Origin of the sequence: Actinomyces oris, from assembly GCF_001553935.1 — a bacterium.
GTDB classification, from domain to species: domain Bacteria; phylum Actinomycetota; class Actinomycetes; order Actinomycetales; family Actinomycetaceae; genus Actinomyces; species Actinomyces oris_A.
In genome coordinates, this window is sequence record NZ_CP014232.1 from 229259 (window position 1) to 457144 (window position 227886).

209 protein-coding genes, 5 pseudogenes and 1 riboswitch (2 of these 215 only partly in view) are annotated in these 227886 nt (G+C 69.3%); of the genes and pseudogenes, 92 read left to right on the forward strand and 122 right to left on the reverse strand.

Annotated elements, in window-relative coordinates:
- Together AXE84_RS00965 and AXE84_RS00970 are read left to right on the forward strand one after the other, a co-directional pair.
- Positions 1-2106 carry the 3' portion of an FtsK/SpoIIIE domain-containing protein gene (locus AXE84_RS00965; protein ID WP_236750082.1) on the forward strand. It extends 1503 nt beyond the left edge of the window, so the window shows 2106 of its 3609 coding nt (coding positions 1504-3609); its start codon lies off the left edge, out of view; its stop codon occupies positions 2104-2106.
- A gap of 206 nt (positions 2107-2312) precedes the next feature.
- Positions 2313-2561, forward strand: a complete 249-nt coding sequence (locus tag AXE84_RS00970; protein WP_003779481.1) for a WhiB family transcriptional regulator — start codon at positions 2313-2315, stop codon at positions 2559-2561.
- 98 nt (positions 2562-2659) lie between these two features.
- On the opposite strand, the gene AXE84_RS00975 is transcribed toward AXE84_RS00970, so the two are convergent.
- The gene (locus AXE84_RS00975; protein WP_060956515.1) at positions 2660-4135 is read right to left on the reverse strand and encodes a sensor histidine kinase; all 1476 of its coding nucleotides are present in this window, start codon (positions 4133-4135) and stop codon (positions 2660-2662) included.
- A gap of 176 nt (positions 4136-4311) precedes the next feature.
- Between AXE84_RS00975 and AXE84_RS00980 the strand changes: the two genes are divergently transcribed.
- From AXE84_RS00980 to AXE84_RS01000, 5 genes are all read left to right on the forward strand, one after another.
- On the forward strand, positions 4312-4818 hold the full coding sequence (locus AXE84_RS00980; RefSeq protein WP_060956516.1) for a DUF2505 domain-containing protein: 507 nt from the start codon (positions 4312-4314) through the stop codon (positions 4816-4818).
- A 176-nt stretch (positions 4819-4994) separates the two neighbouring features.
- A complete protein-coding gene (locus AXE84_RS00985) occupies positions 4995-5435 on the forward strand; it encodes an OsmC family protein (RefSeq protein ID WP_060956517.1) in 441 nt (146 codons plus the stop codon).
- Between the two features lie 73 nt (positions 5436-5508).
- Entirely contained in the window at positions 5509-6207 is a 699-nt protein-coding gene (locus tag AXE84_RS00990) for a hypothetical protein (RefSeq protein ID WP_060956518.1), read from the forward strand.
- Positions 6208-6269: 62 nt separating this feature from the next.
- Positions 6270-7097: a thymidylate synthase gene (locus AXE84_RS00995; protein WP_060958093.1), complete on the forward strand. Its 828-nt coding sequence runs from the start codon at positions 6270-6272 to the stop codon at positions 7095-7097.
- On the forward strand, positions 7094-7684 hold the full coding sequence (locus tag AXE84_RS01000) for a dihydrofolate reductase (RefSeq protein WP_060956519.1): 591 nt from the start codon (positions 7094-7096) through the stop codon (positions 7682-7684). The genes AXE84_RS00995 and AXE84_RS01000 overlap by 4 nt, the downstream gene beginning before the upstream one ends.
- Positions 7685-7724: 40 nt before the next feature.
- On the opposite strand, the gene AXE84_RS01005 is transcribed toward AXE84_RS01000, so the two are convergent.
- From AXE84_RS01005 to AXE84_RS01035, 7 genes are all read right to left on the reverse strand, one after another.
- Positions 7725-8132 carry a winged helix-turn-helix transcriptional regulator gene (locus AXE84_RS01005; protein WP_081093007.1) on the reverse strand — a complete coding sequence of 136 codons (408 nt, stop codon included), beginning with the start codon at positions 8130-8132 and terminating at the stop codon, positions 7725-7727.
- 136 nt (positions 8133-8268) lie between these two features.
- The gene (locus AXE84_RS01010; RefSeq protein WP_060956520.1) at positions 8269-8892 is read right to left on the reverse strand and encodes an NADPH-dependent F420 reductase; all 624 of its coding nucleotides are present in this window, start codon (positions 8890-8892) and stop codon (positions 8269-8271) included.
- A 158-nt stretch (positions 8893-9050) separates the two neighbouring features.
- Positions 9051-10040 (reverse strand): ABC transporter substrate-binding protein, encoded by a 990-nt coding sequence (locus AXE84_RS01015; protein ID WP_060956521.1) that lies wholly within the window; start codon positions 10038-10040, stop codon positions 9051-9053.
- A complete protein-coding gene (locus AXE84_RS01020) occupies positions 10037-10717 on the reverse strand; it encodes an ABC transporter permease (RefSeq protein ID WP_060956522.1) in 681 nt (226 codons plus the stop codon). The genes AXE84_RS01015 and AXE84_RS01020 overlap by 4 nt, the downstream gene beginning before the upstream one ends.
- A complete protein-coding gene (locus tag AXE84_RS01025) occupies positions 10714-11418 on the reverse strand; it encodes an ABC transporter permease (RefSeq protein ID WP_060956523.1) in 705 nt (234 codons plus the stop codon). Before AXE84_RS01025 ends, AXE84_RS01020 begins: the two co-directional genes overlap by 4 nt.
- On the reverse strand, positions 11415-12284 hold the full coding sequence (locus AXE84_RS01030) for an ABC transporter ATP-binding protein (protein WP_060956524.1): 870 nt from the start codon (positions 12282-12284) through the stop codon (positions 11415-11417). Before AXE84_RS01030 ends, AXE84_RS01025 begins: the two co-directional genes overlap by 4 nt.
- A gap of 271 nt (positions 12285-12555) precedes the next feature.
- Positions 12556-12996 carry a VOC family protein gene (locus AXE84_RS01035; RefSeq protein WP_236750083.1) on the reverse strand — a complete coding sequence of 147 codons (441 nt, stop codon included), beginning with the start codon at positions 12994-12996 and terminating at the stop codon, positions 12556-12558.
- 209 nt (positions 12997-13205) lie between these two features.
- Here AXE84_RS01035 and AXE84_RS01040 point away from each other — a divergent pair, with 209 nt between their 5' ends.
- Positions 13206-13973 carry a DeoR/GlpR family DNA-binding transcription regulator gene (locus AXE84_RS01040; RefSeq protein ID WP_060956526.1) on the forward strand — a complete coding sequence of 256 codons (768 nt, stop codon included), beginning with the start codon at positions 13206-13208 and terminating at the stop codon, positions 13971-13973.
- Between the two features lie 73 nt (positions 13974-14046).
- Here the strand turns inward: AXE84_RS01040 and AXE84_RS01045 are convergent, their stop codons facing one another.
- The 3 genes from AXE84_RS01045 to AXE84_RS01055 form a co-directional block, all read right to left on the reverse strand.
- The gene (locus AXE84_RS01045; RefSeq protein ID WP_060956527.1) at positions 14047-15801 is read right to left on the reverse strand and encodes a hypothetical protein; all 1755 of its coding nucleotides are present in this window, start codon (positions 15799-15801) and stop codon (positions 14047-14049) included.
- Positions 15802-16031: 230 nt separating this feature from the next.
- Positions 16032-17468, reverse strand: a complete 1437-nt coding sequence (gene fumC / locus AXE84_RS01050; RefSeq protein WP_060956528.1) for a class II fumarate hydratase — start codon at positions 17466-17468, stop codon at positions 16032-16034.
- 95 nt (positions 17469-17563) lie between these two features.
- Positions 17564-18157, reverse strand: a complete 594-nt coding sequence (locus tag AXE84_RS01055) for a TetR/AcrR family transcriptional regulator (protein ID WP_060956529.1) — start codon at positions 18155-18157, stop codon at positions 17564-17566.
- 84 nt (positions 18158-18241) lie between these two features.
- On the opposite strand from AXE84_RS01055, the gene AXE84_RS01060 reads away from it, so the two are divergent.
- Positions 18242-18622 (forward strand): nuclear transport factor 2 family protein, encoded by a 381-nt coding sequence (locus AXE84_RS01060; RefSeq protein WP_060956530.1) that lies wholly within the window; start codon positions 18242-18244, stop codon positions 18620-18622.
- Positions 18623-18661: 39 nt separating this feature from the next.
- Here the strand turns inward: AXE84_RS01060 and AXE84_RS01065 are convergent, their stop codons facing one another.
- Positions 18662-19546 (reverse strand): purine-nucleoside phosphorylase, encoded by an 885-nt coding sequence (locus AXE84_RS01065; RefSeq protein WP_060956531.1) that lies wholly within the window; start codon positions 19544-19546, stop codon positions 18662-18664.
- Positions 19543-20991, reverse strand: coding sequence for a purine-cytosine permease family protein (locus AXE84_RS01070; RefSeq protein ID WP_010614730.1), 1449 nt, complete (start codon positions 20989-20991; stop codon positions 19543-19545). Before AXE84_RS01070 ends, AXE84_RS01065 begins: the two co-directional genes overlap by 4 nt.
- A 263-nt stretch (positions 20992-21254) precedes the next feature.
- Between AXE84_RS01070 and AXE84_RS01075 the strand changes: the two genes are divergently transcribed.
- The gene (locus AXE84_RS01075; RefSeq protein WP_010614729.1) at positions 21255-21443 is read left to right on the forward strand and encodes a CsbD family protein; all 189 of its coding nucleotides are present in this window, start codon (positions 21255-21257) and stop codon (positions 21441-21443) included.
- Positions 21444-21518: 75 nt separating this feature from the next.
- Here the strand turns inward: AXE84_RS01075 and AXE84_RS01080 are convergent, their stop codons facing one another.
- The 3 genes from AXE84_RS01080 to AXE84_RS01090 form a co-directional block, all read right to left on the reverse strand.
- Positions 21519-22727, reverse strand: coding sequence for an RCC1 domain-containing protein (locus AXE84_RS01080; RefSeq protein WP_060956532.1), 1209 nt, complete (start codon positions 22725-22727; stop codon positions 21519-21521).
- A 38-nt stretch (positions 22728-22765) separates the two neighbouring features.
- A complete protein-coding gene (locus AXE84_RS01085; protein WP_060956533.1) occupies positions 22766-23416 on the reverse strand; it encodes a hypothetical protein in 651 nt (216 codons plus the stop codon).
- Between the two features lie 167 nt (positions 23417-23583).
- The gene (locus AXE84_RS01090; protein ID WP_176713520.1) at positions 23584-24261 is read right to left on the reverse strand and encodes a ferritin-like fold-containing protein; all 678 of its coding nucleotides are present in this window, start codon (positions 24259-24261) and stop codon (positions 23584-23586) included.
- A 264-nt stretch (positions 24262-24525) separates the two neighbouring features.
- Between AXE84_RS01090 and AXE84_RS01095 the strand changes: the two genes are divergently transcribed.
- Complete coding sequence (locus AXE84_RS01095) at positions 24526-26202, forward strand: DEAD/DEAH box helicase (RefSeq protein WP_060956534.1); 1677 nt, start codon at positions 24526-24528, stop codon at positions 26200-26202.
- Positions 26203-26269: 67 nt separating this feature from the next.
- On the opposite strand, the gene AXE84_RS01100 is transcribed toward AXE84_RS01095, so the two are convergent.
- Both AXE84_RS01100 and AXE84_RS01105 read right to left on the reverse strand, forming a co-directional pair.
- Positions 26270-26899, reverse strand: a complete 630-nt coding sequence (locus tag AXE84_RS01100) for a MarC family protein (RefSeq protein WP_010614779.1) — start codon at positions 26897-26899, stop codon at positions 26270-26272.
- 56 nt (positions 26900-26955) lie between these two features.
- The gene (locus AXE84_RS01105; protein WP_060956535.1) at positions 26956-27801 is read right to left on the reverse strand and encodes a PHP domain-containing protein; all 846 of its coding nucleotides are present in this window, start codon (positions 27799-27801) and stop codon (positions 26956-26958) included.
- A gap of 57 nt (positions 27802-27858) precedes the next feature.
- On the opposite strand from AXE84_RS01105, the gene AXE84_RS01110 reads away from it, so the two are divergent.
- The 4 genes from AXE84_RS01110 to AXE84_RS01125 all read left to right on the forward strand — a co-directional run bounded on the left by AXE84_RS01110 (position 27859) and on the right by AXE84_RS01125 (position 32075).
- Complete coding sequence (locus AXE84_RS01110; RefSeq protein WP_029316615.1) at positions 27859-28959, forward strand: Gfo/Idh/MocA family protein; 1101 nt, start codon at positions 27859-27861, stop codon at positions 28957-28959.
- Between the two features lie 67 nt (positions 28960-29026).
- Positions 29027-30652 carry an aminopeptidase P family protein gene (locus tag AXE84_RS01115; RefSeq protein ID WP_060956536.1) on the forward strand — a complete coding sequence of 542 codons (1626 nt, stop codon included), beginning with the start codon at positions 29027-29029 and terminating at the stop codon, positions 30650-30652.
- Between the two features lie 68 nt (positions 30653-30720).
- Positions 30721-31092 (forward strand): ArsR/SmtB family transcription factor, encoded by a 372-nt coding sequence (locus AXE84_RS01120; RefSeq protein ID WP_010614721.1) that lies wholly within the window; start codon positions 30721-30723, stop codon positions 31090-31092.
- The gene (locus AXE84_RS01125; protein WP_060956537.1) at positions 31089-32075 is read left to right on the forward strand and encodes a cation diffusion facilitator family transporter; all 987 of its coding nucleotides are present in this window, start codon (positions 31089-31091) and stop codon (positions 32073-32075) included. The genes AXE84_RS01120 and AXE84_RS01125 overlap by 4 nt, the downstream gene beginning before the upstream one ends.
- Positions 32076-32081: 6 nt before the next feature.
- On the opposite strand, the gene AXE84_RS01130 is transcribed toward AXE84_RS01125, so the two are convergent.
- Entirely contained in the window at positions 32082-32930 is an 849-nt protein-coding gene (locus AXE84_RS01130) for a sugar phosphate isomerase/epimerase family protein (RefSeq protein ID WP_029316614.1), read from the reverse strand.
- A 29-nt stretch (positions 32931-32959) separates the two neighbouring features.
- The gene (locus AXE84_RS01135) at positions 32960-33766 is read right to left on the reverse strand and encodes a general stress protein (RefSeq protein WP_060956538.1); all 807 of its coding nucleotides are present in this window, start codon (positions 33764-33766) and stop codon (positions 32960-32962) included.
- Between the two features lie 80 nt (positions 33767-33846).
- On the opposite strand from AXE84_RS01135, the gene AXE84_RS01140 reads away from it, so the two are divergent.
- From AXE84_RS01140 to AXE84_RS01150, 3 genes are all read left to right on the forward strand, one after another.
- Entirely contained in the window at positions 33847-35139 is a 1293-nt protein-coding gene (locus AXE84_RS01140; protein WP_029316613.1) for a magnesium transporter MgtE N-terminal domain-containing protein, read from the forward strand.
- A complete protein-coding gene (locus tag AXE84_RS01145; RefSeq protein ID WP_060956539.1) occupies positions 35132-35704 on the forward strand; it encodes a DUF1003 domain-containing protein in 573 nt (190 codons plus the stop codon). The genes AXE84_RS01140 and AXE84_RS01145 overlap by 8 nt, the downstream gene beginning before the upstream one ends.
- Before the next feature lie 70 nt (positions 35705-35774).
- Positions 35775-36917 carry an Mrp/NBP35 family ATP-binding protein gene (locus AXE84_RS01150; RefSeq protein WP_060956540.1) on the forward strand — a complete coding sequence of 381 codons (1143 nt, stop codon included), beginning with the start codon at positions 35775-35777 and terminating at the stop codon, positions 36915-36917.
- A 93-nt stretch (positions 36918-37010) separates the two neighbouring features.
- Here the strand turns inward: AXE84_RS01150 and AXE84_RS01155 are convergent, their stop codons facing one another.
- Positions 37011-37931 carry a twin-arginine translocase TatA/TatE family subunit gene (locus AXE84_RS01155; protein WP_060956541.1) on the reverse strand — a complete coding sequence of 307 codons (921 nt, stop codon included), beginning with the start codon at positions 37929-37931 and terminating at the stop codon, positions 37011-37013.
- 159 nt (positions 37932-38090) lie between these two features.
- Here AXE84_RS01155 and AXE84_RS01160 point away from each other — a divergent pair, with 159 nt between their 5' ends.
- Positions 38091-38726: an O-methyltransferase gene (locus tag AXE84_RS01160; protein ID WP_009406302.1), complete on the forward strand. Its 636-nt coding sequence runs from the start codon at positions 38091-38093 to the stop codon at positions 38724-38726.
- A gap of 148 nt (positions 38727-38874) precedes the next feature.
- Here the strand turns inward: AXE84_RS01160 and AXE84_RS12305 are convergent, their stop codons facing one another.
- The gene (locus AXE84_RS12305; RefSeq protein WP_009396029.1) at positions 38875-39042 is read right to left on the reverse strand and encodes a DUF3117 domain-containing protein; all 168 of its coding nucleotides are present in this window, start codon (positions 39040-39042) and stop codon (positions 38875-38877) included.
- 105 nt (positions 39043-39147) lie between these two features.
- A complete protein-coding gene (locus tag AXE84_RS01165) occupies positions 39148-39903 on the reverse strand; it encodes a TIGR00730 family Rossman fold protein (protein ID WP_010614712.1) in 756 nt (251 codons plus the stop codon).
- Between the two features lie 301 nt (positions 39904-40204).
- On the opposite strand from AXE84_RS01165, the gene AXE84_RS01170 reads away from it, so the two are divergent.
- A complete protein-coding gene (locus AXE84_RS01170) occupies positions 40205-41944 on the forward strand; it encodes a phospho-sugar mutase (protein WP_060956542.1) in 1740 nt (579 codons plus the stop codon).
- 64 nt (positions 41945-42008) lie between these two features.
- Here the strand turns inward: AXE84_RS01170 and AXE84_RS01175 are convergent, their stop codons facing one another.
- The 16 genes from AXE84_RS01175 to AXE84_RS01250 all read right to left on the reverse strand — a co-directional run bounded on the left by AXE84_RS01175 (position 42009) and on the right by AXE84_RS01250 (position 58939).
- Positions 42009-42899: a metal ABC transporter permease gene (locus tag AXE84_RS01175; RefSeq protein ID WP_060956543.1), complete on the reverse strand. Its 891-nt coding sequence runs from the start codon at positions 42897-42899 to the stop codon at positions 42009-42011.
- Positions 42896-43954 (reverse strand): metal ABC transporter permease, encoded by a 1059-nt coding sequence (locus tag AXE84_RS01180; protein WP_060956544.1) that lies wholly within the window; start codon positions 43952-43954, stop codon positions 42896-42898. The genes AXE84_RS01175 and AXE84_RS01180 overlap by 4 nt, the downstream gene beginning before the upstream one ends.
- Complete coding sequence (locus AXE84_RS01185; protein WP_060956545.1) at positions 43951-44778, reverse strand: metal ABC transporter ATP-binding protein; 828 nt, start codon at positions 44776-44778, stop codon at positions 43951-43953. Before AXE84_RS01185 ends, AXE84_RS01180 begins: the two co-directional genes overlap by 4 nt.
- Before the next feature lie 8 nt (positions 44779-44786).
- Entirely contained in the window at positions 44787-45971 is a 1185-nt protein-coding gene (locus AXE84_RS01190; protein ID WP_060956546.1) for a metal ABC transporter substrate-binding protein, read from the reverse strand.
- 154 nt (positions 45972-46125) lie between these two features.
- A complete protein-coding gene (gene deoC / locus AXE84_RS01195) occupies positions 46126-46779 on the reverse strand; it encodes a deoxyribose-phosphate aldolase (RefSeq protein WP_060956547.1) in 654 nt (217 codons plus the stop codon).
- Positions 46780-46865: 86 nt separating this feature from the next.
- On the reverse strand, positions 46866-47198 hold the full coding sequence (locus AXE84_RS01200) for a VOC family protein (protein WP_080553338.1): 333 nt from the start codon (positions 47196-47198) through the stop codon (positions 46866-46868).
- A gap of 47 nt (positions 47199-47245) precedes the next feature.
- A complete protein-coding gene (locus tag AXE84_RS01205) occupies positions 47246-48055 on the reverse strand; it encodes a hypothetical protein (RefSeq protein ID WP_060956548.1) in 810 nt (269 codons plus the stop codon).
- On the reverse strand, positions 48052-49398 hold the full coding sequence (locus AXE84_RS01210) for a thymidine phosphorylase (RefSeq protein ID WP_060956549.1): 1347 nt from the start codon (positions 49396-49398) through the stop codon (positions 48052-48054). Before AXE84_RS01210 ends, AXE84_RS01205 begins: the two co-directional genes overlap by 4 nt.
- Before the next feature lie 40 nt (positions 49399-49438).
- A complete protein-coding gene (locus tag AXE84_RS01215; RefSeq protein ID WP_060956550.1) occupies positions 49439-49873 on the reverse strand; it encodes a cytidine deaminase in 435 nt (144 codons plus the stop codon).
- Positions 49870-51162 (reverse strand): ABC transporter permease, encoded by a 1293-nt coding sequence (locus AXE84_RS01220; RefSeq protein WP_060956551.1) that lies wholly within the window; start codon positions 51160-51162, stop codon positions 49870-49872. Before AXE84_RS01220 ends, AXE84_RS01215 begins: the two co-directional genes overlap by 4 nt.
- Positions 51163-51165: 3 nt before the next feature.
- Entirely contained in the window at positions 51166-52485 is a 1320-nt protein-coding gene (locus AXE84_RS01225; RefSeq protein WP_060956552.1) for an ABC transporter permease, read from the reverse strand.
- Positions 52482-54011 carry an ABC transporter ATP-binding protein gene (locus AXE84_RS01230; RefSeq protein ID WP_060956553.1) on the reverse strand — a complete coding sequence of 510 codons (1530 nt, stop codon included), beginning with the start codon at positions 54009-54011 and terminating at the stop codon, positions 52482-52484. The genes AXE84_RS01225 and AXE84_RS01230 overlap by 4 nt, the downstream gene beginning before the upstream one ends.
- A 57-nt stretch (positions 54012-54068) precedes the next feature.
- Positions 54069-55169 (reverse strand): BMP family lipoprotein, encoded by a 1101-nt coding sequence (locus AXE84_RS01235; RefSeq protein WP_060956554.1) that lies wholly within the window; start codon positions 55167-55169, stop codon positions 54069-54071.
- A gap of 792 nt (positions 55170-55961) precedes the next feature.
- Positions 55962-57191 carry a mannose-1-phosphate guanylyltransferase gene (locus tag AXE84_RS01240; RefSeq protein WP_060956555.1) on the reverse strand — a complete coding sequence of 410 codons (1230 nt, stop codon included), beginning with the start codon at positions 57189-57191 and terminating at the stop codon, positions 55962-55964.
- 66 nt (positions 57192-57257) lie between these two features.
- Entirely contained in the window at positions 57258-58280 is a 1023-nt protein-coding gene (locus AXE84_RS01245) for a YihY/virulence factor BrkB family protein (protein WP_060956556.1), read from the reverse strand.
- Entirely contained in the window at positions 58277-58939 is a 663-nt protein-coding gene (locus AXE84_RS01250; RefSeq protein ID WP_060956557.1) for a 2'-5' RNA ligase family protein, read from the reverse strand. The genes AXE84_RS01245 and AXE84_RS01250 overlap by 4 nt, the downstream gene beginning before the upstream one ends.
- A gap of 313 nt (positions 58940-59252) precedes the next feature.
- On the opposite strand from AXE84_RS01250, the gene AXE84_RS01255 reads away from it, so the two are divergent.
- The 5 genes from AXE84_RS01255 (at position 59253) to AXE84_RS01275 (ending at position 64870) form a co-directional block, all read left to right on the forward strand.
- Positions 59253-60050, forward strand: a complete 798-nt coding sequence (locus AXE84_RS01255; RefSeq protein WP_060958096.1) for a DeoR/GlpR family DNA-binding transcription regulator — start codon at positions 59253-59255, stop codon at positions 60048-60050.
- Between the two features lie 73 nt (positions 60051-60123).
- Positions 60124-61410 (forward strand): galactokinase, encoded by a 1287-nt coding sequence (gene galK / locus AXE84_RS01260; protein WP_060956558.1) that lies wholly within the window; start codon positions 60124-60126, stop codon positions 61408-61410.
- 183 nt (positions 61411-61593) lie between these two features.
- Positions 61594-62661 carry a biotin/lipoyl-binding protein gene (locus AXE84_RS01265; RefSeq protein ID WP_060956559.1) on the forward strand — a complete coding sequence of 356 codons (1068 nt, stop codon included), beginning with the start codon at positions 61594-61596 and terminating at the stop codon, positions 62659-62661.
- Positions 62658-63449, forward strand: a complete 792-nt coding sequence (locus AXE84_RS01270) for an ABC transporter ATP-binding protein (RefSeq protein ID WP_060956560.1) — start codon at positions 62658-62660, stop codon at positions 63447-63449. The genes AXE84_RS01265 and AXE84_RS01270 overlap by 4 nt, the downstream gene beginning before the upstream one ends.
- Positions 63446-64870, forward strand: a complete 1425-nt coding sequence (locus AXE84_RS01275; protein WP_060956561.1) for an ABC transporter permease — start codon at positions 63446-63448, stop codon at positions 64868-64870. Before AXE84_RS01270 ends, AXE84_RS01275 begins: the two co-directional genes overlap by 4 nt.
- Before the next feature lie 69 nt (positions 64871-64939).
- Here the strand turns inward: AXE84_RS01275 and AXE84_RS01280 are convergent, their stop codons facing one another.
- Positions 64940-65773, reverse strand: coding sequence for an exodeoxyribonuclease III (locus AXE84_RS01280; RefSeq protein ID WP_060956562.1), 834 nt, complete (start codon positions 65771-65773; stop codon positions 64940-64942).
- Positions 65774-65819: 46 nt separating this feature from the next.
- On the opposite strand from AXE84_RS01280, the gene AXE84_RS01285 reads away from it, so the two are divergent.
- A complete protein-coding gene (locus AXE84_RS01285) occupies positions 65820-66125 on the forward strand; it encodes an acylphosphatase (protein ID WP_039776068.1) in 306 nt (101 codons plus the stop codon).
- A gap of 12 nt (positions 66126-66137) precedes the next feature.
- Entirely contained in the window at positions 66138-66362 is a 225-nt protein-coding gene (locus AXE84_RS01290; RefSeq protein WP_010614682.1) for a hypothetical protein, read from the forward strand.
- Positions 66363-66458: 96 nt separating this feature from the next.
- On the opposite strand, the gene AXE84_RS01295 is transcribed toward AXE84_RS01290, so the two are convergent.
- The gene (locus AXE84_RS01295; RefSeq protein ID WP_060956563.1) at positions 66459-67667 is read right to left on the reverse strand and encodes a choice-of-anchor L domain-containing protein; all 1209 of its coding nucleotides are present in this window, start codon (positions 67665-67667) and stop codon (positions 66459-66461) included.
- A gap of 335 nt (positions 67668-68002) precedes the next feature.
- On the opposite strand from AXE84_RS01295, the gene AXE84_RS01300 reads away from it, so the two are divergent.
- Entirely contained in the window at positions 68003-69913 is a 1911-nt protein-coding gene (locus AXE84_RS01300; RefSeq protein WP_060956564.1) for a glycoside hydrolase family 68 protein, read from the forward strand.
- Positions 69914-70007: 94 nt separating this feature from the next.
- Here AXE84_RS01300 and AXE84_RS01305 read toward each other — a convergent pair whose 3' ends face one another.
- The 4 genes from AXE84_RS01305 to AXE84_RS01320 form a co-directional block, all read right to left on the reverse strand.
- Positions 70008-71750, reverse strand: coding sequence for a glycoside hydrolase family 32 protein (locus AXE84_RS01305; protein WP_060956565.1), 1743 nt, complete (start codon positions 71748-71750; stop codon positions 70008-70010).
- Positions 71751-71792: 42 nt separating this feature from the next.
- Complete coding sequence (locus AXE84_RS01310; RefSeq protein WP_060956566.1) at positions 71793-72689, reverse strand: bifunctional methylenetetrahydrofolate dehydrogenase/methenyltetrahydrofolate cyclohydrolase; 897 nt, start codon at positions 72687-72689, stop codon at positions 71793-71795.
- Positions 72686-73996 carry a serine hydroxymethyltransferase gene (gene glyA, locus AXE84_RS01315; RefSeq protein WP_060956567.1) on the reverse strand — a complete coding sequence of 437 codons (1311 nt, stop codon included), beginning with the start codon at positions 73994-73996 and terminating at the stop codon, positions 72686-72688. Before glyA ends, AXE84_RS01310 begins: the two co-directional genes overlap by 4 nt.
- Before the next feature lie 64 nt (positions 73997-74060).
- Positions 74061-74146, reverse strand: a riboswitch (ZMP/ZTP riboswitch).
- A 104-nt stretch (positions 74147-74250) separates the two neighbouring features.
- Positions 74251-75456: a GTP-binding protein gene (locus AXE84_RS01320; protein ID WP_060956568.1), complete on the reverse strand. Its 1206-nt coding sequence runs from the start codon at positions 75454-75456 to the stop codon at positions 74251-74253.
- A 55-nt stretch (positions 75457-75511) separates the two neighbouring features.
- Here AXE84_RS01320 and rpmB point away from each other — a divergent pair, with 55 nt between their 5' ends.
- From rpmB to purU, 19 genes are all read left to right on the forward strand, one after another.
- Positions 75512-75751, forward strand: coding sequence for a 50S ribosomal protein L28 (gene rpmB, locus AXE84_RS01325; RefSeq protein ID WP_003789593.1), 240 nt, complete (start codon positions 75512-75514; stop codon positions 75749-75751).
- Complete coding sequence (gene rpmG / locus AXE84_RS01330) at positions 75748-75921, forward strand: 50S ribosomal protein L33 (RefSeq protein ID WP_003789591.1); 174 nt, start codon at positions 75748-75750, stop codon at positions 75919-75921. The genes rpmB and rpmG overlap by 4 nt, the downstream gene beginning before the upstream one ends.
- Complete coding sequence (gene rpsN / locus AXE84_RS01335) at positions 75921-76226, forward strand: 30S ribosomal protein S14 (protein WP_009405772.1); 306 nt, start codon at positions 75921-75923, stop codon at positions 76224-76226. Before rpmG ends, rpsN begins: the two co-directional genes overlap by 1 nt.
- A gap of 145 nt (positions 76227-76371) precedes the next feature.
- Positions 76372-76662, forward strand: a complete 291-nt coding sequence (locus AXE84_RS01340) for a type B 50S ribosomal protein L31 (RefSeq protein ID WP_009405515.1) — start codon at positions 76372-76374, stop codon at positions 76660-76662.
- Between the two features lie 2 nt (positions 76663-76664).
- Complete coding sequence (gene ykgO, locus AXE84_RS01345; protein WP_003782012.1) at positions 76665-76787, forward strand: type B 50S ribosomal protein L36; 123 nt, start codon at positions 76665-76667, stop codon at positions 76785-76787.
- 138 nt (positions 76788-76925) lie between these two features.
- A complete protein-coding gene (locus tag AXE84_RS01350) occupies positions 76926-77351 on the forward strand; it encodes a hypothetical protein (protein ID WP_009406036.1) in 426 nt (141 codons plus the stop codon).
- Positions 77352-78602 carry a glutathionylspermidine synthase family protein gene (locus AXE84_RS01355; RefSeq protein ID WP_060956569.1) on the forward strand — a complete coding sequence of 417 codons (1251 nt, stop codon included), beginning with the start codon at positions 77352-77354 and terminating at the stop codon, positions 78600-78602.
- Between the two features lie 12 nt (positions 78603-78614).
- Positions 78615-79988 (forward strand): APC family permease, encoded by a 1374-nt coding sequence (locus AXE84_RS01360; protein ID WP_236750087.1) that lies wholly within the window; start codon positions 78615-78617, stop codon positions 79986-79988.
- A 22-nt stretch (positions 79989-80010) separates the two neighbouring features.
- Positions 80011-80757 carry a formyltetrahydrofolate deformylase gene (locus AXE84_RS01365; protein WP_236750088.1) on the forward strand — a complete coding sequence of 249 codons (747 nt, stop codon included), beginning with the start codon at positions 80011-80013 and terminating at the stop codon, positions 80755-80757.
- On the forward strand, positions 80754-80876 hold the full coding sequence (gene ykgO, locus AXE84_RS01370; protein WP_003782012.1) for a type B 50S ribosomal protein L36: 123 nt from the start codon (positions 80754-80756) through the stop codon (positions 80874-80876). Before AXE84_RS01365 ends, ykgO (AXE84_RS01370) begins: the two co-directional genes overlap by 4 nt.
- Before the next feature lie 287 nt (positions 80877-81163).
- Positions 81164-81478 carry an urease subunit gamma gene (locus tag AXE84_RS01375; RefSeq protein ID WP_060956570.1) on the forward strand — a complete coding sequence of 105 codons (315 nt, stop codon included), beginning with the start codon at positions 81164-81166 and terminating at the stop codon, positions 81476-81478.
- Positions 81475-81786 (forward strand): urease subunit beta, encoded by a 312-nt coding sequence (locus AXE84_RS01380; protein WP_060956571.1) that lies wholly within the window; start codon positions 81475-81477, stop codon positions 81784-81786. The genes AXE84_RS01375 and AXE84_RS01380 overlap by 4 nt, the downstream gene beginning before the upstream one ends.
- 17 nt (positions 81787-81803) lie before the next feature.
- Positions 81804-83516 (forward strand): urease subunit alpha, encoded by a 1713-nt coding sequence (ureC, locus tag AXE84_RS01385; protein ID WP_060956572.1) that lies wholly within the window; start codon positions 81804-81806, stop codon positions 83514-83516.
- A gap of 21 nt (positions 83517-83537) precedes the next feature.
- On the forward strand, positions 83538-84029 hold the full coding sequence (gene ureE / locus AXE84_RS01390; RefSeq protein WP_060956573.1) for an urease accessory protein UreE: 492 nt from the start codon (positions 83538-83540) through the stop codon (positions 84027-84029).
- Positions 84010-84762: an urease accessory protein UreF gene (locus AXE84_RS01395; RefSeq protein WP_060956574.1), complete on the forward strand. Its 753-nt coding sequence runs from the start codon at positions 84010-84012 to the stop codon at positions 84760-84762. Before ureE ends, AXE84_RS01395 begins: the two co-directional genes overlap by 20 nt.
- Before the next feature lie 34 nt (positions 84763-84796).
- Positions 84797-85474 carry an urease accessory protein UreG gene (ureG, locus tag AXE84_RS01400; protein WP_180806239.1) on the forward strand — a complete coding sequence of 226 codons (678 nt, stop codon included), beginning with the start codon at positions 84797-84799 and terminating at the stop codon, positions 85472-85474.
- Positions 85471-86286, forward strand: a complete 816-nt coding sequence (locus AXE84_RS01405) for an urease accessory protein UreD (protein ID WP_060956575.1) — start codon at positions 85471-85473, stop codon at positions 86284-86286. The genes ureG and AXE84_RS01405 overlap by 4 nt, the downstream gene beginning before the upstream one ends.
- 61 nt (positions 86287-86347) lie before the next feature.
- Positions 86348-87283, forward strand: a complete 936-nt coding sequence (locus AXE84_RS01410) for an urea transporter (protein ID WP_060956576.1) — start codon at positions 86348-86350, stop codon at positions 87281-87283.
- A 4-nt stretch (positions 87284-87287) separates the two neighbouring features.
- Positions 87288-88160, forward strand: a complete 873-nt coding sequence (gene purU / locus AXE84_RS01415) for a formyltetrahydrofolate deformylase (protein ID WP_003789571.1) — start codon at positions 87288-87290, stop codon at positions 88158-88160.
- A 77-nt stretch (positions 88161-88237) separates the two neighbouring features.
- Here purU and AXE84_RS12750 read toward each other — a convergent pair whose 3' ends face one another.
- Positions 88238-88960 (reverse strand): hypothetical protein, encoded by a 723-nt coding sequence (locus AXE84_RS12750; protein ID WP_150116230.1) that lies wholly within the window; start codon positions 88958-88960, stop codon positions 88238-88240.
- A 314-nt stretch (positions 88961-89274) separates the two neighbouring features.
- On the opposite strand from AXE84_RS12750, the gene AXE84_RS01420 reads away from it, so the two are divergent.
- The gene (locus AXE84_RS01420) at positions 89275-89799 is read left to right on the forward strand and encodes a DUF664 domain-containing protein (RefSeq protein ID WP_060956577.1); all 525 of its coding nucleotides are present in this window, start codon (positions 89275-89277) and stop codon (positions 89797-89799) included.
- Positions 89800-89916: 117 nt separating this feature from the next.
- On the opposite strand, the pseudogene AXE84_RS01425 reads toward AXE84_RS01420, so the two are convergent.
- The 17 genes and pseudogenes from AXE84_RS01425 to AXE84_RS01505 all read right to left on the reverse strand — a co-directional run bounded on the left by AXE84_RS01425 (position 89917) and on the right by AXE84_RS01505 (position 106063).
- Positions 89917-91151 (reverse strand): annotated as a pseudogene (locus tag AXE84_RS01425) (N-acetylglucosamine-6-phosphate deacetylase).
- Between the two features lie 109 nt (positions 91152-91260).
- Positions 91261-92517 carry a DNA glycosylase AlkZ-like family protein gene (locus AXE84_RS01430; RefSeq protein ID WP_060956578.1) on the reverse strand — a complete coding sequence of 419 codons (1257 nt, stop codon included), beginning with the start codon at positions 92515-92517 and terminating at the stop codon, positions 91261-91263.
- A gap of 10 nt (positions 92518-92527) precedes the next feature.
- Positions 92528-93223 (reverse strand): endonuclease NucS, encoded by a 696-nt coding sequence (nucS, locus tag AXE84_RS01435; protein WP_009405946.1) that lies wholly within the window; start codon positions 93221-93223, stop codon positions 92528-92530.
- Between the two features lie 341 nt (positions 93224-93564).
- On the reverse strand, positions 93565-93981 hold the full coding sequence (locus tag AXE84_RS01440; protein WP_060956579.1) for a DUF2550 family protein: 417 nt from the start codon (positions 93979-93981) through the stop codon (positions 93565-93567).
- A 3-nt stretch (positions 93982-93984) separates the two neighbouring features.
- The gene (locus AXE84_RS01445; RefSeq protein ID WP_060956580.1) at positions 93985-94251 is read right to left on the reverse strand and encodes a F0F1 ATP synthase subunit epsilon; all 267 of its coding nucleotides are present in this window, start codon (positions 94249-94251) and stop codon (positions 93985-93987) included.
- Positions 94252-94296: 45 nt separating this feature from the next.
- A complete protein-coding gene (gene atpD, locus AXE84_RS01450) occupies positions 94297-95733 on the reverse strand; it encodes a F0F1 ATP synthase subunit beta (protein ID WP_003789540.1) in 1437 nt (478 codons plus the stop codon).
- A gap of 93 nt (positions 95734-95826) precedes the next feature.
- The gene (locus tag AXE84_RS01455; RefSeq protein WP_060956581.1) at positions 95827-96771 is read right to left on the reverse strand and encodes a F0F1 ATP synthase subunit gamma; all 945 of its coding nucleotides are present in this window, start codon (positions 96769-96771) and stop codon (positions 95827-95829) included.
- A gap of 1 nt (position 96772) precedes the next feature.
- Entirely contained in the window at positions 96773-98404 is a 1632-nt protein-coding gene (gene atpA, locus AXE84_RS01460) for a F0F1 ATP synthase subunit alpha (protein ID WP_009406263.1), read from the reverse strand.
- A gap of 105 nt (positions 98405-98509) precedes the next feature.
- Positions 98510-99325 (reverse strand): F0F1 ATP synthase subunit delta, encoded by an 816-nt coding sequence (locus tag AXE84_RS01465; RefSeq protein WP_060956582.1) that lies wholly within the window; start codon positions 99323-99325, stop codon positions 98510-98512.
- Positions 99322-99906 carry a F0F1 ATP synthase subunit B gene (locus AXE84_RS01470; protein WP_060956583.1) on the reverse strand — a complete coding sequence of 195 codons (585 nt, stop codon included), beginning with the start codon at positions 99904-99906 and terminating at the stop codon, positions 99322-99324. The genes AXE84_RS01465 and AXE84_RS01470 overlap by 4 nt, the downstream gene beginning before the upstream one ends.
- Positions 99906-100115, reverse strand: coding sequence for an ATP synthase F0 subunit C (gene atpE / locus AXE84_RS01475; RefSeq protein ID WP_009395854.1), 210 nt, complete (start codon positions 100113-100115; stop codon positions 99906-99908). Before atpE ends, AXE84_RS01470 begins: the two co-directional genes overlap by 1 nt.
- A 77-nt stretch (positions 100116-100192) precedes the next feature.
- Complete coding sequence (atpB, locus tag AXE84_RS01480; RefSeq protein WP_010614655.1) at positions 100193-101182, reverse strand: F0F1 ATP synthase subunit A; 990 nt, start codon at positions 101180-101182, stop codon at positions 100193-100195.
- A gap of 100 nt (positions 101183-101282) precedes the next feature.
- Positions 101283-101744, reverse strand: a complete 462-nt coding sequence (locus AXE84_RS01485; RefSeq protein WP_060956584.1) for a hypothetical protein — start codon at positions 101742-101744, stop codon at positions 101283-101285.
- A complete protein-coding gene (locus AXE84_RS01490) occupies positions 101741-102991 on the reverse strand; it encodes an MraY family glycosyltransferase (RefSeq protein ID WP_060958099.1) in 1251 nt (416 codons plus the stop codon). Before AXE84_RS01490 ends, AXE84_RS01485 begins: the two co-directional genes overlap by 4 nt.
- Positions 102988-103758 (reverse strand): L-threonylcarbamoyladenylate synthase, encoded by a 771-nt coding sequence (locus AXE84_RS01495; RefSeq protein WP_060956585.1) that lies wholly within the window; start codon positions 103756-103758, stop codon positions 102988-102990. Before AXE84_RS01495 ends, AXE84_RS01490 begins: the two co-directional genes overlap by 4 nt.
- Before the next feature lie 140 nt (positions 103759-103898).
- Entirely contained in the window at positions 103899-104612 is a 714-nt protein-coding gene (locus AXE84_RS01500; protein ID WP_010614650.1) for a response regulator, read from the reverse strand.
- Between the two features lie 83 nt (positions 104613-104695).
- On the reverse strand, positions 104696-106063 hold the full coding sequence (locus tag AXE84_RS01505) for an ATP-binding protein (RefSeq protein WP_060956586.1): 1368 nt from the start codon (positions 106061-106063) through the stop codon (positions 104696-104698).
- A 125-nt stretch (positions 106064-106188) separates the two neighbouring features.
- On the opposite strand from AXE84_RS01505, the gene AXE84_RS01510 reads away from it, so the two are divergent.
- The 3 genes from AXE84_RS01510 (at position 106189) to AXE84_RS01520 (ending at position 109375) form a co-directional block, all read left to right on the forward strand.
- Positions 106189-108270, forward strand: coding sequence for a PspC domain-containing protein (locus AXE84_RS01510; RefSeq protein ID WP_060956587.1), 2082 nt, complete (start codon positions 106189-106191; stop codon positions 108268-108270).
- A 74-nt stretch (positions 108271-108344) separates the two neighbouring features.
- A complete protein-coding gene (locus AXE84_RS01515; RefSeq protein WP_060956588.1) occupies positions 108345-108827 on the forward strand; it encodes a hypothetical protein in 483 nt (160 codons plus the stop codon).
- 176 nt (positions 108828-109003) lie between these two features.
- Positions 109004-109375 (forward strand): SdpI family protein, encoded by a 372-nt coding sequence (locus tag AXE84_RS01520; RefSeq protein WP_060956589.1) that lies wholly within the window; start codon positions 109004-109006, stop codon positions 109373-109375.
- 59 nt (positions 109376-109434) lie between these two features.
- Here the strand turns inward: AXE84_RS01520 and AXE84_RS01525 are convergent, their stop codons facing one another.
- From AXE84_RS01525 to AXE84_RS01540, 4 genes are all read right to left on the reverse strand, one after another.
- Positions 109435-110028 (reverse strand): DJ-1 family glyoxalase III, encoded by a 594-nt coding sequence (locus tag AXE84_RS01525; protein WP_060956590.1) that lies wholly within the window; start codon positions 110026-110028, stop codon positions 109435-109437.
- A gap of 110 nt (positions 110029-110138) precedes the next feature.
- Positions 110139-111671, reverse strand: a complete 1533-nt coding sequence (locus AXE84_RS01530) for an alpha-amylase (RefSeq protein ID WP_060956591.1) — start codon at positions 111669-111671, stop codon at positions 110139-110141.
- 856 nt (positions 111672-112527) lie between these two features.
- Entirely contained in the window at positions 112528-113643 is a 1116-nt protein-coding gene (locus tag AXE84_RS01535) for a 5-methylcytosine restriction system specificity protein McrC (RefSeq protein ID WP_081093010.1), read from the reverse strand.
- The gene (locus tag AXE84_RS01540) at positions 113640-115097 is read right to left on the reverse strand and encodes an McrB family protein (protein WP_060956592.1); all 1458 of its coding nucleotides are present in this window, start codon (positions 115095-115097) and stop codon (positions 113640-113642) included. The genes AXE84_RS01535 and AXE84_RS01540 overlap by 4 nt, the downstream gene beginning before the upstream one ends.
- Before the next feature lie 394 nt (positions 115098-115491).
- Between AXE84_RS01540 and AXE84_RS01545 the strand changes: the two genes are divergently transcribed.
- Positions 115492-115695: a hypothetical protein gene (locus AXE84_RS01545; protein WP_009394702.1), complete on the forward strand. Its 204-nt coding sequence runs from the start codon at positions 115492-115494 to the stop codon at positions 115693-115695.
- Positions 115696-115705: 10 nt separating this feature from the next.
- Positions 115706-116083, forward strand: a complete 378-nt coding sequence (locus AXE84_RS01550; RefSeq protein WP_060956593.1) for a type II toxin-antitoxin system death-on-curing family toxin — start codon at positions 115706-115708, stop codon at positions 116081-116083.
- A gap of 401 nt (positions 116084-116484) precedes the next feature.
- Here AXE84_RS01550 and AXE84_RS01555 read toward each other — a convergent pair whose 3' ends face one another.
- From AXE84_RS01555 to AXE84_RS01575, 6 genes and pseudogenes are all read right to left on the reverse strand, one after another.
- On the reverse strand, positions 116485-117294 hold the full coding sequence (locus AXE84_RS01555) for a class I SAM-dependent methyltransferase (protein ID WP_060956594.1): 810 nt from the start codon (positions 117292-117294) through the stop codon (positions 116485-116487).
- Between the two features lie 99 nt (positions 117295-117393).
- Positions 117394-118173, reverse strand: coding sequence for an alpha/beta hydrolase family protein (locus AXE84_RS01560; RefSeq protein ID WP_236750089.1), 780 nt, complete (start codon positions 118171-118173; stop codon positions 117394-117396).
- An 89-nt stretch (positions 118174-118262) separates the two neighbouring features.
- Positions 118263-118769 carry a carboxymuconolactone decarboxylase family protein gene (locus AXE84_RS01565; RefSeq protein WP_236750090.1) on the reverse strand — a complete coding sequence of 169 codons (507 nt, stop codon included), beginning with the start codon at positions 118767-118769 and terminating at the stop codon, positions 118263-118265.
- Between the two features lie 32 nt (positions 118770-118801).
- Positions 118802-119041 (reverse strand): annotated as a pseudogene (locus AXE84_RS13100) (carboxymuconolactone decarboxylase family protein); the annotation flags it as partial.
- Positions 119042-119113: 72 nt separating this feature from the next.
- Positions 119114-121732 (reverse strand): glycoside hydrolase family 3 protein, encoded by a 2619-nt coding sequence (locus AXE84_RS01570; RefSeq protein ID WP_060956596.1) that lies wholly within the window; start codon positions 121730-121732, stop codon positions 119114-119116.
- Between the two features lie 47 nt (positions 121733-121779).
- Positions 121780-122835 carry a DUF6199 family natural product biosynthesis protein gene (locus AXE84_RS01575; RefSeq protein WP_236750091.1) on the reverse strand — a complete coding sequence of 352 codons (1056 nt, stop codon included), beginning with the start codon at positions 122833-122835 and terminating at the stop codon, positions 121780-121782.
- A gap of 131 nt (positions 122836-122966) precedes the next feature.
- On the opposite strand from AXE84_RS01575, the gene AXE84_RS01580 reads away from it, so the two are divergent.
- A complete protein-coding gene (locus tag AXE84_RS01580) occupies positions 122967-123971 on the forward strand; it encodes an alpha/beta hydrolase (RefSeq protein ID WP_060956597.1) in 1005 nt (334 codons plus the stop codon).
- A 67-nt stretch (positions 123972-124038) separates the two neighbouring features.
- Here AXE84_RS01580 and AXE84_RS01585 read toward each other — a convergent pair whose 3' ends face one another.
- The 4 genes and pseudogenes from AXE84_RS01585 to AXE84_RS01595 form a co-directional block, all read right to left on the reverse strand.
- A complete protein-coding gene (locus AXE84_RS01585; RefSeq protein WP_236750201.1) occupies positions 124039-124911 on the reverse strand; it encodes a DUF4143 domain-containing protein in 873 nt (290 codons plus the stop codon).
- 45 nt (positions 124912-124956) lie between these two features.
- Positions 124957-125355 (reverse strand): annotated as a pseudogene (locus tag AXE84_RS13435) (hypothetical protein); the annotation flags it as partial.
- A 163-nt stretch (positions 125356-125518) separates the two neighbouring features.
- Positions 125519-126199, reverse strand: coding sequence for a response regulator transcription factor (locus AXE84_RS01590; protein ID WP_060956599.1), 681 nt, complete (start codon positions 126197-126199; stop codon positions 125519-125521).
- Positions 126196-127332: a sensor histidine kinase gene (locus AXE84_RS01595; protein WP_060956600.1), complete on the reverse strand. Its 1137-nt coding sequence runs from the start codon at positions 127330-127332 to the stop codon at positions 126196-126198. Before AXE84_RS01595 ends, AXE84_RS01590 begins: the two co-directional genes overlap by 4 nt.
- A 193-nt stretch (positions 127333-127525) precedes the next feature.
- On the opposite strand from AXE84_RS01595, the gene AXE84_RS01600 reads away from it, so the two are divergent.
- The 3 genes from AXE84_RS01600 to AXE84_RS01610 are packed head-to-tail and all read left to right on the forward strand — an operon-like array spanning position 127526 to position 130824.
- Positions 127526-128509, forward strand: coding sequence for an ABC transporter ATP-binding protein (locus AXE84_RS01600; RefSeq protein WP_060956601.1), 984 nt, complete (start codon positions 127526-127528; stop codon positions 128507-128509).
- Between the two features lies 1 nt (position 128510).
- Complete coding sequence (locus tag AXE84_RS01605) at positions 128511-129653, forward strand: ABC transporter permease (RefSeq protein WP_060956602.1); 1143 nt, start codon at positions 128511-128513, stop codon at positions 129651-129653.
- Positions 129640-130824, forward strand: coding sequence for an ABC transporter permease (locus tag AXE84_RS01610; protein ID WP_236750092.1), 1185 nt, complete (start codon positions 129640-129642; stop codon positions 130822-130824). Before AXE84_RS01605 ends, AXE84_RS01610 begins: the two co-directional genes overlap by 14 nt.
- Before the next feature lie 277 nt (positions 130825-131101).
- Here AXE84_RS01610 and AXE84_RS12315 read toward each other — a convergent pair whose 3' ends face one another.
- Both AXE84_RS12315 and guaA read right to left on the reverse strand, forming a co-directional pair.
- Positions 131102-131983, reverse strand: a complete 882-nt coding sequence (locus AXE84_RS12315) for an SHOCT domain-containing protein (protein WP_236750093.1) — start codon at positions 131981-131983, stop codon at positions 131102-131104.
- Between the two features lie 672 nt (positions 131984-132655).
- Positions 132656-134242, reverse strand: a complete 1587-nt coding sequence (gene guaA, locus AXE84_RS01615; RefSeq protein ID WP_060956603.1) for a glutamine-hydrolyzing GMP synthase — start codon at positions 134240-134242, stop codon at positions 132656-132658.
- A 453-nt stretch (positions 134243-134695) separates the two neighbouring features.
- Between guaA and AXE84_RS01620 the strand changes: the two genes are divergently transcribed.
- Positions 134696-134965, forward strand: a complete 270-nt coding sequence (locus AXE84_RS01620) for a hypothetical protein (RefSeq protein WP_060956604.1) — start codon at positions 134696-134698, stop codon at positions 134963-134965.
- Positions 134966-135513: 548 nt separating this feature from the next.
- Here the strand turns inward: AXE84_RS01620 and AXE84_RS01625 are convergent.
- The 8 genes from AXE84_RS01625 to iolC form a co-directional block, all read right to left on the reverse strand.
- Positions 135514-136692, reverse strand: coding sequence for a zinc-binding dehydrogenase (locus AXE84_RS01625; RefSeq protein ID WP_010614619.1), 1179 nt, complete (start codon positions 136690-136692; stop codon positions 135514-135516).
- A 156-nt stretch (positions 136693-136848) separates the two neighbouring features.
- Entirely contained in the window at positions 136849-138129 is a 1281-nt protein-coding gene (locus tag AXE84_RS01630; protein WP_060956605.1) for an MFS transporter, read from the reverse strand.
- Between the two features lie 185 nt (positions 138130-138314).
- Positions 138315-139931: an MFS transporter gene (locus tag AXE84_RS01635; protein ID WP_060956606.1), complete on the reverse strand. Its 1617-nt coding sequence runs from the start codon at positions 139929-139931 to the stop codon at positions 138315-138317.
- A 523-nt stretch (positions 139932-140454) separates the two neighbouring features.
- Complete coding sequence (locus tag AXE84_RS01640; protein ID WP_010614615.1) at positions 140455-141948, reverse strand: CoA-acylating methylmalonate-semialdehyde dehydrogenase; 1494 nt, start codon at positions 141946-141948, stop codon at positions 140455-140457.
- A gap of 370 nt (positions 141949-142318) precedes the next feature.
- Entirely contained in the window at positions 142319-144226 is a 1908-nt protein-coding gene (iolD, locus tag AXE84_RS01645) for a 3D-(3,5/4)-trihydroxycyclohexane-1,2-dione acylhydrolase (decyclizing) (protein ID WP_060956607.1), read from the reverse strand.
- A 53-nt stretch (positions 144227-144279) separates the two neighbouring features.
- The gene (gene iolB, locus AXE84_RS01650) at positions 144280-145194 is read right to left on the reverse strand and encodes a 5-deoxy-glucuronate isomerase (protein WP_060956608.1); all 915 of its coding nucleotides are present in this window, start codon (positions 145192-145194) and stop codon (positions 144280-144282) included.
- Between the two features lie 125 nt (positions 145195-145319).
- Entirely contained in the window at positions 145320-146234 is a 915-nt protein-coding gene (locus AXE84_RS01655) for a Cgl0159 family (beta/alpha)8-fold protein (protein ID WP_060956609.1), read from the reverse strand.
- Positions 146235-146244: 10 nt separating this feature from the next.
- Positions 146245-147297 carry a 5-dehydro-2-deoxygluconokinase gene (gene iolC, locus AXE84_RS01660; protein WP_060956610.1) on the reverse strand — a complete coding sequence of 351 codons (1053 nt, stop codon included), beginning with the start codon at positions 147295-147297 and terminating at the stop codon, positions 146245-146247.
- 228 nt (positions 147298-147525) lie between these two features.
- Between iolC and AXE84_RS01665 the strand changes: the two genes are divergently transcribed.
- The 3 genes from AXE84_RS01665 to iolG all read left to right on the forward strand — a co-directional run bounded on the left by AXE84_RS01665 (position 147526) and on the right by iolG (position 150688).
- Entirely contained in the window at positions 147526-148278 is a 753-nt protein-coding gene (locus AXE84_RS01665; RefSeq protein WP_060956611.1) for a GntR family transcriptional regulator, read from the forward strand.
- 153 nt (positions 148279-148431) lie between these two features.
- Positions 148432-149508 (forward strand): transaldolase family protein, encoded by a 1077-nt coding sequence (locus tag AXE84_RS01670; protein WP_060956612.1) that lies wholly within the window; start codon positions 148432-148434, stop codon positions 149506-149508.
- A 190-nt stretch (positions 149509-149698) separates the two neighbouring features.
- Complete coding sequence (gene iolG, locus AXE84_RS01675; RefSeq protein WP_060956613.1) at positions 149699-150688, forward strand: inositol 2-dehydrogenase; 990 nt, start codon at positions 149699-149701, stop codon at positions 150686-150688.
- Positions 150689-151374: 686 nt separating this feature from the next.
- On the opposite strand, the gene AXE84_RS01680 is transcribed toward iolG, so the two are convergent.
- Together AXE84_RS01680 and AXE84_RS01685 are read right to left on the reverse strand one after the other, a co-directional pair.
- The gene (locus AXE84_RS01680) at positions 151375-152337 is read right to left on the reverse strand and encodes an aldose-1-epimerase (protein WP_060956614.1); all 963 of its coding nucleotides are present in this window, start codon (positions 152335-152337) and stop codon (positions 151375-151377) included.
- Positions 152338-152424: 87 nt separating this feature from the next.
- Complete coding sequence (locus AXE84_RS01685; protein ID WP_060956615.1) at positions 152425-153504, reverse strand: LacI family DNA-binding transcriptional regulator; 1080 nt, start codon at positions 153502-153504, stop codon at positions 152425-152427.
- A 280-nt stretch (positions 153505-153784) separates the two neighbouring features.
- Here AXE84_RS01685 and AXE84_RS01690 point away from each other — a divergent pair, with 280 nt between their 5' ends.
- From AXE84_RS01690 to AXE84_RS01755, 14 genes are all read left to right on the forward strand, one after another.
- Complete coding sequence (locus AXE84_RS01690) at positions 153785-154981, forward strand: Gfo/Idh/MocA family protein (protein WP_060956616.1); 1197 nt, start codon at positions 153785-153787, stop codon at positions 154979-154981.
- A gap of 98 nt (positions 154982-155079) precedes the next feature.
- Positions 155080-156735: an MFS transporter gene (locus AXE84_RS01695; protein WP_060956617.1), complete on the forward strand. Its 1656-nt coding sequence runs from the start codon at positions 155080-155082 to the stop codon at positions 156733-156735.
- Positions 156736-156979: 244 nt separating this feature from the next.
- Positions 156980-157906, forward strand: coding sequence for a myo-inosose-2 dehydratase (iolE, locus tag AXE84_RS01700; RefSeq protein ID WP_060956618.1), 927 nt, complete (start codon positions 156980-156982; stop codon positions 157904-157906).
- 244 nt (positions 157907-158150) lie between these two features.
- Positions 158151-158627 carry a hypothetical protein gene (locus AXE84_RS01705; RefSeq protein ID WP_060956619.1) on the forward strand — a complete coding sequence of 159 codons (477 nt, stop codon included), beginning with the start codon at positions 158151-158153 and terminating at the stop codon, positions 158625-158627.
- Positions 158628-158760: 133 nt separating this feature from the next.
- A complete protein-coding gene (locus tag AXE84_RS01710) occupies positions 158761-159534 on the forward strand; it encodes a sulfite exporter TauE/SafE family protein (protein WP_060956620.1) in 774 nt (257 codons plus the stop codon).
- A gap of 178 nt (positions 159535-159712) precedes the next feature.
- Entirely contained in the window at positions 159713-160114 is a 402-nt protein-coding gene (locus AXE84_RS01715; RefSeq protein WP_060956621.1) for a hypothetical protein, read from the forward strand.
- Between the two features lie 21 nt (positions 160115-160135).
- The gene (locus AXE84_RS01720) at positions 160136-161182 is read left to right on the forward strand and encodes a PepSY-associated TM helix domain-containing protein (RefSeq protein WP_060956622.1); all 1047 of its coding nucleotides are present in this window, start codon (positions 160136-160138) and stop codon (positions 161180-161182) included.
- Positions 161183-161355: 173 nt separating this feature from the next.
- Positions 161356-163410, forward strand: a complete 2055-nt coding sequence (gene pta / locus AXE84_RS01725) for a phosphate acetyltransferase (protein ID WP_060956623.1) — start codon at positions 161356-161358, stop codon at positions 163408-163410.
- A gap of 118 nt (positions 163411-163528) precedes the next feature.
- A complete protein-coding gene (locus tag AXE84_RS01730) occupies positions 163529-164713 on the forward strand; it encodes an acetate/propionate family kinase (RefSeq protein ID WP_060956624.1) in 1185 nt (394 codons plus the stop codon).
- Between the two features lie 250 nt (positions 164714-164963).
- Positions 164964-166040 carry an ABC transporter ATP-binding protein gene (locus AXE84_RS01735; protein WP_236750202.1) on the forward strand — a complete coding sequence of 359 codons (1077 nt, stop codon included), beginning with the start codon at positions 164964-164966 and terminating at the stop codon, positions 166038-166040.
- Complete coding sequence (locus AXE84_RS01740) at positions 166037-166948, forward strand: ABC transporter permease (protein ID WP_060956626.1); 912 nt, start codon at positions 166037-166039, stop codon at positions 166946-166948. The genes AXE84_RS01735 and AXE84_RS01740 overlap by 4 nt, the downstream gene beginning before the upstream one ends.
- Complete coding sequence (locus AXE84_RS01745; protein WP_060956627.1) at positions 166945-167838, forward strand: ABC transporter permease; 894 nt, start codon at positions 166945-166947, stop codon at positions 167836-167838. Before AXE84_RS01740 ends, AXE84_RS01745 begins: the two co-directional genes overlap by 4 nt.
- Entirely contained in the window at positions 167835-169160 is a 1326-nt protein-coding gene (locus AXE84_RS01750) for a sensor histidine kinase (RefSeq protein ID WP_060956628.1), read from the forward strand. The genes AXE84_RS01745 and AXE84_RS01750 overlap by 4 nt, the downstream gene beginning before the upstream one ends.
- Positions 169157-169882, forward strand: coding sequence for a response regulator transcription factor (locus tag AXE84_RS01755; protein WP_185989158.1), 726 nt, complete (start codon positions 169157-169159; stop codon positions 169880-169882). Before AXE84_RS01750 ends, AXE84_RS01755 begins: the two co-directional genes overlap by 4 nt.
- Positions 169883-169899: 17 nt before the next feature.
- Here the strand turns inward: AXE84_RS01755 and AXE84_RS01760 are convergent, their stop codons facing one another.
- Both AXE84_RS01760 and AXE84_RS01765 read right to left on the reverse strand, forming a co-directional pair.
- A complete protein-coding gene (locus AXE84_RS01760; RefSeq protein WP_060956629.1) occupies positions 169900-170382 on the reverse strand; it encodes a GtrA family protein in 483 nt (160 codons plus the stop codon).
- A 109-nt stretch (positions 170383-170491) separates the two neighbouring features.
- Positions 170492-171058: a ribonuclease H family protein gene (locus AXE84_RS01765; protein ID WP_060958104.1), complete on the reverse strand. Its 567-nt coding sequence runs from the start codon at positions 171056-171058 to the stop codon at positions 170492-170494.
- A gap of 230 nt (positions 171059-171288) precedes the next feature.
- On the opposite strand from AXE84_RS01765, the gene AXE84_RS01770 reads away from it, so the two are divergent.
- From AXE84_RS01770 to AXE84_RS01790, 4 genes and pseudogenes are all read left to right on the forward strand, one after another.
- Positions 171289-173031 (forward strand): sodium:solute symporter family protein, encoded by a 1743-nt coding sequence (locus tag AXE84_RS01770; RefSeq protein WP_060956630.1) that lies wholly within the window; start codon positions 171289-171291, stop codon positions 173029-173031.
- A gap of 30 nt (positions 173032-173061) precedes the next feature.
- On the forward strand, positions 173062-173292 hold the full coding sequence (locus AXE84_RS01775; RefSeq protein WP_060956631.1) for a hypothetical protein: 231 nt from the start codon (positions 173062-173064) through the stop codon (positions 173290-173292).
- A gap of 223 nt (positions 173293-173515) precedes the next feature.
- Positions 173516-174623: pseudogene (locus AXE84_RS12325) on the forward strand (IS1634 family transposase); the annotation flags it as partial.
- Between the two features lie 147 nt (positions 174624-174770).
- Entirely contained in the window at positions 174771-176063 is a 1293-nt protein-coding gene (locus AXE84_RS01790; RefSeq protein ID WP_060956632.1) for a low temperature requirement protein A, read from the forward strand.
- Between the two features lie 148 nt (positions 176064-176211).
- Here AXE84_RS01790 and AXE84_RS01795 read toward each other — a convergent pair whose 3' ends face one another.
- Positions 176212-176490, reverse strand: a complete 279-nt coding sequence (locus tag AXE84_RS01795) for a hypothetical protein (RefSeq protein WP_236750094.1) — start codon at positions 176488-176490, stop codon at positions 176212-176214.
- 185 nt (positions 176491-176675) lie between these two features.
- Here AXE84_RS01795 and AXE84_RS13480 point away from each other — a divergent pair.
- Positions 176676-177782, forward strand: a pseudogene (locus tag AXE84_RS13480) (IS1634 family transposase); the annotation flags it as partial.
- Between the two features lie 44 nt (positions 177783-177826).
- Here the strand turns inward: AXE84_RS13480 and AXE84_RS01810 are convergent.
- The 3 genes from AXE84_RS01810 to AXE84_RS01820 form a co-directional block, all read right to left on the reverse strand.
- Positions 177827-178720 carry a GRP family sugar transporter gene (locus tag AXE84_RS01810; RefSeq protein ID WP_060956633.1) on the reverse strand — a complete coding sequence of 298 codons (894 nt, stop codon included), beginning with the start codon at positions 178718-178720 and terminating at the stop codon, positions 177827-177829.
- A 100-nt stretch (positions 178721-178820) separates the two neighbouring features.
- A complete protein-coding gene (locus AXE84_RS01815; protein ID WP_010614584.1) occupies positions 178821-179087 on the reverse strand; it encodes an HPr family phosphocarrier protein in 267 nt (88 codons plus the stop codon).
- 168 nt (positions 179088-179255) lie between these two features.
- The gene (locus AXE84_RS01820; protein WP_060956634.1) at positions 179256-180380 is read right to left on the reverse strand and encodes a GuaB3 family IMP dehydrogenase-related protein; all 1125 of its coding nucleotides are present in this window, start codon (positions 180378-180380) and stop codon (positions 179256-179258) included.
- Positions 180381-180518: 138 nt separating this feature from the next.
- On the opposite strand from AXE84_RS01820, the gene AXE84_RS01825 reads away from it, so the two are divergent.
- Positions 180519-181301, forward strand: a complete 783-nt coding sequence (locus tag AXE84_RS01825) for an exonuclease domain-containing protein (RefSeq protein WP_060956635.1) — start codon at positions 180519-180521, stop codon at positions 181299-181301.
- Positions 181302-181432: 131 nt separating this feature from the next.
- Here AXE84_RS01825 and guaB read toward each other — a convergent pair whose 3' ends face one another.
- Entirely contained in the window at positions 181433-182995 is a 1563-nt protein-coding gene (gene guaB, locus AXE84_RS01830; protein ID WP_236750203.1) for an IMP dehydrogenase, read from the reverse strand.
- A gap of 378 nt (positions 182996-183373) precedes the next feature.
- On the opposite strand from guaB, the gene AXE84_RS01835 reads away from it, so the two are divergent.
- Entirely contained in the window at positions 183374-183676 is a 303-nt protein-coding gene (locus AXE84_RS01835) for a WhiB family transcriptional regulator (RefSeq protein WP_010614579.1), read from the forward strand.
- A 177-nt stretch (positions 183677-183853) separates the two neighbouring features.
- Here the strand turns inward: AXE84_RS01835 and groES are convergent, their stop codons facing one another.
- On the reverse strand, positions 183854-184150 hold the full coding sequence (groES, locus tag AXE84_RS01840; RefSeq protein WP_003789398.1) for a co-chaperone GroES: 297 nt from the start codon (positions 184148-184150) through the stop codon (positions 183854-183856).
- A gap of 250 nt (positions 184151-184400) precedes the next feature.
- On the reverse strand, positions 184401-185051 hold the full coding sequence (locus AXE84_RS01845) for a SanA/YdcF family protein (protein WP_075415401.1): 651 nt from the start codon (positions 185049-185051) through the stop codon (positions 184401-184403).
- 372 nt (positions 185052-185423) lie between these two features.
- Between AXE84_RS01845 and AXE84_RS01850 the strand changes: the two genes are divergently transcribed.
- Positions 185424-186692, forward strand: coding sequence for a class I SAM-dependent methyltransferase (locus AXE84_RS01850; RefSeq protein WP_010614577.1), 1269 nt, complete (start codon positions 185424-185426; stop codon positions 186690-186692).
- Between the two features lie 73 nt (positions 186693-186765).
- Positions 186766-187998 carry a glutamate--cysteine ligase gene (locus tag AXE84_RS01855; RefSeq protein ID WP_178388701.1) on the forward strand — a complete coding sequence of 411 codons (1233 nt, stop codon included), beginning with the start codon at positions 186766-186768 and terminating at the stop codon, positions 187996-187998.
- Positions 187999-188023: 25 nt separating this feature from the next.
- Here AXE84_RS01855 and AXE84_RS12335 read toward each other — a convergent pair whose 3' ends face one another.
- Entirely contained in the window at positions 188024-191848 is a 3825-nt protein-coding gene (locus AXE84_RS12335) for an ABC transporter ATP-binding protein (protein ID WP_081093014.1), read from the reverse strand.
- Positions 191849-191968: 120 nt separating this feature from the next.
- Here AXE84_RS12335 and AXE84_RS01870 point away from each other — a divergent pair, with 120 nt between their 5' ends.
- Positions 191969-192691 carry a TetR/AcrR family transcriptional regulator gene (locus AXE84_RS01870; RefSeq protein ID WP_060956638.1) on the forward strand — a complete coding sequence of 241 codons (723 nt, stop codon included), beginning with the start codon at positions 191969-191971 and terminating at the stop codon, positions 192689-192691.
- On the opposite strand, the gene tsaD is transcribed toward AXE84_RS01870, so the two are convergent.
- The 10 genes from tsaD to AXE84_RS01925 all read right to left on the reverse strand — a co-directional run bounded on the left by tsaD (position 192675) and on the right by AXE84_RS01925 (position 204681).
- The gene (gene tsaD, locus AXE84_RS01875; RefSeq protein WP_060956639.1) at positions 192675-193721 is read right to left on the reverse strand and encodes a tRNA (adenosine(37)-N6)-threonylcarbamoyltransferase complex transferase subunit TsaD; all 1047 of its coding nucleotides are present in this window, start codon (positions 193719-193721) and stop codon (positions 192675-192677) included. The two genes, AXE84_RS01870 and tsaD, sit on opposite strands and share 17 nt — an antisense overlap.
- 521 nt (positions 193722-194242) lie before the next feature.
- Entirely contained in the window at positions 194243-195013 is a 771-nt protein-coding gene (locus AXE84_RS01885; protein WP_003785183.1) for a succinate dehydrogenase/fumarate reductase iron-sulfur subunit, read from the reverse strand.
- Complete coding sequence (locus AXE84_RS01890) at positions 195010-197010, reverse strand: fumarate reductase/succinate dehydrogenase flavoprotein subunit (RefSeq protein WP_010614570.1); 2001 nt, start codon at positions 197008-197010, stop codon at positions 195010-195012. Before AXE84_RS01890 ends, AXE84_RS01885 begins: the two co-directional genes overlap by 4 nt.
- A gap of 12 nt (positions 197011-197022) precedes the next feature.
- Positions 197023-197775, reverse strand: a complete 753-nt coding sequence (locus AXE84_RS01895; protein WP_178384973.1) for a succinate dehydrogenase cytochrome b subunit — start codon at positions 197773-197775, stop codon at positions 197023-197025.
- Between the two features lie 387 nt (positions 197776-198162).
- Positions 198163-198768, reverse strand: coding sequence for a GNAT family N-acetyltransferase (locus AXE84_RS01900; protein ID WP_060956641.1), 606 nt, complete (start codon positions 198766-198768; stop codon positions 198163-198165).
- A 25-nt stretch (positions 198769-198793) separates the two neighbouring features.
- Complete coding sequence (gene tsaB, locus AXE84_RS01905; RefSeq protein WP_060956642.1) at positions 198794-199552, reverse strand: tRNA (adenosine(37)-N6)-threonylcarbamoyltransferase complex dimerization subunit type 1 TsaB; 759 nt, start codon at positions 199550-199552, stop codon at positions 198794-198796.
- A gap of 9 nt (positions 199553-199561) precedes the next feature.
- Complete coding sequence (locus AXE84_RS01910) at positions 199562-200620, reverse strand: hypothetical protein (RefSeq protein WP_060956643.1); 1059 nt, start codon at positions 200618-200620, stop codon at positions 199562-199564.
- Positions 200617-201255 (reverse strand): tRNA (adenosine(37)-N6)-threonylcarbamoyltransferase complex ATPase subunit type 1 TsaE, encoded by a 639-nt coding sequence (gene tsaE / locus AXE84_RS01915; RefSeq protein WP_060956644.1) that lies wholly within the window; start codon positions 201253-201255, stop codon positions 200617-200619. The genes AXE84_RS01910 and tsaE overlap by 4 nt, the downstream gene beginning before the upstream one ends.
- 80 nt (positions 201256-201335) lie before the next feature.
- Complete coding sequence (gene alr, locus AXE84_RS01920) at positions 201336-202649, reverse strand: alanine racemase (RefSeq protein ID WP_060956645.1); 1314 nt, start codon at positions 202647-202649, stop codon at positions 201336-201338.
- A gap of 121 nt (positions 202650-202770) precedes the next feature.
- A complete protein-coding gene (locus AXE84_RS01925) occupies positions 202771-204681 on the reverse strand; it encodes a bifunctional ADP-dependent NAD(P)H-hydrate dehydratase/NAD(P)H-hydrate epimerase (protein ID WP_060956646.1) in 1911 nt (636 codons plus the stop codon).
- A gap of 197 nt (positions 204682-204878) precedes the next feature.
- Here AXE84_RS01925 and AXE84_RS01930 point away from each other — a divergent pair, with 197 nt between their 5' ends.
- Positions 204879-205358 carry a holo-ACP synthase gene (locus tag AXE84_RS01930; RefSeq protein WP_060956647.1) on the forward strand — a complete coding sequence of 160 codons (480 nt, stop codon included), beginning with the start codon at positions 204879-204881 and terminating at the stop codon, positions 205356-205358.
- A gap of 69 nt (positions 205359-205427) precedes the next feature.
- Here the strand turns inward: AXE84_RS01930 and glmS are convergent, their stop codons facing one another.
- A complete protein-coding gene (glmS, locus tag AXE84_RS01935) occupies positions 205428-207332 on the reverse strand; it encodes a glutamine--fructose-6-phosphate transaminase (isomerizing) (protein ID WP_060956648.1) in 1905 nt (634 codons plus the stop codon).
- Between the two features lie 172 nt (positions 207333-207504).
- On the opposite strand from glmS, the gene coaA reads away from it, so the two are divergent.
- Positions 207505-208488 carry a type I pantothenate kinase gene (gene coaA, locus AXE84_RS01940; RefSeq protein ID WP_060956649.1) on the forward strand — a complete coding sequence of 328 codons (984 nt, stop codon included), beginning with the start codon at positions 207505-207507 and terminating at the stop codon, positions 208486-208488.
- A gap of 392 nt (positions 208489-208880) precedes the next feature.
- On the opposite strand, the gene AXE84_RS12345 is transcribed toward coaA, so the two are convergent.
- Entirely contained in the window at positions 208881-209945 is a 1065-nt protein-coding gene (locus AXE84_RS12345; protein ID WP_150116281.1) for an alpha/beta fold hydrolase, read from the reverse strand.
- Between the two features lie 44 nt (positions 209946-209989).
- Entirely contained in the window at positions 209990-210415 is a 426-nt protein-coding gene (locus AXE84_RS12350) for a helix-turn-helix domain-containing protein (protein ID WP_081093015.1), read from the reverse strand.
- Between the two features lie 310 nt (positions 210416-210725).
- Between AXE84_RS12350 and AXE84_RS01945 the strand changes: the two genes are divergently transcribed.
- Genes AXE84_RS01945 through AXE84_RS01955 form a run of 3 tightly spaced genes read left to right on the forward strand, consistent with a single transcriptional unit; the run spans position 210726 to position 213692 of the window.
- On the forward strand, positions 210726-211733 hold the full coding sequence (locus tag AXE84_RS01945; RefSeq protein ID WP_060956650.1) for a ketopantoate reductase family protein: 1008 nt from the start codon (positions 210726-210728) through the stop codon (positions 211731-211733).
- Between the two features lie 58 nt (positions 211734-211791).
- Positions 211792-212862 (forward strand): ATP-binding cassette domain-containing protein, encoded by a 1071-nt coding sequence (locus tag AXE84_RS01950; protein WP_060956651.1) that lies wholly within the window; start codon positions 211792-211794, stop codon positions 212860-212862.
- Complete coding sequence (locus tag AXE84_RS01955; RefSeq protein WP_060956652.1) at positions 212859-213692, forward strand: ABC transporter permease; 834 nt, start codon at positions 212859-212861, stop codon at positions 213690-213692. The genes AXE84_RS01950 and AXE84_RS01955 overlap by 4 nt, the downstream gene beginning before the upstream one ends.
- A gap of 16 nt (positions 213693-213708) precedes the next feature.
- On the opposite strand, the gene AXE84_RS01960 is transcribed toward AXE84_RS01955, so the two are convergent.
- The 6 genes from AXE84_RS01960 to truA form a co-directional block, all read right to left on the reverse strand.
- Positions 213709-216906, reverse strand: coding sequence for a BTAD domain-containing putative transcriptional regulator (locus tag AXE84_RS01960; RefSeq protein WP_060958107.1), 3198 nt, complete (start codon positions 216904-216906; stop codon positions 213709-213711).
- 296 nt (positions 216907-217202) lie between these two features.
- A complete protein-coding gene (locus tag AXE84_RS13125) occupies positions 217203-217466 on the reverse strand; it encodes a hypothetical protein (RefSeq protein WP_236750098.1) in 264 nt (87 codons plus the stop codon).
- A gap of 298 nt (positions 217467-217764) precedes the next feature.
- Complete coding sequence (gene glmM / locus AXE84_RS01970) at positions 217765-219126, reverse strand: phosphoglucosamine mutase (protein WP_060956653.1); 1362 nt, start codon at positions 219124-219126, stop codon at positions 217765-217767.
- A gap of 309 nt (positions 219127-219435) precedes the next feature.
- Entirely contained in the window at positions 219436-219930 is a 495-nt protein-coding gene (gene rpsI, locus AXE84_RS01975; protein WP_003789348.1) for a 30S ribosomal protein S9, read from the reverse strand.
- Positions 219931-219973: 43 nt separating this feature from the next.
- Complete coding sequence (rplM, locus tag AXE84_RS01980) at positions 219974-220417, reverse strand: 50S ribosomal protein L13 (protein ID WP_003789346.1); 444 nt, start codon at positions 220415-220417, stop codon at positions 219974-219976.
- 258 nt (positions 220418-220675) lie between these two features.
- The gene (gene truA, locus AXE84_RS01985) at positions 220676-221575 is read right to left on the reverse strand and encodes a tRNA pseudouridine(38-40) synthase TruA (protein WP_060956654.1); all 900 of its coding nucleotides are present in this window, start codon (positions 221573-221575) and stop codon (positions 220676-220678) included.
- A 48-nt stretch (positions 221576-221623) separates the two neighbouring features.
- On the opposite strand from truA, the gene AXE84_RS01990 reads away from it, so the two are divergent.
- Positions 221624-222379, forward strand: a complete 756-nt coding sequence (locus AXE84_RS01990; protein ID WP_060956655.1) for an ROK family protein — start codon at positions 221624-221626, stop codon at positions 222377-222379.
- 44 nt (positions 222380-222423) lie between these two features.
- Here AXE84_RS01990 and AXE84_RS01995 read toward each other — a convergent pair whose 3' ends face one another.
- On the reverse strand, positions 222424-223152 hold the full coding sequence (locus AXE84_RS01995; protein ID WP_060956656.1) for an MgtC/SapB family protein: 729 nt from the start codon (positions 223150-223152) through the stop codon (positions 222424-222426).
- 177 nt (positions 223153-223329) lie between these two features.
- Here AXE84_RS01995 and AXE84_RS02000 point away from each other — a divergent pair, with 177 nt between their 5' ends.
- A complete protein-coding gene (locus tag AXE84_RS02000; RefSeq protein WP_060956657.1) occupies positions 223330-225159 on the forward strand; it encodes a tetratricopeptide repeat protein in 1830 nt (609 codons plus the stop codon).
- Positions 225160-225608: 449 nt separating this feature from the next.
- On the opposite strand, the gene rplQ is transcribed toward AXE84_RS02000, so the two are convergent.
- The 3 genes from rplQ to rpsK all read right to left on the reverse strand — a co-directional run.
- Positions 225609-226334, reverse strand: coding sequence for a 50S ribosomal protein L17 (gene rplQ / locus AXE84_RS02005; protein ID WP_009396410.1), 726 nt, complete (start codon positions 226332-226334; stop codon positions 225609-225611).
- 30 nt (positions 226335-226364) lie between these two features.
- The gene (locus AXE84_RS02010) at positions 226365-227366 is read right to left on the reverse strand and encodes a DNA-directed RNA polymerase subunit alpha (protein WP_003789324.1); all 1002 of its coding nucleotides are present in this window, start codon (positions 227364-227366) and stop codon (positions 226365-226367) included.
- 157 nt (positions 227367-227523) lie between these two features.
- On the reverse strand, positions 227524-227886 hold the 3' portion of the coding sequence (gene rpsK / locus AXE84_RS02015) for a 30S ribosomal protein S11 (RefSeq protein WP_003781888.1). 39 nt of this gene lie beyond the right edge of the window; 363 of the gene's 402 nt are visible here — the last part of the coding sequence; its start codon lies off the right edge, out of view — the gene reads right to left on this strand; its stop codon occupies positions 227524-227526.

Here is a 227886-nt window from a genome sequence, read left to right on the forward strand (position 1 = left end):
TGGCTGGTGCAGCTGGCGCTGAGCCGAGCGCCGGATCGCCTCACCCTGGTCCTCGTCGACTACAAGGGCGGCGCCGCCTTCGGCCCTCTGGCCGGCCTGCCGCACACGGCCGGGGTGCTGACGGATCTGGATCCCGCCGGCACCCAGCGAGCCCTGTCCTCCTTGGAGGCCGAGGTGCGCCGCCGCGAGCGGATCCTGGCCGCACACGGCGCCAAGGACCTGTCCTGCCTGCCACCGCAGGTTGTCGTGCCCGATCTGGTGGTAGCGGTGGACGAGTTCGCCACCTTGGCCGGCGAGCACGCAGAGGTCCTGGAGTCCCTGGTGCGTATCGCCGCCCAAGGGCGCAGCCTGGGAATCCACCTCATTCTGGCCACGCAGCGCCCTCAGGGGGCAATATCCCCGGCGATTCGGGCCAACACCTCCTTACGAGTGTGCCTGCGGGTGCTCGACGCCGCTGACTCCCGGGACGTCCTGGGACACGACGGGGCCGCCCGGCTCGGTCATCATCCCGGCAGGGTCCTGGTCAGTGGCGCCGGCGGCGCTCAAGACAGCGCCGCTGACCGGCAAGGTCTCGGCGACGGGGCCAGTGGTTCTCCCGACCCTGGCAGTCAGGTGCTTCAGGCCCCCTGGTGCGGCTCGGCGAGTGAGGTTCAGGGGATCGTCGACCTCATCTCACGGGCAGCCGAGGGTCACGCCGCCCCGTGGCGTCCCTGGGCGCCGGCCCTGCCCACCTCGATCAGCGCGGCCGGGGCACTCGAGCTGGTTCGGCTCCGAGGCCCCCAGGCACCGGGTGAGCGTGAGGAGCAGGAGCCGCTGGTCACGGCCGACCCTGCCGACCACGCTCCACTGTCCGGGCACGACGATGACCGTCTTCTCCTGGCCGTGACCGACCTTCCTCGCCGGCAGAGCCTGGGGGTGTGGCAGTGGCGGGTCACTCGCCCGCTGCTGGTCCTCGGGGCCCCGAGGTCGGGGCGCTCCACTCTCGTTGCCTCCGCAGCGACGGCGGCGCTGGGCTCGGGCAGAGGGGTGCACCTGTGCGGCTTCGCTCCCACAACCACTATCGCCTCCGGCCAGACCACGGACATGGCCTGCTCCGTGCGCGGGCTCCTCAGCCACCCCGGGCTGGGCACCGTGGTCGGTACGGAGGACCCGCGACGTCTGACCCGGCTGTGGGGACTCGCCGCCAGCGGACACCTCGGCGGGGACCTATTGTGCCTCGACAACGTCGACGCTCTCGTCCCGACCATTGATGAGGTGCTGGGACCCGGCCAGGGCAACGCCCTGTTGGAGGCCGTCATCCGTACCGCCTCCGCGACGGGCACTCCCCTGCTGCTGACCGCCCCCTTGGCAGCCTCCACCTCCCGATGGGCCGCCTCCATGGGGCTCAGGCTGGTTCTCGGTGCGGCCACCGGCACGCAGGCCGCTCTCGCTGGTCTTCCACGCGGGGTGGTCACCGGCGGCGCCCCGGGGCGCGGCGTCATCCTGGACGGGGCGACGACAACCGCCTGCCAGATCGTGCTCCGTGAGGACTGCCCGGGATCCGCCTGCGAGCGCAACGTCGGCCACGCGCTACGACTCGAACCACTGCCGACCCGGCCCACCTGGGAGGACGTCCCGGAGGGCACCTGGGCTGTGGGAGGAGACGCGGCGGCACCGGTCACGCTTCCGGCTCACACCAGCGTCCTGGTCGCCGGGCCTCCCGGCTCGGGGCGCTCCACGGCGCTGCGGGCACTGGCCCAGGCGATGGCCTCCGACCCCCTCGTCGTTGACGACCTGGACCTGGCGGACATCGCCACCGCCACTCAGGTGGAGGCCGCGCTGGCGCGCTCCGAGGTGGTCCTGGCCTCCGCCTCGACGGAGAAGGTCGCCACGACCTTCCGCGGCGCGATCTCCACGATGCGTGAGCGTGAGGCGCTCGTCGTGCTGTGGCCCGGCATGCGCCCTGCCGATCAGGCCGCCGGCATCTCCTTGCGGACGGTCACCGACCCCAGAGCGATGACGCTGCCCGGTCGTGGGGCACTCGTCTATCGCGGAACGTGCCTGCCCATTCAGATCGTGCTACCCCGGCCCGAAGACAATGATCGTCCTATTGAACACCCTGTTTAACAGGCATTCTCAATGAAGGAAAGTGGTGTTATCTGAGTACCTCAGCATCCTGTGAGGATCACGACAGGGTATCGGCACAGGTCTCATGATCGAGGTCTTGCCCACCGCCCCCCGTCGTGTGAAAGTTGTTCTCGGACGCGGCCGCCGTTCCCTGACAAGCTGGGTCGGCGCCAACCGCATGACCGATGACCTTGTAGGGGGCCCTTATGGACTGGCGCAGCCAAGCCGCATGTCTCACCGTTGACCCGGAGCTCTTCTTCCCCGTGGGGAACACAGGTCCCGCCATTGCCCAGATCGCCAAGGCAAAAGAGGTGTGCGGCCGCTGCGAGGTGGTGGACACCTGCCTGAAGTGGGCACTGGAGAACGGCCAGGACGCCGGCGTCTGGGGAGGCATGAGCGAGGACGAGCGCCGTTCTCTCAAGCGCCGGGCGGCCAGGGCCCGCCGGTCCTCCTGAAAACTGATCGAGTTCTTGACACTGCGGTGTTCGCACGCTTAATCGTGCGAACACCGTTTTGTTGATCCAGTGGTTCTCTACAGCGGGAAAAGGAAAGGTCAGGCTTCAGCCCTGGCAGCCCTCTGGTGAAGGCGGGCATGAATGACGACGTCGGTGCCCCCTCCACTCAGAGGCTCCCAGTCAATGACCCCGCGCAGTTCCCCGCGCACAAGCGTGGTGACGATCCGTGTTCCCAGTCCGGTCATGAGGGTGTCCGGCGCCAGGCCCGCACCGTTGTCCATCACGTGGACCTCGAGCCGGTCCTCGTCACGGTGGGCCGTGACCGTCACGCGGCCGTCGCGGCCATCGAGGCCGTGCTCGACGGCGTTGGTCACGAGCTCGGCCAGCACCGTGGCCAGCGCCTGCGCCGTGTCAGCGTCGACCACTCCGAAGGAGCCCTCCAGCTTGGTGCTGACCTCGCCCGTGGGCGTGGCCACGACCGCGGCCATGCGCAGGATGGAGGAGAAGACCTCGTCGAAGTCCACATGCTCATTGACGTTGTGGCTCAAAGCGTCGTGGACGGTGGCAATGGTGGTCACCCGGCGCTCGGCCTCGGACAGAGCCTGGCGGGTCTCCTCGTTCGAGGCACGGCGGGCCTGCATACGCAGCAGCGCCGAGACGGTCTGCAGGTTGTTCTTGACCCGGTGGTGGACCTCCCGGATGGTGGCGTCCTTGTTGAGCAGGACCTGCTCGCGCCGACGCACCTCGGTGACGTCGCGCACCAGGAGCACTGCCCCGGAACGGCGCCCCTTGCGCGCCAGGGGGATGGAGCGCACAGACAGGAACACTCCCCCGACCTCGACCTCGGTGAGCCAGGCCTGCCTCCCCATGAGGACCACGGCCAGCGTCTCATCGACGGGGGTACGGGCGGGAATGATCGAGGTGACGGCCTCGGCCAGCAGGATCCCCTCCAGCTCGCCCTCGATGCCCAGGCGGTGGAAGCAGGAGCGCCCGTTGGGGCTGACGTAGACGATCCGCCCCTCCTCGTCCAGACGCAGGACGCCGTCGGCCACGCGCGGCGTACCGTGGCGGATCGTGGTGCCGGCGCCCTGGATGGGGAAGTCGCCCGAGGCGGTCATCTGGCACAGGACCTCGGCGATCTCCTCCATCTCCCGCTCAACGATGCGCCCGCCCCGGATAACGCCCACCGAGGTCTCCCGAGTCACGACGGCGATCGGCGTACCGGCGTGAACGACCGGGATGTACTCCTCCTGGACCGCGGCGGTACCGGTCCAGTAGGGCTCGGCCGCGTCCTGGATCTGGGCGGTGGACAGTGATTCCATGGCCATGGCCTCACGCGAGGCCGGCATGCGCCGCCCGACGACGTCCTCGAGGTGGACGGTGGTTCCCCCCGAGGGGCGGGTGTGGCCCGCGGCGATGAAGCGCCCCGCACGGGTACGCACCCACAGGACCAGGTCGGAGGTGGATAGGTCCGCAATCAGCTGCCAGTCGGCCACCAGCTGGTGGATCCAGTCGAGGTCGGCCTCGGCGAGGTCGACTGCGTCTCTCAGGGCGCTAGGCAGAAGATTAGGCACCTCTCAAGGTTATCGGCAGTGAGCGGAACCGGCTCGTTGAGCCGGCTAATTGCCAAGCAGGACACATGTTCGGGAACTGAGCGATCCCGCATTCAACCGCACGAGCGCGCCTTGGCCTCCGTCCCCGCGGAGGTCGGAACATGCCCCGGACCGGCGAAACATGACAGGATCGCACCATGAGGAAGACCATCACCATCACCTATCCCGCATCTCCGGCACGCACCGCGCAGATGCTCGCCGACCCCGCCTACCAGGAGGCGCGGGTCTCACGGGCCGGGCTCGACAACGCCTCGGTGGACGTCGCCCAGCGAGGCCAGGGCTTCGTGGCCACCATCGCCGGAAGCATCCAGCCCTCCCAGCTGCCCTCGGTCGCCTCACGGTTCGTGCGCTCGGCGGTGTCCTTCTCCGTAGCCGAGTCCTGGGGCGAGCCGAAGGATGACGGCTCACGCTCCGGCGGCTACGACGTGAAGGTCAAGAACGCCCCGGTCAAGGTCAGTGCCACCTCCACCATGGCTCCCGCCGCGGAGTCCGCCGGTGAGGCCACCACCGTCACCGTCGACGTCGACCTCAAGGTCACTGTGCCACTGGTCGGCAAGACCATCGAGGAGAAGGCCATGGGCATGGTGGGCCGCGTCGTCGCCGATGAGGAGAGCCGGGCCACCGCCTGGCTCGCCGAGCACTGACCCACGTCTTCATCACGCCCCGATCACTCACGGATCACGCACAGATCACTGACTGTGCGCTGCGTCGCCCAGCGGCGTTATTCCCGTGCTGCGCCCCTGTCCGCCAGTGGCGCAGCACCGGGCTGTACGCCGATTCCACCGCTGAGTCTCGCCCGGTTTCATGGCACGATCAGGCCATGAGCACTTCCAACACTGCCGCCTCCGCCCCTAACGCCGTGTGGGCCGAGCGCGCGGGCACCCGTCAGTACATCGGCCGCAACTCCTCGGGCGCCGAGGTCCGCATTGGTATGGGCCCGGGCGAGTTCTCGCCCGGTGAGCTGATGAAGATCGCCCTGGCCACCTGCAACACCCTGTCCGCCGACCACCGTCTGGCCAAGGCCCTGGGCGAGGACTTCGAGGCCACCGTGGGCTGCTCGACCGTCAAGAACGACGCCGAGGAACGCTACGAGTCCTTCCAGGTCGAGATCGTCACTGACCTGTCCTCCCTCGACGCTGAGCAGCGTGAGCTGCTCAGCCAGCGGGTCGCCGGAGCCGTGGACCGTCACTGCACCGTGGGTCACACCATCGAGCACGGCGCTTCCTACACGACGACGATCGTCGACCCCAACGAGGACTGAGCACTCAGCACCCCGACCCTTGAACCGGCCGCTCTCCCCGAGGCCCCTGCGTCACTCAGGTAAGGAGAACACTGTGAACACCTCCCACTCCGGGCGCTCCACAGCGCTGGAACGTGCCCTCGACAAGGCCATCGCCATCCCGGCCTCCCGCATCGAGGAGCGCGTCGCACGGATGCGCCGGGACCGCCCAGGGGCCGACACCGCCGAGCTCGTCGAGCTGGCCGGCTCCCGATTCCGGCGGGACGCGGGGCTGTCATCGGGGGCCGTCGGAGCCTCCGCGGCCATCCCGGCCATCGGAACCGGTGCGGCCGCAGCTCTGACAGTCGGCCAGAGCGCCGCCTTCATGGCCTCGGCCGTCACCTATGTTCTGACTGTCGCGGAGATCCAGGGGGTGCACGTCGTCGACGCCGACCGCCGTCGGGCTCTGGTCCTCTCCGCCCTCCTGGGCAAGGAGGGCTCCGAGGCGGTTCAGGGCCAGCTGGGTCTGTCCTCGATGTTCTGGGCGGCTCAGGTGCTCATGCAGATGCCCCTGCCGTCGGTGAAGTCGATCAACGCCCGCCTCATCAAGCGGGTGGCCAAGCGCTCGGCCGCCAAGGGCGGGGCGCTGGCGCTGGGGCGTCTCCTCCCCTTCGGGATCGGGGCCGCCATCGGCTGGTCGGGGGGCCGGGCGCTGGCCAACCAGGTCATCGAGGGGGCGCAGGCGGCCCTGGGACCAGAGCTCACTGCGCGAGGCTACGTCGACAGCCCCGATGTCGAGGTGATCGAGGCGTGAGCGCAGTCGACAGTGCCGGCGAGCCCTCGCCATCGGCCGGTCAGTACCCGGCGCTGGCGCGGATGGGGCTCGTCCCTCCGCCAGGCGTAGACGTCGCCTACGAGAACCTACTGGCCGAGGTTCTGACCAACGGGGCCGCGAAGTCCGACCGTACCGGCACTGGGACGCGTTCGCTCTTCGCCCGCCAGCTGCGCTACGACCTGCGCCGCGGCTTTCCGCGTATCACCACGAAGTTCGTGGCCATGAAGGCCGTCAAGGGTGAACTGCTGTGGTTCTTGCGCGGGGAGACGAACGTGCGCTGGCTCCAGGAGCGGGGAATCACGATCTGGGACGAGTGGGCCGATGACTCCGGTGAGCTGGGGCCGGTCTACGGCTCGCAGTGGCGCTCCTGGCCCACCCGGGACGGAGGCACGATCGACCAGATCACCGGACTCATCGACACGCTACGCACCGACCCGGACTCGCGGCGCATGCTGGTGTCGGCCTGGAACGTCTCCGAGCTGGGATCCATGGCGCTGGCCCCCTGCCACGCCTTCTTCCAGTGCTACGTGGCCGACGGCCGCCTGAGCCTGCAGATCTACCAGCGCAGCGCCGACCTGTTCCTGGGGGTACCCTTCAACATCGCCTCTTACGCGCTGCTGGCCCACATGCTCGCCCAGCAGGCGGACCTGGAGCCCGGTGAGCTCATCTGGACCGGCGGAGACTGCCACATCTACGACAACCACGTCGAGCAGGTCCGCACCCAGCTCTCCCGGGTGCCCAGCGCCCACCCCTTCCCCACGCTGCGCCTGGAGCGGGCCGAGTCCATCGACGCCTACGACATGGACGACATCGACGCCTCCCAGGGCTACGAGCACCACCCCACGATCAAGGCCCCGGTCGCGGTATGAGCGGCCTGGGGATGATCTGGGCCCAGGACGTCACCGGCGTCCTGGGGGCCGACGGCGGCATGCTGTGGCGCGTGCCGGCGGACTTCGCCCACTTCAAGGCCACGACCATGGGCTGCGGGCTGGTCATGGGGCGCACCACCTGGGACTCACTGGGAGGCCCCCTGCCCGGGCGGCGCAATGTGGTTCTCACCCGTGACCGCTCCTGGCGGGCCGAGGGGGCGGTCCGCGCCGGCTCGCTGCGCGAGGGGCTCTCGCTGGCGGCGCGGGGCCTGGCCGCTGAGCTGGGGCACGATCCCCGTGACGGGGATGCTGCGGGGCTGCCCCGCCTGTGGGTCATCGGTGGCGGGAGCGTCTACGAGCAGGCGCTGGCTGACGGCCTGCCTGATGTGCTCGTCGTCAGCGTCTTGGACCTGGATGCCACGCAGCGGGCCCGCGAGCGCGGCCTGCCCGACTCGGCGCTGGTGCGCGCGCCGGGGATCAGCACTCAGGAGTGGGCCATCGATCCGGCCCTCTCCGACCCGCAGGGCCAGTGGCGCCCCGCATCCGGGGACGCGCGCTGGCGCGTGGAGACCTGGCGGCACCTGTAGACGCGTTTGAAACGCCCTCGGCGGGCGCTTCAACGGATGCTCAGTGCTCGGCGTCGTAGCGCGCCCGGGCCTGGCTGACAGCGCCGAGGTGCTCAGTGGCCCAGGTCTCGACGTGAGCCAGCGCCTCCGCCAGCCCCTTGCCTGAGTCGGTGAGCTCGTAGGTCACTCGCGGTGGGATCTCAGGGTATTGATGGCGCTCGATGAGTCCATCACGCTCAAGGCCCCTGAGGGTCTGGGTGAGCATCTTGGTGGAGATACCGTCGACGCGGGTCGATATCTCCTTGAAGCGTTGCGGCCGGCCCGCTTCGTGAAGCGCCCCGACGACGAGCACGGTCCACAGGTCGCCGAGCGACTTGAGCAGGCCGCGTGAGGGGCAACTGCGGCTATAGGGGTTGGGAGCCATCTCCCCCGCCTGCTGCGTGCCGGTCGGCTGCTCAGTGTCGGCCACGTCGTCTCCTCGTGTGCTTGGTCGCTGATCCGTCGTCGGCCTCCCACGCGTGTGAGTGGCCGACGACGGGCATAGGCGACAGGTTACCTGCGAACCGGGAGCCTTACTCGGGGCTCACTCGGGGCTCACTCGGGGCTCACTCTGACACGACGGCGAGGCCGCCGGTCCAAGCGACCTGCTCCGTGACACCCAGGGCGATGTTCAGTGCCCCGAGCGCCTCCAGACGCTCTGCCCGCTTGAGCTCGCCGGCGTCGGCCCACGCCAGTCCGGCGGCCTCGACGAAGGAGCGCAGGCCCGCCTTGGCCTCTGCGGAGTCGGAGGCGACCAGGACAGTGGCCGGGCGGGCGCCGATGGTGCCGCTCGCCAGGACGGCGGCGAAGACGGTGTTGAAGGCCTTGACCACCTGGGCGTCCGGGAGCTTCGCTGCGAGCTCGGCGCTCGCGGAGCTACCGGCCGGGACGAGAGAGTCGAGAGTGGTGAAGTCCAGGGGGTTGGTCGGGTCGACGACGACCTTGCCGGCGAAGGCCTGTGCACCGTAGGTGGCAATGACCTCGTCGATGGCGGCGTAGGGCAGGGCGAGGACAACGATGTCACCGGTCAGGGGTGAACCGATCTCGGCGACGTCGACGCCCGACAGGTCGGTGGCCTTGGAGGCGTCGCGCACCACGACCTGAGTACTGGCACCGGCCTTGACCGCCAGACTCGCGACCGCCGATCCGATGTTGCCGGCGCCGATGATGGAGATGGAGGGGACGGACATGAGAGCTCCTTGAGCGTTAGTTGTTGAACGAACAACTAAACTCTCTCACGCACACCCACTTTCCGAAAGAGAGTGACTGTATGCAAGAGATCACCAACTGTCGTCGCGCCCGCTCCCTGTCATCACTGACACACCGGACACCGCGGTCCTCTCGCCGCTCAGAGCAGCTTCTTGGAGGTGAGCCAGTCGGTGGCGATGGTCGTGGAGCTGAGCTTCTCGCCGGTGGAGCGCTGGTTGAGGGAGCGCAGCTCGTCGGGGGTCAGCAGGGCCGAGACCCGGTTGATGGCGGTGGCCGCGATGGCCGGCAGTGAGGCGGAGACCAGCGGGGTGACGTTCTGCGGGAGGATGAGCATCTGGGGGTCGGACAGGATGACGAGGTCCTTGGCCCTGATGGCGGGATCGGAGGAGTAGATGTCGGCGACGTCGACGGTGCCGTCGGTGAGGGCCTTGACGGTCAGAGGCCCGCCGGAGTCCTCCACCGGCGTGACGGAGGCGTCGACGCCGTAGACGGCCTTGAGGCCCTTGGGGCCGTATGGGCGGGTGGTGAACTCCGAGTTCGCGGCGATCGTAATGGGCCGCCCCAGTGAGGCCAAGTCGCCGATGGAGGTCAGGGAGTGGGCCTGGGCGGTGGCCTTGGTGACGGTCAGGGAGTCCTGATCCGTCGCCTCGGCCGGGTTCAGGACGGTCAGCGAGTGCGGCAGGGTCCTCAGCAGGGTGTCCTGGATGGAGGCGGTATCGCCGGCGGCGCGGGAGGGGGGCGCGGTGGCGGTGGGACTGCCTGAGGCGGAGGTCTTGCTGTAGTACTCCAGCAGGTTGCCGCCGTACTCGGGGATGACGTGGATCTTGCCGGCCTCGAGCTCGGGCAGGTAGACCTCCCGCTGGCCGATCTGGTACTGGCGGGTGACGGTCAGGCCCGTCTTCTCCATCATCTGGGCGTAGAGCTCGGCGATGATCTCGTTGGAGTAGTACTGCTGGCTGCCGATGATGATCGGGCCGCCGGAGTAGCCTCCCGAGGCTTGGTCGACGGCGAAGGGGTCGGTGTCGGAGCAGGCGCTCAGGGCGAGCAAGCCGGCGGTCGCACCGACGCCGGCCAGCAGGCCGCGTCGCGTCAGCTGCTTGCCGGGGCGCGGGTTGGACGGTGCAGTCATGCTGATTCCTTCCGGTGCTGCCGGGCACCTGGGGGCGTGACCCCCCATTGGATGAGGGCGAAGATGGCCTCGGAGGCCAGGGCTAGGGAGATGACCAGGAGCGCCGAGGCCAGCATCATGACGTAGTCCTGGGTCTTGAGGCCCAGGAACATGAGTCGGCCGAGCCCGCCGGCGCCGGTGTAGGCGGCCAGTGTGGCGGTGGAGATGACCTGGAGGCTGGCCGAGCGCAGCCCGCCGACGAGTAGCGGCGCTCCCAGGGGAATCTCGACCCGGCCCAGCACCTGCAGCTCGCTCATGCCGCTGGCCCGGGCGCCGTCGACGGCCATGACTGAGGCCGCCCGCACCCCGCTCATGGCTCCGGCCAGGACACTGGGCAGGGCCAGGATGACGAAGGCGATCATGGGGGCGCTCAGGCCGACCCCGAGAACGAGGCCGAACAGCGTGATGAGGCCGAGGGTGGGCAGGGAGCGGGCCATGCCGCTGAGCGGCTGCACCCAGGTGCGCCCGCGTCCGGTGTGCCCCACCCACCAGCCGGCGGGGACCCCGATGAGGGCGGCGATGAGGACACCGGCCAGGGAGTAGAGGACATGCTGGACCAGCAGCGGGCCGATCCCCATGGCCCCGCTCCAGTGAGCGGGATCGGCGATGTAGGCCAGGGCGGCCAGAACGAACCTCACGCCTTGCCCTCCTGACTGTTCGAGGCGGCTGCGCAGGCTGCGGCAGGGACTGCCCCGGCGTCGCCGGCGCGCTTCCAGGTCCAGGGCAGGCACAGCCGCCCCAGAGCGAGGACGAGCCCGTCCAGGACGAGGGCCAGGGCCGCGGTGGCCACCAGGCCGGTGACGATCTCCGCGGTGATGCCGCGCTGGAAGCCGTCGGTGAACAGCCAGCCGAGGCTGCGCACACCGAGGACCGCCCCGACAGTGGTCAGTGAGATCGTCGAGACCGTCACCACGCGCAGGCCGGTGAGGATAGCGGGGCCCGCCAGCGGCAGCTCGACGGTGAGGAAGCAGCGCAGGCGCCCCATGCCCATGGCGGTGGCGGCGTCCAGGACGCGGGCGTCAACGGCGTCGAGTGCGTCGGCGGTGGCCGGAACCAGGAGCGCCAGCCCGTAGAGGGTCAGGGCCACGATGACGTTGAGCGGGTCGCGGATGCCGGTGGCCAGGATGATGGGGAGGATGACGAACAGCGCCAGGGAGGGGACGGCGTAGAGCAGCGAGGAGCCGGTCACCAGCAGGGCTCGCAACGGCCGGGCCACGCGGGCCAGCCGGGCGATGGGGATCGCCAGGACGAAGGAGGCGACGATCGCGGGAACCGCCTGGAGAAGGTGGGCCAGGAGGTGCCCGGCGATGGTGGGCAGGTTGGCCAGGACCCAGCTCATGCCCGTTCCTCCGCCTCCGTGGAGGCTTCGTCGGCCAGGCGCCCGACGGCGCGGCCGGCGCGGTCCAGGACGATCCGGGACTCGGCGACGTCGGTGAGCTGAAGCTGGCGGGCGGCGTCGTCGAGGCCGAGGAAGCGGGCGACGAAGTCGTCGGCCGGGTGGGCCAGCAGCTGGGGGCCGCTGCCGCGCTGGGCGACCTGGGCACCTTCGCGCAGGAGGATGATCTCGTCGCCCAGGGCGAGGGCCTCGTCGACGTCGTGGGTGACGAAGATGATGGTCTTCCCCAGCTCGGCCTGGATGCGGGCCATCTCGCGCTGGAGGTCGCGACGCACGAGGGGGTCGACAGCTCCGAAGGGCTCGTCCATGAGGAGCACCTCGGGATCGGCGGCCAGTGCCCGGGCGACCCCGACCCGCTGGGCCTGGCCGCCGGAGAGCTGGTGGGGGTAGCGCCCCGCCAGGTCGCGGTCAAGGTCGAGCATGTCCATGAGCTCAAGGGCCCGGCACCGGGCGTCGTGGCGGTCGGCACCCTGGAGGCGGGGCACGAGGGTGATGTTGTCGATGACGCGCCGGTGCGGCAGCAGCCCCGCGTTCTGCATGACGTAGCCGATGGAGCGACGCAGGGCCACGGCATCGCGGGTGGCGACGTCCTCGTCATCGATGAGGACCCGTCCGCTGGAGGGCTCCACCATGCGGTTGACCATGCGCAGCAGGGTCGTCTTGCCACAGCCGGACGATCCCAGCAGGACGGTGGTAGTGCCGGCCTCAATGCGGGCGGTGAAGGAGTCTACGGCGGGGGAACCGGATCCGGAGCCCCTCCCGGCCGGGTACGACTTGGTGACGGCATCGAAGGTAATGGTGCTGCTCATTGCGGGTGCCGGGTGTCCTCTCATGGCCTCTGGCGGCGCGGCCCGATGGCGTATTGCCACCGTACCAGCCACCATCTGCCGATCTGCCAGGTGGCAGCCTTTACCAAGGCGATTGGTGCAGGATTGAAAGCAAACACCCAGGTGCTCACCATCTACACGTCGATGGAGTCGACGAGCTGCTCCCACTCAACACCGCGGCAGTGCACGCTATTCCCGCACTGCATGCCCAGGCTGCGACCCCGGGCGGGCTTTCCGGATCAGAAGGTCCGGATCAGAAGGCCGGGCGCAGGGCGACGTCGTCGGAGTAGTCGGAGGCAACGAGCTCGACACGGTTGCCCTCGGGGTCAAGCACGGTGGCCTCGTAGTATCCGTCACCGGTCTGGCGAGGTCCGTCAATGACCGGCACGCCGGCCTCGGACATGTGGGAGGCCAGGCGGTCGACGTCCTCACGCCCGGGCAGGCCGAAGGAGACGTGAGCCCACCCCAGCTGGGCGGCCTCGCAGTGCTCGGCGAGCTCAGGACGGGTCATGATCTCCAGGCGGGTCCCCCGCTGGACCGCCGGGGTCTCAGCGAAGTGGAGGATGTGGGTGCGCAGGCCGGTCCTCGGGTTCTCATAGAGGCCGTTGGCGTGCCCGTCGAACCAGTGGGAGTAGAAGTCTCGGACACTGTCGAGGTCAGCGACCCAGATGGCGACGTGGTCGAGGTGAGGCATGGTCATTCCCTTCCTGACGGTGAAGAATCACTGCCGACGACCAGAGATGATCGTACGATCACTCTTCCCGACAGCGATTTTCCGGCATTGAATCAACGGATTTCCGGAGTTCCGATCCGTTGACACCAACGGTAGAAGACCATACGATCATTGTCATTGCTCGTTCTCCAGCAAAACGATCGCCTCGTTGCCGCCGATGCGGAGGAAGCATGCGCGACAGTCCCCACGAGAGGCGCCGTACGATACTGCGCGCCCTGAGCCCCACCACAGTACACAGTGTGCAGGCGCTGTCCCGGCTGACCGGGGTCTCGGTCATCACCATCCGCCGGGACCTGGCCGAGCTGGCCCACGAGGGCCTGGTGACCCGGGTCCACGGCGGCGCTTTGCGTGCACCGCGCCGTGGGGCCGCCCGGCCGGCCTCCATGCGTCGCAGGCAGGATGTGGAGATCAAGCGCCGTCTGGCGCAGGCCACCGCCGAGCTCATAGAGGACGGGGAGGCGGTCATCATCGACTCCGGGACCACCTGCGAGATGGTGGCCGAGCAGCTCGCCGGCCGCGACATCCGGGTTCTGTGCCTGTCGCTGGGCGCCGGTGCAGCAGTGGCCTCCGTGCGTGGAGCCGCAGTGACCATCGCGGGCGGCCCGGTGGATCCGGAGTCCCTCTCCCTGTTCTCCGCCGAGGCGGTCGAGGCGGTGCGCGCGTTCCGCGCCGACGTCGCGGTCCTATCCACCTGCGCCGTGTCCACCCGCGAGGGCCTGACCGTCATGGGGTCCGACGACGCGATGGTCAAGCGCACCATCATGGCCTCTTCCACCCGACGCGTTCTGCCGACCGCACCGAGCAAGATCGCCCAGACCAGCACCTACCGGTTCGGGCGTATCGAGGACCTCGACACGCTGTTGACAACAAGCCAGATCGCCCCCGACACCCTTGAGGAGATGCGGGGCGCCGGAGTCGACGTCGTGCTGTGCGACTAACGGAGAACGACCGGGTCGGAGCGGAGCGACTCGGCCCGGGAGGCTCCAGGATGTCCCCCGGAGTCTTCCGGGCTCAGGAGGCCGCCTGCTTGGTCACCCAGGCGATGAAGTTCTCCTCGCCGGTGCCGGTCAGCTCGGCCATCGTGTGTCCTTGCCCCCAGACGGTGGCGAAGTCGACGCTGCCGGCTCCGGCCTGCTGGAGGGCCAGGGCGAGGTTCACCTCGACGGTGGAGGCGGTGTCGCCCTGGGTGATGCCGGTGCGGATGCGCCAGGCCGGGGCGATGGTGGAGCTGCCCCGTCCCTTGGAGTCCTGGGTGAGGTAGTACAGGGGGTCGTACATCGCCACGCGCGTGACCATGTCGGTGCCGACCGAGTCCTTGGCGGCCAGGTCCTTCTCGTAGGCGGCGACGCCGTAGTCCTTGTTCCAGCCCGACAGCCCCGAGTACCTGGACTGCCCCTTGGAGATGACCTCGCGGCTCAGGGAGGAGAAGTGCTGCTTGTTCTCCCCCGAGCCCATGACGAGGTTCTCGGTCTGGGCACGGCCCACGCCGTCGAAGGCCCCCACGTCCTTGGAGGCGTTCTTCTGGGAGGCGACGAAGCCCTGCAGGCCGGTGATCGTCGCGGTCTTCTTGGAGGCGTCGTAGGTGACCCACTGCGAGGAGGAGTTGAGGAAGGCGATGTACTCCTCCACCGTCTTGTAGGTGGTGGACTCGGCGCTGCCCTGACCGCCGCCGCTGGGCTCCATCCCCGCCATCTCGGTGGAGGAGGGCGTGTAGGGGAAGGTGGTGGCCGCCAGGAAGTCGTTGAGGGACTTCTGGATGACCGCCACGAGGTGGTCGTAGTAGGAGCCCGACAGGAAGGTGCCCTGGGAGGAGGATTCCAGGGTCAGAGGCTTGCCCTGGGAGTCGGTGAGCTTCAGCCCATTGAGGTAGGCGGGGAAGGCGGCGGCGAGGTCCTGGGAGTAGGCCCGCGTCCAGGTACCCTCGGCCCGGGTGCCGGAGGAGGCGAACTGCCCCATGTTCCACTCGTAGGCGGCGTTGGCGCTGTCCAGGCTGGTGATCGGGCACCAGCACATGGCTCCGGCCACGGCATCGGACAGGGCCTTGCCGTTGGTGTCAGTGGTGGCAGCCCCCAGGACGGCCAGGTAGGGGGCGAACAGCTCGCTGTCCCCGGAGGCTCCGGCGACGGCGCTCTGCGCCCCTCCCCCGCTGTGCCCGAAGACATAGACCTCCGCGGCGTCGCCGGGTACGGCGGCGGAGTTGTAGCGCCGGTAGCGCACGGCGGCCTTGAGGTCGGCGACGCCCCAGGGCGCATTGCCGGAGTAGGTCTGGGAGTTGGAGTCCTTGCCGCGAAGACCGGCGAGGACGTAGATGAAGCCGGCCTCCATGTAGGCCTTGATGGTGTCGTAGGAGTACTCGGTGGGCGGCTTCTGGGCGGAGTATCCCGGGGTGTTGACCGGGAAGACGGTGGGTGCGGTGGCAGCGGTGAAGCTGCCGACGGCGCCCGAGGCGTTGACGGTGACCGTGTAGGTGCCATTTCCGTTGTCCTTGCCGGTGAAGTAGGCACCGGGCACGTAGATGCCCAGGGTCTCGTAGTCCGAGGCCTGGGGCGTGGCCACGTAGCGCAGACCCAGCTGGTAGTAGACCTTGTGGTCGGCGTCGTAGCGCCAGGCGGCGGAGTCCAGGGCGAGTTTGGCATCGGTGGGAGCCTGCGACGAGGCCGTGGAGGATGCCTGCGCGGTGGCCCCTCCGGTGGAGCAGGCGCCCAGGCCCAGGAGTCCCGCCGTGGCGGGCAGGGCGACAAGGATGGTGCGTCGTGGCAGGTTCATCGTGGTTCCCTCCGGCACGCTCAGTCGCGCGCCTCGCTCGGGTGTCTGCGTACGTGGCTAGCACATCACCTTAAGGCACGGACGATCCCAGGACGCGGCTGTGCCGCTTGTGTGAGTCGGTATCCGCGTACTGGCGAGCGTGTCAGGCTGCAGACTCGGCTCGCACGACGACGGCGCCGGCCTCGCGTGAAGGGCGGCGCCGTCGTCGGCTTGAGGGACAGTCCTGAGGCTCAGTCCTCAGCGGCGCTGGGGTGGGTCATGTCCATGGGCACGACCCACTTGTCGAACTCCTCAGCGGTGACGAAGCCGAGCTCGAGGGCGGACTCACGCAGGGACAGGCCCTTGTGGTGCGCGTTCTTGGCGATCTTGGAGGCCTTGTCGTAGCCGATGTGGCGGTTGAGGGCGGTGACCTGCATGAGGTTGGTCTCCAGGTTGGCCTTGATCCGCTCGGTGTTGGGCTCGATGCCGTAGGCGCAGTTGGTGTCGAAGGAGACGCAGGTGTCACCCAGGAGCTGGATGGACTCCAGGACGCACCAGGCCATGACCGGCTTGAAGACGTTGAGCTGGAAGTTGCCCTGGGAGCCGGCGAAGCCGACGGTGGCGTCGTTGCCGAAGACCTTCGTGGCCACCATGGTCATGGCCTCGCACTGGGTGGGGTTGACCTTGCCGGGCATGATCGAGCTGCCGGGCTCATTCTCCGGGATGATGAGCTCGCCGATGCCGTTGCGGGGGCCGGAGGCGTACCAGCGCACGTCGTTGGCGATCTTCATGAGGGCGTCGGCCAGGACTCGCAGGGCGCCGGAGACCTGAACCAGGGCGTCGTGGGCGCCCAGGGCGGCGAAGAGATTGTCCGCCTGGGTGAACTCGATGCCGGTCTCCTCGGAGATCTTCTTGGCGCACAGGGCCCCGAACTTCGGGTGGGCGTTGAGGCCGGTGCCGACGGCGGTCCCACCGATGGCGAGCTCGCGGGCGCGGGAGTCGGCGTAGCGGATGCCGTCGAGGGCGAAGTCGATCTGGGCGACCCAGCCGCTGATGACCTGGCCCAAGGTGATGGGGGTGGCGTCCTGCAGGTGGGTGCGGCCCACCATGACGACGTCGGCGTAGGCCTTGGCCTTGGCGTCCAGGGTGTCGCGCAGCTGCTGGACGCGCGGGTACATGGCGGCCAGCTCGTTGACGACGGCGATGTGCATGGCCGTGGGGAAGGTGTCGTTGGAGGACTGGCCGCGGTTGACGTGGTCGTTGGGGTGGACCGGGGTCTTGGAGCCGCGCTCGCCGCCGGCAAGCTCGATGGCGCGGTTGGAGATGACCTCGTTGGAGTTCATGTTGGACTGGGTGCCCGAGCCGGTCTGGAAGACCACGAGCGGGAACTCGGCGTCGAGGTCACCGGCGATGACCTCGTCGCCGGCCTTGGCGATGAGCTCGGCGATGTCGGCGGGCAGCTCGCCGAGCTCGGCGTTGGCCAGGGCGGCGGACTTCTTGAGGATCCCCAGGGCCTTGATCATGGGGCGGCCCCACACGAAGGTCTCGCGGCCGATGTCGAAGTTGTGCAGGCTCCGCTCGGTCTGGGCCCCCCAGTAACGGTTGGCGTCCACCTCGATGGTGCCCATGGAGTCGGATTCGGTGCGGGTCGTGACAGCCTGGTTGGGCGTCTTTGCATCAGTTGTCATAGGTGCAAGGTTAGGCGCTCGTGCTCGCCGCCGTGCGGGGACGGGCGTCCCAGACACGTCTCAGATCGCTACCGGCCGACATCACCGAAGGCGACTCACACGGGTCGCAGCTGTTCCAGGGCCAGGTCCAGCAGATCCGCAAGATGCTCATCGCCGTCAATGGTCCGGGGCTCATGGAGATGACCCGTGATCTGCAGGGCAGCGAGCCCATGAAGCAGAACCCAGATGACGGTGGCGATCTCACGGGTGGGGCCGGGTCGCAGCAGACCGGCTCCCTGGGCCTGGGCAACGAGCTCGCCGACGGCGGCCATGGCGTCGTCGGCGGCCTCCTCCAGCCCGGGGTCCGGCTCCGCAATCGGGGCGTCCCCGAAGACCAGCTGGTAGTGGTGGGGGCACTCGACTGCGTAGTCGATATAGGCCCAGCAACCGGCGCGCAGCCGCTGTCGCGCTCCCCGGTGCCGCTCCGCACCATGACGAATCCGCTCTGCGATCTGCCGCAGGGTCCGTCCCGCCAGGGCACGCATGAGCGCAGCCTTGTCCGTGTAGTGACGATAGGGCGCCGAGCGGGACACGCCGGCAGCCTCACCAACGGCGCGCAGCGTCACCGACTCAGGTCCCCTGTCCTCGAGCAGCGTTGCAGCGGCGTCGAGGATGGCGGCGCGCGTCGGACCTGGATCGCGAGGGCTCATGACCCAAGCCTACCCACATGTTGACACAGTCAACATTCAAGTTATGCTGACACCGTCAACTTAACCTGAGGAGAGGAACGACTCATGACCGACACCACCCGTACCGGTGCCGACTTCGACGCGAGCTACCTGCGCACCTGGACTGAGCCCGACGCCGATCAGCGCCGTGCACTCATCGAGCAGATGTGGGCCCCGCACGGGTCGCTGCACATCTCCTCACCCGCCTTGACCGTCACAGGAACAGCCGACATCGCTGAGCACATCAACCGCGTCCACAACGACCGCATTGCAGGTCAGGGCCTGACCTTCAGCTATGACCAGCGCATGGAGTCCGGCGACGCACTATTGCTGCGCTGGTCGATGACCACCCCAAGCGGCGACGTCGTAGGGCGCGGAGTCGACACCGTCTTCCGCGACGTCGACGGCAAGGTGACGCACGCCTACATGTTCATGGGCGTGAACTGACCCGAGCGAGCCCCTGCGACTCGCCTCGACGTCGGCAGCTCACGACATCGCCGCCAGCACCGCCTCGATGCCGGCGGCGATCGTCGTGTGCGCACCGACCACGAGTCGGATGACCTCGTCGGGATCGGTGGGCGCCTGCGCGAAGGACAGGTCGGAGACGACGCTCATGCCGGCCACGCGCACCCCGAGGTGGTGCAGGGCGATGGCCTCCAGAACGGTGGACATGCCGACGCAGTCGGCACCGGCGGACTCCAGCATTCGCGTCTCCGCCATGGTCTGATACTCCGGCCCACGCACAGCGGCATAGACGCCTGACCTCTCTGTGACACCGCGCAGGACGTCAGCAAGCTCGTCGTCCCACACACTGCGCACGTCAGTGAAGACCGGGCCGTCGAAGGGTGAGGAGCCGGTGAGGTTGAGGTGATCGGTGATCGTCATGACCTCGCCGATGTGCCAGCCGCGCAGGCAGCCGCCGGCGTTGACCAGGACGGCGCCATGTACGCCGGCTGCAGCCGCGACACGGGACAGGGCGACCACCGGTCCGGGCCCGCGACCCTCGTAGAGGTGGGTCCGTCCGCGAGCCACGAGGACGCGCCGCTCTCCCCCATCCTCTTGTCCGCCCACCTTCCGGCCACGAGCGACGACATAGGAGTCAAGGCGGTCCTCATGTCCCGGCGCGACCGGGAGCATGACCCCGGGCAGGTCGGACAGGCGCAGGCTCGCAGCCGGCTCACCCCAGGAAGCCAGGGCGTCAGCAGCGCCGGACCCCAGGACCACCAGGAGATCGTGGCGAGGCGCGCCGGTGCGTCGGGCGATCTGGTGGGCGCCTTCCATGGCCGGGCCCGGGCCTTCTGCGCCAGAAGACACGCTCAGGGCCTCCAGACGCTCAGGCTCGAGAGCGAAGCCTGTGGCCTTGTCGTTCACGAACGGGCCTCCTGGCGGGCCACCCGGCCTCGGCCGAGGACAAGGTGCCCGAGCACACCGATGAGCAGAGCGACCAGCACACCGAGGTTGGCTCCAGCCCAGGCCCCGTCGCGCCCCCCAAGAGGCCCGAGCAGGTAGCCCTGCCAGGACAACCAGGAGGCAGCCGAGTTGACGACCAGCCCCCAGCCGACGACGGAACCGGCAGCCACCAGGGCGATGGCCTCCCAGTTGACTGAGCCGTAGACGCCGTCGGGCGTGAAGAGGGCTTCCTCGTCGTAGTCGCGCTTGCGCAGAATGACCTCGGCGACCATGACTCCGGCCCAGGCGGCGACGACGACCCCGAGAGTGGTGAGGAACCCTTGGAAGGGACCGAGGAAGTCATCAGCGCCGAAGATGACGGCGATGGTGCCCACGGTCATGATGGTGGCGTCGATGGAGGTGGCCACGTGTCGGCGCACGGGCAGGCCGGTCGCCAGGAGAGACAGGCCCGAGGAGTACAGGTCCATGATGATGCCGCCAGCCAATCCCAGGATGGCGACGACCGCGAAGGGGATGAGGAACCACGTGGGCAGGATCGTGGTCAGAGCGCCGATGGGGTCGGTGTTGATGGCCTGGCCGAGCTCGGCGTCGGAGCCCACCAGGAGGATGCCGAAGAAGACGAGCACCACGCAGGGCAGTGCCGATCCCAGCGTGGTCCAGCCGATGACGCCGGCTGTCGAGGCCCTGCGGGGCAGGTAGCGGGAGTAGTCGGCGGCGGCATTGACCCAACCGAGGCCGAAGCCGGTGGCCACCATGACCAGGGCTCCGATGAAGGCCGCAGGGCCGCCCGACGGCAGGGCCAAGATCTTGTCGACACTGATCTGGGGAGCGACGAGGACGAGGTAGATGATGGTGAGGACACCGGTGGCCCAGGTGATCCAGGTCTGAACCCTCATGATCGCCTCGAAGCCGAGAATACCGGCGCTGGCAGCCAGGCCAACAGTGAGCAGGAAGCCCAGGATCTGGGCACCGACCTGGTTGTGCCAACCCAGGGCCTGGAACACCGTGGCCGAGGCCAGGGTGGCAGAGACGCACAGGACGGTCTCCCAGCCGACCGTGAGGATCCAGGACAGGGCCGCGGACAGGCGATTGCCGTTGTAGCCGAAGGCCGCTCGGGACAGCGCCAGGGTGGGGGCGCTGCCTCGTTTGCCCAGGACGGCCACGACACCGCACAGGAGGAAGGAGACGATGACGCCAACGCTGCCCGCAACGACCGCCTGCCAGAAGGACAGTCCGAATCCGAGGACCCAGGCACCCCAGGACAGTCCCAGGACGGAGATGTTGGCCGCGAACCAGGGCATGAAGAGATCGCTCGGCCGCCCCTTGCGATCAGACTCGGAGATGACGTCAAGACCGGCGTTCTCGACGCGAGTGGCGGCGGGAACGTCCGCAGGTGCACTGCTCATGGGTAATCGACCTCAGTGTCAGTATCAGAACGCTCTCGAATGAGAACTGACTGAAGTGTACGGGCACTGAGATGCAGCGAACGACGCCGGAGAGCCGAGAAGAGCCACCACCCCCTCAGTAACATAAGATATGTCACACACTTGAGGGGATCTTCATACAAGCTCTCACTGGATACCGAGCTGTGTCTCAGATGCGCGCATGTATAGTCGAGCCATCCTCCACGTCTCCATTTCGTGGAGACTCACCACGGAAAGGAGCTCTCATGAGCGACAACGGAACCTTTGACAGGATCGCCGGCAAGACCAAGGAGGCCGCGGGCAAGGTCACTGGCAACAAGGAGACCGAGACCGAGGGCAAGCTCCAGCAGGCCGAAGGCAAGATCAAGGAGGTCGCCGAGGACGCCAAGGACGCCATCAAGGGTGCGGTGAACCACCTCAAGGGCGACAAGTAAGCGTCGTCGCGACACACGCAACAGCGCCCAGTCTCCTTCAGGAGGCTGGGCGCTGTTGTGTTGCCAATTCCGGCGTCAGTTGCTCGCAGGGATCAGGGTCGGCGCCACGTTGACCACGCTCTGCGAGGGGTCGGCCTGCCCCCACGAGTTGTTGCCCCAAGTCCAGGTCCCCTTGTCGACAGTGGCCCACGTGTCGTAACCGGAGGTACCGATCTGGGTGGCCCCGTCGATCTTGTCCACCTGCACCAGCCCCGAGGGGGTGTCGGAGACAGTTCCGTTGACCTGACCGTAGCGGTTGGAGCCGAAGCACCAGACTGTGCCCTTGGCGAGGGCGCAGGTGTGCTCGTAACCAGAGACAAGCGCGGTGGGAGCGGCCGGCAGCTTGCCGACCTCCACGGCCTGGTTGACCAGCGCCTCATCAGTCTTCTTGCCGAGCTGGCCGACCTCGTTGGCGCCCCAGGCGTAGACCTTGCCCGAGTCGTCCACGGCCACGGCGAAGCCCTTGCCCACGCTCAGCGCCGAGACCTTGACCTTCTCCAGCCCTGGCACAGCCGTCGGCGAGACACGTGCTCCCTGGGTGTTGGCCTGGGCGTCAGCACCCCAGCAGGAGACTCCGGTACCGCCCGAGGAGCAGACGAAGGAACCACTGCCGGCGCGCAGGGTCGCAGGCTTGGTGGCGGCAGGGGCCGCCGCAGCGGGAGACGACGGATCCGCCGCGTCCTTACCGGGCCACAGCCAGTGCCCTCCCAAGGCACCCCCAACCAGTCCGAGGGCCAGCACACTGACCGCTACAACCGGAAGCACCCACCCGCGACGTCGAGCGCCCTTCGAGTACTGGGAGACATCACTCTGCGGCGCCTCCATCTCGGTCACTGTGGGCAGCGGCTGAAGCCGGTAACCCTGCGGTTGAGGCTGCGTCGGTGTCGCCATATGCGGCTGGAGCGGCGAGATCGCAGCCGGCTGCTGAGCAGGCTGAGTTGGTTGAGCCACCCCGTAGTCAGTGTCTCCGCCAGCGCCGTCGCCCCTGAATGCGCCGTCAAAGGCCACGGGATCTGCAGGCGCCCCGTACACGGGTGCGGGTTCCTGAACGGGCACCTGCTGCTGAGCAGGCGGATACCCGGCAGGCTGCTGAGGGGAATATCCGGCAGATGCCGCGATCTGTTCGAGCTGCGCACGCTGCTCGGGCGTCCAGGCGCGTCCGGTGACAAGGGCCTCCCGAGCACGCTCGGGACTGCCGCCGATGAACCACAGCACCCTGTCCCCGTCGAGCATCCGGTCATCCATGGGCCAGACCTCTCCTCAACGTCAAGGACCGATGCGTGTCAGTAGGTCAGCCTACGGCGCGCCATGAGCATGGCGGCGCCTGTCGCACCAGTGCCCAGCACCATCCAGGCTGCGGTCGTCCCCGCACCGGTCTGGGCGAGGGTGGAGCGACCTGCGGTGGCGGTACCCTGCTGGCCGGAAGCAGCCTGCTCGCGGGGAGCGGCGGCCTGCTCACCGGGGACATTCGCGGCGCCCTGGGGAGCGCTCTCCTCGGCGGCCGCGGGGGCGCCTCCCTCAGAGGACTGCTCGGGGGCCGCCGGGGCCTGCTGCTCGGGAGCAGCCTCGGAGCCAGCGGAATCGCCCTGCTGCTGCTCAGCCTGGTTCTGCTGGGGCTGCTCGGCCGGAGCCTCCGGCTTGTTCTCCTGCTGCGCCGCGGCGTTGTCGGCGCCCGGAGCCTGGGGAGCGGTCTTGCCCGCATCCTCCGCGGGAGCAGGCGCAGGGGCGGGGGCCGGAGCCGGCTTGTTGCCTTCAGGGTTGGGGGCAGCCGGGGAGGGGGTGTCGGGCTGAGGAGCCTCGGCCTTCGCGTCACCGGCCTGGGACGCCGACTGCTCGGCGACAGGAGCCGGGTCCGTCTCAGCAGCAGCCGCACCGACCGGGACGACGGACAGGGCAACGGCCGCAGACGCAGCCATCCATACGCTTCGCTTCATGGGAACTCCTTGAGGACTTGAGAGCCAAGGCTCTTACGTCGGGTGACGAGGATGTGGATGCGGCCACCTTACCCAACGCAGCCCTGGTCCTGTCACGCTAGCGACACGGGCACTACTCCACTGTTGGACACTTCACATCGCCGCCGCGCGGGTGGAATGGGAGATGGTCAGACCCTCAGGCCCAGCCCTCTCATACGCGAGACCGCCCCCTGGGACAGTACTGAGTGGAGCTGCTCCTGCGCCATCTGGCCGAGGAGCTCGGGGAACTGCCCCAGGAGCCTCTGGAAGGTCCCGATCTCCTCACCGATGACGCGCCGGCCCCACAGCCCCAGTCGGGCGGCCAGCTGAGGGTCGGCCGCGACGACCTCCTCCAGCTCGGCGACGGCGTACGTGCCGATCGGGTCCTGGCTGAGCTCATGAATGAGTCCGCTATGCAAGGGGTCGTCCAGGGACTCGCTCAGCGCCATCCCGAAGTCGATGAGCAGCCCGAAGGTGATGTAGGTCTTGAGCAGGCGCTCGGCCCAGTCCAGTGGCCGCAGTCGCTCGTCGAAGTCGCCCAGCACGTCGGTGAAGCGTTCGGCCGCCCCGAGGGCGTCGATGCCGTGGGTCGCGGCCAGCTCCACGACCCGGTCGAAGGAGGCGACCTCCCAGGCACTCATGCGCAGCAGGTCGACCCGAGCCCTCATCCGCGGCGCCCGGTCGGCATCCTTGGCGTAGCGGGTGCAGGCCGCCGTCCGGGAGATCGCGACGACGCCGACGACGGACAGCTCGTGGGGACCAACCTGCATCGGGATGGAGGCGTTGGGCTGAGGTGACGGTGTCGGCATCTGGGACATGGCCACCATCGTATCCAGGTCTTGCCGTGCGTGAAGCACAGCCGTGACATCGACCACGCCGACGGCGCACCTCCCCATCCAGACAGGCCATCATCATGTTTTCCCGCTACGCTGACGGCGTCCACGGTTGCCCGGTCGTCAGATGGACTCAGATATGACTCACGATCGGCTGCCACATCCGACGGCGCCAACGCCCACGCAGCGCACCCGACCGTGCGCGCGAGCGACAGCCGCGCCGGACCGGTTCAACCTGATCAGAAGACAAGGAACCTCGTGAGCAACGAGCACCACGGGGCCGACGCCGTCGAGCCCGACCACAACTCCACAGACGACCAGACCACCCTCGAGAGCGCCAACGCCGCTGCCGGCACCACTGGCGCTACGTCCGGGATCATCGAGACGGCCGGCGCCCACGCCCCCGTCCTGGATGAGGCCACTCCCGACATCACCGACGAGGGCGCCCAAACCGACCTGAGCCGCAAGACCTTCGCCGACTTCGGTGTCGAGCCGGAGATCTGCGAGGCCCTGGACGCCAAGGGCATCACCCACCCCTTCCCCATCCAGGCCCTCACCCTGCCGGTGGCCCTGGAGGGGCAGGACATCATCGGTCAGGCCAAGACCGGCACCGGCAAGACCCTGGGCTTCGGCATCCCCCTCCTCATGGACACCCTGGGCCCCGGGGAGGAGGGCTGGGACGAGGATCCCGCCTCCGGCAGCCCCCAGGCCCTGGTCATCCTGCCCACCCGCGAGCTGGCCAAGCAGGTCGCCGAGGAGCTGTCCACAGCTGCCGCCAAGCGCACCGTGCGCATCGTCCAGGTCTACGGCGGGCGCGCCTACGAGCCCCAGATCGAGGACCTCGAGCGAGGAGCCGAGGTCGTCGTGGGCACGCCCGGCCGCCTCATCGACCTCATGGAGCGTGGCGTGCTGGACCTGGCTCACGTCACCACTGTCGTCCTGGACGAGGCCGACGAGATGCTGGATCTGGGCTTCCTGCCGGACGTGGAGAAGATCCTGGCCCGCACCCGCGCCGACCGGCACACGATGCTCTTCAGCGCCACCATGCCCGGGGCCGTGGTCGCCCTGGCGCGCCGCTACATGACCCGCCCCACCCACATCCGCGCCCAGGACCCGGGCGACGAGGGCATGACCGTCCAGACGGTCCAGCAGGTCGTCTACCGCACCCACTCGATGAACAAGGTGGAGGTCGTCTCCCGGATCCTCCAGGCCGAGGGACGCGGGCGCACCATCATCTTCGCACGCACCAAGCGCACGGCGGCCCGGGTGGCCGACGACCTGCGCGCCCGAGGTTTCGCCACCGGGGCCCTGCACGGCGACCTCGGCCAGGGGGCCCGCGAGCAGGCCCTGCGCGCCTTCCGCAACAACAAGGTGGACGTCCTGGTGGCCACCGACGTGGCCGCCCGGGGCATCGACGTCGACGACGTCACCCACGTCATCAACTACCAGTGCCCCGAGGACGAGAAGATCTACGTCCACCGCATCGGGCGCACCGGACGCGCCGGCAACTCCGGCACGGCGGTCACCTTCGTGGACTGGGACGACGTGCCGCGCTGGCGGATCATCGCCAAGGCTCTGGGCCTGCCCATCGAGGAGCCGGTGGAGACCTACCACACCAGCGAGCACCTGTTCTCCGACCTGTCGATCCCGGAGAAGGTCACCGGCCGCCTGCCCCGTCACAAGCGCACCCTGGAGGGGCTCGACGCCGAGGAGATCGAGGACCTGGGTGAAACCGGCAAGCGTGGGCGCAAGCAGTCCGGCCGGCAGGGCGGGCGCTCGGAGCGCGGCCGGGGCCGCGGCGGCAGGGGCGCCAAGGACTCCAAGCGCGGTGAGCCCTCCCGGCGCTCCGCCGACGGCGAGGCCAAGCCCCGGCGCAAGCGCACCCGTAAGCGCACGCGCGGTGGCCGCCCGGTTGACGGGACCACCGGCGAGTAGGACTGACAAGGAGCGGCTGAGACTCACGTGGGTCTCAGCCGCTGTCCGTCTCCGGGGTGGAGCCGGCTCAGAGGCGGGTCTCCAGGAAGGCGAAGACGCCGTCGGCCATGATCTGGACGGCGATGGCCGCCAGGAGCAGTCCCATGACCCGGGTGAGGATCCGGATGCCGGAGGTGCCCAGCACCCGGTTGAGCCCCAGGGAGAAGCGCAGCGAGGCCCAGATGGCGATGTGCGTGCCGATGATCGCGGCCGTCACGGAGACCCACCCGGCCACCCCGCCTCCGGTGGTGTCCACGGCGACCATCGCCGCGACGATGGCGCCGGGCCCGGCCAGCAGGGGCGTGCCCAGGGGCACGAGGGCGGCGTTGGCAGTGACGGCCTCGGGGTCGGGGCTCTCATCGACCTTGTCGGTCAGCAGCTCGAGGGCCACCAGGAGCAGCAGCAGTCCGCCGGCCACCTGGAGGGAGGGCACCGAGATCCCCAGGAACTTCAGGATGTAGCGTCCGAAGGCCGCGAAGAGCACGATGACGGCGAAGGAGACCACTGTGGCCTGGCGCGCTGAAGCGGCGCGCTCCGGGGGCGTCTGCCGCGAGGTCAGGGACAGGAAGATCGGGATGGCGCCCAGGGGGTCCTGAATGACCAGGAGCGTGGTGAAGGTCGTGGCGAAGACCGTGGTGTCGAAGACGGACTGCAGCATGGGGCGTTTCTATCACCGCCGCTCGGCAGGAGTCAGGTGCCGTGGCCGCTCGGGCCTCAGGGTCGGACGAGGTCGAGGGCGCCCTCGTCGAGGATCTGTTCCAGCAGCTCGGGCGGCATGAGGTTCTCCCCCAGGCGGTTGGGCTTCCCGGTGCCGTGGTAGTCCGAGGCCCCCGACAGCCCCAGCCCCAGGCGCTGGGCCAGAAGGCGAACCTGCTCGCGCTGCTCGGGGCCCTGGTCGCGATGGTTCATCTCCAGGGCCGCCAGGCCGGCCTCGGCCATCTGGGCGAAGGTCTCATCGGGCACGAGGCGGCGTTGGCGGGAGGCGGCGCGCGGGTGGGCCGCCACCGGGACCCCACCGGCGGCGCGCACCAGGCGGCAGGCCTCCACCGGGTCCAGCGCCCAGTGGTGGACATAGTAGGGCGAGGAGGTGGCCAGCGGCCCGGCGAAGGCGGCGTTGCGATCGGGGAAGGATCCGGCCGTCACCAGGGCATCGGCGATATGGGGCCGGCCGATCGTGTGGGAGTCGGCCGACTGGGACAGGACGTCCTCCCAGGTGACCGGGTAGTCCTCACTGAGGCGCTCGACCATCCGCTGCGCCCGGCTGTCGCGCGAGCGGCGGGCACGGGCGAAGGCGGCCTCCAGCCCGGCATCATCGGCCCGGTGCAGGTAGGACAGCAGGTGGAGGGTGACCCCGTCAGCGGCGCAGGAGATCTCGGTGCCGCGCAGCAGGGCGACGCCGGTATCCGGGACGGCCCGGGCCGCCTCCTGCCAGCCGGCCATCGTGTCGTGGTCGGTCAGGCCGACGACGTCGAGGCCGGCCGCGGCCGCCTGAGCCATGAGCCCGGCGGGCGAGTCGGTGCCGTCGGAGCAGGCCGAGTGGGTGTGGGGGTCGATACGCACCGGGACAGTGTAGGTAAGTGCGGGCAGCGCGTAGGGAGGCGTGGAAGACTGGATGACATGAGCGAGCCGAGCCGTATGAGCAATATTGTGTCCACCACGCGGCGCGCCGCCGACACCCCAATCCGCTTCGGGGTGATCGGCGCCGGTTTCATCGCCCGCTGGTTCGCCGAGGCAGTCGCCCGCGAGCCGGGTGCCCAGATCGTGGCCGTCACCTCCGCCCACCGCGAGCGCGCCGAAGCCTTCGCCACCGAGCACGGAGTTCCGCATGCCTATGCCTCGCTTAAGGAGATGCTCACCGCCCACGGCCCGGGCTCGCAGGACCCGATCGACGTCATCCATGTGGGCTCCCCCAACTCCCTGCACGCGCAGCACGCGATCGCGGCCCTGGAGGCCGGTTTTCACGTGGTAGTGGAGAAGCCCTTCGCCCTGACGCGCTCGCAGGCCGAGGCGATGGTGGAGGCGGCGCAGGCGGCCGACCGCTTTCTCATGGAGGGGTGGCTGTCCGCCTTCGAGCCCGGGGTGGCTCGGCTACGTGAGCATCTGCCGCGGCTGGGGCAGCTGCACCGGGTGGTGCTGTCCAAGGAGCAGTTCTCCTCGCGGATGGAGGTCTACCGCTCCGGTGGCCTACCGCCGGCCTTCAATCCGGCTCTGGGCGGCGGCTCCCTCATGGACCTGGGCATCTACCCGGTCAGCCTGGCCATTCACCTCTTCGGTGAGCCGGACCGGGTGACGGCTACGGGGACGCTGCTGGAGTGCAGTGTCGACGCACGGGGCACGGTGGTCCTGTCCTACGACTGCGGTGAGCACGCCGGGCTGGAGGTCGTCTGCCTGCACTCCAAGACCTCCCCGGGAATGGAGTCGAGCTTCGCCGGGGACCATGACGTGCTGAGCATTGACGACTGCCAGTGGCCTCGGCGCATCGAGCTGCACGGTCCGGCGGCAGCGACGGGCACGGGTGAGGACCTGTCGGTCGAGCGCGGCGCTGAGGCGCCCGGTCACCAGCTCGCCTACGAGCTGGCCGAGGTGTGCCGCCTGGTGCGTGCCGGCGCGCGCCAGTCCGATCTGCACCCGCTGAGCCGCTGTGTGGCGGCGGTCGGGGTTCTGCAGGAGGCACGCCGCCAGGTGGGGGTGCGCTTCCCGGCCGATGAGCAGGGCTGAGCCGCCCCCGCGTTCCTGAGTCCCCCACCGAGCGCCGGTTGGGGCCCAACAGTGGAATGATGCCCCTATGGCATCGACTTCTCCCGCAGACAACCGTCCGTCCGACGAGACCCCCGACTCCTCGCAGGAGGCCCCCCAGTCCTTGGCGGCGCGAGGCTCCAACCGGTCCCGCCAGCCCGAGAACCAGGCCTTCCGTGACTTCATCGGCTCGGGGTGGGGGCCGCGTCCCGAAGGCCTGCCCACCCGCAGCGAGGCGGCTCCCTGGGCGGCCGCCCGCCGTGAGGCCCTCGGCAGGCTCTTCCCCGGCGAGCGTCTGGTGCTCCCCGCCGGCGCGCTCAAGGTGCGCAACAACGACTGCGACTACCGGTTCAGGCCCCACAGCGCCTTCGCCCACCTGGCCGGAACCGGCACGGACTTCGAGCCGGATGCCGTGCTCGTCCTGGACCCCCTCACCGCGCCGAGTCAGGACGCCGGTTCCCCGGACGGCTCCGATGACACCGACGACGTCGCCCCGACGCATGAGGCAGTCCTCTACTTCCGGCCCCGGGCCTCGCGATCCAGCCAGGAGTTCTACGGCGACCCCCGCTACGGCGAGCTGTGGGTGGGGGTGCGGCCCTCCCTGGAGGAGGTCGAGGCCTCCACCGGCATGCGCTGCGCCCACATCGACTCCCTGCCCGACGCGCTGGCCAAGGATGCCGGTCCCGACGCGGTGCAGCTGCGCGTCGTCGCCGAGGCCGATGAGTCCGTCACCGCTCTGGTGACCACCACGCGGGAGAAGGTCGGGCTGCAGACCGGCCAGGGCGCCGCGGAGGTGGACGCGGGTCTGGCCGAGGCCGCCAGCGAGCTGCGCCTGGTCAAGGACCCCTGGGAGATCGACCAGCTGCGTGCCGCCGTCGCCGCCACCAAGGCCGGCTTCGACGACCTCATCCGCTCCATCCCCCGGGCCCGCGGCCACTGGCGCGGTGAGCGGGTCCTGGAGGGGGCCTTCGGGGCCAAGGCCCGTGAGGAGGGCAACGGCCTGGGCTATGACACGATCGCCGCGGCCGGCAACCACGCCAACACCCTGCACTGGATCAACAACGACGGCGCCGTCGAGCCCGGCCAGCTGGTCCTGGTGGACGCCGGCGTCGAGGTCGACTCCCTCTACACCGCTGACGTCACTCGCACGATCCCGGTCGATGGTCGCTTCACCGAGGCTCAGCGCCGGATCTACCAGGCGGTTCTCGACGCCGCCGACGCCGCCTTCGCCCGTGCGGGCACCCCGGGCTGCCGCTTCAAGGACGTCCACGCCGCCGCCATGGAGGTGATCGCCGCCCGCCTGGAGGAGTGGGGGATGCTGCCCGAGGGCGTCAGCGCAGCCGACTCCCTGGCCCCCGAAGGCCAGTACCACCGGCGCTGGATGGTGCACGGCACCAGCCACCATCTGGGCCTGGATGTCCACGACTGCGCCCAGGCGCGCCGCGAGATGTACATGGAGGCCGAGCTCAAGCCGGGCATGTGCTTCACCATCGAACCGGGACTGTACTTCCGCGAGGACGACCTGCTGGTGCCCGCCGAGATGCGTGGCACGGGCGTGCGCATCGAGGACGACGTCGTGGTGCGCGAGGACGGCAGCGTGGAGCGCCTCACTCAGGACGTGCCCCGCACCGTGGAGGAGGTCGAGGCCTGGGTGAGCGGACTCATCGCCGACTGACTGCCGACTGACTGACTGCTCGGTCACCTCCCTTGCCGCTCATCGCTATTCGTAGATAGCATCGCCGTATGACGATGAAACATGGGCTGCTGCCCGAGGACCGCCCCCAGGACCACGGTGCTGTGCGCGAGGCCTCCACCGTGGCCTCCCTGCTCGATGTCCTGGGGGACGCCACCCGCCTGGCGATCCTGCGCCACCTCCACGGCGGCGAGCACCGGGTGGTGGAGCTGACCGAGCACCTGGGCCTGGCCCAGTCGACCGTCTCCCAGCACCTGGCGATCCTGCGCAGCGCCGGTCTCATCTCCAGCCACTCCCACGGACGGGCCAACGTCAGCCGGATCGAGAACCCCGAGGCCATCGAGCAGGTCCTGGCCGCTGCCGAGTCCTTGGCCGCCGTCATCTCCGCGGACGGAGTGAGCCGGGGCAAGGAGCCGCAGTGAGCACCCCAGCCGGCCACGAGCCCGACACCCATTCCCACCACCACTCCCACCATCAGTCCCACGGTCACTCGCACAACCACGGTGCCGGGGCCTCACGAGGTCGTCTCCTGGTCGCCCTGTGCCTGTCGACCACGGTCCTGGTGGCCGAGATCGTCAGCGCCCTTGTCACCGGATCGCTGGCGCTGCTGGCCGACGCCGGGCACATGCTCACCGACGTCGCCGGCCTGGCCATGGCCCTGACGGCCGCCCAGCTGTCCACGCGTCCGGCCACGGACCGCTCCACCTGGGGCATGCGTCGCGCCGAGGTCATCGGGGCCGCGCTCCAGGCGGGCATGCTCGCCGTCGTCGGGCTCTTCGTGGCCTTCAAGGCGGTTCACAACCTGCTGGTAGCCCCGCAGGTCGAGGCCTCGGGCATGCTCGTCATGGGTGTCATCGGCCTGGCCGCCAACGTCATCGCGCTGCTGGTCCTCTCTGGCGGCCGGGGGCATGACGGACACGGCGAGAACCTCAACATGAGGGCCGCCCTGCTGGAGGTCCTCAATGACGCCCTGGGATCAGTGGGCGTCATCATCGCCGCCGCCGTCGTGGCCCGCACCGGCTGGACGCGGGCCGACGCCGTGGCCTCCCTGCTCATCGCCGTCCTCATCCTGCCCCGGGCGGTGACGCTGCTGCGCTCGGCCCTGGCGGTGCTCATGGACTTCACTCCCCAGGAACTGGACCTGGCGCAGGTGCGCTCGCACATGCTCGGCATCGACCACGTCGAGGAGGTCCACGACCTGCATGCGTGGACCGTCGCCTCGGGCATGCCGGTGCTGACCGCGCACGTCGTCGTGCGCGACGAGTGCCTGCGCGACGGTCACACCGAGGAGATCCTCGACCGGCTCCAGAGCTGCGTGGCCGAGCACTTCCCGGTCAGGATCCAGCACGCGACCCTCCAGCTCGAGCCCCTCTCGCACCTCGAGCACGAGGCCGCCTACTGCTAGACCGGGTCAGGAACGGCGGTAGCGCTTCCGGGTCGGCTCGGGAATGTGAGCCGGCTCCCCACCCTCCAGGTGCTCACGGGCGAAGGCCAGCGCGCTGGCGAGACCCTCGACACGCTGGGCGGCCGTCATGGACCGGGTGCTCACCTCGACGACGACCTGTCCCCCACCGGCCTCGAAACCGGTGGCCACCAGGTGCTTGAGAACCCCTGCGCAGTCCTGGTTGCCCTGCCCGGGCAGCAGGTGGTCGTCCAAGGGCCCGGGCACACCGTCAGTCAGGTGCAGGTGGCGCAGCGTGGGCCCCAGCGCACGGGCCATGGCCAGGGCGTCGGAGCCGGAGGTGGCGGCGTGGGAGATGTCCAGCGTCACCGACTTGTAGCCCTGCCCCACCGGGTCCCAGGTGGGCGAGTATGCCTGGAAGTCTCGCGTGGAGTGGGCGTGGCGGGGTCGCCAGGTGAACATGTTCTCCACCGCCAGGTGGATGCCCGTGGTCGCCTCGCGCTGCGCGACCCCGGCGATGAAGGAGCGCGCGTAACGGGTCTGCCAGAAGAAGGGCGGGTGCAGCACCACCGTGGGCGCCTCGAGGTAGTGGGCCAGCTCGATGGAGCGATCCACCTTGTCCCACGGATCGGCACCGAAAACCCCGCGGGTCACCAGCAGCGTGGGCGCGTGGACCGCCAGTACCGGCTGATCATGCTTCTCCACCAGAGCCGCCAGCCGGATGGCATCCTGGGATGCCTTCTCACTCCAGACCATGATCTCGACGCCGTCGTAGCCCAGCTCCTGGGCGATGGCGAAGGTCTCTGGAACACTGCCGGGAACCACGCAGGCTGTCGACAGCCCCACCGGAATGCTCATTGTCGCGCCCCCTCGTCCCTCAGCACCGGTCAACCCCGGCTACCGGAGCCGGTCTCATCGCCGGGCTCCTGCGACGACGCCGGGGCCCCCGACTCCTTGTGATCCTCTGATCGCGAGGGACGCAGGAAGGGGTCGTAGTCCTCGGCAGCGGCCGGGGCGCCGGAGGCAGGGCCGGCCGCTGCGGTGGAGGTCCGCTCAGGAGCGTCGCTGCCGGGCTGCGGCAGACGCACTCCGAAGCGGGGCTGCTCATCGGGGCGCGATCCGAAGGCTGTGGGCCCAGGGGCCTCCTCCCTCGCCCGACGCCGCTCCTGGGAGCGCCGCAGCGCCCCTCCCCCGCGCGCAAGGTTGCCCGGGACATCGGCCAGAGCCTGGCTGGCCTCGCGAATCTCCCGGGCGGCGATGATGGAGTAGCGCGAGGCCACAACCTGGCTGATGGAGGTGAAGTCACGCCGCCCCCGGGTCAGTGCGTAGCTGAAGAGCTGGAAGACGATGCCCCACAGCACCCCCAGCAGGACGCAGGCCCAGAAGTTGAGCCTGGGGCCGCTGCTACCGGCCACCGACATGATGATGCCGAAGAACACCCCGATCCACAGGCCGTTCATGGCCCCCGACATCGCTGCACGTCCCCAGCTCATGCGTCCAGTGATGCGCTCGACCTGACGCAGGTCGGTGCCGATGATCGCCAGGTGCTGCACCGGGAAGCCCTGATCCGACAGGGCGTCCACTGCTCCCTGCGCCTCGGGGTAGGTCGCGAAGGAGGCCACCTCCTCCCCCTGGGGCATGACACCACCACTGGACGAGGTCAGGGAGGACAACGAGCTCGGATTGGCGTTCATGGGGGCTATCGTCGCACGCGCGGGCACGCGGTACGGACCCATCGGGAGGCAATCACGCCTCAGGCGCATAGGCTTGGCTTGTGGAGAACACCAGGACGCGCACGACCAGCAGGGTTTTTGTGGCCCGCCTCATCGGCACCTCCGTCTTCGATCCCTTGGGCGATGAGGTGGGCAAGGTCCATGACGTCGTCGTCCTGCTGCAGATGCGCGGAGAACCCAGGGCCGTCGGCTTCGTCATCGAGGTCTCCAGCCGGCGCCGCGTCTTCCTGCCCCTGTCGAGGATCACCGCCATCGAGCCCGGAGCCGTCATCACCACGGGCCTGATGAACATCCGCCGCTTCACCCAGCGCCACGTGGAGACCCTGGTCGTCGGCGAGCTGCTGGACCGGGTGGTCACCATGCGCGACGGCTCGGGCAACGTCACGGTGCGCGACGTGGCCATCGAGCGCGACCGCGGCATGGACTGGAAGGTGACCCGCCTGTTCGTCCAGCGGGCCTCCTCAGGCCCTCTGGGCCTGCGCCGCGGGGAGACCTTCACGGTGCGCCCCGACGAGGTCAGCGGCCTGGCCGCCAGCGCCGACCAGCAGGGCGCCACCGCACTACTGGCCACTCTGGAGGACCTCAAGCCCGCCGACCTGGCCGACGTCATGCGCGACCTGCCCCAGGACAGCCAGATGCGCGTGGCCGCCGAGCTGACCGATGAGCGCCTGGCCGACGTCCTGGAGGAGCTCGGCAACGAGGACGCCGTCGCCCTCCTGTCCCGCCTGGAGGCCGGGCGCGCCGCCCACGTCCTGGACGCCATGCAGCCCGATGACGCCGCCGACCTGGTCGCCGATCTGCCCCAGCTCAAGGCCACCGAGCTGCTGGGCCTCATGGAGCCCGAGGAGGCCGAGGACGTGCGCCGCCTCATGGCCTACGACGACTACACCGCCGGCGGCCTGATGACCACCGAGCCGATCATCCTGCCCCCCGAGTCGACGGTGGCGACCTTCCTGGCCCAGTCCCGCAAGGCCGAGGTTCCTCCCGCCCTGGCCGCCATCGGCTTCGTGTGCCGCCCGCCCCTGGAGTCCCCCACCGGCAAGTTCGTGGGCATGATCCACTTCCAGAGGGCGCTGCGCGAGCGCCCCCAGCGCATGGTCGGCTCCATCGTGGACACCGACGTCGACTCCGTGCGCCCCGAGGACTCCATCGGTACCGTCACCCGCCTGCTGGCCACCTACAACCTGACGGCCCTGCCGGTCCTCGACGACGCCGGACGCCTGCTGGGCGCCGTCAGTGTCGACGACGTCCTGGACCACCTCATGCCCGACGACTGGCGCGTGGCCGACGAGGCCGTCACCGACGAGACGATCGAGAGGGGCGCCAATGCCTGACCAGCTCGACCAGCCCTTGCCCGACAGTCGCCTGCGGTGGCTGCGCAGGACGCATCCGGCCCACGCCTCGCGCTCGGACGGCTTCGGCCGCTTCGCCGAGGCCACCGCCCGCTTCATGGGCTCGCCCAAGTTCGTGCTCTACATGACGATCTTCGTCGCTGTGTGGATCGTGGCGAACCTCATCCTGGCCAAGATGCAGCAGGCCTGGGACCCCTACCCCTTCATCCTGCTCAACCTGGCCTTCTCCACCCAGGCCTCCTACTCGGCCCCCCTCATCATGCTGGCCCAGAACCGGCAGGACGACCGTGACCGGGTCACCGCCGAGCAGGACCGCCAGCGCGCCCAGCGCAACCTGGAGGACACCGAGTTCCTCACCCGGGAGATCGCCGCCCTGCGCCTGGCCATGAACGACGTCGCCACCCGCGACTTCGTGCGCAGCGAACTTCGCGACATGCTCAGCGAGATCCTCGCCGAGGAGCGCCTCACCCGTGAAGAGATCGCCGAGTTCCAGGACAGCGGCGACGACGAGCCCGGCACCACTCCTGGACAGCGCACCGCCCAGTGAGGGAGCACCCGGCCCTCACGTGGGACTCGCCACCTGTCGTGGCGTTCGACGGCACCCCTAGGATGGGCCCATGACGCAACCGACTCATGACGCCGTCATGGAGGCGCTGGCCAGGGTCATCGACCCCGAGCTGCACCGCCCCATCACCGACCTGGGAATGGTCTCCACCGTTGACATCGCCGAGGACGGCGTGGTCAGCGTCGAGGTGCTCCTGACCGTGGCCGGGTGCCCCTTGAAGGACACGATCACCGCCGACACCCGGCGCGAGGTCAACACCGTCGAGGGTGTCACCGAGGTGCAGGTGAGCCTGGGCGTCATGAACGACGAGCAGAAGGCCGAGCTGCGGCGCCGCCTGCGCGGAGGGGCCGCCGAACCGGTGGTTCCCTTCACTCAGCCGGGCAACCTCACCCGGGTCTACGCCGTCACCTCCGGCAAGGGAGGGGTCGGCAAGTCCTCGGTGACTGCGAACCTGGCCGCCGCCATGGCCGCCCAGGGCCTGAGCGTGGGCGTGGTAGACGCCGACATCTACGGCTTCTCCATCCCCCGCATGCTGGGGGTGGACCGGGTGCCCACCCAGCTCGACGGCATGATCGTGCCGCCGGTGGCCCACGGGGTGAAGGTCATCTCCATCGGCATGTTCGTGGAGGACAAGCAGCCGGTTGTGTGGCGCGGCCCCATGCTGCACCGCGCCGTCCAGCAGTTCCTCTCCGACGTGTTCTGGGGCGACCTGGACGTCCTGCTGCTGGACCTGCCGCCTGGCACCGGCGACGTGACGATCTCCGTGGCCCAGCTGCTCCCGAACGCCGAGATTCTCGTGGTCACCACCCCGCAGACGGCCGCCGCCGAGGTCGCAGAGCGCACCGGCCTCATCGCCACCCAGACGCACCAGAAGGTGGTGGGCGTCATCGAGAACATGTCCTACATGCCCCAGCCCGACGGCTCACGCCTGGAGATCTTCGGCTCCGGCGGGGGCGAGATCGTCAGCGCCTCCTTGAGCGAGACCCTCGGCTACGAGGTGCCGCTGCTGGCCCAGCTGCCGCTGGACATCCGTCTGCGCGAGGGCTCCGACACCGGTCTGCCGGCCACCGTGGCCCAGGACGGCAAGCCGGCCGCCGACGCCCCCGCAGCCCTGGAGCTGTCCGCTGTGGCCCAGCGCCTGACTCACCGCTCCCGCGGCCTGGCCGGCAAGAGCCTGGGGGTCACCCCGGCCTGATACCGGTCCCGCCGGCTCTCTTACCGAGTCCGGCATTGGTCACATCGCCCGCCGGCTCTTTCGCCCGGCTCGATGGGGCGAAGCTCGTACGGGTCAGAAGTCGACGGCGATACGCGCGGCCTCGGCGCGGGTGCGGGCGGCGGCGTTGGCGGCTCGCACGATGTCACGCGGCGATAGAGGGTGCACGCGATTACGGGAGTCATCACCCGCCGCGGTGGCGTCCCCTGCATCCGCACCGGCGGCGGCGGCCTGCGGCTCGACCAGGCTTGTCGGGACCTCCACCGGCTCGGCCGGACGGTCGGACTGCTCCGGCTGCTCAGTGCCCTCCGCGTCCTCGGCGACCTCGGCCTCCCCAGACTGCTCGGGCTCTGTCTTCTCCGGCTCAGTCTCGTCAGCCCCGTCGGCCGACTCGACCAACTCGACCGACTCGACTGACCCAGCCTCAGTCTCGGCCTCGGCGTCATCCTCGACGTCGTCCGCCTGCTGAAGCACTCCCCGCGGCGCAGTGGCGGGGGGCTGCTCAGCACTCTGCGGGCCCTCAGCGTTCTCGGCGCCCTCAGTGCTCTCGGTGTTCTCAGCCTTCTCGGCATCCTTCTCGGCCAGCCGCTCGTCGCGCTTGGCCTCGATCTGCTTGCTCAGCGACGAGGCCCGATCCTTCTTGACCACGTCGTTGACAGCCTGTGCGGCGTCGTCGGACATCTCCTTGGCGGCTGAGCCGACGGAGCGGAAGGGGTGGGCGAGGTCCTCGCGGATGGCGTCGATATCCTCCCCCAGGGCATCGCGCACGATCTTGCGCGGGTCGTACTGGCGCGGATCGAGCCTGGACAGGTCCAGGTCGGCCATCTCGGGGCCGACTTCCTCGGCGATCTGGCTGCGCGCGTTGTCCAGGAACACCCTGAGCTGGCGCACCATCTGCGTGAGCTTGCGGGTGTACTCGGGCAAGCGCTGCGGCCCCACCACGATCACCGCCACCAGGATGATGACGAGGAACTCATTTCCGTTGATGCCGAACACGCCGCTCAGTATAGGGAGTCCCACCGCTCCGAATCCGCCTCGGTTCGCCTACCGGCGGACTCACCCGGGCGAGCGCCCTTCCGCCTATCGGGCCGAACACCTGGAACAATGTGGCTCGAGGGGTGCGCCTGGCACCCCGCAGCAGAAGAAAGGCTCACAGTGAGTGCGGACAAGACGCTGAGCTGGTCCTACACGGAGGACTTCACCGCGGAGGACGAGGCCACCGCCCAGGCCCGCATACGCGGGCTCGAGCTCGGCATCACCCCGGTGTCCTCGGGGACCGGAGCGGCGCTGCGGATGCTGGCCGCCTCAGTGGGAGCCAAGTCCGTGGCCGAAGTCGGCACCGGCACCGGTGTCTCGGGCCTGTGGCTGCTGGGCGGCATGGGCACTGACGGGGTCCTCACCACGATCGACGTCGAGCCCGAGCTCCAGCGCGAGGCACGTCGCGCCTTCGACGGGGCCGGCTACCCCTCCTCGCGCACCCGCATCATCCAGGGGCGGGCCTCGGACGTCATGCCCCGGATGGCGGCCCGCTCCTACGACATGGTGGTGCTCGACGTCGCCCCGGAGGAGGCGATCCTCCTGGCCTCCAACGCCCTGCGGATGCTGCGCCCCGGCGGGGTCCTGGCCGTCACTCGGGCCCTGTGGAACGACCACGTGGCCGACCCGGCCCGCCGCGACGTCACCACCGTGGCAGCCCGCGAGCTCGGCAAGGCGCTGCGGGCCTCCCGCGCGCTGCTGACCACGCTGCTGCCCGTCGGAGACGGCCTGCTCGTCTCCGTGCGCCAGACCTGACTGTTCACCGCCCAACCGGCCGGAACGACGAAGAGGGCCGGACCCGCATTGGGTCCGGCCCTCTCTCGCGAGGCTGGATGACTCGGCCACCGGCTCCTCGACGCCGAGGTCCCAGTGGTACCCGGCTGCCCCCGGGCGCCAGGATCGGTCAGATCTTGGCGTTGGCCAGGGCCTCTCCGAGTGCCTTGACCTCATCGGCCGTGATCTCGAGGACGAGTCGACCACCACCCTCAAGCGGAACCCGCATGATGATGGCGCGGCCTTCCTTGACGACTTCGAGGGGGCCGTCTCCGGTCCGGGGCTTCATGGCAGCCATGTGCTCACCTTTCGTCAGTGCTGCGCGGGCACATCGCCGCGCGACCTGTCATATTCTACGACATTCAAGGTGCAACGTTCGAGGATGGGCCCGCCATGACGCGACTCACGCCCCCGCCCGGCCGTCGCGCAGCCGACGGGCCGCGCTGACCACGTAGTCCACAGCCTCCTCGGCATCGTCGACGACGTGCAGCAGGTCGGGGTCGCTGGCAGAGATCATGCCGCGCTCGATCATCGTGGTGCGCAGCCACTCCAGCAGCCCACCCCAGTAACCGCTGTCCACCAGGACGATGGGGAAGGAGGAGATCTTCTGAGTCTGAACCAGAGTGAGGGCCTCGAAGAGCTCGTCGAGGGTCCCCATCCCGCCGGGCATGACGACGAAGCCGTCGGAGTACTTGACGAACATGGTCTTGCGGGCGAAGAAGTAGCGGAAGTTGACCCCGAGATCGACGTACTCGTTCATGCCCTGCTCGTGGGGCAGCTCGATGCCCAGGCCCACTGAGGTCCCGCCGGCCTCATGGCACCCACGGTTGGCGGCCTCCATCATGCCCGGGCCGCCTCCGGTGATGACGGCGTAGCCGGCGCGCGCCAGCCCGGCGCCGACCTCCATGGCCATGCGATAGGTAGGGTCCTCGGGTTTGGTGCGTGCCGAGCCGAAGACGCTGATGGCCGGCCCCAGCTCCGCCAAGGCTCCGAAGCCCTCGACGAACTCCGCCTGGATGCGCATGACCCGCCACGGGTCGGCGTGGAGCCAGTCGGCGTCGGCGTCACTGCTCAGCAGTCGCGCGTCGGTAGTCTGGGTGGGGATCTGGGTGCCGCGCAGCACCACTGGCCCCTTGCGGTAGGACTCGCGTGTACTCATGCGGCCATGATCCCCTATTCCTGTCGAGGCGGCGATGTGTTCGAAGGCAGGAGAAGAGGACACACGAAGGACAAAAGTCCCAGAAATTCATCCCCGCCACACCCACACCTTTCTCACCAGCATCTCATCTCTCAGAACTCTCAAAACAAACCCGAATTATACCGCCAATTTAATTCAAGACATCTTATCTTCAGGGGCTCTCCGTCACCCTGGTGACTGAATTCTCCTTGTGTTTGGAAACACCAGTGAGGAGCGTCATTGTGAGCGTTTCCAGAAGTTATCGCGCGGTACCGTCGCAGATATGACCCGAGGCCCTGAAGATGTGTACGACGACGTTGCCGTGGACGCGTGGATCCAGGACGATCCGGATCCCGTCACCCGCGCCGAGCTCACTGAGCTGCTGAGCGCCGCCCGCTCTCATGGCGAGCAGGCCCAGGCGGCTCGCAGGGCACTCAGCGACGCCTTCAGCGGCACCCTCGCCTTCGGCACGGCCGGCCTACGAGGCCGTCTGGGCGGCGGCCCCAACCGGATGAACCGGGTCGTCGTCATCCGCGCCGCGGCGGGGCTGTCCGCTTACCTCAAGGACCGTCTCGGTGAGGGCTTCAGCGTCGTCATCGGCTACGACGCCCGCCACAACTCCGAGCAGTTCGCCCTCGATACGGCCGCGGTCGTCACCGGTGCGGGCGGTCGGGCCATTCTCTTCGAGTCGCACTGCCCGACCCCCGTGCTCGCCTTCGCGCTGCGGCGCCTGGAGGCCGACGCCGGCGTCATGGTGACGGCCTCGCACAACCCTCCGCAGGACAACGGCTACAAGGTCTACCTGGGCGGGAGGGCCGTGACCGACTCAGGTCAGGGGGCCCAGATCGTTCCCCCCTATGACAGCCAGATCGCTGCGGCGATCGACGCCGTCGGCCCGGTCAGTTCCGTGCCCCGCCCGCAGTCGGGCTGGGAGACGGTCGACCCGGAGATCCGGGAGGAGTACATCGAGCGGGCCGCTCAGGCGGCTCGGATGACGGCCCCCGCCCCGGTGAAGATCGTGTTGACGGCGATGCACGGCGTGGGTGGGGCCACGTGCCGTGAGGTGCTCGCGCGAGCCGGGTTCACCGACGTCGTCGAGGTGGCTGAACAGTTCGAGCCGGATCCGGACTTCCCGACGGTGGCCTTCCCCAACCCGGAGGAGCCCGGGGCGCTGGACCTGGCGCTGGACAAGGCCCGGCAGGTCGAGGCGGACCTGGTGATCGCCAACGATCCCGATGCGGATCGTTGCTCCGCCGCCATCCCGGACGAGGACGCTCCCGGCGGCTGGCGTCAGCTGACGGGCGATGAGGTCGGCGCGCTCCTGGGTGAGCAGGCCGCCGAGCTGGCCGCTTTCGCCGGCAACGGGGTCCTGGCCTGTTCCGTGGTCTCCTCCCGCCTGCTGCGCCGGATCGCCCAGTCCCACGGCTTGGGCTTCCGCCGCACCCTGACGGGCTTCAAGTGGATCAGCCGTGAGCCAGGCCTGGTCTTCGGCTACGAGGAGGCCCTGGGCTACTGCGTCGATCCTGCCGCGGTGCGGGACAAGGACGGCATCTCCGCCTCCGTGCGGTTGGCGGTGCTGACCTCCGTGCTCAAGCAGCAGGGCCGGACCTTGCAGGATCTGCTCGACCGGCTCGCGCGGGAGCACGGGCTGCACGCCACGAGCCCGTTGAGCATGCGGGTCGAGGACCTTGACATCATCACCAGCACCATGGAGCGTCTGCGTTCGGGCGGGGCACCGGCCAAGCTCGCCGGTTCCCCGATCACCAAGACGGTGGATCTGCTCGACGGCATCTCGGACGGCAACGGCGGCACCCTTCCCCCCACGAACGGCCTGGTGTGGGTGACGGCCTCGGATGACCGGGTGGTCGTGCGACCCTCAGGGACCGAGCCCAAGCTCAAGTGCTACTGCGAGGTGATTCTGCCGACGAATGACACTCCAGTGGCCCAGGTGCGGGAGGCGGCCGCTGAGCGCCTGGAGGCCATCAAGGCCGACCTGCGCGGCATTCTGGGGATCGCTGCCTGAACAACCCCCATTGCATGCCTGGCTCCGGCGTCGCCGGGAGCGCCCGCGCAGGATCGGCGCAGGCTCAGCCCCGGCGTAGCAGCGGCACTCGCACCCAGGCACCGCGCGTCGCGGCCCAGTGGAGCAGGGCTGAGACCAGGTAGACCACTCCACAGGCCACGGCGATGACTCCGCCTGCGGACAGGTTCAGCTGCACTGCGATCAACAGCCCGGCCAGGGACGTCGCCGCACCGAGAATCGGGGCGCCGATCAGCAGCCGGCTCATGGTGCGCGTCCACGGCGCCAGCGCGGCCGCGGGCGCGGCGATGAGCGCGATGGGCAGAATCGTGCCGACGGCGGGAACGAGCATCACGATGGTCAGGGTAATCATGACCATGACGGTCCCCTCGGCCCAGGCGGGCTTCAGACCGCTGGCGCGGTATCCCAGCGGGTCGAAGCTGTAGAAGGTGAGGAACCGCCCGGCCACCGCGAGCACGAGGACCGTCAGCGCCAGGACGGCGCCGACGGCAATGACATCGACGCGATTGACGTTGAGCACGGATCCGGCCAGGAAGGAGTCCACCTTGATCGGCAGCGGGGCGAACCACTTATTGAGGAAGTAGCCCAGAGCGAATCCGAAGGTGAGGACGACGCCGGCGGCCGACTGGGAGGAGATTCCGGGGACCTGGGAGAGGCGCCGCATGAGCCAGATCATCGGCAGGCACATGAAGGCGGCTCCCACCAGCACCAGCGCCGACAGGAGGGTGAAGTCGGCGCGCTGACCGAGGACCACCCGCGAAAACCAGGCGGCGGTGACCACGCCGACGATCGCTCCGGGGAAGGTCGCGTGAGTGAGTGACTCGGTGAAGAAGATCCGGCGATGAACCAGTGCAAGCGCCCCCACGAGCCCGGCCAACAGCCCCATGAGAAGGACCTCAATGATGGGCAGCAGGAGGATGTCGAACCCGATTCTCATACCCGACTCCTCTTGGCCGTCGGGGTCACGCCTCTCCCCGAGCCCTCCGGCCCCCCGATGGGATTGGCACTGGCCTTCGCACCTACCGTCGTCGAGGTCGCCCCAGCTGTTGCGGACTGCGCCGAGCCGGCCCGCCGAGCCGGCCCGCGCAGCCTTTCGCGCGCGGTTGAGACGCTGACGGCAATTAGGAGGATCCCGGTCATCACCAGGGCCACGGTGGCCTGCGGGGAGATGGGCTTGTCGGAGGTCTCGGGTAGGGCCATGAGCAGCATGCCCAGGTATCCCCCGCCCACACCCACGGCGATGGCGACCAGGACCATGGTGCGTACCCGGGAGGCGAGGACGCGCGCCGTCGCACCGGGGATGACGAGGTAGCCGATGACCAGGAGGATCCCCACCGCCGTCGAGGCGGAGACCACCGCGGCAGCGATGGCGGTGTTGAGGACCAGGTCCAGTGCGAGGAGTCTCAGCCCGGAGGCGCGGGCGCCGGTGCGGTCGAAGGCGTAGGCCACCTGCTCCTTCCAGGTCGCCGCAATGAGCAGCAGTGCGACGGCGCACACGATGAGCGCCTGGGCGAGGCGCGCATCAGTGACCTCCAGGAGGCGGCCGAACATGAGGGCCTCGAGCTGGCCGGACATGTCGCCCTTGGCCAGGGACAGGATGAGCCCGACGGAGAAGAAGCTGGTGAGGACGACGGCGGTGCCGGCCTCGGAGGCCTCCCCCCGATGCGAACGGTGCGAGACGATGGTCAGCACCACGGCCGCGGCGACGGCGACGACGGAGGCCGCCGGGATGATTGCGTCGATCCCCCAGTAGACGGCGCCGGCGACGATCCCGGGGAAGACTGCGTGGACCATGGCCTCGGCGCTGAACTCGGCGCTGCGCAGGTTGACGATGACACCGATGACGCCGGCGACGACGCCCAGAAGCACCACCATCACCAGGGGGCGGAAGAGGAAGGGGTACGTCGCCAGCACTGTGAGCCCGGGGATGTTGAGGGCCGCCAGGCGCAGCTGCTCGAGGGCCTGGCTGAAGAGCGTCATCGCCTCACTCATGACGGCTCCTGCGTGCCCGCGCCGGAACGGAGTCCCAGCAGCCGGGTGGTGCCGTGGCCGCCGTAGGCCTCGTCGATGTAGCGGGCCACGAGCACGTCGTCGCGCGGGCCGAAGGCGATCTGCCGTCCGGCCAGGAGGGCCGCCTGCTCGCAGGTCTCCTGGGCCAGAACGAGATCGTGGGTGGAGATGACCAGGGAGATGCCCTGGTCCTTGAGGTCAGTGATGATGGACAGCAGGGCGTCCCGGTTGGGCTGGTCCAGGCCGTTGAAGGGCTCATCGAGGAGGATGAGGCGGGGCCGGGCGGCCACGCAGCGGGCCACGAGGACGCGCTGCTGCTGGCCGCCGGACAGGGTGCCGAAGCGCCTGTCGGCGCGGTCGGCCAGACCCACGCTCTCAAGGGCCTCCAGCGCCCGACGACGGGCCTCGGCACCGGGGCGCCGCAGGATGCCGAGCTGGGAGTACATGCCCATCTGGACCACCTCCCGCACGGTGACGGGGAAGGTGGGGTCGAGGTCGCTGAGCTGAGGAACGTATCCGACGGACCCCCGTGGCGCTCTGCCCGGTGCCGCCCCGTTGACACGCACCCGGCCTCGGCTGACGGTCACCATGCCGAGCAGGGCCCGCATGAGTGTCGTCTTGCCCGAGCCGTTGGGACCCACGAGGGCGAGGGCCTGCCCGGCCGGGACCCGACCAGTGACACCGGTGAGCACGGTGGAGGAGCCGTAGGAGAAGGAGGCGTCCTCCAGGGTGACGACTGGTTCGGCAGCAGCGGTCAGGGTGGTCGGGGAGGTCATCGCGGGAGTGCGATCACGGGGGTCTGTCATACGGTTCCTCACTTGACGTCGGAGGCCTTGGGGCTCCACTGGGCGAGGTCGGCAGGAATCTCGGTGACCGTGCCGCCCCAGGCCTTGGTGAGGTTGGAGACGTTGTGGAGGATGGAGCCGATGTAGGTCTCGCCGTCGGATCCGGGGGTCCCCAGGGAGTCACCGTAGAGGGCCTCATCACCGATGACCGCCTTGACTCCGGCGACCTCGGCGACCTTCTGGATGGACTTGGGGTTGTTGGAGTTCTCAGCGAAGATGGCCACGGCTCCGGAGGACTTGACCTTGTCCGCGGTCTGCTGGATCTTGTCTGCGGTGGCGTCCTGCTGGGCGTTGAAGTCGGACAGGGCGGCCCCCTCGAACTTCACGCCGAACTCCTTGCTGAAGTAGCCGAAGGCGTCGTGGCTGGTGAACAGGACCCGCTTGTCCTGGGGCACCGAGTTGAGGGAGCCGGCAGCCCACTCGTCGAGCTTTTTGAGCTTGGCGACGTAGGCGTCCACGTGGCTGCGGAAGACACCGGCCTGGTCGGGGGCGGCCTTCTCCAGGGCGGCGCCGATGTTGGTGACCTGGACGATGGCGTTCTTCGGTGAGGTCCACACGTGCGGGTCGAAGCGGAACTCGGGTTCGCTCTCACCCTCCTCCGGCGGGAAGGGCCACTTGGCGACCTCGACCTTGGCACTGCCCCGGTCGACCTTGTAGGGCTTGGCCTCCTCCTTCTTCTTCTGGGCGGCCAGGTCGTCGACGTCGGCGGCCCCGGCGACCCCGGAGGTCACCACCATGGTGCCCTTGAAGCCGGTGGAGTCGACGGCGGAGTCCAGGAAGTGCTCGAGGTCGACGCCGGAGATGAAGAAGAGATCCGCCTCGGACAAGGCCTTGGACTGGGCCGTGGTCATGTCGTGCTCATGCGCTGAGGCGTTGGGGGCCAGCAGGCAGGTGAGCGTGAGGTGGGACGTGGCCTTGGCTGCGTCGGCTCCGAAGTGCTGGGTCTTGCCGTCCGCGCCGGTGCGGTCGAAGGAGAGATCACTGGAGGCGTCGCCGCTGGCGAGCTGGGTGATGTAGTCGCAGATCTGCGTCGTGGAGGCGACTGCCTTGACCGTCCCCGCGGCGCCGGCCGAGGTCGAGCTGTGACCACAGGCAGCCAGGGCGGGAGCGGACAGGGCGAGGCAGGCAAGCGCCGCGGCGCTGCGGCGACTCATACTGGGGATGGTTCTCATAGAGCCGAGTATAGTTTCGGAGACCCGAAACTTGGCAAGTTGAGGCGATCCTTCCTGCTGCATACCGAAGGGGACGACGACGGGCCCGGCTGCTATGCCGGGCCCGTCCGTGAGGTGCGGTGACGCACGGTTACTTTCAGTCCGCCAGCCCCTCCAGGACGGCGGCGCTGGCGGACAGGCCCAGGCGGTTGGCTCCGGCCTCGACCATGGCCAGGGCGTCGGCGGCGGTGCGGATGCCGCCGGAGGCCTTGACGCCGAGGCGGTCTCCCACGGTGGCGCGCATGAGGGCGACGGCGTGGGTGGAGGCTCCGCCGGCGGGGTGGAAACCGGTGGAGGTCTTGACGAAGTCGGCCCCGGCGGCCTCGGCAACGCGGCAGGTGGAGACGATCTCCTCATCGGTGAGGGCGGCGGACTCGATGATGACCTTGAGGACGGCGCCCCGGCAGGCCTCGCGCACGCCGCGGATGTCGGCCTCGACGGCGTCGGCGTCGCCTTCCTTGACGAGGCGGAGGTTGACGACCATGTCGATCTCCTCGGCGCCCTTGGCCAGGGCGTCGGCGGCCTCAGCGGCCTTGACGGAGGTGGCGTGGGCGCCGGAGGGGAAGCCGCAAACGGTGGCCACGTGCAGGTCGTCAGGTACGTCCACCGGCAGGAGGCTCGGGGAGACGCACACGCTGTAGGTGTTCAGGTCCGCAGCCTCGGCGATGAGCGCATTGACCTGGGCGGTGGTGGCCTCGGGCTTGAGGAGAGTGTGGTCGATGAGGCGGGCGATCCGGGCGCGCGTGGTCATGGGGATCCTTTCACGAGAGTTCATCCATCATGGACCGACCCGCCTCATGCGGCAAAGCACCACGCGATGCACCTTCAGTGCTGGAATCACAGATGAGACAGGACGTTCACGATGTTTCCGTCCGCATCCCGGAAGAAGAAACGACGCACTCCCCACTCCTCCACAGCGAGGTCATGCACGATCTCCCAGCCGTTCTCCCGAGCGATCCGGTAGGCATCATCCAGATCATCCACCTCGATGGAGACCGCCGGGTTGACCGGAGCAGTGGGATCAGAGGCGATCAAACTGATTTGGATGGAACGATCCCCTGGCGGGGACAGGGTGGCGATCCAGCCATGATTCATGACCACCTCCATCCCGGTGAGGCGACGATACGCTTCAATGGCAGCATCAAGATCGCGCACAGTGATGAGTGGCATGGCTCGCCGTGTCGACATGGATATCACTCCCACACAACTGGTACTCGTCATGGATTGTTTTCGGGCGCGATGACGGCGAGGACGCGGGGCCAGTTGCCGAGCTCGCGAGGGCCGGGGCGGTGCGGATCGCGCGAGGCGGTCAGGTCGAGGGGGCGCACGGCGCCGCTGGAGGGCTCGTAGATGTGTGCGCTCCCCTCACCGGGGTCGTCCTGCCCGATGGTCTGCCAGGGCAGGGCCAGGACGTAGTGGCGGGGCAAGGCCGGGGTGCGTGCCAGGGACGTGCGCAGCCTCGTCCTCGCCGTGGGCTCACCCTCGGCGTCGGCGTCGAGGACGAGCGGGCCGCCGGTGACCAGAATGACCGGGAGTCCGCCTGCCAGCACCTCACGGATCGAGGCGACCTCACCGCCCCAGGCGGGGCCGTGGTCGCTCACCCACCTCACCGTGTAACGACGGCGCCCGCCACCCGGCGTGCAGGTGCGCACGATCTCGGTCATCTGCCGGGCCACGGACCAGGGCGTGGAGCCCAGCGCCTTCGGCCAGGGCAGGACCCCCAGGCCGTGGACATTCATGGCCCGCTGGAGACGCACCTGCTGGCGGGACAGGACGGACATCAGCTGCTTGCCCTCCCGGCCGGGTGGCGAGGCCGTCACCTCCTGGGCGAGGTCGTCCGTCACAGCTGCGCGCTCGCCAGGCGCCAGGAGCAGGCGGGCGGCCAGGAGGCAGGTGGGCCCGCAGGTGGTGGCGTCGGTCTGGGTCAGGGTGATGGCCTGGCCCGCCTGGGTGAGGCGGCCCACTCGCAGCCGGGAGTTGACGGCTCGGGCGACGATGGCGGGCTCCATCTGCCGGGGCGTGGTCATCCGATGCGCTCCAGGATGACGCCGCGCTGACGGCGGGCCACGGCGTCGGCCGCTTCCGGCGATCCGGCCTCGGAGATGACGATGCCACCGGCGAGCGCCTCCCGGGCGCGGGTGAAGCGCTCGGGGGTGGCGGTGTGCAGGGTGAGCAGCGGTTGGCCGGCGCGTACCTCGTCGCCCGGTTTGGCGTGCATGGTGACGCCGGCGACGGCCTGGACCGGGTCCTCCTTGCGGGCCCGCCCGGCCCCGAGGCGCCAGGCGGCCACCCCGACCGCGAGGGCGTCCAAGGTGGTGAGGACCCCGTCGGCCGGGGCAGTGACGGTCTCGGTCTCCGGGGCGAGGGGCAGGGGTGCGTCCGGGTCGCCTCCCTGGCGGGAGATCATGTCGCGCCAGATGTCCATGGCGCGCCCGTCGGCCAGGGCGGCTCGGGCCTGGTCCTCCTCGACGGGTCTGCCGGCGGCGGCGCACATCTCCAGGGCCAGGGCCACGGTGAGGTCGACGACGTCGGCCGGTCCCCCGCCGGCGAGCACCTCGAGGGACTCGGCGACCTCGAGGGCGTTGCCTGCGGTGAGCCCGAGCGGGGTGGACATGTCGGTGAGCAGGGCGCGGGTGGTCACGCCGGCGTCGGTGCCCAGGGCCACCATGGTGGAGGCGAGTTCGCGGGCCTGGCCGATCTCTTTCATGAAGGCGCCGGAGCCGACCTTGACGTCCAGGACGAGGGCGCCGGTGCCCTCGGCGATCTTCTTGGACATGATCGAGGAGGCGATGAGGGGGACGCAGGAGACGGTGGCGGTGGTGTCGCGCAGGGCGTAGAGGCGCTTGTCGGCGGGGGCCAGTCCCGCCCCGGCGGCGCAGATGACGGCGCCGGGGCCGTCGGCATCGAGCATCGTCGCGATCTCCTCGCCCGTGAGGTCAGCCCGCCAGCCGGGGATGGACTCCAGCTTGTCCAGGGTGCCGCCGGTGTGCCCGAGGCCGCGTCCGGACAGCTGGGGGACGCTCACGCCGAAGACGGCCACGAGCGGCGCCAGCGGCAGGGTGATCTTGTCCCCCACTCCCCCAGTGGAGTGCTTGTCTGCCGTGGGGCGGGTCAGGCCGGAGAAGTCCATGCGCTCCCCGGAGGCGATCATGGCGTCGGTCCAGCGCGCGATCTCGGCCCGGCTCATGCCGCGCAGGTAGATGGCCATGGCCAGGGCGCTCATCTGCTCCTCGGCGACGGCGCCGCGGGTGTAGGCCTCCACGACCCAGTCGATCTGGGCGTCGGTCAGGGCGGCGCCGTCGCGCTTGGCGGCGATGACGTCGACGGCGTCGAAGGGCTCGACGGCCGGCGGTGCGGCGGGGACGGTCACGGGGTTTCTCCTCCATCTGTGGCTGCTGGTCAGCCGGCCCTCAGCTCTGCGGGCCGACGACGCGTTCGACGTCGTCGGCGGTGAAGCGGTCGGGCAGGACCTCGTCGATGCTCATCATCCCCGAGGGCATAGCCAGCACCATACCGTCGGCGGCGTGCTCGCTCAGGAGCTGGCGACAGCGCCCGCACGGCGCCAGGGCCCGGCCGTGGGCGTCCACGCAGGCGAAGGCGACCAGGCGCCCTCCTCCGGTGCGGGTAAGCTCGGAGACGAGGCCGCACTCGGCGCACAGGGTGACGCCGTAGCCGGCGTTCTCCACGTTGCATCCCGAGACGAGTCGGCCGTCGTCGACCAGGGCGGCGGCCCCGACCTTGAAGCGGGAGTAGGGGGCGTAGGCGTGGGTCATGGCCTCCACGGCGAGCTCGTGCAGGGCCTGCCAGTGGGCGTCGGTCAGTTCGGTGGGCGCGATGCTGCTCACGGGTAGGGCACCCCCTCGGCGGCCGGGGCACGCACCTTGCCCACGAATCCGGCCACCGCCAGGATCGTGACGATGTAGGGGATCATGGAGATGATGTCCGGTGAGACCGAGCTGCCGATGACCGGCAGGGTCTGGGCCACGGAGGTGGCGAAGCCGAAGAGCAGGGCCGCCCCCAGGGAGCCCAGGGGCCGCCAGGCGCCCAGGATCATGGCGGCCAGGGCGATGTAGCCGTTGCCGGCGGTCATGTCGTTCTCGAAGGACAGGCCCGAGCCGACGGTGAAGAAGGCCCCTCCCAGTCCCGCGAGCGCCCCGGCCAGGGCCAGGTTGGCCACGCGGGTGCGCATGACGTTGATGCCGACGGTGTCGGCGGCCTTGGGGTGCTCACCGCAGGCCCGCAGCCTCAGCCCCCACCGGGAACGGAACAGCATGACGGACAGGACCGCCACGGCCGCGTACATGAGGTAGACGAGGATCGTCTGGCGGAAGAGGACCGGCCCGATGATCGGGATCCGGGACAGCAACGGCACCGCCAGGGTGGGCAGGCGCAGGGCCCGGTTGAGGCTGGGGCTGGAGGATAGGAAGGTGGAGAACAGGAAGCCGGTGAGCCCGGAGACCAGGACGTTGAGGACGACACCGACGACGATCTGGTTGACCCGGTAGCGCAGGCCGAACAGGGCCAGCAGGAGGGCCACGAGGACTCCGGCCACGGGGGCGGCCAGGATCCCCACCCAGGGGTTGGAGCAGGCCGAGGCGACGACGGCCCCCAGGAAGGCCCCGCCCAGGAGCTGGCCCTCGATGGCGATGTTGATGGTGCCCGAGCGCTCCCCGATGATCCCGGCCAGTGAGCCGTAGACGAGGGGGACGCTCAGTCCCAGCGCGGAGGACAGGATGGTCACCAGGGGGATGACGCCGCGGCTTCCGGCCCCGGCCCAGGCCAGGAAGGCCAGGACGAATCCGACGCCGATGAGGACGGCGGCCCAGGTGGGGATCCTGCGGCGGCGCCGGGAGCGGTCGAAGGCGACGGCGGTGGCCGCCGCGACGATCACGGCGGCGGTGAGGATGATCAGGCGCGCGTTGAGCTCGGGGGCCCCGAGCCGGAAGAGGTCGGAGGAGGCGGTCAGGTCGAAGGTGGTCGAGCCGCGGGCCCCCAGAGCCATGAGCCCCTGCAGGAGGAGCACGACGGCGCCGGTGATCGGGATCTTCAGATCCATGGGCGCCGCCGTCGCGGGCGCGGAGGCATCCGGTGCGGTTACGGCGTGAGAGTCGGCAGAAGCGGTTGATGCGCTCATGGCTCAGGCCTCCTTCGCGGCGGGAGCGGCCGGGGCTGCGGCCGGCACTGAGGCGGGGGACGGATCGGTGCCACCGAGTGGCTCTCGGCGCTCCGGGAGCCGGAAGATGGCCCGGATCAGGGGCGGCGCGGCGATGAACAGCACGATCGTGGACTGCAGGACCATGACGATCTTGATGTGGGTTCCCGGGGCCGCCTGCATGGCAGTCCCACCGGCGCGCAGCGCCCCGAAAAGCAGGCCGGCCAGCACGGTCCCCAGGGGGCGGGAGCGTCCCAGGAGTGCCACCGTGATGGCGTCGAAGCCGATAGTGCCCACGACGGACTCGTCCATGCTCTTCTGGGTGCCCAGGACCGGCGCGGTGGCGGCCAGCCCGCACAGGGCGCCGGAGATCATCATGACCAGGCTCGTCACCCAGGGAACGCTCATGCCGGCGGTGCGGGCGGCGTCGGCGTTGAGGCCGGTGGCCCGCAGCTGGAAGCCGAGGCGGGAGCGCTCCATGAGCCACCACACGGCCACGGCGACCAGCAGGGCCAGGAGGAAACCGGCGTGGAGGCGGAAGGAGTCACCGGCCAGCCAGGGGTACTGGGCGGTATCCGCCACGGTCAGGGACTTGCGGTTGCCGGTCTCCCCCTCGCCGTTGAAGGCCTTGAGGCTGAGCACCTGGGAGAGCAGGTGGGCGGCGATGGAGTTGAGCATGATCGTCACGATCACCTCGTTGGCGCCGGTGCGTGCCTTGAGGACGCCGGCGATGCCGCCCCACACCAGCCCTCCCAGACCCGCCCCGACGACGGCGACGAGCAGGTGGGCCATCGTGGGCAGGTTCCAGGCGATGCCCACGTAGCAGGCGGTGATCGCCCCGAGGATCATCTGCCCCTGGCCGCCGATGTTGAACAGGCCGGCTCGGAAGGCCACCGCCATGCCGAGCCCGGCGATGATGAGCGGGGTGGCGTTGGTCAGGGTGTCGGTGATGGGGCGGATCATGCGCACGCCCGTGGTGGCGCGCCAGTCGAAGACGGCGCCGCGCAGCAGGGAGCTGTAGGCCTCGCTCAGGGTGGAGGCGGTGGCGTGGAGGAAGTCGCCGGGGCGGTTGAGCAGGTAGGTGGCGGTGTAGCGCACCTCGGAGTCGGCCGCGAGGATGAGGATCGAGCTGAGGATCAGGGCGGTCAGAACCGCGAGCAGCCCGACGACGGCCGGTGAGGAGACGACCTGCCGCAGCAGGGCGGCCTGGCCGCTCGGGCCGTGCTTGGTCTGCTCCTCGGGGTGGTCCTCGGACGGGGGCGTCGGGCTCGCTTCGGTGCTGGAGCCGGTGGTGGGAGTGCTCATCGTGTCTGCTCCTGAGGGTCGAGGGCCTGCTCGGCGGGGGTGCCGGCCATCATGAGGCCCAGGGCGTCGCGGGCGGTGTCGGCGGGGACAATGCCGACGATCCGTCCGCGGTACATGACGGCGATGCGGTCGGCCAGGGCGTAGATCTCATCGAGCTCGGAGGAGATGATGAGGACGGCGGTGCCGGTATCCCGCTCGGCGACGATGCGCTGGTGGACGAACTCGATGGAGCCCACGTCCAGGCCTCGGGTGGGCTGAGAGGCGACGAGGACCTTGAGGGGCCGGGAGAGCTCACGGGCGAGGATGGCCTTCTGCTGGTTGCCTCCCGAGAGGGTGGAGATGGCGTCGTCGACGTCGGTGACGCGCACGTCGAACTCCTCGCGCATCCGGTGGGCGGCGTGGCGCACGCGCGTCGGGGACAGTGACGGGCCTCGCCCCAGGGAGGGGTCGTCGTAGCGGTCCAGGACCATGTTCTCGGCGACGGAGAGCTCGGCGACCATGCCGTCGGTGGTGCGGTCCTCGGGCACGAAGCCCAGTCCGGCTCGCAGGCGGCGGCGCACCGTGTGGCGGGTGACGTCCTGACCGTCGAAGGCGATGGAGCCGGTGGTGGGCGCTCGCAGCCCGAGGATGACCTCGCTCAGCTCGGTCTGGCCGTTGCCCTGGACGCCGGCAATGGCGAGGATTTCGCCGGCGCGCACGTGCAGGTCGATGTCCTCAAGCAGGGTGGTGCCGCCCTCGATGAGGCTGATGCCCTCCAGGGCGAGCCCGTCGCCTGCGGGGTCGGCCGGGGGCTTGTCGACGGTCAAGGAGACGTCGTGGCCGACCATGAGGCCGGCGAGCTCGGCGGCCGAGGCGGTGGGCTCGGCGGTGCCGACGACGCGGCCGCGGCGGATGACGGTGATGGTGTCGGCGACCTCGCGGATCTCGCGCAGCTTGTGGGTGATGAAGACGATGGAGGTGCCCGAGGCCTTGAGCTCGCGCATGATGGTGATGAGCTCGTCGGTCTCCTGCGGGGTGAGCACGGCGGTGGGCTCGTCGAGGATGAGGACCTTGGCGTCTCTGGCCAGGGCCTTGATGATCTCCACGCGCTGCTGGACGCCCACGGGCAGATCCTCGATGAGGCCGTGGGGGTCGACGTCGAAGCCGAAGCGGCGGGAGATCTCGGTGACCTTGGCGGCGGCGGCGCCGGTGTTGATGAGCCCCAGCGACCCGACCGGCTCGTAGCCCAGGGCGACGGACTCGGCCACGGTGAAGACGGGCACGAGCATGAAGTGCTGGTGGACCATGCCGATGCCGGCGGCCACGGCGTCGCCCGGCCCGGAGAAGGTGACGGGCTCGTCGTCGATGAGGATCTCTCCGGCGTCGGGCTGGTGGAGGCCGTAGAGGACGTTCATGAGCGTGGACTTGCCCGCGCCGTTCTCGCCCAGGAGGGCGTGGATCTGGCCGGGTTCGACGGTTAAGTCGATATGGTCGTTGGCCACGAGCGGCCCGAAGGCCTTCGTGATCCCGCGCAGCTCAAGCTTCACAACAGGCTCGCTTCCGGGTGGCGGTGGAGGCTCGGGGCGCCGGCCCCGGCCGGGCGGTCAGGAGGGGTCGTAGGGGGTGGAGACGTCGAGGGACCCGTCGATGATCTGGCCTCGCAGCTCCTCGAGCCTGGCCTTGACCGGCGCCGGCACCCGAGAGTCGAAGTCGTGGAAGGGTGCGGCGGCCACCCCGTTGTTCTTGAGGGTTCCGATGTAGGGCTCGGAGGAGAATCTCCCCTCGGAGGCGTTCTTGACGGTGTCGAAGACCGAGTTGCCGATCTCCTTGACCACGGAGGTCATGATGATGCTGCCGTCACCGGAGGAGGTGTAGCCGTCGGAGTCGACCCAGATGACGGCGTTGGTGCCCCCGGCGTCGTTCTTCTGGCGCACGGAGGACAGCGTGCCCTGGCCGACGGGGCCGGCCACCGGCATGATGATGTCCGCGCCCTGGGAAATGAACTGCTCGGTGATGGCCTGGCCCTTGGCGGCGTCGGTGAAGTTGCCGACGAAGGATCCGCCCTTGCCGGTGGTGGTGTCCCAGCCCTTGACCTGGACCTGGGCGCCGGTGTCCTGGTTGTAGCGGGCCACGCCCTTGGCGAAGCCGTCCATGAAAATCTGGACGGTGGGCAGGGGCTTGCCGCCGTAGGTGCCCACGACCCCGGTGCGGGAGGTACCGGCGGCGGCGTATCCGGCCAGGTAGGCGGCCTCGGCCGTCTTGAACAGCAGCGGCTTGGTGTTGGGCAGGGTGGCGGGCTTGCCGTCGGCGCCGATGAAGGAGGCGTCGATGAGGGCGAACTGGATGTCGGGGTTGGCCTTGGCCGACTCGGTCAGGTCGGCGGCGATGTTGAAGCCGACGCCGATGACGAGCTTGCAGTTCTGCTGAATGAGCGCGTAGATGTTGGTGGCGTAGTCGGCCGAGTTCTCCGACTGCACGGCAATGGTCTTGACTCCCAGCTCCTTGCCGGCCCGGTCCAGGCCCTTCTTGCCGGACTCGTTGAAGGAGTGGTCGTCGAATCCGCCCTCGTCGGAGAGCATGCAGGCGGTGAAGTTCTTGGCTCCCTCCAGGTTGCGGGCGGGCCGCTGGGCCGGTGGCGTCCCGCAGGCGGCCAGGGCCAGGGCCACGGCCGCGCCGAGCGTCATCGCGGAGCAGGCCTTCTTCATGGAAACCTCCGTGGTTCTCACGTGCGACGGGGGACACATTCGAGTGTCAAGGATAGGCGAGAACCTCCCATTCTCACACCACGTGTTCCACCGGGATGAGCACGTGATCGTCGTGGATTCAATGAGGGGCCCGGCACCCGAGGGCTGTCTTCTTCCGGCGCCGGGCCCTCAAAGGGCCGGCTGACCGACCCCGATTGCCGCTGCGTGCCCTACCGACAGGGGCGGCGAGGCTGCTCGCGGCAGATCGGGTGGCGTCCGGCGTCGTCTGGTCGCAATGCACGAGGCCCGGGTGCTACTGGAGGAAGGATGGGGGTACTCCAGGTAGGGAGGGCCTTCGTGCAGTACGCACAAGCCTTGGCCAGTGGCTCCCGCCCCTCGTGGAGTAGGGGCGGCTCTCACAAGCCCCGGGCCGGAGCCGACGTCGGACCACAACCTCCAGGCCCCGATCAGGAGTTGAGCGGGGCCAGTGGGGTCGAACCTGGGGTGAGGGCGTCGGGCTGCGCCGCGAGAACCCCGCTGAGCCGACGCCGAAGGCAGCCCAGTGTCCACAGCGCTGACATTAGCGAACCCGCTGCGGAAGTGCCCGGTGAGGATCGTTGGAATTCCGCGGTTTGTCCTCGGCGTGCGGCGCCAGAGCGGAGCTAATGTCAGCGCCATGGACATTGGCGAGACGCCGGACCTCTTCCATCGACCCACCATTGCCTTCGGGGCGGCCAGCCATACCCGGAATCACGCCCGCGTGGGCGTTTCAGAAGTCGAGGGGACAAGACGGTCCCCGGTGCAGTGGTTCGGCTAGAGCAGGTCCTCTCGACCGGCCGCCTTGAGGGCGTCGACGACGCTCTTGACGTCCTGGGCGTGCTCGGGGGTGGTGACCAGGAGGGCGTCGGGCGTGTCGACGACGACGGTGCCCGGCACTCCCAGGAGCACCACCGTGCGTCCGGAGGAGGAGGCGATGAGGGCGCCCTCGGAGTCGAGGGCCCGGATCTCTGCGCGCGGGGCGGCGTCGCTGGCAGTGCCGGTGCCGTCGGTGTCGTCAGTGTCGTCGGTGTCGTCGGTGTCGTCGAGCACTCTGGCACCGGTGGCCGGACCCTGGGTGCGGGGCGGGACGAGGTCGGTCAGGGCGTCGAAGCCGCCGACGTCGTTCCAGCCCATGGAGACCGGCACGGTTGCCACTCCCCCGGCGGCGGCCACCGGCTCGGCGATGGCGTGGTCGATGGCGATCTTCTCCAGGGCGGGCCAGCGCTCGGCCAGGACCTCCTCGCGCTCGGGGGCGTCCCAGACGGCGGCGATGGCCTCGATGCCCTGGGCCAGCTGGGGCCTGAGCTCGGCGAGGTGGTCCAGGAGGACGCCGGCGCGGACCACGAACATGCCGGCGTTCCAGCGGTAGTCGCCGGTGGCCAGGTAGGCGGCGGCGGTGTTGGCGTCGGGCTTCTCGGTGAAGCCCAGGACCCGGCGTCCGTCGGGGGCCCCGGGCACGTCGGTGGGGTCGCCGGCGTGGATGTAGCCGAAGGCGGTCGAGGGGCCGGTGGCCGCGATCCCGATGGTGACCACCCAGCCCTGCTCGGCCAGGCGGGCGGCCTGGCGGACGGCGTCGGCGAAGGCTGCCCGGTCGGCCACGGTGTGGTCGGCGGCGAAGGAGCCGACGACGGCGTCTCGTCCGTGGCGGTGGGCGATGACGGCGGCGGCCAGGCCGATGGCCGCCATGGAGTCGCGCGGGGAGGGCTCGGCCAGGAGGTTGTCGCGCGGGATGCTCGGGAGCTGGTCGGCCACGGCGGCGATGTGGGCGACGCCGGTGACGACCGTGGTGGTGGCGGTCAGTGGGGCCAGGCGCTCAACGGTGTCCTGCAGGAGGCTGCGGCCGGCCCCGGTGAGGTCGAGGAGGAACTTGGGGCGCCGGCGTCGGCTGAGCGGCCACAGCCGGGTGCCCGCACCTCCGGCGGGAATGATGGCGTGAATGGCCGGCGCCGAGCTGTCGGGCTGTACGGCGCGATCGGGCTTGCCAGAAATCTCAGTCACCGCCACAGGCTATCGTCCCGGCCCGCCGCCTGTTCACCAGGTCTGGCTCAGGGCAGCACCGGGACCCGGCCTTCACGGGATCGGCACCGGGGGGACGTAGTCGGGGTGCGCCGTCGGGTCCGCCTCGAGGCTGCCGGTGATGGACTGGCGGGGCCAGGTCAGGGTCGCGGGCACGGAGAGGGTCACGTAGTTGGGGCGCTCGTGGGCGTGGACCTCGTTGGGGTGGTCGACGTCGCGGGGCAGCGGCGGGTTGGCCATCCAGGCCGCCACGAGCAGCACGACGCGGCTGGTCAGGTGCAGCCACAGGATGAGGACGGCGATGGCCGCGAAGGAGGCCAGCAGCGGGTTGCGCGTCACCGAGCCGACCGCCCCGGTCCCCACCTGGCGCAGCACGCCCAGGGCGAAGGCGCCCAGCATGCAGCCCTGCAGCAGGTCGCGTCGGGGCGGGCGGATGCCGCACATGGTGATGAGGAGCGCCAGGACACCGGTGTCGATGAGGAAGGAGAGCAGGAGCGTCATCACCCACGCCCCGGTTCCGGTCAGCGACTGCGGCAGGCCCAGGGAGCGGCCGACACTGCCCGACAGTGTCGTCGTCACCACCGAGGCCACGGCCGTCACCAGCACTCCGGCCACGATGACGAGGAAGCCCGCGAGATTCGCCAGCTGCCCGACCACCGGCCTCATGACGGGATTGACCAGTCCGAACATGGCCCGCAAGGCGATCTTGAGAGTGCCCATGAGGCTGATGACGGAGTAGATGAAGGCCCCGGCAGCCAGCACCGATCCGAGGTTGAGTGCCGAGGGGAGGGTCAGCTGCTCGACCGAGACGAGTCCCCTGCCGTTGCCAGTGTCGATGACACCGGGCAGCAGAGAGTTGATGGAGTCCACGACGGCGGCCCGGATGGTGGGGTGCTGACCGAGCATCGCCATGAGCATGCTCACGCCGATGACGAGGACGGCGAAGACCGAGAACATGCCCGTGTAGGCGATTCCTCCGGCCATGAGCGCGCCGCGCGCCGTGCCGTAGCGGATCAGTGCCCGACCGACCCGCGAGCGCCGCCCGGCCTCCAGCAGTTTCTTGACGCGATCGATCATGCCGACACCGCCGGAGTCGTCGGAAGCACCGACACTGCGGGCGCCGCAGTGTCAGCGGAGGCGTCAGGGGCCAGGGAGCCCCCGAAGGCGAAGGCGGACACGACGTCCCAGCTCCCTTCCGAAGCCGGGCACCGGCCACCGCCGTGGCTGGCGGGCCGGCTGCGGTGGCGGTAGAGGTGAAGCTCGGTGACGGTGAAGTCCATGGTGAGGTCAGCTCCCTTTCTGGCTGCTGTGTCGAGGCCGTCCTCGGCGATCTCGTGGGCCAGGGTCACGTGCGGGTGGAAGGGGAAGCTGAGCGAACGAGCCAGGGGTCCCCGGCGGTCGCGCACCCGCACCTGAAGACGGTCGCACTCCTCGGCGCCGCTGCGCAGACCGAGGTAGACCACGGGGCTGACGGGCCGGAAGGTGCCGACCTCGTCCAGCCGCACCTCGAAGGGGCTCGTCCCGGCAGCCACGTTGCGCAGGTGCCGCTTGACCTCGTCGAGGGAGTCGACGTCGATGGCCGTGGGCGGCAGCAGCGTGATGTGGGGCGGCACGACCTCGGCCAGAGGATCCCCCGCGGCCTCCCGCACCGCCCTCACCTGGGCGGCGTAGTGGGAGGGCAGGGCGATGGCCACACCGATGACGCACTGGTGCGCGTCTGGTGCGGGGATCTGCATGACTCCTGGACTCCTACGGGATGACTGGTTGATCGGGCTGATGTGAGTTCCTGCGTCCGGAGAACGCATGACCACGAGGGTGACCCGAACACATTACCGTGTCACGCCCCTGTTATCCCAGCCGGGAGCGCGGCACGAGCGGGATAAGTGTGCCATGACCGACCGAACGGGTGGAACGGTCGCCCCGCCGCCGCCTGTGCGACTCTGTGCGGGAACGTGCGGACATGGCGTTTTCGACGTCGAGGTCTGGCAAACTGGGCCCATGCAACCCGGCCCCTCAGCCTCCGCCGTCGGATCGCCCCGCCCGGCCCCGATGCTCGCCCGTCAGCGCCAGGAGCACATCCTGGAACGGGTCGCGGCCACCGGCGGGGTTCGGGTGGCCGACGTCGTCGAGGAGCTGGGCATCTCGGAGATGACCGTGCGCCGTGACATCACCGAGCTGGTCACCCAGGGGCTGGTCGAGCGCGTCCACGGCGGGGCGGTGGCGGCCGGCCCCACCACCCTCGAGCCGCGATTCACCGCCAAGTCGACCCTCAACCTGGAGGCCAAGCGCCGCATCGGTCAGGCCGCGGCCGCCATGGTCCGCCCCGGGGACTCCCTGGCGCTGTCAGCCGGGACCACCACGCTGGCGCTCGCCCAGGCCCTGACCGAGCTGGAGCACTTCCCCACCCTGACCGTCATCACGAACTCGCTGCCCGCCGCGCAGGTGCTCTTCGACGCCGCCGACGCCGCCCGCGCCGAGAACCGCGACGCCCCCACGGCGGTCATCACCGGGGGTGAGCGCACGCCGTCGAACGCCCTGGTGGGGCTGGTGGCCATTGACGCACTGAGCACGATGCGTGTGGAGTGGGTCTTCCTGGGTGCCCACGGATTCACTCCCGAGGCCGGGCTCATGACCCCCAACCTGCAGGAGGCCTCCGCCAACCAGGCGCTGGTCGCTGCGGGGCGCACGGTGGTGGCCACGCTGGACTCCTCCAAGTGGGGGGTCCTGGGTCTGCGCTCCTTCTGCGCCACCCGAGACATCGGGGTCCTGGTGACCGAGGCCGAGCCCGACGCCGACGGCGTCGATGCGCTCAAGCAGGCCGGCACCCGACTGACCATCGCCACCTGACCCCGTCCCGCGGGCCTTTCCCTTCCACAGCCTGTCCGCTCACTCACAGAACAACCCACCACAGGAGAACACGATGACCAACGATGCTCCCGTCTTCGCACCTGCGCTGAGCCCCCAGGAGGGCGCCGAGGCCGCCACCGCCCTGTTCCGGGAGGTCTTCGAGGCCGAGCCCGACGGCGTCTGGTACGCCCCCGGGCGCGTCAACATCATTGGCGAGCACACTGACTACAACGGCGGCCTGGCTCTGCCCATCGCCCTGCCACACCGGGCGCACCTGGCGCTGCGGCGCCGCGAGGACCGCGTCGTGCGCCTGGTCTCCCCCCAGACCCGGGAGAAGGTCGACGTCATGGACCTCGACACGATCGGTCCGAAGGGAACCCCCGGGGAGGTGGCGCACTGGGCCTCCTACATCGCCGGCGTCGCCTGGTCCCTGGAGCGCGACGGCTTCGAGAACCTGCCCGGCTTCGACGCCGCACTCGTCTCCTGCGTGCCCCTGGGAGGCGGACTGTCCTCCTCGGCGGCCCTGGAGTGCTCGGCCGCCGTCGCCATTGACGAGGTCGCGCACCTGGGCCTGGCCGGGACTGCGCAGGAGCCCGACGACGCCGGGCGCGCCCGCCTGGTGACCAACTGCGTGCGCACGGAGAACGAGATGGCCGGGGCCCCCACCGGCGGCATGGACCAGTCGGCCTCCATGCGCTGCCGCGAGGGTCACGCCCTGGAGCTGGACTGCCGCGACGGCTCGGTGACCCACGTGCCCTTCGACCTGGCCGCCGAGGGCCTGGCCCTCCTGGTCATCGACACCAAGGCCAAGCACTCTCTGGACGATGGCCAGTACGGGGCCAGGCGAGCGGCCTGCGAGCGGGCCGCTGAGATCCTCGGGGTGGAGCTCCTGGCGGACATCGCGATCGACGACCTGCCCGGCGCCCTGGAGCGCCTCGCGGCCACCGACGGCGACGATGCCGACGATGCCGACGAGCTGGTCAAGCGCACCCGCCACGTTGTCACCGAGATCGACCGCACCCGCCGGCTCGTGGCGCTCCTGCAGGACGGGCAGCCCCTGCGCGGAGAGAAGCTCGCCGAGGCCGGCAGGCTCATGGACGCCTCGCACGAGTCACTGCGTGTGGACTACGAGTGCACCTGCCCCGAGCTGGACGTGGCCGTGGAGGCGGCCCGCGCCGCCGGCGCCCACGGGGCGCGCATGACCGGCGGCGGATTCGGCGGCTCGGCGATCGCCCTGGTGGACGCCGACACCGTCCACGACGTGGCCCGCGCCGTGGCCGAGGCCTACCAGCACGAGGGCTTCAACCCGCCGGCCTTCCTCGACGCGGTTCCCGCCGCCCCGGCCGGCAGGCTCGCCTGAGCGGCCCCGACGCACCGCTGAGCCTCCACGCCTGACGGCCATCAGTCCTCTCCAACCTCGGTTGGAGAGGACTGTCAGCATTCCTCCTTCAGGATGAGGTCAGACAACCGCCTGTGCCGTAGTCTCTGCGCGTATTAATCAGGAGCCCGGGGTCCCTTCCCGGTTCTGATCCCGCCGCCTTCCATGGAGGACGCCGTGAAGCGCTTCGTCTGGCCCGCCCTCAAGACCCTCATTGCGGTGATCGTCGCCGTCGCCCTGGTGAAGATCGCTTTCTTCCCCTCGCAGAGCGACGGTACGACCGCTGACATCTCCCCGGGTTACGCCGCCGACGTCAAGACCGTCCCCGTGACCAAAGGCAACATCTCCAACACGGTCTCGGTCAAGGGTCACATCGTTCAGGACGCCACGGTCGAGGTCCAGGCCGACCTGGCCGGCGTGGTGGACTCGGTCGCCGTGGAGAAGGACACCCAGGTCAGTGCCGGTGACCCGCTGCTCTACATCAAGCACTCCGAGTCCCAGCCCCCGGTGACCAAGACCGATGAGAACGGCAACGTCACCCAGACCCCAACCGAGGACAAGGTCACCTGGTCCACGATCTACGCCCCCGTCAGTGGCACCGTGACCCCCAAGGTCCTCAAGCAGCAGGAGACCGGCGTCGGCGTCGTCGTGGCCACCATCACCCCCGCGACCTACTCGGCCACCGGGACCGTCAGCGCGGCGCAGCAGTACCGGCTCACCAACGCTCCCACTGCCGCGACCCTGACCCTGGAGGGGGGCCCGGCGCCCTTCCAGTGCAACAACCTCAAGGTCGGTACCAAGGCCTCCACCTCCACGACCACCGGTGGGGACGGCTCGACGACGACTACCTCCGGTGACGGCACCAGCGTGGAGATGCGCTGTGCGGTTCCCGGCGACCAGAAGGTCTTCGCCGGTATGCCGGTGACCATCAGCGTTGACGCCGGCAGCGCCTCAGAGGCCCTGATGGTTCCAGTCACCGCTGTGGAGGGCAAGGTCGGCTCGGGCTTCGTGTGGCTGGTGCCCGAGTCCGGGGACGCCTCCAAGGCGGTCAAGACCGCTGTGAAGCTGGGGATCACGGACGGTACGAACATCCAGATCACCGCCGGCCTCAAGGCCGACCAGCAGGTCCTGCAGTTCGTCCCCAACAAGGACACGCGCCGCACCGGGACACCGGACACCTGCGAGCCGGACAACTCCGCCTGCTACGACTCCGAAGGCAAGGAGATCCTGTGAGCGGGCTGCTGGAGCTGCGGGAGATCACCCGTACCTTCACCGTCCCCGACTCCGAGCCCCTGCACATCCTCACGGGAGTCAACCTGAGCGTCTCCCCCGGTGAGCACGTGGCCATCGTGGGACGCTCGGGAACGGGAAAGTCCACCCTGCTCAACATCCTGGGTCTCATCGACAAGCCGACATCGGGCCACTACACGCTCTCGGGCACCGACACCTCCCGGCTCGGGGAGAGCCGCCGCGCCCACCTGCGGGGACAGACCTTCGGCTTCGTCTTCCAGTCCTTCAACCTCATCCCAGGACTGACCACCACCGAGAACGTGGCGGCACCCCTCCTGTACGACACCGGCAGGGCCTTCTGGACCCGCAGCGCACGGGCCGCCGAGCTGTTGGAGGCCGTAGGCCTGGGTGACAAGGTGGGCTCGCCCATCTCGCGCCTGTCGGGAGGCGAGCAGCAGCGGGTGGCCATCGCCAGGGCGCTGTCGCGCCGCCCCAGCGTCATCCTGGCTGACGAGCCCACCGGCGCCCTCGACGTCGACACCGGCAACTCGGTCATGACGCTCCTGGAGCGCCAGTGCGCCGAGAACGGTGCCGCCCTCATCATCATCACGCACGACCTGGCCGTGGCCGGCCGCGCTCACACCCAGTACCGGCTCGATCACGGCACCCTCACCCCGATCTCCGTCATGCGTCGCAAGGTCGGCAGCCTGGAGGAGTTCGGTGAGGTCGTCACCACCCCTCCGGCATCCCCCTACCCGTCCGCGCCCACCAGCCAAGAAGGAGCCTCATGAACGGCATTCTCACCGGATTCTTCGGCGCCATCGTCGAGGCCTGGGCCCAGCTGCGCATCGGCAAGCTGAGGGTCCTGCTATCGCTGGTGGGCGTGGCGGCGGCGGTGGCGGCCATGACCTTCGTCATCGCCCTGGGTCAGGTCTCCGTCGACGCCATCAACAAGGTCAGCGAGAAGTACACCGGCCGCCCGGGCACGGTGACGATCAACGTCAGCCCCACCGGCAAGGGCCTGGACCAGGCCCTCCAGGCCGACGACGCCCCCGAGTCGAGCACCGGCGCAGACTCAGGTGCCAGCGGCGGCAGTAGCGACGGTGCGGGCGGTACCGGCGGCGCAGGCAGTGCGGGCGCCGCAGGGGGCGCTGGTAGCGGGGGCGGAGGCTCCACGACCAGCGCTGCGACCGCGGCGAAGATCTCCTCGGCGATGAACAGCTTCGTCGAGCGCTACGAGGTCAAGTCCTGGGCGACGACCTACACCTCCAACGTGCGCTTCTCCTTCCCCGACGGCGCTCGGAGCGTGCCCACCCAGACCGTGAGCCTGAGCTACGGGCTCCTGCACCACAAGACCGTCTCCCAGGGGCGCTGGTTCACCGCGCAGGACGAGGACGACCTCTCCCCGAGCATGGTCGTCACCCAGGGATTCCTCGACGCACTGGGGATCCAGCAGCTCACCGAGCCGGTCACCATCACCTCCTTCTCCCCGGTGCAGACCTCCTTCACGATCGTCGGCGTCCTGGAGGCGGAGGACCTCTCCCTCATGGGCTGCAGCGGCGACCCCGAGCGGGACGCGGGCCTGCCGTGCACCCAGCCCGTGACCGCCTTCGCCCTCAACACGCCCTATGAGCACTGGCTGCCCAAGGACGCCGCCCGCCCCGCCCCCACGCTGGAGATCTGGGCCGGTCAGGACGGCGCGAAGGAGGTCGCCAGCCTGGCCAAGAAGGACCTGGACGCGCGCTTCGGTCAGGGCTCGACCCAGGCCGAGGACAACCTCCAGAGCGGTGGCCTCACCTCCAGCGCGAACACCTTCACCCAGGTGGTCACGGCCGCCGGCGTGTTCGTCATGCTGCTGGGGGCCCTGAGCCTGGTCAACATCTCACTGGTGACCGTGCGTCAACGCATCCACGAGATCGGGGTGCGACGCTCCTTCGGGGCGACGAGCCGACGCATCTTCTTCTCCATCATGCTGGAGTCGGTGGTGGCCACCGTGGTCGCCGGCGTCGTCGGCATCGGGATCGCCATCGTAGGGATGCGCTTCATGCCGCTGAGCACCTTCCTGGGCATCCCGGTGACCACGACCCCGCCCTTCCCCATGGTGGCGGCTGTCATCGGCCTGGTCGCGGCCACCGCCGTGGGCGCGCTGGCGGGCATCATCCCGGCGATCGTGGCCACCCGCATCCGGCCGATCGACGCGATCCGCTACTGAAAGGCCGTCGGGGTCGGGCCGAACAGGCACCCGACCCCGACGTGCTCTCCGAAAAGGTCAGCCGCGTCTTCAGCGGTACTCGACGACGAGCGGGGCATGGTCGGACCAGCGCGAGGCGTAGTCGGGCGCCCGGTCCACGGTGACGCTGTGGGCCCGCTCGGCCAGGGCGGGGGTGAGGACCTGGTAGTCGATCCGCCAGCCGGTGTTGTTGTCGAAGGCCTTGCCGCGCTGGGACCACCACGTGTAGGGCCCCTGCTCCTCATCCCCCACGAGGTGGCGCGAGGCGTCCACCCAGCCGGAGGCGAACCAGCCCTCCAAGTGGGCGATCTCCTCATCCATGACGCCGGCGATCTTGTTGTGGTTGGGCTTCCAGTTCTTGATGTCACGCTCGGAGCGCACCACGTTGAGGTCCCCGGCCATGACAACCTGGGACCCACCATCACGGGCGGCGGCCAGGAGCTCGGCCATGCGGGCATCGACGAGCTCGAGGTGGGCGTACTTCTGGTCCATCTTCTCGGTGCCCAGCTGGCCGGAATGCAGGTAGGCGGAGATGACGGTGAGCTGCTCGACGCCGTCGAGGCCGGCGAGGCTCAGGTCGGCCTCGAGCCAGCGGCCGGAGTCGACGTCGGGCTCCTCGGTGCCGGCAGCGGCAACGCCGTAGCGCAGCTCGCCGAGAGTGGCCGGGCCGCCCTCGCGCACGGCGACGCCCACGCCCGCACGCCCCTTGATACGGCAGGGCCAGATGGCGGCCTCGTAGCCGGGCAGGAGGTCGACGGCGATCTGCTCGTCGGCTCGGACCTCCTGGAGCAGGAGGATGTCGGGGGCGGAGGCGGCGAGCCACTCCCCCATGCCCTTGCGGGCGGCGGCCCGGATGCCGTTGACGTTGACGGTGGCGATACGCATGGCGGCAAGCCTACGCGCTCGGCCCTGAGCCTGAGACGATAGGTCCATGAGCGACGCCGGTAGGAGTGCCAGCACCGTGAGAACCGTTCACGTCCTGGTCCAGGGCACGGTCCAGGGGGTGGGCTTCCGCTACCACTGCGCCTACACCGCCCAGGAGCTGGGGGTGGTGGGACAGGTCCGCAACCTGCCCGACGGCGACGTCGAGGTCACAGCCCAGGGCGAGCCGGAGGCCGTGGGCCGGCTGATCACGTGGCTGAGGCGCGGCCCGCGGTGGGCCTCGGTGCGCCGGCTCACCGTCACCGACCTGCACGCCGGCTGCCTGGATGAGCGCAGGTTCGAGATCACCGGGTGAGAGGATCGGGCCATGGAACCCGACGACGCCCGGGCGCCGCGCAGCGCCCGACGAGTCGGCGTGTGGATGGCGGTTATCGTCATCGCCGCCGCCTTGCCCGTGCTGGCTCAGACCTCGCTGCTGTCCCGCGTCAGCACCCTGTTGTGGCTGGCCTCCATGCCGCTGTGCATCCTGGGCTGTGCGATGCTGGCCAAGGAGCTGGCGGCGCGTCGCGCCTCCCGGCCGGAGGAGGACTGAGCGCCCAACAGCGGTGAGCCGCAGACACAGACTGACGGGGCGGATGAGGAGAGCCTCATCCGCCCCGTCAGCCGTCTGCTGGTCGCAGTCTCGCTGTCAGCCGGTCTCAGAGCCGGTTAGGCGACGACGGCGCAGCATGAGCGCGACACCACCGCCGGCCAGGAGCAGCAGGGCGATGCCTCCCAGGAAGAGCGCCTGGGTTCCGGTCAGGGGCAGACCGGCCACCGTCTTCTTGGGGCTCGCGGTGGGCGAGGCGACGCTGTAGTCGGTCACGCCCGGCTTGCCCTGACCGGGCGGAGTGGCGGAGTCCTTGCCGTTGTTCGACCCGTTGGATCCGTTCCCGTTGGAACCCTTGCCGTTGCTGGGGATGTCACAGGTGCCGGCCTTGGCGTTGCAGGGGTCGGTGATCGGCTTGTCGGTGAAGCCCAGTCCCTGGGTGCGCAGGAGAACCGTGGAGTCGAGCTGACCGTCCTGGGCGTCGGCGATGGCCACGCGCACGTGCACCTTCTGCCCCGGGGTGACGGAGGCCTGGCAGGGCAGGGCGGAGGTGTAGCCGTTGAACTCCACGGGGATCTGTCCCGGGGTGTGTCCCGAGACATTGGCCGTGTAGTAGGCGGCGTTGGAGGACTCGTTGATCGAGGCGGCGCTCACGGCCGTCTGCGTGCCGGGGACGTGGGCGCACTCGGTGCCGTTGACCTGGATGCTCAGCGGATCCTTGTATCCGCGCGACTGCCAGGAGGCCGGGGTGCCCTCGGTGGCACCGGCGTACTCCTCGGAGCCGAGGCTGTAGTAGAGGACGATGTTGGAGCTGGTGGCGGTGACGTCGAACTCCAGGACGGCCTCGTCGTAGACGTCGGTGCCGGCTACCTTGGCCAGTCCCGCCGGGTCCTCGACGACGCCGAAGTCACCAGTGGTGTCCAGGGCGTCGTTGGGTCCCAGGACGGCGGAGCGGGTGATGTCGGTGTCGGAGTCGGCGGTGGGATCGGGGTCGATAAGGGAGCCGGTGGATAGGGCGACCCCCTCGGTGATGGCGTTGCCGTCACCAGGCAGTCCCTTGACCGTGCCGATCTGGACGTCCTTGCCGGAGACGGATGCGTTGGAGACTGTCGCCTTCGGACCGGCGACCATCTGGGCGAGGCTCTGAGCGCTCACCGTGGAGGTGTTGCGCAGGGAGGTGGTGGACTGCCCGGCTGTGTTCGATGCCGGGGCGGCCACAGCCGGACCGGCTGCAGCCAGGGCGAGCGCAGTCAGGAGAGCGGATGTTGGTGCGGATAACCGTCGCAGACGGATGGGAATGATACTCACAGGATCTCCGTTAGACACGGGGCCGCCCAGCGTTGAGCGACCACCTGAACCGACAGGCATGGGAGACCGAACAGCTCACGGAGAACGCGTTCAAGAATAACCGGACGATAAGACCTTTGCTTGTGGTCTATGTCACCAAAGTGCCGAAAACCTCAAGAAACCCTGAGAATGCAGGGGCTACGTCTTTGGTGGCAGTGTCCCGATATTGACAGAGCGGTCCAAAGACCTGTTCCTCCGCCCCCAGGTTCTCCTAAGGTTGGGCCTGGGAGATCACATAACAAAGGCTCACGGCGCACTGACACCCTCATCCCTCATGAGTAAGGACAGTACGGACAATGACCGTGACACACACTTCGTTCCGCGCCCGTCGCAGACGACTGGCCGTGGCGCTGACGCTCGGACTCCTGGTGGCCGGGTCCGGCACCACTGCGCTCGCCGATGAGGCACCTTCCCCCAGCACCTCCCCCACCGCCACCGCTACTGCCGAGGCCTCGCCCGAGGCGGGAGCGGACCAGAAGAACGACCAGTCCCCTGCCAACCAGGCGCAGGCGAGCCAGAGCCCCACCGAGCAGGCACAGGCGGGCCAGAGCGACCAGCAGGCCGCCGGCGGAGCCGCGGCCCAGAACGCGAAGGGATTCAAGGCCGATAACCCCGGCTGGGCTAACGCCACCAAGCACACCGGTGCGGCACACGGGGTCGAGGAGAACTACACCGCCAAGTGGACCCGCGCCGACGCCATGCAGATCCAGCGCGTCTCCAACCCCAATGCGCCGTCGGGCACCAACTCGATGCCCGAGCAGGTCACGATGCCGGAGATCTCCAACGGCTTCCCGGCCACGAGCGAGGACGTGTGGGTGTGGGACACCTGGACGCTGACCGATGAAGCCGCCCACCAGATCTCCTACAACGGCTGGGAGATCGCCTTCTCCCTGGTGGCCGACCGGCACGCCGGCTACACCTTCGACGACCGCCACACCCACGCGCGACTGGGCTTCTTCTACCGCAAGGCCGGCACGCAGACCTCCTCGGCCGACGGCGCAGGCAGCTCCAACGGCGGCTGGATCTACGGCGGACACGTCTTCCCCGACGGCGCCTCCGGCTCGATCTTCGAGGATCAGAGCTTCACGGCCCAGACCGAGTGGTCCGGCTCGGCCCGCCTCATGGAGGGCAACAAGATCCGCATGTTCTACACCTCGGTGGCCTTCTACAACACCGCCACCGGTGGCAGTGGCGACAAGGGCTACGGTCAGGACGGCAACGGCGGGTCCTCCAAGCCCTACGATCCGCGGATCGTGCAGTCCGAGGGGCGCATCTACGCTGACGAGAGCGGCGTGTGGCTCACCGGGTTCCGCACCCAGCACCAGCTTCTCGTCCCGGACGGCAAGTACTACCAGACCCGCGAGCAGAACCCGGGCGTGAACTTCCGCGACCCCTTCACCTTCCGCGACCAGAACAACCCCTCGGACCCCACCGAGTACATGGTCTTCGAGGGCAACTCGGCCTTCGTCCGTGAGCAGCAGTACGTCGACGCCGCGGCCAAGGCCGGGCAGAACACCACTCTGGCCACCTGCACCGCGGAGGACCTCGGCTACGAGCAGGGCGATCCCAAGGCCGAGACGGTCGAGGCGGTCAACCAGCGCGGCGGCCGCTACCAGCTGGCCAACGTGGGTCTGGCCCGGGCGAAGAACAAGGCGATGACCCAGTGGGAGTACCTGCCTCCGCTGCTGAGCGGCAACTGCGTCAACGATCAGACTGAGCGGCCGCAGATCTACTTCCAGGACGGCAAGTACTACCTGTTCACGATCTCGCACCGGGAGACCTACGCCGACGGGCTCCAGGGACCTGAGGGCGTCTACGGCTTCGTGGGCGACGGGCTGCGAAGCGACTACAAGCCGCTCAACCAGAACACGGGTATCGCGCTGGGCAACCCCATCAACCTCAACTTCAACCCGGGCAAGCCCTACTCGCCGGACTTCAACCAGAGCCCGTACACCTTCCAGTCCTACTCGCACTACGTCATGCCCGGCGGCCTGGTGGAGTCCTTCATCGACTCCATCGGCGGCAACAAGGACGGCAACCCGGTGCGTGGAGGCTCGCTGGCCCCGACGGTGAAGCTCACCATCTCCGGGGACACCACCTCGGTGGACCGCACCTACGGCACCAACGGCTTGGGGGGCTTCGCGGACATCCCCTCCGACAGGGCCCGCTCCAACGGCGGTGACACCCGCCCGCAGCGCCTGAAGTAGGCGTCGCCCCGAGCGTCACTGCTTGAGCAGGAGGTGGGGTCGTCGGAATCTTCCGGCGGCCCCACCTCCTCGTCGTCGTAGTCCTGCGGCGCCCTTACAGGGCTGCGGCCAGAGGGGTGAGGCTTCCGGAGGTGATGGTGGCCGTGCCCTTGGCTCCCAGGACGATCTCCTGGCAGGAGGGGGCGGTGAAGACCAGGAGGCTACCGACTGTGGCGCCGTCGTCGACGAAGACCTCGAGGCTGGAGCGGTCCAGGTAGAGGTGCAGACGCACTGTGGAGCCGGCGGGGCGGTACTGCGTCTGGCGGCGCAGGGCGAAGTCGGTGGTGGTCCCCTCGTCCTTGCCGTCGACCTGCGTGAGCCCGCCGTCGGTGCGGTCCAGGTAGAGGGTGCCGGCCGAGACGTTGACGCCGACGCGCACCTCCTGGGTCTTGCCGTCGACCTCCCCGCGGGCCAGGCCCAGCCAGGCCTCGGAGGCCTGGGAGATATCCAGCGTCAGGTCGATCTCGACCGTGCGGCCCGAGCCTAGAGCCGTCACCGTGTCGGTGGCCTTGAGGCCGGCGAGGTCGGTGGCCCGCCCGCGCAGGGCGTCGAGCTCGGGGACGGGTTTCTGCACGAGGGTGCGCTTACCGCCAACGGTGGTCAGGGACAGCTCGCGCGGGATGCTCATCTCACCGCGCCAGTCCCCAGTGGGCAGCGAGTAGGGGTAGTTCCAGTTGCCCAGCCAGGCCATCCACACGCGGCGGCCCTCGACGTGCTCGAAGCTCTGGGCGGCGTAGAAGTCCTGGCCGACGTCGGTGAAGCGGGTGTCGCGGTCCTCGGGGAAGAAGACGGAGCCGTCGAAGTCGCCGATGAAGTACTGGGCGGTGGAGCCGCCCGTCTCCTCGTTGGCTCCCACCGAGAGGGTCATGACCCAGCGGGTGCGCCCGTCGCTGGAGTCGGTCAGGGGGAAGAGGTCGGGGCACTCCCACACGGCGGCGTGCGAGCCGATGCCCTGGCCGAAGTCGCTGGCGTGACTCCAGGCCTTGAGGTCGGTGGAGCGGAAGAGGGAGACGTGGTCCCCGGCGGAGACAATCATGATCCAGGCCTTGGAGTCCTCGTGCCAGAAGACCTTGGGGTCGCGGAAGTCCTTGCGCCCGTCGTTGGGGATGACGGGGTTGCCGGAGAAGCGCCGCCAGCTCCTCCCCCGGTCGGTGGAGTAGGCCAGGGACTGGGCCTCACCGCCCTCGGTGGAGGTGTAGACGGCCACCATGCCGCCGCCCTTGACCAGGCCGGAGGTGTCGGCGCCGTCGACGACGCAGCTGCCGGACATGGCCAGGCCCTGCGCGTCGTGCTTCAGGGCCGTCCCCTGGCGCTTCCAGTGCACCATGTCAGGGCTGATCGCGTGGGCCCAGGTGCCGTCCTGCTGGTGGAAGAGGTGGTACTCGCCCTCGTAGAGGACCAGGCCGTTGGGGTCGGCGAGATTCCCCGTGGCGGGGCTGTAGTGGTAGGCGGGGCGGTAGGCGGCCGAGGCCGCCGAGTCGGTGGCCGTGGGCGTCGGCGAGCTCCGGCGCCCCGTGGTGCAGCGCACCAGGATGGCTCCGCCCACGATGAGAGCGCCGGCACCAACCGCGCCGAGGATCAGGGTCCGACGCCGCAGGCCGGTCCCGTGCGGCTGCGGGGCCTGGGAGCCGGTCGCCTCCGGCGAGGGCGACACAGGCGCCGTGTCCGCGGGGGTCGGCGGACACACCTCCGGCTGAGTCGGCGCAGGTTCCGAGGAGCTCGGGGAGCCTGCCGACTCAGCCGGATGGGTGGGGTGGTCAGGATGGGAGGGATGGGCGCCGTGGGACTCGTCCGTCATGGCCTCAAGGTTATCGGCCGGTCGGGCGAGCGGCGACGTCCCTCAGAGCGAGCGCTCCGCGGTCTCGACCACGTTGGCCAGCAGCAGGGCGCGGGTCATGGGGCCCACGCCGCCGGGGTTGGGCGAGAGCCAGGAGGCCACCTCGTCGACGCCGTCGGCGACGTCACCGGCGATGCGACCCTTGCCAGTGGCCGGATCGACGACGCGCGAGACGCCCACGTCCAGGACGACGGCGCCGGGGGCGACCATCTCCGGGGTGATGATGCCGGGGCTGCCGGCCGCGGAGATGACGACGTCGGCCCGGCGCACGTGCTCGGCCAGGTCCGTGGTTCCGGTGTGGCAGATGTCCACGGTGGCGTTGACGTCCTTGCGGCCCAGGAGCAGGCCGATGGAGCGGCCCACCGTGACCCCGCGGCCGACGACGCACACGTTGCGGCCGGCCAGGTCGATGCCGTGACGCTCCATGAGCTCGATGCAGCCGCGCGGCGTGCAGGGCAGGGGCGAGTCGATGGGCCCCGAGGCCCGCAGCACCAGGCGCCCCAGGTTGGTGGGGTGCAGGCCGTCGGCGTCCTTGTCCGGGTCGACGCGCTCCAGGATCGCGTTGGTGTCCACGCCCGCCGGCAGCGGGAGCTGGACGATGTAGCCGGTGCAGGCGTCATCCGCATTGAGGCGGTCGACGGCGGCCTCAACCTCGGCCTGGGTGGCGGTGGCCGGCAGGTCCTCGCGGATGGAGAGGATGCCGACCTCGGCGCAGTCGGCGTGCTTGCCGGCGACGTACTTGACGCTGCCGGGGTCCTCCCCCACCAGGACCGTGCCCAGGCCGGGGGTGACGCCGCGCTCGCGCAGTGCCGTCACGCGTTCCTTGAGCTCGGCCTTGAGGGCGGCGGCCGTGGCCTTGCCGTCCAGGACCCGGGCCGCCCCGTTCCAGGGAGCCCTCACTGGGCCAGCCCCGGGTAGAGGGGGAAGGCGTCGGTCAGGGCGCGCACGCGACCGCGCAGGGCGGCCAGGGTCTCGTCGTCGGCGGTGCCGGCGGCGCCGTGGACGAGGGTGGCGGCGATGATGTCGGCGACCTCGGTGAACTCGGCGTCGCCGAAGCCGCGGGTGGCCAGGGCGGGGGTGCCGATGCGCAGGCCGGAGGTGACGCGCGGGGGACGCGGGTCGAAGGGGACGGCGTTGCGGTTGACCGTGATGCCGGCGGTGTGCAGGAGGTCCTCGGCCTGCTGGCCGTCCAGGGAGGAGTCGCGCAGGTCCACCAGCACCAGGTGCACATCGGTGCCGCCGGTGACCAGGCTGACGCCGGCGGCACGCACGTCGTCGGCTCCCAGGCGCTCGGCGATGATGGCGGCGCCGCGCACGGTGCGCTCCTGGCGCTCGCGGAACTCCTCGGTGCCGGCGATCTTCATGGCCACGGCCTTGGCGGCGATGACGTGCATGAGGGGGCCGCCCTGCTGGCCGGGGAAGACGGCGGAGTTGAGCTTCTTGCCCCACTGCTCGGCGCGGCTGGACAGGAGCATGCCGGAGCGGGGGCCGCCCAGGGTCTTGTGGACGGTGGTGGACACGACGTCGGCGTGCGGGACGGGGTTGGGGTGCAGGCCGGCGGCAACGAGCCCAGCGAAGTGGGCCATGTCGACCCACAGGGCGGCGCCGACCTCGTCGGCGATGGAGCGGAAGGCGGCGAAGTCGAGGTGACGGGGGTAGGCCGACCAGCCGGCGATGATGACCGCGGGGCGCTCGCGCAGGGCGGCCTCGCGCACCTGGTCCATCTCGATGCGCATGGTGGTCTCGTCCACGCCGTAGGCGGTGGCGTTGTAGTTCTTGCCGGAGAAGTTGATCTTCATGCCGTGGGTGAGGTGGCCGCCGTGGGCCAGGGACAGGCCCAGGAGGGTGTCGCCGGGGGTGGCCAGGGCGTGGAGGACGGCGGCGTTGGCCTGGGCACCGGAGTGGGGCTGGACGTTGGCCCACTCGGCGTCGAAGACGGCCTTGGCACGCTCGATGGCCAGGGACTCGGCGACGTCGACGACCTCGCAGCCGCCGTAGTAGCGGCGCCCCGGGTAGCCCTCCGCGTATTTGTTGGTCAGGACCGAGCCCTGGCACTCCAGGACCGCACGGGGAACGAAGTTCTCCGAGGCGATCATCTCCAGGGTCTCGCGCTGGCGGGTGAGCTCGCCGGTGAGGACCTCGGCGATGTCGGGGTCGAGCTCGGCCAGGGGCTGGTTCAGGGACGGGGTGACGGCTTGCGCGGTCATGTCTCTCCTCAGGTGTCAGGCGCAGGCCGCGGTGACGCGGCGGCCGTGCGCGCACTGGTGGGCGATCCGTGGCCCAGGCGGGCGACCCCGGAGTCGTGTTCGTGCCGCTCCCCGGTGGTGATCCACCCGGCGCCAGTCGCGACAGGAACACCCTACCGTGCCGGAGCGGAGCCGTGCCCGTCCCGGGCCGCACCGCGTTGTCCTGCGCCGCGCTGTGGCGCCTCGGGGAGGGGCTCGCACCACGGGGCGAGCGCTCAGCCCTCCGGGTCCTCCTGCCCGAACCAGTCGCCCAGACCGTCGTCGGCGCCGATCCAGGCCAGGGCCTGGGCCATCTCTTCAGGGCGCAGGAGGATCCTGGAGAAGGCGCGGCGCACCTGCTCGCGCATCTCCTCGTCACCCACGCCGGTGACCACGAGGTGACAGCGGGGCTCGGCGGACGCGTCGTCGCCGGCGCCGGCGGGGGCGGCCGGGACCTCCGCCCAGGTGCCGGCGTCGCCGACGCTCACGGCACCCCCGGCGACCTCCCAGGTGCAGACCCGGCCGGGGCGGCTGGGCAGCCAGAAGCAGCCGCGAGCGCACAGCCCCTGGCCGGCGAGCTCGACGACCAGGGAGCGCAGGCGCTCGGGGTGGAAGGGCAGGGAGGCGCTGAGGTCGAGGGTCCACACGCCGTGCTCGTCGGGGCCACCCCAGGCGCTGGTGGTGGCGGGGTGGATGCGGCTCAGGGAGGCGGCGGCGTCGTGGGTGAGGGAGGTGAGGGCCTCCAGGAGGGGTGCGTCGAGCCCCGGGAGCAGGAGGGTGTCGTGGGGGCGCAGGTGCTCGATGAGGTCGGCCCCGGCCGGGTTCTCGTCGCGCCCCAGGGCCAGGACGAGGTCGGCGTAGCCGAGGTTGGTCAGGTGGACGGCGCCCGTGCAGCGACAGTCGCCGGGGAAGGCGCTCAGCTGGCGGTGCTCGAGGAGCTCGTCCAGGGCGGTGGTGGCGTCCAGGACGTGGGCGGCTCCGGCCAGTCTCACCCCGGTGCCGGCGAGCTCCTCGGCCAGGCCGGGCAGGAGGTGGGCGAGCTCGATGGCCGCCGGCAGGAGGATGACGGTGGTGCCGCCCGGCTCCTGGGCGGCGCGGTCCTGAGCGACGGCGACCAGGACCTCCCGCAGGGAGCAGGTGGGGCAGGTGTAGGGCATGGGGACGTCGAGGCGCACCGGCTCGTCGTCGAAGCCGTCGGCCGAGCTGTGGCTGACGAGCCGGACCAGGTCGTCATCGGTGTCGCTGCTGCCGGCATCGTCGTCGGCGCCGAAGTGGAGTCCGGCGCGGATGACGACGGCGTCCTGGCCGGCCAGGGCGAGGTCGACCAGGTCCAGCAGGGCGGGGTCGACGGCGCCGATGACGGCCAAGGTGTGCCGGCCGTCGGCCGGGGAGCCGGGGATGTCAGCGCGGTTGCCGGCAAAGTCATCCGAGGGATCGGTCACGAGGTCCTCCAGCAGAGTTGACGAAACTGAGAATCATTCTTATATCATGCTCGTCATGACCACCTACTGCCAAGTCACGGGAGCCCGGCCTGTCTTCGGCCGGTCCGTCTCCCACTCCCACAAGCGCACGCCCCGACGCTGGGACCCCAACCTGCAGCGCAAGCGCTACTGGGTGCCGTCCCTGGGGCGCACCGTGCGCCTGACGGTGTCCGCCAAGGGCATCCGCACGATCGACAAGCTGGGCATCGACGTCGTCGTGGCTCAGATGCTCGCCCGAGGGGAGAAGCTGTCATGAGCGGGGCCAAGGGGAAGGACCTGCGGCCGATCATCAAGATGGTCTCCACTGCGGGGACGGGCCACACCTACGTGACCCGTAAGAACCGCCGCAACACCCCTGACCGGCTGGTGCTGCGCAAGTTCGATCCGGTGGTGCGCCGGCACGTGGAGTACAAGGAGTCGCGCTGATGGCCAAGAAGTCCAAGATCGCCGCCGAGCTGCGGCGTCAGCAGGTGGTGGAGCGTTACGCCGAGCGTCGCGCCGAGCTCAAGCGGGCCTCGGTCAACCCTCACCTGAGCCAGGCCGAGCGCGATGAGGCCATGGCGGCACTGCACGCGCTGCCCCGCGACGCCTCCCCCACTCGTCTGCGTCGGCGCGACGCGGTGGACGGTCGCCCGCGCGGGCACCTGCGCGTCACCGGGACCTCCCGGGTGCGTTTCCGCGAGATGGCGCTGCGCGGCGAGCTGCCGGGCATCGTCAAGTCCTCCTGGTAGGCGGGTGCGGGCGGGGCGGGTCTGTGGGCCCGCACCCGCCGGGGCCTGCGGCGCAGCGCAGCCTCAGCCGCTCCCCTCTCAGCACCGCCGCCGGCATTCGTTCACCACGTCAGTTCTCATATTCACCCCCATCCAAGGAGCTCGTATGCGCCCTGGGATCCACCCCAGCTACCAGCCCATCGTCTTTCGCGACAAGTCCGCCGGATTCGCCTTCCTGACCCGTTCGACCCTGACATCGTCGGAGACCATCGAGTGGGAGGACGGCAACACCTACCCGGTCTACGACGTCGAGGTCTCCAGCGCCTCGCACCCGTTCTGGACCGGCCAGGGCCGCATCCTCGACACGGCGGGCCGCGTGGAGAAGTTCGAGCGCCGCTACGGCAAGCGCGCCCACCCCGGCGCCAAGCCCGCCACCGCCGCCAAGAAGGGAGCCTGAGCATGAAGGTTCGTGCCTCAATCCGGTCCCTGGCCAAGCAGCCGGGGTCCAAGGTGGTCCGACGCCGCGGCCACACCTACGTCATCAACAAGAAGAATCCCCGCCTCAAGGCCCGCCAGGGCTGAGCGGCCCCATGGCCCCCGTATGGGGGCCATGGGGAGCGCTGCCGTGCCAGCGCCGTTGTCGAGCGCGGCGCCCGCCCCTAGGCTAGGGCCGTATGGCGTCGGGCTCCCTGTTCCCGCGCGGCGCAGGAAGGACGAGGGATGCACACGAGGATCCAAGGCCAACGGGTCGTGGTCTCCGCCGTCACCGCCGCCGCAGCGGCGCTGTGGATCGGGGGGATCGCCGGCTGCGCCTCCGACAACGGCAACACCGACGCCGACTACGTCAAGGTCTGCAAGGATCCCGCCACGGGGGAGCGCGTCGAGGACAAGAAGTGCGACGACGACACGGGCCCGGCCTCCCACTCCCACTCCCACCCCCACTGGGTCTACATGCCGATCTCGCGCGGCTCCTCGGTGAGCGCGCCCGGGGTCGGGCAGAAGGTGCCCTCGGGGTACAGCGACTCCAAGCCGTCGTCGAGCAGCAAGGTCACCACCTCGGACCGCTCAGGGGGCTCCTACTCGCGGGGCTCGGGCACCCGCCACGGGGGCTTCGGCTCGGGCTCCAAGGGCGGATCGGGGTCCTGAGTGCAGCGCGTCCCATCCTCACCGCGCCCCGGGTGGCGCGACACCATCGCCCACCAGGGCCTCGTCTTCTCCGAGACCACCGACCCCGCCACGGGGATCAGCACGAGCTACTGGAACGAGTTCGCCTGCTACGAGCTGACCATGGACGAGGTCGACCTCCTGGAGCGCACCAGCGAGAACCTCCACATGATGGCCAAGGACGCCGCCGGCTTCCTCGCCGAGGAGTCGCTCAAGCCGGGCTCGCCCTTCAACCTGGGCATCCCGCGAGAGGCCATCGAGTACGCCACGGTCTCCCTCGACCGCGACGACCCCTCGCTCTACTCGCGCTTCGATCTCATCTACTCGGGCAACGACGGGCGGCCGCCCCGGATGCTGGAGTACAACGCGGACACCCCCACGGGGCTGGTGGAGGCCGCCCTCATCCAGTGGTACTGGCACGAGGACGTCCATCTGAAGGCGGGCGTGACCGGCATCGACCAGTGGAACGGCATCCACGAGGAGCTCATCGCCCAGTGGGGCCGCATCGACGACCACCTCGGGCGCCTCCACGGCCTGCGCCCCCACATGTACCACTTCGCCTACACCGACGCCGATGACTCCGGCGAGGACCTCATGACCACGGGCTATCTCATGGACACCGCCATCCAAGCGGGCCTGACCAGCACTCTCGTGGAGATGAAGCAGCTCGGGCTGGACAGGGAGACCGCCCGCTTCACCGATGGGAAGAACAGGCACCTGGAGGCCATCTTCAAGCTCTACCCGTGGGAGGAGATGATGTTCGAGGAGTTCGGCCCCGCGATCTGCGCGCTCAAGCCGGACTACTGGTTCCAGCCCGCCTGGACGATGTTCCTGTCCACCAAGGCGCTCAGCGCGGCGCTGTGGCACCTCTACCCGAACCACCCCAACCTCATCCCCACTTACATGTACCCCGATGAGGCCCGCGCCCGACACGACACGATGGGCATGTCCGAGTACGTCATCAAGCCCCTGCACGCCCGCGAGGGCGCGAACATCGAGCTGCACGGGGAGGGCCGGCACATCGTCCAGCCCGGCGGCTGGGGCATCGAGGGCTATGTCATCCAGGAGTTCTGCAAGCTCCCCGACTTCACCGGCTCCGATCGCCTGCACAACCGCCCGGTCCTGGGCACATGGATGGTGGGCGACGAGTGCTACGGCCTGGGCATCCGCGAGTCCGACGGCCCCATCACGGACTACTACTGCCGGTTCGTGCCCAACCGGATCCGCCTCTAGGCGCCGGGAGCAGTGCTGGCACCCGGGTCGACGACGCCGCCGCGCCCTCCGCGCGAGGGCGGGGGCGCGCGTGGGACCGCGGCCGGCAGCGCGCACTCAGGCCCGGGCGATCCGGGTGGCGGTGCGGCTGGCGGCCCGCGCCTGAGCGTCCTCCAGGGATCCGCGCTCGCCCTGTCGGCCACGGCGCCGTGGTACTCGATCATGGTGACCGCGCCGCTCATCGCCGCGCTGGTCGGCTCGGGCACCGCCGTCGTCTACCTCCTGGCGGCGATCCCCGCCGCCCTCGTGGCCGCGGGCATGAGCGCCAACGACCGGCGCGACCCGCACAAGGGCAGCGTCTACACATGGGTGCGGCGCGCCCTGCCGCGCACCGGGTGGTTCGCGGGCTTCTGCCTGGCCGCCACCGGAGTCATCGCCACCTCCGGCATGGCCTACGTGGCCGCCGACCTGCTCGCCCCCGCGGCGCCGGCGGCGCTCAAGGCGGCCCTGGCGGCGGTGCTCACCGCGCTCGCCGCCCTCATCGACCTCTACGAGTTGCGGCTCATGGCGGCCCTGCAGTACCTCGCCGTCATCGCGGGGCTCGGGGCGACGATCGTCTGCGCCGGGCTCGTGGCCGGGGGCGGGGTGCGCCTGGCGCCCATGACTGGCTCGCCCCTCGACTGGTTCCACGCGGTGCTGCTGGCGGTCTTCGCCTACTGGGGCTTCGACGCGATCTTCGCGCTCACCGATGTCACGGGCGCAGGCGCGCCGCAGCGGGTCACCGCGCTGACGATGCTGGGGCTCATGGGGTTCTTCGCCGTGGGCGGGACGGCGTACAGTGCCGTCGACCCCGCTCCCGTGACGGGGCATCTGGTGGTGCGCGTCGCGGTGGTCTCCTCGGCGATCATGAGCCTGGGCTCCACCCTCGTGCCGACGGCGCGCGGGATCGAGGCGATGGCCGACGCCCGCCAGGTCCCCTCCTGGGCGGGCCGCCTGCGCTCCACCTCCTGGACGACGGCGGTGGTCACGGCCGCCTCGGTCGCCTGGACGGGCCTGCTCTTCGTCTCCGAGGGGCTCTTCACGGACACGGTGGAGGCCCTCAGCGTGCTCGTGGGCCTGTACTTCGCGGCGAGCTCGCTCATCGCCGCGATCCACGCCCGCTCCCGGCGCGAGCACCGGATCCAGTCGGTGGCGGTGGCCCTCATGGTCGTCATCACGGCGGCGGTGGCGATCCAGATGCTCGATCCGGGCTACGGGACGACGGCGGTCTGTGGCGTCGGCGGGGTGGGGCTCATCGTCGTCGGGCTCAGCGCCCTCGGTGCGGCGGGAGCGCTGCGCTATGGGAGGCCCGACGGCGGGGCGGGCGGAGGCCGCCCCGACTCGGAGGGGCGCCGCGCGGCTGGGTAGGCTGCGCGGTACGACTGCACCCGTGACCGCGACGGCTCCCGCCACGCCGTCGGCGCCCTCCCCCGCCCATCTCGTGCTCACCCTGTCCTGCCCGGACCGCCCCGGCATCGTTCACGCGGTCACGGGGGCGCTGGCGCGCCGCGGCGGGAACATCACCGAGTCCTCGCAGTTCGGGGACGCCTCCACGGGCCTGTTCTTCATGCGGGTCCAGGTGCTCACCACCGTGCCGCGCGTGGAGTTGGAGAAGGACCTGGCCGAGCTGGCCGGCGAGTACGAGATGGAGTGGAGCCTCGATGAGGTGGGGCGCGCCATGCACACCCTCATCATGGTCTCCAAGGAGGGGCACTGCCTGACCGACCTGCTCTTCAGGGCCCGCAGCCAGGGACTGCCGGTCGACGTCGTCGGCGTGGTGGGCAACCACGAGACGCTGCGGGACGTCGCCGAGTTCTACGGCGTCCCCTTCCACTGCATCCCGGTCACCAAGGACACCAAGGCGGAGGCGGAGGCCGAGCTGCTGGGGCTCGTGGACGAGCTCGGCGTGGAGCTCGTCGTGCTCGCGCGCTACATGCAGATCCTCTCGGAGTCCCTGTGCGAGAAGCTGCGCGGCAACGTCATCAACATCCACCACTCCTTCCTGCCGTCCTTCAAGGGCGCCAAGCCGTACCACCAGGCGCACGCGCGCGGGGTCAAGCTCATCGGCGCCACCGCCCCTCATCCCTGCTCTCGCGCCGCCATCACTGGACACGAAGAAGGAAAGGAGCCGACATGAAGGTTCGTGCCTCAATCCGGTCCCTGGCCAAGCAGCCGGGGTCCAAGGTAGTCCGACGCCGCGGTCACACCTACGTCATCAACAAGAAGAACCCCCGTCTCAAGGCCCGTCAGGGCTAAGAGCCACCACCACCCACGCAGGGCCGGGATGCGTCTCAGACCGCATCCCGGCCCTGCTTTTCCTCAGTATCGACATCAGTCGCCGAGGATCGACGGCACGTCAACCATATTCAGTTCTCTCTCACCATGACGCGGAAAACCAAGGGGGTCAGCTGCACCCTGAACCTTGCTGCTCAACAGTCGGAAATATTTCTGCAACATGTCAGGCATTGCCTATAAGCGTCCGTCGTGCGCGGACAAGCTCGCGCCTATGCGCCCGCTCCGGATCCATCTCTGGGAGAGCCCCCATGCACCTCACCCCTCGTGAGCAGGAGAAGCTACTCATCGTCGTCGCCGCAGACCTGGCGCGAAGACGCAAGGACAGGGGTATCCGGCTCAATCATCCTGAGGCAGTCGCCTACATCACCGCGGAGATCCTCGAGGGGGCCCGCGAAGGGCGCACGGTCACGGATCTCATGGCCTACGGGGCCACCCTGCTGACCTACGACGACGTCATGGAGGGAGTCCCCGAGATGATCCGCGCGGTCCAGGTGGAGGCGACCTTCCCCGACGGGACCAAGCTCGTCTCCGTTCACGACCCGATTCGCAGGAGTCTGCCATGATCCCCGGGGAGTACCGACTCGTGAACGACACCATCACCATCAACGAGGGCCGCCCCACTCTCCGTCTCGACGTCCTCAACACCGGGGACCGTCCCATTCAGGTCGGTTCGCACTTCCACTTCGCCGAGGTCAACCCCGCGCTGTCCTTCGACCGGCGGGCCGCTCGTGGCTTCCGCCTCGACATTCCGGCCGGAACCGCGGTTCGCTTCGAGCCGGGCGACTCCCGACCAGTCCACCTGGTAGCGCTGGCGGGAGCACGGCGGGTCTTCGGTCTGGCAGGCGAGACGAACGGCCCGGTCGAGGGCTGAGAGCACAGGAGCACATCATGAGCAAGGAACTCAGCCGTCGGGAGCATGCCGCCTTGTACGGCCCCACCACTGGGGACGCCGTCCGCCTGGCCGACACCGACCTGTTCGCCCAGATCGAGCGGGACCTGACCCACCGTGGCGACGAGGCCGTCTTCGGAGGCGGCAAGGTCATCCGCGACGGTATGGGCCACAACGGCCAGCGCACGCGGGACGAGGGCATCCCCGACACCGTCATCACCAACGCGATCATCATCGACTACACCGGCATCTACAAGGCCGACGTTGCCATCCGTGACGGCGTCATCAGCGCTATCGGCGCTGCGGGCAACCCGGACATCATGGACGACGTCGATATCGTCATCGGCGCCTCCACGGAGGTGATCGCCGGCGAGCACCGCATCCTGACGGCCGGGGGCATCGACTCCCACATTCACTTCATCTCCCCCACCCAGGTCGCCACCGCCCTGGCCTCAGGCGTGACCACCATGATCGGCGGAGGGACGGGACCGGCCGACGGCACCAACGCCACCACGATCACTCCCGGGGCCTGGCACCTGGCCCGCATGCTTCAGGCCGTCGAGGACTTCCCCATGAATATCGGCCTGCTGGGCAAGGGCCACGCCTCGGCCCGGGAACCTCTGGCCGAGCAGCTGCGCGCCGGCGCGGTCGGCTTCAAGATCCATGAGGACTGGGGCGCCACGCACGCCGTCATCGACGAGGCCCTCAAGGTCGCCGACGAGTTCGACGTGCAGGTCGCCATCCACACCGACACGCTCAACGAGTGCGGCTTCGTCGAGGACACCCGCCGCGCGATCGGCGGGAGGGTCATCCACACCTTCCACACCGAGGGCGCCGGCGGCGGTCACGCCCCCGACATCATCACCCTGGCGCAGGACCCCAACATCCTGCCGTCCTCGACCAACCCGACGCTGCCCTTCACGCGCAACACCGCTGAGGAGCATCTCGACATGCTCATGGTGTGCCACCACCTCAACCCCGCCATCCCGGAGGACGTCGCCTTCGCCGACTCGCGCATCCGACCGGAGACGATCGCGGCCGAGGACGTGCTGCACGACCTGGGCGTGTTCTCGATGACGTCGTCGGACTCCCAGGCCATGGGGCGCGTCGGCGAGGTCGTCATCCGCACCTGGCAGGTGGCCGACCAGATGAAGAAGGCTCGCGGCAGGCTCGCCGGAGACCCGGAGGGCGGCGACAACCTGCGCATCAAGCGCTACGTGTCGAAGTACACGATCAACCCGGCCCGCACCAACGGGATCGCCGAGGTCGTGGGCAGCGTGGAGGTGGGCAAGTGGGCCGACCTGGTGCTGTGGGAACCCGCCTTCTTCGGGGTCAAGCCGTCCCTGATCCTCAAGGGCGGCCAGATCGCCTCGGCGGTCATGGGCGACGCCAACGCCTCGATCCCCACCCCCGAGCCCACGCTCATGCGCACCATGTTCGGCGGCTACGGGGCGGCGCCGGCGTCGAACTCGATCACCTTCATGTCCCAGGCGGCCATCGATGCGGGAGTGCCCCAGAGCCTGGGGCTGCGCAAGAGGATCTGCCCGGCCCGCGGGGTCAGGCGGCTGACGAAGGCGGACATGGCCTTCAACGACGCCACTCCGGCGCTCACCGTCGATCCCGAGACCTACGAGGTCACCGTCGACGGCGAGAAGGTCACCTGCGAGCCCGCCCACGTCCTGGCCATGGCCCAGCGCTACTTCCTCTTCTGACCCCTCACCCCTGGAGCCTTCATGATTATCGAGTCCATCTCAGGCAATATCCACGACCTACCCGGCGAGGCGCTGGAGGGCGTGCACGTGGAGAACGTGGTCCTCCCCCTGGCCGACCTCACGAAACGCATCCAACGAGTGCGCTCCGACCACGGCACCGAGCTCGGCATCCGGCTCGCGCCGGGCGCACCGGACCTGCGCGAGGGTGACATCCTGCTTCGCAACGAGCGCGGGATCGTCGTCGTGCGCCTGGAGCCCACCGATGTTCTGGTCATCGCGCCCGCCACGGTGCGCGAGATGGGGGTCGTCGCCCACAACCTGGGCAACCGGCACCTGCCCGCCCAGTTCTTCGGGCCGGAGGAGCCCTTCCCGGACCTTGAGGGGCATGACGGCGTCATGGTCATCCAGTACGACCACACCGCCGAGCACTACCTGGAGCACCTGGGTGTGCGTCACGCGCGGATGGAGCGGTCCATGCCCGTCCCCTTCCGTCATGCCGAGCACACTCACTGACACTCCCGCCCCACAGTGGGGCGAGCCCGCCGGCTGGCAGCTGCCGCTGGCCCAGCTGTGCGACTCCGCGCTGCCCACGGGCGCCTTCTCCCACTCCTTCGGGCTGGAGACCTACATCTGCGAGGGCGTCGTGGACGGTGAGGCCTCCTTCGTGTCCTGGCTGCGCGCGCTCGTGTCCACCCAGCTGACCTTCTCCGAGGGGCTGGGGCTGCGGCTGGCCTTCGAGGCGGTGGCGGCCGATGACTGGGAGGCGATCGCGCACCTCGATGCGCTTCTCGTGGCTCAGGCGGTGCCGATCCAGGTGCGCCGGGCCGGGGTGACGATGGGGCGGAGGATGCTCACCATCGCCCGCCTGGCCCTGGAGGGCACCGACGGCGGCAGGCTGCTGAGCCGATACGCGGCGCTCGTGGACACCGGGGGCAGCGGGGGCTGCCGTTCCCACCCCGCCATCGTGCTGGCAATCGCCGGCTACGCGCTGGGGGCGCCGCCAGCGGCGGTCGCGGCGGCCTACCTCCAGTCCAGTGTCATCTCGCTGACGCAGAACGCCGTTCGAGCCATCCCCCTGGGGCAGGACGCCGGTCAGCGCGCCATCGCCTCGGTGCGCGGCGACGTCCGCGCCGCGGTCAGGCGGATCGGGGGCCTTGACGAGATGGATCTGGGGGCCGCCGCGCCCGGGATCGAGATCAGCCAGATGCGGCACGAGCGCCAGCGGGCCCGCATGTTCATGTCCTGAAAGACCTTCCTGAAGAGCCAGTGAGGAGATTCTCATGTCAGCAGCAACCAGCCAGCAGCACGCGGACGCGCCCGAGCAGCCGGCGCACCGTTCCCACCCCGGCCCGGTCCGGATCGGGGTGGGCGGCCCGGTGGGGGCGGGCAAGACCCAGCTCATCGAGCGCATCACCCGAGCCATGAGCCAGGAGGTCTCCATGGCCGCCGTCACCAACGACATCTACACGATCGAGGACGCCAAGATCCTCGCCGCCCAGGGGGTCCTGCCGGTGGACCGCATCGTCGGGCTGGAGACCGGGGGCTGCCCGCACACGGCCATCCGTGAGGACACCTCCATGAACGAGGCGGCGATCGCCGAACTGGTGGAGCGCCACCCGGACCTGGAGGTGGTGTTCGTGGAGTCGGGAGGCGACAACCTCTCGGCCACCTTCTCCCCCGAGCTGGTCGACTTCTCCATCTACGTCATCGACGTCGCTCAGGGCGAGAAGATTCCTCGCAAGGCCGGTCAAGGAATGATCAAGTCCGACCTGTTCGTCATCAACAAGACGGACCTGGCCCCTCACGTCGGCGCCGACCTGGCGGTCATGGAGGCCGACTCCAAGGTGTTCCGGGGTGACAAGCCCTTCTGCTTCACCAACCTCAAGACCGACGAGGGCCTGGAACAGGTCATCGAGTGGATCCACCATGACGTGCTCATGACGGACCTGGAGTCGTGAGCACCACCGGCGAGCTGCACCTGCGGATCGCCCGGGGCGGGGACCGGAGTATCGCCGTCGAGCAGTACCACCGGGGAGCACTGAGGGTTTTCCGCCCGCTGTACCTCGATGAGAGCGGGCAGGTGACCTACTACGTGGTCAATCCCGGAGGCGGGTACCTGGACGGCGACTCCTATCTCACCGAGGTCGAGGTCCTCCAGGGGGCCTCGGCGGTGCTGACGACCCAGGCGGCCACGAAGATCTACCGCACCCCCACCTGCCCGGTCCGCCAGGACACCCGGGTGAACCTGGGGCCCCGGGCCGTGCTGGAGCTCGTTCCCGACCAGGTCATCGCCTACCGGGAGTCCTCCTACCGGCAGACCACCCTGGTTGAGATGGATCCGACGGCGACCTTCATGTCCCTGGAGGTCCTCACTCCCGGATGGGCCCCGGACGGTTCGGCCTTCGGCTACGACTGCGTGCGGATGCGCACTGACATCCGTGTCGGTGGGCGGTGCGCCGTCGTCGACAACCTGCGCCTGGTCCCCGGTGAGGCCGGGCTGGCGGGGCTGGGAGGCCTGGAGGGGCACAGCCACCTGGCCTCCTTCACGGTGCTCGACGCCCGGGTCGATGACGCCCTCGTCAATGACGTGGCCCAGATGCTGGAGGTCGACGGCGTGCGCGGGGCAGTGACGCGGGTGCAGGGACCCGGCTTCATCGCCCGGGCGCTGGGCGATGACACGACCCGTCTGACCGATCTCATGCTCGACATCAGCGAGCTTCTGCGCAGCCGGTGGTTCGGCGCGCCGAGGCTCAACCTGCGCAAGTACTAGCAACAGCCCGCTCGCCTGGGCGGCGGGCACCTCCCGATGCTTCTATCGATCGGAGCCCCTCATGCCTGAGTCATCTGTTCATCAGTCCCACCGCCCGGCTGACGGAGCCGGCAGCTCAGTAGTCCCGTCGATCGTCTCGTCCGGTGTGGGCGCGCTGGGGCGCGGGGTGGGGCAGATCTTCTTCCAGCCCCGGGCGCTCACCGGATTGCTCATCGTGGCCGGCATCGCCGTCTACTCACCGCTCATGGCTTTTCAGGTGGTCCTCGGGACGACGGTGTCAACGGTGGCGGCCAGGCTGCTGGATCTGCGTGTGCGTGACGGACTCCAGGGCTACAACGGGGCGCTGGTGGGAGCAGCGGCCTGGGCCGCTATGGGGGTTTTCTGGCCGGCGACGCTGGTCACCGTGGTCGGGGCGGCAGCGTGCCCCGCGGTCCACCGCGCCCTGGAGCGCGCCCTCGCCCCGGTCGGGCTCCCGGCGCTCACGGCTCCTTTCTGCATCGTCTCCGGACTGCTGACCGCTCTGCTCAGGGCGATCGATGCGCCGATGGTGCCGGATCCGGCGCCGGTCAGTGGGGCGACGGCCTGGCTGGTCCCGGAGGCGGTGCTGACGGGAGAGTCCCAGGTGGTGCTCGTCGATTCCTGGGTCGGCGGGGTGCTGATCCTGGCAGGGCTGTTCATCGCCGGGTGGAGAGTCGGGGCAGCGGCGCTGCTGGGCAGCGTCGTCGGGACGGCAGCAACGCTGGCGCTCGTTCCCGCCGGCCAGGCGGCGCACGGACTGGGCGGATACTCGCCGTGCCTGACGGCGATCGCGATCGGCGTCGTCCTCCTGCCTCCCGGGAGGCGGGCCTGGGTGCTGGCGGTGGTGGGATCGGTGCTGACCGTCGTCGTGGACCGGCTTTTCACGGAGATCCCGGTGCCGACCTACACCTGGCCCTTCATCGTGACCACCTGGCTGATGCTCGCCGTCGTCAAGTGGCTCGAGCGCCGACTAGGCTGAGGCCATGGCTCATTCCACGGCGCACACCGACTCCGCCGCCCACCTGGTCCTGTCCCTGTCCTGCCCCGACCGCCCAGGGATCGTCCACGCGGTCACCGGCACGCTGGCGCGCCGCGGCGGGAACATCACCGAGTCCAAGCAGTTCGGGGACTCTTCGACCGGACTGTTCTTCATGCGGGTCCAGGTGCTCACCACCGTGCCGCGCGTGGAGCTGGAGAAGGACCTGGCCGAGCTGGCCGGCGAGTACGAGATGGAGTGGAGCCTCGACGAGGTGGGGCGCGCCATGCGCACCCTCATCATGGTCTCCAAGGAGGGGCACTGCCTGACCGACCTGCTCTTCCGGGCCCGCAGCCAGGGACTGCCGGTCGACGTCGTCGGCGTGGTGGGCAACCACGAGACGCTGCGGGACGTCGCCGAGTTCTACGGGGTGCCCTTCCACCACATCCCGGTCACCAAGGAGACCAAGGAGGCCGCCGAGGCCGAGCTGCTGGGGCTGGTGGACTCTCTCAATGTTGAGCTGGTGGTGCTGGCCCGCTACATGCAGATCCTCTCCCCCGCCCTGTGCGAGCGGCTGCACGGGGGCGTCATCAACATTCACCACTCGTTCCTGCCGTCCTTCAAGGGGGCCCGCCCCTACGCCCAGGCGCACGAGCGCGGGGTCAAGCTCATCGGGGCGACGGCGCACTACGTGACCGCGGACCTGGATGAGGGTCCGATCATCGAGCAGGACGTGACGCGGGCCGGGCACGAGGACTCCGTGTCCGTGCTGCAGGCCAAGGGGCAGGACGTCGAGCGCCGAGTGCTGGCGCAGGCGGTGCGCTGGCACACCGAGCACCGGGTGCTGCTCAACGGGCACCGCACCGTCGTCTTCGCCTGAGTGCAGGACCTCCCCCGCCCACCCAGCAAATCATCTCTTATTCACAAATCTTGCGACAGAAGCATTGAGGAATACTCTCAGTCTAGTGAACGCACCTCCCCGGGAGGCATCCCTTTGCGCGACGACCAACCCCTCACATACGAAAAAAACTCCTCAGTTGACTGTATCGCTGCATTGTAGATTTCCTGCCAGAGCGACTCAGGGATAACAGAGGGTCGCAGAGGAATCCCCATGAACAGCTCAGATGAATCTGATGTTTGAACAGCAACCGCTATGTGACTTTGCGATAAATGCACCCACCCGGAAGTGTTGTCATACACAGGCAGCGCCCACCCATGCGCACCAGCCGCCAACTGCTTGAGACGATAATCATTGAGCGGCCGACCCTCAATATCCTTGATCCTGCGCAACTCCTCCCCAGCCAACAACCTCTCGACTAGGCCACCCAGGTCAGGAGCACTCGCAAAATAATGAGCCCTGAAAAGATTGTCAAGCTGCAATCGAAGCAGCGGCGCAGCAGCATGGATATTATAATTATCCACCGCATCGATGAGCGCATCTACGATGCCGTAACTTCGCTGGAGCATTGCGGCGATAATGAAATCAGGGAGAAATAGCGCACCGTCGGCAGCCATTAATGTTTCCCGAAAAATATCAAGATGTCGGATTCGCAACTGATCTAGTTTTTCGCGCTGCACAACAAGCCCGGGGAAACGATCAACCACACACCCCGGAGGCACATCCTTACGTTCCCGAGGAATACGAACGGGCGGAATATCGCCATCACATACGTTCCACATAGTTTACCACCTTTCTCAGGAATACCTGCAGACAAAGCACTTGAATACGGACTCAGAGCATCCCGATAGGCATCGTGGTTGCGTGAAGGGAAACAAATATAGCGCGGCGATTCGCCTACATTGCCCTGAACCGCATCATACGCCTACCAGCGAAGTTGATTGGCCCACCATCAAGGGCATCACCACCACCGAGTCCTCCACCCTCTACGACTTAGTCCGTTATCACGTACTTCACCGACGACACAGAAGAAGTCAAAGGCTATGAGGCACCCGGTTCTCCCGATGTGTTCAGACCCGCCACGTAGCCTGACATCATGACGACTCTTGAGATGCTCATTGACGTCCTGGCCCGGTCCCGCGAGCGCTTCGACCGCGCCTTCGATGGCGTCACGCTCGAGCAGGCCAACACCCGGCCCGCCCCGGACCTGGCACCCCGCATCGACTCCCTGACCTGGCTGGCCTGGCACACGGCTCGCGAGCTCGACATTCAGGTCGCGCCTCTGGCGGGCGTCGAGCCCGTCTGGGTCACCGGCGGCCACCGCGAGCGCTTCGCCCTGCCCCTGCCCGACGATACCGAGGACTGGCACCACACACCCGAACAGGCCGCCCAGGTCGTCGTCAGCGACCTCAGCCTCCTCTTCGCCTACCTGGATGACGCCTACGCCCTGGCCACCACCTACCTGCGATCCCTCACGCCGGAGTCGCTCGACGATATCGTCGACGAGTCCTGGGACCCGCCCGTTACCCGGGCCGTGCGCCTGGCCTCAGTCATTGACGACGCCGCCCAGCACTCCGGCCAGGCCGTCTACACCCGCCGTCTCCTGGGCCTGCCGGGCTAGGCGCACAACCCACCCCGCACCACACGTTCGCCCCGACCTGGCGGTTCAGGTCGGGGCGAACGGCTCCCACATGACAAGAGTCTGTTGGGGCCCGTGCGGGCCGGTGGTGCGGGAGGATCAGGCGGCGGGCTCCACCGCCTCGCCGCGGCGCAGGACGGTGACGGGCCGCAGCTCCGCGTCGGTGACGACGACGTCGGCCCACAGGCCCGCCTGCAGGGCGCCCACGGTCGAGTCGCCGAGGATCTGCGCGCCCTGGACGCTGGCAGCGTAGACGGCGTCGACCAGGTCGACTCCCCCTGCCAGGTGGTGCGCACAACGTCGATGAGGTGGGCGGTCCCCCCGGCGATCGCGCCGCCCTCGGTGAGGCGGGCGACGCCGTCGGCCACGGTGACCGGCTGGGAGCCGAGCACGTAGTCGCCGTCGGCCATGCCGGCCGCGGCCATGGCGTCGGTGACCAGGACGACGTTGTCGCGCCCCAGAGTCTCGAACATGTCCAGGACGATGGCGGGGCTGAGGTGCACGCCGTCGCCGATCATCTCCAGGACGCACTCGCCGCGCTGGGCGGCCGCCAGGAACTCGGGCACGGGCCCGGGCGTACGGTGGTGCATGGGGCGCATGCCGTTGAACAGGTGGGTGGCGGTGGAGCGCGGGGCGCGGACCGGCTCGCCGGCCTCGAGGCGCTCGGCGATGCGGGCGGCGGCGTCGGCCAGGGCGGCGCGCACGGGGGCGGCCTCGGAGTCGGTGTGCCCGAAGGAGGGCAGCGCCCCTCCTTCGATGAGGGCCGCGTTGACGCCGTCGTCACCGGTGATGCCGGGCTTCTCCGGGGCGATCGTCATGGTGACGACGTGCCCGCCGCCGAGCTCGATGAGCTCACGGGTCAGGGCGGCGTCGGGGTCGATGATGTAGGTGGGGTCCTGGGCGCCGCAGCGCTCCACCGAGACAAAGGGCCCCTCGAAGTGGATGCCGGCGAGCTCTCCGGCCTCGCACAGCCCCGCCAGGACCCGGGTGCGTGCGCGCAGGACCTCGGGGGCGGCCGTCACGCAGGAGGCCACGAGCGAGGTGGTGCCGAAGCGGCGGTGCTCGAGCACGGAGACCATCGCCTGCTCGGCGGTCTCGGCGTTGGGGAAGGACTCACCGCCCCCACCGTGGCAGTGGACGTCCACCAGGCCCGGCAGGAGGTAGCCGCCCTCGGGTGCGGACTGAGCCTGCTCGACGGCGTCTGCGAAGCCGGACCGTGCGGCCTGGTCAGCGGGCCCGACCCACGCGATGTGGGATCCCGACAGGACAACCGCCCCATCGTCGATGATGTGGTCGGGGGTGACGACGCGTCCCCGCAGTGCACGGACCTGCATGGCTTCGTTGCTCATGAGTCGGATTCTGTCACCACTTCAGACATCAGACAACCTCCTTCGGGGCGTCTCCTCCCCCACATTGCCCGGGCGGGTTTCGGCTCCGCTCCGCTCACCCGGCCAGGCGCTGCTCCATGCGGGAGACGGCCCGGTTGACGTCTCGCTCCACGCGGGCCGACGGCGCCGCCCCGCCCTTCCACAGCAGGCCCTCGCTGACCGGCCGCACGGCGACGAGTCGGCCGCGGTCCACCAGGATCGGGCGAAACATGCCGTTGCTCGCCGGGCAGATGAGGCGCTCACCGTCCTCATCGGTGAGGCACGAGCGCTCCTTGTAACCCACGTGCAGCTCGTCAAAGGAGCCCAGGAAGTGCGTGGCCTGCGCGGCGCCGCGGTGGGCGGACAGCAGGTCGGGCAGGTCGGCGCGCATGTAGAGCAGGCCGGTCTTCGGGGCCGACTCGCCGGGGCCGAGCGGGCGCAGGCCTCCGCGGGCCCCGCCCTCGACGACCGCGCGCACGAGCGGGACACGCGGCCCGGCCGGCTCACCGGCAGCATCAACCGCGGCTGGGACCTGCTCCTCCCCCAGCTCGACGGCATCTTCCAGGGCACGGGCGGCCTGCGTCTTAGGCAGCGTGGTCCAGCGGGCCAGGTCCTCGGCGCTGACCGGGCCGTGGCTGGTCGCGTAGCGATAGGCGATGTGCGCGCAGGCGGCGCGGTGGCCAGTCCCGCCGTGGGCGACGCCTGCTCCGGCGGGCCCGGAGTCGGCGTCGGGCAGGTGGCGTGCGTCCATGACGAGGTGCTCGTTGCCGGACCGCGGACCCTGGATGAGGATCCCCTCGCGCTGGAGGCGCACCAGGAGGTGGCGGCGCCGGTAGGAGGAGACATCCTCGCCGCGGAAAGCCTCCATGAGGCCGGCCTCCTGCCAGGCCGCCAGCAGCACCGAGCGCATCAGCGGGCCCTGGTCCTCGATGAGGCCCAGGGCCACCTCGGCGGCGCGCTCGCACAGGGCGGAATCGACGCCGTAAGCCTTCTCGCTGTTCCGCACCCAGGCGTCGGTGCGGTGCATGAGAGCGGCCCGCAGCCAGTGGTGGTCGGCGGCGGTGGTGATGTGGACGGTGCCGCGCATGGGCCAGGAGCGAACCAGGTCGCCTCGCGCGAAGGCCGCCTCGACGTCGGCCGGGGTAGCGGCCGGGGCGCGCACGAGCAGGGCGTGGGGGACGGCGGAGACCTGCTGGCCCTGGATGGCGAGCTGGCGGGACACTGCCGCGACGACGTCGGGCGCGGCAGTGGCCGGGACGAGGCCCTGGGAGATGATGCGGGCCAGGCTCACCTCGGTCGGCAGCGGCACGGAGGAGGCGCGGGCGGCGGCCATAGCAGTCTCCTTAGAAGAGGCGGGAGCTCGGGTCGTCCATGCCGCGCATGGCGTCGTAGTCGAGGGTGACGCAGCGGATGCCGCGGTCCTCGGCCAGGACGCGGGCCTGGGGCTTGATGGTCTGGGCGGCGAAGACGCCCTGGACGGGGGTCAGCAGCGGGTCGCGGTCGAGGAGCTCGAGGTAGCGGGTGAGCTGCTCGACGCCGTCGATCCCGCCGACGCGCTTGATCTCCACGGCCACGGAGCGGCCCTCGGCGTCCTTGGCCATGATGTCGACCGGGCCGATGGCGGTGGGGAACTCGCGGCGCACCAGGCGGTAGCCGGCGCCCAGGACCTCGATCTGCTCGGCCAGGAGCTCCTGGAGGTGGGCCTCGACGCCGTCCTTGGTGAGCCCGGGGTCCACACCCAGCTCGTGGCTGACGTCGGAGATGGTCTCGAAGAGGCGGATGACGAGGCGGTCGTCGGTCTTGGTGGCGCTGACCTCCCAGACCTCGCGCACGCCATCGGCCGCGGCCTCCTCGTCCGGCTCGGTGACCGCGAGGCGGGCCGGGGCGCTCATCCAGTTCAGGGGCTTGTAGGAGCCGCCGTCGGAGTGGATGAGGACCGAGCCGTCGGCCTTGAGCATGAGCACGCGGGTGGCCCGGGGCAGGTGGGCGTCCAGGCGGCCGGAGTAGTCGACGGAGCATGAGGCGATAACGAGGCGCACCCGTCCACCCTAGCGGGGCCGGGCCCAGGGCGGCGTGACGCCGGGGCCGGCGGTCCTGAGCATCGTGTCACCCGGGGCGTTCCCCTCCACTGTCCATGCACGGCGTCCACACCGGATCGGACGTCGTGTCTCAGGCGTGCCCCGGGGGGCCTGGGGACGCAGCGTCAGGCGATGGCGGCACCCTGCCCCGTCGTCGAGAACGTGCGTCGTGATCGAGGACTGCGATGTCCTCCAGATGTCGGGGAAGGGACCCCAGTGGCCTGGAGGAAAACGCAGTCCTCGGAAGAAAAGTACGTCGCCGATCCGGCCATGAGGCTGCATCCCCGCCCCGGCGTCGGGTCTCAGAAGAGCCGGGGCTGCTCAGGAGCGGCGGACTCCACCCAGGCGATCAGCGCCGAGTGGGACTCCTCCATCATGGCCAGGTCGAAGCCCTCCGGGCTGCGGGTGGCGTCCACGCAGTGCACCTCGACGACGCGCCCCTGCTCCCGGCGGCGCCGTGCCTCGGAGAGCTCCAGGTTCAAGCGGCTCCATGAGCGCGACGGCCTGGTGGAGAAGGACACGAGGCGGTACCACTCCAGGGAGTCGAGCTGGAAGGAGGCGACCCCGCTCAGCCAGCGCTGCGCCCCGCGTGGGCGCAGGGCGCACTCGAAGGAGCCGACTTGCCCGGCCAGGTAGCGCAGACGCAGCAGGAACCCGCCTGCCAGCAGCACGAGGACGGTGACGGCAATCGCCACGACCATCCACACGTGCTGCCCCATGACTCAGGCCTCCGCGCCCTGCTTCACGTGGTCGGCGGCGATCGTGATGACGTCGTGGTCCACGGAGCAGAAGCCGCCGGATACCTCGATGCTGCACATCTCGCCGTCGATGGGACTCAGCCGCACCGGACCGGCCCCCAGGACCGCCACGAGGGGCTGACGACCCGGCAGGATCCCCAGCTCCCCGTTAATCAGGGGCACGGAGACCTGCGTCGCCTCACCGGCCCAGGCCTCGCCCGCCGGCGAGACCACCTCAACATGTAAGGCCATGTCCCCCTCCTTTCCTGCGCCCGGTTCTACCCGGATCCTAACGACTCAGGCGTTGAGCTCGGCGGCGCGACGCTCGAGGTCCTCGATGCCACCGATGTTGAAGAAGGCCTGCTCCGGCAGGTGGTCGTAGTCACCGTCGCAGATGCGGCGGAAGGCCTCAATGGTCTCCGACAGCGGCACGGTGGAGCCGGCCACGCCCGTGAACTTCTCCGCCATGTAGGTGTTCTGGGACAGGAACTGCTCAATGCGGCGGGCGCGAGCCACCGTCACCTTGTCCTCCTCGCCGAGCTCGTCGACACCGAGGATCGCGATGATGTCCTGAAGCTCCTTGTTCTTCTGGAGGATGGACTTCACACGGGTGGCGACGTCGTAGTGCTCCTGGCCCACGTAGCCGGGGGCCAGCAGGCGCGAGGTGGAGGTCAGCGGGTCCACGGCCGGGTAGATGCCTCGCGAAGCGATCTCACGGCTAAGCTCGGTGGTGGCGTCCAGGTGGGCGAAGGTCGTGGCCGGCGCCGGATCGGTGTAGTCGTCGGCGGGCACGTAGATCGCCTGCAGAGAGGTGATGGAGTGGCCGCCGGCGGAGGTGATGCGCTCCTGGAGCTGACCCATCTCGTCAGCCAGGTTGGGCTGGTAGCCCACGGCCGAGGGCATGCGGCCCAACAGCGTGGAGACCTCGGAGCCGGCCTGGGTGAAGCGGAAGATGTTGTCAATGAACAGCAGCACGTCCTGGTGCTGGACGTCGCGGAAGTACTCGGCCATCGTCAGGGCGGACAGGGCCACGCGCAGACGCGTGCCCGGCGGCTCGTCCATCTGGCCGAAGACCAGGGCGGTCTTGTCGAACACGCCGGCCTCGTCCATCTCGACGATGAGGTCGTTGCCCTCACGGGTGCGCTCGCCCACGCCGGCGAACACGGAGACACCGCCGTGGTTCTGGGCCACGCGCTGGATCATCTCCTGGATGAGGACGGTCTTGCCCACGCCGGCGCCGCCGAACAGGCCGATCTTGCCGCCCTGCACGTAGGGGGTGAGCAGGTCGATGACCTTGATGCCGGTCTCGAACATCTGCTCCTTGGACTCGAGCTGGTCGAAGGCCGGGGGCTGGCGGTGGATGGGCCAGCGCTCGGTGATCTCCAGCTGCTCGCCGGGGCCGAGGTTGAGGACGTCGCCGGTGACGTTGAAGACGTGGCCCTTGGTCACGTCGCCCACGGGCACGGAGATCGGCGCGCCGGTGTCGCGCACCTGCGTGCCGCGCACGAGGCCGTCGGTGGGCTTGAGGGAGATCGTGCGCACGATGTTGTCACCCAGGTGCTGGGCGACCTCCAGGGTGATCTCGTGGGGCTCCTCGCCGGCGCTGGTGGCCTGGACGGTCACCTTGAGGGCGTTGTACATCGCCGGGATCGCATCAGGCGGGAACTCGACGTCGACGACGGCGCCGATGATGCGGGTGATGCGTCCCGTCCCGGGGGTGGTGGTGTCAGCCATGTGCGTTCTTCCGTATCTTCCAGAGCTGAGAGGGGTCCTGCTCGGTGAGGTGAGTCTGTGTGGGGTTCTCGACGACGTCGGGGGTTTCCCGGCCTATTCGGACCCCAGGGCGTCGGCACCCGAGACGATCTCCGTGATCTCCTGGGTGATGTCGCCCTGGCGGGCCGCGTTGGCCAGGCGGGTGTAGGTGATGATGAGGTCCTCGGCGTTGTCCGTGGCCGTGTGCATGGCCTGCTGGCGGCTGGCCAGCTCGGAGGCGGCCGACTGCAGCAGGGCGTTGCGGATGCGCGAGCCCATGTAGCGGGTCAGGAGGGCGTCGAGCACCTCGGAGGAGCTGGGCTCGAACTCGTACAGCGGCATGGAGCTGCCGTGCTTGGCCGCCAGCTCCTTCTCCAGGGCCTCGTTGCCGGCGTCGTCGAGCTCGCCGGCCCCTTCGACGTCGACCACCTTGAGCGGCAGCATGCGACGCACCTCGGGGACCTGGGAGACCATCGAGACGTAGCGGGTGAAGACGATGTGGACCTCGGCGACGCCGCCGGCCTCGGCCGGCTGGAGGAAGTAGTCCAGCAGGGTGGTGGCCACCTCCTCGATGGCCTCGTTGCTGGGGCGGTCCGACTGCCCGGTCCAGGAGAACTCGATCGGCGTGCCCCGGAAGCTGAAGTAGCTCTGGGCGCGCCGGCCGAAGGTGAAGATCACCGGCTCCTTGCCCTCCTTGACCAGCTCCTCGATGAGGCGGCCGGTCTCGCGCAGGATGGTGGCCGAGTAGGCGCCGGCCATGCCGCGGTCGGAGGTGACCACGAGGATCGCCACGCGCTTGGTGTCGGTGCGCTCCTGGGTGATGGGATGCTCGAAGCGGGAGTAGGTCCCCAGCGCGGCCACCGCCTGGCTCAGGGCGTGATCGTAGGGCGAGGCCTCCTGCGCGTTGCGGCGCGCCTGCCCGATCCGGGACGAGGCGATGAGCTCCATCGCCCGGAACACCTTCTGGAGGGTCTGGGTCGATCGAATGCGCTGCTTGTAGACGCGCTGGTTTCCTGCCACGTCAGCCCCTCTTGACCACGAGCTGCTCGGTGGTCCTCTCGGCGGCGGGCTCCTCCTCGGGCTCGGCGACCTGGGCGCCCAGCATCTGCTCACCGGAGGCGAAGGTGCGCCGGAAGGCCTCAACGGCCTTAACCAGGGCCTCCTCGGTCTCGTCGGTGAGCTGACCGGTGGACTCGATGGTGTCGAGGATGTCGGTGTTGCGCCGCAGGTGGTCCAGGAAGGCGGCCTCGAAGGGCAGGACGTCGGAGACGTCGATGTCGTCGAGGTAGCCCTTGGTGCCGGCCCAGACGCTGGCGACCTGCTCGGCCACCGGGTAGGGCGTGTACTGGGGCTGCTTGAGCAGCTCCATGAGGCGCTCGCCGCGGGTGAGCTGGGCGCGGGTGGCGGCGTCCAGGTCGGAGGCGAACATGGCGAAGGCCTGCATGGAGCGGTACTGGGCCAGCGTGATCTTGAGGGTTCCGGCGACCTTCTTCATGGCCTTGACCTGGGCTGCGCCGCCCACGCGGGACACGGAGATGCCGACGTCGACGGCGGGGCGCTGGTCGGCGTTGAACAGGTCGGACTGGAGGAAGATCTGCCCGTCGGTGATGGAGATGACGTTGGTGGGGATGTAGGCCGAGACGTCGTTGGCCTTGGTCTCGATGATCGGCAGCCCGGTCATGGAGCCCGCCCCCAGCTCGTCGGAGAGCTTGGAGCAGCGCTCCAGCAGGCGCGAGTGGAGGTAGAAGACGTCACCGGGGTAGGCCTCGCGGCCCGGCGGACGGCGCAGCAGCAGGGAGACGGCGCGGTAGGCCTCGGCCTGCTTGGACAGGTCGTCGAAGACGATGAGGACATGCTTGCCCTGGTACATCCAGTGCTGGCCGATGGCCGAGCCCGTGTAGGGCGACAGGTACTTGAAGCCGGCCGGGTCGGAGGCCGGGGAGGCCACGATGGTGGTGTACTCCAGGGCGCCGCGCTCCTCCAGGGTGGCGCGCACGGCGGCGATGGTGGAGCCCTTCTGGCCGGTGGCCACGTAGATGCAGCGCACCTGCTTGTTCGGGTCGCCGGACTCCCATGCCTCCTTCTGGTTGAGGATGGTGTCCAGGGCGATGGCGGTCTTGCCGGTCTGGCGGTCGCCGATGATGAGCTGGCGCTGGCCGCGGCCGATCGGGATCATCGAGTCGATGGCCTTGAGCCCGGTCTGGAGGGGCTCGTGGACGGACTTGCGGGCCATGACGCCGGGGGCCTGGAGCTCCAGGGCGCGGCGCCCCTCGGCCTCGATCTCGCCCAGGCCGTCGATGGGACGGCCCAGCGGGTCGACGACGCGGCCCAGGTAGGCGTCGCCCACGGGCACGGAGAGGACCTCGCCGGTGCGGCGCACGACCTGGCCCTCGTCGATGCCGTCGAAGGAGCCCAGGACGACGACGCCGATCCGGCGCTCCTCGAGGTTCATGGCCAGGCCGGCGGTGCCGTCCTCGAAGGTGAGCAGCTCGTTGGCCATGACGCCGGGCAGGCCCTCGACGTGCGCGATGCCGTCAGCGGCGAAGACGACGTGCCCGACCTCCTCGGCCGCGACCTCGGCGGGCTTGTAGGACTCGGCGAACTCGTTCAGGGCCGAGCGGATCTCCTCGGGCCTGATGGTCAGCTCTGCCATCTCGTCTCCTTGCTGGTTGCGTTCTGGGGGCCGGCGGCGCTGGGCGTGAGCGACGACGGCGCGGGGTGGGGTGGTGAAGTTGTGGGTCGGCGTGCGATGAGCGGGCTAGCCCGCCAGGCGGGTGCGCAGCTCGGCGACGGCGCTGCGCACGGTGCGGTCCATGACGTAGTTCCGTGTCGAGATGCGGGCTCCGCCGATGACCGCGGAGTCGACCTCGCAGTTGAGGTCGATCCTGGTGCCCAGGCGGCGCTCCAGGATGGTGCGCAGGCGCTCCTCCTGGGCCGAGGTCATGGGGATGGCGGTGACGACGTCGACGATGGTGCGCTGACGCATCTCGGCGGCCAGCTCGACGACGCGGCGCAGGTTGCGCAGCGGCCCGCCCTCGGCGTGGTGCCGCACGCACCAGTCCACCAGGCTCATGGCGGGGGCGCTGATGTGGGGCGCGAAGACGGCCTCGGCCAAGCGGCCCCGGGCCTCGGTGCCGGTGCGGCGTGAGGGGGTCAGGGCCTCGCGCAGCTCGCGGTTGTCGGCGATCTGCTCGTGGACCTCGAAGAGCTGCTGCTCGATCTCCTCCGCCGAGCCGCCCGCGTGGGCGCCGGCGAGGATCGCCTCGATGCCCAGGTCGTGGAGGGCGGAGACCAGGTCGACTGCCTTGGACCAGCGGCCGCGGACCATGGCGCTGAGCAGGTCGACGACGCGCTCGTCCACGGTGCCGGTGAAGAGCCGCCGGGCCAGGGCCACCTTGTCCTCGGCCTCCCGGCCCGGGTCGGTCAGCGGAGCGGGCAGCGAGTGGACGGCAACCTGGTGAGCCAGGGCGAGGATCTGGCGACCCAGCTCCTGGCCCTCGACGCCCGCGGCCGTGAGCACCGGGCTCCAGGCCTGGCTCACGGTCTCACGGGTGGCGGCAGTTCCTGTTCTCACCGCGTCGCCTCCGCAGAGGAGGCGCCGGCGTCGAGCCCCTCGACCGGCTCCATGGTCTCGAGCTCGTCGAGGAAGCGGTCGATGACCCGCTCGGACAGGGCGGTGTCGCTCAGCTGCTCACCGACGATCCGCTCGGCCAGGGTGGAGGCGAGCATGCCGACGTCGGTGCGCAGCGAGATCTGGGCGGCCTGCTTCTCGGCCAGGATCTGACGCTGGGCACCCTCGATGATGCCTGCGGCTTCCGCCTGGGCGTCGGTGCGGGCCTTGGCGATGATCTCCTTGGCCTCGCCCTGGGCGTTGTCACGGATGCGGGCGGCCTCGCGACGGGCCTCGTCCACGAGCCGGGTGGCGCGCTTCTCGGCGTCGGCCTGGTCCTGCTTGGCCTTGTCGGCCAGGTCGAGGCCCTCCTGGATGCGCTGGGCGCGCTCGTCCAGCACGGCGTAGAGCCGGGGCAGGGCGTAGCGGCCCACCACCAGGAGGATGAGCAGGAGGACGACCGCAGACCAGAAGATCTCATGGGCGTGGGGCAGGATGAAGGCCATGCCTCCGCCCTGCCCGCCCTCGTTGGCCAGGGGAAGCATCACTTGACAACGAACGGGATAACGAAGCCGATGAGGGCCAGGGCCTCGACCATGCCCGCGCCGATGATCATGTTGGTGAACAGGCGTCCGGCCACCTCGGGCTGACGGGCCGTACCCTCCTGGGTCTTGCCGACCATGATTCCGATGCCGATGCCCGGGCCGAGCGTGGCCAGGCCGTAGCCGACGTATGCGAGAGCAGCGGAGGTCATATGTGGTTCCTTCTTTCTGGCGCCGGATGGCGCAGGTGGGGTCGGTGGAAGAGGCTTGGGGCGACGCACCGGGGCGTCTAGTGGGCCTCGATGGAGAGCTTGATGTAGACGGCACTGAGGATGGTGAAGATGTAGGCCTGCAGGACCGCAACGAAAATCTCGAACAGGGTCATCACGATCATGGCCGCCCCGGTCAGGAGGCTGATCGTCGAGGATGCCTGAAGGTGCAGGAGCAGGCTGGTGGTGCCGAAGAAGGTCATGCCGAGCAGCATGTGCCCGGAGACCATGTTGCACAGCAGACGCAGCGTGAGCGTCACCGGCCGCACAATGAAGTTCGAGAGGAACTCGATGGGGGTGATGAGCAGATACATCACCTTGGGCAGGCCCGGCGGGAAGAGCTGGGAGGCGAGGAAGTGCCCGACCCCCTGCTCCCTGATGCCGGCGCCGATGAAGGTGACGTAGGTCAGGGCGGCGAACACCATGGGGACGGCCACCACCGAGGAGGCGGCGATGTTGAGGCCGGGGATGACGCCGGCGAGGTTCATGGCGAGCACGCCCAGGAAGAGGGTTCCCAGCAACGGGGCGAAGCGGCGGCCGTTCTTCTTGCCCAGGAGCGCGAAGGCCACATTGCTGCGCACGAAGTCGGCGATGATCTCCAGCAGGGCCTGGCCGCGCCCGGGGACGATCTTGATCCGGCTGGCGACCGCTCCCGCCGTCAGACACAGGGCAACCGCCATGACAACGCGGACGAGGGTGAGCCGGTTGAACTCCAGGAGAGTCCCCTCACCGAAGATCGCGACGGGGAAGAAGTCCTCAGCACCGGGCTTCTGAAGCTCGTGGCCCTCCGCGACGGTGAGGGCGGGCACCGCGGTCTTCGCGATCACCGCAACCAGGACGATCAGGAGCCCCCAGTACCACAGCGGCTTGACGAACGGCTTGGCGTCAGCCGTCCGCGGCACGGCGACGTCGTCGGCTGCCGTGCCGTTCTCGGTGACGGTGTTGGTGGACAGGAGATCCTCCCGATGTCTCTCACGCTTCAAGGCCTGCCCGACAGGCCTGCTGATCACAGGCCATGCTAGCGCCTCAGCAGGGTCTCACGAAGCAAACCAGACGCCCTATCGTGACCCACTACAGTCACGACGCCTTGCGCCCACCCCTGCCCGCCGGTCAGGGACGGTCCGCCGAATCATCCTTGTTCGGCTCCACCACAAGGATTCGAGCCTGTGACAGGACGGTCGCCTCGGCGAACATCCCCACCAGGATCGCAGCGATGGCTGAGACCCCAATCACTCTGATGTCGAGTCCCAGGGACCGTCCACCGACGAGGGCCGTGGCCAGGACCGCCACCTTCGCAAGGTATCCACCGGCTATCCAGACCGCGAGGCCCCTCATGCCGGAGCGGACCATGCGGTCCAGGAACCACCAGGTCGCGGCCAGGAGCAACGTCGTCGTCCCCACGGCGGCCAGCAGCGTGCCCAGCGGCCGCTCCACGGCGCCGCGGGCTCCGCCGGTCAGGCACCACAGGGCCTCCCCGACCACCAGGACCACGGCGGCCACGGAGAGGATCCGGCGCAGCCGGGCTGAGGCCTGGCGCAGTGCGCGGGCGTTCGTGGGGGGCGTCTGGCTCACTGGCGTGTCCTTTCAGAGGAGCCCGGCGACGTCTGCAGGGCTATCCCCTGCGGCGCCTGCCCCTCGGCCGGGCGCGTCACCTCACCGGTTCCCGAGACGTTGCGGGAGATGACGATCCGCTGCTCCTGGCGATCCTGGCGCCGGCGCAGCGCCGAGCGCAGGCCGTGGCGCACCCCGGGCATGAGGTCGACGGTGACGACGAAGGCGAACAGCACCGCGAGGGCGAGCCCCGCCAGCACCCAGGGCAGAGGGAAGAAGGCCATGGCAGCCACGGGGAAGGAGGCGACCGCCGCCCACAGGTACATGACCAGCACCGCGCGGCGGTGGGAGTGCCCGGCCGCCAGGAGCCGGTGGTGCATGTGCATGCGGTCGGGGTGGGTGGGACTCAACCCCTTCCGGGTGCGGCGCACGATCGCCATCATCATGTCGGTCAGTGGCAGCAGGAGGACCGCCAATGGCAGGAGGATCGGCATGAAGGCGGGCAGGGCGCGCGATCCGTCGAAGCTGCCCGGATCGATCTGCCCGGTGACGATGATGGTGGAGGCCGCTGAGACCAGTCCCAGCTGCATCGCCCCGGAGTCACCCATGAAGATGGTGGCTGGGTTGAAGTTGTGGGGCAGGAAGCCCACGCACACACCGATGAGCGCGGCCACGATGGTGGCGGCCAGGGAGCTGTAGGAGCCCGGGCTCGTGGCGCGGGTGAGGACATAGGTGTACAGGAAGAAGGCGGTCGAGCCGATCCCGATGATGCCGGCCGCCAGCCCGTCGAGCCCGTCGACGAAGTTGACGGCGTTGATGGCCGCCACCACGACGATGACGGTGGAGATGAGCGACAGACGTGAGGAGCCGATCGTCAGCCCCGCCACGGGGAAGGTGAGGAGCTGGACGCCCTGCCAGGCCATGACGCCGGCGGCCAGGATCTGGCCGGCGAGCTTAGTCATCCAGTCCAGCTCCCACAGGTCGTCGACGACGCCGAGCAGGCACACCAGTCCCGCCCCCAGGACCACCGCCCAGGCGCTGGAGTCGATGACGTCGGAGAGGTAGGGGATCGTGGAGGCCACGGAGATCGCGGAGAACAGGCCGAAGAACATGGCCACGCCGCCCAGGCGCGGGATGGGCGTGGAGTGGACGTCGCGGGCCCGCACGGGGGTCAGCGCGTTACCCACCAGGGCGATGTGCCGGATGATCGGCACGGCCACGTAGGTGGTCGCCGCAGCAATGGCCATGACCAGGAGGTAGACCTTCACGCGCCCACCCCCGTCCTGCCGCACCCCGCGCCTGCCGTCCTTTCCGACAGGGCGACACCGGCCACTCGTTCCAGGTCCGCGAGCGCCAGGACCCCCTGGCGCAGGATCCGGGGGGCGCGGGCGTGCGCCCCGGCGAGGGTGACGATGGTGGAGGGAACCGGTCCCGGAGTGGCTCCGCCGTCGAGCAGCAGGATGTCCTCGCGCCAGTCGGCGCCGGCGGCTTCACCATCCGCCGTGAGCTCTTCGATGTCCCGGACCCGGCCGGGGAAGGCGGCCCGGGCGGAGGCGGCGTCGGTGGCGGGCGGCGCGCCGGTGGGGTTGGCGGAGGTGACGGCCAGCGGGCCGCTGCGGCGCAGGAGGTTCAGGGTGAGCTCGTGGGCGGGCATGCGCACGGCGAGGGTGCCGCCGGTCTCCCCCAGGTCCCAGGTCAGGGTCTCGTCGGCCTCCAGGATGAGGGTGAGCGCCCCGGGCCAGAAGGCCTCCATGAGGGCTCGGGCGGCCTCGGGCACCTGGGCGACGAGCCCGATCAGGTCGGCGGGGTCGGCCACGAGGACCGGCGGGGGCATCTGGCGTCCGCGCCCCTTGGCGGCCAGCAGCCGCTCGACGGCCGCGGCGTCGGCGGCGTTGCAGCCGATGCCGTAGACGGTGTCCGTGGGCAGGATGACGATCCCGCCTGCGCGCAGGTGATCGCAGGCCGGTTGGAGGGAGTCGGGGTGGGGATGAGCGGTGCTCGCGGAGGGCTGCGGGGGGTGGCTCACGTCCCGCATCCTGCCACGGATCGGGTCGGTAGCGGGACAGTGCGGAGGTGTGGGCCCCGACGCGATGCCGGACCGTCACCTGACCGGGCCTCCCCTCACCGGCATATCCCCGGTCCGTTCCCGGGACGAGCCCGGGACGCCGTCGGGCCCTACACGATGCGGCGGGCCACGGCCCAGCGGGTGAGCTCGTTGCGGTTGGACAGCTGGAGCTTGCGCAGGACCGCGGAGACGTGGGTCTCGACGGTCTTGACCGAGATGAACAGCTCGGAGGCACACTCCTTGTAGGTGTAGCCGCGGGCGATGAGTCGCATGACCTCCCGCTCGCGCGCTGAGAGACGGTCGAGCTCGGTGTCGGCCACCGCCACCTCGCCCGCTCCGGCACCGAAGGCGTCCAGGACGAATCCGGCCAGGCGCGGGGAGAAGGCGGCGTCTCCGGCGGCCACGCGCCGCACGGCCTGGGCCAGGTCCTCGGTGGAGATCGCCTTGGTGACGTAGCCGCGGGCGCCGGCCCGGATGACTCCGACGACGTCGTCGCTGGCGTCCGAGACGCTCAGGGCCAGGAAGCGCGTCTCGGGGACGTCGTGGCAGGAGGCGACGACCTCGGCCCCTCCCCCGCCGTTGCCGCCGGGCAGGTGGACGTCGAGCAGGACGACGTCGGGCCGCAGGGCGTGGACGGCGGCGATGGCGCCCTCGACGTCGTCGGCCTCGGCGATGACGTCCAGGTCGGGGGCGTGGGCGGTCAGCTCGGAGCGCACCCCGGAGCGGACCAGGGCGTGGTCGTCGACGACCAGGACCCGCAGGGACGCACTCGCATCGGCGGGCTGGTGGTGGTCTGTGGTGGTACCGGCGGGCGTGTCAGCCATGGGGTCTTCCTGGTGGTGACGTGGGGTGATCGAGGAGCGAGGGGCCGGGCGCGGCCCAAGGAGACAAAGCAACGATAGACGGCTCAGTGGGCTCGCTCGGGGAGAGTCAGCGCCACCTCGGTGCCGGTGGACATGCGGCGCACTCGGGCGCTGCCGCCGTGGCGCTCCATGCGGGCGATGATGGACTGGCGCACGCCGTGGCGGTCCTCGGCGATGGCGTCGAGGTCGAAGCCAGGGCCGTGGTCGCGCACGAACACCTCCAGGCTCTCCTCACCGGCCTCGACGTAGAGGGAGACCGGTGGGGCGCCGTGGCGCACCGCGTTGGACAGGGCCTCGCGGGCGGCGGCGACGATGACCTCAGTGTCGCGGTCGGGAGCCCGGTCGCCGACGCACACGGCGTCGACGGCCACGCCGTAGCGGTCCTCGATCTCGCCGGCCAGGTCGGTGAAGGCGTCGGCCACGGAGGTACCCGGCGCGGGACGGTCGGTGTAGAGCCAGGCTCGCAGCTCGCGCTCCTGGGAGCGGGCAAGGCGGGCCACCGTCTCAGGCTCGTCGGCGCGCTTACGGATGAGGGTGAGGGTCTGGAGGACGGAGTCGTGCAGGTGGGCGGCGATGTCGGCGCGCTCGGCCTCACGGATCTCGGCGGCGCGGGTGTCAGCCAGGGCCCGGTTGGTCCGCAGCCACAGGGGCGCCAGGACCACGCCGATGCCCACCACGAGCGCCCCTCCGGTGATGAGCCCGGAGATGAGCTTGTAGGGGGTGCTGTCGGCGGCCACCCACACCAGGATGCCGACGACGGCCAGGCACACCCCGCCCGCCACCCGCAGGACAGCGCTCAGGTTGCGGTCCGGGCCGACTAGGTTGTCCATCTGCGACCAGGCCAGGGCCGCTCCGGTGATGACGACGATGATGACTCCCACCGCACCGATCCGGTCCAGCAGCCCTAAGCGCCAGGCGGCCAGGAACAGGGCCGCCAGGAGGAGTGCGCCGCCGTCGATGACCGTCTGCGACAGGCCCAGGGGGGCGCCGCCGTCCGCCCGAGACTCTGCGGTACCTCTCCCACTCCTGAGGCGAGCCGCCAGGCGGGCGCGGGAGACCACCGAGGCGGGCACCTCTCCTGCCGGCCCGTTCTCCCCGGGGAGGGTCGCCCACAGCAGGGCGTAGAGCAGGGCTCCCGCGCCGCCGCCGAGGGCCAGGACGACCATGAGCGCGCGGATGTATCGCACGGGGATGCCCAGGTGGAGCCCCAGCCCCGCGCAGACGCCGGCGATGCGGGCGGGGCGGCGCATACGGGCGGCCTCGACGGACAGGTCGGCCGGCGCCGGCCCCAGCTGGTGGGGCAGGCGGCGCAGAGGGGGGCGTCGCCGCAGCTGGCGCGGGGGGCTCCAGGAGTACGCGGGCCCGCCGGCGGTCGGCGAGGGCTGCGTACCCCGCTGCTGAGCTGTCGTCATGGCACCATCGTGGCACGTCAGGGTCGCCGACCCGAGGGTCCCCCGGGGGATTGGGGGGACAATCCGGGATCATTCAGGGGTTCCCCTGATCGTGCCGCAGGCCACGGACGCGAAGAATTGTTGACATGAACGACAAGCCCACTTCCCCGTCTGACGGTGGTTCCCCCACCGGTTCCGATTCCTCTGACTCCTCCGCATCCCCTGCATCCTCTGAATCCTCTGCATCTGCCGACTCCCACGGCGCCGACGGCGCCCAGCGCAGCTCCCAGCAGAGTCCGCCGTACGGACCGCAGCCGGGCCCAGCCCCCTCCTTCCAGCAGCACGACGGCCCGCAGCCGGAGCCTCAGAGGGGATCGACCCACCGCTTCTTCGACTCCTTGCGCGGCTCGGGTCTCATGCGCACCAATGAGCGCTGGGTCGCGGGCGTAGCCGGTGGCGTGGCCTACCGCTTCGACCTGGACCCCACCCTGGTGCGTTGCGTGTGGGTGGTGCTCTCACTCTTCGCCGGTGTCGGTCTGGTCCTCTACGGACTGGCCTGGGCCCTCCTGCCCGAGGAGTCCGATGGGCGCATCCACCTGGAGGAGGCCTTCTCCGGCCGTTTCAACGCAGGGCTAGCGGGGGCTATCGGGATGACAATCGTCGGGATGTCGACGTTCAGCAACGGCTTCATCCCCAACTGGTACGTCCATGAGGCGGGGATCGCCGCCGCCCTGTGGCCCCTGTTCTGGCTGGGGCTGTTCATTCTCGGCATCGTCTTCCTCATCCGCCGCGCCCAGGACCGGCGCGCGAGCCGGAAGGCCGCTCGAGGCCCTCGGGGCCCCCAGCCCTGGCAGGCCTCCGCTCCCGGTGCCGCGCAGGCACCGGGCAGCCGCCCCGGCGTCCAGGCCGGCGGCTTCGCATCGGCCTGGGACTCTTCAGCGCCTGGCTCCGGCACCCCGGCCTTCAACCAGTCGGCCGGCGGACAGAGCTGGCAGAGCCGCTCCTACCGGCAGCGCCCGCCGTACCAGCCAGTGCCTATGCCGGTCCGCCCGGCGCGCCCGCGCCGTCCCGGCCCCGGTTCCTCGCTGTCGCTGGCGGTCCTGGGCCTGGGACTCCTGACCGCGGCGGGCGTCTGGTACGCCACGGTGACCCACCACCTGGGTCTGCTCCAGGGTCAGTTCATCCTCATCGGCATCCTGGTCGCCCTCCTGGGAGCGGGGATCGTCGTCAGTGGCCTGCGTCGTCGGCACGGAGGCTGGATGACGGTGCTGGGCTGGCCGGTCCTGTTCGTCGTTGCGATCCCCGCGCTGGCCACCGCCTCGATCGTCCCCACGAGCCTGGCCCGCATGCCCTTCGAGACCCTTAAGAACTCGACCACTGCCGCCTCGAGCACGGTGACCTGGCAGGAGCTGACGGCGTCGGCCAGCGGTGGCAGCGTCACCCGCAGCAAGGACATTGGTGACCTCACCCTGGATCTGCGCGGCATGCCCGCCGAGGAGGCCGGCAAGCTCTCCACCATCACCGCCCACCTCGACGTCGGCACCCTGCGCATCAAGACCGACACCGACCAGCGGGTGGAGGTCAGGGCCGACGTCGACATGGGAGCGATCGACTCACAGGTCGCCCGGGCCTGGACCGTCAACGGCCGCCAGATGAATCAGGACGACGAGGGCCCACGCACCTATGACGCGACTGGCAAGACCATCCCCGCTTACAGCAGCTCCAGCGGCGGCCTGAACACCAAGCGCACTCTGGCCTCCCCCAACAGTGACAACCAGCGGCCGCGGATCACCATCAACGCCTCGGTGGACACCGGGACGATCAACATCGAGGAGCGCAGCAACACCGCCTCCTGGTACGGCAACGTCGAGGAGCCCGTGTGGATCGTCAGCACCTGGTTCGACGAGAAAGGCGATGCCCACGGCGACGACCTGCCGGTTCCGGGCATGAACCACCCGGCCATCACGGCCAAGGACGCTGAGACCTGCATCCGCACGGCCCACGAGAGCGTGGACGAGGACGACCGCAGCGAGGACGTCGGGTGGAGCAACCTGTCCGACCTGACCTCTGCCGAGCGCACCTCCTACGACTCCTGCGTGCAAAGGGCCCTGTCCGGGCAGGGCGCCGGGCAGCCCAGTGCGAGCCCAAGCCCCTCCGGGGCGGCCGCTGCGACACCGTCCCCGACTCTCACCAAGCAGTCCGCCACGGCCAGCCCGACAGCCGGCTGATCGCGCCCGCAAGCCGGCCTCAGCCACCAGAACTCTTCCCCGGGCGCATCCCGGGCCCACCCAAGGAGACCCTCATGAGCAGCACCTCTTCCACGACGTCGCCCGACGACGCCGGCAGCACCAGCACCGAGGCGACCGGCGAGGACGCCACCAGGCCCTTCCCGGCCGCCGGAGACACCCAGCCCCTGACCTCACCGGTGACTCAGCCCGCGGCTGAGCCGGAGACTCAGCCGGTCACCATGCCACTACCCGCTTCTCAGGACGCCGGCGCGGAGACGGCCTCCGCGAGCTCGCCACCCACGTCGTCGTCGGGTCCGGTGTGGAGCGCCGGGACGGTCAGTGACCGGGACCGCCCGCAGGCGCCCCAGGACATCAAGGGCTCGACTCTCTTGTGGGGGGCCTTCCTGCTCCTGGTGGGTGGACTGCTCATCGCGGCGGGCCTGGGGCTGCGCTTCGACTTCACGACGACGGCCATCGCCTGCCTGGCGGGTCTGGGGGTTCTGCTCGTGGTCGCCGCCCTCATCCCTAAGGGGCGCCGCAGCGCCAAGAAGTCCTGATCCGCATTCACCACGTATTCGCCCAATCGAGCCGCGAGGACGCACCTCAGGGCCCGCCGACTGCACCTCCACGGTGCGGCCGCGAGACCCACCGTGCGTCCTCGCGGCGTACTATTCAAAGAGAACTCACCGGAACCGAGAACCTCCACCACTGCGACGGATAACGAGGGACATCGATGGTTGAGACAGCATGCTCCGTACTCATGAGCCTGATCCTGAGCGTGACCGGCATCCTCCTCGTGGTGCTGGGACGCCGGATGGCGAAGCGCAGGCTCCCGCCGAACTCGTGGGCGGGAGTGCGTTACGAGATCGCGCTACGCTCCGAGGAGAACTGGTACACGATGCAGGCCTGGTGCGCGGCGGCGACTGTGGGACTGGGTGTGGTTCTCCTCGACTCAGCAGTCCTCTTCGCCGTTCAGGCGGCCCTGCATGAGACGATCTCGATCCTGATCCCCATGGCCATCATGCTGGTTCAGATGGCTGCCGGTATCGCATTCCTTCACGTTCAGGCCCGCAGGTGCGCCGCGGAGCTGACACAGAGCGCATAGGTCGGCTCCCCCACTCAGCGACTTTGGTGAGGGAGCCGGTCGGAGTCCGGGGCGAGCGCTCAGCCCTGGTAGACGATCTTGGCCTTGACGTCGTCAACGGCCTCCTCGCCCAGGTAGTGGCGCACGATCTCCAAGCCGAAGTCGATGGCGGTTCCCATGCCGCGGGAGGTGATGACGGGGCCGTCGGTGACGACGGCGGCCTGGCTGACCTGCGCGCCGTGCTCGGCGAGCACGCCCACGAAGCCGGGGTTCGACGTCGCCTGGCGGCCCTCGAGCAGGCCCAGCTCGGCCAGGATCGAGGGGGCGGCGCAGATCGCGGCCACGGGCCGGCCGGTGCGCACCCGCTCGGTGACCGCGGCCATGAGGGGCTCGACGGCCTTGAGGTTGGGGGTGCCGGGGATGCCGCCGGGCAGGACGAGCATGTCGTAGTCGTCCAGGTTCGCCTCGGCCAGGGCGAGGTCACAGGTGACGACGATGTTGTGGGAGGAGACGACGGCCCGCTCGGGAGTCACGGAGATCATCGTCGTGGGGATACCGGCGCGGAAGAGGATGTCCACGGTCGCCAGCGCCTCGACCTCCTCCAGCCCGGGGGCGATGAAGACGGCGACGGCCTTGTCGGTCCTCTGATCGGTGGGCGCGTGGAAAGCGGGCATGTCTCCTCCAGGAAGGTCGGCTCAGGTCAATGCGGCTGGCGCCATCACCCTACGCGCCCGTGACGCCGGGCGTGAAGGAAACCGCGCCTCCCCGACTCTTCGGGCGATCCTCAGCGCTGGCGCAGGAGGTGCTGCTCGGCGCTGTCCAGGATCGGCCGGGCGGCCTGCGGCGCGTAGACGCTCAGGCCGCCGTCGGACACGGGCAGCTCCACGCTGCCGTCCTCGGCGACGGTGACCGGCTCGTGCCCGCCCAGGACGCAGATCCATTGCTCGCCGGCGTGCCGCGCCCCGACGTGGAGACGCTTAGTGGCGGCCCTGCGGTCGGACAGGACGACGGCGAGCCCGGAGCCGGGGTGGGCCTCGTCGCCCTCGCGCGCGAAGCCGACGACGTCGGGGTCGTCGAGGGCGTCGTGCTGGGGGCCGTGGGCCAGGGCGCGTCGCATGGTCATGAGCAGCGGCAGCTCGGTGACGGCCGGCAGGTCGCCGGTCTCGGGCGTGCCGAACAGGTCGCCCCAGAAGACGCAGGGGGTTCCAGCTTCGCGCAGCAGGATGAGGGCGTAGGCCGAGGGCTTGAACCAGGGCTCGATGGTGGAGGCCAGGGACTGGCCCGGCTGGGTGTCGTGGTTCTCCACGAAGGTGACGGCGCGCGCGGGGTCGGCGGCCACGAGGGTGCCCTCGAAGAGCCGGGTCAGGTCGACGTCGCCATTGGAGGTGGAGGCCGCGTGCAGGTGGAAGTGGAGGGGGACGTCGAACAGGCTCATGAAGGGCACGGCCTCCAGGTAGCCCTCCAGCTCGGCGACGTCGTGGGACCAGTACTCGCCCACGGCCGGCAGGGCGCGGCCGGTGGCGCGGCGCAGCTCAGGCAGCCAGCGGGCGAAGAAATCGGCGCCGACGTGCTTGAGTGCGTCCAGGCGCAGACCGTCGACGCCGGTGGTCTCCACGTACCAGCGCCCCCAACGGTCCATCTCGGCGCTGACGGCGGGGTCGATGACGTGGACATCAGAGCCCATGAGGTAGTCGTAGTTGCCGAACTCGTCATTGACGTTCTCGTTCCACTGCTTGCCCTCGAAGAGCCAGACGCCCTGCTGGTGACGGGCCTCGTCCCAGTCGGTGCCATGAAAGCAGGTCCAGTCCCAGGTGAAGTCCGAGTAGGCGCCGGCGCGCCCCGGGAAGGTGTAGCGGGTCCAGGCCGTAATCTCCTCGGTCTCACCAATGGGGCGCGTGCGGTCGTGGGGGTCGGCGGGCGTGGCACGCACGACCTCGGTGGCGTCCCCGCCCATGCGGTGGTTGAGGACGATGTCCGCCACGACGCTGATGCCGGCCGCGTGCAGGGCCTCGATGGCGGCCAGGTAGTCCTCCTTGGTGCCGTACTTGGTGGGGACGGTGCCCTTCTGGTCGAACTCGCCCAGGTCGTAGGTGTCGTAGACGCCGTAGCCGACGTCCTCTACGCCGGCCTGTCCCTTGTAGGCGGGCGGCAGCCACACCGAGCTCACCCCGCAGTCGGCCAAGAGGGCGGCGTTGTCCGCCAGGAGGCGCCAGTGGGTGGAGTCGGCGGGCAGGTCCCAGGCGAAGGCCTGGAGCATGAGGGGGTTGACGACGTCGTCCGGGTTGGCGGGGCTGGGCTGGGCGTGGTTCTCGGTCACGGTTCCGATGCTGCCAGTCCTCCCCCGCGGCCGGGGACATTCCACGCGACCGGGTGCGTGTCATTCCGTCCGGGGGCGTTCGACGCCGTCGGGGACCGGATTCCTGTCCCCCTACGCGCGACATGTCCCCGGCCGGGAGAAAATGCACCCCCACGCGCAGAATGTCCCCGTACGGAGGAGGACGGATGCGATATGGACAGTGCATAGCGGGGACCCCATAATGGTGGGGAGCCAACTGGCTGCTACCGGTTGACTCCCCTCGCAAGGGAACGGCCTAGCCGGTCCACTTGCTGAGGGCATCCACAAGCACACCGACGGCCCGGATCAGGCGAGCGACAGCGGTCAAGACTTCGCTCACCTTCCGGGCCGTTACCTTGCCCTTGCGGACTTCAGCACGTCGTCCTCTCGGCTTGGACACGGCCCTCACCTCCTCCCGGCTCCTTCCTCCCCGGCAAGGACATGAATGTTCCGGGAGAAGATGCCATGGGAGGCATCACCCATCATGCCAACGGGCGCCGGCAGCCCTTCTCGGACTCCACAACACGGGGATTCCGCGGCGAGACAGTCACCCTTGTGGAAACCGGCGTCGTCGACGCTCGTCCCACGCGCCTCTTGGTCTCCAACACGTAGTGACGGCCGGGGACATTCCACGCGACCAGGTGCGTGTCATTCCGTCCGGGGGCGTTCAACGCCGTCGGGGACCGGATTCCTGTCCCCCTACGCGCGACATGTCCCCGGCCGGGAGAAAATGCACCCCCGCACGCAGGATGTCCCCCGCCGGAGGGGAATGCCCCCGGCCGAGGGAAGGATGCGATGTGGACGGTGCGGAACGGCGCCGCTCGCGACTCGCGAGTGGTCAGATTGACGCGAGCAGGGCAGCGACGTCGTCGAGCTGTACGGCGATCTCGGTGAAGTCCCGGTCCAGGTCGAGGGTGCGCACGTGGAAGCGGTGCCCGGTCTCGGTCCAGGTCTCGCGGACCGGCGGGTCGACGGCGGTTTGGGCGTAGAGCAGCATGCCGGCGACCTCACGCCCGGACTGCCGGGGGTCACTGGCCTCGTGCATGACGTAGCTGTAGATCTGGTTGCGGTTGGCCGGGGACAGGATCGACTTGTCGTAGCGGGAGCCGAGGATGCGCCCGTAGCACTTGGTGTCGATGATGAGGGTCCGCTGCGGCCCGGTCAGGACGATGTCGGTGTGCAGTCCCGGGAGGAAGACCGGGGCGTCCTCGATGCCGCCGCTCACCCAGGGAGCACCGGCACGCAGGTGGGGGTGGTGGCGGCGGAAGTAGGCCAGGACGAAGCGCTCGTACAGGGCGCTCAGCTCCTGGGGGTCGAGGAAGTCGGCGAGGCTGACTGCGCCGTCGGCGCCGCTGAGCAGCCGCTCGTCCAGGACGAGTCGGCACACGCCCATGAGCAGCCGGTAGGAGCGGTTACCGCGGTGGAAGCGCAAGCTGTCCCAGTGCAGCTGGCGCAGGTCCCCGACGCTCATCACCTCGACGTCGCCCATGACGAGCAGTGTGGACTTCAGACGCTTCCGGCGGGCCGGGGCGACGTCGCCGTGCAGGATCAAGCGCAGGGCGGTGGTCTTGAGAAGCCGGTTCATGAGGGTGTTCTCGGTGCGCTCGTCGTATCCGCAGCGCACCAGGCTCCTGCGGCGCGCCCTCAGACGCATCGTGGCGGCCGGGTCGATGCGTCCCCGCACCACCGTCAGGTCCTCGTTGAAGGGCTGATAGTCCCGCTCGAAACCGCGTCGGCGCTGGTTGTCCAGCCCACCGGTCAGGATGGCGGCGAGCATGTCGTGGACGTGCTCGAAGTCCTCGGCCGCCAGGCGCCGGTGCTCGCCGGTCTCCAGGGCCTTGAAGGCGTAGGCGAGCATGTAGTAGACGTTCTTGAGCAGGACGGTGCTGGGACCACGCTGGTGCGGTCGGCCGGGAGCCCCGTTCCGCGCCCGGCCGGGCAGGGCGGCTGTCATACCAGGATGCTCTCCAGCTCGTGAATGCTCTCGTCCATCGCAGCCGGGTTGTCGAACCAGTACTCGCGCACCAGCGGCTCCAGCTCGTAGCGCACCACCGAGGTCACGTCCGCATCCGTGCCCGCAGGGTTCTCGGGGCCGGCCGCAGGCAGGCACAGGTAGGAGTGTCCGATCTGGAACCCGGGCCCGAGGGCCTCGTCCTCGGCGATCCGCTGGTTGAGGCGGCGTACGACGTCGACCAGCGCTTCCAGCCTCGCGCTGCCCACGGCTTCGACGTGCCTGAGGAACCCGGGGTGGTCAAGGGCCGGCCTCATCTCGAAGAAGGCGAAGCGGCGCCGCAGCGCGTAGTCGATGAGGGCCAGGCCCCGGTCGGCGGTGTTCATCATGCCGATGATGTGGAGCCGCTTCGGGACGGACAGCAGCTCCCCGGACACGGGCAGGCGCAGCGCCTCCCCACGGTGCTCGGCCTCGATGAGCATGAGCAGCTCACCGAAGGCCTTGGAGATGTTGGCCCGGTTGATCTCGTCGATGATGAACACGTAGTCCCGTCCCGGGTCGGCGGCGGCACGCCGACAGAACCTGGCGAAGACGCCCTCGGCGGCCGCGAACCCGCCCTCGGCCGTGGGGCGCAGCCCGACGACGACGTCCTCATAGGCGGTCGACTGATGGAACTGCACCACCTCCACCCGCGAGTCATCCGTCTGGCCCATGAGGGCGTAGGCCAGGCGCTTGGCCGCGAAGGTTTTTCCCGTGCCCGGAGCGCCCTGGAGGATGAGGTTCTTCTTGCGTCGCAGCAGCCCGAGCATCTGCTCCAGGTCCTCGGGGCCGACGAACACCTCGGCCAGGAAGCTCTCCCGCATGTAGATGTCGGCGACATCGGGCTCATCAGCGTCCCGGGGACTCGCGGCAGGGTCGAGAGTCGTGGACGAGTCAGGGTGGTTCCGGTCCCGGAACAGCGATTCGAGCTGGGCCGGGTTGTAACTGGTCTCCTGTGTGAGGCGCTGTAGTGTCACTCGGCGAACCCCTCGTTGCAGCGGCCAGGAGCCGACATGCGTCCACTCGATGTCGCGCACGCAGCGGTAGGCGGGCCGGGCGTCGTCGTAACGGAACTCCGAGCAGACGACGCCGCGCCCGATGATCTCGGTGGGACCGCGCCGGGCGTAAACGACGTCGCCGGGACGCATCGTGCGGGTGAAGTCCCGGATCATTCCCGCCGCGCCTGTCGGCCTGCCGCCCCAGTCCCCGTAGCCGGCCTCCAGCGCCTCGATGACGGCTTCCTCATTCGGGTAGCTGGTGGGGTCACCGATCCGGTCCCAGTTGAGCGCCATGATCCCGGCCGTTCGAAACTCCTCCCACTTCCCGGCGCCCTCGCCCGGGACGTAGAGCCAGTAGCCGCGCTCCTGCTCCTCGGCCGTCTGAGCATCCTTATCCGACGCCGTCATCGGCTCACTCATGATTCCTCCTCGTCGCCCATGCCCGCGGCGCTGTGGGCACGTCCAGGGGGAATAGTAGTGCCGGCTCACCCCATCGGTACCAGCCGGGTACGCGCACCTCCGGGTCTGGACATCCGATGCCGTCGGGGACATTCCGCACGGCCGGGTGCGTGTCCTTCCGGCCGGGGGCATTCGACGCCGTCGGGGACCGGATTCCTGTCCCCCAACGCGCAGGCTGTCCCCGACCGGGAGGGAATGCACCCCCACGCGCAGGATGTCCCCGTCGAGACCGGCCGCCCAGGCCTCGTGTCGGTCCAGTGCCGACCCGTGCCGGGCCAGTGCCAGGTCAGCACCAGAGGCCCTTACCCAACGCCCTATCTGATACCAGTCTGGTACCACCTGCTACTGTGGAGGCATGGCGATGACATTGCGCTTGAGCAAAGAGGATGAGCGGCTGCTCGCGCTCCTTGCGGAGGAGGACGGAGTCAGCCGCCAGGAGGCGACGATCCGGGCGATCCACGAGGTGGCCGCGCGCCGCGGACATGAGCAGCGAGTCGCGGACGCCTCCGCCCGCATCCGCAACCGGTATGCCGAAGTCCTGGAACGCCTCGGCCGCTGATCGGGCAGAGATGGTCGAGTACCTGACGCTCGAGGACGCACTGTCACTCATTGAGGACCTCGCTGTGGGACCGGTCCGGGATCTCGGCCTGCTCGACTCGGCGCTGCACCGACCTGCGACCATGCTCTGGGGACACGACGCTTACGCCACAATCGACGAGAAGGCGGCGGCGCTGCTCGATTCCCTGGTCCGCAATCATCCACTGGTGGATGGCAACAAGCGCCTGGGGTGGTTGGCCACGCTGGTCTTCCTGGACATCAACGGCCACGGGGTCGAGGCCCCCGACGACGACGCCTACCAGTTGGTGATCGACGTCGCCGCTGGGAAGCTCTCACTCAAGGAGATCACTGCGGCCCTGTCTCAATGGCACGGCCGCGACTCAGAATAGAGCAGCACGGTGGAGCAAGGCGTCGACCTCTCAGCTGAGAGACGCACACCTCCGGGCCCGGGCGTCGGGCGCCATCGGGGACATTCCACGCGGCCGGGGACATTTCCGTGCGGCCGGGGGCATTCGACGCCGTCGGGGACCGGATTCCTGTCCCCCAGCGCGCAGCTTGTCCCCGGCCGGAAGAAAGTGCACCCCCACGCGCAGGATGTCCCCGGCCGGAAGAAAGTGCACCCCCACGCGCAGGATGTCCCCGTCGAGACCGGCCGCCCAGGCCTCGTGTCGGTCCAGTGCCGATCAGTGCCAGGCCAGCACCGGGACAGTGCCGACCAGTGCCAGACCAACACCAACCCAGGTCCTGACCCAACGCCCGGACCAGCACCGGACCAGCGTCCATCCAGCGCTCAGGCCGGTGCCCGCAGCACCACGATGCGCTCGGAGAGTCTGCCCACCAGCGGCAGCCGCGTCAGGGGCGCGAGCAGGGGGTGGTAGCGCGCGATGGTGCGGGTGAAGGGGACGTCGTGGAGCAGCGTGTAGGCGGGGGCCACCGTCCGGTGAAACTCGGCCGCGCTGGAGCAGCCGTAGGTGTAGCGCGCCCCCGCGTCCTCCACTGAGCGCTCCCGGCCGTACTTCTGGAACAGGCGGGGCATGACCTCGATGAGGACGGTCGCACCGGGCAGGCGCGCAGCGACGATGTCCAGGAGCGTGCGCACCTCCTCCTGCTCGAGGTACATGCTCAGTCCCTCGATGATGACAAGCACGTGGCGGCTCATGTCCTCCAGCTGGTCGGGCCAGTCGGGGTCGAGGGCGGAGGCGGCAATGGTGCGGTGACGCTCGCCGTCCTCGAGCAGCCGACGTCGTAGCGCGATGACGTCGGGTAGGTCGAGGTCGTACCAGGTGACGCACCCGTCGTCGAGGCGCTGGAAACGGGTGTCGAGCCCGCAGGCGATGTTGACCACCGTGCAGCCGGGGTGGGTGTCCAGGTACCCGGCCACGAGCGGGTCGAGCGTGAGGGTGCGCAGCACGACGCCGTCGGCCATGAGCCGGTCCTGTCTGGCCATGGTGAAGTCGTAGTCGAGCCGGGAGACGAGCTCAACGGCGGCAGGGTCTGTGAAGCGCGGCCGTTCGGAGAGCGTGTGCTCCGCCCTGGCATGGAGGGTCAACAGCATCGTCTTGCTGACACTGGTCAGGTCTGCTGTCTCGTGTGCGCTCACGCGGTCAATTCTGCGACGCCCGCGGCTCAGGGAACCACCCCTGTCAGAAAAACTGTCTGCGCCACCCGTTCCCGCTGCCCGCCGCGCGGCTCAGTCCGCTCAGTCCTCTTCGAGGACCCCGTTCCAGGCCAGGAAGCCGATGGTGCGGCGCATGGCCTCCTCCCAGTTGGCGTCGCCGAAGCCGTGGGCGGCGCCAGGGATGGTGACGAGTTCTGCGTCGGGGGTGGCGCTCACGGCGGCCCGGGAGACCTCGATGGGCACGGCGCGGTCCTGGTCCCCGTGGACGATGAGGACGGGGCGGCGGTAGGTGGCCAGCTCGGCCCCGACCTCCAGATTCCAGCCGTCGACGGCGTAGGCGCGCCCCAGGCGGGTGCCCGCCCAGTCGAACTCCTCGGGAACGGCCGCCGGCGTGCGGAAGGCGGCACGCAGGTTCTCCCCCAGCCGCAGGGCCGGGTACCACAGGGCCAGGGCGGTGATCCGCTGCGGGTGGCGGGCGGCCGCGAGCGCTGCGACCGCTCCGCCCAAGCTCAGCCCGAACAGGGCGACCCGGGAGGCGTCGACCTCCGGCCAGGCGCAGGCGGCATTGAGGACGGCTTCGAGGTCGGCCAGCTCGGTGAGGGCCGACATCGCGGTGGTCTCGCCCTGGCTGGCGCTGCCGCCGCCCCCGCGGAAGTCGAAGCAGATGGCCACGGCCCCGGCCGCGGCGAAGCGCCGGGCCATGGGGGCGACGCGGGTGTGGGAGCCCTCCATGCCGTGGCAGCAGATGACCAGGGGCGCGGGGGCTGACGACGCCGTGCGCGGGACGTAGGCCAGTCCCCCGAGCCTCTGCCCCTGGACGGTGAGGGTGACCTGCCGTGAGAGGTAGGGCTGCGTCGTCACGTGTTCTCCTTGCTGCCTGGGGCCGGCAATGGGAACCGGCCCGGCGGCCATCGTAGACGGGCCGCCGGGGCGGGTAATGACGCGCAACGTCAGCGGTAGACCTCTGCGGAAGCCTTCTCGTCGTAGCGGGCCACGAGGACCAGGCCGGACAGGGCGTAGGGGCCGCCGATGTAGGGCATGACCTGGACCAGGGCGGCGGCCACCTTCTGGCGGGAGGAGCCGGCCCGGATCGCCCCGGCCACGTGCGGGCGCAGCTGGGTGGTGGCGCCGATGGCGGCGATGGCCACGAGGCTGATGAGCTCGCGCTGGGCGACGTCGAGGCCGCCGCGGGTGGCGAAGTCGCCGAAGGCGGAGGAGGTCAGCAGGTGGGGCACGAACTCGTCGAAGGGCTTAGGCAGGGCGGAGAAGACCTCCTTGACCTCGTTGCCGTACAGCGGGGCCTGGATGGCGGCGCCGGCCTGCTCGCGGGCACTGGGGTCAGTGGCATCGACGGTGCCGGCATTCTCCAGGGGCAGGGAGATGCCGTTGGCCTCGAAGACCCCGTTGGCGATGTCGATGGCATTGAGGGTCTTGGGGAAACCGATGTAGGGGCGCACTGGTAGATGGTCTCGCGCAGCTGGAGCGGGCTGGCTCCGATGTTGAGGGCGGCCCCCACGTGGGCCTGCAGCTGCGGGAGGGTCTGCATGGCGGTCAGGGCGGTGATGGTGAGCAGCTCGCGCTCGACGTCGGTGAGGACGCCCGTGGAGAAGGCCTCGTCGAAGATCCCGTTCTGGAGGATGTCGAACAGCTCGGGGTCCGTGGGGTGAGGTTGGGGCTCCACCCCGAACAGCCTGGTGAAGGTCTCACGTGCTTGAGGTGTCAGCGCCATGGAGGGCTCCTTGGGATGTATGGGTGGCTCCTGCTGAGCATGTCACGTCCGTCGCTCGCGCGACAGGCTCTCTCACGCCCCGTCACCGGTCCTCCGCGCGAAGTGAGCACGTACGTCAGCCGCAGTGATCCATCCTCGCTCTTCACCTGAGCGGCGACCGGCCTCTGCTTCCGCGAGCAGTCTCCGTCCGGAACCGGCCAACCTCCATACCGCGTGGATGACGCGGGCGGCCTGCTTCTCGAGCTCGTCGCGCGTCAGACTCACGCCTCCGTCTTCCGGCGCGATCCGGCCATCCGGCCCGCGGCCTGCGCTCCCCCGTTCCAGGGCCGCCAGGAGGTCCTCCCGGTCCGTCTCGCCTCCGGGCATGAAGAGCTCGTTACCTGCCTTGATGGTGGCAGCCGCGGTGGCGCGCGGGTGCTTCATGTCGCTGCGGGTCATGCCGTCGACGACCCAGTCGGTCATGACCAGTCCGTCGAAGCCCCACTCCCGGCGCAGGATCACCTCGAGCAGCTGGGCCGACTCGGAGGTGTGGACGCCGTTGATGAGGTTGTAGGAAGTCATGACGGCGGCGGGGCGGGCCTGGCGCACGCAGATCTCGAAGGCGCGCAGGTAGAGGTCGCGCAGGGCTCGGGGGCTGACCCGACTGTTGGAGTTGAGGCGATTGGTCTCCTGGTTGTTGCAGGCCAGATGTTTGATGGTCACGCCCCGCCCCGGGTGGGACTGGACCCCGTGGGTGATGGCGGCGGCGATGCGTCCGGCCAGCAGCGGGTCCTCGGAGAGGTACTCGAAGTTGCGTCCGCACAGGACGCTGCGGTGCAGGTTGAAGGCGGGGGCGAGCCAGAGGTGGACGCCGAAGCGCTCCATCTCGGCCCCGACGACGTCGCCGAGTTGCTCGGCCAGCGCAGGGTTCCAGGACTGGGCGAGCGCGGTGCCGATGGGGATGGCGGTGGTGTACTGCTCACGGATCTCGGCGGGTTCGCGGGGTTCTGGCTCGTCGGCGATGCCGAGGGCCTCACGTCCGGCGTCGTCCATGAGGTCGAGGAAGGTGGCGGGCAGGCTGGAGTCGCCCAGGGAGAAGGGGCCCTCGGCGTCGACGCCGTAGGTGGGGGCCAGGCGCAGGCCGGCGGGCCCGTCGGCCATGATGATGCTGGGCAGGCCGGGGATCCGGGTGGTGGTCTGTCCCGCCGCGCCGATGACGGTGGTGGAGGCGGCCCCGACGATGGAGCCAGACTCCTCGCCGCGGCGGTAGTCGCCCAAGACGGTGTGGATGAGCTCGTCGTCGGAGAGCTCTCGGGCCAGGGTGAGGGCCTGCCTGACGTCCTCCGGCGCTGCCTGCTCATCGGGTTCGGCGTGGTCCGGCAGGCGCAGGTCGGCCGGGTCGACGGTGAGCACCGGCAGGCCGGCCGGGATGTCGAGGACCGCTGGCGCCTCGGGCTTCCAGTCGGTGAAGCCGGGCTCCCCCAGGTCACCGGTGAGGTGTCGCACGGTTGCGTCCTGGGCGAGCTCGACGACGGCGACGGGACTCAGCTGCCGGCTGGAGGTTCCCGCCCGCAGCATGTAGCGCCCGGCCTCCAGGACCGTGGCACGGGCGGCCTCGTCGTAGGAGGCCAGGTCGGTCAGATCGACGTCGACGGTGATCCGTGCCGTGGCGCCGGGGGTGATCTCGTCGGTCTTCGTGAAGCCGGCCAGCGCCTGGAGCGGCTGGTCGAGGCGTCCGGCAGGCACACTGGCGTAGACCTGGATGGCCTCTTTGCCCAGGTAGCCGCCGGTATTGGTGACATCGATGTCGATGCTCACGCGGGCGCCGTCGAGGCTCACCTGGCGGATCTGGACGTCGAAGGTCGTGTAGCCCAGGCCGAATCCGAAGGGGAAGAGCGGCTCCTTGCCGGTCGAGTCGTAGAAGCGGTAGCCGACGTAGATGCCCTCGCGGTAGTGAGTGTCGTCCGGGTCGCCGAAGTCGCCAATCTGGTCGTCCTCGTCCCAGGCGGCCCAGGTGGTGGCGAGTTTTCCGGAGGGGTAGGCCCTTCCCAGGAGGACGTCGGCGAAGGCGTCGCCGACGGTCGCGCCGAGCTGGGAGAGCAGGAGGATGTTGGCAACGTCGCCCAGCGGGCTGAGGTCGACGACGCCGCCCACGTTGAGTACGAGGAGGAACCGCTCGAAGCGCCCGTTGAGGTCGAGAATGTCGCGGATCTCGGTGTCGGTGAGCCTGAGGTCTCCGGCCTCGGGAATGCGGTCGCTGCCTTCCCCGGAGGTTCGGGACAGGACGTAGACGGCTGCGTGCGGGTCGGTGCCGGCCTGGATATCGAGGGGGATCGTGTACTCCGGCTCGGGCATGACCGAGCCCATGCCGACCATGATGGCGGGGACGCCGCGCTTGGCGGCCTCGGCCCTGATACCGGCGATGAAGTCCTGGTGGGCCTGGAGACGGATACGCTCATAGGCCTCCAGCCATGGCCGGGTGACGATGGTGAAGCCGCCCGCCTCCAGGCCCTCCTCGATGGTGGTGACGTGGCGGGAGTTGACGTCTCCGCTGCCGGTTCCGCCCTTGATGGTATGTCGCGCACCGGAGCCGAACAGGGCGATCTCGCCCGGCTCAGCCAAGGGGAAGGCGCCATTGGAGCGCAGTAGCACCATGCACTCGGGGGCGAGAGCGCGGACGGCGGCGAGGTGGTCGGTCTCATGAGTGCTCATACGCATCTACTCCAGGACGTGTCGTGACAAGAAACCCACGGTACGGCTCATGATGAGCCGGGAGCGACCCACGGGACGAGCGTATTGCGATCAATATCAGCGTCAGTGATGGGGTCCTTCCACGTCTCAGTGAACTTTCCCCGCCTGTTGGATCGGAAAATAGTCGGCATATAGTCGCCGTCGTAGGACGTGCTTGACCAGGCGTTTCCAGGAACCGGGTCCGGTGTGTGCTCGGAGGCTCCGGATGGAGACGTCGTCGGCGCCAGCGGATGGTACACAGGCGCCTGGTAGTTCCGTGCCGCCTGGACCAACTCATCACTGAGAGGGATCGCGACATAAGCCCCCTCAGTCGGCTGTCCGCAACGGCTGACGTCGGAGAGCCCGTAGACCGAGATCGAGATGCTGGCCTGATCGTTTGACAGGGAGGCGCTGGCCGAGGTGATCGCGCAGGCGGGCTGGCTGAGCTGGACCACGATGTAGGTCCTCTCCCCCAGCACGCTGCCCCCTGCACCTTCAGTTGTGGCCTGCGCCGGATCGAGAGTCGCTAACGCGACCTTGGAGTCGATGACCGCGGCGGAGGCAAAGGCCGCGGGCTGATCACTCGCAGTCCACGGGTAGTAGACCGGATTCACTCCGATCTGCTCCGAGGAATCCGACTGATGGTGCTGTACAGCGCCCTCAACCACTGGGGTGAAGAGAGTGACGGGCTCCCCACCGGCGACTGGGCTCGCCACAGCCGAGGAGAAGGGATCCACGGTCTCCCCCGAAGCAGTAGGACGAGGAGATGGGGAGGCGTCACCACTATCGCAACCGTACGCATAGGGCATGCAGTGGCCAGCAGAATCAGCGGACGTCGTCTCGGCATCCGATACGGAGTGACGTGCAGGAAGGAAGGGAAGGGCCACCAGGATCAGCGCGAGCACCACCATGAAGCAGCCCGCTCCACGATTCGCAGCGTACTGTCTCTCCGAGGGCTCATTGGCCTCGGGGTCGCGGTATCTCCATGCTTCAGTCGACCACCACAGTGCCTCCGGATCGGACAGCATGAGGAACAGTCCGAGTCCACCCATCAACAAAGCCGACAGAATAAGAGAAATTGCCATACTCGCTTCTTCTTGAGTGAACAGTTCCACCCCGCCGCCGCGGGCTTCAGATGCCTACGATAGCCGAGACATGCCCCCAGATCCGGAAAACTCTTCGGACCGCGTTCGAGACCCTGTGGAGTGGAGGAATCATGAAGGTGCCCAGGAGACTCAGCGGGAGCAGGATCGCCGTCGGCGTGGCCAGTGTGGGCCTGACGGTGGGGGCCTTCAGCCTTTACTCCCGCAGGCGCTATGGCCGCTCGGCCGCGGCGAGCCTGGCGGAGTACAGCGTTCGGCCGATCAAGACACTGGCGGCCCGCATTCCGATGACCGAGCGGATCGCGCGTCTGGCCGACCGCCCCGAGCCTGCCCGCTCCGTCACCTTCCCGGCCTGGGGACGCTTCTTCTACGACCTGGAGCGGAGCGAGGACTCCGGCATGCCCGTCTACCACGTCCGCCAGCGGACGCCGTCGAGCGCGGTCATCGTCTACCTGCACGGCGGCGGCTACATCTCCACGGCGGTCTCGGCGCACGCCTGGCTGGTCGATCACCTGGCCCGAAGGACGGGGGCCGACGTCGTCATGCCGCTCTACCCGCTGGCGCCCCACCACACCTGGTCCGAGGCGCACCGGCTGGTGCTGGACCTCTATCGGCGCACGGTGGCAGAGAACCCGGGAAAGCGGATCGTCCTCATGGGAGACAGCGCGGGCGGGGGCCTGGCGGCGGTCATCGCCCTGTCCCTGGCCGAGGCGGGCGACACCCAGCCCGATGAGCTCGCACTCATCTCGCCCTGGGTCGACATCACCAACAGCAACCCGGATATCGCCGACTACGTAGACGCCGACCCGCTCATGGCTCCCGAGCCCCTCGCCGAGATCGGCCGTTCCTGGGCGGGCAGCACCCCGCCGACCGACTGGCACCTCTCCCCCATCTACGGTGACCTTTCGGGCCTGAAGAAGGTGACAACCTTCGTGGGGACCCGGGAGATCCTCCTGCCGGACAATGCGCTCTTCCACGCCAAGCTCCTGGAGGCCGGGGTGGACTCGACGCTGCACGTCGGCGAGAACCTCAACCACGTCTACCCAATGTTCCCCACCCCGGAGGGACGCCGGGCGCGCCGAGACCTCGTCCGCATCGTCACCGGTGAGCTCGCCTAACCACATTCGATGACCGCCACTGGCCGTCAAGTGTGGCGGCAATCGTCGTCACATGACAGTGCGAGGATCAGGGACTCAAAGCCTTCAGGGGGAAGGTCACAGCGCCATCGGGAAGCATCATCGTCGGACCGTCCGCAGTAACAACAGCCCTGAACTGTGGGAGAGGTGTCCGCGTCGTGTCGATATCTCCCACGAACGCCGCCAGCGAGGACTGAGCCGCAGGAATCTGCCTCTGTCCCAGCTTGACCTCGAAGGCGGCCCACCGCCCGTCATCGAGCTCGACAATGACGTCCGCTTCTCTGCCCGACTTGTCCCGGAAATGATAGATGTGACCGCCCAGTACCTCAGCGAAGACCCTCAGGTGCTGCACGACCAGCGACTCGAACCAGAACCCGGCCGTCTCCAGGTCCTGCATCAAACGCCCCGGCGAGGTCGCGGTCACTGCCGCAGCCAGCGCGGGATCAACGAAGTGCAGTTTCGACGACGTCCGCACCGCATAGCGAGACCTCAAATGAGGAGCCCAGGCCGGCTGCTCCTCGACGACGAACAGGCGCTTGAGGGCGTTCACGTAAGCGATCGCCGTCTCTGCAGACAACGATTGTCCGGAGACATCCTTCGCGATGGTGGCGAAAGAGGCTTCCGTCGAAATATGCCGGGCGAGAGACCGTATGAGGGCACGCATCCTCAAGGGGTCCCGGCGCGGCTCACCATCGAGACGGCCGATGTCGATACTGATGATGTCATCGATATAGTCCCGCAGATGACGTTGTGCCTGAGAAGTCGTCAGATCACGATCCCCGGGCCACCCTCCGTGGACCAGCTCATCAAGGACCTCGGCCACGCTCGTTCCCGAGACCAGCACAGGTTCGGGAGCCTGACCATCGAACAGTCCCGCAAGTGAGACGCTTCCATCGCCGAGACCACGCTCGAACAGAGTCATCGGACGCATACGGATTCGCGATACCCGATGAGCGCCTGAGTGGCGGGCAGCATCCTCAACCGGGACGGAGGATCCGGTCAGGAGGAACTGACCCGGACGCTGACGTGAGTCGATCTCTCGACGCACCAGATTCCACAGGGAGGGCTCGATCTGCCACTCGTCAATAAGACGCGGGGCCTCCCCGGCCAGAATCAGGGACGGGTCGACCTCCAGGGCCGCGCGCAGCTGCGGCAGCCCTGAGTCGAGGGCCACCTCGGAGGAGGCGTGCCGGCGGCCGGTCATGGTCTTGCCACAGGCCCGCACTCCCTCGAGGAGGACGCCTCCCGAGTAGCCGAGCGAGTCCTGGACGACGTGGTCGACAACCCGCGGCAGATAACCGTTCTGACCCACCAGTTCTTCAGCCTCTCTTGCAGGATCCGGCCTCGATCCGGATGTTGGCGCCATTCTAATCCCTCATGTGGCGCCCATCCAGTCCGGCATGTGGCGTCGTTTCGATCCGGCATGTGGCGTTTGCTGACCAGGTGAACACGAACTGGCTCGCTCACCGGAGACACGTCATCGACGGTGAAGAACTCATCCAGGTCAAGACCGCGCGTCTTGGCCCGGCTCACCCAGTCTGTGCGGAGCGGTAGTACATGACCGCGACCTGGGTGCGGTTGCGCAGGCCGAGCTTGGCCAGGATCGCGCTGATGTGGTTGCGCACCGTGCCCTCACTCATGAACAGCCGCGCCGCGGCCTCGGCGTTGTCCAGGCCCTCGGCCACGGCCTCGACGACCTCGTACTCGCGGTCGGTCAGGGCCGCGAAAGCCGTGCTCCGCAGATCCTTGGCGGTCGGTCCCGGACCCTCCTCGGCCTGCTCCCGCCCTCCGGCGGGCCCACCGAGCCCCATGGTGGTGCTGCGCTCGAGCACCTCTCCCTCCAGGACGCAGACCCCGGCCATGACGGAGCGCAGCGCCGGGGCGACCTGAGCAACGTCCTGCTTGATGAGGTAGCCACGCGCCCCCATCTTGAGGGCTCGCACGATGTACTCGTCGTCGGAGAAGGTGGTGAGGAAGACGATGCGCGCCCCGGCGTCCTCGGCCAGAATCCGCTCGGCCGCACTGAGCCCGTCCCCGCCGGGCATCTGGATGTCCATGAGGAGGATGTCGGGGGTCAGCTCCCGGTAGCGCTCGGTGGCCTCGGGTCCCGAGCAGCCCAGACCGACGACCTCGACGTCATCCTCGACCGACAGGATCGTGGACAGGGACTGGGCGACGAGCGCGTCGTCGTCGACGATGAGGACCCTCATGATGTTCCTTCTTTCCCTTGTCTGTCCTTGGGGATCGTGACGAAGACCGTGAACCGTGGCCGCGGGGTGATGCGCACCCGGCCACCCAGGGCCTCGACCCGCTCCGTCATGGAGCGCAGGCCCAGGCCCGAGCCGCCGCGGCCAGCGGCGGCCGGCTCCCCCTCGGCGGGGACGATGCCGTCATTGTCAACGGTCACCTGCCAGAACGCAGGGTAGTCGGTGACGGCCACGCGGGCCGAGCGGGCCCCACCGTGGCGGGCGGCGTTGGTCAGGGCCTCGCGCACGACGGCCACGACGCAGCGCGCCACCACTGCCGGCGGCTCGGCCTCGGTGGAGCAGTCGACGCTCACGGAGTCGATGCCGCAGCGCGAGCCCAGCATGTTGAGGGAGGTGGCCAGCTCCTCACCGTCGTCGGACAGGGCGTGGACGGAGCGGCGCATGGAGTCGAGGGCCTCGTCCAGGCCACCGTCCAGGGTAGTGAGGTCAGCGACGACGCCGGGCTCCTCGCGGTGGACGACCTGGAGGGCCTTGACCTGCAGCAGGAGGCGGGTCAGGAGGTGGCCGACGCCGTCGTGGATCTCGCGGGCGATGCGGGTACGCTCGGCCAGGGCGGCGGCGCGCAGCTCGTAGTCCTGGGCCTGGAGCAGCTGGGCGTTCGTGTCCTGAAGGGTGAGGACCTTCTCACGCAGGTCGTCACGCACCACGTGCAGGCTCCTTCGCGCCGCCTCCTCCTGGACGGTGCGCAGCGCCAGGAGGGCCGCGAGCGCACAGACCGCCAGAGCCAGGGCCAGCACGGGAGTGTCCCGAACCCGGGCGGCAACGGCGGCCACGAAGGGAATGCAGGCGGCTACCGCCGTCATTCGCGCACGCCGGGTCGTGAGCGCACCGAGACGGGCCAGGACGTAGACGACCAGCGGCGCCCCGGTCACGGAGTCCGTTGAGAGGGCTCCCACCAGGAGGTAGGCGGCCGGCGCGGCGATCCCCCACTGTCGCTGGTCGGTGCTCATGCTCAGGCCGGCGATAGTCACGGCCGCGATCAGCCAGATCACGGCGGCCGTCTTCACCTGCCCCACGAGCAGGACCAGCAGGAGGCAACCGCACAGCAGCACGCCTTTGTCGGCCAGAACCTTCACCCCTCGATTATCGGTCGGTGGCCGGCGCTCGTGGGCCCGGCATGCCGTTAGGGAACTCGTTCCGGCATCTCATGACAGAAGTCATGGGGGCCGGCCGCAGTCATGACAACAGGCACTTCTGAGCGCCACCGCGCCCCGCGACCATGGATGCCATGAGCCGGGGACCACCGGCGGAACAAAGGAAGGAGCCGAGATGGACGGCGAGGATGAGAGCCACGAGGCGGGCCTGGCGGTGGAGGTCGACTCCCTGGTCAAGCGCTATGGGGAGCTGGTCGCGGTGGACGGACTGTCTCTGACGATCCCGCGCGGTCAGGTGCTGGGGCTGCTCGGCCCCAACGGCTCGGGCAAGACGACGACGATCAGCTGCATCCTTCAGCTGCTCACCTACGACAAGGGCTCGATCCGCGTCTTCGGTGAGCCGATGACGCCCACCTCCTACGGTCTCAAGCGTCGCATCGGCGTGGTGCCTCAGGATGTCGCCGTCTTCGATGAGCTCACGGTGGCGGAGAACGTCAACGCCTTCTGCGCCCTCTACGTGCGCGACCGCGCCGAGAGGCGCCGCCTGGTGGCCGAGGCGATCGCCTTCGTCGGCCTGGAGAAGTTCGTGAGGTTCAAGCCCAAGAAGCTCTCCGGCGGCCTGCTGCGACGCCTCAACATCGCCTGCGGCATCGCCCACGGCCCCGACCTCATCTTCCTCGATGAGCCCACAGTCGCCGTCGACCCGCAGAGCCGGGGCGCCATTCTCGAGGGCATCAAGCGTCTCAACGAGCGCGGTGCCACCGTCATCTACACGAGCCACTACATGGAGGAGGTGGAGCAGCTGTGCGACCGGATCGTCATTATGGACCGTGGCCGGCAGGTGGCCTCCGGTACCTCCGACGAGCTCAAGGCCATGATCGGCACCGGTGAGCGCATCCGGGTGGAGGTCGTCGACCCCGCCCCGCTGGGCGAGGAGGCCCTGGAGGGCCTGCGCCGCCTGGAGCATGTGCGCACGGCCGCCTACCTGGACGGTGAGGTGCTCATCGAGTGCTCCCCCGGGGCTCACAACCTCACCGATGTCATGAGGGCGCTGGATGCCGCGGGGGCGACCTGCGGCCGGGTGACCTCCGAGCCCCCGACCCTCAACGACGTCTTCCTGGAGATCACCGGGCGGGCCCTGCGAGACGAGGCGGCCTGAGATGTTGACCGTCTTCCTGTATCAAGTACTCAGGCTCTTGCGAGACCGGGTCCTGCTCGTGTGGACGCTCGGCTTCCCCGTCGTCCTGTCCCTCATCTTCATGGCGATGTTCTCCAACCTGGACAAGGTCTACGAGGCCACCCCCATGAGCTTCGGCGTCGTCCAGGACGAGGCCTACCGGACCGCTCCGGGGCTGGACGCCGTCGTGGAGCGCATCTCCGCCGACGACGCCGATCATCACCTCATCACGAAGGTCATCCACTCCTCGGTCGCGCAGGCCGAGACCGCCGCGAAGCGGGGAGAGACCAACGGGTACCTCGCCGTCGAGGGCGACCAGCCCGTGCTGCACGTGACTCAGCAGGGCAACGAGGCCGAGACGACTCGGGTGCTGCGAGTGGTCATGGACTCCTACCTCCAGAGGCGGGCCGAGTACGTGGCCCTGGCCAAGGCGGGGGCGGCTCCTGAGAAGCTGGCCGCGCTGGAGACCGATCAGGCCTTCACCCGTTCGATCTCGGTGACGCCCTCCCCGGTCAAGCCGCAGACCCCCTACTACTTCGCGCTGCTGGCCTTCGCCTGCGGCATGGGGACGACCGTGGCCATGGTGGCCGTGAAAGGAATCATGGCCGTCTCACCGGTGGGCGCCAGGCAGACCTTGGCGGTTCTGCCCCGCTGGAAGGTCCTGACGGCCACGCTCGCGGCCTCCTGGGTGTGCGTGTTCGTCTGCCTGCTCCTCGCTTTCGCCTTCATGGCCTCGGTCGTGGGTGTGGACTTCGGGCCCCATGTGCTGCTGTGCCTCGTGGCGATCGGGGTGTGCAGCCTCATGGCGAGCGCGGTGGGCGCCGCCCTGGGGACGCTGGCCCGCCTGGAGATCGGGATGATCTCCGGCTTCACTTCTCTGCTGTCACTGTTCACCGGCTTGTACGGGCCCGCATCCCAGTCCCTGGCCAGCTCCATCGAGCAGCATGCACCGCTGCTGGCGCAGGCCAATCCCCTGTGGCAGACGGCCCGCTGCTTCTACGGGCTCCTGTACTACGACTCTCTGGCGCCCTTCGCCCGCAGCTGCGCAGTCCTGCTGGGCATGACGTGCCTGTTCCTGACCATCGCCCTGATCCGCGCCAGGAGGATGACCCATGAGCACCTTTAAGACATGTGTGAGAGTTGTGGCCGCTCACCGGCTGTACATCCTCATCTACCTGGTGGTGCTGAGCCTGTTCGGTCTGTTCACAGGGATGGCCAAGTCCGAGGACAGCTCCGATGAGGTCACGGCCGCCACGGCGAGTGTGGCCGTCATCGACCGCGACGGCTCCACGATCTCCCGAGGGGTCAAGGACTACGTCGAGTCCGTCGGCGAGGCTCAGTCGCTTGAGGACTCCAGGCGGGCCCTCCAGGACGCCACCGCGCAGAACCGCATCAGCTACATCCTCATCATTCCTGCCGGCTATGGGCAGAGGCTGCAGCAGGCGGCTCGCGAGGGCACCGAGCCGCCCCGCATGGACACGGTCATCGGGTACGAGTCGGCGTCCGGCGCGCTTATGAATGTGCGCGCCGACTCCTACGTGGGGCAGGTCAGCGACTACCTGTCGACCACCACGGATGACCCGGCCCGGGCCGTGGCACTTGCCAAGGAGACGATGAACCACTCCGCCCCCGCGAAACGGATCACCCCGGACGCCAAGCCTCTGTCCCACAGCTTCGTCACCTACGCCAGGTTCTCCTTCTACCCGCTCATGGCTTTCGCGGTCGTCACGATCTCCACACTGATGGCGGCGCTGGGGCGCCGGGCGGTGCGCGCACGCCTCGAGGCCACCCCGGTCAGCAGCACTTCCCGCAGCCTTGGGCTGCTGGGCGCATGCCTCGTGGTGGGGCTCGCCGGGTGGCTGTGGGTCTTCGGGCTGGGAGTGGCGGTCTTCGGCCTAGGCAGCGTGGCGACGTCAGCTCCGTTGCTGGGGGTGGTCGCTGCGGCTGTGGGCAGCTACACGCTCGCGGCGGTCTCGATCGGATTCCTCATGGGGCAGATCGGTCTGGGCCAGCACGCGGCCAACGCGGTAGCCAACATCGGCGGCATGGCCCTGTCCTTCCTGGGTGGGGCGTGGGTGCCCATCGAGTGGTTGCCCGACTCGCTCGCCCGGGCGGCGAGGCTCACGCCCGGCTACTGGGCGGACCGAGCGATCTCCGGGGCGTACGAGGCGACCTCCATGTCCGCCGCCGTCATTGGGCCCCTGCTCGTGGACTGCGGCATCTGCGCCCTGTTCGCCGTCGCGGTCTTCTCCGTCGCCGTGGCCGTGGGGCGCGCCCGGGCCCGGTCGGTCCTGTAGGGCACTGGCTCGCGGAGCACTCGCCAACACGACGTTGGGGCCGGCCACCACCTGGTGACCGGCCCCAACGTCACGCAGCCTGCACAACACCTCACCGGATCGGGGACGTACTTCCTGCACGAGGACTGACTTCTCCTCCAGACCACTGCGGGGGAATCCCAGTGATCTGAGGGAGAAGGACGTCCTCGGCGGGAATCGCAGTCCTCGACGGGCAGACTCGGCCTACTGTAAGGAGACCGTTCTACGCATTGGCCGACGACGGCATACGGCGACAGCGCTAGAGCTTCTCCAATAGCTGACGCTTGGCAATGGCGAAGTCGGCATCATCCAGAATGCCTTCCTTACGTAGCTCAGCCAACTCACGTAGACGTTTCGCGACATCTTCAGTAGATAGGCCAGGAGAACTCATCCCCTGAGAAACCTCGACCTGACCTGACGGAAGAGCGGGAGCGTTCGACATCACAGGCCCACGCCCCAGGGCGGTCAGCACCGAGTTGCCCACTCTCTCCAAAACCTCACCAACATCCTCGTGACTTGTTTTAACTATTGGAATTCCCCCGGTCGACAGCGTCGTTCGATTAGTTAGCGTATGAATCCGACGGTCGGTAGCTATAGTCAGAACCGACTTCCCCGAAAGCGCCTTCTTTGCAATATACCCAACACCAGCAACAGCAACCCCGGGAACCGAGGCCTTGAACCCGCCCTTCACAACGGCAGAAACAGCCTTTACCGCCACACTGCCAGCAACATCATGAGTCGGATTGGATGACGGCATAGATCCACTGCCGCGCGAAAAACTGATCGATAGCAGTTTTTCGTAGGGTCGCGACGGCAGTCGCAATCCCAGACTTTGAGGTTGCCACACCGAAGCACGTGAGCCGGTTATCGACATCACCCTGTCCTGCTGCCTCTCCACCTCCGCAACCAAGGCCTCACCAATACGGACATAACCGTTCTCATATATCTCAATAGATGAACCTCCGAACACACCGCTAGTCACCAACGGACCCGCCCGGCGATCAAGCTCCTCCTGCTTGCGGCGAGCCTCCTGTTCGAGCTCTTCACGCTCTTGACGCCTCCGCCGACTTGCCACCCTCTGCTCTTGGGCCGCATTTTTGACCACTCGCCCCAGGGCGTTGAGTATTCCAGGCTCCTTCACAGGCTGTCCGACCGACCCCGCCACCGGCCCACAACCCACCGCACCAGGGCCTCCCGGGACGGAGGAGACGTCCTGCGCGTAGACACCCCACGCGCGACCATCCCACCATCGTTGCTGGCCCGATCCGTCGTCATACCAACCTGCTGGGGCAGACACTTCCATACCTCCATTGACGACCTTTATCTGTGCGATCGTAGCACTGTTATCACCCCTCGGGAGAGGTGGGATTCAATATCATTCAGCCCGTCAAATAATGCCTACTTTTGTCTCCTCCCACGCACGAAAGTCGCATGCTTTATCGACCTACCAGTGATTTCGCCAAGTATTTTCTGACCTCCTCGAGAAATACCCCTCCATCTCCGTAACTCGCTTACTCATCACCCCAGAATCCATGCCGCACCGGATTGGGAACGTCCTTCCTGCACGAGGACTGACTTTTCCTCCAGACCACTGGGGTTCCCCCGCAGTGGTCTGGAGGATACGTACGTCCTCGGCGAGAATCGCAGTCCTCGATGGGCATGCCTAGCCCACCGCTCCGCCCGACAGCCGGCCCCGCCCCACCAGGGCCGGAAGGCACGCCGGATCACGCTCACCACAAGCACAACAAGGCCCCGCCAGCGCATTGCACCGGCGGGGCCCAGCAGGCGGCGGGCTATCGTTCCGACTCGCCCGTCACTCCCACTCGATGGTGCCCGGGGGCTTACTCGTGCAGTCGAGCACCACCCGGTTGACCTCCGGCACGGAGTTGGTGATCCGGTTGGAGATGCGTGCCAGGACGTCGTAGGGCAGGCGGGTCCAGTCCGCGGTCATGGCGTCCTCGCTGCTGACCGGCCGCAGAACGATGGGGTGACCGTAGGTGCGCCCGTCGCCCTGCACCCCCACGGAGCGCACGTCGGCCAGCAGCACCACCGGGCACTGCCAGATATCGTCGTCGAGCCCGGCGGCGGTGAGCTCCTCGCGGGCGATGGCGTCGGCGGCCCGCAGCACACGCAGGTTCTCGGCCGTCACCTCGCCGATGACACGAATGCCCAGGCCCGGCCCGGGGAAGGGCTGGCGGGCGACGATCTTCTCCGGCACGCCCAGCTCGCGACCGATGGCGCGCACCTCATCCTTGAACAGCTCGCGCAACGGCTCGATGAGCTCGAAGTCGAGGTCCTCAGGCAGGCCACCCACGTTGTGGTGGCTCTTGATGTTGGCGGCGCCCTCTCCCCCGCCGGACTCGACGACGTCGGGATACAGGGTCCCCTGGACCAGGAAGCGGATCTCGCCGCCCTCAGCACCGACGGCCTCGATGACCCGGCGCTGGGCGGCCTCGAAGGAGCGGATGAACTCCCGGCCGATGATCTTGCGCTTGGCCTCCGGCTCGGTGACGCCGGCCAGGGCGCTCAGGAAGCGCTCGGTCTCGTCGACCGTGATGACGCGGATGCCCATACCTTCGGCGTAGTCGTGCTCGACCTGCTCGCGCTCGCCGGCGCGCAGCAGGCCGTGATCGACGAAGATGCAGGTGAGCTGGTCGCCGATGGCACGATGGACGAGGGCGGCGGCCACGGAGGAGTCCACTCCCCCGCTCAGGCCGCAGATGACGTGGGCGTCGCCCACCTGCTCGCGGATGCGGGCCACCTGCTCGTCAATGATGTTGTCCGGCGTCCAGGTGGCCGGCAGTCCCGCCTCCTTGTGCAGGAAGTTGACCAGGGCGGCCTGCCCGTGCTCGGAGTGGAGGACCTCGGGGTGCCACTGCAGTCCGTAGAGGCGGCGGCCCGGGTTCTCGAAGGCGGCCACCGGCGTCTGAGAGGTGGAGGCAGTGACGGTGAAGCCCTCGGGGGCGGCTTGGACCGCGTCGCCGTGACTCATCCACACCACCTGGTCATCCGGGGTGCCGTCGAACAGGCAGGAGCCCTCCGCCACGCGGGCGGGGGTGTGCCCGTACTCGCGGGTACCGGTGCGCCCGACCGTTCCGCCCAGGGCCTGAGCCATGGCCTGGAATCCGTAGCAGATGCCCAGGACCGGCACTCCAGCGTCGAAGAGGGCCGGGTCAACGGAGGGGGCGCCGTCGGCGTAGACCGAGGAGGGGCCGCCGGAGAGGATGATGGCTGAAGGCCGCTTGTCCAGCATGGCGGCGGCATCCATGGAGTGGGGCACGATCTCGGAGTAGACACCGGCCTCGCGCACGCGGCGGGCGATGAGCTGAGCGTACTGGGCGCCGAAGTCCACCACGAGGACAGGGCCGACGGCGCTGGAAGAAGTCTGGCTGGTCGTCACCGGAACAGAATAGCCGGGGCGGCAACCGGCCGCCTTCCGCCCTGCCGGCCGACGACGACGCCACCACCTCTCAGCGTTGCCCGCCACCACAGGATGACTAGACCAGTGGTTGACGTCGCACTCCTGCCACACACATCACGTCTCCGTATCAAAACCACCGAGACGCCGATCCCCTCAACGTTCCATTGAGACCAGGATTCCCCTCAACGACGCCACAATCGGGCACGCCCCTCCAAGAGCGATCACCCCATCTCCCTACGACGTCCTGTGATCCACGAACTACCGACGCAACACACGTCACGATCCTTTGTCTAGACAATCGGATGGAGCGTTCCTAGAGTTCTCCATGACGGAGAAACCTCCGTTCGGCCCACGGGCTGCACACAGTCGTGCAGGGACGCACGACTCATGGTCAGGCGGACCTGCTCGACACACACCGAGAGGAACACTCACATGACCGCCACCATCACCGAGCGCCCCACCCAGACCGTCGAGACCACCGCTGCCACCACCGCCACCCAGGCGACCACCGGCACGCAGACCGACGCCAACCGCCTCACCTTCGCCGTCGCCATGATCGCCGTCATGTTCGCCGTCATGGTCATGTCGGTCGTCGGCGCCGTCACCGGCATCCCGACCCTCATGTTCGCCTCCTCCGTCCTGGCCGCGATCACCATGGGCGTGGGCATCTACACCGGCGTCAACCTCCTCGAGGCCCGCTGAGCGTAGACGACTCCACCGAGCTCGCTGAAGCTCCACCGGATCCGGACCACGCATCACAAGCAACGCAGGCCTCGGACCCAGCCCGACAAGGGCGCAGAACAACGAGGCTGCGCGGCCAAGGAAGCCCGCGCAGCCATGACAACCCGAGGGGCACCACACAAGCGGCGCCCCTTTTCTCATACCTCCTCCCCACAACGCAGACGGAACCAGGCCTCGCGCGACTCCGCTCACTGCTGGCGCACCCCTCCCCGCAAAGCGGACACCACCCTCCCGAACGGCACAGGAACGGCCGAGATGTCCATATCGGACACAAAGGCGAACTTCGAGCTCACGCCACCGATAGGAAACCGCATGATTCCGCGGTTCCATCAGCGGCCTGATCGAGTCGCAGACTCCTTTGTGTCCGATTTGGACACCAAGCACTCTCCGCCTCGGTTTCGGATCACACATCGCGCCTCCCACTCAGAGCGGCAGGGCCCGAGCAGGAGGCGCGAGGACGAGAGAGCGAGCGCGGTCAGCCCCGGAAAACCGGGGCTGACCGCACGGGATCACAGCGACATGTCGACAACGGCGCGCCCCTGAATCTCGCGGTTGCGCAGCGCGGTGTAGCCGGCACCGGCCTCCTCCAACGGTAGGCGGCGCGAGACGACATCGCGGTAGTTGATGACACCCTTGTCGGCCAGGTCGACGACAGCCGGCAGGTCCTGGCGGGTGCGCGCCCCGTAGGAGCCGAGGATCGACTGCGAGCGGCGCACGGTGCGGTTGATCTCCACCCCGGCGGTCTGCACGCCGGCCCCCAGGCCGATCGGCACCATGCGGCCACCATCGGACAGGACATCCAGAGCGGTGGTCCAGGTGGCGGGGATGCCCAGGGCCTCGAAGGAGACATCGACGCCCTTGCCGCCGGTAAGCCGGAAGACCTCCTCACGGGCGTCCTGGGTAACGGAGTTGACCACGGCCGTAGCCCCGTAGTCGAGCATGGGGGCCAGCTTCTCGTCATCAACGTCGATGGCGATGACCTGGCTGGCGCCGAAGGCCCGGGCGATCTGGACGATATTGGTGCCCACGCCGCCGGTGGCGACCACGGCGACGGTTTCCCCGTAGCGCAGGTCGGCGCCGCGGCGCACGGCCCCATAACCGGTCATGGCGGCGCAGCCCAGGATGGCGGCCGGCACCATGTCGATGGTGTCCGGCACGGGGGCCACCGCGGTGGAGGGAACGACCGCGTACTCGGCCAGGCCACCCATGGAGTACATGGCCACCGGCTCTCCGTCGGGGGTCGCCAGGCGGGTGGTGCCGTCGTAGAGGACGCCCTTGAGGCGGTTGAGGTCGAAGAAGGGGCCGCACAGCTCGTCGCGCCCCGAGGCGCAGGCGTCGCACTGGCCGCAGGGCATGAGGAAGCCGCCGGCCACCTTCTGCCCGATCGTCAGGCCGGTGTGCTCGTTGCCGGGGCCGAGCTCCACGATGGTGCCGGAGACCTCGTGGCCGAGCACCGCCGGCAGCGGGAAGGCGATGGCGCCGCCGATGACGTGGAGGTCGGAGTGGCACAATCCGCAGGCGGCCACCTTGATGAGGACCTCACCGCTCTTGGGGCGGGGGGTGCGCAGGGTCTCGATCTGCAGGCCGACCTCATGGTCCCGCAGGACCGCAGCCTTCATGGTTTCAGGAATGGTCTCGGGAATGGACACGGTTGTCTCTGAGGCCTGGACTGCCTCGTTGCTCGTCATGCTCAGGTGCCTCTCTGTCAGGTGTCGACGACGTCGGGCCGCCGAGTGGACTCTTGCGGCCACGCCTCCACCATACGACATTTGTCCTGACAAATCATAGAGCTGAAGTCGGATGTTCAGGGCGAGGTCCTCAGAGACGTCCTGCGCGCCAGACCCCTAGACCTTGAGCTCGCGCGGCAGACGCAGAAGCACGACGGCGACGCTGAGCACCGACAGCGTGAAGGCCGCCCAGAACAGGACGTGGACCCCGAGGTATCTCACGACGAGCAGTGAGACCAGGAGGACTCCGGCACGCGCCAGGACTCCCCCAGTCGCCGAGGCGCGCCGCTGCGCCTCAACCAGCCAGGGCGGGATCCGCGGGTCGATCGCCCCCTGGCAGGCGGGCAGGACCAGGACCGACTGACTGGCGACCAGCATCGTCAGGGAGATGGTGATCGTCCAGGCGCCACCCACACCCCCCAGGGTCATGCCGGTCACCAGGAAGGTGGCCCCCAGGACGGCGACGACCGTTCCCAGCACCACCCGCAGGAAGCGCAACTGCTCGACCCGGGTCACCAGCACCAGAGCCAGGAGCGCCAGCCCCATCCAGGTCGCGGCGCTCACCGCGATCGCTACGGATACAAGGCCGAGCTCGGTGGCGATCAGCGGAGCCAGGACCAGGGCCGCCGCCCCCAGGGGCGCCTCCTGGGCGATGATGAGGACCGCGCCGGTGAGCACGGCGGCACGCACCTCGGGCACTCGCAGCTCAGCGGGAGACATGGCTTGCTGCTCGGCCATCATCTCCGCGTCCAGCCGGGTCCAGTCGATGGCCACGGAGGCCTCCAGGGTCCCGTGCAGGCGGCGCAGCGCCTCGAAGGCCTCGACGTCGCGCCCCTGCCGCACCAGCCAGACCGGGCTCTCGGGCAGGAGCAGGGAGCAGGCCAGGTACACCAGCGCAGCGAGGGCGACCATCGCCCAGGCGACGAGGAGCCGCGAGGGCGTCCACCAGGCCGCCAGGACCACGACGCCGGCCGCGGCCGGGCCGAGAGCCATGGCCTGCGGCATGAGCCGCTTGTGCCCGCGCAGGGAGAGCTCGTGGCACACCAGTGGCGCCACAACGAGCACCCCACCCGCGGCAAGGCCCACCAGGCCCGCTCCCATCAGGGCGACGACGCCGCCGAGCCCGGCTGCGACCCCGGCGCCCAGCACGGCCAGAGCCCCCATGAGCAGGCCCATTCTCCGTCGCCCCAGATACCGGGCGAGGGGGCGGCCGGTAAAGGTTCCCAGCACCATCGCCACAGCGACGGCACCGAGCAGGGACAGAGCGGCGCCGCGCGCGCCGGCGACCTCGATAGCCAGCGCCCCTTCCAGGGCGCCGAGGAACAGGCCTGCCGCCCATGCGTACAGGCGGAGGCGGAGCGGAGCGGGCGGCGCGCTGCGCGGCGGATGCGGGTTCATGAACCAGTCACCGTGTACGTCATAGGCGGCAGATATGTGTTGAGCTCAGTTGGGAGGAGTGCTGTCTGAACAAGGAGAGGTCGGGAGGGGAACTGCGGCAGTTTCTCAGAGCCTGACGGTTGCTTCAATCCGACCGTCTTGGCTCAGCTTCACTAGCCACTGCCGCAGTCCCTCACCCCTTGGCCTCAGCTGTACTCCTTCTCGAATCGCACCTCGAGCTCCTCCAAGGAGTGGTACTTCGTCTCGGGCACGAACTTCATGTAGAAGATGAGTGACAGGACGTTCAACAGGCAGAAGATGAGGTAGGTCCCCGCCCCTCCGAGCTTCTCCATCATGACGGGGAAGACCGCGGCGACGATCGCGTTGCCGATCCACAGAGTGCCCACGGCCAGCCCCATGGCCGTACCGCGAACCTTGGCGGGGTAGATCTCCGCGATGAGGACCCAGGTGACTGTCCCGGACTGCTTGGCGAACACGAACAGCGAGACGATGAGCAGCACCAGGTAGGGGGCGAAGGCGGGGGCTCCCGTGATGTTGCCGTCGGAGTCCTGGTAGGGCTGGATGAGGAAGTAGAAGACTGCCGCCAACAGCCCGAGGGAGACCACGATGCTGGCCTCCTGGTAGATGCCCACGTGGCGGCGGGCGAACTTGGTGACCAGCCACAGGCCGATGGCGGAGCCCACGAAGGAGACGAATCCGGAGACGACGTTGAGGGAGATCGCGTCACTCATGGGCAGGCCGGCCGCGGAGAGCACCTTGGGCGTGTAGTACATGGCTGTGTTGATGCCGGTGACCTGGTCGGCCAGGCCCAGGATGATGCCGATGAAGAGCAGGTGGCGGGTCCATTTGACGCCCATGATCTGCGCCAGCCCCCACTTCTCCTGGTTGGCCTCCTTGCGCTGGATCTCCAGCATCTCGTCGACCTCTTCAGCGATGGAGCCGTCCTTGGACTCGTCGCGCACCCGCTTGAGGGAGCCGATGGCCTCGGCGATGCGCAGGTTGGCGACGTACCAGCGCGAGGACTCCGGCATGAGGCGGATGCCGAACCACAGGGCCACGGCGGGCAGGGTGGCCAGGACGAGCATGTAGCGCCAGGTCATGCCGTTGCCGGACTCGACCACGACGTTGCTGAAGTGCTGCACGGTCTCCCAGGCCACCTTGTCGCCGGCCTTGGCGACGACCTCACCGGACTTATTGACGACGTCGTTGGCCAGGGTGACCTCCGGGCCGCCGTGCATGCGGGCCAGGACGGCGTTCATAGAGAAGGCGAGGAACTGGCCGAAGACGATCATCATCTGGTCCACGGCCACCAGGGTGCCGCGAATGCGCTTGGGGGCCGTCTCACCAAGGAAGACGGGAACGATCGCCGAGGCACCACCGACGGCGAAGCCCAGCACGACCCGGAAGAAGTAGAGGACCCAGATGTTGGGCGAGATCGTGCAGCCCAGCGCCCCGAAGAAGAAGACGATGGCAAGGAGCATGATGTTGTGCCGGCGCCCGTACTTGTCGGAGAGCTTGCCACCCAACGAGGCGCCGAGCGCGGCGCCGATGCAGAGCAGGCCGCCGATCCAGCCCTCCTCCCAGGAGGTGATCTGCAGGCCGTCGGCGCCGTGCGGCAGGTACATGTAGGGCAGGGCACCGGAGATGACGCCGGTGTCGTATCCGAAGAGCAGCGAGCCGAGGGTGGCGACCAGGGCGATGAGTCCGAGCGAGCGCTTCGGCCCTGAGGCGGGGGTCTGGTCGACCAGCTCCCGGATCTTCTCCGGCGTGTAGTGCGCCGCAGAACTGGGTGATGTGGACATGAAGGAACTCCTTGGGTCGTCCGCCATCGTTGGCGGAGGCGAAAGAGAGCGCTGCTGGGTGGACCGGATGGCCCGGTCCGCCGGTCACCGCCCCGCAGCGCAGGGGCGGCGCCGACATCCACGTCGACATACCCATTATGTCATGACAATAGCCTCTGGGGAAATGGTGACGTAGGCATTTTCAGACCCTTGAACGACACCCCGGGAATATGCTGTTCTGCCACCGAAAAGTCATCATCCGCGGGGGTGAGGCACAGGTCCACCAGGACGAATATGGCGGGCGACTTCAGTCACCACTCTCCCGATGACACCACCTGAACGCCTGCGAGCACGCAGCAGCCTCAAGACCCCCGGCAGGCGTCCACGCTCCGCCGGCGCCCGGTGACTGACCTCTGGAAGTAGGGGTCGCCCTCCCGTCCTGACAAAGGCACGGACGCACCATAGGGCCCGCGGACTCATCCTGCAGGATCCGTCCTTGAGTTCTATGGTGCGTCCGCGTTGCTGGGTTGCGGAGCAGCCGGGCCTACTCCTCGCGCTGGAAGGACATGGTCGCGGCGTAGGTCTTCTCCGAGGGCCAGCGGGTGGTCACCGCCTTGGCGCGGGTGTAGAACCGCACGCCCTCGGGGCCGTGGATGTGGGTGTCGCCCAGGAGCGACTCCTTCCAGCCGCCGAAGGAGTAGTAGGCCACCGGCGTCGGGATCGGCACGTTGATGCCCACCATGCCGGCCTCGACGTCGAGCTCGAAGCGACGGGCCACGCCGCCGTCATTGGTGAAGATGGCCGCGCCGTTGCCGAAGGGCGAGGAGTTGACCTGCTTGATGGCCTCCTCGTAGGTGTCGGCGTGGACGATGGCGAGCACCGGCCCGAAGACCTCCTCGGTGTAGAGCGAGGACTCCAGGGAGACGTTGTCCACGATGGTCGGGCCGAGGAAGTGACCCTTCTCGTGTCCGGGGATAACCAGCGGACGGCCGTCGAGGACGACCTCGGCTCCCTTGTCCTCGGCGTCGTCGATGAGTCCGGTGATGAACTCCTTGGACTTGGCGTCGATGACCGGCCCCATCTCGACGCCCTCGTCCATGCCGTAGCCGACTTTGATCTTCTCGGCATGGGCCTTGACGCGGCGGGCCAGATCCGGTCCGCAGCCGCCCACGGCCACGACGACGGGCAGGGCCATGCAGCGCTCGCCGGCGGCGCCGAAGGCGGCGGCGGAGATGTGCTGGGCGGCGAAGTCCAGGTCGGAGTCGGGCATGACGATGGCGTGGTTGTTCGCCCCGCCCAGGGCCTGGACGCGCTTGCCGTGGGTGACGCCGGTGTTCTGGACGATGTGGGCCACCGGGGTGGAGCCCACGAAGGAGATCGCGTCAATGCCGGGGTGCTCAAGGACCTTGGAGACCATGGTGCGGTTGCCGGAGACGACATTGAAGACGCCGTCGGGCAGGCCGGCCTCCTTGTAGAGCTCGGCCGTCAGCAGGGCCGCAGACGGCGTGGCCGAGGCCGGCTTGAGGACGAAGGCGTTACCGGTGGCGATGGCGATGGGGTGCATCCACATGGGCACCATGGCCGGGAAGTTGAAAGGGCAGATGCCGGCGACGACGCCGACCGGCTGGCGCAGGGTGTGGATGTCCACGCCGGTGGAGATGTCGAAGGAGTGCTCGCCCTTGAGGGCCAGGTTGATGGCGGTGGCGAAGTCGAGGGTCTCGCGCCCGCGCTGGATCTCGCCGACGGCGTCGGAGTAGTTCTTGCCGTGCTCGGCCACGATCATCTTGGCCATCTCGTCCTGGTGGTCCAGGACCAGCTGGCGCATGCGGAACATGATGGCGGTGCGCTTGGCCAGCGAGACCTTCGCCCACTCCTTCTGGGCACGGCGCGCCACCTCGACGGCGTGGTCGAGGTCGGCGTCGGAGGCCTGGAGCAGCTCGGCCTCGACCTCACCGGTTCCCGGGTTCTCGACGGCGAAGCGCCCGATCGGGTTTCCCTCGTAGTACTTTCCGTCAACCCAGTGCGCAATGGTTCTCATCGTTATCGACTCCTGATTGTCGGTTTCGCGGACCCGCCCCGCCTATGGGGTGGGTAGGGCCGGACTCAGACCAAGGTCTCAGTGGCGGACCGGCCGGGCGCCCAGCGCCTTGCATGTGCCCCCAGCCTAACGTCCCAGACGGCGAATGGCGCCGTTTTGTCAGAACATAATCGGGGCGTTGACCACATCGTGATCTTGGCATCCCCTCCGCAGCGCCGCTGATACAGCACCCGAGGGACACCCTCCCCGGACGGGAGCGCGCGCACGGCGGGGGTCCACGGCACCATCAGCCGTGGACCCCCGCCGTCGCGGCCGGCGCAGGAGCGCGCCGTCATCCGCGTCCTACCTGCGATCCCTTCAGGTAGTGGCCTTACAGGTAGTGACGTTGAGGCTTGCGGTCACGCAGGTACTCCTCGTAGGCGCGCTGTGTGGACTCCAGCTCGGAGACCCCCGAGACCGGGACGTCCCACCAGCTCGAGCCGGGCGGGTTGGGGCCGTAGAGGTCGGTCTCGATGTGGATCATCGTGGGACGGTCCGAGGCCTCGGCCTGGCGGTAGGCCTCCTTGAACTCCGCGATGGTGTGGACCTCGAGGACGTCCAGGCCCCAGGAGCGGGCGTTGGCGGCGATGTCGACACCGTCGATGACCTGCTCGTCGGCCAGGTGGCTGCCCTCGCCGCGCCGGCGGTACTTGGTGCCGAAGCGCTGGGAGCCGCGGGACTCCGACAGGGCACCGATGGAGCAGAAGCCGTAGTTCTGCAGCAGGACGTAGATGACCTTGATGTTCTCCTGGACCACGGTGGCCAGCTCCATGGGGAGCATCTGGTAGGTGCCGTCGCCCACGATGGAGACCACCTCGGCCTCGGGGCGGGCGAGCTTGACGCCCATGGCGGCGGGCACCTCGTAGCCCATGCAGGAGAAGGCGTACTCCACGTGGTACTGCAGCGGGCTGCGGGCCTGCCACAGGGCCTGGAGGTCACCGGGCATGGAGCCGGCGGCGTTGATGACCACGTCCTCCTCCCCCATGAGCTCGTTGAGGGCGCCGAAGACCTCGGTCTGGGCGGGCAGGGGCCCGTGGTCCAGGTGGTAGCAGCGCTCGGTGGCCTTGAGCCAGGCCTCCTTCTCCGCGGTGATCTCCTCGGAGTAGGCCGCATCGACGCGGTAGTCCGCGAGCGCCTCTGTCAGGGCCGCCAGGGCCTCGCGGGCGTCGGCCACCACCATCTCGGCGCTCTCCTTGGCGGCGTCGAAGGGGGTGACGTTGATGTTCACGAACTTCACGTCGGGGTTCTTGAACTGGGTCTTGGAGGCCGTGGTGAAGTCGGAGTAGCGGGTGCCCACGCCGATGATGAGGTCGGCCTTGTCGGCGATGTGGTTGCCGGAGTCGCAGCCGGTGGAGCCCACGCCGCCCACGGCGCTGGGGTGGTCGAAGTTGATGGCGCCCTTGCCGGCCTGGGTGTCGCCCACCGGGATGCCGGTGGCGGTGGCCAGGGCGCGCAGCTCCTCGCTGGCTCCGGCGTAGATGGTGCCGCCGCCGGCGATGATGAGGGGACGCTTGGCGGCCTTGATGAGGGCGACGGCGCGCTCCAGGGCTGCGGGCTCGGGCACCGGGCGGCGCACGTGCCACACGCGCTTGCGGAACAGCTCCACGGGCCAGTCGAAGACCTCGGCCTGGACGTCCTGGGGCATGGCGATGGTGACCGCGCCGGTCTCGGCGGGGTCGGTGAGCACGCGCATGGCGCTCAGCAGTGAGGGGATGAGCTGCTCGGGCCGGTTGATGCGGTCGAAGAAGCGCGAGACGGGGCGGAAGGCATCATTGACGCTGACGTCCAGGCTAGTGGGGTCCTCCAGCTGCTGGAGGACGGGGTCGGGGACGCGGGTGGCGAACTGGTCGGAGGGGAAGAGCAGCACCGGAAGGCGGTTGGTGGTGGCCAGGGCGGCCCCGGTGACCATGTTGAGGGAGCCCGGGCCGATGGAGGCCGTGCACATGTAGGTCTGGAGGCGGTTGGTGGTCTTGGCAAAGGCGGCGGCCGCGTGCACCTGCCCCTGCTCGTTGCGGGGCATGATGTAGGGCATCTCCTGCTCGCCGTCGGCGCGGGCGATCTCGTTCTGCAGGAGGGCCTGGCCGATGCCGGCCACGTTGCCGTGGCCGAAGATGCCAAACGCCCCGGCGATGAGGCGCTGCTCGACGCCGTCGCGCTCGGAGTACTGGTTGGACAGGAAACGGATGGTGGCCTGGGCGACCGTCAGGCGGATCGTGCCGGCGTAGGCTTCGTTGCTCATCGTGGTTCTTCTCTGCTCTTCTCAGGTGGTGGGGCGGTCGAAAGGCGGATCGGCTAGTCGTTCATGGGGGTCATGGGCAGGCGCGGGTCGACCTCCTGGTCCTCCCAGGTCTGGCGCACCCAGGTGTGGTGGGGGTCGTCGGTCATGAGCCACACGGAGTCCTCGGCGGGGCCGGCCATGACGTTGAGGTAGTAGAGGTCGTAGCCGGGGGCGGCCACGGAGGGGCCGTGGTAGCCGTAGGGCATGACGACGACGTCGCCGCCGCGCACCTCGGTGCACACGTCGATGTCGTGGCCGGGCGAGGGGTAGATGCGCTGGAGCGCGAAGCCCTCGGCGTCACCCTCGCCGGCGCGGACCTGGTAGTAGTAGATCTCCTCCAGGACCCGCTCGACCTCGGTGTGCTCGTCGTGCTTGTGGGGCGGGTAGGAGGACCAGTTGCCTCCGGGGGTCAGGACCTCGCAGGCCAGCAGGTGGGAGGTCTCGACGTCGTTGCCCAGGGCGTAGTTGTTGACCTGGCGCGAGGAGGGGCCGGCCCCCCGCAGGCCGGTGCCGACCTCGGAGCGCGGGCAGTAGCGCAGCGGCTTGTCGGTGGTGGCCTTGGAGCCGGGAAGGGCGATGCGGGCGCCGCCGGCGCTGATGAGGGTCACCTCGGTGTGGCGGGGGACGTAGACGTAGTCGGTGATGTCGGTGAAGACCGACTCGCGCCCGGCCACCTCGAGGCGCTCGCTGCCGGCCTGGACGGTGCAGCCTCCCGACAGGGGCAGGACGAGGTACTCGTGCTCACCGGCGGGCACGGTCAGGGGCTTCCCAGGAGCGAGCGCCACCACGCGCAGGGAGGACCACTCCCAGCCGGCCCGCTCCGGGGTGAGGTCCAGCTCGTAGCTGTCGTGGGCGAGCTCTCCGGCGCGGATGACGTAGTGGGGCTGGTCCGAGGTCTCGGACTGAGCGGTGCGGTCGGTGTGGCCCATGGTGGTGCTCCTTCAGCTCCTGGGGGTATTCGTGGGGATTGTCTCGTATGGGGTGGCCCGGCCGGGGCCGATTGACGGGGGTTGCAGCGGTTGCGGCGGTTCCGGTGGCGGGACGTGTCAGGTCCTCACAGCAGGGCGACGGCGGCGTCGACGGCGGCCTCGACGTCGTCATTGCCCGGGTAGAGCAGGGAGCGGCCCACGACCAGTCCCCTGACATTGGGAAGCTCCAGGGCCGCCGCCCAGGAGGCGCGGGTGGCCTCGGGGTCGGTGGAGACCTCGCCGCCCAGGATGAGGCTGGGCAGGGAGGTGGAGGCCATGACGCGCCGCATCGAGACGGGATCGCTGACGCAGGGCAGCTTGAGCCAGGTGTGCGCCGAGCTGCGCCCCAGCGCCTGGGCGATGCAGATCGAGCGGATGACGGCCTCCTCGCTGAGGTCGTTGACGATCCGGCCGCCCTCCCACCGCGAGATGAAGGGCTCGATCATGGCATTCAGGCCACGCTCGGACAGGGAGTCGATGGCCTTGGCGCTGGCCTCGAGGGTGGCGGCACTGGCGGGGTCGGCGTAGTTGATGCGGGTGAGCATCTTGCCGCCGTCGAGGTGGGAGACCTCGATGCCGTCAGCGTCGTAGGCGCCGAAGCGGTCGTCCATCTCGAAGGAGGCCCCCTGGAGGCCGATCCGGTTCATCGAGCCCCACACGAGCTTGCCGTCCAGGGCGCCCAGGAGGGTCAGGTCCTCGATGATCTCGGCCGTTCCCAGGAACCCGTTGACGCCGGGGCGGGACAGGGCCGTCATGCAGCGCCGCAGGAGGTCCTCGCGGTCGGCCATCGCCAGGGGTCTCTCGCCGGCCCCCAGGGCCCCGCGGGCCGGGTGGTCGCAGGCGATGACCATGAGGCGCCCGGCCCCAGACAGGTCGGCGCGGGGGCGCTGGGCCAGGGCCCGGCCGATGCGATCGGGGTCGGTCGCCCGGATCTCGGTGACGGCGTCGATCAGCGGCCGCGGCCCCGAGGCGGAGGCGGCAGGGGTGGATGATGCGTTCATCGGGGACTCCTCACAGGTCCGTCAGCCCCGGGGCGACCTCGTCGCGGCGGGCGCGCATGAGCTCGAGCAGCTCGGGCTCGGTGGGCATGGCGGTGGAGCACTCCAGTCGCGAGGAGACGATCGCTCCTGCGGTGGAGGCGGCGAAGATGGTCTTCTCCAGCGACCAGCCCGAGAGCAGGCCGTGGCAGATGGCCCCTCCGAAAGCGTCCCCGGCTCCCAGACCGTTCTTCGTCTCCACCGAGGTCACGGGCATCTCCACCCGCTCGGTGCGGGTCTTGGCCAACGTCCCCTCCAGGCCCTGCTTGACAATGGCCAGCTCGACGCCGGCCTCCAGGAGGGCGTCGGCCGCCCGCTCGGGGTCGCGCTCGCCGACGGCGACCTCACACTCCTCCCGGTTGCCGATGGCGACGGTGACCTTGGGAAGGATCCGAGAGACCTCCCGGTGGGCCGTCTCCTTGTCCTTCCAGAACATAGGGCGGTAGTCGAGGTCGGCGATCGTGAAGCGCCGCCGGTCTCGGGTGCCCAGGGCCGCGTGGTGGGCCGAGCGCGAGGGCTCCTTGCTCAGGCCGGTCACCGAGATCCAGAAGATCGAGACGTCGCGAATGGCCTCCAGCGGCAGGTCCTCCCAGGTCAGCTCCAGGTCGGGGGCCGAGGGCTCACGGTAGAAGTAGAGGGGGAAGTCATCCGGAGGGAAGATCTCGCAGAAGGTGACCGGGGTGTTGTAGGCGGCCTTGGTGACGACGTGGCGGTCGTCGACCCCCAGGCGGCGCATCTCGGTGCGCACGAAGCGCCCGAAGGGGTCGTTTCCCACGCCGGTGACGACGGCGGAGCGGTGCCCGTAGCGGGCGGCGGCCACCGCCACGTTGGTGGGGCTCCCGCCCAGGAACTTGCCGAAGCTCTCCACGTCCTCCAGCCCGACGCCGACCTGAAGGGGGTAGATGTCGATGCCGCAGCGCCCGATGGTGAGCACGTCGAGCCGGTCGGCGTCTCCGGCGGCTGCAGGCGAGCTCTCGGGCGCGACCGCCTCGGTCACCTGGGTCGTTGCCGTCGTTGCTGTCGTCACGGTGATCGCGTCTCCACATCCTTGGGGGCTGCAGGCCTGCGGAACGGAGGTCTGCGTCGGGCGTCACTGCGAAGCCTGCCCCACTGGACCGCCCCAGGTCAAGCATTTGTCAGAACATTTGGAGGACCGCCTCCCCGCGTAGCAGCCACAGGATGGCGACAGTGCGTGACATCAGCACACAGCATCCGTATGCTCGAGGCATTATCACGTCTGACACAGGCTCACCTCATGCCCGATTCAACATCCCCTTTCGCCCTCGACATCACGATCGACCGCGAGTCCAAGACGCCGCTGCACACGCAAATTTCCGAGCCGCTGGCCGCACTCATCCTTGACGGCACCCTGCCCGCCGGTAGCCGCCTGGAGGACGAGCTCTCAATGGCCAAGCGACTGAAGGTCTCCCGCCCCACGGCGCGCCAGGCCCTTCAGCACCTGGTGGACCGCGGCCTGGTCAAGCGCCGTCGGGGCGTGGGCACGATCGTCTCCCCCATGCACGTCCACCGCCCGATGCAGCTGACGAGCCTGCTGTCAGACCTGTCCGCGGCCGGCCACACGACCTCCACGAGCGTGCTGGACTACGTCGAGCACGAGGCCGACGCCGAGGCCGCCGAGCACCTCGAGGTCGAGGAGGGCACCGCCGTCGTGACCTGCACCCGCATCCGCTGCGCCGACGGCGAGCCGATCGCAGTGCTGTCCAACCTCATGCCGGCAGCCATCGCCCCCACCCGTGAGGAGCTGGAGGCCGGAGGCCTCTACGACCTGCTGCGCGCCCAGGACGTCATCCCCACCACAGCCAAGCAGATCATCGGGGCCCGCAATGCCACCGCCCGCGAGGCCGACCTCCTCCACGAGCGGCGCCGCGCCGCCCTCATGACCGCTACCCGCATCACCTACGACCAGTCGGGCCGCATCATCGAGTACGGGCAGCACATCTACCGGGCCTCGCGCTACACCTTCGAGACCTCGCTGTTCTCCAGCTAGCTCTCACCCCAACACAGGAGTCACCACCACTCCCAGGAATCTTTGTCCTGACATTTTATTGACAGATGCCGTCGAGCACACTTCAATAGAGGCTACCGGACCGCGGCTGCAAGGACGCCTGCGCGGATGAACCCGAAAGAGAGCACAGAACCGATGAGCATCGACTACACCCCCGGACCCCTTCTCGACGCCGCCCGCAACACGCCCACCGCCCTGTGGAACGACTCAGCCGACCCCGACGAGCTGCGCCAGTCCATCTCCTTCGGCGGCGTCGGCGCCACCTGCAACCCCACCATCGCCTACACCTGCATCAACCAGCGCAAGGACGTGTGGCTCCCCCGCATCGCCGAGCTGGCCGAGGAGATGCCCGAGGCCACCGAGTCCGAGATCGGCTGGCAGGTCGTGCGCGAGATGAGCATCGAGGCCGCCAAGCTGCTCGAGCCCATCTTCGAGGAGCACAAGGGCCGCAACGGTCGCCTGTCGATGCAGACCGACCCGCGCCTGGCCCGCAGCGCCAAGGCCCTGGCCGACCAGGCCGAGGAGTTCTCCAACCTGGCCAAGAACATCATCGTCAAGATCCCCGCCACCTCCGTGGGCGTCAAGGCCATCGAGGACGCCACCTACCGGGGCGTATCGGTCAACGTCACCGTCTCCTTCTCCGTGCCCCAGGCCGTGGCCACCGGTGAGGCCATCGAGCGCGGCCTCAAGCGCCGCGAGGCCGAGGGCAAGGACGTCTCCACCATGGGTCCGGTCGTTACCCTCATGGGCGGCCGCCTGGACGACTGGCTCAAGATCGTGGCCAAGCGGGACAAGCTCTTCATCGACCCCGGTCACCTGGAGTGGGGCGGCGTGGCCGCCCTCAAGCGCGCCTACCAGGAGTTCCAGGCCCGGGGCCTGCGCGCCCGCGTGCTGTCGGCCGCCTTCCGCAACGTGCTGCAGTGGTCCGAGCTGGTCGGCGGCGACCTGGTTGTCTCCCCGCCCTTCGCCTGGCAGAAGCTCATCAACGACTCCGACTACAAGGTCGTCGAGCGCATCAACGAGCCCGTGGCCCCCGAGATCATGGAGACGCTCCTGTCGATCCCCGAGTTCGTGCGCGCCTACGAGCCCGACGGCATGACGCCCGAGGAGTTCGACACCTTCGGCGCAACCCGCCGCACCCTGCGCGGCTTCCTCCAGGCCGACGCCGACCTGGACGCCCTGGTGCGCGACGTCATCATGCCCCAGCCCTGATCGACTCCAGTCGGGATCCTCCGAGTCCCGGTGGGGGCCCAGACGACCGCAGCGGCACCCGCCGCACCGGGCGGGTCCACGGCGTGTTCGGTCATGTCCACACGTTCCGCGCCGTCGAACCGCCCACCCCACCACTGTCCGCAGTTCAGACACCACCCCACACACCCACTCACACGCAGAAGGAGCAAGGATGCTCTCCATCGCCGTCATCGGTGCCGGCCGCATCGGCCACGTCCACGCCAAGACCATCGCCGCCCACCCCCAGGCCGAGCTCGCCCTGGTCTGCGACCCCTTCGAGGACGCGGCCGAGAAGCTCGCCGCCACCTACGGCGCCCGGTCCTGCAAGGACGCCGAGGAGGTCTTCGCCGACCCCGAGATCGACGCCGTCATCGTCGGCTCCCCCACGCCGCTGCACATCCCCCACCTGCTGGCCGCCGCAAAGGCGGGCAAGGCGGTGCTGTGCGAGAAGCCGATCGCTCTGGACATGAAGGATGTCGAGGCCGCCCAGGCCGAGCTCGATGCCGTCACGGTCCCCGTCATGTTCGGCTTCAACCGCCGCTTCGATCCCAGCTTCGCCGCCGCCCGCGCCGCGGTCGAGGCCGGCAAGATCGGCGATATCGAGCAGCTGACCATCATCAGCCGCGACCCGGCCGCCCCGCCGGCGGAGTACATCAAGGTCTCCGGCGGCATCTTCCGCGACATGACCATCCACGACTTCGACACCGCCCGCTTCTTCCTGGGCGAGATCGAGGAGGTCTACGCCGCCGGGCAGAACCTCGACCCGGCCCTGAAGGACACCGGCGACTTCGACGCCGCCGTCGTCACCCTCAAGGCAGCCTCGGGCGCCGTGGCCACGATCATCAACAACCGCCACTGCTCCTCCGGCTACGACCAGCGCCTCGAGGCCTCGGGCCGCGAGGGCGCCCTGTTCGCCGAGAACATCCGCACCACCACGGTGCGCCTGTCCAACGGCGAGGTCACCGACGCCCAGGAGCCCTACCTCGACTTCTTCCTGGAGCGCTACGCCGACGCCTACCGCATCGAGCTGAGCGCCTTCATCGAGGCCGTCGAGGCCGGCACCACGCCTCCCACCGGCATCGGGGACGCCATCGCCGCCCTGCGCCTGGCCGAGGCCGCCACGGAGTCGGCCCACTCCGGGCAGCCGGTGCGTCTGAGCTGAGCACCGCCCCCTTTGACGCGCGGGTGGGCGTCGTCGAGCATTCCGTCTCGACGACGCCCACCGGCGTTCTCAGCGCCTCGTTGCGGCCTGAGCCGAACCACTCCGCTGTGCTGGCCGAGGCTGGCCGGGGCTGGCTCCACTGATCTCAGCCGCTCGGGTGGCGCCTGACCTGTACTGCACGAGGGGCGAGGACCACTGGAGGAGGGTCGGGTGCACTCCAGGTAGGTGGGGCCTTCGTGCAGTACGCACAACCCCCGACCAGTGGATCCCGACCCTCGTGGACCAGACAGACTCAGGGCAGGACTCGGGCCGGAGCCGACGCTGAACACGACCTTCGGGCACCTGAGCAGGAGCCAGGGCCAGGACGGGAAAAGTGAGGCAGACCCCTGGATAAGGGAGCCCAGCCCCGCCACCGTGTCCCCCGCAAAGTCGGTCCCGCCGGCAGCCCGGTGTCCACAGCGCTGACATTAACGGGCCTGACGTCGAAGCACCCCATAGAAATCGTTGGAATACTGCGGTTTCTCTCCGGCGTGCAGCGCCAGAGCGGGGTTGATGTCAGCACCATGGACACTGACGCCCCACCAGCCCCCTTCCCTTCGATCCCGCCGCCGTCAGTTCCAGGGCAAGCAACCCGCCGCACCTCAGAAGTGAGGCGACAAGACACTCGGTACAGGCCGCGTGCGCGCTCAGTCCTCCTCGTGGAGGCGGTAGGCGAAGGAGTGGGACTGCCCCACCTTGAGGGCCATGAGGTCCTCCCCGCTGTTGAAGGCGTTGGGAGGGCAGGTCATGGGCTCGATGGCCACGCCGGGCCGGGAGAGCTCGTCGGCGGTGTAGGCCTGCACCCAGGGGACGTCCGAGCTCATGACGACGGCGCGGTTCCCCTGCCCGCCGCGCAGGCTCACCTCCCAGGTGCCCTCGGGCAGGGCGGTGTAGGCATTGTCCGTCTGGGTGGCCCCGACGAGCCGGCCGCACCGCCAGTCCCAGTCGGTGCCCTCCACGCTGCGCAGGCTCGTGGGCGCCATGTTCTCATCGACGTCGAGGACCTCGGCCGCCGGGATCGTCAGGACGCAGTCGTCCAGGGGCACCGAGCGCGTCAGGTAGGGGTGGCAGGACACGCCGTAGGGAGCGGGGGCGGGCTCACCCTTGACCTCCGGCGCGCCGGGGACTGGCGGGGTGGGGCGGGCCGCACCGACGTTGGTGGCGGTCACGGTCACGCTCAGTCCGCGCTCGGCGTCGAGCTCGAAGCAGGCGCTGGCCTCCAGGCTCCAGGGGTAGCCGTAGGAGGCCAGCAGGCTCAGCTCCAGGACGACGCGGCTGCGGGGGGCGCCGTCGTCGGCGCCGGAGGGGTCGTCGTCGGCGACCTGCCAGTCCATCCAGCCGGCCAGGCCGTGGAGGGCCGAGCCACTGGCCGGCTCGTTGCAGCCCACGAGGAACTCGGTGCCCGCATAGTCGTAGCGGGACCCTGCGATGCGGTTGGCCCACGGCAACAGGGTCTTTCCCTGCCAGCCTGCGGGCAGCGTGGCCTCGGCGTCGAAGGGCATGATGAGGTCGCGCCCCTGGCGGCGCAGGTGGACGAGCATGGCACCCGATGAGGCAATACGCGCCTCGTAGTCGCCGGCGACCAGGTCGATGAGTTCTCCGTTAATCATGGTTCCTGTCCCAGTGTTCGGGGCGTGCGCCCCTCGGTTATGGCTTCCTCGTTCCTCGGTGAGGTTTACCGTAGGCCGCGTGCCGCATCAGGCACAGGCCTCATCCCGACGCTCGCACGGCAGGGCCGTCGTGTCGCGGACAACGAGCTCGGGGACCACCCGGTAGAGGCGGCCCCCCAGAGGCCGGTCCTCACCGGCCACCTCCGCCGGAATCTTGCCATCCTGACCCGAGTGCATCCGGGCCAGCAGCGCCCGGACCGCCACCTCGGCGATGAGGCGGGCGTCCTGTCGCACCGTGGTCAGGGAGAAGGCCGAGGAGGCCGTGACCGGGATGCCGTCGTAGCCGGTGACGGCCAGGTCCTGCGGCACCCTCACCCCTTGACGGCGCAGCTCCATGAGAGCCCCGACGGCGCAGTGGTCGTTGAAGCACAAGAGCGCCTCGGGCAGCTCACCGGCCTCGATGAGGTAGTGGACCGCCCTGGCACCGCTGTCCTCATCGCCTCCCCCGGGCACCACCCGCGCGCCTCGTCCCAGCCCCCGGCTCTCCATGGCCTGGCCGAACCTCTGGATGCGTCGCCCCGCGGCGGTCTGACTCCCGCCGTCCACGTGGGTGATGCGGCGCCTCCCGGTGTCGACCAGGTGATCGACGAGCATCTGGATACCGACGTCGTCACGTGAGTGGACCTCATCGACGTCCTCCATCTCGATACTGGTCCCGATGAGGACCGCCGGTGGACGGTCCCCGATGCTGGCCAGGGCGTCCACGGAGAAGTCGGGGTCGACCAGGATGAGGCCCTCGCAGCGCTGGAGCAGCAGTGAGCGCAGCCCGTCGGCCACATCGCGGTGCGGGGTGGAGGTGGCCAGCACCAGCGCGTGCTCCAGGGCGGAGGCCGCCTGGAAGAGCCCGTCCACAATGAGGCCCTGGTAGGCCTGCCCAATGGCGAAGCTGGCACCGATGAGCCCGGTGTGGCTACGGCGCAGGAACTGGGCGCGCGGGTCGGCCTGGTAGCCGAGCTCGGAGGCGATGCGCAGGATCTCGCCACGGGTCTTCTCGGCGACGCCGTCGGAGCCGTTGAGAGCCGCCGAGACGGTGGAGATGGAGCGACCGGCACGTTCGGCGACGGTCCTGATCGTGACCCGCCCGCCTCGTCCTCGAGGTCCTTCCACGGCAGACGTCTCCCCTTCCACGCCGTTGTGCCTCACGGATCGGCACGATCCGCGGGATCCGGAGTCCATCCTTGGACACCGGTTGAGCACATCCTATCCGACAACACCGGTGAGCACGAGGCCCTACTCAGAGAGGTCATCAGACCTCATACTTCCCTCTTGTCAGGACAAAGGTGCTCTGATATCTTCCTGTGACGTCATTAACGACGGGTGTTTCCTGGGGCTTCCGGAGACACCTCCACACACGCAGCAGCCGACAATGTTGTCGGGAAGGACCGTTATGGCCAATAAGTCAATACTGGGCATCGGAGTCATCTCCCTGGGCTGGATGGGACGGCTTCACTCCCGCAGCTACCGCGCCATCGCCGAGCGCTTCCCCGAGCTGGGGGTGACCCCACGGCTGGTCGCCGCCGCGGACCCGGTGGACGAGGTGCGTCAGGAGGCGGTGGACAACCTGGGCTTCGAGCGCGCCTACGCCGACTACCGCGACCTGCTGGCCGACCCCGAGGTGGAGGCCGTCTCCATCTGCGCCCCCAACTTCCTCCACCACGAGATGGCCCTGGCGGCCGTCGAGGCCGGCAAGCCCTTCTGGATCGAGAAGCCCATGGGGGTCAGCGCCGAGCAGTCCCGGCAGATCGCCCAGGCCGCAGAGAAGGCGGGGCTGATGACCGCCGTCGGCTTCAACTACCGCCACACCCCGGCCATCGAGTACCTGCGCTCCCTGGTACGCGGCGGCGAGCTCGGCCGGATCACGAACGTGCGCGTGTGGTTCATCGCCGACTACAACTCCTCCCCCCTGGGACCGTTGACCTGGCGGGCCTCGAAGGAGAAGGCCGGGGCCGGCGTCGTGCCCGATCTCATGAGCCACGGGGCGGACCTGGCCCAGTACATCGTGGGTCGCATCGCCTCGGTCACCGCGGTCACCGACACCTTCATCACCGAGCGCCCCATCCCCACCAAGATGGGCATCGGCCACTCGGGCTTCGAGATCGGCGACGAGGTGGGCCCGGTGGAGAACGAGGACTACGTCTCCATGCTCGTGCGCTTCGAGAACGGCACCGTGGGCACCATGGAGTCCTCCCGCGTCAGCGTGGGACCGCGCGCCGAGTACGTCATCGAGGTCTACGGCACGAAGGGCTCGGCCCGCTGGAACTTCGAGCGCCTCAACGAGCTGGAGATCTGCCCCGTGCTCGACGGCGGCGCCTCCCACGGCTACACCCGCGCCATGGCCGGCCCCCAGTGGGGCCAGTGGCAGCGCTTCCAGCCCGCCATCGGCACCTCCATGGGCTTCGACGACATGAAGGCCATCGAGGCCGCGCAGTTCATCGAGTCGATCCTCACCGGCAAACAGGTGGCCCCCTCGGCCGCCGACGCCTGGTGCGCCGCGGAGGTCGACGAGGCCGTCGTCGCCTCAGCAGCCGACGGCCAGTGGCACGAGGTCCCCCGCGTCGAGGGACGCACCACCTTCGACGCCTGAGCCGCCCCCACCGCACCTTATCTTTTCAATCCACCACCACCCACCCATCACAACAACCCCTGCGGCATCGTCGCCGCAGGACTGAGAGGAGACCCCCTATGTCTCAGGGAGTCACAACGTCCCTGCGTGGACTCACCAGGGAAGAGCTCAACAAGGCGGTGGCCGAGACGCCGCCTTCGGGCAAGCACCGCGGCGTCATCGCCATCGCCGCCGTGGCCACGCTCGGCTCACTGCTCTTCGGCTACGACACCGGTGTCATCTCCGGCGCCCTGCCATACATGTACATGCCCTTCGACGCCAAGGGCCTCCAGCTGACCTCCTTCGAGGAGGGCGCCATCGGCGGCACCCTGCTGGTCGGCGCGGCGCTGGGCGCGCTGCTGGGCGGCCTCATGTCGGACCGCTGGGGCCGGCGCCACAACATCACCTTCCTGGCCTTCCTGTTCTTCGCCGGCGCGATCGGCACCACCATCGCCCCCAACGTCTGGGTCATGTACCCCTTCCGCGTCGTCCTGGGCTTCGCCGTCGGAGCCGCCTCCGCGACAGTCCCCGTCTACCTGGCGGAGACGGCCCCCAAACGCATCCGCGGCTCCATCGTGGCCATCGACCAGCTCATGATCGTCACCGGCCAGCTGCTCGCCTTCTCGATGAACGCCATCATCAACTCCCTCCAGGGCGGCCCGCGGGTCACCATCGCCGAGGACCCCAGCGGGCACTTCACCCCGGGCCAGTACGTCTTCGACGAGATCGCCAAGCTCCAGTCCTCCAAGGGCGGCCCGATGAACGCCGAGCAGTACCACGCCTTCCTCGACCAGCTCAGCATCAGCGCCGGTAACGGCGAGGCCTGGCGCTACATGCTGGTCCTGTGCTCCATCCCGGCCGTGGCCCTGTGGATCGGCATCCGCCTCATGCCCGAGTCCTCGCGCTGGTACCTGGCCAAGGAGCGCCTCTACGACGCCATCGGCGCCCTCAAGCGCGTGCGCGTCCCGGAGAAGGACGGCTCCATCGAGGACGAGATCATGGAGATGGTCGAGGCCCGCCGGCACGAGAAGGACGAGGAGTCCCAGCGCAAGGGCTTCAGCCACGTCATGGCCACGCCCTGGCTGCGCAAGCTGCTGCTGGTCGGCATCTTCCTGGCCGTGGTCAACCAGACCACCGGCGTCAACACCGTCATGTACTACGCCCCCAAGGTGCTGGAGTACGCCGGCATGTCCACCTCAGCCTCCATCACCGCACAGGTGGCCAACGGCGTCATGTCGGTCATCGGCTCCGCCATCGGCGTCTGGCTCATCCTGAAGTTCCGGCGCCGCCAGGTCCTCATCGGCGACGTCATCGGCGTGGGCTTCACCCTGCTGGGCATCGCAGCGACCTTCCAGTTCTTCATCGCCCCGCACATGGCCAACCACACCACTCCGCCCACCTGGGCCGCCTATCTCATCCTCGGGCTCATGTCGGTCTTCATGCTCATCGTGCAGTCCTCCAACGGCACGATCGTGTGGACGATGATGGGTGAGATCTTCCCGGCCAACGTCCGCGGCATCATGAACGGCACGGCGATCTTCTGCATGTGGACCGCCAACGCCATCATCACCTGGACCTTCCCGCCCATGATGGAGACCCTGGGCGGCGGCATCACCTACACCATCTACGGCGTGCTCAACCTGGTCGTCGCCGTCGTCCTGTTCAAGATCATGCCGGAGACCAAGGACAAGTCCCTGGAGGAGATCGAGGTCGAGATGGAGAAGCTCTACTCCTGACCCACCCCCAGCGCACGCGCTCCCGGGAGGACCCGAGAAGGGCTTGTCAGGACAAAGTCCTGTTGCTAGGTTCGAGGCACGGGCCCACCGCCCGGCACCGACGCCGGCATCCTACTCCCGGGAGCGCACCACTGGCGGCCCCGAGCCGACGGCGCAGCAGCCGCCCGCGCCTCACCGCCATCTCATCACCACCCACCCCACTCACCACCGCACATCACCACACGAGCGAGAACACGGAGCAACGATGTCCTTCACCCTCGACCCTGCAACCGCCATCTCCGACCCCCACGGCATCTCCTGGGGCATGCACCCGATCACCTGGCGCAATGACGACATCCCCGAGGTCGGCGCCTTCAACACCCTGGAGGACATGCTCCTGGACCTGGCCGACACCGGCTACGCGGGCACCGAGTGCGCCGGCTTCTTCCCGCCCAAGGAGGAGGTCAAGGCCGCCGCCGAGGCCCGCGGCATCAAGATCGTCGCCCAGTGGTTCTCCTCCTTCATCCTGCGCGACGGCGTCGAGGCCGTCATCCCCGACTTCGAGGCCACCTGCGCCTACCTGGAGTACCTGGGCGCCACCCGCGTCGTCGTCTCCGAGCAGACCGGCTCGGTCCAGGGCATCCGCGACGTCTGCATCTTCACCAACAAGCCGGTGCTCACCGAGGAGCAGTGGCCGGTGCTGGCCGAGGGCCTCAACCGGCTGGGCGACGTTGCCCACGCCCACGGCCTGGAGCTCGTCTACCACCACCATCTGGGCACGGTCATTCAGACCAAGGAGGAGACCATCCGCCTCATGGAGCTGACCGACCCGGCCAAGGTCTCCCTCCTGTTCGACACCGGCCACGCCTACGTGGGTGACGGCGACGTCATGGGTCTGCTGGAGGCCACCATCGGCCGCGTCAAGCACGTCCACTTCAAGGACGTGCGTCCCGAGAAGATGGAGGAGTCCAAGGCTGCCGAGCGCTCCTTCCTCGACTCCTTCCTGGCCGGCATGTTCACCGTCCCCGGCGACGGCACGATCGACTTCACCGTCCCCTACAAGTTCCTCGTGGACCACGGCTACTCCGAGTGGATCCTAGTGGAGGCCGAGCAGGACCCGGCCATCGCCAACCCCCTGGAGTACGCCCGCAAGGCACACGCCTACCTTGAGGGAACCCTCTTCAAGGCCTGAGACGTCGCGGGGTTCGCGCGGACTCCCCCTCCAGGCGGGCCCCACCGGCTGACGTCTCACCTCGACGCTCCCGACCAGTGATGGTCGGGAGCGTCGTCGTTCCCGGGGTGCCACAGGCAACCGCCCGGGGCGAGCCGCCCACCCCCGCTGAGGCCCGACGACCATCACCCTTCACTCATGCGCACCGGCGGGTTTATTCTGAAAAGGGCACTCTTGACCGCGATGACGCACAGGAGGAGAGGTCATGTCCTCGTCACAGGTTCCAGGCACAGTGCATGGGTTCTTCTCCGATGTCCGCCGCTGGGAGCGCACGGATCACCGCCTCACCTGGAGCGACGCCCTGCTGGTCGCCTACTGCGCCGTCATCTGGGTCGTCTGCGTAGGCCTGGGGAAGCTTGGCAATCTGCTCGAAGAGGCCTCCCCCACCTCGAGCGCACTTCTCTGGTGCATCGCCGGGCTCACGGCCTGGATGGCCCTGCCACCGCTGCAGCTCATCACCCCCTGGCCGCCTGCCAGACGGGCGCTGCGAGCCGCGGTCTCGATCCTCTCGATCGGCGCAGGAGCAGCCGCTCTCGGCCTGCTTCATGGGATCGGACTGACGACCCAGCGCACTGCTCTTTGGGACCACCTGCTTACCACGACCCTGCCCGCGGCGGGGCTCATCTTCCTGGGCGTCTCCGGGATCGCCACGCTGCTGCGCACCGCCGCAACACCCCGTTGACGCAGCCCCAGGCAGCACTCACGCAAGCCACCATCGACGGCGAGGACCCCACCGGCCCTCGCCGTCGATGGCTATGATTAGTCCGGACAAAGTTCAGGCCAGACTCCGACTCTTCTCACCGCTGAGAGGTCCCGTGCTCCCCACCTTGACCACCACCGCCTGGATCCTGCTCGTGGTCGTGGCGGCCCTGTGCGGTATCGCCAAGACCGCCCTGCCCGGGGCGGCCACCATCGCCGTGGCCCTGTGCACCGCGGCACTGCCGGCCAAGGAGTCCACCGGCGCCATCCTGCTCATGCTCATGACCGGCGACCTTTTGGCAGTGTGGAGCTATCGCGGCGACGCGGACTTCCGCATGCTGCGCAGGCTCGTCCCGGCGGTCCTGGCCGGCGTCGGCGCCGGCGCCCTGTTCCTGCACCTGGCCTCCAACGACTCCTCTCGCCGCCTCATCGGCGCCATCCTGCTGATCCTGGTCGCCGTCACGCTGTACCAGCGCCGCTCGGCCACCAGGAACAGGTCCGACGACGCCCCCGAGGTGGCACGTCCAGCCCCGGCCGGCAGCCGCCTGGCCCGCCTGGTCTACGGAAGCCTGGCCGGCTTCACCACGATGGTCGCCAACGCCGGCGGACCGGTGACCTCCATGTATTTCCTGGCCTGCCGCTATCCGGTCAAGGCCTTCCTGGGGACGACGGCCTGGTTCTTCTTCCTGGTCAACCTGGTCAAGCTGCCCTTCTCCGTCTCAGCCGGCCTGGTCAACCCCACGACCCTGTCGCTGGCGGCGATCGCCGCACCGGTCGTCATCGCCTCGGCCCTGGCCGGTCGGCACCTCGCCGAGCACATGGATCAGCGGGTCTTCGAGCCGATCATCGTCGTCCTGACCGTCATCTCAGCACTGCCCCTGCTGCGCTAGCCCGGTCCGGCTGCCGGGCCGCGTCCAGCACGCAGCCGAGCATCCCCTATTTCTCCGGCCCACAAAACAGGCTTCCACCAGCGGTTATTTCCCTCAAACACGCCTGTCTGACATCACATCGCCAGTCCATGGCGGAGCGTTGACGCGATTTATCCTGACCGTTACCGTATTCATCAGTATGAAGAGTACGGCCAGTATTGATTATGTTGACGTTTCGCCCGGCGAGGTGGCCGGCGACGACGTCGACGCTGTCGCACCCCCGACCACCTCCCCCCTCACGCAGGACGAGGCGGCAGCCCCCTTCCTGGTCAGCGCCGATATCCATGCCGTCATGCTGGGACTGTGGGCCTCGGGCCTCAGGTGCGTCATCGTCTACGCCCTGGCTCCCGTCATCGGCGCCGCGGGCCCGCTGGCCGTCGGCGCCGCCCTGGTCATCCAGGTCGCCGGCACCGCAATCAGCGTCAGTGGCGCCTGTTCCCTGTGGCGGCGGCGCAAGCACGGCTACTTCGTCTACGCCCTCATTGCGGTCCTGACCTGCCTGTGCGCCGTGGCCGCCCTGCTGGCCCCCGCCGGGTCCTAGCCCTCCCCGGTGAAGACTGCCATGGATCCCTCGGTCGCTCCCCTCCCCTCCCCAGCCTCCCGCACCCGCCGGGCGATGGCTCTCGTGCGCCGCTGGCTGTTGGCGGCGGCCAGCCTGGGACTGCTGGTCATCACTCTCAGCGGCACGCTCCTGCCGCACCAGACCGAGATTCTGCGTTCACTGAGCCCAGCCGCCTCCGGCAGCGACGCCGGTCCCGGTCAGGTCTCGTTGCCACAGGCGGTCGAGGTGATCGAGAACGCCCATCCCGACGAGCCGGTCCTGTCGGCAAGGTGGGACACCGACGTCGTCGAGGTGCGGACCGAGCAAGGCACCTACGCGATTGATCCCTCCACCGGGCACGAGATCAGCAGGGCGTCGGCGGCACCGGTCTGGGTCGCCGTCCTGGACAACCTGCACCGCTGCCTGCTGTCCTGTCGGGGGCCCGGCCACGTGCACTGGATGTCCCAGGAGATCCCCCACACCGGCTGGTGGGCCGGCCGGCGGAGCCTGACCGTCGGGGGCCTGGTCGTGGCCACCGCTGGCGTGGTCCTCGTGGTCCTGACCGTCAGCGGGTTGCGCACATGGTGGCCGCTGCAGCGCCATCGACGCACCGCTCTGTCCTCCCACTGGCGCACTCAGCGCCTCTCCCGGGACACCGACCTGCTCAAGGCGGCCGGACTGGTCCTTCTCCCCCTGCTGTTCCTGTGGGGCTACTACGCCAGCGCGTTCAGTATCCGCCCCACCCAACCGGCCTCACCGGTCTCCATGACCGCTCACCAGTCCCCGGCGGAACCGACCAGCGCGGGCCGGGCCCAGGACATCGGGCCGCATCGCGCCGTCGCTGCAGCGCAGGAAGCGGGCGGCGGACAGGCGGTCGCCCTGTTCCTGCCTCAGCCGGGCGACCCGTCGTCGACCTACACGGTCTGGATCTCTCAAGGAGCACGGTTCGCCCCCCGGAAGTCCCCCGACGATGTCGCGGTGAGCATCGCAGTGAATGTCGACCCCGGAACCGGACAGACCACACTCCCCTCCACACCCGGCCACAGGCCGACCACACGGGCGGACTAGCGCCTATGACACCTATGCCGGCCCCTGGCTATGTGCCCGTTCCCACATCACAAGACGGGCGGAGATCGGGCCTTTGGTCGCAGACGACCCGCAGGTAGGGGCACAATCGGACCCGTACGGCACCGGAATGAGCCGGCGCCCCTGACTCCAAGACAACGCGAGAAGGACCTAACGTGGCGCGCAGTATCTACATCGCCTCACCCAACGCCGGAACCGGGAAGTCAACGGTGGCCCTCGGGCTGGTCTCCTGTCTGACCAAGGTGGTCGCCAAGGTCGGCGTCTTCCGCCCCTTCGTGGAGAGCCGTGAGGGCGATGCCTTCCTCAGCCTCCTGCTGAACCGTGCCGGCTCCACCACGCCCCCCGAGCAGTGCGTCGGCGCGACCTGGGACGAGTTCCACGCCGACCCCGAGGAGGCCCTGGCACGCATCGTCGACGCCTACCGGGCCATGGCGCGCGAGCACGATGTCGTCATCATCGACGGCTCGGACTTCACCGACGTCGCCGGCAACCCCGAGCTGGCCCTCAACGCCCGGGTGGCCGCCAACATCGGCGTCCCGGTGCTGCTGGTGGTCTCCGGGCAGAATGACGTGGAGGACGTCGTCGCCTCCGTGGAGGTCTCCATGGCCGAGATCGCCGACAACCACGCCCGCACCGTCGCGGTCGTGGCCAACAAGTGCCTGCCCGAGACCCGCCAGGCCATCGGCGAGGCACTGACCGCCATCGAGGGCATCACCTCCACCACGCTGCCCGAGGTTCCGCTGCTGGCGGCCCCGGTGGTGCGCGAGGTGCTCGACGCCGTCGAGGGCACTCTCATCGCCGGTGACGAGACGCTGCTCGACCGCGAGGCCGAGTCCGTCCTCGTGTGCGCCATGGACGTCTCCCACGTCCTGGAGCGCCTGACCGCCGGCCAGCTCGCCATCGTCCCGGCCGACCGCTCCGCCATGCTCATCTCCCTCATGGCGGCCCAGGCCTCCTCGAGCTTCCCGATCCTGTCGGGTCTCGTCCTCAACGGCGGCTTCGAGGTGGCGCCCCACGCGCTGCGCCTCCTGGAGGGGCTGGACGTCAACATCCCGGTCATCACCTCTCCGCTGGACACCTTCGCCGCCGCCTCCGCGGCCGGCTCCCTGCAGGGTCTGCTCGCCCACGGCTCCGAGCGCAAGATCGACGTCGCCGTGACCACCTTCGAGCAGGAGGCCGACGTCGAGGCCCTCCTGTCGGCCCTGGAGGTCGAGCCCTCCGAAGTCGTCACCCCCATCATGTTCCAGGCCGAGCTGGTGGAGCGCTCGCGCACCAACCGCAAGACCATCGTCCTGCCCGAGCCCGACGACGACCGGGTCCTGCGGGCCGCCGACGCCATCCTGCGCCGCGGCATCGCCGACCTGGTGCTGCTGGGTGACGAGACCACGGTGCGGGCCCGCGCCACCGAGCTGGGCCTGGACATCGCCGCCGCCCGAGTCGTCGCCACCAACGACCCCGAGCTGCTGGAGAAGTACGCCGAGGAGTTCGCTCGCCTGCGCGCCAAGAAGGGTGTCACCCTGGAGCAGGCCCGCGAGAAGGTCCAGGACGTGTCCTACTTCGGCACGATGATGGTCCACATGGGAGACGCCGACGGCATGGTCTCGGGCGCCGCCCACACCACCGCCCACACGATCGTCCCCTCCTTCCAGATCATCAAGACCAAGCCGGGGACCTCCATCGTCTCCTCGGTCTTCCTCATGCTCCTGCAGGACCGGGTGCTCGTCTACGGCGACTGCGCCGTCAACCCCGAGCCCAACGCCGCCGAGCTGGCCGACATCGCCATCTCCTCGGCCGCCACCGCCCGCCAGTTCGGCGTCGAGCCGCGCGTGGCGATGCTGTCCTTCTCCACCGGGACCTCCGGCAAGGGCGCGGACGTGGACAAGGTCCGTGAGGCCACCGAGCTGGTGCGGGCCAAGGAGCCCGACCTCGCCGTCGAGGGCCCCATCCAGTACGACGCCGCCATCGACCCGACCGTGGCTGCCAAGAAGGCCCCGGACTCGCTCGTGGCCGGACGGGCCAACGTCTTCATCTTCCCGGACCTGTCCAGCGGCAACATCGGCTACAAGGCGGTCCAGCGCTCCTCGGGCGCCATCGCCATCGGCCCAGTCCTCCAGGGCCTCAACAAGCCGGTCAACGACCTCTCGCGCGGCGCCCTGGTGGAGGACATCATCAACACCGTCGCCATCACCGCCGTCCAGGCCCAGGGCTGAGCCCTTCAGCGGCGTGGGGCCGGGACCCGGCCCCACGCCGCTGAGGCCAACCCGGGATCCCGCATCAGTCATCCAGTCATCCCCGCGTTCATCCCCGACCGTTCTTGAAAGGCACCCCGTGACTCAGCGCACCGTCCTCGTTATCAACTCCGGCTCCTCCTCCATCAAGTACCAGCTGGTCGACCCCGACTCGGGCGCCTCGCTCGCCTCGGGCCTGGTGGAGCGCATCGGTGAGGAGACCGGCGCCATCACCCACAAGCACGGCGAGGAGCGCACCGAGATCACCGAGCCGGTCCCCGACCACGGCTTCGGCCTGTCCGAGGTGCTGCGCCTGTTCGAGGAGCAGGGCCCCTCGCTGGCCGACGCCCACATCGTGGCCGTGGGCCACCGGGTCGTCCAGGGCGGGCGCTACTTCTCCGGCCCGGCCCTCATCGACGACGACGTCGTGGCCCGGATCGAGCAGCTCGTGCCGCTGGGCCCGCTGCACAACCCCGCCCACCTCAAGGGCATCGAGGTGGGGCGCCGCCTCCTGTCCGACGTGCCGCACGTGGCCGTCTTCGACACCGCCTTCTTCCAGGACCTGCCCGAGGAGGCCGCCCGCTACGCCCTGGACCGCGAGGTCGCCGACACCTACTCCATCCGCCGCTACGGGGCTCACGGCACCAGCCACCAGTTCGTCTCCGGGGCGGTCTCCGAGTTCCTGGGGCGCGACGACCTCAAGCAGGTCGTCCTGCACCTGGGCAACGGGGCCTCGGCCTCGGCGGTCGTGGCCGGGCACGCCGTGGACACCTCCATGGGTCTGACCCCGCTGGAGGGCCTGGTCATGGGCGGGCGCACCGGCGACATCGACCCGGCCGCCGTCTTCCACCTGGCACGCGTGGCCGGCATGTCCATCGACGAGATCGACCACCTGTTCAACCGCGGCTCGGGCATGAAGGGCCTGGCCGGGGACAACGACATGCGCGAGGTGTGGAAGCGCATCGGCGCCGGTGAGCAGGAGGCCCGCGAGGCCATGGACATCTACCTGCACCGGCTCGTGAAGTACGTGGGCGCCTACACCGCCGTCATGGGTGGTCTGGACGCCCTGACCTTCACCGCCGGTATCGGCGAGAACGACGCGAACCTGCGTCGCGAGCTCGGCGAGCGCCTGGGCTTCATGGGCGTGAAGATCAACCAGGGGGTCAACGAGACCCGCTCCGACGAGCCGCGCGTCATCTCCACCCCGGACTCGAAGGTCACCGTGCTCGTGGTGCCCACCAACGAGGAGCTCGCCATCGCCCGCCAGGCGCTCACCCTCATCTGAGCCGCTCCCGGAAGTGCGCACAGGAATCTGACGCCCAGCACTGCCGGGCCCGGACGATCACGCGGTGCCGCAGCCGCCCCTGTTAGGGATGCTGCGGCACCGTCGTCGTCCCCCAGGGGGGACAAACCGGCCGACGGCGGTGCGCGCGCGAGGCCCTGAGGGCTTGCATGGAGTCATGAGCAACGCACCTGTCACCAGCACACCAAGACCCCCCGCCCCTCCAACAACGCCCCTGCACCAGACCGCAGCCATGAACGGGGGCACACCTGTCCCTGCACCGGCTCCGCAACCGGCCGCGCCCTTCGTTCCAGCCCCGACCGCCCCCGGCGCCGTGCCCGTCCCAGCAGCACCCGGCGCCGTGCCCGCCCCGGCCGTCCCCTCTCCCTCCGAGGGACTCGTCGTGGTCACTGAGGGACTGACCCGCACCTATAACGGTGTCAATGCCGTCGACGGCTTGAACCTGTCCGTGCCCGCCGGCGGCATCTACGGCTTCCTGGGCCCCAACGGCGCCGGCAAGTCCACCACGATGAAGCTCCTGCTAGGACTGACCCGCCCGACGTCGGGCAGCATGAGTGTCCTGGGACGCCCGGTCAGCCAGCGCCACCCCCTGCCGCCGGGAACCATCGGCTCCCTCATCGAGGGCCCCTCCTACTACCCGAGCCTGACCGGCAAGGAGAACCTGGCCATGGTGGCCTCCTACCTGGGGCTGGCCTCCAACCGAGTCCAGCACGCCCTGGCCACCGTCAACCTCGTCGGGCAGGAGAACAAGCAGGTCAAGCACTACTCCATGGGCATGAAGCAGCGCCTGGGACTGGCCATGGCGCTGCTGTCGAACCCGGCCCTCATGCTCCTGGACGAGCCGACCAACGGGCTCGACCCCGCCGGGGTGGCCGAGATCCGCCAGCTCATCGTCACCCTGGCCCGCCAGGAGGGCGTGACGATCATCGTCTCCTCCCACATCCTGTCGGAGATCGAGCAGATGGCCGACACCGTCGGCATCATCTGCGCCGGACGGCTGCGCTATCAGGGCACCCTGGCCGGGCTGCGCGACGAGGGGGTCATCGAGCTGCTCGTCTCCTCGCCCACGGCCGTCGCCGCGCTCCTGACCTCCCTCGGGGTGACCCACGAGGTGCGGGACGGCGCCGTGCGCACCCCCATGATGCCCGACGACGACGTCGGCGAGCTCATCACCCGCATCGTCTCCTCCGGGACGACCGTCTACCGGGTCCAGACCGTGCGCAAGACCCTCGAGCAGGCCTTCCTGGAGCTGACCGAGCCGGTCCTGGCCGCCCAGCCTCCCCTCGCCTCTCAGGAGATGAATCGATGAGCACCCCAGTGAGTACAGCGGGCCCGGCAGCCACCATGGCCGCGCAGCCAACACCACCGACACAGCACCTGACACAGCCCCCGACGCGACCGGCGGCGCCGCGCGCACTCCCCCTCTCCCCGCTGAGCCGGGCGTGGACCACCCTGGCCCTCGAGCTGGGCAAGCTGCGCCGCAAGCGCTACTGGCTCATTGCCGCCAGCGCCGACGCCGTGTGCCTGGTATGGAGCGGCATGCTCATCACCCATCGGGCGAGCGGCCCGGTTGGCGCACGCCACGCCACGCTTGCCCTGGACGAGTTCATCCAGATCATCGCCTTCCTCATGCCCCTCATCACCGCGATCCTGGCCTCGCGCATCGTCACCGTGGACACCGAGGAGCGCATGGGCCAGCTGATGACGGCGCTGGGGCAGAGCCCCCTGACCCGCTACCGAGGCAAGCTGGTGGTCGTGATCCTCACGGTCCTGTGCATAGAGATGACCCTCTTCACACTTGTCACCGTGCTGGCCGGCCCGATCGGACTGACCGTCACCGGCTCCTACTGGAGCACACTGCCTCCCGCCCTCGCGGTGGCGGCGTGCTCAACGCTGGCCATCTCCGCGGTCCAGCTGACGCTGTCCACCTGCTTCGACAAGCAGGGCGTCAGCCTGGGTGCGGCGGCCATCGGCGGTCTCATCGCCGAGAGCCTGCCCTACGCCTACCTCGGGAAGTTCTCATGGCTGCTGCCCTGGGGCATCGTTCCCGCAGCCACCCCCATTGACACGGTCGCCTCCCGCACGTCCATGCGGGAAAGCGGCGACATGACGCTCGTGTCCCACCCGTGGACCCTGGCGGCCCTCGCCGCACTGGTCGCGGTCGGGTGGACCGTCGCCGCCCACCTCGTTATCGTCCACCAGGAGAATCACCGATGAGCACCACCGCACCAGTCACACGTTACACGGCAGGCCGGCCCCTCCGACCTGCTCAGCACCCGTCAGCGCTCCCCGGTCCCTCCGGCCCGTCCACGACGCCGCAGCCGACCGGTCTGGGCCGGACTGCCCCGCCCTCTCCCCAGTCCCGCCCGTCAGTACGAGCCGCCTGGTACTGGGAGAACCGCAAGTCCCCCAACCGGTGGTACTGGGTCGCCGTCACCGCCCTGTGCTCCCTGGGCTCCCTGTCCGGCTACATTCAGTACCGCACCTACCGGAGCGAGTTCGAGGCCCAGGGCGTCACCTGGGAGATCACGTGGTCCCAGTCCACGCTCCTGCTCTCAATGGTGTTCCTGCCGCTCGCGCTGGGTGCCTTCGCCGCGCAGATCGCCAGCAGTGAGCACCAGGGAAGGAACTGGCAGCGGATGAGCGCCACCGGCCTGGAGACCACCATGGTCGCGGGCAAGCTGCTGCACGGGCTCCAGGTCGCGGTCCTCACCACCGCGGTCCTGGTCCTGACCACCGCGGTGACGGGACTCGCCTCGGGCTTCAGCCTGGTGGGCCTGGTCGCCTTCCTGCCGCGCTTCGCCGTCGTCGCGTTGGGAATGTGGGTCATCCTCACCTTCGTCACCTGGCTGGGCGCAGTCATGACGTCCTTCGCCACCACGATGTCCACGGTCCTGCTGAGCATCATTGCGGGGCTGGCGATGCTTCTCGTGGCTCGACCGCTGAGCGTCCTCAACCCCGCAGCCTCACTGACCCGAACCACCTCGGCCATGAGCCCGGGCTACGTGACCTCACTGGGCGCCGCGGCATTCGAAGGAGTCATCTGCCTGGTGTGGGTGGTCCTGCTGACCCTGGCTCTGCGCCGAGCAGTCAGGCGCCAGTCATGAGCCACGTTCCCACAGTGCCCGAGGCGGCACACGTCTCACGGGTCCCGCGGACCCTCCTGGACCGGGTGGCTCAGTGGTGGCGCACCAGCACCCTGACCCTGTGGGCGGTGGCCGGAGCCGCGTGCCTCTTCCAGCTGATGGTGCTGAACGTGGCCTCGTACACCTACCCGCACCTGCCCATGCGGGGCTGGGTCATCGTCTCCCTGCTGCTCGCCGGATCGCTGCTGGCCCGACGCTGCTGGCCCCTCGCCGTCGTCACCGCCACGAGCCTGGCCTCGGCCGCCGCCGACCTGTGGGGGCCGCGCGGTGGACTCAACCTGCTGTCCATGCTGGCTCTCTACGCCCTGCTCGTGGCCGCCCCCACCCGTGACCGACTCATCGGCTTCGGCATCTGCGCGCCGTGCACCCTCGTCCCCACGGCTCTGGCCAAGTGGCCGCAGGTGAGCGCGTTGAGCCCTGACTTCATCGCCCTGGTGCTCGTGCTCGCGGTGGCCTCGATCTCCCGCTCCCGCCGGGAGGCCCTGGAGCACGGGGACGCCCAGTTGGCGGCGCAGTCCGCCGAGCAGCGGCTGGTCGCCCAGCGCGACGCCGCCCGCCACCAGGCCCGGGTGGCGGCCGAGCTCCACGACTCCGTGGGCCACGCCCTGACCGCGATCATCGCCCTGTCCGAGGGGATGCAGGGGGCCGGCGGCAGCCCACAGACAGACGAGGCCATTGACATGATGAACGCCCTGGCCCGCGAGGGTCTGGCGGACACCCGGCGCGCCGTCGCCTCGCTCCAGGCAGCACCAGGCCCCTCCCCCGACGACGCCGCTGAGACCACCGATCCCCTCACCGGCCGGGTCTTGGAGGGCCCGCAGTCCCCCTCGGGCGCAGCCGGCTGGGACCGGCTCAACGACCTGCTGACCACAGTGAGGGCCACCGGTATCAGTGCGGCTCTCACCGAGACCGGCAGGCGCCCTCTCGACGCATCTTGCAGTCAGGCCCTCGGGGAGGTCGTCTATGTCGTCATCCGGGAGGCCCTGACCAATGTCATGCGCCACGCAGAGGGCGCCACGCGCGTCGTTGTCTCCCTGGACCATGACCAGGCCTCCACGCGGATCACCGTGTCCGACGACGGTCGCGCCGCGCAGCCAGGCCACGCAGACGGCTTCCCGGGCTCGTCTCAGGCACCGGCAGCGGCCGGCCACGGGCTGGCGAACCTGGCCGCCGCGGTCGGTGAGCACGGCGGCACGCTGTCGGCCGGCCCCACAGCCGATGAGGGCGCATCCGGCTGGGTGCTGCGCGCCCTCGTCCCCTTCCCGGAAGGTGCATCACGGTGAGTCCATCCGCCCCCTCCGGGTCAGGCACCGAGAGCTCGTCGAGCGACCTCAGGCCGATCACGGTGATGATCGTCGATGACCAGCGAGCCACCCGCATGGGCCTGTCCCTCATCATCAACCGGGCCGACGACCTGCAGGTCACGGCCGAGGCCGTCCACGGCCAGGACGCCCTCGACCAGCTCGCCGCCCTGCTTGAGGAGCGCCGGCCGCTTCCCGACGTCGTCCTCATGGACGTGCGCATGCCGGTACTCAACGGGATCGATGCCACGGCCCGCATCTCCCAGCTCTACCCCTCAATCCGGGTCCTGGTGCTGACCACCTACGACCAGGACGAGTTCGCCTTCGGGGCGCTGTCGGCCGGCGCCTCAGGGTTCCTGCTCAAAGACACCCGCACAGCCGACCTCCACCAGGCGCTGCGGGCGGTCAGCTCCGGGGACGCGATCCTCACTCCGCGCATCACCCGCGAGCTGCTCAACCGGCACATGCTCAGCCCCGTGGCCTCACCCCGTCAGCGCGCGGCACGCCAGCGCCTCGACAATCTCAGCCCCCGCGAGCGCGAGGTGGCCGACCTGGTAGCCCAGGGGCTGACGAACGCGGAGATCGCTCAGCGCCTCGTCCTGGCCCCGGACTCGGTCAAGAAGAACGTCACCCGGATCCTGACCAAGCTGGACCTGCGCGACCGGGTCCAGCTCGTCATCCTCATGCGCGACGCCCAGTCCTGAGCCTCCGCCCCGTCCCCTCAGGCCGCGGTGGCCAGGGCCGGGGCCGGGACCGGCTGCTGCGCCGGGACGCGATAGACGAGGCGGGACTGGGCCAGGTAATTGACGATGAAGAGCGTGGAGTCCACCAGCACCTTGGCCAGCCACAGGGGCGCGCCGGCGCCGGTGAGGACCGCGATGCCGGTGTAGGACGTCACCGTGACCCCGCCCTGGACCGCCGTGTAGCCGCCGGCCGAGCGCCAGAAGGTCTCCGGGCCCGCCCCGAACAGGCGCCGGTTGAGCAGGAAGCCCAGGGTGCAGGAGACGATCCGCGCTCCGACGACGGCGTAGAGGACCGAGTCGGTCAGCGAGTTGAGGATGAGGACCAGCGCGTAGTCGACGCTCCAGCCGGTGAAGGACACGGCAGCGAAGAGAACGACCGTGGGGATGCGGCGGCGCAGCCCGGCCATGCGGTTCAGGATCGTCGGGCGGGAAGCGGGGAGGGCGGGGCTCGTCGTCGTCATGGCAGTAAGCCTCGCGGGAGGCCTTATGCCACGTGTTTGACGGACCTGTGCCGTTTCTGTGAGAGGCGGTCACCAGGCCCTGCAGGCTATGGGCCCCGTTCCTCCGCCCTCAGAACAGGGCGTCGGCCTGCGGCGCGGCGGGGGCGCTCGACGACGTCGCACCAGGCGCCGGCTGCGCCTCCCGATTCCCCGGTGCCCGACCGCCCCGGGTCCAGCCCGGCCCCGCGGGCACCGGGCGGCCCTGCTGGAAGGCGGTGGCAGCGCCGCGGGCCCGGGAGTCGGCGGCCTCGTTCATGGGGTGGCCGACGTGCCCGCGCACCCACTCGAAGCGCACGGTGCGGCCCGCGAGCGCGGCGTCGAGGTCCTTGACGAGGTCGGCGTTGAGGACGGGCTTGCCGTCGGCCTTGCGCCAGCCGCGCTTCTTCCAGCCGTGGCGCCACTTGGTCAGGGAGTTGATGACGTACTGGGAGTCGCACTGGATGAGGAGCTCCTCGCCGGCGAGCCCGGCGGCCTCGGTGGCCCGCAGGAGCTCCAGGACGGCGGTGAGCTCGCCGCGGTTGTTGGTCGAGCTCTCCCAGCCTCCAGCGGCCCAGCAGTCATCGTCCACGTACCAGGCCCAGCCGGCCGGTCCCGGGTTGCCCAGGGAGGAGCCGTCGGCAGCAGCAGTCAGCGTCATGGAGGGCACTCTACCCACCGCGGGCCCACCAGCCGGTCACCCGTCCTCGTCCGCCGTGCTCACGTCCCGGTGCGCCTGGCTGGACACACACCCCACTCAGCGAACTCGCACGATCTTCCCTGGCGTGCAGCCAGCCGCAAAAGCCCTGCTCAGGACGGACTGTGTTAGCCTGCCGGGCGGGCATGAACGACCCTGCCCATGTGAACACTTATCCCTTGAGAGGTACACCGATGTCCTCCACGCTGAACGCTTTATCAACCTCGTCAGCGGCATCCAGCACGCTCATCGCCGCACGCTGGTACGACTACATCCCCATCGCGATCTACTTCGCCTTCGTCATCGGTGTCGGACTCATCGCCCGCGCTAAGGCGGCCACAGCCGATGGCTTCCTCACCTCGGGCCGCTCCCTGCCGGCCTGGGTGACGGGTATCGCCTTCGTCTCGGCAAACCTCGGCGCCGTCGAGATCATGGGAATGTCGGCCAACGGCGCCGAGTACGGCATGCCGACCTTCCACTACTTCTGGATCGGCGCGGTCCCGGCCATGATCTTCCTGGGTCTGGTCATGATGCCCTTCTACTACGGCTCCAAGGTGCGCTCGGTGCCCGAGTTCATGCTCAAGCGCTACGGCACCGCCGCGCACCTGGTCAACGCGCTCAGCTTCGCCCTGGCCCAGCTGCTCATCGCCGGCATCAACCTGTACCTGCTGGGCAAGATCATGAACTGGCTGCTGGGCTGGCCCCTGTGGGTGGGGCTCATCGTGGCAGCCGTCATCGTCTTCTCCTACATCACCATGGGTGGGCTCTCCGCGGCGATCTACAACGAGGTCCTCCAGTTCTTCGTCATCGTGGCGGCCCTGCTGCCCCTGACCCTCATCGGCCTGCACCGTGTGGGCGGCTGGCACGGCCTGACCAGCAAGATCACTGCCGCTGCCACGGCCGCCCACCCCGACGACGCCGGCGAGGCAGCCAAGGTCGCGGCTCAGCAGCTGCACTCCTGGCCCGGCAACTCGATCTCCGGCTTCGACTCCAACCTGCTGTCCGTCGTCGGCCTGGTCTTCGGCCTGGGCTTCGTGCTGTCCTTCGGATACTGGACGACGAACTTCGTCGAGGTGCAGCGGGCCATGGCCTCGGACTCGATCTCCTCGGCCCAGTCGACCCCGATCATCGGCACCTTCGTCAAGATGTTCGTGCCCTTCCTCGTCATCGTCCCGGGCATGGTCGCCGGCGTCATGGTCTCGGAGATCCAACAGCTCAAGGCAGATTCCGGGGCTGGATACCAGTTCAACGACGCGGTCCTCTACCTCATGCGCGACCTGCTGCCCAACGGTCTGCTGGGTCTGGCGATCACGGGTCTACTGGCCTCCTTCATGGCGGGCATGGCGGCGAACATCTCCGCCTTCAACACCGTGTGGGGCGTGGACATCTACCAGCACTACATCAAGAAGAACGCCGACGACGCCCACTACCTCATGGTCGGCAAGCTCTCGACCCTGACGGCCTCCGTGGTCGCGATCCTCACCGCGATCATCGCGTCGAGCTACTCCAACCTCATGGACTACCTCCAGACGCTGTTCTCGATGTTCAACGCGCCGCTGTTCGCGACCTTCATCATCGGGATGTTCTGGAAGCGGGCCACCCCGCACGCCGGTTGGATCGGCCTCATCAGCGGAACCCTGGGCGCCCTGGGGGTCAACATCCTCATCTGGACCAAGCACCTGGTCATGCCGGGACAGGGCGGCGCCTTCCTGGCGGCGGGAGTGGCCTTCACGGTCGACGTCGTCATCACGGTGCTGGTCTCCATGGCCACGAAGCCGAAGCCCGACTCCGAGCTCAAGGGCTTCGTCTACGCCCTGACCCCCAAGAGCGAGCGCACCGACCCGCACCTGCACGAGCTGCCCTGGTACCGCCGTCCGATCCCGCTGGGGATCATCGCCGGGGTCCTGGTCATCGCCCTCAACAGCATCTTCCACTAGTCCGGCCCGGACACACGAAGGAGAACACTCATGAGCAATCGTTCACTCACGGACATCCGGGCGGTCATCACCGGGGCTCTGGGGCTCATCGGCCTCTACCTGGTGGTGTGCTCGGTCCTGTTCAACAGCGCCGAGGAGATGAGCAAGACCGGCGGCATCAACGCCAACCTGTGGTCGGGCCTGGGCCTGCTGGCCATCGCCGCGGGCATGGGCCTGTGGTGGTGGATCAAGCCGAATCCCTCCGGGGGCGAGCAGGGCTGAGACTGATCGGGCCTTGCTGAGCCCGTACCAGTGAGGGCCGTTCGCCCATCACCTACCCTCCGATCGACGGTGCCGCCGCAGCCTTGCGCTGCGGCGGCACCGTCGGCGTGGCCGCGCACGGGCTTCAGACCTGAGTTGCACAGGTTGGGGTGGTTTGTGTTTCAGAGTGGGGTTTTTCGTTGGGATTGTGGGGGTGGGGTGGTCGTTCCCGGCTCACCGCAACACCTTGTACGCGTCCCTGGGCCGCTGCGTCGAGCGGGGCTACCGCCAGGCGATCTCTCAGGCCCTGTTCGAGCACGTCACCAACACCTCCGGTCTGGCCCTGTGCCTGTACGACGTCACCACCCTCTATTTCGAGGCCGAGCGTGAGGACGACCTGCGGCGGGTCGGCTACTCCAAAGAGCGTAGGGTCGACCCCCAGATCATCGTCGGCCTGCTGGTCGACCGTCATGGTTTTCCTCTCCAGGTCGGCTACTGGGAGGGAAACAAGGCCGAGACCACCACGATCATCCCGGTGGTGGAGGCCTTCCAGGCCGCCCACGGCATCGAGGACCTCATCATCGTCGCCGACGCCGGCATGCTGTCAGCATCGAACCTGAGTGCGTTGGATGAGGCGAGGCTGCGGTTCATTGTCGGGGCCCGCACCACCCGGGCCCCAGGCGACCTGGAGGCCCACTTCCACTGGGAAGGTGACGCCTTCACCGACGGCCAGGTCATCGACACCATCACCCCCAAGCGGGGCTCAAAGAGCGAGCGGGACAAGAGCCGCAAGGCCGAGCCGGTGTGGGACCCGCACACCCACCCGGGCTCATGGCGGGCCATCTGGGCCTACTCCAAGAAGCGCGCCGCCAGGGACAACCAGACCCTGACCGCCCAGGCCAACCGCGCCCGGGCCATCCGTCGCCGGCGAGAAGCGCCCCAAGGGCACGCGTTTTGTCACCGTCCATCAAGGCGATCAGGTCCTCGATGAGGCATCCATCACCAGGGCCCGTTCCCTGGTGGGACTCAAGGGCTACGCCACCTTTCGTTCCGTCCCGCCTGATGGGCGCCGGTGAGGTGGTCTCCTCGTATCACGAGCTGTGGCACGCCCGGGCAGTCCTTCGCCGATGAGCAAGCACGACCTGAGAGCCCGCCCCGTGTTCCACCACACCCGCGATGCCATCGAGGCTCACCTGACCGTGGTCATGGCCTCCCTGGCCATCGCCCGACACCTCCAGGACACCACCGGGATCAGCATCAACCTCAACGGCCACCACCTCACCGCCGCCGACCCCCTGACCCCCGAAGCCGAAGAAATCCTCACCGCCCTGAGCATCCCAACAGGGCACTAAAAACTGTGCAACTCAGGTTCGACTTCCCTGGGACGCACTTTATGCTGTTCACCATAACCTTGCTGACGCCCAGTAGTCGAACAGCGGATATCATCAACACCGCCCGAGAACCGCCCGCCCACGTGTCTGCCGACAGGAACACTCCTCATGACCGATACCAGCGCAACCGACGCACCCCGTTCAGCTACTGCAGTACCCCCTTCTGCGACCGCGGGCCGCTTCCTGCACTCCCTGACGCCCATGCGCTCACGCGACCCGCACGAGGAGCACCGGGTGGCCACCACCCTGGAGCTCCTCTACGACCTGACCCTGGTGATCGCCTTCGGCGTCAACGGCGTCCAGATGGCGCATGCCCTGGCCTCCGGGCATGTGGCGGCGGGGCTGGCTGCCTTCGGCTTCGTCCAGTTCTGCACGATCTGGGCCTGGATGAGCTACTCCAGCTTCGCCTCCTCCTACGACACCGACGACTGGGGCGTGCGGTCGGGAGTCGCGGTCCAGATGGTGGGCATCATCATGATGACCACGGGCATCCCCGCGCTCTACGAGGGCTTCGAGCACGGATGGCAGCTGCACTCCGGCAACATAGTGGCCGGGTACGTGGTCATGAGGGTCTCACTGGTCGCGCTGTGGCTGCGGGCCGCGCGGGCCAACCCGGACCAGGCCCGCGCCTGCCGGATCCACGCCCTGTGGATCGCACTGGCCCAGGTGCTGTGGGTCGGCACGCTCTTCGTCCACCTCAACGCCCTGTCGCTCTTCATCGTCTCGGTCCTGCTGTTCACCATGGAGTTGGCGGTGCCGATGCACCTCGTGCGCCGCTACGACCACATGGGCTGGCACCCTCATCACCTGGCCGAGCGCTTCGGCCTGTTGACGATCATCACCCTGGGCGAGGTGCTGGTGGGAACCGCGCAGTCCGTAACCGCTCTGTACACCGAGCACGGCTGGTCTGCCTCCACGGTCGTGGTCCTAGCCTCAGGAGTCTCGATCGCGCTAGGACTGTGGTGGGTCTACTTCGAGGTGCCCTTCGGCCAGATCCTCCATGAGCACCCGGCCAGGACCGTGACTGTGGCCTACGTCCACTTCATCCTCTTCGCCTCCCTGGCAGCGATCGGGACGGGCCTGCACGTCGCCGCCCTGCGCGAGGAAGGACACGCAGTGATCTCGTCCACCGGCGCCGTCCTGAGCGTCGCAGTACCCATGGCCGTGTTCGTCATCATCCTGTACGCACTCGTGGTCGCGGTGAACCTGCGCGCCCTGGGGCGCATCTACCAACTCATGCTGGGCCTGACCATCGCGGCCCTGGCCGGGTCGGTGCTCCTGTCCCTGGCCGGCGTCCCCTTCGCAGCCTGCCTGGCAGTCATCGTCCTGGCCCCGTGGATCAATGTGGCGGGCGTGGAGACCGTGGGGCATCACGACATGAAGGAGCGCCTGTCGGCATGAGCAGGTTAAGCACAGCGAGCATGCTAAGCCCGGCGAGCACGGCACGAGCACAGACGGCCCCGGCGTCCTGAGCGGCAGGCCCGCCGCCGACCGCTGCCCACCACAGTCGACCACCGCCGCCCCGGAGGACCCGCAGCACTCCGCCCGATCAGCGCTGCCGCCCGTCCGCACCGCCATCCGGTGGAGCATCCTCCTCGGGAGCATTGGCGGGAGGGATGAGCCCGGCTCTTCTGGATTGCTCGAGGTATTTCCGATACAGGCAGTCCAACGCCTCGGCCATATCGACCCGGTTATCCACTTCCAGCACGGTGAGCTGCTCATTGGAAGACGGGTCGGGCACCGGCCCCACAGCGGGCGGCAGGTCAGGACGGCGCAGCCGCCTCTGCTCCGCCAGAAGGTAGGCGCACTCGACGGATGACAACGGCATGGTGTCCATGGTCAGCGGCGTCGGCGGGAAGCCCTCTATCTTCGAGATGAGCCAGCAGTAATAGCGGCGAATGGGCCGTAGATGCTTCCATCCTGAGTTGCACGGGTTGGGGTGGTTTGTGTTTCAGGGTGGGGTTTTTCGTTGGGATTGTGGGGGTGGGGTGGTCGTTCCCGGCTCACCGCAACACCTTGTACGCGTCCCTGGGCCGCTGCGTCGAGCGGGGCTACCGCCAGGCGATCTCTCAGGCCCTGTTCGAGCACGTCACCAACACCTCCGGTCTGGCCCTGTGCCTGCAGGCGTGACCACGCTCTATTTCGAGGCCGAGCGTGAGGACGACCTGCGGCGGGTCGGCTACTCCAAAGAGCGTAGGGTCGACCCCCAGATCATCGTCGGCCTGCTGGTCGACCGCCGTGGTTTCCCCCTCCAGGTCGGCTACTGGGAGGGAAACAAGGCCGAGACCACCACGATCATCCCGGTGGTGGAGGCCTTCCAGGCCGCCCACGGCATCGAGGACCTCATCATCGTCGCCGACGCCGGCATGCTGTCAGCATCGAACCTGAGTGCGTTGGATGAGGCGAGGCTGCGGTTCATTGTCGGGGCCCGCACCACCCGGGCCCCAGGCGACCTGGAGGCCCACTTCCACTGGGAAGGTGACGCCTTCACCGACGGCCAGGTCATCGACACCATCACCCCCAAGCGGGGCTCAAAGAGCGAGCGGGACAAGAGCCGCAAGGCCGAGCCGGTGTGGGACCCGCACACCCACCCGGGCTCATGGCGGGCCATCTGGGCCTACTCCAAGAAGCGCGCCGCCAGGGACAACCAGACCCTGACCGCCCAGGCCAACCGCGCCCGGGCCATCCGTCGCCGGCGAGAAGCGCCCCAAGGGCACGCGTTTTGTCACCGTCCATCAAGGCGATCAGGTCCTCGATGAGGCATCCATCACCAGGGCCCGTTCCCTGGTGGGACTCAAGGGCTACGCCACCTTTCGTTCCGTCCCGCCTGATGGGCGCCGGTGAGGTGGTCTCCTCGTATCACGAGCTGTGGCACGCCCGGGCAGTCCTTCGCCGATGAGCAAGCACGACCTGAGAGCCCGCCCCGTGTTCCACCACACCCGCGATGCCATCGAGGCTCACCTGACCGTGGTCATGGCCTCCCTGGCCATCGCCCGACACCTCCAGGACACCACCGGGATCAGCATCAACCTCAACGGCCACCACCTCACCGCCGCCGACCCCCTGACCCCCGAAGCCGAAGAAATCCTCACCGCCCTGAGCATCCCAACAGGGCACTAAAAACTGTGCAACTCAGGTCAGAAGATCCGCCTCCAGAGCACCGGCTACTGTGAGGGGGACGCGCCGGTGTCCATGCTGGTCGCCAGGCCCATGAGGACCAGACCGACGACGGCTGCCGCGACGCCGGCGGCCACCGCCGTGCGTTCCCGCCCGGTGCGCTCCTCCCCCAGGATGGTCAGTCCACCGAGGGTGGCCAGGACGAAGCCGAGCTGGGAGAGGGTGAAGCCGGAGGCGACACCCACGGCCGCCGTCGAGCGCAGCATGAGGGCGTTACCAACCGCCCACAGGCCCCCGGCGAGCGCGGCCGGAACGATCCTCGGGCCTCGTAGGGGCGCGCGCCGCGGCTGGATAAGGGCGCACAGTCCGGCACCGGCCAGCAGTCCCAGCCCCATGGGTCCGACGGCGTGGGCCGGGGGCACCTCGACGGCGCGCAGCAGCGAGGGGTAGGAGCCGTAGAGGACGGCTGAGGCGGCGGTGGCCAGCAGACCGTCACGTCGCTGTGCAGCCGTGGGACCGGGGCCGGTGCGCTCCTGCCAGGAGCAAGCGGCGGCGCCGAGCATGATGAGCGCGAGCGCCACCACCCCCAGGATCAGGGCCCCGGGAGCGCGCCACTCACCGAAGAGGCTCACGCCCAGGGTGGCGTTGAGCAGGAGCTGGAGGGCGGTGGTCAGAGGCATGGTGCGACTGACGCCCCAGGCGCGGAAGGCCCACAGGACGAAGACCTGCCCACCGGTCCACATGAGTCCGCAGGCCACGCCCCACACGGTGGCGCTCAGGGACCAGGGCGAGCCGAGCATGGCGGCGCATCCGAGCGAGACGGCTCCCGCTCCCACCATGACCGCGGTGTTCTGGCGGCGGATGTCGGTGGGGAAGGCTCCGAGAAGAAGGGACAGTGCCCCGAACAGCAGGGAGGGCATGAGGGCGATGGCAATGCTCATGGCGGGTCCGCAACGCTCTTCGACACGGGTACTTGTCTGCGTCTCAACGCGGACGGGGCGCGCCCCGCAGTGGAGCGCGCCCCGTCGTCTGGGCCTGTTCTCAGGCGTCCAGGTCGGTCTCCAGGAGGGCCTTGAGGTCCTCGAGGGCCGCCTCGGCGCCGTCGGCGTCGGAGGCCAGGGTGACGACGTCGCCGAAGCCGGCGCCCAGGGTCATCACACCGAGGATGGAGGAGGCGTCAACCGCAGCGCCGCCCTCCTTGGCAATGGTGACCGGGACGCCCTTCTCGGCGACGGCCTTGACGAAGGTGGCAGCGGGACGGGCGTGCAGACCGACCTTGGAAGCGATGGTGGCGGTGACCTGGGCCATGTGGAGCTCCTTGTGACATGTGGGGGCTAACGGTGCGGGAACCGGATCGTGCCCCCGCACCGGTATGAGCAGCGCAGCGGCTGCCGTCCCGGCCGAGACTACCCGAGATCACGGCTCTGTTGCACTGTTCCACCCCTCAAAATCACGGTTTGTCGTGGCGGTGCTTGTTCAAGAACCGGTGTAGGGAGCCAGGACGACCTCGACCCGCTGGAGCTCCTTGACGTCCGCGTAGCCGGTGGTGGCCAGGGTGCGGCGCAGCGCTCCCATGAGGTTGAGTGTGCCGTCAGCGCGGTCGGAGGGGCCGTTGAGGATCTCGGCCATGGTGCCGACCGTGCCCACGTGGCTGCGGAAGCCCCGCGGCAGGCGCTCATGGCGGGCCTCGGCGCCCCAGTGGTAACCGCCGCCGGGAGCCTCCTCGGCCCGGGCCAGGGCGGCCCCGAGCATGACGGCGTCCGCGCCGCAGGCGATGGCCTTGACGACGTCGCCGGAGTTGCCCACTGAGCCGTCGGCGATGACGTGGACGTAGCGGCCCCCGGACTCGTCGAGGTAGTCGCGCCGGGCCCCGGCGACGTCGGCCACGGCGGTGGCCATGGGCATGTGCAGCCCCAGGACCTGGCGCACGGAGGAGGAGGCACCGCCGCCCTGCCCGACGAGGACCCCGGCCGCGCCGGTGCGCATGAGGTGGAGGGCGGCGGTGTAGGTGGTCACCCCGCCGACCACCACGGGCACGTCGAGCTCGTAGATGAAGCGCTTGAGGTTGAGGGGCTCAACGGATCCGGAGACGTGCTCGGCCGATACGAAGGAGCCGCGGATGACCATGAGGTCCACGCCCGCCTCGACCACGGTGCGCCAGTGACGCTGCGTCTGGGCGGGGCTGAGTCGCCCGGCGACGACGACGCCGGAGGCACGGATCTGGGTGAGCCGCTCAGTGATGAGCTCGGGCCTGACCGGGGCGCGGTAGACCTCCTGCAGGACGCTGGTGGCCCGGGACGGATCCGCCCGGCGGATGCGCTCGAGCGCCTCGGTGGGGTCCTCGTAGCGGGTCCACAACCCCTCCAGGTCCAGCACGCCGATCCCGCCCAGACGTCCCACCAGGATGGCGGTCTCGGGGCTCATCACCGAGTCCATGGGGGAGGCCATGACCGGCAGGTCCACGTGGTAGGCGTCGATCTGCCAGCCCACGCGCACCTCGGAGGTGTCCCGGGTGCGACGCGCCGGCACCAGGGCGATGTCGTCGAAGGAGTAGGCGCGCAGGGCACGCTTGGAGCGTCCGATCTCGACCTCTGTGCTCATGGCCCGATCCTAGTGGGGCCGGTCCGGTATCCACCGGAGCGACCGGCGGGGCGGCCACGCGCACGGGGGCACCGGACACAGGCCGAGGCGCACTGGCACCGGCGCATTGATGTCGCAGCCCGGTGGCATGCTGGCCCCATGAGCACCCCGCACTCCTTCTCCATGTCCGACGCCGCCACCCCCGTTCCCTCCGCCTGGCCCTTCGGCCCCCTGCTCGGCTTCGACACTGAGACCACCGGAGTGGACCCTTCCGGCGACCGTCTGGTCACGGCGGCGCTCGTCTGGCGGGCGGCTCCTCGGGCCGACGGCGTCCGGCCGCAGTCGGTGACCACGTGGCTCGCAGACCCCGGCGTGGAGATCCCCGAGGCCGCCGCCGCGGTCCACGGCGTGACCACCGAGCGGGCCCGCGCCGAGGGGCGGCCGGTGACCGAGGTGCTGGCAGAGGTCAGTGAGCACCTGGTGGAGGCGATGGCGGCCGGCACCCCGGTCGTCGCCTTCAACGCCTCCTACGACCTCACACTCATGGAGGCCGAGCTCGCTCGCCACGGGCTGCCCACGATGCGCTCTCGCCTTGGCCGAGAGCTGGGGCCCATCGCCGACCCGCTGGTCCTGGACCGGGCCGTGGACCGCTACCGCCGCGGCAAACGCCGCCTGGGCGACCTCTGCGAGGTCTACGGCGTGCACGTCGATGAGGCCCTGCACACCGCGGAGGTGGACGTGGCCGCCACACTCGATGTGCTCGAGGCCCTGGCCGCGGCCCACCCGCAGCTCTCAGAGCTCAGCCCCGATGAGCTCGTGGCCTACCAGGCCCGCGCCCACCGCACCTGGGCGGAGTCCTTCAACGAGTGGCTGGCGCGCAAGAACCCCTCGCGGACCCCGGCCCAGACCGCCTGGCCGCTGCCGGACTCCCCCACGCACTGAGCCCCTCCAAGCACCCCTGCCGCACAAACGGCAGGCACGCCCATACACAGGGAGCCGGCCGGATCACTCCGGCCGGCTCCCTGCGCGGCAACGTTCTGCTGAGCCTGTCTGGTCAGCTGGACTCCGACGTTTCAGACCCCGTCGCGGCCGGTGTAGTTGGGGGCCTCGACGGTCATCTTGACGTCGTGGGGGTGGGACTCCTTGAGACCGGCGCTCGTGATCCGCACGAACTGCCCGCGCTCCTTGAGCTCGGGGATCGTGCGCGCGCCCACGTAGAACATGGACTGGTGCAGCCCGCCCATGAGCTGGTAGACAACGTCGCCCAGCGCTCCGGAGTAGGGGACCTGCCCCTCGATGCCCTCGGGGACGATCTTGGAGTCCGAGGAGACGTCGGCCTGGAAGTAGCGGTCCTTGGAGTAGGAGGTGCGCCCGCGCGAGCTCATGGCGCCCAGTGACCCCATGCCGCGGTAGCGCTTCCACTGCTTGCCGTTGACGAAGACGAGGTCGCCGGGAGACTCCGTGCAGCCCGCCAGCAGGGAGCCGAGCATGACCGTCTCCGCCCCGGCCACCAGGGCCTTGGCAATGTCACCGGAGTACTGCAGGCCGCCGTCGGCGATGAGGGGGACCCCGGCGGGCTTGCAGGCGCGAGCCGCCTCGTAGATGGCCGTCACCTGGGGCACACCCACGCCGGCGACGACGCGCGTGGTGCAGATAGAGCCCGGCCCCACCCCGACCTTGACGGCGTCGGCCCCGGCGTCGATGAGCGCCTGGGCGCCCTCACGGGTGGCGACGTTTCCGCCGATGACCTCGATGCCGCCGAAGGCGGAATCGGACTTGAGGCGGGAGATCATCTCCAGGGCCAGCTTGGCGCCGCCGTTGGCGGTGTCGACGATGAGGACATCCACGCCAGCCTCAGCCAGGGCACTGGCACGCTCCCACGTGTCTCCCCAGTAGCCGACGGCGGCGCCCACCACGAGGCGCCCCTCGGCGTCCTTGGTGGCGTGGGGGTACTGCTCGGTCTTGACGAAGTCCTTGACGGTGATGAGACCGGTGAGGCGCCCCTCGGCATCGACCAGGGGCAGCTTCTCGATGCGGTGCTCAGCCAGGAGCGCTTTGGCGTCCTCCCGAGAGATGCCGGTCTCGCCGGTGATGAGGCGATCACGCGGCGTCATGCACTCGCGCACGGTCAGGCTCGCCCAGCGCTCCGGGGGGACGAAGCGCAGGTCGCGGTTGGTGATGATCCCCTGAAGGTTGCCTCCCGCGTCGACGACCGGCAGGCCGGAAACCTTGTAGTGGCCGCAGAGCTCGTCGAGCTGGGCGATGGTGGCATCCGGCCCGACGGTCACCGGGTCGGTGACCATGCCGGACTCCGAGCGCTTGACGCGTCGCACCTGCTGGGCCTGGTCCTCGATGGACAGGTTGCGGTGAAGGATGCCGATACCACCTTGGCGAGCCATGGCAATGGCCATGTCCGACTCGGTGACCGTGTCCATCGCGGCCGAGAGCAGCGGGGTGGCCAGGCTGATCCTCGGGGTCAGTCTGGAGGTCGTATCGACCTCGGAGGGGATGACGTCGGTCAGCCTGGGCAGCAGGAGAACGTCGTCGTAAGTGAGTCCGGTGGGGGCAAAGACGTCAGGGCTGGTGATCGAGTCGCTCACGGGACCATCGTAGGACGTCCTGACCACCCTGTGCATATCCGCCAGCACCGGCCTGTCCACCCCACCAGCCACCGGCACCGACCCCCGACACCGAAGCGCCCGGCGGAGCAGAGCCGCCCCCTCACCGAGGTGACGAGCGTCCCAGAAATAAAGCAACAATGAATGCGGAACGTTTCAGAAAAAAGATGCTCCTCAGACATACATCATTCACAAAACGTTTCTGCTATTCGAGCGCCATATTCTGGCGCACGTTTTCAGACAGTCAGAACGCAGACATCCAGCAAATCTGGAGAAAATTTCATTGTGAGATAGAATGATTCTTCTTGATTAACGCACCGCGCGATCTTATCGTTAGATATAGCGCACCACGTTCGGTGTGCCCGACCGCCATATCCAAAGGAGGGGAGGGAGGCAATGCACGACTCATCGCGTCTGCCCGGTCCGATCTCCACCCTCTGGGAGTGGCAGTACCGGGGGTCCTGCCTCGGCATGGACTCCTCGGTTTTCTTCCATCCCGAAGGAGAGAGAGGCGGTTCCCGTCGACGGCGGAACGAACGAGCAAAGGCCATTTGTCAGGACTGCCCCGTCCTGGAAGAGTGCCGGGACCACGCCCTGAGCACTCGCGAGCCCTATGGCGTCTGGGGAGGCATGAGCGAGGAGGAGCGGCGCGCTTACTACGAGCGGCAGGCACGCCGTTTCGCCGACGAACCGGCCTAACGCTCCGCCCTGTTTCAGGGAATCGACAGCACGGACGTTTCCAACTCACAACAATCGTCAAGACATGGCGCCTCCATACAGCAGGCACTGTGCGCACGCGTTGAAGGGGGAGGCACCCCAAGGTGCCTCCCCCTTCAACGTGCCGTGGCGCCAGTCGGCGCACACAACCTCAACGGGTCACTTGGTGACGACCGCCAGGACGTCGCGCGCCGACAGGATGAGGTAGTCCTCACCGGCGTAGCTGACCTCGGTGCCCCCGTACTTGGAGTAGATGACGACGTCACCCTCGGCGACATCGACGGGCACGCGGTTGCCGGAGTCGTCAATGCGACCCGGGCCCACGGCCACGACCTTGCCCTCCTGGGGCTTCTCCTTGGCGGTGTCGGGGATGACCAGGCCGGATGCGGTGGTCTGCTCGGCCTCAGCGGTCTGGACGACGATACGGTCCTCGAGCGGCTTGATGGAGATCGACATTGGAGACCTCCTCCTTCTCTTCAACGTGCAGTAGAACGGCTTGTTCGCCCTCCCCAGACGTACCCGACCGCCGTCGCGGGGGTCGGTCCGGCACGATGCAGGAGTGCGAGTCGCAGAAGGTGCCCGCCCCGCGTCCCAGGACCGGGCGAGCACTCCGCTGCGCCTGACGGAGAATCTACGACGGCGTTAGCACTCAGTCAACGCGAGTGCCAAAGCGTGGCGGCGGTTTCGCCGTGGGCGTCAGCCCTCGTCAGCGCCGGTGCTCCCGGGTCCAGGCGACAGCCTCCTTGACGCTCGTCTCTTGGCGCCCCAGGGTCGGGTCTCGTCGAGAGACGACATCGACGACGGCCTTGATCGCCGCCGCTCGCTCGCGCGTCCAGCTGACCGTCCACCCGATGCGGTCGCTGCGGGCCCGCGAGTCACCGACACCGTCAACGTCGAGTCCGACTGAGCGGCAGATGGCGACTGCGCGCGGCTCATGGAAGTCTTGGGTCACGAGCAGAGCCCGCTCGATCCCAAAAATCCTGCGTGCCCGCACGCAGGTGTCGTAGGTGTCGAAGCCCGCGTAGTCCAAGGCGATCGCCTGCTCGGGGATCCCCCGGGAGAGGAGGTAGCTGCGCATGACAGTGGGCTCGTCGTAGCCGGCGCGCCGGTTGTCCCCGGAGACCAGGATCGCCTCGACGCGGCCGCTGGTGTAGAGCTCGGCGGCGGCGTCGAGGCGGTGGGCCAGCCAGGGTGAGGGCTGCCCGTCAGCGTGAACCGCCGCCCCCAGGACGATCGCCACCGGTGCCCTGGCCGCCGCACCGTCGCCGGATCCTTCACCGGCGATCTCGATGTGCCCGGCACTGACGGTCCACGCCCAGGCACTGGCCCCGGCCGCCAAAAGGGCCACGACCCCCATGACTGCCACACAGATCCGTACCAGTGGACGCAGAAGCGACCGGAGGTGTCCCACAGCGTCAGGCCCCTGGACTGGGGCTGTGCTCACGCCGTCGTCCTCGCGCCCTAAAGCGGCGCCAGTCCCCTGACCGGCACCGAGCCGGGACTCCTCCTCAGCCATCAGCCACCCACCCGCCTTCCCGTCCAGCACCTTTCGGCCCTGCCTGCGCGCGGGGCCTTGGCCACAACCCTACTCACCACCTGCCAGGCGCAGCACTCAGGGGTCTGAGGGTCCCCGAGCCCCCGCCCGGCCTCCCCGCCTGGACCCGCCTTTCCGCCCCGCCCAGTGAACATCACGCCCACTGGCAGGTTCTGCATGGAATGATCGGGGGTGATGGCTGAGAACCACGTTGCGCTCCTCCTGACCCCCGAGGGCTGGGAGCTTCTGTCCTCCCTGCCCCCCTACGACCCCTCCGAGGCCCTGTCCCTGGGGCGCTCCCTGCGCGAGGAGGGCCACTCCCCTGCCCTGGTGGCGGCTGCGCTGACGCAGCAGCGCCTGCGCGAGCGGGCCGCAGCGAAGTTCGGGCCCTTCGCCCAGCAGATGCTCTTCACCGCCGACGGCCTGGAGCAGGCCACCCGGCTGACGGTCTCGGCCCACCATGCGGCCCGTTACGCGGCCGCGGGCGTGACGAAGGTCGCGGACCTGGGTTGTGGGATCGGGGGTGACGCCGTTGCCCTGGCAGGGCTCGATCTGCCGGTGCTCGCGGTGGACCGAGATGAGGCCGCGGCCGCCCTGGCCACCATCAATCTCATGCCCTTCCCCCACGCGAGCGTCGAGTGCGCCGACGCCTTGGAGATCGACCTGGTCGAGCGGGGGGTGGACGCCGTCTTCGCCGACCCCGCCCGCCGCGCCGACGGGCGGCGCATCACCGACCCGGAGCAGTGGTCTCCGGCTCTGTCGCAGGTGCTCGCGCTGCGTGAGACCGTGCCCGCCCTGGGAGTCAAGGTCGCTCCCGGCATCGACCACGCCGCTCTGCCGGCCGACGCCCACACCCAGTGGGTGAGCGTGGACGGCGACGTCGTCGAGGCGGCCATCTGGTGCGGTCCGCTGGCACCGGAGGGGCCCGGGCGCTCCGCACTGATCCTGCGCTCGGGGGCGCAGGGCCCAGCCGCCTGCACACTGGTCGATCCCAGCACCACCGACCCCTCACAGCCGCCGGTCCAGGTCGACCCGATCGGCTCGCCCGAGGAACTGGGCAGCATCATCCACGTTCCCGACGGCGCCGCCGTACGCGCCGGACTCATCGCCCACCTGTGCGAGACCCTGGACGCCAGGCCGGTGGGGCCCCGGATCGGCTACCTCACCGGAGAGCGCCTGCCCGATGAGGCGACTGCCCCCTTCGTGCGCTCCTTCCGTCTCACCGAGGTCCTGCCGCTACGGCTCAAGGCCCTACGCTCCCGTGGCCGCGAGCTCGGTATCGGGCGTCTGGAGATCCTCAAGCGCGGAGTCGACGTCTCCCCCGACGCCCTGCGCGCCTCGCTGAGGCTCAGCGGTCAGGAGTCGGAGACCTGGATCCTGACCCGGGTGGGAGACAAGGCGAAGGGCGCCGTCCTCGTCGTCGAACCGATCACCGGCGTCTCGTCAGCTCACTCACCGACGTAACAGAACCCTTCCCGCGACAACAGACCCCTGTCACCACCCGCGAAAGCCCCGAGGAACCCGAGGAGACCAGGACATGCAGGACACGACTGACACAACGAGCCCTATCGCCGCTCCTGCCGACGCTCAGCCGTCGCCGGCTCACCGCCCCCAGTCCCTCCCCTTCGCCGGCTCGGCCCGCTCCACGTTGGGGGTGGAGTGGGAGCTGGCCCTCATCGACCGCGACAGCCTCGACCTGCGCCAGTGCGCCGAGGAGATCCTCCAGAAGGTGGGCCCGGACCCGCACGTGCACGGCGAGATGATGCTCAACACCATCGAGCTGGTCTCCGGGGCCCGCAGGACCGTGCCCGAGTGCATGGAGGACATCGCCTTCGCCTTCGACCGCGTTCTTTCCGTCACCGATCCCCTGCGCGTGGACCTGGCCTCGGCCGGGACCCACCCCTTCGCCGACCCGCTGGTGCAGAAGGTGACCAATGCCGAGCGCTACGCGCGCCTGGTGGACCGCACCCGGCTGTGGGGTCACCAGATGCTCATCTTCGGCACCCACGTCCACGTCGGCGTCGAGGACCGGAGCAAGGTCCTTCCGATCCTCAAGGCCCTGCTCACGCGCACCGCCCACCTGCAGTGCCTGAGCGCCTCCTCGCCATTCTGGGCGGGGGCGGACACTGGCTACGCGGACAACCGCGCCATGATGTTCCAGCAGCTGCCCACCGCCGGCGCCCCCGAGCAGTTCAGCACCTGGGAGCAGCTGGAGAGCTACACCGGGGACCTGGTCCACACCGGCGTCATCGAGGACTTCACCGAGATCCGTTGGGACGTGCGCCCCTCGCCGCGCCTGGGAACCATCGAGGTGCGGGCCTGCGACGCCGCCACGAACCTGACCGAGCTGGCCGGCATGGCGGCGCTGACCCAGTGCCTCGTGGAGTCCTTCTCCCGCACCCTGGACCGGGGTGAGGAGCTCGATGCGCTGCCGGACTGGTACGTCGCCGAGAACAAGTGGCGCTCCGCCCGCTACGGCATGGACGCGATCCTCATCGTCAACTCCGCCGGTGAGGAGGAGCTGGTGGGAGACACGGTTGAGCGGATGCTCACCGAGCTCGCTCCCGTCGCCGAGGATCTCGGGTGCGCCGCGGAGCTGGAGTCCGTGCGCACCACGCTGGAGACGGGGGCCTCCTATCAGCGTCAGATCGCCGCCGTCGGGGCCTATGGAGGGCAGCGGGAGGCGGCCGTCAGGCTGCTGCTGGCCGAGGCCCGGGCGGGCAGGCCCCTCCGCCCTACAGAGGTGCTCTCGCTGGCGGCCAAGTCCTGAGCCGCACCTCCCTCGCGCTTGTCCTCTAGACGAGTGCCCAACCGCGCGCCCGGGTGCGCTGCTCCCAGAAGCTGCGGTAGGGCCCGTCGACGGCCACGAGCTCATCGTGGTGTCCCCGCTGGGCGATGCGCCCGGCGTCGTTGAGGACGATGACCTGGTCGGCGGCGGCGATCGTCTCAAGCTTGTGGGCGATGACGATGAGGGTCGAGGTGCGGCGCAGCTCCTCCATCGCGGCGACGATATTCGCCTCGTTCTCGGCGTCCAGCGCGCTGGTGGCCTCATCGAGCAGGACGATCGGGGCTCGTTTGAGCAGGGCGCGGGCGATGGAGACGCGCTGGCGCTCACCACCGGACAGGGCCCGTCCGCCCTCTCCCACGCGCGTGTCCCATCCATGGGGCAGGCGGTGGATGATCTCCGTGACGCCGGCGAGCCCTGCGGCCCAGCGCACCTGGGCGTCGTCGGCCGCGGGGTTGCCGATACAGATGTTGGCGGCCAGGGTGTCGTCGAAGAGGTAGACGTCCTGGAAGACCATGGAGAGTTGTTCCATGAGCTGGGATGTCGGCATGTCGCGCACGTCGGTGCCGCCGACACGCACGGTTCCCGAGTCCACATCCCAGAAGCGGGCGACGAGGCGGGCGATGGTCGTCTTGCCGCTGCCGGAGGGGCCCACGATCGCGCACATGGTGCGCGCGGGCACCCTCATCGAGACCCCGGTCAGGACGGGCTCGTCGGGGCGGTAGCCGAAGGCAACGTCGTCGAGCTCGACGGCCCCCGGCTCGGGCAGCGCACTGGGCTCTTGCGGCTCGGCCATGAGCTCGGCGTCCATGACGGCATCGAGGTGGTTCATCATCTGGCGCCGCTCCTCCACGCCCATGACGGCTGCCCCGATGTCGTCGAGCATGGTGGTGAAACGCAGGCACATGCCGATGACGGCGATGGCCACCAGCGGCTCCATGGTGCCGGAGGCGGCCAGTGAGGAGGTCAGGACGATCATGGCGACGACGACGATCTGGCTCAGCGCGCCGTTGACGAGGTTGCCGGCGGACTCCCACCACAGGGCTCGCCTGGAGGCGCGGGCCCCGTCGTCGAAGGCGGCGGTCAGGCGGCTGTAGCCGGAGGCTGCCCGACAGGATCGCAGGGCACCCTGGCAGCGGGCGATCTCGACGATGCGGGTGGCGAGCTCACGCTCGGCGGGCTCGGAGATGGACTTACCGCGGTCCAGCAGACGGCGCGAGAGGCGCACGAGTCCGGCGAACAGGGGCGCGGCCACCGTCAGCAGGACTCCCAGGCGCCAATCCCAGGCCCAGGAGCCGACCCCGACGACCACGCATGCAGCAGCAGTGGAGGTGAGCAGGTACATGAAGTGGGCGGCGGACTCCCCCAGGGCCACCATCTCCTGGCTCACGGCCCGGGACAGGGTGCCGGCGGAGTCGGCAGTGAACCAGCGCAGGGGCAGGCGCGCGATCCGGTCACCCACCGCGTGATGGACGTCGTGCATGAAGCCCAGCGCCCCCGACATGCCCATGCGCCGTCCCTGGAAGTCGCAGACGGCCGCGCCGAGACCGAGAACGACCAGTACGACGAGCCAGCCGCCGAAGGACAGCCCCCATCGGGGCGCACCGGTCGCCAGAGCCACTGAGGCGGGCAGCAGCACCAGCAGCGCGAGTCCCACCAGGACCCCGTTGACTCCCGCCAGGGCGATGCACCCTCGGGTCTGCCTCCAAGAGGAGTCGGTCATGAGTCGGCGGAAGCGGGACAGCAGGGAGTCCGCCGGCTGGGAGGACCCACCGGGGGTGGAGGGGACCGGGAGCGCGGCCCCCGCCCTCCCGCCCCGGTCATCGACGCGGGAGGGCACCGCTACCGGGGCACCGCCGTCAGCCGCACTGTCAACCTCACCGTTATCCGGGCTGTCGGCCGCGCCGTCGGCGAGTGCGGGGCTCTCCATCCTGGCGGCGGTCTCGTCACCATCCACCTCCGTGGCACCTTCGATCTCGCCGGCCTGGCGCAGCAGAGCCCGGTAGTGGGGCTCATCTGCCAGGTCATCGTGGGAGCCGGCGGCGACGATGCGTCCGCCGTCCATGACGGCGATGCGGTCGGCGCCGCGCACGGCAGCCGGCCGGTGGGCGATGACCAGGACGGTGCGGTCCTTGACCAGGGCGCTCAGTGCCTCCTGGATCTCGGCCTCGGACTCGGGGTCGGCCATGGCGGTGGCCTCGTCAAGCACGATGACGGGGGTGTTCAGCAGGATGGCGCGGGCGATGGCGATGCGCTGCTCCTGTCCACCGGACAGTGCCGTGTCCTGCCCTAGGACGGTGTCGTAGCCCTGCGGCAGCGCCATGATCTCGTCGTGGATGCGGGCCACGCGGGCGGCGGCGCGCACCTGCGCCAGGTCGGCCTCGGGGCGCCCGAGGGCGATGTTCTCGCGCACGGTGGTGGCGAGCAGCTGGGCGTCCTGGAGGACGAAGGAGACGGTGGAGTACAGGGTGGACTCGTCCATGTCCCGCAAGTCCACCCCGCCAATGCGAATAGCTCCGGCGTCGGGGTCGGCGAAACGGGCGATGAGGGTGGCCAGTGTCGACTTGCCCGAGCCGGAGGGGCCCAGCAGCGCGGTCACGGTTCCCGGTTCCAGGGTCAGGCAGGCGTCGTCGACGGCAAGGACCTCCCCGTAGGAGAAGGAGACGTGGTCGATCTCGACTCGCGCCGCGCGGGGCTGTTCGGGCCGGTCGGCGGCGGGAAGGACGGGGGTGTCGAGGACCTCGCACAGCCGCAGGGCCGCCGCGCCGGCAAGCTGGTAGGACCAGGAGATCGAGGCGATGGTGATGAGGGCGGCAGGCAGGACCAGAGCAATGAGGGTCGTGGCCAGGACCTGGGGCAGGGTGACGGCCCCGGCGTGGATGAGCAGCGCCCCACCGCCGAGGTTGACCAGGAGCAGTACGGGGATGGAGACCCAGGTGAAGGACAGGCAGGTGACGGTCACCAGGGGCATCGCCCAGGCGCGGTAGAAGGCGGAGAACTCGTCCGCGGCGGTGAGGTAGGCCGAGTGCGCTCGTCCCACGCGTCCGAAGGCCTTGACCACGCTGATCCCGGAGACGAACTCGACCATGGCTGAGGAGATGGCTGCCAGCTTGCGGTCCATCTCCACGGTCTTCTCGTTCATGCCGCGCATGGACACCGAGTAGGTGAGCACGTAGAGGACGAGTGTGGAGACGGCCAGCAGGGCCAGGCGCCAGTCGATCCAGAAGGCGCAGCCCAGCAGGGCCAGCGGGGTGACGATGGCGTTGAGGCGCTCGACGGGACCGTGAGCGATGACGGTGTGGACGAGGGTCGTGTCGTCCTGGACGGCCTTGCGCAGGCGCCCGGAGCTGGAGGCAGTGAACCAGGACAGCGGGGCATGGGAGATACGCGCAACGATGTCGCGGCGCAGGCGGTCGCGCAGGGACAGGTCGGCCAGGTGGGTGATGAGCAGCGCCAGGAAGTACAGCAGCAGGCGGGTGGAGTAGGCACTCACAAGCACCATGACCGCGCCTGACACCTGCTGGGGATCCGGGCTCAGGCCCGCCCGGTAGGCGCGCAGCAGGATATCGCCGAGCTGGACCAGTGCGATGTAGGGGGCCACGGCCAGGATCGCGGAGAGCAGGACGAGGGCCTGACCGATCCGCAGCCGGGTGCGCACGGGGGCACCGAGGCGGGCGATGGCTGCCTGCCCCTCGCGCGAGCGCTGAACGTTGCCCTGCGGGGTCGCCTCAGCTGCGTCGTCAGGCGCTGCCGCGCCGGCTGAGGGCGGCGACGACGGCGCGGGCGATGGATGCGGCGAGGCTCCCGGAGCTGACGACTGTGTCCGCGTGTCCATCAGGTGTCCCTACCTTCCGTCGACCCTAATTCTGAATAGCTTTCAGAACTCAGTAAGGTCCACCTTACTCTCGCCGCTGAACCACAGGCAACAGCCCCCGGGGACCATTACGGTGCTGCCATGACACGACCTGCGCGACTGGGCCGACCGACCGGACCGAGACCGGGCTTCTCGCGCGACGACGTCGTCGATGCCGCCCTCGAGATCGGCATCGCGGACTTCACGCTCACGGCGGTGGCCAAGCATCTGGGGGTGGCGGTCTCCGGGCTGTACCGAACAATCTCATCACGCGAGGATCTGCTGGCTGCCTGCCTGGAGAGGATCGCTGCCGAGGTGGACGTCCCGGGCACCGGGAGGCGCTGGCCCGATGCGGTGCGGGCCCACGCCGAGGCCATCTGGGCGATGCTGGAGCGCTACCCCGGCCTGGCCGGGGTCATCATGGGGGTGCCGTGGGCCTACCAGCTCTTCGCCGCCCCCGTGGCTCAAGCGTGCCAGGCCCTGGTCGACGGCGGCTTGGGGGCCGAGGAGGCCGGGGTGGTCCTGGACTTCGTCGGCGACACCGTCATCTCCACGCACGCGCAAATCGAGGTCATGCGCTCCCCCGTGGCCTCCTCGGGGCAGGGCGGCCCCACGGGACTGGAGGAGACCAGCCGGTTCGCGGCCGCCGCCGGGAACCCTCCCCTGCCCGAGGCGCTGACGCCCAACGAGAGCTGGCTGGAGCGCGGCGGCCTGGACCGAAAGATCGAGATCATCATCCGGGGAGTGGCCGCGGGCCTGCCCCCGAGCGCAACGGATACGGGAGGGAAGTCGGCGTCAGGGGGCGACGTCAGTGGGCGACGCTGACGTCCAGCGGCATCCCCGAGTCCGGGGCGAAGTCCATGGGGCTGGGGACGACGCCTGCCCGCACGGCCGCTGACCCCAGGGCTGCGATCTGGGCGCCGTTGTCGGTGCAGAAGCGCAGTGGTGGCAGGCGCAGGGTGATGCCGGCCTCCTCGCAGCGCTCGGCGGCCAGGGAGCGCAGGCGGGAGTTGGCCGAGTACCCTCCCCCGACGACGAGCGTGTCGCAGCCGGTGTCCAGGCAGGCCTGGACCGCCTTGGCCGTCAGGGAGTCGTTGACGGCCTCGGAGAAGGCGGCGCAGACGTCGGCACTGGGCACCTCCTGGTCGGAGTCCTCCAGGGACTCCACGTAGCGGGCCACGGCGGTCTTGAGGCCGGAGAAGGAGAAGTCGTAGCGGTGGCGCTCCTTGTCCTTGCCCGCGGCCAGCCCTCGGGGGAAGCGGATGGCGCCGCGGTCGCCCTCCTGGGAGAGCCGGTCCACGTGCGGGCCGCCGGGGTAGGGCAGGCCCAGGAGGCGGCCGACCTTGTCGAAGGCCTCACCGGCGGCGTCGTCGAGAGTGCCGCCGAGCTCGACGACGTCGGTGGCAATGTCCCGGATGCTCAGGAGGTTGGAGTGGCCGCCGGAGACGATGAGTCCGACGAAATGCTCCGGCAGGGGGCCGTCGACCAGCTCATCGACCGCCAAGTGCCCGATGACGTGGTTGACGCCGTAGATCGGCCGGTTCAGGCTCGCGGCCAGGGCCTTGGCGGCGGAGATGCCGACGGTCAGGGAGCCGATGAGTCCGGGACCGGCGCACACGGCGACGGCATCGACCTCGCTGAGGTCGACACCGGCCTTCTCCAGCGCGGCGTCGAGGGTCGGCAGGAAGGACTCCAGGTGGGCGCGTGAGGCGATCTCGGGGATGATGCCGCCGAAGCGCGCGTACTGGTCCATGGAGGTGGCGGTGACGTCGGCGAGGAGCTCGCGGCCGCGCACGAGGGCCACGCCGGTCTCGTCGCAGGTGGACTCGATACCGAGAATGAGAGGGTCGCTCACGGGGCCAGACTATCGCCTGGAGAGACGGACGCCGAACAGGCGCCTATCGAGGCCTCGGGTGCCGCAGCCTTCATGACAGCCCTGATCGATGCCCGCGTTCCGCTGGCCCTGGTGACCTCCGCGCCGATCGCGCTCATGCGGGTGCGCATGGAGGAAGCCGGCGCCCCCGAGGCCGGCTCGCACGTCCCCCGCATCGCGGACTTCACCGGGATCACCTTCACCATCCATGAACGCCGAGCCGGGCACTTCACGGGCGGGGACATTCCACGCGGCCGGGCGCGCGTCGTTCCGGGCGGGGCCATTCGACGCCGTCGGGGACAGCAATCCTGTCACCGTACGCGCAACATGCCCCCGTCCGGAAGAGAATGCCCCCGCACGCGCAGAATGCCCCCACCGGCGTGCGCTGGTAGAAGGTATGCACGTAGAACACCACCGAGCCAGGCACGTCTCGCGATCCCCGACAGAGTGTCTGGAGGACGACGCGAGAAGTGCCCGGCTCGGTATGGAGTGAGGCGGATGGATCAGTGGGCGTGCTGGCCCTTCCACAGGGCGTGGCCGAGATCCCGGTTGAGGCGCGAGATGACCTCGAGCGGAACCGACTTGGGGCACACGGCCGCGCACTCGCCGATGTTCGTGCAGCCGCCGAAGCCCTCGGCGTCGTGCTGGTTGAGCATGCTCACCACGCGAGCCAGGCGCTCGGGCTGGCCCTGCGGCAGCAGACCCAGGTGCGAGATCTTCGCACCGGTGAACAGCATGGCCGAGGCGTTGGGGCACGCCGCCACGCAGGCACCGCAGCCGATGCAGGCGGCGGCCTCGAAGGCGGCGTCGGCCTTCTCCTTCTGCACGGGCACCGAGTGGGCCTCCGGGGCCCCACCGGTGTTGACCGAGATGTAGCCACCGGCCTGAACGATGCGGTCCAGGGCGGAGCGGTCCACGATGAGGTCGCGCAGCACCGGGAAGCCGGTGGAGCGCCACGGTTCGATCGTGATGGTGGAGCCGTCCTTGAAGGAGGGGTCCTCCGCCAGGTGGCGCATGTGCAGCTGGCAGGTGGTCGAGCGGATGGGCCCGTGGGCCTGCCCGTTGATGACCACACCGCACTGACCGCAGATGCCCTCGCGGCAGTCGGAGTCGAAGGCCACCGGCTCCTTGCCCTCGGCGAAGAGCTGCTCGTTGAGCAGGTCGAGGACCTCGAGGAAGCTCATGTGCTCCTCGATCCCGCTCATGGCGTACTCCTCGAAGTGGCCCTTCGAGTCCTTGTTCTTCTGGCGCCAGATCTTGAGCTTGATGTTCACTTGTAACTCCGCTGCTTGAGCTCGATGTCCTTGTAGACGAGGTCCTCCTTGTGGAGGATCGGCGGCTGGTTCTCCCCGCCCCACTCCCAGGCGGCGACGTAGAGGAACTCGTCGTCGTGCCGCAGGGCCTCACCCTCGGGAGTCTGGGACTCCGCCCGGAAGTGGCCACCGCAGGACTCCCGCCGGTGCAGGGCGTCGATGCACATGAGCTCGGCCAGCTCGAAGAAGTCCAGCAGTCGGCCGGCCTTCTCCAGGGCCTGGTTGAGCTCGTCGGCCTGGCCCGTGATGCGGGCGTCGCGCCAGAACTCCTCCTTGAGGGCCCGGATCTGCCCGATGGCGTCGCGCAGCCCGGCGTCGCGCCGTTCCATGCCGCAGTACTCCCACATGATGCGGCCCAGGGCCATGTGGAAGTCGTCCACGCTGCGGGTGCCGCGAAGAGCCATGAGGCGGGCGACGCGCTCCTCGACGGAGCGCTTGGCCTCGGCGATCTCCGGGGCGTTGGGGTCGACCTTGCCCAGGCGCAGCATGTCCGCCAGGTAGTCGTTCATGGTGTCGGGCAGGACGAAGTAGCCGTCGGCCAGCCCCTGCATGAGGGCGGAGGCACCCAGGCGGTTGGCGCCGTGGTCGGAGAAGTTGGCCTCTCCGGCGATGTAGAGGCCCGGGACGTTGGACTCCAGGTCGTAGTCCACCCACAGGCCACCCATCGTGTAGTGCACGGCTGGGTAGATGCGCATGGGGACCTCGTAGGGGTCGTCCCCGGTGATGCGCTGGTACATCTCGAACAGGTTGCCGTAGCGGGCAGAGACGGCGTCCTTGCCCAGGCGGTTGATGGCCTCGGAGAAGTCCAGGTAGACGCCGCGACGCATCATCCGCTCGTTGCCGTTGGCGTCACGCTCCTTGATGGCCGGCCCCACGCCGCGACCCTCGTCGCACATGTTCTTGGCCTGGCGGGAGGCGATGTCGCGCGGCACGAGGTTGCCGAAGGCCGGGTAGATGCGCTCGAGGTAGTAGTCGCGCGCCTCCTCGGGAATGTCGCGCGGGTCCTTGTCGCAGTCCTCGGCCTTCTTGGGCACCCAGATGCGTCCGTCGTTGCGCAGGGACTCACTCATGAGGGTGAGTTTGGACTGGAAGTCCCCGGACTGCGGGATGCAGGTGGGGTGGATCTGCGTGTAGCAGGGGTTGGCGAAGTAGGCGCCCTTGCGGTGCGCGCGCCACACGGCGGTGGCGTTGCAACCCATCGCGTTGGTCGACAGGAAGAACACGTTGCCGTAGCCGCCACTGGCCAGCACGACGGCGTCGGCCAGGTGGGTCTCGATCTTCCCGGAGACCATGTCGCGGGTGACGATGCCACGGGCGCGACCGTCGACGATGATGAGCTCGACCATCTCGTGGCGACGGAACTCCTTGACCGTGCCGGCGTGCACCTGACGCTCGAGGGCCTGGTAGGCACCGATGAGGAGCTGCTGGCCGGTCTGGCCGCGGGCGTAGAAGGTACGGGAGACCTGCACACCACCGAAGGAACGGTTGTCCAGCAGACCGCCGTACTCGCGGGCGAAGGGGACACCCTGGGCCACGCACTGGTCGATGATGTTGGCGCTGACCTCCGCCAGGCGGTAGACGTTGTCCTCGCGGGCGCGGTAGTCACCGCCCTTGACCGTGTCGTAGAAGAGCCGGTAGACGGAGTCGCCGTCATTGCGGTAGTTCTTCGCGGCGTTGATGCCGCCCTGGGCGGCGATGGAGTGCGCCCGGCGGGCCGAGTCCTGGTAGAAGAAGACCTTGACGTTGTAGCCCTGCTCGCCCAGGGAGGCGGCCGCGGCGCCGCCGGCCAGGCCGGAGCCGACGACGATGATGTCCAGCTTGCGGCGGTTGGCGGGGTTGACCAGCTTGGCCTCGAACTTGCGCTGCTCCCAGCGCCGGTCGATCGGGACGGAGTGGGGGGCCTTGGTGTCGGCGATCTTCTCGCCCTCGTAGTACAGGCCGTCGATGAGTTCAGTCATAGTCGTTCACTCTCAGTGGGTCGCCGTAGCACACTCGGCGAAGTGCTCGGCGGAGGAGCCGATCGCGTCACAGAACTGCGGGTAGTAGTCGCCAGTGGCCATGGGGGCATCGACATAGCCGAAGAGGATCGCCGTCGGAACCGCCATGAAGGCGGCGAACAGCGCGAAGGCCAGCACGAAGGCGATCAGCCGGATGAAGGGGATGGTGTTGCCCCGCACCGCGCCCAGTGTCTGCAGGGCGGACCACACGCCGTGCCACACGTGCAGGCACAGGGCGGCCAGCGCGATCGCGTAGATGAGCCACACCCACCACAGCTGGAAGCCGTAGTACATGTTCAGGTAGGCCCGTCCGTGCACGTAGTGTCCCCCCGGCGTCAGTGACAGGGTGGTGTACTGCAGGAGGTGCCAGATGATGAACAGCAGGAGGATGACGCCGCCCCAGCGCATGGTGCGCATGGCGTAGCGGGAGGCGAAGTACTCGGCGCCGGGCTTCTTGACGGCGTACTTGTCGTTGCCACGGGCCCGCTTGTTGCGCGCCCACAGGTGGAAGGCGCTGCCGGCGTGAGCCAGGAGGCAGGCCATGAGAGCCAGACGGAGGATCCACAGGACACCGCCGTAGGGCATGATCGGTACCAGCAGTGCTCGCAGGAACACGGCGTAGTGATCGTAGGCGACCTCACCCTCGAAGTAGTGCAGGTTGCCGTAGGCGTGGAAGAGGACGAAGAACAGGAACACCAGTCCCGAGATCGCCATCATGCGCTTCATGAAGACGGTCGTGGAGAAGGCGGTCCGCCTCTTCAGGGAAGGAGCAGATGTTTTGGCCACGGCAGAAGGCTAGCCGGGCACCAGGTCCCGTAGGCGCGATCTGCACCCCACCAGCGATGTTGGGGAGACGATCCGCGGAATCCTGGGGATCTCAACGGGTCTCGATTCGTCATTCAACGCCGCGGAATATGCTGACGCCGACGTCTGAGGCCTCCTTTTCGTCACGGGGGCGTCAGACAAATCTGTGAAGTGGCCGACACTCACCGCTTGTCCTCCCGCGGCCCGTGTTTATCTCCGGTCGCTGCAGCATCCATCTGCTTCTTCAGGCCCAGCGCAATCCGTCCAGTCGGACTCTGGGGCTTGCTCCCGGTGAGTCGCCCCACGGACTCAGGTCTCGCCGGGCTCACCGGCCTCGGCCCCCACCGGCCCCGGGCGCGGGCGCAGAGTCAGCCGCATGACCACGGCGTCCTCCGGCGGCGCCTGGTAGTAGCGGCGGCGCCGGCCAATGGGAACGAACCCGTGCCTGGTGTAGAGCCGCTGGGCGGTCTCGTTGGACTGGCGCACCTCCAGCAGGACATCGGGGCAGCTCACCTCTCGGGCGGTGGAGACGAGCTCGGTGAGCATGAGGGAGGCGATCCCTCGTCCGCGCGCAGCCGGGACGGTGGCGATGGTCAGCAGGTCCGCACTGGTCAGCCCACCGGCGTGGTAGAGCCCGGCGTAGCCCAGGAGCCGTGGCCCGTGCGACCCGGTTCCAACAGCGCAATCCGCGGGGTCATAGGCGTCACCGTCGCCATCGCTCTCTTCGGACTCGACGACGACGTAGCGGCGGTCCGCCATCGGCCCGTGGGAGGCCGCCAGCTCGGCGGCCAGCAGGTCACGGCTCCAGGCCTCGGCTCCGAAGAGCTCGCCCTCGATTCGGGCGACGGCCTCCAGGTCCCCCGCCGCCATCTCCCGCAGACCGGGGGCCCGGCCCGCTCCGGTCGCCTCGGGCACCTCAGTGTCCTTCTTCGCCCCGGGGTCAGCGCACGCGCTTGCGAGCGGCAGGCATCTGCACGTCGGCGTGGCGCAGGTAGAGCGGCTGCGTGCTCAGCTCCTCGCCGCGCTCGAGGCGAGCCAGGGCGATGCGCACCTGGGTCAGGACGTCACCGGAGACGGGGGCCAGGGCCTCGCGGCAGGAGGCCATCTCCGCCAGCTCGGGGTAGAGGGAGGCACCGGAGCCGGCCACGACATCGATGCCTCCACTCCCCCCGCCCGGTCCCGGTGCCTGCTCGGCGAGGCGCTGGGCGACCTGGGCCGGGGGGCAGACGATGATCTCGGTCAGGCGGGTGACGTCGTCGGGACCGTTGGCGCGGAAGGGTGCCGTATAGACCTCGCGCCTGCGGGCGTCGGTGGCGACCAGAACGACCGGCCCCGTCTGCCCCTCCTGGGCCCCGAGCTCATCCAGGGCGCGGCGGGCGACGGCGTCGAGGCTGGAGACCCCGTGGACGGGGACGCCCCGGGTGCGCCCGACGACCCCGGCCGTCACCAGTCCGGCCCGCAGTCCGGTGAAGGGGGCCGGCCCGGTGGCGGCGACCACGGCGTCCAGCGGGCGCTCGGCCGCCTCGGGAGCCGACAGGGCCCGGGAGAGCATCTGTCCGAGGGACTCGGCGTGACGGCGGGTATCGGCCTGTTCGTCCTGGCTCAGCACCTGCAGGGCGCGTGCGCCGGCGGCGGAGGGGGCGGCGTCGACGACCGCGACCTGAGTCCCCAGGGAGGAGTCGATGGAGAGGATTCGCACCGGACCAGCCTATGCCCTCGGGTTGCGTGGCAGGTTGACGCGGCTCTCAGGGATCGTGTCCCCCAGGGTCTCGCCGGCGGTCGCATCGGCGTCGTCCTCGGCCCCGTCCCCCAGGAGGGACAGGTCGATGGCGGCGCGGGGGATGCCCCGGCGTACTGCGGCGCCCTGAGTGTCGGACTCGTCCCGGCTGAGCCGGTCGGCGCGCTCGGCCATGTCGGCGCGGTTGCGGGCCTGGCGCAGTGGGGCGGTCACTTTGCGCTCGTGACGCACCGTGATGATGACGGTGACGATCCCGACGACGACGACCGCCAGGACCGGCCCCCAGATCGCCCAACCCCCCGTGGTGGAGCGCTCCTCGCCCTGAGCGGTGGAGGTCTTGGGCTTGGACCCGGCGCGCTCACGCAGGATCTCTCCGTAGTCGCGCAGCTCGATGGGGCCGGCCAGGCGCCGCGTGGCGGCCTCCCCCATCGCCGTCACCGTGGTGCCGTTCAGCGAGTACCAGGCGTTGGCGTTGCGGTCGTGGACGAGGTGGGCCTCGCCCATCTGGTCGACATCGGTGGCCAGGTCGTCGTCAAAGACGGGGGTGCAGGTGGCGTGCCCCTTGTCATGGACCACCTCGAGAAGACCGACCGGCTTGCCGCCCGAGGAGACGGTCGCGGCCCAGTCGCCGGTGTCGACGGGTTGCGCGGAGGGCTGGGAGCCGTCGAGGAAGCCGGTGGCCCAGGTGTAGACGCTGCGCGGTTCACCCACCGTGATCTCGCCCTGCTCGCCAGTGCTCTGACGCACCTGCGCCACGCACTCGCTCTCCATGAGCGCCTTGGCCTCGTCACGCGAGTCGGCATCGGCCGCGACACCCGCCACGCCGCCGGCCGACGTGATCGGCGCGACCCGAGGGCTGGCATCGGCAACGGCTCGGGCCGGCCCCGGGACCAGGAGGCAGGCGCCCAGGAGCGTCGCCGCCGCAGCCGGCAGGATCAGGCGCCGAGAACGCCGGGGACGCCGGGAGCGCTGAGCGGCCCGGATGGGGATGGCGTTGCGGACCGGTGCCACGGTGGCGGGAGTGTTCACAGCGGCACTCCCGGCTGGCAGGAGGCGTCTGCTCCCAGTGGGCTCAGGTCGACGTCGGCCCAGCGCGGACCGACGGCGCGCACGATGATCGTCCGGTTGCCGTCGTCGACCTCGCCGAGGTCCACGACCGGCTCCCCGGCCACCGAGCCGGCGGAAGACTCCGCCCCGGCGGGGGCGTCCTCGGGCTGCGGGAGCTCAGCGCGCACGGCTCCGTGGGGGCGCATCACCTGGATCTCCAGGCGGTCGGGACTCAGGGCCTCGACCTTCTCCTCGCCCCACTCGACCAGGGTGACGGCCCGTTCCAGGGAGGAGTCCAGGTCGAGGGCGTCGATCTCCTCCAGGGAGGTGATCCGGTAGGCGTCCACGTGAATGAGGTCGGGGCCGTCGGACAGGGCGGGGTGCACGCGGGCGATGATGAAGGTGGGTGAGGAGACCCGGCCACGCACCTCAAGGGCTGCGCCGATGCCCTGGGCGAGCGTGGTCTTGCCGGCCCCCAGCCCGCCGGAGAGCATCACGAGGTCACCGGCGCGCAGCAGGCGGGCCAGGCGGGCCCCCAGTGCCCGGGTCTCGTCGGCGTCGCTGGTGGCGACGGTGATCCCGGGGGCGGTCTGCGGTGTGTGCGGCGCTGGGCTCATATTCCCTCCTCTTCCATGCAAGGCTCCGATGGTGGAACCGGTCGGCCCGGCGGGGACCGGCGATATCCGACGTCTGCTGTCTAGGGTCGAGAGTAGTCGCCGGTGCCGGGTTCCCCGACGTAGCAGCGCGGGACACGAGCTCCCAACCGGGTCACGATCTCGTAGTTGATGGTGCCGCAGGCCTGTGCCCAGTCGTCTGCGGTGGGGACAGCCTCCTGGCCCGAGGCTTGCGGGGCGCCCCAGAGCACGGCGGTGTCCCCGACCCGGGCCGGTGCCGGCAGGGGCGCGCCGGTCTCGTCCACGGCCGGGCCGAGGTCGATAACCACCTGGTCCATGCACACCCGCCCCACGATGGAGGTCATGAGGCTGCCGACTCCCACGGGACCGGCGGAGCTGGCGGCGCGCGGGATGCCGTCGGAGTAGCCCAGGGGCACGAGCCCCACCCAGCGATCAGTGGGGGCGCTCCAGGTCCCCCCGTAGGAGACGGCCTGCCCGGCCTCGATGCGCTTGACCTGCACCAGCGGGGACTCCAGGCGCATGGCGGGCCGCAGCCCGAGCTCGGCGCCGGTGGCCACGGAGGGGTCGGGACTCAGCCCGTACAGGCCGATCCCCACACGCACCAGGTCCATGCGGGCCTGCGGGTGCCACAGGAGTCCTCCGGTGGCAGCGAGGTGGTGAGTAGGTGGGTTGAGGCCGGCGTCTCGTACGACCTGCTCGGCCTGCCGGTAGCGCTCCAGGTGCTCCTCGGTGGAGCCGCTGGCCGGCTCGTCGGCGCGCGACAGGTGCGACCACAGGCCGACGACGTCGACCGTTCCCTCATCCTCGGCCCGCCTCAGCGCGGCGGCCAGGGCGGGCAGCTCCTCGACGGTGGCGCCGCCGCGCGACATGCCGGTGTCGACCTTGAGATGGAGACGCGCCGCCCTCCCCTGCGCCCGGGCCGCCGCCGACAGGGCCTCGAGCTGGGGCAGGGTGGAGACCGACAGGTCCAGGTCGGCCACCAGGGCGGCACGCAGGGGCGAGTCCTGGGCGGCCGCCCGATCAGGCTCCATGACGGGCAGGAGCCAGGTGAGGAGCCGGGGGGCCTGCGAGGTGGGCTCCCCCACCGGGCGTCTCACACCGGCCTCGTCCAGAAGGGCACGCAGAGTCAGGGCCTCGGCGAGCTGGGCCACCCCCAGCCAGGAGGCTCCCGCCGACAGGGCCGTCAGAGCGACCGGGCCCAGCCCGTGACCGTAGGCGTCGGCCTTGACCACGGCCATCCACGGCACGCCCGCCACCTGTGCCAGGCACCGCCCGTTGTGGGCCACGGCCTCCAGGTCGACGACGGCCCGCGAGGTGGTCGCTGCCGGTGGCGCGCACTGGGCGACTGCCGGGCGCGGAGCGGCGGACGAGGGCATTGCGGCTGAGTCCGGGGAGGTGGTCACGGCGCGATTGTCGCACTGGGGCCGGTAGCGCCGCTGTTTCCTGGCGCACGCCTCCGGTCAGGAGTCCTGACGGATACCGCGTGGCTGACGCGTCTCAGACGTGGGGCACCGCCTGGAGCCAGTTGAGCTCAAGGCGGGCCGGACCGAGGGCAGCGGCGATGTCCAGGGCGGCGATCGGGTGCCCGCCGGTCCGCGCTCCCCCGGCGCTCTGAGGACTTGCTGCGGCATAGGCCCCCGCGAGCGCGTGCAGCCTGACTCCGGCTGCCACCGAGTCGACCAGCGCGTCCAAGACCGGGTCCGCCCCCGAGGCGTCCGGCGCGCCCTGCTCCCAGCGGGCGGCCGCGCCGGCCAGGACGGCTCCGAGGATCCCGGCGAGCACGTCCCCGCTTCCGGCGCTCGCCATCCAACCGGGTCCTCCGTCCACGCTGACCAGGGGGCGCTGCGGTGCGGCGATGAGGGTGGTGGCTCCTTTGAGCAGGACGGTGGCGCCGGTGAGGCGGCAGAGCTCGCGGGCGGCGAGCCCCGGGTGGGCCTCGACGCGCTCGCGGCTCCACTGACGGGTCTCCTGCACCGGCGTCCCCTGATCCTCCAACGCGATCAGCAGCGCAGCGGCCTCTCCGGCGTGCGGGGTCAGCACGTGCAGCGGCGTGCAGCTCAGGTCCTCGGTGAGGAGCTCGGACAGGATGCTCAGGGCGCCGGCGTCGACGACGGTGGGGATCCGGGTGGGGCACTGCTGGTCTTTGCCGCAGGGACCCAGGGTAGGGGCGAGGACGGCTCGCACCTCATCGGCCCTGGTGGTGTCAGCGGGGTCGATGCCCGGCCCCAGGACGAGCGCCTGAACGCGTCCGGCGGCGGGGACCACCTCGGGGCGGGCGGCCAGGACGAGGTCCTCCACGCGTCTGGGGGCGGACAGGCGCACCATGCCGGCGCCGGCGCGTACCGCGCCGCTGGCGGCCAGGACGGCGGCGCCGGGGTAGGACTCGCTGCCGGCCCACAGGCCGACCACGCCGCGGGTGTACTTGTGGTCGCCGGGGCCGGGCTCGCCAACAGCGCGGGCCAGGTAGTCGCCCAGGGCGCCGTCGACGGGGCGTCGGACCAGGGGCCGGCTCGTGGGCGCGGGCAGTCCGAGGGGGACGACTTCGACGACGCCGCACAGGTGCCGGGCCGGGGGCAGGCACTGGCATCCCTTGAGGCAGGTGAAGGTGACGGTATGGTCGGCGGCCAGGACCGGGCCACTCACTGTGCCGTCGTCGACGCCGGTTCCGCTGGGCAGGTCGACGGCGATGACTCGCAGCGGGCGACGCCCCGGCTCCCCGGCGGCGATGAGCGGGGCGATGAGGGCGGCGGCGTCAGGTCGCAGCGCCCCGGTGGCGCCGATGCCGGTGAGCCCGTCCAGGACGAGTCCGCCGTGGACGAGGAAGGCTTCGATAGCGGCCACGGCCTCGGCGGAGTCCTGGCCGGTTCCGTCGTCGCTGCGGTAGCCGGCGCCGTGAATGGTGACGCCGTGGCCGCGGGCCTCCTCCAGGGCGACGGGATGGGGGTGCTCGGTGGCGAGCACGGCGCTGACCGCGCAGCCGCTGTGGGCGAGCAGACCTCCAGCCAGGAGGGTGTCGGCCCCGTTGTGGCCGCCGCCGACTAAGAGGAGTACCGGGGCCCCGGAGATCCATCCGGGGCCGGTCTGCGTCCCCGCTGCCTCACCTGCTCCTCTCAGCGGCGTCGCCGGGGACAGCGGTGAGGCTGGGGTGGCGGCCACCCCCATGGGGCTCATTGAGGTCAACGGCGCCGGAACCGGCCGGGCGGGGGCCACCGCGGCGCCCGCATTGCCGGTTCCTTGGCGCAGCTCGCGCAGCGCCGCCCGGGCCACCGCGTGGGCGGCGGCTCTCATGTAGCGGTCGGTGCCTGCGGTGACAGGGGCCTCCGCGGCCGCTATCTCCTGAGCGGGCCAGGCGCAGGTGGTGGGGTCGGTGACGTCGTGGGAACGCGGGAGATCGTTGAGGTCACTCATCCGTCCTATTGTCCTCCGCTTCGCTCTGCTCGCCCCTCCAACACGGCTTTGAGACGGGCAGTTTCACAGAGCAAGACCTCGCGGGTGGCCGCCGGCCCGCATTGCCCGTCCGCGGCCAAGCGCCAAGAAGTTGTCTCTTCCAGAATTGGTGGCGCGTTCGCCCCTCGCGCTGCCCGCTCACCCGGCACAATGGCCGAGTGATCCGCGCTGTAGGGACCGACCTGGTTGATATCCCCCGCCTCGAAGGCTACATGGACCGGGTACCCGGCCTGCGTGAGCGGCTCTTCACCCCCGCCGAGCTGGCCGCCTGCCAGAAGCGGGCCGCCTCACTCGGGGCGCGTCTAGCGGCCAAGGAGGCGGTTCTCAAGGCCCTGGGGTCGGCCTACGCCGAGCTCGGGCTGGACGCGCCCCAGGGGTGGGAGTACCAGGACATCGAGGTGACCTCCACGCCCGGCACCCCACCGCGCCTGCGTCTGACCGGGGCGGCCGCGATGGCCGCCCGCCAGGCCGGCATCGGCCACTGGCACATCTCCCTGGCACACGACGGCGGTATGGCCCAGGCCTTCGTCGTCGCCCAGGCCGATCACGTCGACAACGACGACGACCTGGCCCTGTCCTCCCAGCGTTCACAGGCCCGCACGAAGCGGCAGATCCGGTCCCTGCGCCCGGCCCTGTAGACGACGGTGCCGAGCCCGGACTGCGGGCTCGGCACCGTTGCGGGGCGAGTCGACGTCTCGGCGTCGGTCCTACTCGACGGTGACGGACTTGGCCAGGTTGCGCGGCTGGTCGATGTCCAGCCCCTTGGCCCCGGCCAGGGCCGCGGCGAAGATCTGCAGCGGCACCACGGTCAGCAGCGGCCACAGGATCGTGGGAGTGACGGGCATCCGGATGATGTGGTCGGCGAAGGGCTCGACGTCGGTATCCCCCTCCTCCGCGATGACGATGGTGCGCGCGCCGCGGGCCCGGATCTCCTGGATGTTGGAGATGACCTTGTCGTGCAGGACGGGGCGGCGCGGGGTGGGCACGATGACGAAGACCGGAAGGCCCTCCTCGATGAGCGCGATCGGGCCGTGCTTGAGCTCACCGGCGGCGAAGCCCTCCGCGTGGACGTAGGCGAGCTCCTTGAGCTTGAGCGCCCCTTCCAGCGCCACCGGGAAGCCGACGTGGCGGCCCAGGAACAGGAAGGAGGACTTGTCCGCCAGCTCGGTGCCCAGCTCACGCACGCGGGCCTCCTCGTGGTCCAGGACGTGCTGGATGCGGTCCGGCATGGCGGCGAGGTTGTCCAGGTACTCGGCGACCTCGTCGGGCCACTTGTTGCCGCGCAGCTGGGCCAGGTAGAGCCCCAGCAGGTAGCAGGCGGTGATCTGGGCGAGGAAGGCCTTGGTGGAGGCCACGGCGACCTCCGGGCCGGCGTGGGTGTAGAGGACGGCGTCGGCCTCGCGGGCGATGGTCGAGCCGTAGGTGTTGACGATGGCCAGGACCTTGCTGCCCTGCTCGCGGGCGTGACGCACGGCCTGGATGGTGTCCATGGTCTCGCCGGACTGGGAGATGGCCACGGTCAGGGTCTTCTCGCTGACGACCGGGTCGCGGTAGCGGAACTCGTGGGCGAGCTCGACCTCCACGGGGATACGGCACCAGTGCTCGATGGCGTACTTGGCGACGTGCCCGGCGTAGGCGGCGGTGCCGCAGGCGATGACGATGATCTTGTCGACGCTGCGCAGGACGGCGGGGTCAATGCGCATCTCATCGAGCTGGAGCTCACCGCGCTCATCGACGCGGCCGCGCAGGGTGTCGGCCACGGCGGTGGGCTGCTCGTGGATCTCCTTGTCCATGAAGGTGTCGTAGCCGCCCTTGACGGCTGCGGAGGCGTCCCAGGAGACCTCCCAGGCCTTGGGCTCGACGGCGTTACCGTCCTTGTCCCAGACGTGGACGGCGTCGGCGGTCAGCAGGAGGACCTGGTCGTCGTCGACCTCGGCGGCCTTCTTGGTGAAGGCGACGAAGGCGGCGACGTCACTGCCCAGGAAGTTCTCGCCCTCGCCCAGGCCGATGACCAGGGGGCTGGAGCGGCGGGCGGCGACGATCGCCGCGGGGGCCAGGTCGGTGACGGCCAGCAGCGCGAAGGCGCCTTCGAGGCGGGCGGTGACGGCCTGCATCGAGGCGACCAGGAGGTCGGCGACCCGGGTCGGGTCGGAGGCGGCGGACGGGTCCTGGCGCAGACGGGAGGTGAAGTCGATGTCCAGGACGTGGGCGACGACCTCGGTGTCGGTGTCGGAGACGAGCTCACGCCCGGCGGCCTCGACCTCCTCGCGCAGCGGGCGGAAGTTCTCGATGATGCCGTTGTGGACCACGGCGAGGTGGCCGGCGCGGTGGGGGTGGGCGTTGGCCGTCGTCGGGCCGCCGTGGGTGGCCCAGCGGGTGTGGCCGATGCCCGCGGTGGCGGGGGCCGGCGGGGTGGCCTCCAGGATGGCGCGCAGCCCCGAGAGCTTGCCCGCCTCCTTGATGACATCCAGGCCGGAGGGGCCCACCAGCGCGACGCCCGCAGAGTCGTAGCCGCGGTACTCCAGACGGCCGAGGCCATCCATGAGAACGGTCAGGGAACGGGAGGAACCAGTTTCACTCGGAGGGCCGACGTGGCCAACAATTCCACACATGCTCCGATCGAATCATGCCGGCGCGGCGTTGACAACGAGCGTAGGGACACGTCGATGTGATCTCGGCGTGATCTCAGTGTGATCTCACCCCTCGCCGGTGTCCCACCGGCGTCCCGAGGAGTCCTGTTCATTCCTCAGGGATTGTCCGCCGGGCGTCTTCATTTGCGACACTGTGCCAGTGACATCCGAGCTGAGCGACCCGAGCGACCTGGGCTTCCCGTGCGCCTCACCCTACATCGAGCTGGACCGGGACCAGTGGTCCGCCCTGGCGTCCTCGGCGCCACTGCCGCTGACCCAGGCCGATGTCGAGAAGCTGCGGGGACTGGGCGACCCCATCGACCTGGCCGAGGTCGACGCCGTCTACCGGCCCCTGACCGCCCTGCTGGAGGACTACATCGCCACCTCGCGCGAGCGGGCGCACCGCACTGGCGCCTTTCTGGGGGTGAGGGAGCCGCCCACGCCTTTTATCGTTGCGGTGGCCGGGTCGGTCGCCGTGGGCAAGTCGACGACGGCGCGCCTCATCGCCCACCTGCTCGCCCGCTTCCCGGACACGCCCCGGGTGGACCTGGTGACCACCGACGGCTTCCTGCTGCCCAACCGGGTCCTTGAGGAGCGCGGACTCATGGCCCGCAAGGGATTCCCCGAGTCCTACGACCGTCGCGCCCTGCTGGAGTTCGTCGCGGCAGTGAAGTCCGGCAGCGACCGCGTCCAGGCGCCCGTCTACTCCCACACGGTCTACGACATCGTCCCGGACCGGCACGTGACGGTGGAGCGGCCCGACATTCTCGTGCTGGAGGGACTCAACGTGCTCCAGCCCGCCCCGCGGGGGTCGCGGCCGGGGGCCTCAGCGCTGGCGGTGAGCGACTTCATCGACTTCTCGATCTACGTCGACGCCGACCCCGACGACATCCGCCGCTGGTACCTGGACCGGTTCCTCACCCTCAAGCACACGGCCTTCACCCAGCCGGGCTCCTACTTCCGCCGCTTCGCCGAGATCCCCGACGACGTGGCCCTGGCTGGAGCAAACGAGATCTGGGAAAGCGTCAACCTGGTCAACCTGCGCGAGAACATCGCCCCCACCCGAGGGCGGGCCACCCTGGTCCTGACCAAGGACGCCGAGCACCGCATGAGCCGGGTCCTGCTGCGCAAGTCCTGAGCGCCCGTCCCCCTCGTCCTCGCGCTGAGACTCCAGCGGGGTGAGCTGCCTGGGGTGAAGTCATCAGCCGGTTCACCGGACATAGCGGACGCGGTCGCCCGTAGCCGCCTTGCCAGCCTTGGGCGTGCACTGCACGAGGGGCGGGTGCTACTGCGGGAGGGGCGGGTGCACTCCAGGTAGGTAGGACCTTCGTGCAGTGCGCACAACCCCTGGCCAGTAGATCCCCACCCTCGTGGAATGGACCGACCCAGAAGACGAACATGCCCGAACCGACATCAAGCGTGCACCGTCAGCAACCCGAAGAGTCCAGTGCAGCACCCAGCGTTAACACCGTGGTGTCGGCACCGATTTTAATTTTCAGAAAACACCCCTACCCCACTCCTTCCACAAGATTAACGAAGATCATCGACAGCCTTAATAAAAACCTCAGGCCGTTCAGAATGAATATCATGACCGCTTTTAACGTTGTCGACTAGAGTGTTACGAGAGAGAAGCGAGTGGACACGCGACGCGTCACGATCATCCATAGCACCGAGCAGCACCCCACGACCATCATAGTAGCCCTGCATATTTGACGGATGAGCAGCATGCAAAAGAATTGACGGACAGCGCACAGCCTTCAACATCTCCTCCTGATCAAAACCAGCAAACCACGAGAAATCATAGAAAGTCTCACCAAATCGTAAATCATAAGCGCCCGTACCATCCTGCAAGTTAGCCGTCAAGTCGAAGAACTCATTGACATGCAGCTCAGGAGGATAATACCAAAGGCGCGGTATTTCGCCAGGGTGGCGCCTCATGTAATCGAGGGCAGGCCGCTTAACAAACACATCAAAGTTCTTTTGCCCAAGAACCTGCGCAAGATAGGCGTGCTCAAGCGAGTAGCGAGTGAAATTTCGTTCACCGCTTCGCAAAAAACGATGCATATCGCGAAACCCGAGCCAAGCAAATGTCTTCTCAGCCCTCCCAGGTTCAGTCGCAAAGAATGGCGCATCCTCAATCAACAAACCAATGACAAGCTGCGGAGCCCTGGCGGCAACGATAGTCGCCAACAGACCTCCCGAAGAGTGGCCGGAGATCAATACTGGAGACTTGATAACATGCTGGATAAACCACACGAAATCAATCGCATTCTTGATTGCCGTATAATCTGCCGGATTTTTACTCGATCCACCATGGCCATAACAGTCGACCGCAAACACGTGATAGCGTTGAGATAGTTCTCCGAGCACCGCACTATAGTCCCTCCACGTTGTTTGCTGGCCGTGGACCAACATGAGCGGCGAACCATTGGCCGGCCCCTCACCATAGTGAATGATTGAACCGCTCGGCAGCGTTACCTGCCTTTCGACAAAACCAGCACGACGAACAGCCGCCTCAGCAGCCTGATCATACGTCATATTTCGATGAGCAAAATAAGTCACACCTCCCCCAAGCAGGCCAAGCACGGCGCACATTATTATCAGCACACGCACCCTCCTTCGCTTAGTTTTCAGTATTGTCACGTGCCGCACGATGGCCCCCCCTCCACATGACGAGCAGCCTGCACGAAGAACTGCGTATCCATCAAAGCGAGCCCCTGATCGATGTCGCCAATAAGTAGGAGCTCATCACCAGCCTTAATGTTGAAAACCTTTCTGGCACGTACCGGAAGCGTAAGTCTTCCATCCTGATCGATCACAACGGTGCCAAATATGTATTTGCCGGGGCGATCAAGCATGGAAACAAATGAAGTGTCACCGTTGACAAGATCGTCGATCGCAACATCGAACGCCTGCGCTAACCGAATACATGAGGAGATGTCGGGATTACCACCCGGAGCCTCCCACTTGGCAATGGTCTGCCGAGAGACGCCAACCTTGTTTGCCAATGCTTCCTGAGTCCAGCGATGCATTTTACGCAAGGCGGCGATGTTACTACTAATCATGAATGAATGATAAAACGACACACTGTGGTCGTCAATCAAACAATACAGACACGATGAGGTTTGCATGTTAAAAATAGTGGCATCCACGCCTGTTTGAATCACACTAGAACCCGCCCTTCACCGATCCTGATCTGATGACCTTCCCGGGGCGGGCAGCCCTGGTCCCGGCCAAGGACGCCGAGCACCGCATGAGCCGGGTCCTGCGGCGCAAGTCCTGAGCGCCCGTCCCTGAAGCCACCGTGAAGGCGGTCTGAAACCTGAGGACCACAGGCTCACGGTCATGACAACCCAGGCAACACCTACAGCTCCCATGAACGTCCTCGTCGTCGGTCTGGGGGTGATCGGGACGACGTACGGATACCTTTTTCAGAAGGCCGGTCACCACGTCGAGCACCTGGTGCGACAAAGCAGTACGAGGGCCTCAGTCAGCTCGCTCGAGGTCGAGATCCTCGATGGCAGGACTGACCCGAAAGGCTCGCTGTCCCAGGACCAGTACACCGTTCACCACCGGGGACACACGAGCTACGACCTCATCGTGGTCTCGGTGCCGCAGGGCAGGATCGCCGAGGCAATGGCCGCCCTCCGTACGGGTGGGATCGAGGGGCCTGTGCTTCTGTTCTGCGGATTCTGGGGAGAGCGCGAGGAGCTCGACCGTTTGATGGCCGGCCGCGATGTCCTCCTGGGGTACCCGGTGGCGGGCGGGAGCATCACGGGAGAACGGCTCGCCAGCTGCGTCTTCGACCACATCATGCTGGAGCGGCGCGACAAAGCCCGTTTCCCGGGCTACGAGGGGGTGGAGGCGCTGTTCGGCTCCTGCGGTATCAGCCTCGAGCGCCCCCATGACATGCTCGAGTGGATCTGGCTGCATATGGCGATCAACGCCGGTGTCGGTGCCGTGGCAGCAATGTACGGCGACGTCGAGGACACGACGCGCGCCGCCGAGCAGCTCATGGGCTCTACCAGGATGCTCGCCCGGGTGGTCAAGGCGATCCGGGAAACATCGAGGATCGTGGCCTCGCGCGGCGTTGATCTGAGGCGCTACCGCAGCGAGATGCTCGCCTACCGGCTGCCGACCGCCGCGTCCGCACCCCTCATGAAGCGGATGTTCGCCAGGAATCTCCTCACCCGACGGATCATGACGCTGCATGGCAACACCGCTGACCTGTTGTTCGTGTGCCGGACCGTCTACGAGCAGGGCCGGACCAACGGAGTCTCTGCTCCCATCTTCTACAGAAGCTACGAAGCGGCCCGTGACAAGGCTGCCCGCCGTGATCAGCACCTACCTGGCATGGTCCATGAACGGAACGAAACGGCGTGAAACCGAGTGGCGTCGCGGTGAAGCCGCGGTGAAACCGCCGGGGTCCAGCCTTGGCGGCATGGCAACACGAACAGCAAACGAATCGCTCTCACCGGGCGAGGCACCGGCCATGAGGACCGATGGCCTGACCCGCACCTTCGGCTCCTTCACCGCCGTCGACCGCCTGGACCTGGAGATCCCCACCGGCATCGTCTACGGCCTGCTCGGCCCCAACGGTGCCGGCAAGTCGACGGCGCTGCGCATGATGACCACCCTGCTGGCCCCCACCCGGGGCCGGGCGATGGTCCTGGGGCACGACGTCGTCCGCGAGCGCCACGCGGTGCGCGGCCTCATCGGGGTGACGGGACAGTACGCCAGCGTCGATGAGACGCTCACCGGCTCGGAGAACCTGCGCCTCTTCGGGCGCCTGCTGGGCCTTGGCCGGCGTCGGGCGCGGGAGCGGTCCGAGGAGCTGCTGGCCGCCTTCAGCCTGACCGAGGCAGGCGGCAAGCGGGTGAGCGGATACTCCGGTGGGATGCGGCGGCGACTGGACCTGGCGGTCTCGCTCATCTCCCGTCCCCCGCTCATCTTCCTCGACGAGCCCACCACTGGTCTGGACCCGCGTACGCGTGAGCAGATGTGGGACGTCATCCGTTCCCTGGTGGAGGGCGGCTCGACGATCCTGCTGACCACTCAGTACCTGGAGGAGGCTGACCGCCTGGCTCACCGGGTCGGCATCATCGATGCCGGACGGCTCATCGCCGAGGGCACCCCCGATGAGCTCAAGGACCGGGTGGGCAGCAGCTCTCTGGTGCTGACGCCGGCGACCCCCGAGGACCAGGGGGCCACCGCGGCGATCATCGAGCGGGTGACCGGTCACGCCCCGGCGACCGTCGACCAGGGCACCCACCTGCAGGCGCCGCTGAGCGAGGCGTCGGTGGCCACCGAGGTGCTCGTGGCCCTGCGCGACGCCGGCCTGTCCCCCAGAACCGTCTCGGTGGACCGCCCCAGCATGGACTCGGTCTTCATGGCCCTGACCGGGCAACCCACGAAGCACGATGACGCGGCCTCACCTGATGCCGCCGCGCTGTCGGCGCCATCACTCGCTTCCTCGTCCTCCCGTCCCGCAGACTCTCAGGAGCAGTCATGACCGTCCCCACCACCGCGACCGCACCGACCAGTAGCTCCCTCTCCCCCGGCGTCTGGCGTTTCAGCGAGGCCCGGCTCGTCCCGGACACCCTGGCCATGGCCTGGCGCTCACTCATCACCATGGTGCGCAACCCCGGGGAGTTCTACGACATCCTCATCCAGCCGGTCATGTTCACTGTCCTGTTCGGCGAGCTCTTCGGCGGCGCCATCGCCGGCGACGTCAAGGCCTACCTGCCCACGATCGTCCCGGGTCTCATCATCATGAATGCCTTGACCACGAGCCAGAGCGTGGGCGTGGACCTGCGCGAGGACATGGACAAGGGCGTTTTCGACCGCTTCCGCACCATGCCGATGTCCCGTATCGCGCCGGTCCTGGGGCCCATGGTCTCCGACGTGCTGCGCTACCTCATCTGCACCTCACTGACCGTACTCACCGGCTACATCCTGGGCTACCGGCCTGCCAACGGCTGGTCGGGAACGATTGGCGCCATCGCCCTGGCGGCGGGCTGCGCCTGGGCCATCGCCTGGATCTTCCTCTTCCTGGGGACGGTGTTCTCCTCGGCCCAAGCGGTCACCTCCTTCACGGTGATCGTCCTGTTCCCGCTGACCTTCCTGTCCAACGCCATGGTGCCCACCTCGACGCTACCGGGCTGGCTCAAGGCCTTCGTGCGCCACAACCCGGTCTCGCACATCGTCGACGGCGACCGGTACCTGCTGGACGGAACAGCGGGCTCGGCCGGGGACGTGCGGGCCGCGATCATCGGCTCGCTGCTGATCCTGGCCGTCATGGCTCCCCTGACGGTCGTGCGCTACCAGCGGCGCAACGCCTGAGCCGCGCCTCAGGGACTCAGCCGACCTCGCCCGCCAGACGGCCGGCGAGGTCGGCGGCGTGAGCCACGAGCCCACCGCGGTCCAGGGACCGAATCCTCTCCTCGGCCTGCGCCAGTGCCCGGGCGTCCAGCCGCTCAGTGCGGCTGCGCAGGTAGTCGTGGGAGAGCAGGCGGCAGGTCTGGTTGGTGCCCACCGCCAGGGCGGTGGCGACCAGCTCGCCCCCTACTGCCCGCCGGTCGGAGCCCGCGTCCTCAGCAGCCACGGCGGACAGGCCAACGGCCGCCGCGAAAGCCATGAGCGTGGGAATGTCACGCTGCCGTGGAGCCGGATCGGAGAGGATCTCGCGCAGCAGGGAGGTGGCTCGGGCACGGACGGCTCGGGCATCGAGCTCGACGGCGTCGTCGGGGCTGAGCTCGACGTCGGTGACCAGGCACATGCTCAGGATGTAGAGCTCCCACTGGGAGCCCGATCCCAGGATGGAGCGCCAGTTCCCGGCGTAGCGCAGGCTCACGCGCTGGATGAGGGCGGCGGTGCGCACGTTCCCGCGGGTGAGCTCCAGCTCACCGCGCACGGAGCGGGCGATGAAGCGCATGGTTCCCGGCAGGTCGATCGGTTCCAGGCTCTCCAACAGCCTGCCCGCCGTCTCGGGGCGCGGATCGAGGTAGACCGCGCAGTAGGCCCCCTCCATGTGCAGTGTCGTGCGGAAGAACTCGCCCCAGCTGGGCAGGACCCGTTCCAGGAGCACCTGGGCGCGCGAGCAGGCGTCGACGACCTGGCTGTAACGCCCCAGGGACATGAGCACCTGCAGCCGGTGGAGGTGCAGCTCGAGCAGGTGAATGCCGGCCAGGTCGTGGCCATGGAGCCGCCCCAGGAGGGCCTCGATGGTCTCCAGGGAGGCCTGAGGATCGCCGTCGTCCTCCTGCTGGGCGGCCAGGCAGCGGGTCGCCGCCCAGGCGACCCAGGGGTCGGCGTCGCCGGTCAGCTCGGGCCACTGCTCGTCGCTCGCACGCAGGAAGCGCCTGACCCGGCTGAACGGTCCCTCTCCGTCGAAGGAGGCCGGCAGCAGGGAGCGGACCTGTTCGGGCACGTGGCTCAGGAGCCCGAAGAGGGTGACGCACAGGGCCAGGACGCTCAGGCCTGCCTCGTTGCCGCGTGAGTCCTGGGCGGGTTGGACAGCGGCAGCGATGAGGCGCGCACCATAGTCGGCGATGCGCTCATAGCTCCAGGTGACGCTCCACAGGCGCATGAGGGCGGCACCGATGAGGCAGATGGCGTCGCGCAGTTCCGCCGGCAGGTGATCCGTGCCGTGGCCGTCGGCCTGTGCCAGGAGCCGGTCGAGCTGTTGAAGGATGACGGCCTCATCGTGGGCGACCTGCCGGAAGAGGCGGTCGTGGCGGCGCGCCTCGGGGTGACGGGCGTCGCCGAAGTCGCCGGCGTCCACGGGAAAACGGATCTGGGAGCACAGGTCCACCGCCCACTGGCGCAGGGTCGCGCGGGCCTCGGCCTCGTCACCGGAGGCGGACAGCTGCTCCAGGGCGAAGTCTCGGACGGTGACGAGCATGTGGAAGCGGGGCAGGCCGTGGTCGCGCACCACGAGCAGGGAGTGGGAGACCAGGGCGTCGAGGAGGTCGGCGGCCTGCGCGCCGATGAGCGCCTCCGCGGGCAGGAGGGTGAAGCCGTCGGGGAGCAGGGCCAGCCGAGCCAGGGCGCGGCGTTCGGCGGCGTCGAGCAGGTTCCAGGACCACTCGATGACCGCTGTCAGGGTGCGTTGACGGGCGGGGGCGTCGCGGGCGGCGGTGAGCAGATCGGGTCTGCCGGGCAGTCGCTCGGCGATCTGGCCGACCGACAGGCTGCGGGTGCGCGCGGCGGCCAACTCGATGGCCAAGGGGATGCCCTCCAACCGGCTCAGGAGCTCGCCTAAGTCGTCATCGTCGATGACCTGGCCGGGGCGAGCGGCCAGAGCACGGGCGCGGAAGAGCTCGGCGGAGGAGGCAGCATTGAGGGCCTCAAGGCGGTGGACGTGCTCCGCGGCCAGGTCGACGGGGCGGCGCGAGGTCGCCAGCACGCGCAGGTCGGGGCAGGCGACCAGGAGCGGCCCGATGAGGTCGGCCGCCTCGCCGGCCAGGTGCTCGCAGTTGTCCAGCACCAGGACGGTTCCGGGCTGGGAGAGGGCGGCGGCCAGATCGCGGTGCGGGTCACCGTTGACGACTGCGGAGCCTCCGATCGCATCGAGCACGACCCTGGCCAGATCGGCTCCGGGTGACACCTCGGCGAGGGCGACGACGTAGACGGCGGGGCGGCGGCTGCGGGCCGCCACCACCTGGGCCAGGGTGGTCTTGCCGACCCCACCGGGGCCGGTGAGCGTCACCAGACGGTGGGTGCTCAGGGCCTTGAGAACACCGGTCACGTCCGCCTCGCGCCCCAGGAAGTGCTCGGGCTCGGTCTGCAGTCCGTGGCGCACAGGGCTCTCGGCGGCCAGGACGGCCTCGTGGGCGGCGCGCGCGGCCGGTCCGGGCACGGCTCCCAGCTCGCGCAGCCGACGGCGGTACTGCTCGTAGATCTCCAGGGCCGCAGCCGGTGAGCGCACCCAGGACTCGGCGCGCATGAGGGCGGCCAGGACGGTCTCGTCGCCGCCGTCGCGCTGGGAGGCCTCACGCAGCAGGTCCACGGCCCGCTCGTGCTCACCGGTGGCCTCCAGGGCGAGCCCCCGGTCGCGGCGGGCCCCCTCGGTCAGGGCTGCAGCCCGCTCTCGCAAGAGGGCCATAGGGGCGGCTCCTGCTCCACCGTTGTCATCGACCTCGTCGGGAACGGGCACCTGGGGCAGTCGGTCGGTGAGATCGAGGACCTGCTCCCACTGGCCGGCGGCGGCGCAGGCTCGGGCGCGCTCCGCCCGATACGACAGGTCCCGGACATCAGCCTCCGCCTCCGCCAGCTCCAGTCGGTAGCCATCGCCGCTGCGCTCGACGACACCCTCCCCTACGACGGCACGCAGCCGGGAGACGACGACGTGAAGCGCCCGCAGCGGCCGGGCCGGGGCGTCGTCGGGCCACAGGGCCTCAATGAGGGCGCCGTCGCTCACCCTGGCGTCCTGGCTGCCGGCGAGCACGGCGAGCAGGTCAAGGCTCCTACCGCTCAAGGGCCGGCCTTGCCAGGTCGGCGGCTCCGTCAGGAGAGCCAGGCGGTACGAGGAGGTCACGAGGCCATTCTCACCCATCACCGTGAGGCGGTGCTCCACATGCCGGCGCCGGTCGCGACGCCGGCCACCGTCATGACGGTACGCCGGTTCCGAGATCCTCAGATGAGACTCAGGCGTTAGGAAGCAGCGAAGGCTTGAGACGACATGCGCTTGAGCAGGGCAGACACGTCCGGGACGTCATCGTGGGGACCATCGTCAGAAAGAGTAAAACGTTGAGCCTTCATCGTATCCATGACAGCACCGATGGACGATGCGTGGCCCTGAGGTCCGGTCCCAAGCGTCACCCCTTCGGCAGCACACCAACCTTCGGGGGCCTACTTTGAAGGCATCTCCCACCTGAAAAAGCCGAAGCGCTTGCTGCCCTGGCGATCGGGGAAGAACACGGCGACTATCGTGTCGGCACCGTGGTCGAGGTGATCGGCGATCACGGAGTCGATGGGCTCGGACTCAGGGACCGCAAGGATCCTGGTGTCATTGAGGTAGTGGTTGCGCCTGAACAGCTCCCGCCCCTGAGTCGTACCGAGGAAGAGCCCCACAGCGCGCGCCGCATCACGCCGCGTCGTCTTGGTGTCACTCATCTCTGCCAACTCCTGAAGTGCTGTTCCATCCAGTCGATTACCTGCTTGTATGACTCGTCGTAAGACGCCCCCAGTATGGCATGGTCATTTTGTTAGACGCTGTATCCCAACGGTTATATCAGAAGTAGATCGGCAATAACATTGGGGCTGAGGCATAGACCCCGACCACTACACGGCCACGCCGTGCACCTGCAGTCCCAGAACCTTCAATGGCCTGTGCCCCGCCCATAGGTTCTGGGCGGGGCACATAGATCGGGCATGATGCCTTTTGAAGGCAGGGGAGGAAACCGCCGTCAGCTCACAGGCTGAGGTCGTTCTTGACGGTGTCGGCCAGGGAGCGGGCCACGCGGTCGGCCTCCTCCTGGGTGGCGGCCTCGACCATGACGCGCACGAGCGGCTCGGTGCCCGAGGGGCGCAGCAGGACCCGGCCGGTCTCGCCCAGGTCCTTCTCCGCGGAGGCCACGGCGTCCTGCACGGCCTTGTTGGTGCTGGCGGCGCCCTTGTCGACATTCTTGACGTTGATGAGGGTCTGGGGCAGGCGGGTGACGACGCTGGCGAGCTCGGCCAGCGTCTTGCCGGTGCGCTTGACGCGCGCAGCCACGTGCAGGGAGGTGAGCACGCCGTCACCGGTGGTGGCGTGGACGGTGTCGATGACGTGCCCGGACTGCTCGCCGCCCAGGGTGTAGCCGCCCTGGAGCATCCGCTCGAGCACGTAGCGGTCGCCCACGCCGGTCTGGACGGTGCGGATGCCGTGCTCACGCATGGCCAGGATGAGGCCGAGGTTGCTCATGACGGTCACGACGAGCGTGTCGGAGCCGAGAGTGCCGTCGGCCTTCATGCCGATGGCGAGCATGCCCATGATCTGGTCACCGTCGACGAGCTTGCCGTCGGCGTCCACGGCCAGGCAGCGGTCGGCGTCGCCGTCGTAGGCCACGCCCATGTCCGCCCCGACCGCCGTGACGTAGTTCTGCAGCTGCTCGGGGTGGGTGGAGCCGCAGTTGTCGTTGATGTTGAGGCCGTCCGGGGAGGCGTTGATGACGATGACCTCGGCGCCGGCGGCCCGCAGCGCGGCCGGACCGACGACGGAGGCGGCGCCGTTGGAGGCGTCGACGACGATGCGCAGGCCGGACAGGTCAGTGGCGACGGAGTCGACGAGGTGGTTGATGTAGTTCTGATCCGCGACGGTCTCCCCCTTGATGACGCGGCCGACGTCGGCGCCGGTGGGGCGGTCGTTGACCTTGCCCAGGAGGGCCTCGATCTCGTCCTCGACGGCGTCGGCGAGCTTGTAGCCGCCGCGGGCGATGAACTTGATGCCGTTGTCCGGGAAGGGGTTGTGGGAGGCGGAGATCATGACGCCCAGCTCGATGTCCTGGGTGGCCGTCAGGTGGGCGATCGCCGGGGTGGGTAGGACGCCCACGCGGGTGACGTCGATGCCGGAGGAGGCCAGGCCCGCGCTGATGGCGTGGTCGAGGAATTCTCCGGAGGCGCGGGTGTCGCGGCCCACGATCGCGCGGGGGCGGCCGCTGCGTGAGGTCCGTGCGGCGGACGTGTCCTTGGTCAGGACGCGGGCCGCGGCCTCACCGAGCTGTACGGCCAGGGTGGGCGTGAGCAGGTCGTTGGCCAGGCCGCGTACGCCGTCGGTTCCGAAGAGACGAGCCATGGAAATCCTCCTGAGGGGTGACGAAACAGCACCATCCTGCCACGGGGCGCCGAACATCGGGGCCCAACCTTCGGCCAGCGCACAAGGTCTGATGTCCTGCGCCGACCCCGGCCCGGCGGCTCGCGCCTGAGATCGCGCCCCTCACCGCCGCGCCTCGGACGTCTGTCGGCCGCTTATCGACTGATGCGCCGCCGCCCGGGAGGCTCTCCACACCCCCTGACACATGACGACGACGGCCGCCCCGGGAAGGGGACGACCGCCGTCGTAGCGGAGGGGAGGCCCGGCCGGCTCGGCCAGGACCTGACCCGATCAGCGCTTGGAGTACTGGGGGGCGCGGCGGGCCTTGTGCAGACCGGCCTTCTTGCGCTCCACGATGCGCGAGTCGCGAGTGAGGAAACCGGCCTTCTTCAGGGTGGCGCGGTTGGCCTCACGGTCGATCTCGTTGAGCGCGCGGGCGATGCCCAGGCGCAGGGCGCCGGCCTGGCCGGAGACGCCACCGCCGTTGATGCGGGCGACGACGTCGAAGCGGCCCTCGAGGTCCAGGATGGTGAAGGGGGCGCGCACGAGCTGCTGGTGCAGCTTGTTGGGGAAGTAGTCCTCCAGGGAGCGGCCGTTGAGCGTCCACTGGCCGGTGCCGGGAACGAGGCGCACGCGAGCGACGGCCTCCTTGCGGCGACCCAGGCCGGAGCCGGGGGCGGTGATGGACTGGCCGCGACCCGGAGCGGACTCCTCGGTCTCGGTGGTGTAGCTGGAGGGGGCGTTCTCCTCGTCCAGCGCGTCAATGTCGACAGTGGTCTCAGCCACGATATGTCCTTTGCTTGTCGCGGGGTGCCGAGCGCTGGAGCGCTTACTGGGCGACCTGGGTGATCTCGAACGTCTTCGGGCTCTGGGAGGCGTGCGGGTGCTCGGCACCTGCGTAGACCTTGAGCTTCTTGAGCTGGGCGCGACCGAGCTTGGTGTGGGGAACCATGCCCTTGATGGCCTTCTCAACGGCGCGCTCCGGGCGGGTGGCCAGCAGCTCGCGGTAGGAGACGGCGGTCAGGCCACCCGGGTGGCCGGAGTGGCGGTAGGCGAACTTCTTGTCAGCCTTGCCGTTGGTGAGAGCCACCTTGTCGGCATTGATGATGACGACGTAGTCGCCGCAGTCCTCGTTGGGGGCGAACTGGGGCTTGTGCTTCCCACGGAGCAGGGTGGCGGCCTGGGCCGCGAGTCGACCCAGGACGACGTCGGTGGCGTCGATGACGTACCAGTTCTTCTCGACGTCGCCGGGCTTCGGTGTGTACGTGCGCACGGGCGTTGCCTTCGTTTCTCTTGGCGAGTGGGCACGCCGAAGCGCGGTGAAGCGTTCGCGGTTCGGCGAGACCACCATGGTCAGGTGAGTGGTCGGAGCACAGGCGATCCGGGGCGAGTGGGACGGCACCGCGGACACGCACACGTGTGCTGCACGACGATTGCCAACAGTACCGGGCGCCCCGCGGAAGGGTCAAAAGGTGCGGCTTCCCAGTTCCGTGAATCGCACCACGCGGCCAGGCGAGCCCCTGACCGCCGATCAGCAGCTCAGACGCCGGGTGGTGCGGGCCCGCTCGGCCTGGGCGGCGAGCTCGTCGTCGGCCGGGTAGGTGACCTCCTCCAGGGTCAGCCCGTGCGGCGGGGCGACGGGGGCGGCGCTCTGGCGCGTGCGGGCGTCCAGGAGCTCGCGCGGCCAGGTGACCGGCTTGCGTCCCTGCCCGACGGCCAGGCCGGCCCCCACCAGGGAGCGGACCATGGAGTGGCAGAAGGCGTCAGCGACGACGCTCAGGGTCACGAGCCCGGCCTCCGGCCCTGCGTCCGGCCCGGCCTCGGCCCGGCGCCACTGCAGGGTGCGCAGGGTGCGGATGGTCGTGGCACCCTCGCGGGGCTTGCAGTAGGACAGGAAGTCGTGCTCGCCGAGCAGGGCGCGGGCGGAGGCGTCCATGGCCTCGACGCCGAGCACATCGGGCAGCCACAGGACGGTGGCGCGCCGGGCGGGGTCGCGCGGGGCGGCGGCGTCGGCGATCCGGTAGGTGTAGCGGCGGCTCAGGGCGCCGAAGCGGGCGTCGAAGGCCTCCGGCACGGTGCGCGCCCCGGTGACGACGACGTCGCCGGCCCCACGCGGCGTGCGCGCCAGGCTCTCCTGGGCCTCGCGGGCCAGGACGCCCGCCACCCGGGCGAGCAGGGCGGTCTCGGGGAGGCGCTCGGAGCGTCCGGGCAGTGCGTCCCAGGCCTCGGGGCTCACATCGAGGTGGGCCACCTGGGCGGCGGCGTGGACGCCGGCGTCGGTGCGTCCGGCCACGGTGAGGCGGACGGGCTCACGCAGCACGGTGGCCAGGGCGGAAGTGAGGACCCCCTCGACGGTGCGCAGCCCGGGCTGGGCGGCCCACCCGGAGAAGAAGGTGCCGTCGTAGGCCAGGTCGAGGCGGATGCGTGGCATGCCCCCATTGAACCGCACCGTCTTCGCGCTTCCACTAGGCTCGCGGCCGTGAGCACAACGACTCTGTCCGTGGACTGCGGAGGCGGCGGCATCAAGGCCTCGGTGCTGGACTGCGAGGGCAACATCATCTCCCGCGCCGTGCGCACCCCGACCCCCTACCCGCTGCCGCCGGAGAAGCTGGTGGAGACCATCGCCTCGCTGGCCTCCCAGCTGCCGGGCGCGGACCAGGTGACGGTGGGGATGCCGGGCATGATCCGCCACGGGGTCGTCGTCGCCACGCCGCACTACATCACCAAGGACGGCCCGCGCTCCAGGGTGCTGCCCGACCTGGTGGAGGCCTGGGGCCGCTTCGACATGGGTGCCGCCGTCTCCAGGGCCCTGGGAATCCCCTCCCTGGTCCTCAACGACGCCGAGGTCGCCGGGGCCGGTGTCGTCACGGGCCACGGCCTGGAGATGATCGTGACCCTGGGCACGGGCCTGGGCAACGCCGTTTTCGACAACGGGGTCCTGGCCCCGCACGTGGAGGTCTCCCAGGGGCCGGTGCGCTGGGGACTGACGTACGACGACTATATCGGCGAGCACGAGCGCCTGCGCCTGGGCGACGCGCACTGGTCGCGCCGGGTGCGCCGCGTCGTCGACGCCCTGCGCCCCATGTACCTGTGGGACCGCCTCTACCTGGGCGGCGGCAACTCGCGGCGGATCACGGCGGCCCAGCTCGCCAAGATCGGCGACGACGTCGTCGTGGTCCCCAACGAGGCCGGCATGACCGGGGGCGCCCGCTGCTGGGACATGGCCCGCCCCTAACTCCCGTTACTCCGTCCGTCGCCGGAGCCCTCCCCGGAGCGGGCTCAGTCGAGCCGGCCTCCCTCGAGGCACTCGACGCCGTCGACGCCGTCGAGCCCGGAGAGGGCCTCGATGAGGTTGACGGCGGGGCGCTGCCCGTGGAAGCGCATGACGGCGTTCATGGTGCGGCCGTGCTCGCCGCGAGTCACCTCGGTCTCCTCCAGGGTGGCGGTGAAGCCCGATGCGGTGGCGACCTGGAGGATCTCTGGCATGACGGCGCTGCCGATCTCGTAGTCGATGCGCACGGTCACCTCGCCGCGGCGGCGCTGCAGCCGCGAGGTGAGAGGGCCCAGGAACAGGACGACGACGTAGTCCAGCGCGACCGCCGTGGCCGCCAGGGGGATCATGCCCGCCCCGCAGGCCATGCCGATGGCGGCGCTGAGCCAGACGGTCGCGGCGGTGGTCAGGCCCCGGACAGTGTCGTTGTTGACGAAGATGACCCCGGCTCCCAGGAAGCCGATACCGGAGACGATCTGCGCGGCCACACGGCTGGGGTCCACTGCAACATCCGAGCCGGTGATCGGGGCGAAGCCGTAGGCGGACACGAGGGTGAACAGGCACGAGCCCAGTCCCACCAGGACGTGCGTCTTGACGCCGGCGTCCTTGTGGCGCAGGTGGCGCTCGGCGCCCAGCGTCAGGCACAGGACGAAGGTGGCGAGCATCGCGACGACCTGGACCCCCACGTGGTTCAGGCTGAACAGCGTGTCCACACCGGCTCCCTTCCGTGTCGTCACCGTGCCTGTCCTGCCGGCAGCCGCCGGCCCCCTGCCGGCCCGCTGCCAGCACAGCGACGATTCTAAAGGAGCCCTTGGCCGGGCGCGCCTTTGGTGATGTCTCCCCATCGCGGCGGCGCTCAGGCACCGTTTAGCGTGAGCACACCATCTTCCCCCTGTTCCTGAGGCTTGTCAGACGTGTTGCTCTCCCCCTGCGCCACTTCCGAGGGAGCTGCTCGCGCCGGTCGGCTGCTGGAGCTCAGTGAGCGCCTGGCCGAGTCGGGCCGTCGGGGGGAGGCTTTGGATGCCGCACGGGAGGCCTGCCAGGCTCTCCGGGACCTGGCCCGGCTCGATTCAGGCACGTACCTGCCAGATCTTGCCGAGGGGCTGTCCGTCATGGCGGACCGCCTGCGCGAGGCCCGCCACATGCGTGAGGGGGTTGCGGTCTCGCAGGAGACGGTCCGGCTCCGACGGCGCCTGACCCGGCACGACTACGACGCCCACGCCTCCGGGCTGGCGCAGGCTCTGTGCCGCCTCGCCGTCGACCTGAGCGCTTCCGGCGATCTGCGTGACGCCCTGGCGAGCGCTCAGGAGTCCGTGGACCTCTACCGGGGTCTGCGCCGGGATGGTCCCTTCGACGAGGAGACCGGGTTGGCGCAGGCCCTGGTCACGCTCGCCTGCTGCCTGAGTGAGTCCGGTCGGCCGAGCGCCGCTTTCATCACCGCCCAGCAGGCCCTCACTGTCCGACGGCGTCTGGTCCGGGCCGATCCGGATGTACACACGCCCCGACTCGCAGCGGACCTGGCACGTCTGGCTCCCAGACTGCGCACGGTGGGCTATGTCGATGAGGCCCTCGAGATGGCCCGGGAAGCCGCGGGTCTCTACCGCCGCCTCGATGAGGAGGAGATCGGTTCCTGCACCGGCGATCTTGCCGGAGCTCTGGAGGTGCTGGCCGCCTGTGGGGCCGCCGTCGGGCGCCGAACCGAGGCACTGGAGGCGGCCGAGGAGGCCGCTGCACTCTACCGGGGACTGGCCCGCCGCACGCCGGCGCTCTCCTCGCCGAAGGCCGCCCATGCCCTGGCGACACTGGCTCGGCGCCTGAGTGACGTGGGACGGCACCGCGAGGCACTCGCCGCGGGCGAGGAAGCAGTCAACCTCGCTCGCGCTCTGGCCCACAGCGCCCCCGACAGCCATCTGCCTGACCTGGCCGACACCCTCACGGTCCAGGCCGCCTGTCTGCGTGACGGCGGCAGCCTGAACCGCGCTCTGGCTTCGGCGCGGGAGGCGGTCAGCATTCGACGCGCTCTGGAGCACAGCCGCCCCAGCACTGAGACCCCGGCCCTGGCTGAGTCCCTGTACGTCCTCGCCGTCTACCTGTACACGGCCGGGCAGCTGCAGGAGTCCTTCGCGATGGCCTGGGAGGCCATCGACATCTACCGGCAGCTGGTCCGTACCAACCCTGCCCCTCATACCGCCGACCTGGCTCGGGCGCTCAACATCCTCACCTTGAACCTCAGCCGGGCCGGGCGTGCGCACGAGGCCCTGGCTGCGGTGCAGGAGGCGGTCACCTTCTACCGGAGCCTGGCCCAGATCGATCCGACCGCCTACAAGCCGGACCTGGCGGCATGCCTGCACAACCTGGCCACGTGCCTGGGTGACGTCGGGGACCGCTCTGCCGCGCTCGCCGCGATCCGAGAGACGGCGGAGCTCCGTCGGGAGCTGGCAGCGCGCGACCCAGCGACGCACGCCCCGGCGCTGGCCCCGTGCCTGCACCGGCTCACCAAGCGCCTGGCCGAGGCCGGTCACCGAGGCGAGGCCCTGGAGACCGCACGGGAGGCGGTCGCCGCCTACCGGAGCCTGGCCCGCAGGCGCCCGGAGGACTTCGGCCGGGGGCTCGCCGGCGCGCTGCGAACCTATGCGTCAGTCCTCGAGTGGGCGGGCAGGAAGGCCGACGCCGCCCGCATCCGCCAGGAGAGCGAAGCCATGACGGAGGAAACGGCCTTGGAGGACTCCATCCGGGGATTCTGAGGGGCGGCACCGGCCCGGCAGTGCCGCGGTGCAAGCGCAGAGAGTGCGGAACGCGAAGCCGGGCGAATCGGGAACTGCGTTCTGCGCCCAGAACGTACCTTTCCTCCACACGACTGCGGCCCGCCCCCAGCGATCTGGAGGACACCGCAGTTCTCGTCGAAAAAGTACGTCCCCGATCACGATGTCCGACGCACAAGGCCCCGATCTACCGGCCTGCCCTGAGTTTCCCGCTTGCCCCGTCAGCCCCACCCCATCGCGGGATACCTGGGTGGTCATCTTCTACTAGTGCGGGGAGTCAACACGGGCAGGCCGCATTCTCCTCTGGTGCGTGCCAGGCCCCGGCCAGTGCCGATGCCGTCGGCCACCATCTGCCGACTAACACAGGGAGGGCCGGTCACCATCAGGTGACCGGCCCTCCCGGAGTTCTTGCTCAGAGCGTCAGCTCTGGCTCACTTCTCGACCTTCTGGGCGGCGGCGCCGCCGGCGGGGGCGAAGCCCGCGGCCTCGGCGTCCTCGGCGCTGGCGAACCAGACCTCGGCGACCGTGGCGTCGTACCAGCGCGAGCCGGGAACGTGGTACTTCATGGAGTCCTCGTTGCCCTTGACCAGGTGGTCGTCGTCGGGAGCGTCGGTGGCTCCCTCCTCGAGGCGGACCGCGCCGGCGTACTCGGCCTTGTCAGCCTTTTCAGCCTTGTCGGCCTTCTCCTCAGCCTTCTCGGTCGTGGCCTTCTTCTCGGCCTTGTCCTCGTCGGCGACGGCCTTCTGGGCGGCCTTCTTGGCGGTGGCGACCGCGTCCTCCACGATCTCCTTGCGGGCAACCGGCTCCAGCACCAGGGAGATGACCGCCATGGGGGCGTTGTCGCCCTTGCGGGGGGTCGTCTTGATGATGCGGGTGTAACCGCCCTCGCGGCCCTCGAACTTGGGGGCGAGCTCCTCGAAGAGGCGGTAGACGGCGTACTTGTCCGTCACCTTCTTCAGCACGGTACGGCGGGCGTGCAGGTCACCGCGCTTGCCCTTGGTGATGAGCTTCTCGACGTAGGGACGCAGGCGACGAGCGCGAGCCTCCGTGGTCTTGATCGACTCGTGAACGATGAGCTGCGTGGCCAGGTTGGCGAGCAGGTGACGCTCGTGCTGGGCGCTGCCGCCCAGACGGGGACCCTTAGTGGGGCGAGGCATGGTTGTCTCCTAGGTGAATAACGAGCCGGCTCAGGCCTGGGTCTCGTCGCTGAACGTGGGGTTGGCGTAGTCGTCGTCCGAGACGTAGTCGACCGGGGAGCCCTTGAGGGAGAGCCCCAGCTCGGCCAGCTTGTCCTTGATCTCGGAGATGGACTTGGCGCCGAAGTTACGGATGTCGAGCAGGTCGGCCTCGCTGCGCGAGACGAGCTCACCGACGGTGTGGATGCCCTCGCGCTTAAGGGCGTTGGAGGAGCGGGCCTGCAGGTCGAGCTCGTCGATCATGAGGGCCAGGTCCTGCTGGAAGGCCTCGTCGATCGGCGAGGGGCCGACCTCGATGCCCTCAGCCTCGACGTTGAGCTCACGGGCCAGGCCGAAGAGCTCCACGAGCGTCTTACCGGCGGAGGCCAGGGCGTCACGCGGGGTGATGGAGGACTTGGTCTCGACGTCGACGATGAGACGGTCGAAGTCGGTGCGCTGCTCCACACGGGTGGCCTCGACGGAGTAGGAGACCTTCTTGACCGGCGAGTAGATCGAGTCCACCGGGATGCGGGAGATCTCCGCGTTGGGGTCCTTGTTCTGGTTGGCAGAGACGTAGCCGCGGCCGCGCTCGACCGTCAGCTCGATCTCCAGCTTGCCCTTCTCGTTGAGAGTGGCGATGACCAGATCGGGGTTGTGGATCTCGACGCCGGCCGGCGGGGTGATGTCACCGGCAGTGACCTCGCTCGGACCGGACTTGCGCAGGTACATGACGACCGGCTCGTCGTTCTCCGAGGACAGGACGATCTCCTTGATGTTGAGGATGATCTGGGCGACATCCTCCTTGACCCCGGGGATCGTGCGGAACTCGTGGGGCACCCCGTCGATGCGGACGCTGGTCACGGCCGCCCCCGGGATGGAGGACAGCAGCGTGCGGCGCAGGGAGTTGCCGAGCGTGTAGCCGAAGCCGGGCTCGAGGGGCTCGAGCACGAAGCGCGAGCGGCGGTCCTCGACCACGACCTCCTCGGTGAGCGTGGGTCGCTGTGCAATGAGCACGTGGTTTCCTTTCGTCGCGGCGCCCGCTATATGACGCCGTTCCTCATGGGTGGAGCAGCCGGCCCGACCGGGCCGGCCCTACTCCGCGTCCCGCCGTGGGGGCGGAACGTGGTGAGACGACGACGCAGCAACCGGCTGCGCCGTCGTCCCTTGAAGCTCAGACGCGACGGCGCTTGGGCGGGCGGCAGCCGTTGAAGGCCTGGGGGGTGACGTCGGTGATCGAACCGACCTCGAGGCCAGCGGCCTGGAGGGAGCGGATCGCGGTCTCGCGGCCGGAGCCGGGACCCTTGACGAAGACGTCAACCTTCTTCATGCCGTGCTCCTGGGCGCGCCGGGCGGCGGCCTCGGCGGCGAGCTGGGCGGCGTAGGGGGTCGACTTGCGCGAGCCCTTGAAGCCGACCTGGCCGGAGGAGCACCAGGCAATGACGGCGCCCTGCGGGTCCGTCAGCGAGACGATGGTGTTGTTGAAGGTGGACTTGATGTAGGCGTGACCGTGGGTAACGTTCTTGCGGTCCTTGCG

Bases quoted from the DNA above. Each gene is read 5' to 3' on its own strand.
- AXE84_RS01275 (WP_060956561.1), top strand. From the start codon at position 63,446: ATGAACGGCATTCTCACCGGATTCTTCGGCGCCATCGTCGAGGCCTGG.
- AXE84_RS01350 (WP_009406036.1), top strand. From the start codon at position 76,926: ATGCACACGAGGATCCAAGGCCAACGGGTCGTGGTCTCCGCCGTCACC.
- AXE84_RS01605 (WP_060956602.1), top strand. From the start codon at position 128,511: ATGTTGACCGTCTTCCTGTATCAAGTACTCAGGCTCTTGCGAGACCGG.
- AXE84_RS01720 (WP_060956622.1), top strand. From the start codon at position 160,136: ATGGATCCCTCGGTCGCTCCCCTCCCCTCCCCAGCCTCCCGCACCCGC.
- AXE84_RS01165 (WP_010614712.1), bottom strand. From the start codon at position 39,903: ATGAGTACACGCGAGTCCTACCGCAAGGGGCCAGTGGTGCTGCGCGGC.
- AXE84_RS01590 (WP_060956599.1), bottom strand. From the start codon at position 126,199: ATGAGGGTCCTCATCGTCGACGACGACGCGCTCGTCGCCCAGTCCCTG.
- AXE84_RS01380 (WP_060956571.1), top strand. From the start codon at position 81,475: ATGATCCCCGGGGAGTACCGACTCGTGAACGACACCATCACCATCAAC.
- ureG (WP_180806239.1), top strand. From the start codon at position 84,797: ATGTCAGCAGCAACCAGCCAGCAGCACGCGGACGCGCCCGAGCAGCCG.
- AXE84_RS01255 (WP_060958096.1), top strand. From the start codon at position 59,253: ATGCTCGCCCGTCAGCGCCAGGAGCACATCCTGGAACGGGTCGCGGCC.
- AXE84_RS01500 (WP_010614650.1), bottom strand. From the start codon at position 104,612: ATGGCTGACACGCCCGCCGGTACCACCACAGACCACCACCAGCCCGCC.
- ureE (WP_060956573.1), top strand. From the start codon at position 83,538: ATGATTATCGAGTCCATCTCAGGCAATATCCACGACCTACCCGGCGAG.
- AXE84_RS01870 (WP_060956638.1), top strand. From the start codon at position 191,969: ATGACACGACCTGCGCGACTGGGCCGACCGACCGGACCGAGACCGGGC.
- truA (WP_060956654.1), bottom strand. From the start codon at position 221,575: ATGCCACGCATCCGCCTCGACCTGGCCTACGACGGCACCTTCTTCTCC.
- AXE84_RS01470 (WP_060956583.1), bottom strand. From the start codon at position 99,906: ATGCTTCCCCTGGCCAACGAGGGCGGGCAGGGCGGAGGCATGGCCTTC.
- atpA (WP_009406263.1), bottom strand. From the start codon at position 98,404: ATGGCAGAGCTGACCATCAGGCCCGAGGAGATCCGCTCGGCCCTGAAC.
- AXE84_RS01085 (WP_060956533.1), bottom strand. From the start codon at position 23,416: ATGAAGCGAAGCGTATGGATGGCTGCGTCTGCGGCCGTTGCCCTGTCC.
- AXE84_RS01715 (WP_060956621.1), top strand. From the start codon at position 159,713: ATGAAGAGTACGGCCAGTATTGATTATGTTGACGTTTCGCCCGGCGAG.
- AXE84_RS01575 (WP_236750091.1), bottom strand. From the start codon at position 122,835: ATGGCAATTTCTCTTATTCTGTCGGCTTTGTTGATGGGTGGACTCGGA.
- AXE84_RS01280 (WP_060956562.1), bottom strand. From the start codon at position 65,773: ATGCGTATCGCCACCGTCAACGTCAACGGCATCCGGGCCGCCGCCCGC.
- AXE84_RS01245 (WP_060956556.1), bottom strand. From the start codon at position 58,280: ATGATCGATCGCGTCAAGAAACTGCTGGAGGCCGGGCGGCGCTCGCGG.
- AXE84_RS01585 (WP_236750201.1), bottom strand. From the start codon at position 124,911: ATGACTCTGTTCGAGCGTGGTCTCGGCGATGGAAGCGTCTCACTTGCG.
- AXE84_RS01835 (WP_010614579.1), top strand. From the start codon at position 183,374: ATGCACGACTCATCGCGTCTGCCCGGTCCGATCTCCACCCTCTGGGAG.
- AXE84_RS01110 (WP_029316615.1), top strand. From the start codon at position 27,859: ATGAGCGAGCCGAGCCGTATGAGCAATATTGTGTCCACCACGCGGCGC.
- AXE84_RS01925 (WP_060956646.1), bottom strand. From the start codon at position 204,681: ATGAGTGACCTCAACGATCTCCCGCGTTCCCACGACGTCACCGACCCC.
- rpmB (WP_003789593.1), top strand. From the start codon at position 75,512: ATGACCACCTACTGCCAAGTCACGGGAGCCCGGCCTGTCTTCGGCCGG.
- AXE84_RS01750 (WP_060956628.1), top strand. From the start codon at position 167,835: ATGAGCCACGTTCCCACAGTGCCCGAGGCGGCACACGTCTCACGGGTC.
- AXE84_RS01130 (WP_029316614.1), bottom strand. From the start codon at position 32,930: ATGAGCATTCCGGTGGGGCTGTCGACAGCCTGCGTGGTTCCCGGCAGT.
- AXE84_RS01040 (WP_060956526.1), top strand. From the start codon at position 13,206: ATGCGCGACAGTCCCCACGAGAGGCGCCGTACGATACTGCGCGCCCTG.
- AXE84_RS01410 (WP_060956576.1), top strand. From the start codon at position 86,348: ATGCCTGAGTCATCTGTTCATCAGTCCCACCGCCCGGCTGACGGAGCC.
- AXE84_RS01695 (WP_060956617.1), top strand. From the start codon at position 155,080: ATGTCTCAGGGAGTCACAACGTCCCTGCGTGGACTCACCAGGGAAGAG.
- iolB (WP_060956608.1), bottom strand. From the start codon at position 145,194: ATGGGCCACACCGACCGCACCGCTCAGTCCGAGACCTCGGACCAGCCC.
- AXE84_RS01495 (WP_060956585.1), bottom strand. From the start codon at position 103,758: ATGCGGGACGTGAGCCACCCCCCGCAGCCCTCCGCGAGCACCGCTCAT.
- rpmG (WP_003789591.1), top strand. From the start codon at position 75,748: ATGAGCGGGGCCAAGGGGAAGGACCTGCGGCCGATCATCAAGATGGTC.
- AXE84_RS01535 (WP_081093010.1), bottom strand. From the start codon at position 113,643: ATGACAGCCGCCCTGCCCGGCCGGGCGCGGAACGGGGCTCCCGGCCGA.
- AXE84_RS01775 (WP_060956631.1), top strand. From the start codon at position 173,062: ATGAGCAATCGTTCACTCACGGACATCCGGGCGGTCATCACCGGGGCT.
- AXE84_RS01825 (WP_060956635.1), top strand. From the start codon at position 180,519: ATGAGCACCCCGCACTCCTTCTCCATGTCCGACGCCGCCACCCCCGTT.
- AXE84_RS01950 (WP_060956651.1), top strand. From the start codon at position 211,792: ATGGCAACACGAACAGCAAACGAATCGCTCTCACCGGGCGAGGCACCG.
- AXE84_RS00970 (WP_003779481.1), top strand. From the start codon at position 2,313: ATGGACTGGCGCAGCCAAGCCGCATGTCTCACCGTTGACCCGGAGCTC.
- AXE84_RS01185 (WP_060956545.1), bottom strand. From the start codon at position 44,778: ATGACAGACCCCCGTGATCGCACTCCCGCGATGACCTCCCCGACCACC.
- deoC (WP_060956547.1), bottom strand. From the start codon at position 46,779: ATGACCACGCGCGCCCGGATCGCCCGCCTCATCGACCACACTCTCCTC.
- glyA (WP_060956567.1), bottom strand. From the start codon at position 73,996: ATGACCGCGCAAGCCGTCACCCCGTCCCTGAACCAGCCCCTGGCCGAG.
- AXE84_RS01545 (WP_009394702.1), top strand. From the start codon at position 115,492: ATGGCGATGACATTGCGCTTGAGCAAAGAGGATGAGCGGCTGCTCGCG.
- AXE84_RS01690 (WP_060956616.1), top strand. From the start codon at position 153,785: ATGGCCAATAAGTCAATACTGGGCATCGGAGTCATCTCCCTGGGCTGG.
- AXE84_RS01235 (WP_060956554.1), bottom strand. From the start codon at position 55,169: ATGAAGAAGGCCTGCTCCGCGATGACGCTCGGCGCGGCCGTGGCCCTG.
- AXE84_RS12345 (WP_150116281.1), bottom strand. From the start codon at position 209,945: ATGTGCGCCGTGCTTGGCCTGCTTGGGGGAGGTGTGACTTATTTTGCT.
- AXE84_RS01180 (WP_060956544.1), bottom strand. From the start codon at position 43,954: ATGAGTGAGGCGATGACGCTCTTCAGCCAGGCCCTCGAGCAGCTGCGC.
- AXE84_RS01670 (WP_060956612.1), top strand. From the start codon at position 148,432: ATGAGCATCGACTACACCCCCGGACCCCTTCTCGACGCCGCCCGCAAC.
- AXE84_RS01820 (WP_060956634.1), bottom strand. From the start codon at position 180,380: ATGAGCACAGAGGTCGAGATCGGACGCTCCAAGCGTGCCCTGCGCGCC.
- AXE84_RS01620 (WP_060956604.1), top strand. From the start codon at position 134,696: ATGACCGCCACCATCACCGAGCGCCCCACCCAGACCGTCGAGACCACC.
- AXE84_RS01030 (WP_060956524.1), bottom strand. From the start codon at position 12,284: ATGAGCAGCACCATTACCTTCGATGCCGTCACCAAGTCGTACCCGGCC.
- purU (WP_003789571.1), top strand. From the start codon at position 87,288: ATGGCTCATTCCACGGCGCACACCGACTCCGCCGCCCACCTGGTCCTG.
- AXE84_RS01090 (WP_176713520.1), bottom strand. From the start codon at position 24,261: ATGGTGGCCATGTCCCAGATGCCGACACCGTCACCTCAGCCCAACGCC.
- glmS (WP_060956648.1), bottom strand. From the start codon at position 207,332: ATGTGTGGAATTGTTGGCCACGTCGGCCCTCCGAGTGAAACTGGTTCC.
- AXE84_RS01625 (WP_010614619.1), bottom strand. From the start codon at position 136,692: ATGACGAGCAACGAGGCAGTCCAGGCCTCAGAGACAACCGTGTCCATT.
- AXE84_RS01000 (WP_060956519.1), top strand. From the start codon at position 7,094: ATGAGCGGCCTGGGGATGATCTGGGCCCAGGACGTCACCGGCGTCCTG.
- atpD (WP_003789540.1), bottom strand. From the start codon at position 95,733: ATGGCTGACACCACCACCCCCGGGACGGGACGCATCACCCGCATCATC.
- AXE84_RS01945 (WP_060956650.1), top strand. From the start codon at position 210,726: ATGAACGTCCTCGTCGTCGGTCTGGGGGTGATCGGGACGACGTACGGA.
- AXE84_RS01205 (WP_060956548.1), bottom strand. From the start codon at position 48,055: ATGACCACGCCCCGGCAGATGGAGCCCGCCATCGTCGCCCGAGCCGTC.
- AXE84_RS01445 (WP_060956580.1), bottom strand. From the start codon at position 94,251: ATGGCCTTACATGTTGAGGTGGTCTCGCCGGCGGGCGAGGCCTGGGCC.
- AXE84_RS01015 (WP_060956521.1), bottom strand. From the start codon at position 10,040: ATGACTGCACCGTCCAACCCGCGCCCCGGCAAGCAGCTGACGCGACGC.
- atpE (WP_009395854.1), bottom strand. From the start codon at position 100,115: ATGACCTCCGCTGCTCTCGCATACGTCGGCTACGGCCTGGCCACGCTC.
- AXE84_RS01790 (WP_060956632.1), top strand. From the start codon at position 174,771: ATGACCGATACCAGCGCAACCGACGCACCCCGTTCAGCTACTGCAGTA.
- iolE (WP_060956618.1), top strand. From the start codon at position 156,980: ATGTCCTTCACCCTCGACCCTGCAACCGCCATCTCCGACCCCCACGGC.
- iolD (WP_060956607.1), bottom strand. From the start codon at position 144,226: ATGAGCAACGAAGCCTACGCCGGCACGATCCGCCTGACGGTCGCCCAG.
- AXE84_RS01055 (WP_060956529.1), bottom strand. From the start codon at position 18,157: ATGAGCCCTCGCGATCCAGGTCCGACGCGCGCCGCCATCCTCGACGCC.
- AXE84_RS01220 (WP_060956551.1), bottom strand. From the start codon at position 51,162: ATGAGCGCATCAACCGCTTCTGCCGACTCTCACGCCGTAACCGCACCG.
- AXE84_RS01610 (WP_236750092.1), top strand. From the start codon at position 129,640: ATGAGCACCTTTAAGACATGTGTGAGAGTTGTGGCCGCTCACCGGCTG.
- AXE84_RS01815 (WP_010614584.1), bottom strand. From the start codon at position 179,087: ATGGCCCAGGTCACCGCCACCATCGCTTCCAAGGTCGGTCTGCACGCC.
- AXE84_RS01265 (WP_060956559.1), top strand. From the start codon at position 61,594: ATGGAGGACGCCGTGAAGCGCTTCGTCTGGCCCGCCCTCAAGACCCTC.
- glmM (WP_060956653.1), bottom strand. From the start codon at position 219,126: ATGGCTCGTCTCTTCGGAACCGACGGCGTACGCGGCCTGGCCAACGAC.
- AXE84_RS01145 (WP_060956539.1), top strand. From the start codon at position 35,132: ATGCCTGACCAGCTCGACCAGCCCTTGCCCGACAGTCGCCTGCGGTGG.
- AXE84_RS01520 (WP_060956589.1), top strand. From the start codon at position 109,004: ATGGTTGAGACAGCATGCTCCGTACTCATGAGCCTGATCCTGAGCGTG.
- AXE84_RS00995 (WP_060958093.1), top strand. From the start codon at position 6,270: ATGGGGCTCGTCCCTCCGCCAGGCGTAGACGTCGCCTACGAGAACCTA.
- rpsN (WP_009405772.1), top strand. From the start codon at position 75,921: ATGGCCAAGAAGTCCAAGATCGCCGCCGAGCTGCGGCGTCAGCAGGTG.
- AXE84_RS01060 (WP_060956530.1), top strand. From the start codon at position 18,242: ATGACCGACACCACCCGTACCGGTGCCGACTTCGACGCGAGCTACCTG.
- AXE84_RS01505 (WP_060956586.1), bottom strand. From the start codon at position 106,063: ATGACGACAGCTCAGCAGCGGGGTACGCAGCCCTCGCCGACCGCCGGC.
- AXE84_RS01850 (WP_010614577.1), top strand. From the start codon at position 185,424: ATGGCTGAGAACCACGTTGCGCTCCTCCTGACCCCCGAGGGCTGGGAG.
- AXE84_RS01955 (WP_060956652.1), top strand. From the start codon at position 212,859: ATGACCGTCCCCACCACCGCGACCGCACCGACCAGTAGCTCCCTCTCC.
- AXE84_RS01960 (WP_060958107.1), bottom strand. From the start codon at position 216,906: ATGGGTGAGAATGGCCTCGTGACCTCCTCGTACCGCCTGGCTCTCCTG.
- AXE84_RS01635 (WP_060956606.1), bottom strand. From the start codon at position 139,931: ATGTCCACATCACCCAGTTCTGCGGCGCACTACACGCCGGAGAAGATC.
- AXE84_RS12335 (WP_081093014.1), bottom strand. From the start codon at position 191,848: ATGGACACGCGGACACAGTCGTCAGCTCCGGGAGCCTCGCCGCATCCA.
- AXE84_RS01035 (WP_236750083.1), bottom strand. From the start codon at position 12,996: ATGCCTCACCTCGACCACGTCGCCATCTGGGTCGCTGACCTCGACAGT.
- AXE84_RS01570 (WP_060956596.1), bottom strand. From the start codon at position 121,732: ATGAGCACTCATGAGACCGACCACCTCGCCGCCGTCCGCGCTCTCGCC.
- AXE84_RS01515 (WP_060956588.1), top strand. From the start codon at position 108,345: ATGAGCAGCACCTCTTCCACGACGTCGCCCGACGACGCCGGCAGCACC.
- iolG (WP_060956613.1), top strand. From the start codon at position 149,699: ATGCTCTCCATCGCCGTCATCGGTGCCGGCCGCATCGGCCACGTCCAC.
- AXE84_RS01305 (WP_060956565.1), bottom strand. From the start codon at position 71,750: ATGACGGACGAGTCCCACGGCGCCCATCCCTCCCATCCTGACCACCCC.
- groES (WP_003789398.1), bottom strand. From the start codon at position 184,150: ATGTCGATCTCCATCAAGCCGCTCGAGGACCGTATCGTCGTCCAGACC.
- AXE84_RS13125 (WP_236750098.1), bottom strand. From the start codon at position 217,466: ATGAGTGACACCAAGACGACGCGGCGTGATGCGGCGCGCGCTGTGGGG.
- AXE84_RS12305 (WP_009396029.1), bottom strand. From the start codon at position 39,042: ATGGCTGCCATGAAGCCCCGGACCGGAGACGGCCCCCTCGAAGTCGTC.
- AXE84_RS01135 (WP_060956538.1), bottom strand. From the start codon at position 33,766: ATGAACGCCAATCCGAGCTCGTTGTCCTCCCTGACCTCGTCCAGTGGT.
- AXE84_RS01115 (WP_060956536.1), top strand. From the start codon at position 29,027: ATGGCATCGACTTCTCCCGCAGACAACCGTCCGTCCGACGAGACCCCC.
- AXE84_RS01225 (WP_060956552.1), bottom strand. From the start codon at position 52,485: ATGAGCACTCCCACCACCGGCTCCAGCACCGAAGCGAGCCCGACGCCC.
- AXE84_RS01285 (WP_039776068.1), top strand. From the start codon at position 65,820: ATGAGCGACGCCGGTAGGAGTGCCAGCACCGTGAGAACCGTTCACGTC.
- AXE84_RS01510 (WP_060956587.1), top strand. From the start codon at position 106,189: ATGAACGACAAGCCCACTTCCCCGTCTGACGGTGGTTCCCCCACCGGT.
- AXE84_RS01200 (WP_080553338.1), bottom strand. From the start codon at position 47,198: ATGCCACTCATCACTGTGCGCGATCTTGATGCTGCCATTGAAGCGTAT.
- AXE84_RS01170 (WP_060956542.1), top strand. From the start codon at position 40,205: ATGACCCGAGGCCCTGAAGATGTGTACGACGACGTTGCCGTGGACGCG.
- AXE84_RS00985 (WP_060956517.1), top strand. From the start codon at position 4,995: ATGAGCACTTCCAACACTGCCGCCTCCGCCCCTAACGCCGTGTGGGCC.
- AXE84_RS01290 (WP_010614682.1), top strand. From the start codon at position 66,138: ATGGAACCCGACGACGCCCGGGCGCCGCGCAGCGCCCGACGAGTCGGC.
- ureC (WP_060956572.1), top strand. From the start codon at position 81,804: ATGAGCAAGGAACTCAGCCGTCGGGAGCATGCCGCCTTGTACGGCCCC.
- AXE84_RS01705 (WP_060956619.1), top strand. From the start codon at position 158,151: ATGTCCTCGTCACAGGTTCCAGGCACAGTGCATGGGTTCTTCTCCGAT.
- AXE84_RS01895 (WP_178384973.1), bottom strand. From the start codon at position 197,775: ATGAAGCGCATGATGGCGATCTCGGGACTGGTGTTCCTGTTCTTCGTC.
- AXE84_RS01655 (WP_060956609.1), bottom strand. From the start codon at position 146,234: ATGAACGCATCATCCACCCCTGCCGCCTCCGCCTCGGGGCCGCGGCCG.
- AXE84_RS12350 (WP_081093015.1), bottom strand. From the start codon at position 210,415: ATGATTAGTAGTAACATCGCCGCCTTGCGTAAAATGCATCGCTGGACT.
- AXE84_RS01890 (WP_010614570.1), bottom strand. From the start codon at position 197,010: ATGACTGAACTCATCGACGGCCTGTACTACGAGGGCGAGAAGATCGCC.
- AXE84_RS01600 (WP_060956601.1), top strand. From the start codon at position 127,526: ATGGACGGCGAGGATGAGAGCCACGAGGCGGGCCTGGCGGTGGAGGTC.
- AXE84_RS01540 (WP_060956592.1), bottom strand. From the start codon at position 115,097: ATGAGTGAGCCGATGACGGCGTCGGATAAGGATGCTCAGACGGCCGAG.
- AXE84_RS01640 (WP_010614615.1), bottom strand. From the start codon at position 141,948: ATGAGAACCATTGCGCACTGGGTTGACGGAAAGTACTACGAGGGAAAC.
- AXE84_RS01745 (WP_060956627.1), top strand. From the start codon at position 166,945: ATGAGCACCACCGCACCAGTCACACGTTACACGGCAGGCCGGCCCCTC.
- galK (WP_060956558.1), top strand. From the start codon at position 60,124: ATGACCAACGATGCTCCCGTCTTCGCACCTGCGCTGAGCCCCCAGGAG.
- AXE84_RS01665 (WP_060956611.1), top strand. From the start codon at position 147,526: ATGCCCGATTCAACATCCCCTTTCGCCCTCGACATCACGATCGACCGC.
- AXE84_RS00980 (WP_060956516.1), top strand. From the start codon at position 4,312: ATGAGGAAGACCATCACCATCACCTATCCCGCATCTCCGGCACGCACC.
- AXE84_RS01190 (WP_060956546.1), bottom strand. From the start codon at position 45,971: ATGAGTCGCCGCAGCGCCGCGGCGCTTGCCTGCCTCGCCCTGTCCGCT.
- AXE84_RS01175 (WP_060956543.1), bottom strand. From the start codon at position 42,899: ATGAGAATCGGGTTCGACATCCTCCTGCTGCCCATCATTGAGGTCCTT.
- ykgO (WP_003782012.1), top strand. From the start codon at position 80,754: ATGAAGGTTCGTGCCTCAATCCGGTCCCTGGCCAAGCAGCCGGGGTCC.
- AXE84_RS12750 (WP_150116230.1), bottom strand. From the start codon at position 88,960: ATGTGGAACGTATGTGATGGCGATATTCCGCCCGTTCGTATTCCTCGG.
- AXE84_RS01680 (WP_060956614.1), bottom strand. From the start codon at position 152,337: ATGATTAACGGAGAACTCATCGACCTGGTCGCCGGCGACTACGAGGCG.
- AXE84_RS01760 (WP_060956629.1), bottom strand. From the start codon at position 170,382: ATGACGACGACGAGCCCCGCCCTCCCCGCTTCCCGCCCGACGATCCTG.
- AXE84_RS01845 (WP_075415401.1), bottom strand. From the start codon at position 185,051: ATGGGGGTCGTGGCCCTTTTGGCGGCCGGGGCCAGTGCCTGGGCGTGG.
- AXE84_RS01855 (WP_178388701.1), top strand. From the start codon at position 186,766: ATGCAGGACACGACTGACACAACGAGCCCTATCGCCGCTCCTGCCGAC.
- AXE84_RS01550 (WP_060956593.1), top strand. From the start codon at position 115,706: ATGGTCGAGTACCTGACGCTCGAGGACGCACTGTCACTCATTGAGGAC.
- alr (WP_060956645.1), bottom strand. From the start codon at position 202,649: ATGCCCTCGTCCGCCGCTCCGCGCCCGGCAGTCGCCCAGTGCGCGCCA.
- AXE84_RS01300 (WP_060956564.1), top strand. From the start codon at position 68,003: ATGACCGTGACACACACTTCGTTCCGCGCCCGTCGCAGACGACTGGCC.
- AXE84_RS01150 (WP_060956540.1), top strand. From the start codon at position 35,775: ATGACGCAACCGACTCATGACGCCGTCATGGAGGCGCTGGCCAGGGTC.
- AXE84_RS01375 (WP_060956570.1), top strand. From the start codon at position 81,164: ATGCACCTCACCCCTCGTGAGCAGGAGAAGCTACTCATCGTCGTCGCC.
- AXE84_RS01440 (WP_060956579.1), bottom strand. From the start codon at position 93,981: ATGGGGCAGCACGTGTGGATGGTCGTGGCGATTGCCGTCACCGTCCTC.
- AXE84_RS01100 (WP_010614779.1), bottom strand. From the start codon at position 26,899: ATGCTGCAGTCCGTCTTCGACACCACGGTCTTCGCCACGACCTTCACC.
- AXE84_RS01810 (WP_060956633.1), bottom strand. From the start codon at position 178,720: ATGAGCATTGCCATCGCCCTCATGCCCTCCCTGCTGTTCGGGGCACTG.
- AXE84_RS01430 (WP_060956578.1), bottom strand. From the start codon at position 92,517: ATGGCCGCCGCCCGCGCCTCCTCCGTGCCGCTGCCGACCGAGGTGAGC.
- AXE84_RS01735 (WP_236750202.1), top strand. From the start codon at position 164,964: ATGAACGGGGGCACACCTGTCCCTGCACCGGCTCCGCAACCGGCCGCG.
- tsaE (WP_060956644.1), bottom strand. From the start codon at position 201,255: ATGAGCCCAGCGCCGCACACACCGCAGACCGCCCCCGGGATCACCGTC.
- AXE84_RS01025 (WP_060956523.1), bottom strand. From the start codon at position 11,418: ATGAGCTGGGTCCTGGCCAACCTGCCCACCATCGCCGGGCACCTCCTG.
- fumC (WP_060956528.1), bottom strand. From the start codon at position 17,468: ATGACAACTGATGCAAAGACGCCCAACCAGGCTGTCACGACCCGCACC.
- AXE84_RS01070 (WP_010614730.1), bottom strand. From the start codon at position 20,991: ATGAGCAGTGCACCTGCGGACGTTCCCGCCGCCACTCGCGTCGAGAAC.
- AXE84_RS01420 (WP_060956577.1), top strand. From the start codon at position 89,275: ATGACGACTCTTGAGATGCTCATTGACGTCCTGGCCCGGTCCCGCGAG.
- ykgO (WP_003782012.1), top strand. From the start codon at position 76,665: ATGAAGGTTCGTGCCTCAATCCGGTCCCTGGCCAAGCAGCCGGGGTCC.
- AXE84_RS01340 (WP_009405515.1), top strand. From the start codon at position 76,372: ATGCGCCCTGGGATCCACCCCAGCTACCAGCCCATCGTCTTTCGCGAC.
- AXE84_RS01120 (WP_010614721.1), top strand. From the start codon at position 30,721: ATGACGATGAAACATGGGCTGCTGCCCGAGGACCGCCCCCAGGACCAC.
- AXE84_RS01045 (WP_060956527.1), bottom strand. From the start codon at position 15,801: ATGAACCTGCCACGACGCACCATCCTTGTCGCCCTGCCCGCCACGGCG.
- rplQ (WP_009396410.1), bottom strand. From the start codon at position 226,334: ATGCCTCGCCCCACTAAGGGTCCCCGTCTGGGCGGCAGCGCCCAGCAC.
- AXE84_RS01525 (WP_060956590.1), bottom strand. From the start codon at position 110,028: ATGCCCGCTTTCCACGCGCCCACCGATCAGAGGACCGACAAGGCCGTC.
- AXE84_RS01080 (WP_060956532.1), bottom strand. From the start codon at position 22,727: ATGGATGACCGGATGCTCGACGGGGACAGGGTGCTGTGGTTCATCGGC.
- AXE84_RS01010 (WP_060956520.1), bottom strand. From the start codon at position 8,892: ATGTCCGTCCCCTCCATCTCCATCATCGGCGCCGGCAACATCGGATCG.
- AXE84_RS01770 (WP_060956630.1), top strand. From the start codon at position 171,289: ATGTCCTCCACGCTGAACGCTTTATCAACCTCGTCAGCGGCATCCAGC.
- AXE84_RS01580 (WP_060956597.1), top strand. From the start codon at position 122,967: ATGAAGGTGCCCAGGAGACTCAGCGGGAGCAGGATCGCCGTCGGCGTG.
- AXE84_RS01250 (WP_060956557.1), bottom strand. From the start codon at position 58,939: ATGCAGATCCCCGCACCAGACGCGCACCAGTGCGTCATCGGTGTGGCC.
- AXE84_RS01630 (WP_060956605.1), bottom strand. From the start codon at position 138,129: ATGAACCCGCATCCGCCGCGCAGCGCGCCGCCCGCTCCGCTCCGCCTC.
- AXE84_RS01395 (WP_060956574.1), top strand. From the start codon at position 84,010: ATGCCGAGCACACTCACTGACACTCCCGCCCCACAGTGGGGCGAGCCC.
- AXE84_RS01795 (WP_236750094.1), bottom strand. From the start codon at position 176,490: ATGCCGTTGTCATCCGTCGAGTGCGCCTACCTTCTGGCGGAGCAGAGG.
- guaB (WP_236750203.1), bottom strand. From the start codon at position 182,995: ATGCACAGGGTGGTCAGGACGTCCTACGATGGTCCCGTGAGCGACTCG.
- AXE84_RS01765 (WP_060958104.1), bottom strand. From the start codon at position 171,058: ATGACGCTGACTGCTGCTGCCGACGGCTCCTCCCTGGGCAACCCGGGA.
- AXE84_RS01075 (WP_010614729.1), top strand. From the start codon at position 21,255: ATGAGCGACAACGGAACCTTTGACAGGATCGCCGGCAAGACCAAGGAG.
- AXE84_RS01740 (WP_060956626.1), top strand. From the start codon at position 166,037: ATGAGCACCCCAGTGAGTACAGCGGGCCCGGCAGCCACCATGGCCGCG.